Here is a 225,782-nt window from a genome sequence, read left to right on the forward strand (position 1 = left end):
ACGCTCGGGTTGTTCCCGTCCCGGCAGCCGATCGTGCGGGATCCCGGCGTCGTCGATCGGCTCCGCGCGCTGGTCGACGACGCGTTGCGCGGGCAGGCACCGGTGTCCGATGTGGACTCCTCCGATGCCGCGCTCACCGCACTGGTGGCCGCTGTCGAACTCCGTCACGTGATCCCGGGACGGGATCGGCGCCGCTACAAGGAAAGGATCGAGCTGCTGACCGAGCGGTGCGGGGACGCGGTGCCCGCGCTGCGGAAGCTGATCCGCGAGATGCACGCGGCCCAGGCGGCGGTCGCGTCCTCACACGGCGGAAGCTGAGGCGCCGAACAGGCGGTCGAGATAGTAGTCCACAGTGGACAAACACGCCTCCGGGGTGCGGTGCTTCATCACGATGTTGGAGCCCTGTGAATCGGCGACGGCCCAGAGGATCGCCGATTCGTGCTCCGGGTCGGCCGACTTGTCGACATCGCCCGCCTCCTGTCCCTGGCGGATCAGCAGGGCGAACAGTTCGAACAACTGGGGCACGCCTTCGGTGTACGCGGCCGCGAAGGAGGAATCGGAGATCGCGCGGATGAAGAACGCGACACCCATCAGCCAGTCGCCGCGGCTGCGTTCGTCCAGCGGCAGGATCTCGATCAGGATGGCGCGGAGGATGGCCTTGGGCGTCGAAGGCAGTTCGCCGGCTTCCAAGCGGGCCTTGAGGCGCTCCTCGTACACCTGCGAGCGGCGCTCGACGGCGAAGAGCAGCATCTCGTCCTTGGTTCTGAAGTAGTGCTGCACCAGGCCCATCGACATACCCGCTTCGGCGGCGACGTGGCGGAGGCTGACCCCTTCGAGGCCTTGTTTGGCCGCCAGCCGCGTCAGCGCCTCGGAGATCTCCGCGCGCCGCGCGGCGTGATCCACCTGCTTCGGCACCTTCACCATCCGTTCCGCCAGGGCGTTTGCAATGCGACCGCATTGCCACTACGGTCCCAGGTTATTACGATGCGATCGCATTGTAAACAACTCGTCGGGGGTGAAATCGGTGGAAGCCGATCGGGGGAAGGTGCGGCTGAGGCCGCCACGGAACGTGCTGGACCGGCGGACGATCGGCTGGTGGCGGCTGCAGGGGGTCTTGTTCTGGGCCTCGCCGGTGCTCGTGCTGGTGCTGCTCGGACTGCTCATCCCGCCCGCGCGGTTCTGGCTGCTCGCGCCGGCGGTGGTGTTCGCCGTGCTCGGCCTCGCCTGGGTGATCGCGATGCCGCTGTGGTGGTTCAAGGTGCACCGCTGGGAGGTCACGGAGACCGCCGTCTACACGCGTTCCGGGTTCTTCTGGCAGGAGTGGCGGGTCGCGCCGATGTCGCGGATCCAGACCGTGGACACCCTGCGGGGGCCGCTGCAGCAGCTGTTCTCGCTCGCGACCGTCACGGTGACCACGGCGTCGGCGCGGGGCGCGGTCAAGATCAAGGGGCTCGACCACGAACTGGCCGCGAGCCTGGCCGAACAGCTCACCGAGACCACGCAGGCGACGCCGGGGGACGCGACGTGAGCGCGTCCGAGTTCGAGGGCTGGAGCACGCTCGACAAGCGGACGCTCGGCGTCACGGCGCTGACGCTGGCGGGTGCGGCCGTCGGCGCCGCGATCCCGGTCATGGTGGCGATCGTGGGCGGCGGGGCGCGGTTCTGGGTCGCGCTCGCCTGGGTGGTGGCGGGCGCGGTGGTGCTCGTCGGCGGTGGCGTGCTGGTGGACCTGTTCTCCTGGAAGGCGACGCGGTACCGCGTCACACCGGAACGCTTGGAGACGGCGTTCACCCTGGTGGTCCGCTCGCGGAAATCCCTGCAGCGCGAACGGATCCGCAACGTCGACGTGACGGCCAACCCGGTGCACCGGCTGCTCGGCGTCGCGGTGGTGACGATCGGCACCGGCTCCCAGGAATCCGGTGGGCAGGGCAGGCTCAAGCTCAACCCGGTCTCGCGTGCCGAAGCCGAGCGGCTGCGCGCAGAACTCCTGCGCCGCGGCGAAACCGTGGACGAGACCGACGAAGACGCTCCGCTCGCGCAGCTGGACAAGCGCTGGATCCGCTACGCGCCGATGTCGTTCGTGACCCCGACGCTCGGGCTTGCCGCCGGTGGCGCGCTCATGCAGGTGTCGGAGTGGATGGGCCTGCAGAAGGGCCTGATCGACTGGGTGATCGGCCTGTTCGCCGGGATCCCGCTGGTGGTGGCGATCCTGATCCTGCTGGCGATCGCGATGGCCGTCGGCCTGGTGGGCGCGCTCGGGCTGTTCGTCGAGATGTGGTGGAACTACCGGCTCGACCGCGAACCCGGCGGCACGTTGCGGGTGCGCCGCGGCCTGTTCACCACCCGCTCGATCTCGATCGAGGAGGCCCGCCTGCGCGGCATCGATCTCGTCGAGCCGCTCGGGAACCGCCTCGCCGGCGCGGCGCGGGTCGACGCGATCGCGACCGGGATGCGCCAGAGCGACGACAACGACAAGACCGACTACCACACGCTGCTGCCCGCCGCGCCGATCGCGACGGCCAACCGGATCGCCGCCGAGGTGCTGCGCGAACCGGTCTCGCCGACCGAGTCCGTCCGGCTCGCCGGGCATCCGCGCGCCGCACGGGGACGGCTCCTGCGCTGGTGGGTCGGTTCGGTGGTGGTGCTGCTGGCGGTGTTCGCGGTCCTCGGTCTCCTGCTGACCGATGTCCTGCTGGTGATCGGCGCCGCGCTCGGGATCGTGCTCCTGCCGGTCTCGGTGCTGCTGGCGCTGGACGCCTACCGCAACCTCGGGCACGGCATCACCGGCCGCTACCTCGTCGGGCGGCACGGGACGCTGCGGCGCAGCACGTTCGCGCTCGAACGCGACGGCGTGATCGGCTGGACGGTGAAGCAGTCGGTGTTCCAGCGGCGCAAGGGTCTGCTGACGGTCGTCGCGACCACGGCCGCCGGGGGTGGCGCGTATTCGGTGTACGACGCGGGGGAGGAGCAGGGCCTGCGGTTCGCCGAAGAGTCCGTGCCGGACCTGCTCACCCCCTTCCTGGAACCCGCCTGACGCTCGCCGCGGTCCGTGAAGGCCTCCTTGAGGGACTCAGAGTCCCTCAAGGAGGCCTTCACGGACCGGCCGAAACTTCGGCCGTCGCCGAAGTGTTCGCTGGCTACCGTCGTGTCATGACCGCATTCGCCGCACTGCACATCCCCGGTTCCCCGCTGCTCCTGCCGAACGTCTGGGAGTTCGGCGCGGCCGCCTTCCTGAGCGCGCAAGGCTTCCCGGCGCTCGGCACGACCAGCCTCGGGGTCTCGGCCGCCGAGGGCGAGCCGGACGGCGCCCCGTCCTCGAAGGACGCCACCGTCCGGCTGGCGCGGCGGTTGACCGCGTTGGACGCCCGGATCAGCGTCGACCTCGCCGACGGTTTCAGCGACGACCCCGGCGAGGTCGGGGCGCTAGCCGCGGAGCTGGCCGAGGCCGGGGTCGCGGGCATCAATCTCGAGGACGCGCTGGGCGACCCGGTACTGCACGCGGCCAAGATCGCGGCGGCGAAGGAACGCGCACCGGGGCTCTTCGTCAACGCGCGCACCGACACGCATTGGCTGGGGGAGCCCGATATCGAGGCCGCGATCGGCCGCTGCAAGTCCTATGTGGACGCCGGTGCCGACGGCGTCTTCGTTCCCGGACTCGCCGAGCCCGCGGACGTCGAACTGCTGGTGACGGCCGCCGGGGTGCCGGTGAACCTGCTGTTCCTCCCCGGCCGGGTCACCGTCGCCGGGCTGGCCGGACTCGGTGTCGCGCGGATCAGCCTCGGCTCGCTGCCGTACCGGATGGCGCTGGCCGCCACGCTGCGCACGGTCGAGGCCATCCGCGACGGCGGCGAACTCCCGCTGACACCGCCGTCCTACGACGACGTCGTGAGCCTGCTGCCGGAAGCCTGATTTTCACTAATCTCGGAATCATGAAGACCTTCGGAGCCGAATTCGCCGTCCCGCCCGGGTACCTGAACACGCCCAGCATCGGTATCCCGCCGTCCCACGTGGCCGACGCGGTGGCGGAGTCGGTGGAGCGCTGGCGGCGCGGCGGCACCCGTCCGCCGGACTTCGACGAGGCCGTCGCGAAGTCCCGGGAGGGCTTCGGCGCGCTGATCGGGGTCCCGGCGGAGCGGGTGGCGATCGGTTCGTCGGTCTCGCAGCTGATCGCGAACGTCGCCGCCGGGCTGCCCGACGGCGCCCGTGTGCTGGCGGCGGAAAACGACTTCACCAGCGTCACCTTCCCGTTCGCGGCCCAGGCGTACCGCGGGGTGAAGGTCACCGAAGTCCCGCTGGCCGACCTCGCCGAGCACGTCGACGGGCACGACCTCGTCGCGGTCAGCGTCGTCCAGTCGGCGGACGGCGCCCAGGCCGACCTCGGCGAGCTCCGCGCCGCGGCCGAGGCGTCGGGCGCGGCGGTGCTGCTGGACGCCACCCAGGCGGCCGGCTGGCAGCCGCTCGACCTCGGCTGGGCCGACTGGGTGGTCGCCGCCGGATACAAGTGGCTGCTCGCGCCGCGCGGGGCGGCGTGGCTGGCCGTGCACCCGCGGGCGCTGGAGCGGGCGCTGCCGGTCGCCGCGAACTGGTACGCCGGTGAGGAGCCCTGGCAGACCGTCTACGGCCTCCCGCTGCGGCTCGCCCAGGGCACCCGTTCGCTGGACCTCTCCCCGGTCTGGCTGGCCGTCATCGGCGCCGCCGCGTCGCTGGAGTACCTCGCGTCCCTGGACCTCGAGGCCGTCCGCGCGCACTGCGCCGGCCTCGCCGACTCACTCCTGGAAGCGCTCGGATCCCCCGGTCAGGGGAGTGCGATCGTCGCGCTCGACGGCGACGCCGAGCGCGTGGAGGAGGCCGGGATCGTGGCCAGTACCAGGGCGGGACGGCTGCGGTTCGGCTTCCACCTCTACAACACCGCTGACGACGTCGAACGGGTGATAAGCACGTTCAGGTGAACTGCCGGACGGACGTGAACTACCGTATGTTCCCGTGGTTGGTGCGCAATTTACTCCGGGAGCGACGGAAACGGCCCGGCTTCAGCCGGTGCGACCGGCAGGGCCGGTAGGTCCGCCGCCTGCCTTCAAGCCGCCGAGGAATCCGGCGAGCCTGGCACTGAAGGCCGGCGGGCTGGTGGCGATCGCGGTGGTCTCGGGCCTGCTGTGGTGGCTGATCCGGCATGAGCCCGAAACGACCCCCGTCGCGGACACGCCGTCGAAGTCCGGCCAGTACCAGTACACGCTGGTCGAGGGACCGCAGGTCACCTCCGACTGCGCGAGCAAGGCCTACGGGGATACCAAGGAGTTCTTCGGCAAGACGCCGTGCAAGCGGCTGTCCCGTGCGCTCTACACGACAGAAATCGGCGCGCACAAGGCGCTGGTGTCGATCGCCCTGGTGACCATGCCGGGCGAGGTCACCGCGACCCAGCTCAAGGCGCTCACGGACAAGGACGGCACGGGCAACGTGTCCGACCTCGTGCGCGACGGGACCTTCAAGGCGCAAGGCGCTCCGAAGGTGTCGGGGGACAGCGCGGCCTACGACTCCCACGTCACCGGTGCCGACGTCGCCATCGTGCTCACGGATTTCTACGACAAGCACAGCGACAAGCCGGTGCTGGAGCGCATCGCCACCGACGCGCTGCGTCTTTCGGGCGACCTGCGCCGCTGAGTTACACCGCTTGCCCAGGCATGGCGATCGCGACCGGTTTGGCGCCGAACTCGGCCCGCCAGGCCGTACCCCGCCGAGCCGACCCGATCAGCGCGTTCAAGGCCGTCTTCCGCAGCGCCGCGTCGTCGGTCCGGTCGATCACGCCGAGCCAGGCCGACGTCGCGTCCGCCTCGGACGTGGCGACGATCTCCATCGCCGAGTTCCCGTCGGTCACCGGCTTCGGCGGCACGTAGGCGGCTTCCGGGCCCGTGGGCGTCTGCCCGGCGGCGGAAAGCATCCGTTCGCAGACATCGCGCCGCTTGACGTGCTCCGCCGAGCCGCGCGACACCGCACTGGTGAAGGCGGCCGGAAGGTAGGCACTGACCAGGCCGTACACCCAGATCGCCGCGTGCTCGGCGGCCAGCGCCTGCTGCACGGCCTCGGCCGCTTCCTGGTTCAGCGAGGTCCCGGCGGGGACTTCGACGGCTCCGGCGTCGTCGCCCCGGCCGAGTTTGTCCGAACTCTGCTGCAGCGCCGCGCAGCCCGCCGCGATCGAGGCGACCATCCCGGCGCGGTAGCGCGGCAGGGACGGCACCAGATCTTCGGCCTGCTTCCGGGCCAGCGCGAGCCGTTCCTTGAGGCCGTCGGCCGACGACGGGTTCTCCGCTGGCCCGGACTGCTCCGGTTTCGGCCGGTTCAGCCGGTCCACCTCGGTCTTGAGCGCCGCCGCGTGCGCCGCTCGCGCGGTCGCCACCGGTTCGGCGGCTCCGGCGTCGGCGCCGGTCAGCGCCCGCGCGCCCGCCGCGTCGGTCTCCGCCGCGCGCAGCAGCGGGCCCAGCGGATCGGGGCTTTCTTCGTATCCGGGGGAGCAGGCGGCCGCCAGCGGCAGGGCCACCGCGGTCAGCGCCGCCGCACGCAGGAAAGTACGGCGGTTCGGCAGGATGGGCTCGGTCGGTCTTCCGGTCACGCCGCCCCATCCTGCCAGTACCCCTTGCGGGGCCGCCGCTCGCGCGTCACGCGGGGGTCACCAGATAAGCTGGCCCACTACCGAACCCGGATCCGCCGACCCGGGGCGCCCACAGCCGAATAGGAGCGCTTCACCGTGCCCAACGACCTCGCCAGCAGGCTGGAGCCCATCGTGGCCGAAGCCGTCAAGGCCGCGGGTTTCGACCTCGATTCCTTCGAGGTCCAGCAAGCAGGCCGTCGTCAGCTGGTCAAGGTCGTCGTCGACGGTGATGACGGCGTCGGACTGGACGAGGTGGCCGCGATCAGCCGCGCGGTCGCCGCCGCGCTCGACGAGAACGAACACGTGATCGCCAGCGCGTACACCCTCGAGGTCACGTCGCCGGGCTTGGACCGGCCGCTGACCCAGCAGCGGCACTGGCGGCGCGCGAAGTTCCGCCTCGTCAAGGTCACCCCGGCCGAGGGCGACGCCGTCATCGGCCGCGTCGGCCACGCGGGGGAGAAATCCGTGCGCCTGCTCATCGACGGCGCGATCCGGGACGTCGCCTACGCCTCGGTGGCCAAAGCGGTCATCGAGATCGAGTTCAAGCAACCACCTGCCGAGGACCTGAAACTGTTGGAAAACGATGCTGCGGCCCTGACCGACGGCACGACCGCCGCCACTACCCAGCCGAAGGAGGAGCCGAAGTGAACGTCGACATTGCCGCGCTGCGCGCGATCGAACGGGACAAGGACATCCCCTTCGAGACGGTGATCGATGCGATCGAGACCGCGCTGCTCACCGCGTACAAGCACACCGAGGGCCACCAGTCGCACGCCAAGATCGACATCGATCACAAGAGCGGCCTGGTCCGCGTCCTCGCGCACACCCTCACCCCGGACGGCCAGGTCGACGAGGAGTGGGACGACACCCCCGAGGGCTTCGGCCGGATCGCCGCCACCACCGCGCGCCAGGTCATCCTGCAGCGCCTGCGTGACGCCGAGCACGAGAAGACTTTCGGTGAGTTCTCCGCGAAGGAGAACGAGATCGTCGCCGGTGTGGTGCAGCGCGACGCGCGCGCCAACGCCCGCGGCATGGTCGTCATCCAGGTCGGCGACATCGAAGGCGTGCTGCCGGCCATCGAGCAGGTACCCGGCGAGTCCTACGAACACGGCGACCGGATCAAGGCCTACGTCGTCACCGTCTCGCGCGGCAACCGCGGCCCGCAGATCACGCTGTCGCGTTCGCATCCGAAACTCGTGCACAAGCTGTTCGCCCTCGAGGTCCCCGAAATCGCCGACGGCACGGTGGAGATCGCCGCCATCGCGCGCGAACCGGGACACCGGACCAAGATCGCGGTCCGCTCGACGGTGGCCGGCGTCAACGCCAAGGGCGCGTGCATCGGCCCGGTCGGCGCGCGCGTGCGCAACGTGATGAGCGAACTGTTGGGCGAGAAGATCGACATCATCGACTTCTCCGAGGACCCGGCCAAGTTCGTCGGGAACGCGCTGTCGCCCGCGAAGGTCGTCTCCGTTCGGGTCGTCGACGAGCGCGCCAAGACCGCTCGCGTCGTCGTCCCGGACTACCAGCTTTCGCTCGCGATCGGCAAGGAAGGGCAGAACGCCCGCCTCGCCGCACGCCTCACCGGATGGCGGATCGACATCCGCAGCGATGCCGCTCCGGAGCAGGGTGACGAAGCACACGCAGGAGAGTCGCGGCCCGCCGCGGCAACCGGTTCGGCTGAGTGAAGGTCGAAGCGGTAGACTCACCAGTGGTTCAGAGCCTCCGGCCGGGAACCGACCCCCAGCGCGACCGGGAACACCCGGTACGCACGTGTGTCGGCTGCCGTCGGCGGGCTTTGATCGGCGAGTTGCTGCGAGTGGTCGCGGCGGATGGACGGCTGATCGTCGACGAACGTCGAAGGTTGCCGGGCCGGGGTGCTTGGTTGCACCCCGTGCCGGACTGTCTGGCCAAGGCCGAGCGGCGCAGGGCGTTCCCCCGAGCACTTCGTGTTCCGGGTTCGCTCGACGCCCAGGGTGTCCACGAACGCCTGGTGCGACTCACCGAAGGCTAGGGCGCCGGGACATCCCCGGTGCCGGATGGAATCAGGAAGCAGGTCGACCCGTCATGAGTCAGCCGTGAAGCTGAATCAATGAACGCGCGACAATAGGACGAGGTCTGCGGGTCTGCCGCCGGCCTCCCCAGATGAGGAGAGCTGTGCCAGGCAAGGCCCGAGTACATGAGCTCGCGAAAGAGCTCGGCATCACCAGCAAGGAAGTTCTCGCCAAGTTGAAGGATCAGGGCGAGTTCGTCAAGTCCGCGTCGTCGACCGTCGAGGCCCCGGTGGCCCGCCGTCTTCGTGACGCGTACCCGTCCAAGGACGGCCAGAGCAAGAAGCCGGCTCCGACCCCCGGACCGCGGCCTTCACCCGCGCCGCCCGCCAAGCCCGCTACCCCGGCCCCGGCCGCGCAGCAGGCTCAGACCGAGGCCCCGGCCGCCCCCGCGGCGTCCGCCCCGGCCGCGTCGGCCCCGGCTCAGCAGCCTTCCCGCCCCTCCACCCCGGGTAACCGCCCGGGCCCGCGCCCCGGCCCCCGGCCGCCGGCGCCGAAGGAGGAGCAGGTCCCGGCAGCGAAGGCAGCTCCTGCCGAACCCAAGAACGCTGAGTCCGCTAAGGACAGCCCTTCAGCTCCGGCCAGCCCGGCGACTCCGGCCACCCCGGCCACCCCGCCGGCGTCCTCGACGCCGTCGCAGGGTTCGGTCGTGCCGCCGAAGCCGCAGGGCCCCAAGCCCGGCGGCCCCAAGCCCGGCCCGCGTACTCCGCGCGTCGGCAACAACCCGTTCGGTGTGGGATCCGGTTCCCCGGCCCAGCGTCCGTCCGGCCCGCGCCCCGGTGGCGGCCAGCAGGGCGGCGACAGCCGCCCGCCGCGTCCCGGTGGGCAGGGCGGCGACCGTCCGGCACCGCGTCCCGGTGGCGGCGCTCCCGGCGGTAACCGGCCGAACCCGGGCAACATGCCCCCGCGTCCGAACCCCGGCATGATGCCGGGCCGTCCGGCCCGTCCCGCCGGTGGTCCCGGTGGCGGCCGTGGTGGCCCCGGTGGCGGTCCTGGCGGCGGAGCCCGTGGTGGCCCCGGCGGCGGCGCTCGTGGCGGTCCCGGTGGCGGCGGCGGAGGTTTCCGTGGCGGTCCCGGTGGCGCTGGTGGCGCTGGTGGCGGTTTCCGTCCCGGCGGCGGCGGTGGCGGCGGTTTCCGTCCCGGTGGCGGTGGCCCCGGTGGCGGCGGCGGTGCTCCGGCCGGTGGCGGCGGTTTCCGTGGCGGCGGCGGCCGTGGTGGCCCCGGTGGCCGCGGTGGTACCGCCGGTGCCTTCGGGCGTCCCGGTGGTCCCGCTCGCAAGGGCCGGAAGTCCAAGCGCCAGAAGCGCATGGAGTACATGGACAACATGCAGGCGCCCAGCGTCGGTGGCGTTCGCCTGCCCAAGGGCAGCGGCGAAACGATCCGCCTGCCGCGTGGCGCTTCGCTGACCGACTTCGCCGAGAAGATCGACGCCAACCCGGCTTCGCTGGTGCAGGTGCTCTTCCACCTCGGTGAGATGGTCACGGCGACGCAGTCCGTGTCGGACGACATCCTCGAGCTGCTCGGCGGCGAGATGAACTACGTCGTCCAGGTCGTCAGCCCGGAGGAAGAAGACCGCGAGCTGCTCGGCACCTTCGACATCACCTATGGCGACGACGCCGGTGACGAAGAAGACCTCGAGGTCCGTCCGCCGGTCGTGACGATCATGGGTCACGTCGACCACGGTAAGACCCGGCTGCTCGACACGATCCGCAAGACGAAGGTGCGCGAGGGCGAAGCCGGTGGCATCACCCAGCACATCGGCGCCTACCAGATCGAGACCGAGCTCGAGGGCAACCCGCGTCTCGTGACGTTCATCGACACCCCGGGTCACGAGGCGTTCACCGCCATGCGTGCTCGTGGTGCGAACGCCACGGACATCGCGGTCATCGTGGTCGCGGCCGACGACGGCGTCATGCCGCAGACGGTCGAGGCGATCAACCACGCGCAGGCCGCCAAGGCCCCGATCGTGGTCGCGATCAACAAGATCGACAAGGAGGGCGCGAACCCGGACAAGATCCGGCAGCAGCTCACCGAGTACAACCTCGTGGCCGAGGAGTACGGCGGCGACACGATGTTCGTCGAGATCTCGGCGCGGGAGAACATCAACATCGATGGTCTCCTCGAGGCGATCCTGTTGACCGCGGATGCCGCGCTCGACCTGCGGGCCAACCCGAACATGGAGGCCCAGGGCGTCGCGATCGAGGCGCACCTGGACCGCGGTCGCGGTCCGGTCGCCACGGTGCTGGTCCAGCGCGGAACGCTGCGCGTCGGTGACTCCGTCGTCGCCGGTGACGCGTACGGCCGCGTGCGGAAGATGGTCGACGAGCACAACGTCAACGTCACCGAAGCGACCCCGTCGCGTCCGGTCCAGGTCATCGGGTTCACCTCGGTGCCCGGCGCCGGCGACACGTTCCTCGTCGTCGACGAGGACAGGGTCGCCCGGCAGATCGCCGAGCGGCGTTCGGCCCGGACCCGCAACGCGCTCAACGCGTCGCGTCGTAAGCGGGTCAGCCTCGAAGACCTCGATGAGGCCTTGAAGGAGACGAGCACCCTTAACCTGATCATCAAGGGTGACAACTCCGGTACGGTCGAGGCCCTCGAAGCCTCGCTGATGCAGCTGGATGTCGGCGAAGAAGAGGTCGAGCTCAACGTCGTCCACCGCGGTGTCGGTGGCGTCACGGAGTCCGACATCGACCTGGCGACCGCGTCCAACGCGATCGTCCTGGGCTTCAACGTGCGGGCACAGGGCAAGGCGACCGAGCGGGCCACCCGCGAGGGCGTCGACGTCCGGTACTACACGGTCATCTACCAGGCGATCGACGAGATCGAAGCCGCGCTCAAGGGCATGCTCAAGCCGATCTTCGAAGAGGTCGAGCTGGGCAAGGCCGAGATCCGCGGGATCTTCAAGTCGTCGAAGGTCGGTACGATCGCCGGTTGCATGGTCATCTCAGGCGAGATCCGGCGTAACGCCAAGGGTCGTCTCCTCCGTGACGGCAACGTCATCGTGGAGAACCTGCCGATCAACTCGCTGAAGCGCGAAAAGGACGACGTCACCGAGGTCCGCGAGGGCTTCGAGTGTGGTCTCACCTTGGGTAACTACAGCGATTTGAAGCTCGGCGACGTCATCGAGACGTACGAGCAGCGCGAAAAGCCGCGTGCGTAAGTGACACTGGCGGCGCTCCCTCGCTCTGGGCGGGGGAGCGCCGCTTCACCTTCGACACAACCCAGAAACCCCCATGTTCGTAGGAGCCCTGGAGCTCGACATCCTGCTGGGCGACGTCCACTCGCTCAAGCAGAAGCGATCCGTGATCAAGCCGGTGCTGGCCGAGGTACGCAAGCGTTTCGACGTCTCCGTCGCCGAAGCCGGGCATCAAGACCTGCATCGGCGGGCACTGGTCGGTGTGGCCGTGGTCGCGGCGACTGGCGAGCACGTCCGGGACGTGCTCGACTCGTGTGAGCGCTTCGTGGCAGGCAGGCCGGAGTTCGAACTGCTCTCCGCCCACCGCCGGCTGCTCGGCCCGGATGACTGACAGAAGACTTTTCGAGGAGACGAAATCCCATGGCCGATCCCGCTCGGGCTCGTAAGCTCGCCAAGCGGATCTCACAGATCGTCGCCCACGCGATCGAGCATGACATCAAGGATCCGCGGCTCAACTTCGTGACGATCACCGACACGAAGATCACCGCCGATCTGCACGACGCCACGCTCTTCTACACGGTGCGGGGCGAGAATCTCGAGTCCGCCCCCGACTACAACGCCGCCGCGGCGGCGCTGGAATCCGCTCGTGGCGTCCTGCGCACGAAGGTCGGTCAGGGCACGGGTGTTCGCTACACTCCGACGCTGACCTTCACGGCCGACAGCGTTCCCGACGACGCGCGGCGCATCGAGGAACTCCTGGCCAGGGCACGAAAAGCCGACGAGAAGGTCGCGCGCCGGGCAACCCGCGCGCAACACGCCGGTGAAGCCGACCCGTACAAGGCGCCGCGGGAAGAGGCCGACGACGATGAGATCGCCGATGAGGAGACCCGGGGCTGAAGGAGTGAGCCAGGCCGTGAGCCGGCGTGGCCTGCTGCTGGGAGCCACGGCCTTGGGGGGCTCGGCACTGCTCGCGGGATGCGGCGCGGACAAACCACCTGTGGTGGGGCCCGCGCCGGTGAATCCGCCGAACAGCCCCACGCCGTTGACCGAAGCGGTCACGGTGCAGAAGATGCGCTCGGCAGCCCGGAACCGGGAAGTCAACCTCGTCATCATCGCGCCCGACGGGGTTTCGCGGGTCGGGCTGCCGGTCTGCGTCGCCCTGCACGGACGCGGTGCCGACGCCCGGACGTTCCTGAACCTGGGCGTGCAGTCCGCGCTGAACAAGCTCGTCGCGGCCGGGCTGCCCGGTTTCGCCGTGGCCGCCGTCGACGGTGACAACTACTGGGTGGACGTCGGCAAGGGTGACGACCCTCAGCGCATGCTGTCCGAAGAACTCCCCGGCTGGCTCGCCCAACGACAGTTGCGGCCGCCGACGGCGATGTTCGGGATCTCGATGGGTGGTTTCGGCGCGTTGCGCTACGCCCGCGAGCACAAGGACCTCAAGGCCGTCGCCGTGGCGAGCGCGGCGCTGTTCGTCAGCTGGCCCGATGCCAAGTCCCGCAAGGTGTTCGCCGATCGCGGCCAATGGGAATCGCACGAACCGCTGCTGCACACCGACGAGCTCAAGGCCGGCTCGACCGGCGTGTGGTGCGGCAACGCGGATCCCTTCGCCGGCGCCGACCGCAAACTCATCAAGGCACTCCGCCCCGAGGTCGGGAAGATGACCCCCGGCGAGCACAACGACGACTACTGGCGGGGCATCATGCCCGAAGTCATGAAGTTCGTGGGAGAACGTCTCACCTGATCGGGGGCCATCCTGGAGGAATGAGCATCCAGGAGCAGGCACAGCAGGTGGACGCGCTCGCCGACCAGGTCCCCACCGGCGTCGCGCTGGCCACGAAAGCCGAACTCGAGGCGATCCAGAACCAGGTGGTGGCATTGCTGGGGCACACCGCCACCGCGGACACCCTCCAAGGCGCGATCCAGAACGCCGCCGGGCTGATCGACGACCTGACGGCGGCCCTGGAGAACGTGAAGATCCAGTTGCGGGAAGTGGCTCAGCACCATCTCGCCGGCTGACCCTCGCGCCACACCACCGCAAGTAGAGGACTAATGGCGGGTAGGGCAAAGGTGGCGGACGACACGCCCGCGGCCGGGCTTTCCACCCCGTGTCGTCCATCTGAACACGATCGCCGTCCGCCTGGACACGCGTGTCGCCTCTCCAATCACGCGAAACCGCTGCCCGCGCACCGGCCAACAGAACCACCAACGCCAAGCAAGCGGGATCACAAACTCGCCGACGTAGGTACCTCGAACACTCTTGGCCCTAACGACCCAAATCACTCACGAACGCGGGGGCTAGGCGGGTTTGGCGGCGACGATCAGGTCCCGCACGATCGCCTGGTCCACCCGGTGCGAGAACTCGGCGAACGGGCCGTCCTCGCGGACTTCCAGCCCGGCCTTGTCCAGGATCGCGGCGAGTTCCTCGCGCGGCGCGACGTTCGTGTTCCACGAGATGCCGAGCGCGCCGCCGGGCCGCAGGACCCGCGTCCACACCGGGACCGCGGCCGCGAGCAGGTCGCGCGGGCTGCGCGCGAGCGACGCGTCCTGGGTGCGGTGGCTGCCGTGCTGCACGCCGTACGGGGCGTCGGTGACGATGAGATCGACGGAGTCCGACCGCAGCAGGTCGTCCGTGGTGAGCGTGTCGCAGTTGAGGTAGCTCAGCTTGCGGACCTCGCCGGCCTTGTACTGCTCTTTGGTGATCCCGAAACCGATGTCGAGGCGCCTGCCGAGCCGGACCTTGTTGCGCCGCACCTGCCCGGACTCGGCGCTGTGCTTGATCCGCTTCTGCTTCAGCCAGGTTTTGATGAACAGTTCGTAGGAGTCGAAATCCTTGCCGTCGACGTCGAGACCGGTCGCGTCGAAGCCGTACATCATCGCCTGGTTCAGCGTGGTGCCGCGGCCGCAGAGCGGGTCCAGCAGGTGCAACGGCTCGTCCAGCATCGCCGCCGGGCGGGCGGTGGAAAGCAGGGTGACGTTGACGAGAAGTTTGGTGAACAGCTCGTTCGTCTTGCCCGGGTACTTCTGGATGGTCAGCAGATCCGAGTCGAAATTCGCCAGCGGGCTGATCGTGACCGGCTTCAGGACGCCGTCGCCGACTTCGAACAGCGCGTAGAGCGCGGAAAGGTTCGAAAGGAGCGCGAGATCGCGTCCGCTCAGCGGGGCGGGCGTGGTGAAGGTGAGGTAGCCGACGCCGCCGAGTTCCGTCTCGCCGATTTCGGAGATCTCGGTCTCCAGGGCGGACATGCCGAACACCGCCAGTTCCGCGCGCAGCAGGGCGGGAGTGGAGTCGGTGTACACCCGGTTGGCGGACGGGTAGACAAGGATCGCGTACTCGGACATTCCGCAGAGCGTAGCTTGACTGATTGTGACAGCGATTCCTGCGCAGGACCTGAAGGAAGCCGCCGCGTTGCTGGCGCGCGCGAACGACGTGACACTGCTCGGCCACGTGCGCCCGGACGCCGACGCGCTCGGCAGCGCGCTGGCTCTGGGCAGGGCGCTCCAGCTCAGGGGAGGTGTCAAGGTCCGCGTGTCGGTGGGCGAACCCGAGGAGATGCCCGAAACCCTGCGGAGCCTGGACGTCGGCGGGCTTTACGTTCCCGCGAGCGAGCTTCCGGAGACCGAACAGCTGCTGGTCGCCCTCGACACCGCCACGCTCGGCAGGCTCGGCAAACTCGCGCCGCGGGTGGACGCCGTCCGCGAGGCGGGCGGCGACGTGCTGGTGATCGACCACCACACCTCGAACACCTTCTTCGGTACCAAGCACATCGTCGACGACACCGCGGAAGCCACCGCGGTGCTGGTCTTCGCGTTGCTGGAGGAACTCGGCACCGAAATCGACGAACCCATCGCGCGGTGCCTGTACGCGGGGCTGGTCACGGACACGAGCGGGTTCCGCCGCGCCCGGCCGTCCACCCATCGGATGGCCGCGAAGCTGCTCGAAGCCGGCGTCGACCCGGACAAGGTGGTCCGCGCGATCGTCGACGACCACCCGTTCGCGTGGCTGCCGATGCTCTCGGACGTGCTCGCGGGCGCCCGGCTCGAACCGGAGGAGGCGCGGGGCGTCGGCCTGGCGTACGCCGTCGTGACGCTCGATGCCGCGCGGACCGTGCGGCACGAAGAGGTCGAGGCGGTCATCGACGTCGTCCGGTCCACTCGGGAGGCCGGGGTGGCGGTGGTGCTCAAGGAGGCCGAGCCGATCGGTCCCCGGCAGCGGTGGCAGGTCTCGCTCCGGTCGACAGGCGGTGTCGACGTCTCGGCCGCGGCCGGGGAACTGGGCGGCGGCGGGCATCGCCAGGCGGCCGGCTGCACCGCGGAGGGCACCGCGGGCGAAGTGCTCGACCAGTTGCGCGCGGCACTGCGGAGGGCGCCGCTGCTGTGATCCGGTGCGACCGGACGCCGCAGCCGGTGAACGTGTTCCCGGCGTCTGGGACTGTCGTACCAGACCTTTAGTCTGCTGGGGTGCCTGAAGCTTCCGAACCCGTCGAGCGCATCCCGCCGAAACGCGTGCTCGGGCTCGCCGTGCCCGCGCTCGGCGTGCTCGCGGCCGAGCCGTTGTACGTCCTGGTGGACACGGCCGTCGTCGGGCATCTCGGCGCGCTTCCGCTGGCCGGGCTCGCGGTCGGCGGCGTCGTGCTCTCGCAGGTTTCGAGCCAGCTGACGTTCCTGTCCTACGGCACGACCTCGCGCACGGCGCGGCTGCACGGCGCCGGACGCCGTCCCGAGGCGGTCCGCGAAGGCGTCCAGGCGACCTGGCTGGCGGTGATCGTCGGCCTGGTCGTGATCGTCGCGGGGCAGTTGCTGGCCGCGCCCATCGCCGGGGTCCTCTCCGGCGACGACGCGATCACCGACGCCGCCGTCTCCTGGCTGCGGATCGCGCTGTTCGGGACGCCGTTCATCCTGATCACGATGGCGGGCAACGGCTGGATGCGCGGCGTGCAGGACTCCGCGAAACCGTTGCGCTATGTCTTGGCGGGCAACGGAATCTCCGCCGTGCTGTGCCCGGTGCTGGTGTACGGCGCGGACTGGGGGCTGGAAGGCTCGGCGATCGCGAACGTCGTCGCGCAGGTGATTTCGGCGGCGCTGTTCATCACGGCACTGGTGCGAGAACGGGTCCCGCTGCGGCCCGAGCCGAAGGTGATGCGCGCGCAACTCGGCCTCGGCCGCGACCTGGTCCTGCGCAGCCTCGCCTTCCAGGCCTGCTTCGTCTCCGCCGCCGCAGTCGCCGCCCGGACGTCCACCGAGGCCGTCGGCGCGCACCAGGTCGTGCTGCAACTGTGGACGTTCCTCGCGCTCGTGCTGGACTCGCTGGCCATCGCCGCGCAGTCGCTCGTGGGAGCCGCGCTCGGCGCCGGCGCGAGCAGACGCGCGCGGGGTGTGTCGAACCAGATCACCGGCTACGGCCTGGTGTTCGGCTGCTTCCTCGGCGTCGTGTTCGCGTCGCTGGCCGGCGTGCTGCCGCAGGTGTTCACTTCGGACGGAGGCGTGCTCGCCGAGATCCCGCACGCGTGGTGGTTCTTCGTCGCCCTCCAGCCGATCGCCGGGGTGGTGTTCGCCTTGGACGGTGTCCTGCTCGGCGCCGGCGATGCCGCGTTCCTCCGCAACGCGACGTTGTTCAGCGCGGCGCTGGGGTTCCTGCCGCTGATCTGGTTGTCGCTGGCCTTCGGCTGGGGGCTGGCCGGGATCTGGACCGGGCTGTCGCTGTTCATGCTGCTGCGGCTGGCCACGCTGCTGGTGCGGTGGCGGTCGGGGCGATGGGCCGTGGAAGGCGCGGTGCGTGCCGTCTGACCCTCCGCTACCGCAATCAGAGGACTAAACGCGAAGCTGTGGTGAAGACCACCTGGGTAACGGGTATGTTTCGCCGTTGCTTAGGCGATACAACTAGTGAGGCGGCAGTGCGGGCGTCTCTTCTTGCCCGAAAACCCTTCCGAGGAGGAATCACTGTGACAGGCCGAGCCACCCGCCGGTCCTGGTTCATCTGGTTCGCCGCCGTCACCGTCTATCTGCTCGCCGTCTTCCACCGCACCTCGTTCGGCGTCGCCGGGCTGCAGGCCGCCGACCGCTTCGGCGTCGGCTCGGCCGCGCTCGGCACGTTCACCGTGCTCCAGGTCGGCGTCTACGCCGCGATGCAGATCCCCACCGGCGTCCTGGTCGACCGCTACGGCCCGCGCCGCGTGCTCACCGGCGCCGTGTTCATCCTCGGCCTCGGCCAGATCCTGCTCGCGGTCGCCGATTCCTACCCGCTCGGCCTGCTCGCCCGCGCCGTCCTCGGCTTCGGCGACGCGCTGACCTTCGTGAGCGTCCTGCGGCTGATCGCCGCGCATTTCCCCGGCCGCCAGTACGCCCTGCTCACCGCGCTGACCGCGGCCATCGGCTACGTCGGCAACCTCGCCGCCACCCTGCCGCTCAGCCTCCTGCTCGACGGTCCCGGCTGGACCCCGACGTTCCTCGCCGTCGGCCTGGTGACCGCCTTGTACACCGCCGTCGTCGTCCTGCGGGTCGAGGACACGCCTCGCGGCGAACCGCAGCCGGTGCGCGAAAAGGTGCACCCGAAGGTGCTGGGCCGTCAGGTCGCCGAAGCGTGGCGGACGCCCGGGACCCGGCTGGGATTCTGGGTCCACTTCAGCACGATGTTCGCGCCGAACGTGCTGACCCTGCTGTGGGGTGTGCCGTTCCTGGTGCAGGGACAGGGATATCCGAAGGCCACCGCGAGTTCGCTGCTGATCGTGTTCGTCTTCGGCTCGATGATCGGCGGCCCGTTCATCGGCAGCCTGATCGGACGGCGCCCGTCGCTGCGCATGCCGCTGGTCGGCGGGTACATCGGCGGCGCCGCGGTGATCTGGGCGGTCCTGCTCGGCTGGAGCGGGACGATCCCGGTCGCCGTCGTCATCCCGGCCTTCGCGTTCCTCTCCCTCGGCGGGCCCGCGTCGATGATCGGCTTCGCGCTGGCCAGGGACTACAACCCGCTCTCGCGTGTCGGCACCGCGACCGGTGTGGTCAACGTCGGCGGATTCGTGGCCACGACGATCTCGGCGCTGGCCGTCGGGGTGCTGCTGGAGTGGACCGGCGGCACGTTCCGGGTCGCGCTCCTGTCGGTCGTCGTGGTGCTCGCGCTGGGCACCTTCCGGATGCTCGTGTGGTGGCGGCGGACCCGCGCGGCCCTGTTCGAGGCGGAGGCTCGCGGCGAGGAGATCCCGGTCCAGATCCGCCGCAGGCGCTGGGACGCCGAGGCCCCGCTCCCCGTCTCGTCCTAGGCGGAGTCCCGAAAGATAGGGTTCGGCGCGTGTCGCGCCCCAATCAGGTCAAAGCCCCGAAACGTCCCGCCCCGCCCCCCGGTCTCGTCATCGTCGACAAACCGTCCGGGATGACCTCCCATGACGTCGTCGCCAGGGCGCGGCGGTTCATGGGCACCCGCAAGGTCGGGCACGCCGGCACCCTCGATCCGATGGCCACCGGCGTGCTGGTGCTCGGCATCGAACGGGCGACGAAACTCCTCGGCCATCTGGCGCTGGACCGCAAGACCTACCTCGCGACCCTCTCCCTGGGACTGTCCACCACGACCGACGACGCCGAGGGCGAGCCGATCGCCGAAGCCGCCGCGGACGCGGTCGCGAAGATCACCGACGAGGAGATCGCCGCCGGGATCGCCGCGCTGTCCGGCGACATCCAGCAGGTGCCGAGCGCGGTCAGCGCGGTCAAGATCGACGGAAAGCGCGCGTACGCCCGGGTCCGGGCCGGGGAAGAGGTCGTGATCCCGCCGCGCCCGGTCACCGTGCACCGGTTCGACCTGCTCGCCACCCGTCGCGAAGCGGGCCGGATCGAACTCGACGCCGTCGTCGAATGTTCTTCGGGGACCTACGTCCGGGCGCTGGCCCGGGATCTCGGCGCCGGGCTGGGCGTCGGCGGGCACCTGCAGGCGTTGCGGCGCACCACGGTCGGGCCGTTCACCCTGGCCAAGGCCCGCACGCTCGACCAGCTCGAAGAGAAACCGGAACTGTCGCTCGACCTCGACGCCGCCGTCGCCGCCGCGTTCCCGCGCCGGGATCTGGACGCCCGTGAGGCGCAGGCGGTCCGATATGGACAGAGGGTGCCCGCGGCCGGCATCGAGGGCACGTACGGGATGTTCGGGCCGGACGGCCGGGTGCTCGCGCTCGCCGCGGACGAAGGCGAACTGGCCCGGTCGGTGGTCGTGTTGCTGCCCGCCTGAGCCGTGTCCTGTAAGGCTGGTCGATGGGCTTCGTGATCCAGGTGGTTCCTGACGGTGCGGGCGGGTCGCCCTCGTACGGGGTCGTACTCGGGCGTATCCGCCCGTGCCGTCAGGGGCCGGCTGGGCGCGAAGCCCGCGAGCATGGCTTGCAGGGCACGGCCTAGGGTGGTGCACGGAGCAGGCCTGGAGGAGACGGGGCACAAGTGCAGCGTTGGCGTGGTTTGGGAGACCTTCCCGGAAGCTGGGGACGGTGCGTGGTGACGATCGGCGTCTTCGACGGCGTGCACCGCGGTCATCAGGAGCTGATCTCCAGGACGGTTCGCACCGCCGCCGAACGTGGCGTGCCGAGCGTGGTGCTGACCTTCGACCCGCATCCGTCGGAGGTGATCCGGCCGGGCAGCCATCCCGCGCAGCTGACGACGTTGCGCCGCAAGGCCGAACTGGTCGAGGGCCTGGGCGTGGACGTGTTCTGCGTGCTGCCGTTCACGCTGGAACTGTCGCGTCTCACCGCGCACGAGTTCGTGCACGAGGTGCTGGTCGACAAGCTGCACGCGGCCGCGGTGATCGTGGGGGAGAACTTCACCTTCGGCGCCAAGGCCGCCGGCGACGTCAACCTGCTGCGCACGCTGGGGAAGCGGTTCGGTTTCGTCGCGCACGGCGCCGAACTGCAGGGGTTGCTCGCCAGGGAACAGACCGAGAACGAGATCACCTTCTCCTCGACCTACGTGCGTTCGTGCATCGACGCCGGTGACGTCGTCGCCGCGTCCGAGGCGCTCGGGAGGCCGCACCGGCTGGAGGGCATCGTCGTCCGGGGCGACGGCCGGGGGCACGATCTCGGCTACCCGACGGCGAACCTGTCGACGCCGCGCTTCGCCGCCGTGCCCGCCGACGGGGTCTACAGCGCTTGGTTCACCCGTTCGTCGGATCCTGGCCGCCGGTTGCGTGCCGCGGTCTCGGTCGGGACCAATCCGACGTTCTCGGGGCGGGAACGCACCGTTGAGGCCTTCGTCCTCGACATCGACGAGGACTTCTACGGACAGCACGTTTCGCTCGATTTCGTCGCCAAGCTGCGGGATCAGGTCCGGTTCACGACGTCCGAAGGCCTGGTGAAGCAGATCGACGACGATGTCGTGCGGACCAGGGCTCTGCTCGGCGAGCAGGACTGACCAGGTCCGGCCTGGCCGGATGACAATGGTTAAACACGCCCGCCGCGATACGGCTCGGTGGCAAGATGTCACGGACCGCGCATGGCGTTCAATGGGGTTAGGGGAGCGAACCAGGTGGAGGACCACAAGATCGTCCAGCGGAACATCGCGCTGCAGAAGCAGTGGTACGGGGAACCGCTCGGCGATCGGGTGCGGAGACTGGTCGTGGCCTTCGACATCTCCCAGGCCTTCCTCGCCGAGGTGCTCGGCATCAGCGCGCCGATGCTCAGCCAGGTGATGAGCGGGCGCCGGGCCAAGATCGGCAACCCGGTCGTGCTCGCCAAGATGATCATGCTGGAACGCAAGGTCCTGGTCCCGGCGGTCGCCGCGGGCGACCGGAAGGCCATGCAGGAGGCCCTGGAAGACGTCCGCGACTCGCGGCCGACCGTGGGCCGCGACAACATCCCGGTCGGCGCCGTCGCCGACGACCAGGGCGTGCTCGCGGCGCTGCGAGACGTCGGCGAAGACGAAGATCTCGCCGAAGCCGCGAAGCTGCTCGACGACGACTTCCCGTCTCTGGCGGATCTGCTGCGCCGGGCGGCCAAGAACTCCTGATCATGAACCTCTTCAGCGCACTGGTCCCGCCCGAGGACGTCCTCGACGAGATCGCGGCCGCGCTGGGCAGCCCCGAAGACGGCGATCTCCGCTGGTCGCGGCGAGAGCATTGGCACGTCACCCTCGGTTTCTACGGTGAGGACGATCCCGAAGAACGGTCCGCCTGGCTGGCCGGACGGCTGGCGGAGGCGTCCGCGATCGACGTCCGGCTGGAAAATGCGGCGACATTCCCCGGGGTGCTGTGGTTGAGTGTCACCGGAACCGGGCTCCACGAGCTGGCTCACCAAGCCGGCGCGGGGACGGAGGGAAGGCCCTATGTGGCCCACCTGACACTGGCCCGCTTCCCCCGCGACCGGCCCGGAGCCGCGAGCGCGTGGGAGGAGCGGCTGGCCGGGTTCACCAGCAGAACTTGGACGGCGACCGAAGCCGTGCTGATCCGCAGTGACCGTGAGCAGAGTGAATCGCGCTACCGGGTGATCCAGTCGTACGAGTTGAACGACGCCCGCGCCTGAAGCCGCTGATCACGAGGCTGGTAACCTCGATGATTGGGTCCGGCTGCAGTCCGTGGCGGCCGTGACCGTCTCACCCGGCGTGAACGATCGTCCGGGCCGCACGGCACAGAATGTCTAGGAGCACCACAGTGGCTTTGTCCACCGAAGACAAGAAGTCGATCCTTGCCGAGTACGGCGTGCACGACTCGGACACCGGATCCCCCGAGGCCCAGGTCGCGCTGCTGACCAAGCGCATCGTCGGCCTCACCGAGCACCTCAAGGCTCACAAGCACGACCACCACTCCCGTCGCGGGCTCCTGCTGCTGGTCGGCCGTCGCCGCCGGCTGCTGAACTACGTGATGAAGGTGGACATCGAGCGTTACCGTGCGCTGATCCAGCGTCTCGGCCTCCGCCGATAGCTTGAACCCGAGGGGGAGTGACCACGTCGGTCGCTCCCCCTCGGTCTAAGAACGACAGGCGCGAGCGCGCCCGAGGAACCGTCCGCCGGTCCTCGGTAGTGGTTCCCGGGCAACGGCCCGGGGGCTTCGATCGAAGACCGGCCTCACTCCTCGAGCGTCCGCAGGCGAAACAGGTCCCAGGATGGGAGACTCGCGCCGTTACAGAGGAACAAAAGAGGAGATACACCCTATGACCGACTCCACCGGAGTCACCGTGCACGAAACCGAAGCCGTGATCGACAACGGCCGTTTCGGCACCCGCACCGTTCGCTTCGAGACCGGACGGCTGGCCCGTCAGGCCGCTGGTTCCGTCGTCGCGTACCTCGACGAAGAGACCATGCTGCTCTCGGCGACTACCGCGTCGAAGCACCCGAAGGATCACTTCGACTTCTTCCCGCTGACCGTGGACGTCGAGGAGCGGATGTACGCCGCCGGGCGCATCCCCGGCTCGTTCTTCCGTCGTGAGGGTCGCCCGTCTACCGACGCGATCCTGACCTGCCGCCTGATCGACCGGCCGCTGCGCCCGTCGTTCACCGACGGTCTCCGCAACGAGATCCAGGTCGTCATCACCGTCCAGAGCCTCAACCCGGACGACCCGTACGACGTGCTCGCGATCAACGCGGCTTCGGCCTCGACCCAGATCGCCGGCCTGCCGTTCTCGGGCCCGGTCGGCGGCGTCCGCGTCGCGCTGATCGAGGGCCAGTGGGTCGCGTTCCCGACCTGGAAGCAGCTGGAAGAGGCCACCTTCAACATGGTGGTCGCCGGTCGCATCGTCGGTGATGACGTCGCGATCATGATGGTCGAGGCCGAGGCGACCGACAAGACGCTGGACCTGATCGCCGCGGGCGGCAAGGCGCCGGACGAGATCGCCGTCGCCGAGGGCCTCGAGGCCTCGAAGCCGTTCATCAAGGTGCTGTGCGAGGCCCAGCAGCAGCTGGCCGACGTCGCCGCCAAGCCGACCGGTGAGTTCCCGGTCTTCCTGGCCTTCGAGCAGGACGCCTTCGACGCGGTCGCCGCCATCGCGACCGACGACCTCGCGAACGCCCTGACCATCGCGGGCAAGCAGGACCGCGACCACGCGACCGACCAGGTCAAGGCCGCCGTGCTGGAGAAGATCGGCCTCAACGAGGGCGAAGCCTTCGCCGGCCGTGACAAGGAAATCGGCGCGGCGTTCAAGGCCCTGTCGAAGAAGATCATGCGCAAGCGCGTCCTCACGGACAAGATCCGCATGGACGGCCGCGGCCTGACCGACATCCGGTCGCTCGCCGCCGAGGTCGCCGTGATCCCGCGGGCGCACGGTTCCGCACTCTTTGAGCGTGGAGAAACGCAGATCCTGGGCGTCACCACGCTGAACATGCTCCGTTTGGAGCAGCAGATCGACTCGCTCTCCCCGGAGACGCACAAGCGGTACCTGCACCACTACAACTTCCCGCCGTTCTCCACCGGCGAGACCGGCCGTGTCGGTTCGCCGAAGCGGCGCGAGATCGGCCACGGCATGCTCGCCGAGCGCGCCCTGGTCCCGGTCCTGCCGAAGCGTGACGAGTTCCCGTACGCGATCCGCCAGGTCTCCGAGGCGCTGGGCTCCAACGGCTCCACCTCGATGGGCTCGGTCTGTGCCTCGACCATGGGTCTGCTGAACGCGGGTGTCCCGCTGAAGGCGCCGGTCGCCGGTATCGCGATGGGCCTCATCTCCGACGAGGTCGACGGTGAGACCCGCTACGTCGCGCTGACCGACATCCTCGGTGCCGAAGACGCCATGGGCGACATGGACTTCAAGGTCGCCGGCACCAAGGACATCATCACCGCGCTGCAGCTGGACACGAAGCTCGACGGCATCCCCTCCGAGGTGCTCGCCGCCGCGCTGAAGCAGGCGAAGGACGCTCGCCTCACCATCCTGGAGGTCATCGCCGAGGCGATCGACGGCCCGGACGAGATGAGCCCGTACTCTCCGCGCGTCACCAGCGTGAAGGTCCCGGTGGACAAGATCGGCGAGGTCATCGGCCCGAAGGGCAAGATGATCAACTCGATCACCGAGCAGACCGGTGCCGACATCTCCATCGAGGACGACGGCACGATCTACGTGGGCGCGGCCGACGGCCCGTCGGCGGAGGCGGCGATCGACCTGATCAACGCCATCGCCAACCCGCAGCTGCCCAAGGTCGGCGAGCGTTTCCTCGGCACCGTGGTGAAGACGGCCGCGTTCGGCGCGTTCGTCTCGCTGCTGCCGGGCAAGGACGGCCTGGTGCACATCTCCAAGCTGGGCAACGGCAAGCGGATCGCCAAGGTCGAAGACGTGGTCAACGTGGGCGACAAGCTCCGCGTCGAGATCGCCGACATCGACAACCGCGGCAAGATCAGCCTGATCGTGGTCCAGGAAGAAGACGCTGCCGAGGCCAAGCCGGCCGAGGACGACAAGGCCGAGGCCCCGAAGGCCGACGCCTGACAGTCCGGGTAGTCCTGGCAAGTCCGATGTGAAGTGTTGAGTGAGGGCCGTTCGGGGCGTTGTCCTGAACGGCCCTTTTCTCACCCGTGGAAGTTAGGGATCCGTTGGCGTCTCAGGTTTCCGGGCACGAACAGCCCGTCGGCAGCACTCGCACCCTCGAGTCCCCTTCGGACGGTGCGGTGGTCAAGCGCAGCGTGCTCGCCGGAGGGCTGCGGGTGATCACCGAGCACGTGCCCGCCTCCCGGTCGGTGACGGTCGGGCTGTGGGTCGGCGTCGGGTCTCGGGACGAGCCTGCCTCCGTCGAGGGTGCGGCGCACTACCTCGAACACCTGCTGTTCAAGGGCACCACGAACCGTGACGCCACCCAGATCGCCGAGGAGATCGACGCGGTCGGCGGGGAGTTCAACGCGTTCACCGCGAAGGAACACACCTGCTACTACGCGCAGGTGCTCGACGAGGACCTGCCCCTCGCGATGGATCTCGTCACCGACGTCGTGTTCGAGGCCCTGTGCACGGACAAGGACGTCGAGACCGAGCGCAGCGTCGTGCTCGAAGAGATCGCGATGCGCGACGACGATCCCGAGGACCTGCTGCACGAGACGTTCGTCGGCGCGATCCTCGGCGATCACGCGCTCGGCCGCCCGGTGCTCGGCAGCGAGAAGTCCATCATCGAGATGTCCGCGTCGGCACTGCGCGGGTTCTACCGGCGGCGCTACACGCTGCCGCGGATGGTGCTCGCCGTCGCCGGGAACATCGAGCACGGACAGGTGCTTCGCCTGGTGCGTAAGGCTTTGCGGAACCGACTGACCGGGCCGGCCACCCCGGTGGCACCGCGGGCAGGCCGGGCGCGGATCGCGATGCCGCCGAAGCTCGTCCTGCACACCGACGACACCGAGCAGGCACACGTGATGCTCGGCCTGCGTTCGCTGTCGAGGCACGACGACCGGCGGTTCGCGCAGTCGGTGCTCAACGCCGCGCTCGGCGGCGGGATGAGTTCGCGCCTGTTCCAGGAGATCCGCGAGAAGCGCGGCCTGGCGTACCAGGTCTATTCGTCCGTCGCGAGCTATGCCGACACCGGTCATATGGCCGTGTACGCCGGTTGTCAGCCTGAAAAGCTCGGCGAGGTCGCCGGTGTGATCCGCGAGGTGCTCGAACTCGTCGGCAAGGACGGGCTGAGCGACGCCGAGGTCGCGCGGGCGAAGGGGCAGTTGCGGGGCGGGCTCGTGCTCGGCCTGGAGGACACCTCGTCGCGGATGTCGCGGATCGGCAAGAACGAACTGAACTACGGCCGCTATCTCGGCGTCGACGACACGGTGGCGCGGATCGACGCCGTCACCACCGAAGAGGTCTGTGCGCTCGCTCGCACTCTGCTGCACAGCCCCGGTGGCGTGACCGCCGCGGCGGTGGTCGGGCCGTACGCTCACGCCGACGACCTTCCGGACGATCTTCACGAGGTGATCGCATCATGACCGAGTCCGCACCGATCCGGGTCGGCGTGCTGGGCGCACGCGGCCGGATGGGCCAGGAAGTCGCCGCCGCCGTCACCGGCGCCGACGACATGGAACTCGTCGCCGAACTCGACGCGGGGGACGACTTCGCGGGGCTCAAGCAGGCTCAGGTCGTCGTCGACTTCACCCACCCCGACGCGGTGATGGACAACCTGGAGTTCCTGACCGGCAACGGGATCCACGCCGTGGTCGGCACCACCGGGTTCAGCGACGACAGGCTCGCGAAGCTGCGTTCGTGGCTCGACGCCGACCCGTCGGTCGGCGTGCTCATCGCCCCGAACTTCGCCCTCGGCGCGGTGCTGGCCATGCGGTTCGCCCAGCAGGCGGCGCGGTTCTACAACTCTGCCGAGGTCATCGAACTACACCACAACCGCAAGGCCGACGCGCCTTCCGGAACGGCCGCGCACACCGCCCGGCTGATCGGCGAGGCCCGGGCCGCGGCCGGTCTCGAACCGGGCAGCGACGCGACGACGTCCGAAGTGGACGGTGCCCGCGGCGCGCTCGTCGACGACGTCCGCGTGCACTCGGTCCGGCTGCCCGGGCTCGTGGCGCACGAGGAGATCCTGTTCGGTGGCGAGGGGGAGACCCTGACCATCCGGCACGACTCGCTGCACCGCACGTCGTTCATGCCCGGGGTACTGCTCGGCGTGCGCTCGGTGCTCACCCGGCCCGGCCTCACGGTCGGTCTCGAGAACATCCTCGACCTGTGAGGGCCCGCAACTTCGCGCTGGTGATGACGGCGGCGCTCGCCGTCTACGTCGTCCTGCTGGCCGGCCGGGCGATCGCGTTGCTGGGCAGCGGCGAGACGGTGCCGGTGATCTTCGGCATCGGCGTCCTGCTGCTGCCGCTGCTCGGGATCTGGATCATCGTGACGACCTGGCGTTCCGGCGTCCAGATCCAGCGGCTCGCGCGGCGGCTGGACGAAGAAGGCGGCTTGCCCGACGTCTCCGACCTGCCCCGGCGCCCTTCGGGCCGGGTGGACCGCGACGCGGCCGACGCGTGGTTCGACGAGCGGCGGGCCGAGGTCGAAGCCGATCAGGAGAACTGGCGCGTCTGGTACCGGCTCGCCTACGCGTACGACATCGCGGGGGACCGGAAGCGGGCCCGCGAGACGATGCGACGGGCCGTGGACCTCGAAGCAGCCTCCCGCTGAACGCCATTAGAGGACTACTTGCGCTCGGCAGCGCGAGCGCAAGTAGTCCTCTAATGGCGGAGCGACGCTGGCCATAGTTCATCACGGCGTAGGCGATTTCAGGTCAGAGGGTAGAAGTGACCTGGGCAGTCAGCCCGCCGGGTCGGAGTCGATCAGCTTGGGAGCGTCCAAGGCGGGGCGGGCGCTGCTCTGGGATCTTGCCGTCGGCGTTTCCGTGCATTGGCGCCGGTGGGCTGGTCTCGATCTCGAAGAACAGCGCTTTGATCGCGCACTGGGCTTCGTCTTCTTGAGAACCAAGCGTCCGACGCACCAGGCCCCGCTGATCACTGTCGGCTTGCCATCCGGGGCGACGTCCCGGATGGCCTTGACCTCCAGAGGGACCCCGTCCGTGGGCGGTTGGCGAGCCACGACGACCGGGAACTGGAGGGCTGGTGCGAATTCATGATCAACGAAGGGCGAGGACTTCGGCCCGAGTCGGAGTGTGCGCCGGTGAAGGATCGGCCGTTTACACGCCCTGACTTGGCCAAGCCCTCAACCTGCAGACTGAAGCCGCCCGACCAGACCGTTGTCTAAGGCGGTCCGGCCGGGCGGTTCACCCGATTGCGGGCGGTAATGGGCATCCCTTGCGATTGAAGTGGCGTACGGGATGCCTGCGTTTAAATCAGTTGCGGACGGTAGTTCGTCGACTACCAGCGCGGCGGTATGTCGCGCTCCTGTCGGCTCGGAAGATCGAGCCGGGTGGGTTGTCGAACGAGGGGCCAGTCAATGGTGTCAACCAGTAAGCATCCGCAAAACTGTTCGAAGGCAAAGGGCCACGTCTGTAAATGTGGCAACTGCGGCGGCTCTCGACACGGCTGGGGAGGTTGGGTCGCGCTCGCTCGGGAACCAGAGCAAACGCGGGTAGCCAAGCGTGCCACGATCATCGACAAGCTGGTCAAGTGGTGTTCCCCCAAGCATAAGAAGATGCGTAACCGGCATGCTCGGGAAGCGAGCATGGATCTCATGCGACTTGACTCCGCCGACTGGCTGGCGCGTAATGCTGCTGGGTCGGTGCACTCGCCGTTGCCGTCGCAGCGCCAGGGAACCGAGAGTGCGCCAGGGAACAGCCCTGAAGATCGGCGGCTCAACGTGGAGGCAAGTGACAGCTCCGAACCGCTCGGTGCGACGGGCGCATCGGGTCTCGAAACTCCCATCGCGTCGGCTGCTTCCGTGGACGTCCCAGACCGACCAGATGCCGTGGATCAGGTGAACGCCTTCGCGAAGGCAATGACAGAAGATATCTGGCAAGAAATTGTCGAGGGTCTTCCCGGGAGTCCCGAAGAAATCAGGAAGATCCGCTTGCAGTTGGCTGATCACGGCTGGTGTGACCTGTTCATCGGTTTCGTGCTGGTCCTGGAAAAGTTCGGCAAGGTGCTTGACACGGTCCCTGACAAGGCCAAGAGGCTCATAGTCGAGACGATTCGCGGGTCCAGCAAACAGGAGAAGCGGACACAGCTCACCGAAGAGGTCGTGGGCATGATCGTGGACAAGGCGTGGAACGCGTTCAAGACCGCCGCGTTCGCGCATTCGCCGCTCCTCGGCCTGCTCGCCAGCGATGAATTGTTGCGGAACCTTCGCATGCTCGCGGTATTCATCTGCCCGGCGCCGGAAAAGCACGAGGAAGTGCGGAAGCATGCCGTCGACCCACTAGTCAAAGACACATGTGGCTACGTGTCGGCCGAGGCCAAGGAATGGCTGGGGAAGCAGTTCGATCAATGGGTCGCGGGCGTTGAGCGGCATGTCGAACGCGATGGCGCAGGTGAAGCTGGCCGTGCCGGTGAACCCCCGATTGCTCATTCATCGCCCGCGTGATGCTCAAAGCCTGGGCGAACGCGGTGCACGGGAGCCGCTCCAGGGCGAGGTCTGCGTCGCAGGGCCCAATTGCCCCATATGGCCAACATCGGAGAGCTCAGAAGTGGAACCAGCCGGTGAACAGCGCCGGTGAGGCGGCCAGCAGGCTGAAGCGCAGCCAGCGGCCGAGGAACCCGGTCGCCAGGAAGCTCGCCAGCGGCATGTTCACCAGGCCGGCGAGCACGCTCGTGGCCATGTACGGCGGCAGGCCGATGACCGAACTCACCCCGTAGGTGCCCGCCATCCAGTGCGGATGCCGGTGGCATCGTTCGCGAAGGGCGTCGACCCGGGCGCGCATCTTCTTGGTGCGCGCCCGCCATCTTTCCCGGCGAGCGGTGGGCGGCCGGACCCGGTGCAGGCGATCATGCAGCGGTTTCGGCAGCTTGATCGTGCCGCGCGCGGCCAGGTAGTAGAGCGTTTTCCCGCCGACCTGCCCCGCGGCGACGACGGCGCCGAGCAGCAGCCACGGCATCGTGGGCTGGCTCGCGCACAGGCCGAGAAGGAACATTTCGATGCTGACCACGGGGAGGATCGCGGATCCGAACGCGACGGCGAACGAGACGAGCATCCAGCCCACCATCGTTGCCTCCCCGTTATCTTCGCTCTCTCCAAGTTAGCAGCTGAAAAGTTGCCCACACTGGGGCTGGCCCCCGTCTCGGGCCGGGGGGACGCACCAGAAGATCACCTGCGCGTCGGTTCGCGGCCACCTGCCGCTGCCATGCTGGGGTTCGTGGCCGACGTGCACGACGCGGTCCGCGGCAAGGATTTCGCGGATCGCTTCGCCGACTTCTGCGCGGCCGTGGTCCGGCGCCTCCCCTTCGGGCTTTCCCGGCTGGTGGCGCCGAGTTTCCTCGGTTTCGCGCTCATCAACGGGTTCACCTTCGGGGTCGACCTGCTCTTGCTGGTGCTGCTGCGCGGTTGGCTCGGCTTTCCGGTGTGGCTGGCGATCACCCTCGCCTACGCGACCGCGTTCGGGCTGAGCTTCGTGCTGAACCGCAGCATGAACTTCCGCTCGCACGCGCCCGTCGGCAGGCAGGCGGTGCTGTACGTCGTCGCGATCGTCGTCAACTATGTGGCGTTCCTGCTCGGCGTCGGCGCGGGGCTCGCCGCGCTGGGCGTCGACTACCGCCTGTCCCGGCTCATCGCCGGGGCGTGCGAAGGCGTCTTCATGTACTCGGTGATGCGATGGGTCGTGTTCGCGAAGTCAGGGGGCGAGCTCGAGTTCGAGGGTGCCGGTGAGGCGGACTTCGCGCACGTTCGTGCTGCCGGTGTCGAGGATGCGGACGGTCCCGTCGGGAGACCAGCCCGCCCGGCGGAAGAAGCCCAGTGACGCGTGATCGGTCTGCGCGACCCAGCTGACCCCGCGCGTCGCCCCGTCTTCGCGCAACCAGCCGGCGGCCGTCGCGAGCAGCCGTCCGGCGTGCCCACGGCGTCCCCAGCGCGGCTCGACCAGCAGGGACGCGATGAGCGCCGTCGTCGAGGCGTCGTCGGGCAGGGACCCGTCCGCGGCGGCGACTTCGCTCTCCGGAGCGCGCCCGACGACGCAGAAGCCGACGGTGAACTCGCCTTCCGTGGCCAGGAAGACCCGCGTGCCCGGGTATTCGATCGTCTCGGCCCAGGTCTTTTCGATCTCGACCTCATCGAGTTCTGCGACGGCCGCTTCGCCGAGCAGTTCCGTGTAGGCGCTTCGCCAGGTATCGCGCTGGATCCGGGCGATCTCGGCGGCGTCGGAAACGACGGCGGGGCGGACTTGGGCGGTGCTCATGGCCGCAATCTACTGCCGCCGCCGGAAACTGTCGGTGGTGGATGGCACCATGCCGATGATGAACACTCCGACCATCAGCGGGCCGGTCGCGCACCGGATCGCCCTGGCCGCGCAGGGATTCGGCGATCCTCGTCCCGGGGGCGCGGTGACCAGGCGGCATCTGCAGCGCGTGCTGTCGCGAATCCAGTTGCTGCAGCTGGATTCGGTGAACGTCGCCGTCCGCGCGCACTACATGCCGCTGTTCTCCCGTCTCGGCGCGTACGAGCCCACGCTGGTGGACGACGCGGCCTGGTCCCATTCCGTGCGCAGACCCCGGATGCTGGTCGAGTCCTGGGCGCACGAGGCGAGCCTGCTGCCGGTGGAGGACTGGCCGCTGCTGCGGTCCGGGGCGAAGCGCATGGGCTGGTGGACGAACTACGCGCGGGTGCTGGAGCAGACGCCCGGACTGGTGGACGACATCCTCGCCGTGGTCAAGGAACAGGGACCGATCGGCGCGGGCGGCATCGAGCGCGCGCTGGCGGGTGACTCGGCACGCTACAAACCCGGCTCGTGGTGGGAGCGCTCGGAGGTCAAGAAGGCCTGCGAGTGGCTCTTCGGCATGGGGCAGCTGACCACCGGGACCCGCCGGTCGTTCGAGCGGCTCTACGACTTGACCGAACGCGTGGTGCCGCCGGAGATCCTGTCGCGCCAGGTGAGCCCGGAGGAGGGCGCCCGCGAGCTGATCACCCGGGCGGCCGTCGCCCTCGGCATCGGCACCGAACCGGATCTGCGGGACTACTACCGGCTCGGCCCCGACGTCAGCAAGCGGGCGGTGGCGGAACTGGTCGAGGCGGGAGTGCTCGAACCGGTGATCGTGGACGGCTGGCCGGCCCCGGCCTACCGGCACGTCGCGGCGAAGGCACCGAGGTCGGTCACCGGCCGGGCGCTGCTCTCGCCGTTCGACCCGCTGATCTGGGAACGCGCCCGCACCGAGCGCATCTTCGGCTTCCACTACCGCATCGAGATCTACGTCCCCGAGCCGAAGCGGATCTACGGCTACTACGTGTTCCCGTTCCTGCTCGACGGCGAACTCGTCGGCCGCGTCGACCTCAAGGCCGACCGGGCCGCCGGGGTGCTTCGCGTCCAGGGCGCCTTCAGCGAGCCTGGCGTGGACGTCGCGCGGGTCGCCAGTGAGCTGGCCGGGGAACTGCGGCTGATGGCTCAGTGGCAGGGGCTGGACGGGGTCGTGGTGGGGGAGCGGGGCGATCTCGCGCCCGTGCTGGCACAGCTGGTGCGGTGACCTCCGCGTCCGATCCGCTGCGCCGTCCCGGTTGTAGGTCGGTGCGGTGGGTCGTGAGTGGCGATTCGGGCTAGAGCGGACCGCGATCTGCATACCTGCGGCTGGGACGGCGTTCCGCGTGGTCGCGGGGGCTGACGATGAAGGAATTGGGACACTCAATGTCCCAATTCCTTCATCGTCGCGTGGTGGTCCAGCACCCGCCGCCCCGGTCACCGGCTCTGGTAAGGACCTGTGTGGAAATAGGGACGTTGAGTGTCCCCATTTCCACACATCCACCGGCCCGCCCCAGCGCGATCCGGCCCAAGACGTGAGCGAGGGACCTTCGCTCCCACCCCCGTGGAAAAGTGAGAGCAAAGGTCCCTCGATCCCCCTGCAGTCCGCAGCCTCACTGGGCCGCGCTGGTCACCACCGCGTTGCCGGTCCCGGTCCGCGCGCGGACCTTCAGCACCACGTCACCCTCGGAAGGGGCGCTCTCCGAGACGTCCAGCTCGCTGGACACGGCGCCGGTCGTCGAGGTCAGGTCGACCTCGGCCCGCACACCGCCGCGGATCCCGACCCGGACCTCGCCCGATCCGGTCGTCAGCTCCAGCGACCCGGAGGCGGCGTCGGCCACCGAGAGGTCGCCGCTGCCGGTGCGGGCGAGGACGTCGCCCTCCACCGCGCCGAGCCAGACGTCGCCGGTGCCGGTCGCGACCGTGGCCGAACCGCCCACCGAGGACGCCTCGACGCTGCCGCTGCCGGTCCGCAGCTGCAGGCCGGACAGCGTCGGGCCGAGTTTGATGTCGCCGGTGCCGGTGCGGATGATCGCCGAACCGTCGGCCCGTTCCAGGCCGATGTCACCGGAACCGGTCAGGATGTCGGCCCGCCCGGCGGGTCCGGTCACCGTGACGCTGGCCGCCCCGGCCCGCACCTCCAGGTGCGAACCCGCGGGCGCCCGGACGGTCAGGCCGAGCGGGATGTTCTTCAGCTGCCAGGCCTTCGGCGACTGGACGACCAACCGGTTGCCGACCTTCTCGATCCGCGCCTGCTGCAAGGCGTCGCCCGCCGACATGCCCGGGTCGGTGCCCAGCTGGTCGCCGAAGCGTTCCCCGACCCAGCTGAGCAGGCTGGTCATCCCGTTCACCCACGGCTCCTGCTCGCCACCGTCGCGGCGGAGTTCGGCGTGGACACCGGTTCCGTCGGTCAGTTCGATGGTGACGCGGCCGATGGTCACGCTCACGTCGATCTCGATCGGGCCTTCGGCGTCGAAGTCCTCGATCCGTACGGTCTCTTCACTCGTGGGAGTGGTTTCCTCGGTCATTTCCGTCCCCTCAGCCCTGGACCCAGCCGTGCAGGCGCGAACCGGCACCGCCGTCCGGCTTCTGCTTGTACTGCCAGTGCTCGCTGCCGCTCTTGCCCAGCGCCCCCTGGACGGCCTGCGAGACGAACGTGTTCAGCGAAACGCCCTGAGAGGCGGCCGCGGCTTCGGCTTGGCCTTTGACCTGCTCGAACAGGCGCAGCGTGATCCGCGTGATGTCCCCGGTGTCGATCTTGGGGGCGCGCGGGGCCTCCCGCGGCGCCTCTTGGCGCGGCGCGGACTGTTCGGCGTGCTCCCCGGAGCCGGTGACGACGACGCGCACGTCGCGGCCGTCGAGCCGGACGTCGACGACGTGCCCCGGCAGCGCCGAAGTCACTTCGGCGGCCAGGTCGGCGAGGGCGTTCATGATGGTCAGTCGGACGGCCGGCTCCAGCGCCGACGACAGCAGCGCGGCGGCGCGCCGCGTCTGCTCGTCGCCGGCCGAAGCCGTGTTCGCGAGGTCCTCGCGAAGGCTTGTGATGTACGGCGTCAGGTCCATGACACCACTATGACGTCACTTGTGATGTCAGTCAAGGAGATGGTGACATCACCTCGATGTCACCGTGATGTCGTCGTACCCGGCGGCTACGCTGCCTGGAGTCGTGGCAGGGGTCTAGAAGGAGTGCGAAACGTGGCCGAAACCGTCTCACCCAAGGTTCAGCTGATCGCGAAGACGGAGTTCTTCCCGCCGTCCGAGGTGCCGTGGTCGACCGATGCCGACGGTGGTGCGGCACTGGCCGAATTCGCCGGACGGGCCTGTTACCAGTCCTGGAAGAAGCCGAACCCGAAGACGGCCACCAACGCCGGCTACCTCGAGCACATCATCGACGTGGGCCACTTGTCGGTGCTGGAGCACGGCTCCGTCAGCTTCTACATCACCGGGATCTCCCGGTCGCTGACGCACGAGCTGATCCGTCACCGGCACTTCTCGTACTCGCAGCTCTCGCAGCGCTACGTCCCGGAGCGCGACGCCGCCTTCGTCGAGCCCGACGTCATCGCGCAGGACCCGGAGCTGCACGCGAAGTTCCTCGCCGCCTCGCAGGCCGCCGTCGACGCCTACACCGAACTCCTCGCCGGGCTGGAGGAGAAGTTCGCGGACGTCCCGAGCGCGACCCTGCGCCGCAAGCAGGCCCGCCAGGCCGCCCGCGCCGTGCTGCCGAACGCCACCGAGACCCGCATCGTGGTCACCGGGAACTACCGCGCCTGGCGGCACTTCGTCGCCATGCGCGCCACCGAGCACGCCGACGTCGAAATCCGCGCCCTCGCCATCGACTGCCTGCGCGAGCTGCAGAAGGCCGCGGGCAACGTGTTCGCCGACTTCACCATCTCCACGCTGCCCGACGGCACCGAAGTCGCGTCCAGCCCGAAGGTTCTCGAGGGCTGATGCGCCGCCTCGCGATCGACGTCCGGCCCGGCGAGTACGCGGTCGCCCGCCTCGCCCCGGACGCGCCGATTCCGGCGAACCTGCTCGACCCCGGCGAGCCCGTGCTGATCTCGATCACCCGGACGCCGGAGGAGCTTTCGGTGATCTGCCCGGCCGGCCTCGCGCCGGCCGGGGCCACGGTCGAGGACGGCTGGCGGCTGCTCACCGTCCGCGGGCCGCTGGCGTTCACGCTGACCGGCATCATCGCGGCGCTGTCGAGCGAACTGGCCGCCGCCGGGGTGGCGTTGTTCTCGCTGTCCACTTTCGACACCGACCACGTGCTGGTCCGGGCTCCTGAGCTGGAACGCGCCGTCAAGGCGCTCCGGGAGTCCGGGCACGAGGTCACGGTCTGAGTGCCTGTTGGTGAACCCGCGTCCGCGATCGCGTCGGAAGGGCGCGACCTGGTCATTCACGTCGCGACGGCGGGCAGGGCGCCCTGCCACCGCGATAGCGGGCCTTCGGCCGGGGCGGGTTCACGCGTTATGTCCCTTTTCGGAGTGCATCTCAGCTCCGCCAACAGGCTCTGATCCATCAGCTCGGAGAAGGAACCTTTCGGGGCGCGAACGGGTCCGAGTTAGCATCCTGCGCGAACCGAAGGAGCACGGAAACCTTGACCGACGAACAGACCCGGGCGTACGGGCCGCCGCCCCAGCAGACGTATCAGGCCACCGGCGCGCGGATCGTCGCCGGCCGTTATGCCCTGCTGGGCGAACTCGGCCGCGGCGGGATGGGCATCGTCTGGCGTGCGCAGGACCAGGTGATCGGCCGCCAGGTGGCGATCAAGGAACTGAAGTTCCCGGATGGCCAGGAAGACGCTTCGGTGCTTTCCGAGCGGATGCTGCGCGAGGTCCGGGCCGCCGGGCGGCTCAACGACCCGGCCGTCGTCACCGTGTACGACGTCGTCAACGAGGGCGGCGCCACCTTCATCGTGATGGAGCTGGTCGAGGCCCCGACGCTGGCCGATCTGGTGCGGGAGCGCGGGCCGATGCCGGCGCAGCAGGTCGCGCAGGTGGGGGAGCGGGTGCTGTCCGCGCTGCGGGCCGCGCACGTCGCCGGCATCGTGCACCGCGACGTCAAACCCGCGAACATCATGGTCGCGCCGGACGGCCGGGTGAAGCTCACCGACTTCGGTATCGCGCACACCACCGACGACCCGCGCCTGACCACCACGGGCATGATCGTCGGCTCGCCCGCCTTCATGGCGCCGGAACGGGTCGAGGGCCGCGACGCGATGCCCGAATCCGACCTCTGGTCGCTGGGCACGACGCTGTTCTTCGCCTCGGAGGGCATCGTCGCGTTCGAACGGTCGACCACCGCGGCGACGCTGCACGCGATCATGACCGAAGCGCCGTACCTGACCAGGGTCCAGGGCCCGCTGGCCGCCGCGATCCTCGGCCTGCTGGTCACCAAACCCGAGGCGCGGATGGGCTACGACCAGGTACGCAGCCTGCTCTCGGCCGCGCAGGGCGTGCAGGCCCAGCCGACCCCGCCCTCGGGCGGCACGGCGATGCTGCACCCCGGCCAGCCGATGACCCGGCTCGCCTCGGCACCCGCTCCGGCGAAGCGCAACCTCCGTCCTCTGTGGCTCAGCCTGGCCGCGGTCGCCGTGGTCGGCGCCCTGGTCGGCGGCATCTTCCTGGGCCGCTGGATGGCCACGCCCGAGGGGAACGCGCAGGCCCAGCCGACGCTGACCTACGGCATCAACGGCCAGCTCAAGATCAGCCTGTCCGGTGACTGCTACAACGTCCCGCTCGCGGCGAACGTCACGATGAACAGCGAGACCAGCGGGACCTGCAACAAGAACCACCTGGTCGAGGTGTACGCGAAGGGTGACCTCCTCGGCGTCGAGTCGGCGAGCGACAAGGACGCCACGCCCGTCGCGTATCCCGGCGCCGAAGTGGTCAACCGCATCGCCGAGGCGGTCTGCTCGGCCACCTTCAACTCGGACGCGGTGCCTTCGCAGCAGCGGTCGGGGCTGTACTGGCGGGCGGTCGTCCCGACCGAGGCCGAGTGGAACCGGCCGCTGAGCGAGGACGACAACGACTACTCGCGCGGGTATCTGTGCCTGCTCGCCAAGACCGACGGCGGGCAGCTCACCTCGCAGATCACGACCAAGGTCAAATAGCTCACAGAGAGTTTGCGCCGAGTTCGCCTTCGTCACGGAAAATCTCTCGCATTATCGGGAAAGACCACGTCGGCAAGGGGTTCGAGGTCCGCAGGAGGTACCTTCACACCATGTCCACTCCACCTACCGCAGCGCCGGGAAGACCGTTCGGGCGCGTGCTCACCGCGATGGCCACCCCCTTCGACGCCGACGGCGCGCTGGATCTGAAGCGGGCGCAGGAGCTGGCCGAACACCTCGTGGAACTGGGCAACGACGGTCTTGTCGTCAACGGCACGACCGGGGAAAGCCCCACCACGACCGACGCCGAGAAGGTCGAGCTGATCCGCGCGGTCGTCGAGGCCGTCGGAGACCGCGCGACCATCGTCGCGGGGGCGGGTACGAACAACACCGCCCACAGCATCGAGCAGGCGAAGCAGGCCGAAGAGGCAGGCGCGCACGGCCTGCTGGTCGTCACGCCGTACTACTCGCGGCCCAGCCAGGCCGGGCTCTACGCGCACTTCACCACGGTCGCCGACGTCACCGAACTCCCGGTGATGCTCTACGACATCCCGCCGCGTTCGATCGTCCCGATCGAGGTCGACACGCTGCTGCGGCTCGCGGAGCACCCGCGCATCCTCGCGGTCAAGGACGCCAAGGGCGATCTGATCGCCGGCTCCGAGGTCATCGCGAACTCGCCGCTCGCCTACTACTCCGGTGACGACGGCCTCAACCTGCCGTGGGTCGCGGTCGGCGGCGCGGGCGTGGTCAGCGTGATCGGGCACGTCGTCGCGGGCCGGATCCGCGGCATGATGGACGCCTACGAAGCCGGAGACACCTCCACCGCGCGCACCAACCACCGCGGCATGCTGCCCGTCCTGCGGGCCATGTCCCGGGTCGGCGGCGTCGCCTTCGCGAAGGCCGCGCTGCGCCTTCGCGGACTGGACATCGGCGACCCGCGGCTGCCGATCGTGGCCCCCACCGACGAGCAGCTCCAGGCGATTTCCGCCGATCTCGCCCAGGGTGGCGTGCCGCTCGGTGAAAGCGCCGCCACCGACTGGCATGGTGCACGGGTGGCACAAGCAGATTCAGCGGCGGCCTATACGGCGCCGACCTCACATACCAGCGTTGGGACCATGCCTCGGTGAGTTCACTGTCAACCGGACCCGGTCCGACCACCCCGCCGCCCGCTCTGCCCGAAGGCGCGTTGCGCGTGGTCGCGCTCGGCGGCATCGGCGAAGTCGGCCGCAACATGACCGTCTTCGAGTTCGGCGGCCGTCTGCTGATCGTCGACTGCGGGGTGCTCTTCCCCGAAGACGACCAGCCCGGCGTCGATCTGATCCTGCCCGACTTCCGCGCGATCGAAGACCGCTTGGAGGACATCGACGGCCTCGTCCTCACCCACGGGCATGAGGACCACATCGGTGCCGTCCCGTTCCTGCTGCGGCTGTTCCCGGATATCAAGATCTACGGCTCCCGCTTCACGAACGCGCTGCTCTCGGCCAAGGCCAAGGAGCACCGCCAGCGGCCGAACCTGATCGAGGTCCGCGAGGGCGAGCGCCGCAAGGTCGGCGCGTTCGACCTGGAGTTCTTCGCGGTCAACCACTCGATCCCGGACGCGCTCGCGGTCGCCATCCGCACCCCGGCCGGTGTCGTGCTGCACACCGGTGACATCAAGCTCGACCAGCTCCCGCTCGACGGACGGCTGACCGACCTCGCCGGATTCTCCCGGCTCGGCGACGAGGGCGTGGACCTGTTCTGCGTCGACTCGACCAACGCCGAGGTGCCCGGGTTCGTCATGCCGGAGCGCGATATCGGCCCGGTGCTCGACGACGTCGTCCGCAGGGTCGACCAGCGCGTCATCGTGGCCTGTTTCGCGAGCCACGTGCACCGCGTGCAGCAGGTGCTCGACGCCGGGGCGCGGCACGGCCGCCGGGTCGCGTTCGTCGGCCGGTCGATGGTCCGGAACATGGGTATCGCAGCCGACCTCGGCCTGCTGAACGTGCCGCCCGGCCTCCTGGTCAACCTCGACCAGGCGAGCGACCTGCCCGAGAGCAAGGTGCTGTTCGTGTCGACCGGTTCGCAGGGCGAGCCGCTTTCGGCGCTTTCGCGGATGGCACGCGGCGAGCACCGGCAGATCTCGATCCGCGCCGGTGACACCGTCGTGCTGGCCAGCTCGATGATCCCGGGCAACGAGACCGCGGTCTTCGGCGTCGTCAACGGCCTCACCCGGCTCGGCGCGAACGTCGTGCACCAGGGCAACGCCAAGGTGCACGTGTCCGGTCACGCGTCGGCGGGCGAGCTGCTGTACCTGTACAACGCGGTGCGCCCCAGCAACGTCATGCCGGTGCACGGCGAGTGGAAGCACCTGCGCGCCAACGCCGAACTGGCCGTGCGCACCGGTGTCGCGCCGGAGAACGTGGTCATCGCCGAAGACGGTGTCGTGGTCGACCTGGTCGACGGCAAGGCTTCGCGCACCGGCCGGGTCGAGGTCGGGCACGTGTACGTCGACGGCCTCTCGGTCGGCGACGTCGGCGAGTCGACGCTGTCCGACAGGCTCGTCCTTGGCGAGGGCGGCTTCATCGCGATCACGGTGGCGGTGGACACCAGCACCGGCCGTGCGGTGACCCGCCCGACGGTGTCCGGGCGAGGGTTCTCCGACGACCCGAAGGCGCTCGACGCCGTGGTCCCGATGGTGGAGATGGAACTCGCCAGGACCGAGGCCGAGGGCATCACCGACTCGCACCGCATCGCGCAGGCCGTGCGCCGTGTCGTCGGCCGCTGGGTCGCCGACACCTACCGGCGCCGACCGATGATCATCCCGACGGTCATCCCCGTTTAGCCGTTTCACGCCGAAGGCCCCCTTTACTCAGTCGAGCGGAGGGGGCCTTCGCGCGCATAATCGGCGCATGGTGATGGTGGGGGTGCACGTCGTCGCGGCGCTGGCGGGTGTGGCCTTGGGAGTGGGCGCGGTCTACCTGGGGCGGACGTTCATCGAAGGGGTCCGCCGCGATCGGCGGGAGCGCCCCGCGTTGCTGGCCGAAGGCCTCCGCCACGACCGGTGGGAACAGGCCGTCGAGAAGTTGGACAGTGACGACGCCTCGGAGCGCCTGGCCTGCTTCGCGGACCTGGAACGGTATGGCCGGGAAAACCCGGATGCCGGGGCGGACATCCTCGAGCTGGCGTGTTCCTACCTGCGGAAGCCGTTCGAGTTCCCGGCCCAGGACGAGGGGGAGCTGGAAATCCGGCTCGCCGCCCAGCAGCTCCTCACCCGGCACCTCCGGTGGCCCGAGGGAGAAGCGCGCCCGGCCGATTTCTGGGAGGCCGACGAGCTGGAGCTCCAGGACGCCGTGCTGATCGACCCCGATTTCGCGGACGCCGTCCTCGTAGGCGCCGACTTCCGGGACAGCCTCATCGTCCGCGGCGACTTCCGCCGGGCCCGGTTCCCCCGTTTCGTCACCTTCGACCGCGCGTACTTCACCGAAGACGTTCGCTTCGACGAAGCGACCTTCGGCCTTTATGCCTCGTTCGCCGGGGCGATGTTCGGCGGGACGGCTTCGTTCGCCGAAGCCAGGTTCCAGGACGATGTGACCTTCACCGGCGCGCGGGTGGAGCATCCGCACGCCGCGCACTCATGGCCGTCGCACTGGCGTGTGTGGGCGAATTCGCCGGCCGCGCAGGGACGGCTCCTGTCCGACGAACGTTAGCGGGTGGCCGCGGCCATCAGGAGTGCGAAGGCGACCGTGATCGCCTGGCCGAAAAGGGCATAGCGGGCTTTGCGCTGCTCTGCGCGAGTGGGCATCGTGGATTCCCCTGGGTCTCGACTGTTTTCCTCTGGGGTAAGTGTTCCGCGCGCCGCTCGTGTGCACCTCCCGCCGGAGTGTGGTCCGACTACGCCGCAGGTCGTAGCCTTCCCCTAGGGGCGGTCGCGGCGTAGCCTGGGGCGCCACTCAGCCCCATGCCGGGAGAGTCGATGGGACGCCACACCACCGCCCAGACCCGAAGACGGGTGCTGTTCCCTTTACTCGCCCTCGCCCTGGCGGCCGTGCTCGGCGCCGCCACCTGGGTGACCGTGGCCCTGGCGCGGTCCGGGCCGGAGTGCGAGCCGACGCGGGTGGTCGTCGCCGCGTCGCCCGACATCGCCCCGGCCGTCACCCAGGCCGCTCGTGACCTCGAACTCTCCTGCGCCACCGTCGACGTCCAGCCGCGGGAATCTCTCCAGATGGCGGAAGAGCTGGCCGGCAGCTCGCCCCGGCCACAGGCCTGGATCCCGTCCTCGACGCTGTTCCTGCGGCGCACCCATCAGCTCGGCGCGGCCGCGGTCCCCGAATCCGGACCGGCCGTGGCCAGTTCGCCGGTGGTGCTCGCGGTCGCGGAACCGGTCGCGAAAGGGCTCGGGTGGCCGCGCAAACCGCTGACCTGGCCGGACGTGCTGGCGGAGGACGAGATCATCGCCGGAATGCCGGATCCCGCGCGTGACCCGGTCGGGGTGTCCGCGCTGCTGGCCCTGCGCGACGTGGTGAAGGGCGAACCGGATCCCGCCGGCGCGTATGTGGCTCTGCTCCGGAAGTTCTCCGTCAACACCGCCGGAACGATGGCCGACCTGCTCGCCCAGGTACCCGGTACGAATGCCGGAGCCGCCGCGCCGACGGTGTTCCCCGCGCCGGAGAACGCGGTGCTGCGGCACAATTCCGAGCTTTCCGCGACGACGGGCGGAACCGCTTTGGTGGCCGTGTACAGCCCCGCCGCCGTGTCGCTCGATTACCCGTTCGTCGAGATCGCCGGCGCGACGCAGCAGCAGGGGAGTGTCGTCGCGGAGCTCAAGCGGGCCCTGCTGAACGGCTCCAGCGCCGCGGCGATCGCGCAGGCCGGGCTCCGCGCTCCGGGCGGGCAGGCGTTGCGGCTGACCGATACCGATCAACGTGTTGTGGCGCAAGGGCAGCGAAGCGCCGAGCTCCCGGCCGCCGCCGAAGTCGACAAGTCGCTCAGCCAGTGGGCCGGAGTGAACGCGAACGCCCGGGTGCAGGTGCTCATCGACATCTCCGGGTCGATGAGCGCTCCCGTGCCGGATACCGGGAAGTCACGTCTGGAGATCACTCTGGAAGCGGCGGAGAACGCCCTGCATCTGTTCAAACCCGCTTCACAGGTCCGGTTCCTGGCCTTCGCGACCAAAGTGGACGGTGAGCGCGACTACCGGGAGATCCTGCCGATGGCGCCGGTCGGGCAGCAGCTGACCGCACTGGACAAGCTGCGCGCCGTGCGGGCCGTCCCGGACGGGCAGACCGGGCTCTACGACAGCGTCCTCGACGTCTATCGCCTGGCGCACAAGGAATGGGACCAGGGCAAGCTCAACCTGGTCATCGTGATGACCGACGGCCGCAATACCGACCCCGGCGGTATCAGCCGCGAGAACCTGGTGGCGGAGCTGGGAAAGCTCCGCGACCGAAACCGTCCGCTCCCGGTGATCGGCATCGGGATCGGCCCGGCCGCCGACCAGGCCGAACTCGAGCAACTCGTCGCGCCGACCGGTGGCCAGGCCTTCCTGAGCAGGGACCCCGCGAAGATCAACGAGGTGTTTTACGGGGCTCTCGGCCGGATCGCCGGCGCTGGATGAAGTAGACGGCGAGGATCACCGCCAGGCTGACCAGGCTCAGGTACAGCTGGGCCCGGGTGTCGGCGTCGACGAACAGCATCGACGCGACCACGCCCAGCGTCCCGGCGAGGGTGAGCCAGCTCAGCCAGGGGTAGCCCCACATGCGCAGCGTCAGCCGTTCCGGCGCCTCGGCTTCCAGCCGTCGTCGCATCCGCAGCTGGGAACCGGCGATGATCGCGTAGACGAACAGCGCGACCGCACCGGCGGAGTTGATGATGAAGTAGAAGATCTTGTCCGGCGACACGAAGTTCATCACCACGGCGACGTAACCGACCGAAGTGGACACCAGGATCGCCTTCCACGGCACGCCGCGCCGGTTCGTGTCCGCGATCCACTTCGGTGCCCAGCCGTTGCCGTGCAACGCGAAGAGCATGCGGGACGCGGTGTACAGCCCGGAGTTCAGCACCGACAGCACGGCCGTCAGCACGACGACGCTGACCACGGTTTCGGCGGCGGGGATGCCGAACCGGCCGAACGCCGCGGCGAACGGGCTCGTCGTGGTCGGGATGTCCCGCCAGCCGGTGATCATCACCAGCAGCGTCACCGAACCGACGTAGAACACGATGACCCGCCACACGATCGACGACGTCGCCTTGCGCACGGCCAGTTCGGGTTCGCGGGATTCGGCGGCGGCGATGGTGACGATCTCCGCGCCGAAATAGGAGAAGATCACGATCACCACGCCGTGGACCACCGAGAACGGGCCGTGGGCGAAGAAGCCGTCCTGCGTGATGTTGCCGACCGAGAACGATCCGCCCGGCCAGAACCCGAGCACGAACAGGATGCCGACGACCAGGAACACCACGATGGTCGCGATCTTGACCGACGCCAGCCAGAACTCGGTCTCGCCGAACGAACGGGCCGAGGCGAGGTTGGTGGCGGTCAGCAGGATCATCAGCAGGAGCGAGAAGATCCATTGCGGCACAACGGGAATCCAGACCTGGAGGATCTTCGCCCCGGCGACCGCCTCGAACGCGACCACGCCGACCCAGAAGTACCAGTACAGCCAGCCGACGGTGAAGCCCGCCCAGCCGCCGAGTGATTCGCGCGCGTACTCCATGAAGGAGCCCTGCGACGGCGCCGCTGTCGCCATCTCGCCGAGCATGCGCATCACGAGCACGACGAGCAGACCGCCGATGGCGTAGGACAGGACGGCCGCCGGGCCGACGGTGTGGATCACCGCGCCGCTGCCGATGAACAGGCTCGCCCCGATGATGCCGCCCAGCGCGATCATCCGGACGTGGCGTTGTCGCAGCTCCGGGCGCAGACCTGCCCGCTCGGTCTTCCGGTCCGGAGTGGTCTCGGAGTCCATTCGCGGTGACCTCCTGTCGGAGTGGCGGCGGATCGCGGGATTGTCGCACCGCGAGCGCCGGAGGAAAAGTGTTTGCGCAACCCCCGGTGAACGGGCCGATGTGGACTCTGCGAACCTAGGAACCTCCACCGCGCGTTCCGAGGAGCTCTTCGATGCCGCACGCCGTCCTCCGGTTCCTGCCTGCCGTCGCCCTGGTCGCCGTGCTGGCCGGATGCTCGGACGAGGCGCCCCAGTCGCAGACGGCTCCGCCGGGGTCGTCACCGATGGCGCACCAGGCCGCTGTTCCCTTCAACGACGCCGATGTCGCCTTCGCGCGGCAAGCGCTCGCGCACCACCAGCAGGGCGTGGATCTGGCGTCCATGGCGGAAACCCGCGCGGAGAACGGCGAACTGAAGGCGCTCGCGAAGCGCGTCATCGACACGCACGAACCGGAGATCGCCCGGCTTTCCGCCCTCATCGAGTCCTGGGGCCAGGCCGCGCCGGACGATCCCAACATGGAACACATCCAGCGCGACGGCTACCTCAGCCCGGGAGACATGGCGGCGCTGGCCGGACTGTCCGGAAAGGACTTCGACCGGCAGTTCGCCACGCGGCTGCTGCGGCAGCGCGAGGCCGGTGTCCGCATCGCCGACACCGAGACGCAGCACGGCCGCAACCCGGACGCCCGCGACCTCGCCGCCACGACGTCGCGTTCGCAGCAGCAGGAGATCAGCGACCTACGGGGCTTCCAGCAGGGTTGAGTCCGTCTGGACCACGTTGGAGTTCAGCTGGACGATGTACGCGCCGCTGAGCAGGACCACCGCTCCGGCCGCCTGCACCCAGCTGAGCGCCTCGCCCAGCAGCAGCCAGGCCGCGGCCGCCGCGATCAGCGGTTCCACCAGCCCCACGACACTCGCCACCGACGCCGGAAGATGCCGTAACGCCGCCATCCCGGTCGCGTAGGCGAGGACGGTCGCGATCAGCACGAGCGCGATCAGCAACGCCCACACCGGCGGCCGCCACGGCCCGAACACCGTCGGAGCGTCGAGAAGTCCCCACGGGACAGTCCACGGTGGAGCGACCGCGCAGACCAGGACCGCTCCGATGGTCATACCCCAGGTGACCATGCCGAGCGGATCCCGGCTCGCGACGCCGCGCTCCCCGAGCAGGAAATAGCCCGCCGAGCAGACCGCCGCGCCCAGCCCCGCGAGCAACCCGACGACGTCCAGGGTCAGCCCTTTCCAAACCTGCGCGACCAGCACGAGCCCGGTCATCGCCAGGGCGATCCCCGCCCACATCGCCCGCGGCAGCCGCACCCGCCGCACGAACCGCACCCACAGCGCGATCAGCACCGGCGAGGTGAACTCGAGCAGAATCGCGATGCCCACCGGGATCCGGCCGGCCGCGAGGAAGTACATGAGCTGGACCCCGGCGACGCCGAGCGAGCCGTAGGCCAGCAGCAGCGGCCACTCGTGCTTTCGCACCCGCAGCAGTCCGGGGCGGAACACCGCGACCAGCACGAGCAGCACGATCGCCGACAGGCCGATCCGGATCGCCGCGACCTGCTCCGGCGACAGCCCCGCCTGCATCGCCGGTTTGCCCAGCACGCCCGACGTCCCGAAGAAGACGGCGGCGAGCAGGATGAGCAAGATGCCCCGGCCGCGATGCGCGACATGCGATGCGGGGGCGGCGAGTTCGGCGGTCACGGCCGGAGGGTAGAGGCCGAAGGCGGGCGGGGCGACCCCTTTTCCCGGCGTTTGGACGGTTCGGCGCCGGAGTGTGGGACTGCAAGCCGTGAAGGCCTCCTTGACGGACTCTGAGTCCCTCAAAGTTCCCCTCACACCTTCTCGGAACAGCACCAGACCACGACGACGGCGCGTGAAGGACCCCTTCCCTCGGCTCAGCCGAAGAAACTCGACCTTCACGGTCGTTTGCCTGTACGGCATGTGGTGAGTGGGGAGGATTTGGGCCGTCCAGCGGCCCAAATCCTCCCCACTCACCAGCGCGGCACCCTGCCCGGCAAGGGCCATACCCCGCCACAGTGGGTACACAAATCAAGGTCCACCAGAAGTCGAATCGCCGCTCACGACCACCGGGCCTGGGCTCAGTAGGAGGTGCCGCCGTCGGTCCAGTCGGTCTGGGCGAAGTCCTCGTCGTCGACGGGGGCTCGGCGAGGCTTGGGGGCCGGTGCCGGTTCCGGGGGAGCGGCCACCGGGCGGTCGGGTTCGGGCTCGGCTTCGAGGGCTTGCGGTTCCGGAGTGCCGTTCGGCCAGACGCAGGGTGAGGTCGCGCCGACGTAGAACTTGCCGAGATCGTTCGCCTGAACGGACATGTCGAACGCGTCCGCGTTGTTGCGGGCGAAGACATACTGATCCTTCGGGCGGGAATCGGTCAGGACCTTGAATTCGTGAGCCGACCACCACTGAACGACGGTGTCGAAGTGTTCCGCGAACTTCGCCGGTTCAAGACCGGTCACCTCATAGGTCGCGGAGATCTCAAAGCGGCCTTGGGGTCCGTCGTCGGTGGGGTCGGTGCATTCGGATCGGTTCTGGGTGAACAGTTTCCGTTGTGCCGAGCCGGGCAGCGCCGAGACCGCGCCTTGGATGTACTGCTCGACCTTCTCCCGGGCCTGCTGTTCGGTGATGGTCGGTTTCATGGTGTCTCCACCTCCGGGGGAGCAGGCCGACAAGAGCACGAGAAGAGCGGTCAGAGCCAGGCTTTTCACGAGGCCGGCCTTCCCGCGATGATCAGTCCGAGATTCCGCAGAGAAGGATTGTTGTCTTCCCAGTATTCGCTGTGTGCGGCTTGGCTGTATCCGCCGAGCCCGTCCGTGCCCGGCGCCGAAGTGAACACCTGCCCGCCGAAGTCCGCATCGGTCGGGTCCTGGCCGAGTACCAGGTCGTACCCGTTGATCTCGAAATTCGCCATATTGATCATGTCGTGTTCGGCGACCGTCGAGTGCACGTGTTCCCCGATCTCACCCGGATCCACTCCGTCGAGGTGCAGTTCGCTCACGTCCCGCGCGCCGACTCCCGGGCTCGCGACGAACACGAGTTCGTCGGCGTCGATCCCGCCGTCGCGAGCCGCGTGCCCGACGACGGTGGTGCCGTAGCTGTGCCCCATTACCGTGTTGTGCGATGGCGGCCCGTCATGTGTCGCCCGCAGCCCGTCCTGGAAGCCGGCCAGTGCTGCTTTGCCGCCGTCGGCGTACTTTTCGCTCGCCGCGTCGGTCAGTCCGTTCGGCGCGTCGTAGCCGAGCCACGTGATCACCGCCGTCGAGGGGGAACCCGCGGTCGTCGCCACGGCCCACATTTTGTCCGACCGGTTCAGATCGCCGCCGATCTTCCCCAGTTCCGACCCGGTCCCCGGCACATACGTCGCCACGTTCTCCGCCTTGTCCGGATTCCCCGCCGAAACGATGGCCTTCCCGTCCCCGCTGGTGTCCAGGCCGAGCAGGAACGCTTGTGGCTTACCGGGTTCCGCGTGCTCGAGCCGGTCGCGGATGGCTTCCAGGCCCCCGAGCTTGGGGTCACCTTGGAGTCGCGCGATTTCGCGGGCGAGCACGACCCGGTTGGCGGCGTCGCGATCGGCGGCGGGGATACCGTCGAGGTTGCCGACGAGTCCGGGATTTCCTTGCAGCAGGGCGACTTTCGCGGTATCGGAGAGGCTGGCCCACCACGCCTTGTTGTCGCTCGGGGTGCCGTTCTCCGGCGGGCCGATGATCGAGAGGCCGCTTTGTGCGGCCCCGGCATCCGCTGCCTGGGCGAGCGTGCCGACGCCCTGTTCGGTGATCTCACCGCGAAGGACGCGTCGCATGATGGCGGCGAAGTCCGCGTCGACGTCGGTGGCGCGGCGGAGGATCTGTTCGATCCGGTCGGCGAGTTCCGCGATGAGCCGCGGCCGGTCGGGTTGTGCCGGTCCGTTCGATGGGAGCCGCGCGATGTCGCCCCCGGATCCGATCTCCAGACCGTTGCGGTGCGCGAGTTCTTCGGTCTCCCGCACGAACGCGGTGATCCGGTCCAGCGCGATCTGCACCTCATGAGCACCACGCCGGACGGCGGACGCCTCGGCGACGAGTTGTTCCACTGTGGACGTCAGTGACTCGCCCCGCGTCAAGGCGGCTGTCGCGGCTTCACCGGTCCAGCCCGGGAAACGCGCCATGCCTTCGACGTCGTCGTTCGCGGCGATGATCCGGGTGCAGCCGTCGTTGAGCGCGTCGGCGACCTTGCCGATCGCGGCCGGATCCCACCGGCGCACGTCACCCCAGGTGAGCATCAGACCGGCCTCCGCCCGCCGGCCGGCACGGTGGCGCGCAGATCCCGCGTCGCCTCCTGCTCGTTCGACCGGTAGCGGACGGCCGCCTCGTCGAGTTGCGCGGCGTACTCGGAGGTGTTCGTCGCCCAGCCGGGCACCGCGCGTCCCCAGACGTCCGCGAGCAGCCTCGCCGCTTCGCCGGACTCGCCACCCGGCAGTCCCGTCGCGACGCCGGCGAGCGCGCTCGCGAGATTCACCTGTCCGATGTCGTCGGAGGCCCGTCTCGCCGCGGCTGACGCGCCTTCGACCGCCTCCAGGACCACCTCGTAGCCGCCGGTCATCCCGCTTCCTCCCCGTAGCGTGACGATGTGACCACTCTACGACGCAGGACGCGGGCGCGCGGTTCCGTCAGCCGTCCTTGAAGAGCCCGTCGGCGACATAGCGGGACACGGTGGCGAGCCGCCGGCCCTGGAGACGGAGGGCATCCAGGGCCAGTTCGTCGGGTTCGGCTGACTTGCGCGAGACGAACGAACCGCCGTACGGATTGCCTGATTCGAGCAGGTGCGGGTCGGTGTAGCCGAGCGGCAGGACGAGGGCGCCCCAGTGGTAGAAGATGTTGTTCGTCGCCAGGATCGTCGATTCGAGCCCGCCGTGCGCGGTCGACGCGGTGGTGAACGACGTCGCCACCTTGTTCACCAGCTTCCCCTGCGCCCACAGCCCGCCGGTGCTGTCCAAATAGGACTTCAGCTGGGCGGCGGGGCCGCCGAAGCGGGTCGGGCTCCCGGCCGCGAAACCGTCCGCCCAGTCCAGGTCGTCCAGGGTCGCCGGTTCGTGGTGCGGGCCCGCGTCCACCCAGGCCTGCCAGCGCGGATTGCTCGCGACGGCACCGGGCGGCGCGGTCTCGGGAACCGTGCGGAGGCGGACCTCCGCTTCGGTCTCGCGGGCACCGTCGGCCAGCGCCGACGCCAGTTTCGCGGTGTTGCCCGTCGCGCTGTAGTAGACGACGAGGATGCGGGTGCTCACATCCGCCGACCTTAGGCGAGCGTGAGGACCCGTCTCAGAATCCGGAACTCAGTGCTTCTTCCAGGGACTGACGGTGTCGGTCGGCCGCGTCGGGTCGTGGAACCGTGGCTTGTCCAGCTCGCCGCGGCGCAGCGGCACCATCCCGTCCGTGATCGCCTGCATGATCTTCGCGTGCGCGCGGACCCCGGCGCCCGGCCGCTCCGGCTCGACCTCCGACAGGTCCACCGGGTCGCCGAAGTGCACCTGGAAACGGGGACGGCGCCACGGCGCGCTCAGTCCGGATTTGGCGAGCGGCACCAGGTCGGCGGGGCCATTGACGGTCTCCGTCCCCCAATAGACGGCTTCGTGCGCACCCCATTGGCTGATCGGGATCACCGGCACCCCGGCGGCCAGCGCGAGCCGCGCGGCGCCGGTCTTGCCCCGTTCGGGCCACAGGCCGGGGTCGTGGCTGATCCGGCCTTCGGGATAGACGATGAGCGGGTCATGGGTGGTCCGGAGTGCCTCGGCGGCCTCGGCGAACTGCCCGATGGCCGTGGACGCCACCTTCCGGTCGACCCGCAGGTGGTTGCTGGCCCGCAGCGCCGGGCCGATGACCGGGGCGTCGAGGATGCCACCCGCCAGCATGAACCGCGGGTTGATGCCGATCCGTTTACAGGCCGCCATCAGCACGAACGCGTCGAACACGCCGATGTGGTTGGCCGTCATGAGCAGGGGACGCTTGCGCAGTTCCGCCGGGACACCACCGGTCACGGTGAGTTTCCCGACGAAGTTGACCAGCCCCCGGTCGATGTTCAGCATCGTGCGCCAGATTGCCGGGGCGCGGTGAGCCGAATTCTCATCCTGATGCAGCGCGAACATGGGGCAGAGCATGTCATGAACGCTGTTTCACCCGGATGGCCGCTCAAGCTGTGACCTGAGACGAATGTTCCGCGTGTGCTCCGAGTGGCACCCGAGGCAGGAGGGCCGATGCGGCTACCTTGGAGGTATGGCTAGCGGGTCGACGACGAGGAAACGGAGTACGGCGCGAAGCGGCGGCAGCAAGGGGCCGGCGCGAAAGCCTCGTACCCCGGCGAAGCCCAGGTCAACGGCCGCGAGGAAGCCCGCTCCACGGCGTCCGGCGGCCAGGAAGAAGTCGTCCGGCGCGTTCTCCAAGGGCGTGCGCGGTACCTGGAACCTGCTCGCCAAGGGGCTCGGCACCCTGACGAGGACGGTCGGCCGTAGCCGCGAACTCGAACCCGAGCACCGCCGTGACGGTCTCGCGCTGGGCCTGATCGCGCTCGCGCTGGTGATCGCGTTCGGCGTCTGGTGGCGGGCCGCGGGCCCGATCGGCGGCTGGGTGGAGGTCGCCACCCGATCGGTGCTCGGCGCCGGGGCGGTGACGCTGCCCCTGGTGCTCACCGTGGTGGCCGTCGCGCTGATGCGCTCCGAACCGGTGCCCGAAGCCCGGCCGCGGATGGTCATCGGCACCCTCCTGGTCATCTTGTCCGTGCTCGGCCTGCTGCACATCTTCACCGCGCTGCCCGAGACCAACGACGGCCGGATGTACGCCGGCGGTGTGATCGGCTCGTTCTCCGGCGGTCTGCTGACCATGGGGGTGACGACCTGGGTCGCGGTGCCGTTGCTGGTGCTGGCGCTGCTGTTCGGCACGCTCGTGTTCACCGGGACCCCGGTCCGCGAGATCCCGCACCGGCTGCGCAACTGGGGCCTCGACCCCGAAGAGATCGAGGAGGCCGAGGCCGAACGCCAGGCCATCCACGACGAACGCGACGCCGTCACCGAGGCCGACCCGAAGTCGGTGCGCCTGCGGAAGCCGTCGCGGCGCCGCCAGAGCTCCGTCGACAACGCGGGGGAGCAGCTCGACATCGAGGCCGCGCTGGCCGAAGCGCCGACGCCGCTGCGCCCGCCGAAGCCCGCGGCCGCCAAGCCCGGCGCCGAGGTGCCGGAGAAGAAGGCGAAGAAGGCCGAGCCGCCGATGGCGGTCACCAGGACCGTCGAAGGCGACTACAAGCTCCCGTCGCCGGACCTGCTGAAGCTCGGGGAAGCGCCGAAGTCCCGCAGCAAGGCCAACGACGCCATGATCGAGGCGATCTCCGGCGTGCTGGAGCAGTTCAACGTCGACGCGCAGGTCACCGGGTTCACCCGGGGCCCGACGGTCACCCGGTACGAGGTCGAACTCGGCCCCGGTGTGAAGGTCGAGAAGATCACCGCGCTGACCAAGAACATCGCCTACGCGGTGGCCACCGACAACGTCCGCCTGCTCGCGCCGATCCCCGGCAAGTCCGCGGTCGGGATCGAGGTACCCAACTCCGACCGCGAGATGGTGCGCCTCGGCGACGTCCTGCGCGCGCCGTCGACGGTCAAGGACAACCACCCGATGGTGATCGGCCTCGGCAAGGACATCGAGGGCCATTTCGTCACCGCGAACCTGACGAAGATGCCGCACCTGCTGGTGGCGGGGTCCACCGGTTCCGGTAAGTCGAGCTTCGTGAACTCGATGCTGGTGTCGCTGCTCGCGCGGGCGACGCCGGACGAGTGCCGGATGATCCTGATCGACCCGAAGATGGTCGAGCTGACCCCGTACGAGGGCATCCCGCACCTGATCACGCCCATCATCACCCAGCCGAAGAAGGCCGCCGCGGCGCTGGCCTGGCTGGTGGAGGAGATGGAGCAGCGGTATCAGGACATGCAGGTCAACAAGGTCCGGCACATCGACGACTACAACAAGAAGGTGCGCTCGGGCGAGATCACCGCGCCGCCCGGCAGCGAGCGCGTGTACCAGCCGTACCCGTACATCATGGCGATCGTCGACGAGCTCGCCGACCTGATGATGACCGCCCCGCGCGACGTCGAAGACGCGATCGTGCGGATCACCCAGAAGGCGCGTGCCGCCGGTATCCACCTGGTGCTGGCGACCCAGCGCCCGTCGGTCGACGTCGTGACCGGCCTGATCAAGACCAACGTGCCCTCGCGGCTGGCATTCGCGACGTCTTCGCTCACCGACTCGCGGGTCATCCTCGACCAGCCGGGCGCGGAGAAGCTCATCGGTATGGGTGACGCCCTCTACCTGCCGATGGGTGCCGGGAAACCGGTCCGCATCCAGGGCGCCTTCGTCGGCGACGAAGAGATCTCCGCGGTGGTGAACTTCGCCAAGGACCAGGCGCAGCCGGACTACCAGGACGGCGTCACCGCGGCGAAGGCCGGCGAGAAGAAGGAGATCGACGCCGACATCGGCGATGACCTCGACGTCCTGCTGCAGGCCGCCGAGCTGATCGTCACCTCGCAGTTCGGTTCGACCTCGATGCTCCAGCGGAAGCTGCGCGTCGGCTTCGCCAAGGCGGGCCGCCTGATGGACCTGCTGGAAAGCCGCGGCGTCGTCGGACCGTCCGAGGGCTCGAAAGCGCGGGACGTGCTGATCAAACCGGACGAGCTGGAGTCGGTGCTGTTCATGATCCGCGGCGGCGGAGACGCGAACGGCGGAGACCTGCCCGAAGACGACTGACCGAGCCTGGGTGATGCTTCAGGCCGTTCTGTGCGGTTTACTGGTACAGAACAGTCTGAAACTTTGCCAGGGAGGTGGTCAGGGTGCTGCGCAGCTTCCGTTTGGGCAACCACCGCTCGTTCCGGGACGAGCAGGAACTGCTCCTGATGCCCGCCATGCCGGGAGACGATCGACCGGCGGTCCCGGTGGCCGCGATCTACGGTGCGAACGCCTCCGGGAAGTCGAACCTTCTCGACGGGCTCTACACCATGAGTTCCCTGGTGGAGGGTTACTGGAGCGTGCTGCACAAGAGCCATTTCCGGCTGGATCGTGATGCTGCCCTGCGTCCGTCGACGTACGTTGTCGAGTTGATGCTCGACGACGTCCGTTACACGTATGGGTTCCGGATCGACGGTGAGAGGGCGACCGACCGGGTGGCGGAGGAGTGGCTCTACACCTATCCGGAGAAGCGTCGGCGCGTCGTTTTCGAACGGCAGGGCGCGAGCGTGCGCCTCGGGAGTACGGCGGCGGACCTCAAGAGCAAATTCGCCGTGCTGGAGGAACTGATCCAGCCGAACGCGCTGTTGCTCAGTGTTTGCGACCGGCTGCAGCTGGGTCCTCTGGTCCCGGTCTATCGCTGGTTCAAACAAGAGCTCCGGGTCTGGCTCAGGCACCGGCCATGGGAACCGCTCGAGGTCCAGAGCCGCGTCACCGACTTCATCGACGTGGATCCGGAGAACCGGAAGCGGTTGGTCTCCCTGTTGCGTGCGGCCGACACCGGGATCACCGGCATGGTCGTCAAGCAGGAGGAGGACAGTGATCATCGTTCGGTACGTCTCCAGCACGGCCAGGACGTCGAGCCGTTCACTTTGTTCGACGAGTCGGCCGGGACGAACAATTGGCTGGGACTTCTGCCCACCGTGCTGACGGTGCTGGACAACGGGTTGACCTTCGTCGTGGACGAGATCGACACCAGTCTTCATCCCCTGCTCATGGCCAAGCTGGTCGGACTGTTCCGCGACCAGGAGATCAACCGGCGGGGAGCACAGCTGATCTTCACCACGCACGACACCAGCCTCCTGGGCACCATGCTCGGTGACCAGGCGCTGGATCGCGATCAGATCTGGTTCGTCGACAAGGACGCCGACGGCGCGAGCGAGCTGTACCCGCTCACAGACTTCAAGCCGCGCAAGGACCAGAACACCGAGCGGCGTTACCTCGCCGGTAGCTATGGTGCCGTTCCGGTGCTGGGCGACTTCTCCGGCACTCTGCTGAACAGATGACCCGTCGCGAGAACAGCGGCCGGCGGCGCCCGGCGTTCCGGGAGCAACGGACCTCGATCCTCGTCGTCTGCGGAGCCGAGGCCACGGAGCCCGCGTACTTCGAGGGACTCAAGCGGGCGCGCCGGAACCCGGCCGTCACGATCAAGATCAAGGCGAAACGCGGCGCCCCGGAGACAGTGGTCAAGTACGCGGCGGGCATGCGTGACCGTGCCGAGGGCACCCACGACGAGGTGTGGTGCGTGGTCGATGTCGACGAGTTCGACCTCGGCAAGGCGGTGGCGACCGCCTACCGGCTCGACGTCAACCTGGCGATCTCGAACCCGTGTTTCGAGTTCTGGCTGCTACTGCATTTCGAGGCCTGCTCGGCCCCCTTGATCTGTTACGGCGACGTGGCAAAACGCCTGGTCAAGCATGTTCCGGGATTCAGTAAGGCCGCTTTGCGCTTCACCGACTACGAGAGCGGGGTCGAGTCCGCGGTCATACGGGCGAGAAAGCAGAACCGCGAGCCCGGCGCCGAGCACGGCCGTAACCCGTCCACCGGCGTTTGGGCTCTGGTGGAAAAGATCGGCTGAAGAACCGATGCAACGGAACGGGGGCTCCGTTCCGTCCAGAACTCGTGGACCTGAAGAAGCTGCTCGTCGTCCTGTGCGCCCTGGCCGGTCTCGCCTGCGGAGCCGGCAGCTCCGCCGCGCGGGAACAACCCGCCGCGGCCCCGCCCGCGCCGGTGCAGCAGCAGCCTCAGCCACCTCGAGCGCCCCAGCCGCAGCCGGCCCCGGAGAAGGCCAAAGACACCGTGGAGCTGGGGGAGACCGTCGTCCTCAAGGCCGGTGAGACGGCCGAGGTCGCGTCGAAGGACGTCAGTATCCGGTTCGCCCGGCTGGTGTCCGATTCGCGCTGTCCCGAGGGCATGGTCTGCGTCTGGGCCGGGGAAGCGGTGATCTCCCTGACGCTGGCCGAGCCGGGACGCGGTGAGCGGACGACGGCGGAACTGACCTCCACCGGACGTGGTGGCGCGCAGTCCGTCGAGTTCGCCGCCTGCCGGGTGGACCTGGTCGCCGTGAGTTCGGGGGGCGACCAGGTCACCCTGCGGGTGTCGAAGGCCTAGTTCAAGTCCGTGAAGGCCTCCTTGAGGGACTCAGAGTCCCTCAAGGAGGCCTTCACGGACAGTCAATCTAGAGCGCGTTACCCCAGCCGTCGAGGTAGGCGACGTCCTCCAGCGGCACGCGCGAAGCGGGCTTGAAGTCCGGCACGGTCGTGTACGCGACCGGAAGCAGCCCGATCTGGGTGACGTCCGAGGGGATGCCGAGGATCTCGGCCGCCTCCGCCTCGTGGGTCAGGTGATACGTGGTGAGCGTCGAGCCGAGGCCGCGCGAGCGCAGCGCCAGCTGGAAGTTCCACACCGCCGGGAAGATCCCGCCGTAGAACGCCGCGTCGGTCGCGTTGTCCCCGCTCGGCCTGCCCTGCAGGCACGGGATGACGTACACCGGCACCCGGTCGATCACGTCGATCAGGTGCTGCCCCGAAGCGAACGCGCGTGCCACGGACGGCTGATCGATCGCCTCGCCGACGGCGGCGATGTTCGCCTCCAGATAAGCCTTGCCGACCTCGCGGAACAGCGTCGCCAGCTTGTCCTTCACGTCCTGGTCGCGGATGACGAGCCAGCGCCAGGCCTGCGCGTTGCCCGGCGTGGGCGCCTGCAGCGCGAGCCGCAGGCACTCCTCGAGCACCTCGGGTTCGACCGGCCGTTCCAGGTCGAGTTTGCGGCGGACCGCCCTCGTGGTGCTGAGCAGGTGGTCGGTGACCGAGGTGTCCATACCTTGCCCTTCTACAGATGCGCGGCCAGGAAGCGGTCGATCAGGTCGCTGATCGGTTCGACGTCCTCCTCCAGCGCGAAATGCCCGGTGTCGAACAGATGAACCTCCGCCTGGGGGACATCTTTCCGGAACGCCTCGGCCCCCGCCGGGAGGAAGAACTGGTCGTTGCGGCCCCAGACCGCGAGCACCGGCGGCTGGGCTTCCCTGAGCCACGCTTGGAACTTCGGGTAGACCGGCGGGTTGTTCCGGTAGTCCCACAACAGGTCCTGCATCGCCTCCGTCCGGCCGGGACGGTCGAGGAAGTACCGGTCCAGCAGGTAGCTCGACGGGTCGATCGCCTCCGGATCGCGCGCGCCTTCGGTGTACTGCCACCGGATCTGCTCAAGCCCGAGGATCTCCGCGAACCCGCGCCGCGCCTCGGTTTCGTCGGTCAGGGCGGCGAAGTCCGGCATCGCCGGGCCGAGACCTTCGACGTAGGCGTTGCCGTTCTGGGTGATCAGCGCGGTGACCTCGGACGGCCGCGCGATCGCCAGCCGCAGGCCGGCCGGAGCGCCGAAATCGAAGACGTAGAGCGCGTACCGGCGCAGTTCCAGCGCGTCGACGAAGTCGCCGAGCACGTCGCCGAGCCGGTCGAAGGTGAAGGTGAAGTCCTCGGGCGTGACGGTCTGCCCGAACCCCGGGAGATCCGGCGCGATGAGCCGCCATCTTCCGGACAGCCGGTGCATCAGCCGGACGAACTGGTGCGACGACGTCGGAAAGCCGTGCAGCAACAGCAGCGCGGGCGCGTCGGGGTCGCCCGCCTCTCGGTAGAAGACCTCGACGTCGCCGAGCCGGACGGAACGGTGCCGGATGTTCACCATGACAGGCTCCTAATGGTTGAAAGTGTCTGTAACCATTAGTACCTGATAGTGTCAAGGCATGCTCGATCTGGACTCCCTTCCCGGCGACGATCTCGCGGTGAACCTCGCCGACACCGTCCTGCTGGCCGTCTCGCCGTCGATCGATCTGCTCGACGACGGGCACGACCGGTTCTGGGCGGCCCAGGCGCCACTGTTGCCCGAGGAGGCGCGGCCGCCGTCGGCGGAGCAGACGAGGCGGCTGCGCTCGGCGGTGCGCGAGATCTTCGAAGCCAAAGTGGCCGCGCGTGAGCCCGGGCCGTGGGCGATCGAGCGGGTGAACGCGGCCGCGGCGGCCGTCCCCACCAGCCCGCGGCTCATCGCCGAGGGCGCCGGGGGCGCCGAGGTGAGCTGGCACGGCGAGGACGGCGGCGAGATCGCCCTCGCCGCCGTCGCGGTGGCCGCGATCGACCTCGTGTCCGGGCCGCGCGCCGACCGGTTACGGCGATGCGGCGCGCACGACTGCTCGATGCTGTTCGTGGCGGCCAACAGCCGGCGTGTCTGGTGCACGCCGTCGCTGTGCGGCAACCGGGTCCGGGTCGCCCGCCACGCGAAAAAGCCTTAAAGCTCGAGCAGCATCCGGCTGTTGCCCAGGGTGTTGGGCTTCACATAGGGCAGGTCGAGGAATTCCGCGACACCCGGATCGGCCGAGCGCCGCATCTCCTCGTAGACCTCCTGGGTCACCGGGGTGCCGTCTATCTCGACGAAGCCGTGCCCGGCGAAGAAATGGGTCTCGAAGGTCAGCACGAACAGCCGCTTCAGCCCGATCTCGCGGGCGAAGTCGATCAGCTGCCCCACCAGCGCGTGCCCGATGCCACGACCTCGGCAGCCCTTGTCGACCGCGATGGTGCGCAGCTCGCCAATGTCCTCCCACAGCACGTGGAGGGCACCGCAGCCGAGCACCTCGTCGTCTTCTTCGACCACCCAGAACTCCTGGACGCTCTCGTAGAGGGTGACGAGCTCCTTTTCCAGCAGCACCGTCCCCGCGTCGGAGTCGACCAGCGCCTTGATCTTGCGGACGTCCGCGATCCGCGCCCGGCGAACGGTCGGGCGGCGGCGAAGGAGCGGTTCGAGGGGGTCTGACAGCACATCCACCATTAAGCCATCCATGAAGCCATGATCGGCCGACGGCTCGCCCGAGCAAGCGATCGCCGACCCCGAGAGCAGGCCAGCTACCCTGAGGCACGTGCCTTCTCCCACCACTGAACCTGTCGCCACTCGTCGCGTATCCTTGCTGACCCTCGGTTGCGCCCGCAACGAGGTCGATTCCGAGGAACTCGCCGGACGACTGGCCGCGGGAGGCTGGGAGCTCGCCGCCGAGCCCGAGGACTCCGACGTCGTGGTCGTCAACACCTGTGGCTTCGTCGAGTCCGCCAAGAAAGACTCGGTCGACACGCTGCTCGCCGCGTCCGACACGGGCAAGAAGGTCGTCGCCGTCGGCTGCATGGCCGAGCGCTACGGCAACGAGCTGGCCGAGAGCCTTCCCGAGGCCGACGCGGTGCTGGGCTTCGACCACTACGCCGACCTCTCCGCGCGTCTCGACGACGTGGTGGCCGGCCGCACGGTCGCGTCGCACACCCCGTCCGACCGCCGCAAGCTGCTGCCGATCAGCCCGGTCCAGCGTCCGACGGCCGCCGAGTCGGTCGAGGTGCCCGGGCACGCGCAGCGCGGCTGGGGGCCGCGGGTGCTGCGGACCCGGCTCGACACCTCCCCGGTGGCCGCGCTGAAGATCGCGTCCGGCTGCGACCGCCGCTGCTCGTTCTGCGCGATCCCGTCGTTCCGCGGTTCCTTCGTGTCCCGGCAACCGGACGAGATCGTCGCCGAGGCGATGTGGCTTGCGGAGAACGGTGTCAAGGAGGTCTTCCTCGTCTCGGAGAACTCCACCTCCTACGGCAAGGACTTCGGCCGTGACGGCGCCCGCGCGCTCGAACTGCTGGTACCGCGCCTGGCCGAGGTGCCCGGCATCGAGCGTGTCCGCGTCTCGTACCTGCAGCCCGCCGAGACGCGTCCCGGCCTGGTCAAGGCCATCGCGACCACTCCGGGCGTCGCCGACTACTTCGACTTGTCCTTCCAGCACTCCAGTGAGACCGTGCTGCGCCGCATGCGCCGTTTCGGTTCCACGGACTCGTTCCTCGCGCTGACCGAGCAGATCCGGGAATACTCGCCCGCCGCCGGTATCCGCACCAACGTCATCGTCGGGTTCCCGGGCGAGACCGAAGAGGACGTCGCGGAGCTGGAGCGCTTCCTGACCGGCGCACGGCTGGACGCGGTGGGCGTCTTCGGCTACTCGGACGAGGACGGCACCGAAGCCGAGACCTTCGACGGCAAGCTCGACGAGTCCGTCGTGACGCAGCGGGTCTCGCGGATCTCCGCGCTGGTCGAGGAGCTGACCACGCAGCGGGCCGAGGAGCGCATCGGCGACTTCGTCGACGTGCTCATCGAGCAGACCGAAGAGGGCGAAGACCCGATCGGCCGCGCCGCGCACCAGGCCCCCGAGGTCGATGGCGAGTGCGTCCTGGTGGAAACGGACGACCTGCCCTCGCTCTCGATCGGTGACTTCGTGCGCTGCGAGGTCATCGACTCCGAGGGTGTCGACCTCATCGTGCGCCCCGCGCCGCCCGAGGCCGACCGGTGAATGCCGCCCCGAGCGACGCCGGTGCCGGTGAGGGCACCGGCGGTGAACCCGCCCGGGTCCCCGAGGCCACCCCGGTCCCGACGCTGAATCTCGCGAACATGCTCACGATGTCGCGGCTGGTGCTGGTGCCGCTGTTCATCTATGCGCTGTTCGAGGGCGACGGGACGGACACCTTCTGGCGCGCGATGGCCACCGCGCTGTTCGCGATCGCGTCGTTCACCGACCAGGTCGACGGCTGGGTCGCGCGGAAATACGGGCTGATCACCGACTTCGGCAAGATCGCCGACCCGATCGCGGACAAGGCGCTGATCGGCGCCGCGCTGATCGGGCTGAGCGTGCTCGGCGAACTGGGCTGGTGGGTCACCATCGTCATCGCGATCCGCGAGATCGGCGTGACGCTGCTGCGCTTCTGGGTGATCCGGCACGGCGTCATCCCGGCCAGCCGGGGCGGCAAGGCCAAGACGATGGCGCAGGTCGCGGCCATCACCGCGTACCTGCTCCCGCTGCCGGAGGCCGCCGAGCCGGTGCGCTGGGTGCTGATGGGGCTCGCGCTGGTGCTGACCGTCGTCACCGGTCTCGACTACGTCGTGCGAGCGGTGCGCCTGCGCGCCGCCGGACGTCGTGCGGCGGGCGCGTGACCGTCACAACCGGTGAGACCTTGGTCACTCACCTGATCGAGCGGGGGGAGACGGTCGCGACGGCCGAGTCGCTCACCGCGGGTCTGGTCTGCGCGACGCTGACCGAAGTCCCCGGATCGAGTGCCGTGGTCAGGGGTGGTCTGATCGTTTACGCCACCGACCTGAAGACCCGGCTCGCCGGCGTCGACAGCGATCTTCTCGCCGCCCAGGGAGCCGTTCATCCCGAGGTCGCGGCGCAATTGGCCGCCGGGGCGCGGGACCGCTGCGGTGCCACCTGGGGCCTCGGCCTGACCGGTGTCGCGGGCCCTTCGGGGCAGGACGGGGTCGAGCCGGGGACCGTCCACGTCGGTCTCGCCGGGCCGGGTGTGCTCACCGTCCGTACGCTGGACTTGAGCGGCGATCGAGCCGCCGTCAGGGCAGGTGCGGTCCGTGGCGCGTTGGCCCTGCTGGGGGAACATCTCGGATGATCGCCGCGTTCGCCCTTGGCGTATTGCCGTGTCAACACCTGCGCCCGGGGCACCGCTCTGGGTAACGTAGGGGGCAGTCAGTCCTGGAAGGGAGGCGCGTGATGACCGTGCTGTTGCGCGAGGCGATCGGCGACCGGCTCCGACACGCCCGCACGAACCAGCGTCGAACGCTGCGAGACATCTCCCGCGCCGCCAGGGTGAGCCTCGGCTACCTTTCCGAGGTCGAGCGTGGGCAGAAGGAAGCGTCGAGCGAACTGCTGGCATCCATCTGCGAGGCTCTGGAGCTTCCGCTGGGCGAACTTCTGCACAAGGTCGCGGCCGATGTTTCGGCGATCGACCACGTCGACCGTGTCGATAACGTCGAGGTCGCCCCGGTCGACGACAAGGTCGAAGCCGGCAAGCGGCGGGCCGCGGAACGCGAGGCCGCCGAGGCCTCGGCGGGTGGCCTCGAAGGTGGCCGCCTGGTGTCCGAGCTGATCGGCAACGACCTGGCCGACCTGCGGATTTCGCCGCCGCCGCGGATGAGCCCCGCTCTGCGGACGACGATCTCCGCCCCGAAGATGGTCGCCGCCTAGTAGCTGTGTCGAGATGAGGCCCCAGGTATCGCGCCTGGGGCCTTTCTCGTCTCCTCGTGCGCGTGTCGGCTGTTCGGCTCCCCTAAGGGCACGTCTTCACCGAGGGTCACCGGCGCCGAAACCCGAAAGGTCGCGCATATCACAGTCAGGGGTATCCCTGAATTCCGTCGGGGTCGCCTGGAACGCGGGACGCCGACCTGACACGATGGAACTCAACGCCGGGGTCGGGACGTTGCAACATCACAAGAGGGGACGCCCCACCTCGAGGTAACAGCCCGTGGGATGCGAGAAGGCAGGCGGAGGAGATGGCCAACCCGTTCGTGAAGTTCTGGAAGTACATGATGGCGGCATTCTCGTCGAAGATCGACGAGCACGCTGACCCGAAGGTACAGATCCAGCAGGCCATCGAGGAGGCGCAGCGCAACCACCAGGCGCTGACCCAGCAGGCCGCCTCGGTGATCGGTAACCAGCGCCAGCTGGAGATGAAGCTGAACCGCCAGCTCGGCGACGTCGAGAAGCTGCAGGCCTCGACCCGTCAGGCGCTGGTGCTCGCCGACGAGGCGCGTGCCAAGGGCGATGAGGAGAAGGCGGTCGAGTTCGAGAACGCGGCCGAGAGTTTCGCCGCGCAGCTCGTCACCGCCGAGCAGAGCATCGAAGACCTGAAGACCCTGCACGACCAGTCTCTCCAGGCTGCGGCGCAGGCGAAGAAGGCCGTCGAGCGCAACGCGACCATGCTGCAGCAGAAGCTGGCCGAGCGCACCAAGCTGCTCTCTCAGCTGGAGCAGGCGAAGATGCAGGAGCAGGTCTCCGCTTCGCTGAACCAGATGAGCCAGCTGGCCGCGCCGGGCAACACCCCGTCCCTGGAAGACGTTCGCGACAAGATCGAGAAGCGCTACACCACCGCGCTCGGCTCGGCCGAACTCGCACAGAACTCCGTACAGGGCCGGATGATGGAAGTCCAGGCGTCGACGACGCAGCTCGCGGGACACTCGCGCTTGGAGCAGATCCGCGCTTCCATGAAGGGTGACTCCGTCGCGCAGGTGACCGACGGCAAGACCGCCGCCGCGCCGAAGGCGTCGGGTGGCGCGGACATCCAGCGTGAGATCCAGGCACGGGTTCAGGCCGAACAGGGCAAGAACCCCGCCTGACACACCTAGAGCCGGTCCCGCACCCCCACGTGGGTGCGGGGCCGGTCTCACCGAAAGAGGGGCGAGGGTAATGGGCCAGGGCAGGCGCAAGGACTTCGGGGAGTTCACCGCCAAGCTTGAGAAGCACATCGAGAAGCTTCCCGACTACGCCCAGCGCGCGCAGGAAAAGCTGCAGCGCTACATCCCGCCCTCCGAGCAGGGCTCCCGGCCTTCGACTCCCACGTCGCCCACACCGCCCAGGCCGTCCAGGCCTCAGTCGCGGCCGAGCATGCCGAAGATGCCCCCGATGCCGAAGATGTCGCAGCAGCTGACGTCCATGGCGGCGGGCCAGCTCCCGGGTGTTTCCGAGGCCAAGGCGAAATGGGCCCGCTGGAACGAGCCGGCCGCGAAGCTGGAAAGGCGCAAGCGCCGGACCTCCAGGGCGCTCACGTTCTGGATCCTCCTCACCATCCTTTGTGGACTGTTCGCCGTCGTCGCCGGTCTTGGCCTGCTCAAGGACGGCCAGGCCGACGTCTTCCAGGCCATCGCCGGCAGCGCGTTCACCCTCGTCTTCGGCACGTTCGGCGTCCGGTCGGGGCTGAAGCTGCGCGCGCTCAACCGCACCGTGCTGCCCGCCGCACCCGCCGCGCCGCCACCGCTGCCCTCGGCGCGGTCGGTCGCGCGGGAACCGATGGAGCGCCTCGTCGAGAGCGAGGCTTCACTGGCGGAGCTGCTTCGCCAGCTTTCCCAGCCGACGTCGCTCGGCACCATGCCGGTGTCGGAGATCGCCGTGGCGGACGCCCGGGCCACGTCGACGGAAGCCGCGCAGGCGCTGCGCGGGCTGGCCGGCCGGATCCAGGCGATCGAACGCGGCCGCGACTCCGCGCCCGAGCGGGAGCGGGGCGCCCTCGACGCCGCCATCGCCCAGTTGCGGGTCCAGCTCGACGACGGTGTCGACGGCTACGGCGGTCTCGTCGCGGCCGCCGGGCACACCGTCGCCGCGAGTTCCGACGGGATGACGTCGTCCAAGGAGTCCCTCTCGGACGCGACCGACAAGCTCGCCGGGCTGGCCATGGCGCTCCGAGAGCTGTCCTGACCCTGTCCTGAGCAGCCGCTTTCCTGGACAATCGTCTCATTCGTCCTTGCTAATAATCCACTGAGTAACAAGTCGCTCACTGTGCGGTACCGAAACGCTCGCGTAACCCGAATCCGCTGGTTACGGAAACTCGCGATGCCTAACGTTCCTTTCATGCACGCAGTGCTCATCCCAGCCCGGGCCTGAACCCAGCCCGCGTGAGCGGGCGTCTCAGGGTGGCGGACCGGACACAGTGGATCTCGCAGTGGTCTTTCTCGTCCCCGCCGAGGAAAGGACGCCCAGTGACGACGCTCCCCCCGGAACCAGAACAGATTCCGACTCCGCCTCCCAGCTCCTACCAGCGCGTCAAAGCGGCCTACGACCGGATGGCCGAGGTCGACCGGCCCGAAGTCTGGATCACCCTCCGCGCCATGGAGGACGTTCTCGTGGACGCGAAAGCCGTCGATGAACGCCTCCGCACCGGAGCGGATCTCCCGCTCGCCGGAACCCTGCTGGCGGTCGCCGACGCCATCGACGTCGCGAGCCTGCCCACCGCGGGCGAGGACGTCTGCTGCTCGGAGGCGTCCGTGGTGTCACGCCTGACCGCCGCCGGAGCGGTGCTGGTCGGCAAGACCAACTGCGACCGGTACGGCTGCGATCTCGAAGGCACCCACAGTCCGTACGGCCCCGTGGGCGCCGCACTCAACACGTCCAAGGTCTCCGGGAGCGCGAGCAGCGGCGCGGCCGTCGCCGTCGCGCTGGGCATGGTCGATCTGGCGGTCGGAACGGACTCCTCGGGCGCGGGCCGCGTGCCCGCGTCGCTCAACGGGATCGTCGGGATGAAGCCGACGCTGGGCCTGGTGCCCCAGACCGGCGTCGGATCGTGCGGCAGCGTGGCCTTGTTCGCGCGCAGTCTCACCCTGGGCCAGCGGGCGCTGGGACTGATGACCGGACCCGACGGGATCGACCCGCTCGCCCGCGAGTGGCCCGCAGACGTCCGGCTCGGGGCGGGGGACCGGCCGCGGGTCGCGATCCCGGGCTCCGAATCCCTCACCGCCCTTTCGCTGCCTTCGCGGGCCGCGTTCGTCGGCGCGGTCTCGGCGCTGCGCGCGTCGGGAGCCCTCGTGGAGACGGTGGAGGTGTCGGCCCTGCTGTCGGTGGGCGACCTGATCCACGACGACGGCTTCACCGCCGACAGGCACCGGGTCGCCGAAGCCGGGATGCTCGCGCTGCGCCTGCTTTCCGGGTACGACGCCCTCGTCCTGCCGACGGTCACCGACCATCCCCAGGTCGAGGAGGCACTGTCCGATCCGGACGGCGTCGACAGGCGACTGGAGACCTTCACGGCGTTCGTCAACCTGCTCGACCTCGCCGCCGTCACGGTTCCGGCGTCGCCGTCGGATCTCGGGCCGTTCGGCGTCTCGGTGGTCGTGCGGCCGTTCGACGACCAGGTCGCCATCGACCTGGCCGCCGTGCTCACCGACGAGCAGGCCGATTTCCCTTACCCCGCACCGGGGGCGGATCTCGTCGTGTTCGGCGCGCACCTGCGTGGCCAGCCGCTGAACGAGCGCCTCGTCGCCGCCGGGGCGCGGTTCACCGGGATGGTGCAGACCGGCGAGGGCTACCGGATGCTGTTGCTGCCGACCGAACCGCCGCAGCCGGGGGTGGTGCCGGTGCGGGCGGGAGGTGAGCGCACCATGCTTTCCGGTGAGCTCTGGCGGCTCTCACCCGCGGCGCTCGGGGCGTTCGCCGCCGCGCTGCCCGCGCCGTTCGTCCTCGGCCGGATCACGCTGGAGAACGGGGAGAACCCGCTGGCCGTCCTTTGTGACCAGGCGGCCACGGCGACGGCGACGGCGCTGACCGGATACCAGTGCTGGCGCGCCTATCAGAGGTTCGTCAGTACGGCCGGGCCGCGAGACCTCGGGCGACCCGCTTGACCAGCCCGGGCCCGTGCAGGGCGAAACCGCTGTAGAGCTGGACGAGACCGGCGCCGGCGTCGAGCATCCGCGCGGCGCCGGTTCCGTCGAAGATCCCGCCGACGCCGATGATCGGCAGCTTTCCGGCGGTCTCCTCGTGCACGAACCGCACCACTTCGGCCGAACGAGTGGTGAGCGGGCGGCCGGAAAGCCCGCCCGCCTGCTCACCGACGGCGGTTTCGGCCGGCGCGATCCCGTCGCGGGACAGGGTCGTGTTGGTCGCGATCAGCCCGGAGACACCGTGTTCGAGGCACACCCCGAGCAGTTCCGCGAGCGCCTCGTCGGTGAGATCGGGGGCGACCTTCACCAGCAGCGGCGTCGGCTCGGCGTCCCCGGCGAGTTCCGTCGAGGTCTTCCGGAGTTCGGCGAGCAGTTCGGCCAGCGCGGTCTTGTCCTGCAGTGCCCGCAGCCCGGGCGTGTTGGGCGAACTGACGTTGATCGCGAAGTAGTCGGCGTAGGGGTGCAGCGCGCGCAGGGAGAACCGGTAGTCGTCGACGGCCTCGTCGAGCGGGGTCGCCTTGGACTTGCCGATGCTGACGCCCAGCGGCACCGGCGGTTTCCCGCCCGCGGCGAGCCGGGCGGCGAGCGCTTCGGCACCGGCGTTGTTGAAGCCCATCCGGTTGATCACCGCGTCGCTCTGGGCGAGGGTGAACAGCCGCGGCTTGTCGTTGCCCGGCTGGGCATGCCGGGTGACCGTGCCGACCTCGACGAAACCGAAACCGAGCGCGGGCCACGCGTGCAGTGCCCGGCCGTTCTTGTCCATCCCGGCGGCGAGGCCGACCCGGTTCGGGAACCGGAGACCGAGCAGGGTGACCGGATCGTCCGTCCGGTAGACGCGGCCGAGCGCGCGGAGCGCGGGGGAGACCCGGCTCAGCCCGCCGAGCGCGACGAGGGTGCGCTCGTGCACGGTTTCCGGGTCGTTGCCGGAGACCCGGTACAGCGCGGGCCGGACGATCTTGTCGAAGAACACGGCCCCATCATGCCTGGGCGCTTTCCGGAGTCCGTGAAGGCCTCCTTGAGGGACTCAGAGTCCCTCAAGGAGGCCTTCACGGCATTGGTTTCGCGGACGCAGCCAGGACGAAGGCGTGACTCACGTGATCAGGTGCGAAACTCACGTGACTGGATGCCGCACTCGTGTCTGATCACGCGAGATCCGTCTCTGATCACGTGAGTGCGGTGCCGCAGCGAGGTCGGTGGCCTCGATCGGTGGGCGAGCATGCCGCGAAAGCCACTTTCGGGGCATGTGACGCCCTGAAAGTGGCTTTCGCGGCATCCGCAACCCAGGTCGGTCCGGTAGCCGACGTTCTAGCGGGTCGCCTTCCATTCGTCTTCGAGCATCGCGAAGACGAGTTCGTCGCACCACTCGCCTTTGACGACTTCGTTCTCGCGCAGGTGCGCTTCCTTCTGCATGCCCAGCCGTTCCATCAGCGCGGCCGACGCGGTGTTGCGCCCGTCGCAACGGCCGATGATCCGGTGCAGCCCGAGGTCTTCGAAGCCGAGCCGCAGCAGTTCGACGGCGGCTTCCGCGGCGAGTCCCTTGCCGTGGTGGTCGGGGTGGAACACGAAACCGATCTCGCCCTGGCGATGTTCGCTGCTCAGGTATTCGAGGTTCAGGTCGCCGATCAGCTGACGGGTCTCGGTCAGTTCCACCGCCACCGCGAGGAACTGGCCTTCCTTGGTCAGGGTGTCGCTGTGCACCCGTTTGGCGAGCGCGGCGGCGGATTCGGCCCGGCTGCGCGGGCCCCAGTACAGGTAGCGGGAGACGTCGGCGCGGGACTGGAAGGAATTGAGTTCGTCGAGATCATCCGAGGTGAAGGCTCGGAGGGTAAGGCGCTCAGTGGTGATCGGGAAGTCGGGCCTCAACATGGGCCCCAGGCTAGCCATTCCGGGGGAGTGCGGCACCCGAATAGCGACGGACGGGCTCTCCCGTCCGGCGGACGGTCCCGCCTGCTCACAGGCGGAGGAACGGGTCCGGAAATAGGGGTACCCCGAGGTGACTCCCGGACGCCGGTGACGGCGAACGGGCCCGAGCCGGACTGGTGCTCGGGAACCTCGGGGGCCCGGTGACTGCCTGGTATTCGCTATCAGGCATCACGCGAAGCAGGCGACGAGCCGAAGGTGGCTCCAACTTGCGTTGTATCGCTGCTGATGAGTCCTACGCGTGCCGTCCGCTAGCGGACAGTCACCTCACGAGTCCTGTTGCTATACAACTTTGGACCACCTCCTCTCTCGTGTAACCGCCACGCTAGGCGAGGAGTTCGGGGTCCTGCAACAAGATTTCTTCGATCTCGGCCAGCAGGACGTTCTTGGCCGGAGAAGACAGGAACGACGCGCCGACGGCGTTCTTCGCGAACCGGGCGATTTCGGTCGTCGTCAGGCCGAGTGTTTCGGCGACGGCCAGGTACTCGCCGTCCAGGGTGGCGCCGAACATCGGCGGGTCGTCGGTGTTGAGGGTGACCACCACTCCGTGGTCGAGCAGCCGCCGCACCGGATGCGCGTCGATCGACGGGAACTGTCCCGTCCGAATATTGGACGTCGGGCAGACTTCCAGTGGAATCCTTTGCGCCGCAAGATATTCCATCAACGCGGGATCGGTGTACGCGCCGACGCCGTGGCCGATCCGTTCGGCGCCGAGGTCGTGCACGGCCGACCAGACGGTGGCCGGGCCGGTGGTCTCGCCCGCGTGCGGGACGCTGTGCAGCCCCGCCTCCCGGGCCCGGGTGAAGAACGGCGCGAACTGGGCCCTCCCGACACCGACCTCCGGCCCGCCGAGCCCGAACGACACCAGCCCGTCCGGGCGTTCGCGCAGCGCGAACACGACCGTCTCGCGCCCCGCGACGACGCCCTTTTCGCCGGGAATGTCGAAACACCACGCCAGTTCCACGCCGTGCTCGGACAGTGCCTCGGCCCGCCCGGTGGCGAGACCGGTGAGCAGATCGTCCGTCGACATGCCGTCGAGGACGTGGTTGTACGGCGTCACGGTCACCTCGGCGTAGCGCGCGTTCTGCGTGGCGAGATCGGCCGCCAGCCCGGTGACCAGGGTGTGGATGTCGCGGGCGTCGCGCACCAGCGATGTCACGGCCAGGTAGTTGCGGAGGAAATGCGGGAAATCACGGAAGGTGAAGAACTCTGCGAGTGCTTCGGGCTCGGTCGGCACTCCGGCGGACGGGCGGCGGCGGGCCAGTTCCAGCACCGTGGGCAGGCTCGCCGAGCCGACGAGGTGGACGTGGAGTTCGACCTTGGGCAGGGCGTGCACGAACGCGCGCAGCGCCTCGCCCGTGAGGATTCCGGGCATGACGAAAGCTCCCTGAAATGAGGGTGGAGGGTGACGTGCGGGGCGGAACGGGCGGCTCAGGGAGCGAGGTCGCCGCGTTCGGTGTCGGCCCCGTAGAGCGGGAGCTTGAACAACGTCACCAGCCCAGCCTAGCGCTCCGGACGAGGTCCCGGCTGACATTTCGGGCAGAACCAGGTGGGCCGCTGCTGATGGCCGGTGCCCTGCTGGAGTACCTCCACCTTGCCGCCGCAACGGAAGCAGCCCTGCCGGGTCCGCTCGTAGACCCACTGGCGCCTGCCGCGGCCCGGGTCGCCGGTGGTGATCTGCTCGTGCCGCCAGGCGTTGGCCACCAGCAGTTTCCGGCCGAGCGCGACGGCCTTCGCGGGATCCACTCCGGACACCGGCGTCCACGGCGAGACCTTGAGCAGGAAGCAGATCTCCACCTTGTACAGGTTCCCGATCCCCGCCATGATCCGCTGATCCAGCAGGGCGTCGCCCAGTTCCCGATCCGGATCCGCAGCCAGCGCGGCCGCCGCCCGCGCCGCGTGCTCGTCCGTCCACTGTGGATCCAGTAGATCCGGGCCGAGGTGACCGACCAGCCGGCTTTCTTCGTCCGTGGGAACGAGTTCCAGGTCTTGCACGCGGAAGCCGATCGCCTGGATGTCGTCGGTCGCGAGGATGACCCGCGCCTGATGCGCCGGGCTGCGCCAGCTCGCGCCCGCCGGGTACACGGCCCACTTGCCGTCCATCCGCAGGTGGCTGTGCAGGGTGAGATCGCCGGAGAAGCGGGTCAGCAGATGCTTGCCGACCGTCCCGACGCCGAGCACGTCCCGCCCGGCGAGGTCGGCCGTGGCCAGCTGGGGGACCCTGAACTCGCCGCGCAGCAGCGTTTTCCCGGCCAGCGCCTTGTCGAGGACCTTGCCGGCGAGGAAGACGGTGTCGCCTTCGGGCACGGCGCTAACCCGTGCCGGTGTCGCCCAGCTTGGCGGGCACTTCGGCGTTGTCCGGCTCGACGGCGTCCAGCGGGTCTTCGTCGCCCCGGACACGGTGCCGCCCGGCGCGGCTCGAGCGGAGGACCTTCGCGAGCACCATGTTGAACGTCAGCGCGATTTCCTGCGCACCCGGGGAATGCCACTCGTGGATCGGGCTGCACGCGCCCTGCGCCTGCTGCACCGCGAGCCTGTCCGGGATGGCCGTCGGCATCACCAGCGGACCGAAGTTCTCCCGCAGTTCGGCGACGCGGAACTGATGTTCGTAGGAGCGCACGCGGAGCTTGTTGACCACCACGCCGATCGGCCGGAGACCCGGGTTCTGCTCCTCGCGGATCTTCTCGATCGCTTCGAGCGCGCGGCGGGCACCGGAGACGGCGTACATCGTCGGCTCGGTGACGATCAGCGCGCTGTCCGCGGCCACCAGCGCCGAGCGGGTCAGCCTGCCCAGCGACGGCGGGCAGTCGAGGATCACCAGTTCGTACGGTTCGTCGCGCAACGGGTTGGTGTGCAGTTCGTCGAGCGCGCGGGAGAGATTCTCGAGCCGCCGGATGTCGGCGTCGGGCTCGTTGAGCATCTCCAGCTCTTCGGCGCCGACGAGGACGTCGATCTGGTCGCCCCACACGCTCGGCGCGATCGCGCGTTCGAGTACCGCGCGCGTCGGCGTCTCCAGGACGTCGGCGAGCGTGCGGTCGGTCAGCGGCGGGTCCAGCGAGGTGGTGGCGTTGCCTTGCGGGTCGAGATCGGCCACGAGGGTCCGGGCGCCCCTACGCAGAGCGGCGGACGCGACACCGAGGGCGACCGTCGTTTTACCGACGCCACCCTTCAGGCTGAGAACAGCGACCGTGTGCACTCGATACAGCCTACGGGCCCTCGGCGGGGTGGTCCCCTGGCAAGGTGTCGAACACCGCATCGGGCTACACCCGCAGGTCACCCGACGGCGGGCATTACGCTGTGCGTTTATGAAGACGGACACCGTGGCCACGCGGGGATCGGGGGCGGTTCGCCGGGTTCTCGAAGCAGAACTCCGGGACGCCCGGGCGCGAGGCGTGCAACAGCCGAACGTCGTGGACGTCGGCGGCGGAAGCGGCGGCTGGGCGGTGCCCCTGGCGTCGGCCGGCTGCCTCGTGACCGTCGTCGAGCCGAACCCCAACGCGCTGGCGACCCTGCGCCGCCGTGCCGAGGAGGAGGGCGTCTCCGCCAGCATCACGGCGATCGCCGACGACTCCGACGCGCTCGGCGCCCACGTACCGGCCGGATCGGCCGACCTGGTGCTGGCGCACGGCCTGCTGGAGGTCGTCGACGACCCGGCCGCGGTACTCGCCGCGCTGGCCGCGGCCGTCAAACCCGGCGGCGTGGTTTCGGTGCTGGTGGCGAACCGCCACGCCGCGATCCTCCAGCGCGCGCTGGCCGGACGGCTCGGGGAGGCGCGGGAACTCCTGGCCGCCGAGAGTGGAGTGCTGGGCGGCGGACGGGAGACTGTGCTGCGCCGGTTCGACGCCGAGGGCCTGCGGGCCCAGCTGGTCGCGGTCGGGCTCGAAGTGACCTCGCTGCAGGGCGACGGCGTCGTGGCGGACTTCGTACCCGGTGGGGTGCGGGAAGAGGACCTGGCGGAGTTCGAGCTGGCGGCCGCGTCGGTGTCGCCGCTGCGGGACATCTCCAGCCGGCTGCACGTCCTGGCGCGCCGCCCGGCCTGATCCGGAACTGTCGGTGGTCCGGGTTAGCGTTCGGTCGTGGGGAGAAACGCCGAGCTGCCGGGAGGGATGTCCCGTTATCGCGTGACGACGGGCGCCACCACCTGGCCGGACGACACCGGGTGCGGGTTGCTGCACGTGGACATGGACGCCTTCTTCGTGTCCTGTGAGCTGCGCACGCGCCCGGAACTGGCCGGCAAGCCGGTGGTCGTCTCCGGTGGCGGCCCGAGGTCGGTGGTGGCCGCGGCGAGCTATCCGGCGCGCGAGTTCGGGGTCCGGTCGGCCATGCCGTTCTCGACCGCGAAACGGCTCTGCCCGCAGTTGATCTGCATCACCCCGACACCGGGCCTGTACGGCGAGGTCTCGCAGGGCGTCATGGCGGTCTTCAAGGAACTCACGCCGTTGGTCGAGCCGCTGAGCCTCGACGAGGCCTTCCTCGACGTCAGAGGGGCACTGAAGCGGCTGGACTCCTCACCCGCGCGGCTCGGCGCCTGGATCCGGGAGCGGGTGGTGGCCGACTTCGGGATCAGCTGCTCGGTCGGCGTCGCGAAGGTCAAGTTCGTCGCGAAGCTCGCGTCCGGGATGGCGAAACCGGACGGGATGGTCGTCGTCCCGGCGGCCGAGACGCTCGCGTTCCTGCATCCGCTGCCCGTGTCGGCACTGTGGGGCGTCGGCAAGCGCACCGAGGAGCATCTGCGGCAGCAGGGCCTCGACACCATCGCCGACGTCGCGGCGGCGCCGCTGTCCCGGCTGCGGCGCTCACTGGGGCGCGCTCTGGGCGAGCACCTCTTCGCGCTCGCGAACGGGCACGACGACCGCGCGGTGGTGCCGGAGACGCCGGACAAGTCGATCGGCGCCGAAGTGACCTTCGATGTCGACCTTCACGACCGTGCGGCGCTCGGGCTGGAACTGCTCCGGCTGTCGGAACGGGTCGCCGCGACCCTGCGCCGCCGGGGGCTGCGCGGGCGGACGGTGTCGATCAAGGTCCGGTTCGCGGATTTCAAGACGATCACGCGCGCCAGGACAACCGCCGTCGGTGTGGATGTGGCCCGCGACATCCATCGCACCGCCGTCGAGCTCCTCGCCGAGCACGCGCCCACGGGTGCAGTCCGCCTGATCGGCGTAAGAGTGGAGGGTCTCGACACGGAGAGTGACGGAGAACAGCTACTTTTCGACTCAGCCGAACCCCGATGGCGGGATGCGGAAGTGGCCGCCGACGTCGCGAGGACGAAGTTCGGGGCCGCCGCGGTGCGGCCGGCGTCACTGTTGACACCCCGTGACCAGTGACATTGCCCGTCGAATCGTCTTCGAGAGAGCCAAGTCGGGTGGTTTCAGCCAATTCGATCCCTTCTGGATACGGGATCGGGTAGTCGGACGAGCGCGGGGCTCGTATCCTGGACAGAGACACCCCGCCTGGGGTTGTCTGTTGGGTCCATGACGTTGCGCGGCCCGGCGCCCGCGACAGCTGTGCCGGAGGAGGAAAGATGCCACTCTCCGAGCATGAGCAGCGGCTGCTCGATCAGATCGAGCGCGAGCTCTATGCCGAGGACCCCAAGTTCGCATCCACGGTGCGTGGCACCCGGTTGCGCCGACCCGCTCGCCGACGACGTTTTCAGGGTGTAGCCCTGTTCGTGGTCGGTGTGGCACTGCTGGTGCTCGGCGTGGTGGTCAACATCAGGGTCGCCGAGATACCGGTGATCAGCGTGCTCGGGTTCCTGGTGATGTTCTTCGGGGTGATGTTGGCCGTCACATCGATTCGGCAAGGAGCCGAAGGCGAGAGCGGCAAGGGCGACGGTGATTCGGGAGCCGGTGGAAGCGGCGGCGGTAAGTCGTCGGCCCGCCGGAGTTCGTTCACCCAGCGCATGGAAGAGCGCTTTCGCCAGCGCTTCGAGGAGCAGTAGCTCTCACACACGCGAACATGCCGACGAGGCGTTGCCTCGTCGGCATGTTCGCGTTGTCTTGCGCCGGGATACTGCGCAGGTGACCTCAGGACCTTGGGAGTACGACGGCCGGTTTACTCGGTGACCGCCTTCAGCGACAGCAGCGGCTTCGGCTGGGAGCTGTGCGACGACGCCCCGGCACCGGGCAAAGGGATTCTGATGGCGGCGTACCGGGAGGACTCCACGGAGGCGTTCACGCTCCTCGTGTGGACCGAAGCGCCTCTGCCATTCGCTCTGGTCCACCTAGGTGACGGACAGCCCGCGCTATTTGTCCCGGCGTCGTAGCGAGCGTGGGAAGAGGCGGCCCTTCCACGACATGGGCGCGTTCCGGCGCAGGCTTTTGCGAACCTCGTCGAAGGCCGGCCCCAGTGCCTGGTCCGGCTCCTGTTTCTCGGAGTACCAGGACGTCTCCACGGCGCCGATGACCGTCCGCAGGCCGGAGCGGCCTTCGTCGTCCAGGCGATGCTTCTCGACGACCTTCCGGCCGGCCACGCGCACCGTGTCGCCGACGGAGATCGGCAGGCCGCGGTCCGCGCATTCGTCCATCAGCTCGCGCCAGGCCGCGTCGGCCGCGGTGGGGGAGTGGCTCGCGATCTTCTGCAGCCGCAGCCGCCGTTTGATCTCCCGGATCGCGGTCGGGGTGCCCAGCCCGCCGAGGACCAGCACCAGGATCAGCGCGAACCACCAAGAGACCCAGGCCGCCAGGAACGCGAACGCGGCCACCCACAGCCCGATCGCGATCAGCGGGAGCCAGTTCGCCACCTGAGGGTTGTCCAGGAATCCTGTCGGGGGCCCGGCGTCATCGTCGTCCCCGGAGCCAGGGCCGGTCTTCGAGCGCATCAGAGCCCGGTATCTGAGCCGCGAGCGGACGATGACGACCACGGTCAACGCGGCCGCCAGACCGCCCAGGAGCCCGGCGAGGATGGCCGGCCACAGCGGCTCTTCGTCCTGCTGGGCCCCGGTGCCGTCCGCGCCGAGGTCCGCGCCCGGGTCCCGGGGCGTGCCGGTCGCGGGGGCGCTCGACGCCGGCGCTGTCGGGACTTCCTGGGTGTCGTTGGTCGAGCTGGCGCTGCTGTCGGTCTGCAGGTACGGCGGGACGACCGCGCGGCCGTCGACCAGCGGCGTCGGGTCGAAGCTGACCCAGCCCCGGGTGCCGAAGTAGACCTCGACCCACGCGTGCGCGTCTTCGGAGCTGATCGAGAGGTGATCGCCCTTCGGCGTGCCGGAGGTGAAGCCGATGGCGACCCGTGACGGGATGCCCGCCGACCGCAGCATCACGGCCATCGCGGAGGCGAACTGCTCACAGAAGCCGCGTTTGCCGTTGAGGATGAAGTCGGCGAGCGCGTCGGCGTCGGTGGCGTCGGCGGTCTTGGTGTCGTAGACGAAGCCGTTCTGCGCGGTGAAGAACGACCAGATCGCCTGTGCCTTGTCGAAGTTGTTGGTCTCGTTCGCCGTCAGCTGCTCGGCCTTCGCGGCCACTCGCGGGTCGACGCGGTCGACCTTGAGGTACTGCGGCGGGACATCGGCGAGCTGCGGGTCGTCGAGCCGGAGTTCGTCCTTCGACGGCTCCTTGATCGACGCGGTTTCGGTGTAGGCGGGCGCGCCCTGCTTGGTCGTGGTGAACACCGCGCCGCCGACCGGGTCGTACAGCCAGTTGTCGGCCAGCCCGTTGAGTGTCCTCGGCGCGCCGTAGATCGGCAGCCAGTTGTCGACCCAGTTCGTCGGCTCGATCCGGATCTCCCGTCCGGGTCCGGCGCCGTCGTCGCCCGGGGCGGGCGGCAGGCCGCGGTTGGCCTGCACACCTTGCTGGGCCCGGCCGTTCTGGGCGAGTCCCCAGCCCTTGTTCGGCGTGTAGGTGTCGAGGGTGAACGCGCGCAACAGCCGCTTGTCCGCGCCCATCCCGTAGACCCGGAACAGTTCGACGTTCTCGCCCTGGTCGAGCAGGCCGCGCAGCTGGGTGAACGGCTCGACGCCGAACCCGCCGGAACCGCCACGACCGGTGCCGTCGCCGCCGGGGAGGCTGCCGACCGTGCCGACACCGGTCACGGCGGCGCCGATGACCAGTCCCATCGCGATCGCCGCGCTCACCACGCCGACGGGGGCGGACAGGGTGCCCGCCGAATTGCCGAGCCCGGGCGCGTCCCGGTTGCGCCAGCGGCGATGCCGGTGGTTGCCGTCGACGGCGAGCAGTGCGGCGAACGCGGCCGCGCCGAGCAGGAACGTCCACCACGGCAGCATTTCTTCGGCCAGCGCGGCGGGCACGGCGTACACGCACAGCAGCACCAGGCCGGTCGCCGCGGGTGCGGCGGCGGCCACCGCGAGCGTGTCGACCAGGACCGCGACCAGGCCGATCGCGATCGTCACCAGGCACAGGATCGGGGGCGTGCCTTCGACCGGCGGCAGTCCGACGCGGATCTGCTCGGCCGACGCGGCGAGCACGCCGCGCAGTTCGTCGAGCGCGTCCGGGCCGGGGATGATCGTCAGGATCCCGCTGGTGGTGAACGCCCCGGTGATCAGGAACAGCAGCACCAGCAGTTGCGCCAGGCCGACGACGATGGTCGGCGCGCGCAGCGAGCGCAGGGCGAGCCCGGTGGAGGCGATCAGCACGACCGCGACCAGCAGGTAGCCGAACCACGCCCAGCCCGTGACGACGCCGGTCAGCGACGTCGAGGCGAACAGCGTGGCGAGCCCGGCGGCGACCGGGGCGAGCACGCTGCTCGTCCAGACCGGCGCCGGTTCGACGGGCCGCGGTTTCGGGGTGTGGGGGCGGGGTGGCGCGGTGGCGGTCACAGGCCCCCTCCGATCAGGGTTCCCCGGCGGGTGGCGGTCTGGCACAGCTCCGACCAGACCTGCTGCATCGGTGATCCCGGACCGGCGACGACGACGCCCCAGCCCGCCGCGCGCAGCAGCGCCACCGACTCTTCGGTGGCGGCGGCGCGGTTCTCGGGCTTGTTGACGCCCGAGGACCAGCCTGGGGTGTCGAGCAGCACGGCGAGGCTCCGGATCCCGCGCGGGCGGTACCGGGACAGCTCGTGCACGGATTCGTTGCTCACGGTGCCGAGCACGGCGATGAGTTCCTGTCCTTCGGCCGGGTCGCTGCCGAGGGTGATGTCGCGCTGGTGCGCGGGCTGGAGGGCGGCGAGGACGTCGAGGACCACGTTGTCGTAGTGCTCGCCACCTTCACCGGGGGTGTCGGTCAGCCGGTGGCCGTGTTCGGTGACCAGCCGGACGCGATGGCCGGAACGCCGCAGGTGCAGCGCCACGGAAGCGACGAAGGAGACGGCCCATTCGAGGCTCGCGGCGGGGCCGGTGCCGTGATGCGCGGCCGCGCGGTGGTCGAGCAGCACCGTGGTGCCGCCGCGCCAGGGGCGTTCCTCGACGCGGACCATGATCTCGTCGCGGCGGGCCGTCGAGCGCCAGTGGACCTTTCGCAGGTCGTCGCCTTGGCGGTACTGCCGGACGATCACGTCCGCCTCGCCCTGTCCGGCGTGCAGGCGGATGCTGCCGTCGTCCCCGGCGCCGATGCCGGCGCCACTGGGCAGGCCCCACAGCCCGATCACCTTCGGCACCACGACCAGCCGGGAATGCCCGATCAGCTCGCGCTCGAACTCGCACAGCCCGAACGGGTCGGTGATCGTCGCCCGCAGCGGGCCGACCTGCTGGATCCCGCGCAGCACCGGCTGCAGCGGGTACCGCAGCGCGACCCGCCGGTCGTGGGGAAGCCGTTCGACGACGAACCGCGGCCGCGATCCCAGCGCGTACGGCACGCCGTCTTCGAGCAGCACCTCACCGGCCGGGAGCCGGCCGTTGCGCCACAGTTCGAGCTGGACTTCGCCGGGCGAGCCGACCGAGACCCGCTCCGGGCGCAGCGCGCGCGCCGCGCCCAGCCGCAGGCGGGTCGCCGAGATGAAGAAGGCGACCAGCAGCGGCAGGGCGACGACGAACACCGCTACCCGCAGCAGGTCCCGTTCGTTGAGCACGAACGAGCACACCGCCGCGGCGACGCCGGCGGCGAGGAGGCAGCGGCCGCGTGTGGTCAGGCCGGACAGAGCACGCAGCATGGCGCCGTTTTCTTTCTGATCAGCGGTGGTTCGTCCCGGCGGAACCCTGCGGCACGGGAACGCGGTGCAGGATCGCGCGGACCACGTCGGTGGCCGAACGGCGGGCGGCGTGGGCCTCGGTGGTGAGCACCAGCCGGTGCGCCAGCACCGGGACCGCGACCGTGTGCAGGTCGTCCGGGACGACGAACTCACGGCCCGAAAGCGCGGCCTGCGCCCGAGCGGAGCGGACCAGCTGCAGGGTGGCGCGAGGAGAGGCGCCGAGGCGGATCTCCGGCACCTGCCGGGTCGCGGACACCAGGTCGACGGCGTACTTGCGGACCTCCGGCGACATGTGCACCGCCCGGACCGTCTCGATCAGCCGCTGCACCGTGTCACGATCGGAGACCGGCTCCAGATCGGCCATCGGGTTGTGCCCGGCGTGCTCCTCGACCATGGCCAGTTCGGCCTGCTGGTCGGGGTAGCCGATGGACACGCGCGCGGTGAACCGGTCCCGCTGAGCTTCGGGCAGCGCGTAGGTGCCCTCCATCTCGATCGGGTTCTGGGTCGCGATCACCATGAACGGCTCTTCGAGGTGGTACGTCGAAGTGTCGACGGTGACCTGGTGCTCTTCCATGCATTCGAGCAGGGCCGACTGCGTCTTCGGCGAGGCGCGGTTGATCTCGTCGCCGACCACGATGTTCGCGAACACCGGGCCGGGACGGAATTCGAACCCGCCGCTCTGCCGGTTGTAGATGGACACCCCGGTGACGTCGCTGGGCAGCAGGTCGGGGGTGAACTGGATGCGGCTCACGGTGCAGTCGATCGACCGGGCCAGCGCCTTCGCCAGCGAGGTCTTGCCGACCCCGGGGACGTCCTCGACGAGGAGGTGCCCTTCGGCGAGCAGGGTGACGAGCGCGATGCGGATGACGTCGGGTTTGCCGACCAGTACCCGCTCCACGTTGGCGGCGATCCGCCGCGCGGTCTCGTGCAGCTCGTCGAGGGACGCTCTGCTCGCCCTCCCGTTCTGCCGACCGCTGACCGAGCCCGCCGCCGTGGGGTACGGCGTTTGCCCGGTTGTCTGCTCGCCCTGCTGTTCGCCGGGCGTCGCAGACTGGATTCTCGACGTCACTCGACCTCCTGGTGCCGCTGTGGCTGGATGTCCGCTGGGTCTGCTGCTGGACCATTCCGGTCCCCCGAGCAGCGGTCAGCCTCCCACGAAGTGTGTCAAACTCGGGCGAACTGGTGGGGGGAACCCCGCCAACCCCGGTTGATGACTCTGTGCGACCAGCCACCTTACCTCGATCGGGTGAGCTGAGCGCGTTTTCGGGTGCTCCCGCTGACACGGTGTTTTGTCGTATGCTCCGGTGCGAGGTCGCTCGACTACGGAGAGGCGTAATCGCATATGAGCGAGGTGAGCACCGCCAAGCCGCGGTTCGATCTGAGCGGGTTCGCGGTCGCGCCGGAGCTGGCGGCCGACGCCCACGTGAAGATCTCCGCGCTGCAGGACGTGGTCGGCCAGATGGTCCGCGAGGCCAAGGTACTCGGCCGCACGGTTCCCCTTGGCGGGGGATACGCGGACGAGGTCGGCCGGTTCATGGCGCAGTACGGGATCGGCACCGAGGGATCGGCCGTCGAGGCGCTCACGGCGTTCGGCAAGGAACTCGAGGCGCTCAAGAACCGGATGGAGAAGGCGCTGGCCCGCTACACCCGTCAGGATGAACAAGCGGCGGAAGACGTGGACTGTGTCGGCGGCTGAACCCATGACGTCCCGCCTCCCTGTTCTCGGCGCCCTCGGTGCCTTCGCTGTCCTTACAGTGTCCGCCTGCGGGCAAGGGGTCGCAGGCCAGGCGCATATTCCGGTCGGCGACGGAGGCGACGCGCGACCGTCGGCTCCCGCGACCTCCGCTCCGGCGGCCGGGAACGCCGCGGTCGACCCGTGTGCGCTGCTCGGCCCGCAGGACCGGTCGACGGCCGGGCTGAACGTGCTCGGCGTCCCGAAGGAGATCAACGGGGCCCGCGCCTGCGACTGGACGGTGCCCGCCACGTTCGGCGTCACCATCACCGTGGACGAGCGGAACGGGCTGCGCGACCTCGAAGTCGCGCGCAAGACCGCCACGAAGACCAAGGTCGGCGACCGCGAGGCGCTCAAGGTCGCGGACAAGAAGGCCGCCGATGGGACCTGCGCGGTCCTGCTCGGCATGGGGGAGAAGGCGAGCGTCCAGATCGACGTGAGCAACACGAACTTCACCGACACCCCGCTCGCCTGCGAGCGCGCGGTGACGGTGGCGGGACTGGCCGAACCCAAACTGCCCTAGGAGAAGGTGCCGTGCCTGAAGGAGAGATTCCGGGCCGTGAGGTCCCGGTCGCGGCCACGCGGTACGAGGCCTACAGCCATGAGGCGCTGGCCGCCGAGGTCGAGGCGGGCAACGACCCCGAAGCGGCGGGCGGGATCGGCGCCGCCTGGGACGGTCTCGCGCGGCGTATGCACGACGCGACGTCCGACCTGGCCGGCCTGGTCGGCAGCAGCGAGGAGAACTGGCGTGGCGAAGCGGGAGATGCCCTGCGCGGCGTGCTGGCCCAGGCGTCCGGCTGGCTGACCTGGTCCGCGGACCTCTCGGCCGCGCTCGGGCAGGCGGTGACCGGGCAGGCGGAGGTGGCGGCGCGGGCGCGCGCGGACATGCCGCCGCCGGTGGACTTCGATCCGGGCGCGATGATCCGCGGCGCCGCCGCGGGCGGGAACCTGTTCGCGCTCGCCGCGCTCGCCGACGAGATGGAGGCCAAGCGGGCGGAAGCCGAGGAGGCCCGCCGCAAGGCCGTCGACGTGATGAACACCCGCGACACCGCGCTGCACTCGCTCACTCCGCAGATCTCGTTCGGGAAGCCGCCCGAGCTGGGGCGGTCTTGATCCGCGTTTCCGCGTCGGCGTTCGACGTCCTCTGGTCCGATCTCGGTTTCGCGGTACCGCCCTCACCGTTGATCGTCCACAGCGTCGGCGGGACGGAGGCGGAACGCGCCGAGATCCGCGGCGCGGTCTACGAAAACCTCACCGAACGCGGCCTTTTTGACGAAGGCCGCATCGACGCGGCTCTGGAGGCGCGGCTGGGGGTGCTCGCCAAAGCAGAGGTCTACGTCGAGTGCGAAGCGCTGGCGGATATGACGGCCGAGGCCCCGTTCCGCGCCGTCTCGGCCGCGCGCGGGCGGCACGGCGTCCTGGCCACCCAGCCCGAGCAGACCATCGCGCTTTCCGGGATCAGCGACAGCGAGGTGTTCACCGCGATCGTCGACGTCCTCCCGGAAATGCGGCCGGGGCCCGGCTACGGGATCAGCCTGCCCGCGGCGCGGTTCGACCGTGGATCCGGTGACCTCGAAGACCCGGTGTTCGGCGGCGGCGGCCGATCGTCGGCATCGGACAGCCAGCTGCGCGAGGCACTCGCCATCCAGGCGCGGCCGGTCTACAGTGCCGGCCAGTTCACCGTGCGGACCCGCGGCCGCGACGGCCGGGCCCGGCGGGCCGGCGGACTGACCTGGTTCGACACCGACGTCGGCGCGTACTGCGCCGCGCGGACCGAGGGGCGCGGCGGGCAGGCCTGGGTGAATGTGTCCCCTGTGGACGGTCCCCGGCTGGCCGCGCGCTTGGCCGGCCTGCTCGATCCGGACCGCTAGCCGGTCAAGGGGCGGCACGGCCGCGCTGGTCCGCGTGCGAGGCCCCGTTGATCAAGGTGTCCTCAGAGGACAGCCGTCGAATTCCTGGGATGAACCGATGTCGTGTCGCCCACCCTCCACAATGTTCCCCGCCGCTCCACCCCGGATTCCCCACTTTCTCCCCCACTTCGCCCCCTGACAGAGATCCGGCTGCCGAAATCCGGACGCATCAGGCATAGATGAGGTTGCTTCGATACCCGCCCAGGGGGATCTTGGCCACCGTCCCCCACCACGCCCCCACCTGGCCCCACCTGGCTGACCAGCGAAAACGTCTGACACGACGGAGTGGTCACGGCTTTTGTCGCGTTGACTGTGGTGAAAAGTGGGGTACGGTGGTGGCCAGTGGGGCAGTAGGGAGCCCCGTGGCCGACCTTGGTTGTTCGCAGCCGAGATCGGTAGGGAGGTGGAGTCGATGTTCCTCGGCACCCACACCCCGAAAATGGACGACAAAGGGCGGTTGACGCTGCCCGCGAAGTTCCGCGACGCGCTCGCCGGTGGGCTGATGGTCACCAAGGGACAGGATCACTGTCTCTTCGTCTTCCCCCGGGCCGAGTTCGAGCAGATGGCGAAGAAGGTCGCCGAGGCCCCGTTCACGAACGAGGCCGTCCGGGCCTTTCAGCGTTATCTCTTCGCCGGGACGGACGAACAACGCCCGGACGGGCAAGGACGCGTCGCCATCGCGCCCGAGCTCCGACGCTACGCCGGGCTGAACAAGGAATGCGTGGTGATCGGGGCGATCACCAGGCTGGAGATCTGGGACGCCCAAGCGTGGCAGGGCTACCTGGACGAACACGAGGACAGCTACGCGCAGGCTCGAGAGGAAGTTCTGCCGGGCGTTTTCTAGCCGTGACCGAGGAAGCACCCACGCCGTCGGGGGGCGGGGGTTCACGCTTCGGGCACAACGGGAAACGTCCACACGGATGCCGTGAGGCCTCTGTCCGCTCAGTGGCCCTGGTACACCTTCCCCGGTACCAGGTCAGTAAGCGGGCGGACAGGGACCTGACGGCATCCGGCATCTTCCCCGGCATGACAGGAAAGGGGGGAAGACATGGCAGACGGACACGAGCACGTGCCGGTGCTTCTGGACCGCATCGTGGAACTGTTCGCACCGGTCTTCTCCGACCGCGAAGCCGTTCTGGTCGACGCGACAGTCGGGCTCGGCGGTCACTCGGACGCGCTGCTCACCGCGTTCCCTTCCCTGCGCCTGGTCGCGCTCGACCGCGACCCCAACGCGCTGGAACTCTCCGCGAAACGGCTTGCGCCGCACGGTGATCGTGTCGACTTCGTGCACGCCGTCTACGACGAGATGCCGTCCGCGCTCAAGGGGCTCGGACTGTCCAGAGTGGACGGAATCCTGTTCGACCTCGGCGTCTCGTCCATGCAGCTGGATCGTTCCGAGCGCGGTTTCGCCTACTCCAAGGATTCCCCGCTGGACATGCGGATGGACCCGACCACCGGGATCACCGCGGCCGACGTGCTCAACACCTACGGGCCCGGCGAGCTGATCCGGATCCTGCGCGACTACGGCGAGGAGCGGTTCGCCAAGAAGATCGTCCGAGCCGTTGTGGCAGAACGTGAGAAGGAACCTTTCACGCGCAGCGGGCGGCTGGTGGAACTGCTCTACGACGCGGTCCCCGCGGCGAGCAGGCGCACCGGCGGGCATCCGGCGAAACGGACTTTCCAGGCGTTGAGGATCGAGGTCAACGGCGAACTGGAGGTGCTGCGGCGGGCGATGCCGCGGGCGCTGTCCGTACTCGCCGTCGGCGGCCGCATCGTCGTGGAGTCCTACCAGTCCCTCGAGGACCGCCTGGTCAAACAGGCGATCACGGAACTGGCGAAATCCCGGACCCCGGAAGGGCTTCCGGTGGAACTGCCGGGCCACGGCCCGGAACTGAAACTGCTCACCAGAGGGGCCGAGAAGGCCGGCGAGGCGGAGACCGAACTGAACCCACGGGCCGCCTCCGTGCGGCTGCGAGCCGCCGAACGGATCGGAGACCGAGCACGATGACCGCACCCGCGAAGTCCCGCGGACGCCGGGGCGCCCCGGCGCCCGCCCGGCGTGCCCGCGCGACCGCCACGGTCGACGAGGCGCCGGACACCGCCGCACCGGAGACCACGACGTCCACCCGTGCCTCCCGCGGCCGGACGTCAGCGGCCGAACGCGCCTACGCCCGCCGCGCCCAGCGCGCCGATCTTCTGCAACGCGACCAGCAACGCAGCCGCCCCGATGCCGAAAGCGGCGCGGGCAAGGCAGAGCCGAAGAAGGCCTTCAAGCTGCGTTGGCCGCGCTCCCGCGCGTCGTTCGTGCTGATGATGATGGGCCTGCTGGCCGTCGGCGTGGCGAGCACGCTGTGGCTGACCACGCAGGCCATCGCCGACTCGTACCGCCTCGAACAACTGCGTACGGCCAACGCCGGGCTCGCGGAGTCGAAGGAACGGCTGCTGCGCGAGGTCGCGAAGGCCGAATCGCCCGCTTCGCTGGCGCCCAAGGCCCGGGAACTCGGCATGGTCCCCGGCGGCAACCCGGCGCATATCGTGGTCGGCCCGGACGGACAGTCCTCTTTGGTCGGTGAGCCGAAGAAGGCTCAGGCGGACGCGCCGGCGATCCCGGACGTGCAGGCCCCGCCGCCGGCCGCCGAGGGCACGCAGCAGGGTGCGCCGATCGAGGGTGACCAGCCCGCGGTCCCGCAGGAGAACGCCGCACCGCCCGCCCAGAACGAAGCGCCCCCGGCACAGAATCCGGCACAGGGAGGTCAGTGATGTCACCCGGCCGTCCGGCACAGTCCCGGGCCCGGTCGGCGGGAAGCGCTCGGCGGACGTATGCCGCCGGGACCCGTCGTGCCACCGCCCGGCGGGGCAACGGGGGACATCCGAGCCGGTTCACCGGTGTGCGGATGCTGCTGATCGTCGTGATGGTGCTCGCCGGTCTCAAACTCATTCAAGTTCAATGGTTCGAGGCCGGTGCGCTGTCCGAAGCGGCGGAAAAGCAGCGGGCGTCGGTGATCGAAAGTCCCGCGCAGCGTGGGTCCATCATGGACCGCAACGGGACGAAGATCGCGTTCAGCATCGAGGTGCGGACGCTCGCGGTGAGCCTGAACTGGCTGCGCAAGACGAGGGACGAGCTCGCCGCGAAGAACCCCACCAAGGGCAAGGACTTCGAGACCGAGGTGGCGGGCGCGGCGAAGTTGATCTCAGCCAAGCTGCCGGGCGTGACCACCGAGAAGGACCTGCTGGACAAGTTCCACAAGCCCGACGGGTTCACCTACCTGGTACACGACATCGAGCCGTCGGTCGCCGACGCGATTGTCAAGGTATACCCGTGGATCAGCGTCGAGAAGCGCTCCAAGCGGGAGTACCCGGGCGACGCGATCGGCGCGAACGTCATCGGCTACGCGAACTGGCGCACCGACGAGAAGGTCGTCTCGAAGCAGAACCTGCACGGTGTCTACGGTCTCGAGGCCTCGCGGGACAACGATCTCGCCGGAACACCCGGACGCAAGATCGTCAACACCCGGAACGGCAACGACAACCTGGTCATCCCCGGTACCGAACGGGACATCCAGAACGCCGTCCCCGGCTCGGATCTGCAACTGACGATCGACACGGACCTGCAGTACGAACTGCAACGGCAGCTGAGCGAGTACGTCACCAAGTCGCGGGCCAAGGGCGGCCAGGCGGTCATCATGGACTCGAAGACCGGCGAGGTCTACGCGCTGGCCAACGACAAGACGGTCAACCTCAACGACCAGGAGTCGCGGGGCGAGACGGAGAACCTGAACAACCGCGCGGTGACCACGCCGTTCGAACCCGGCTCGGTGAACAAGATCGTCACCGCCGCGGGCGCGATCGACGCGGGTCTCACCACGCCCGAGGCGTCGATGGCGGTGCCGGGTTCGCTGCAGGTGGCGGACAAGGTCGTCAAGGACGCCTGGAACCACGGCACACAGCAGTTCACCACCACCGGCATCTTCGCGAAGTCGTCGAACGTCGGAACCCTGCTGCTGGCGCAGAAGATCGGCGAGGACCACTACGCGAACCTGCTGAAGAAATTCGGCCTCGGCCAGCGCACCGGCCTCGGCCTGCCGGGTGAGAGCCCGGGCGTCGTGCCGCCGCGGAACCAGTGGTACGCCACGACCTTCGGCAACCTGCCGATCGGACAGGGCCTTTCGATGACCGTCGTGCAGATGGCCGGGATGTACCAGGCCATCGCGAACGACGGGCTGCGCGTGGAACCGCGGGTGGTCAAGGCGAAGATCAACCCGGACGGGACCGCGGTCCCCGAGCCCGCGCCGAAGACCGTGCAGGTCGTCAGCCCGCAGACGGCGAAGACCGTCCGCGACATGATGCGTGCGGTAGTGCAGAAGGGTAAGGGGCAGCAGAGCGGCACCGCGCCCACGGCGGCCCTGGAGGGCTACCAGGTCTCCGGCAAGACCGGCACCGGCCAGCAGGTCGACCCGCAGACCAAGGCGTACAGCAACCACCTGTACAACATCACCTTCGCCGGGATCCTGCCCGCGGACAACCCGAGGTTCGTGATCGGCATCCGGCTCGACGCGCCGGAGACCTCACTGCCCGAAGGACATTCGGCCGCGCCGCTGTTCCACTCACTGGCCGCCTACCTGGCGCAGCGGTTCCAGATCCCGCTGTCCGAGGGGCCCGCGCCGCAGGTCCCGCTCGTTCTTTCCTGACTCACGACAACCCGACCCCATGCGACACCGCAGCCTCCCCGGACGCGACCGGACGGACGACACCTGTGACTGGACGGACGACACGCCCGCGGCCGGATTCCACCCCGTGGCGTCCATCTGAACACGCTCGCCGTCCGTCTGGACACGCGTGTCGTCCGTCCAGTCACGCGAAACCGCCCGGCCGGCAGAACCCGCCAACGTCAGGCAAGCGGGATCACAAACCCGCCCGACGTGAGTACGTAAAACACCAAGGGCCCTAACGACCCGAATCCCTCACGACCCCTGAAACCGCGGCTGGTCGCTGTCCGTGAACGGATCCGTGCCCTCGGCACTGTCCGAAGACTTGGCCCGCTCGCGCGCTCAGTCCTCAAGCGACGGTCGGAAGTCCTTGCATGCCAACGAGAGCTCCTGACACTCATTACCACGAGCGTGATCGTCGCGCTTACACCCCGCACCGCTTCCGTCACCCGAATGCCGCGCCGGTAACCTCCATGGCTGTGTCGGTGCCTACTTCTGATCCCCGCAGCGGTCCCGCCGTCGAAAGCGGGTCCGGCGCGACGGCTGCCCGGGTCCCGGACAGTCCGGTCAAGGCCGTGGCCGCGCCCCCTCGTCCGGCCAGGATCGAGCCGATGCCGCTGGGCACGCTGCTCGCCAGGGCGGGCGCCCGGCTCGTGGTGGGTGGCGGCGACGACTACCCGGCCGCGGCCGAGCTGACGGTCACGGGCAGCACGCTGCGCGCCCAGCACGTCCTGCCTGGCGACCTCTTCGCCGCGCTGCCCGGCGCCCGCGCCCACGGCGCGGACTTCAGCGACCAGGCCATCGCCGCCGGCGCGGCCGCCGTGCTCACCGACGAGGCCGGGGCCGAGCGCCCGGTGCTGCGGGACGCCGGCGTGCCGATCCTCGTGCATCCGGACCCCCGCGCCGCCCTCGGCGAGATCGCGGCCTGGATCTACGGCGAGCCGTCGCTGAACCTGTCCGTCCTGGGGATCACCGGCACCGCGGGCAAGACCACGACGTCGTACCTGGTCGACGCCGGGCTCAAGGCGGCCGGGCTCACCACCGGGCTGATCGGCACGGTCGAGACCCGGATCGCGGGCGAGCGGCTGGCCAGCGGGTTCACCACCCCCGAGGCGCCGGATCTGCAGGCGCTGTTCGCGGTGATGGTGGAGCAGGGCGTCACGCACGTCCCGATGGAGGTCTCCAGCCACGCGCTGTCGCTGGGCCGGGTCAACGGCACCCGCTTCGCGGTCGGGGCCTTCACCAACCTCTCCCAGGACCACCTGGACTTCCACAAGGACATGGAGGAGTACTTCGCCGCCAAGTCGCTGCTGTTCGACGGCCGCTCCACCGCCGAGGTGGTCGTCGTCGACAGCGCCTGGGGCCAGGCGTTGCTCACCCCGCACACGGTGACCGTGTCCACCGAGCCGGGCGCGGAGGCGCACGGTGTGGAGGCTCAGTGGCGCGCCACCGACCTGGTGCCGACGGCGGCGGGGGAGCAGACGTTCACCCTCCACGGCCCCGACGGCCTCGCGGCTTCGGCGAAGATCCCGCTGCCGGGTGAGTTCAACGTGGCGAACGCGGTACTCGCGGCGGCGATCCTGAACACCGCCGGGGTGCCGCTGGAGGCCATCGTCGCCGGGCTCGCCACGGTCGAGGTGCCCGGCCGGATGGAGCGCGTCTACCTGGGCCAGCCGTTCACCGCGGTCGTGGACTACGCGCACAAGCCGGCCGCGGTCGCGCAGGGGCTCGACGCGCTGCGTGCCCGCACCGAGGGCCGGATCATCACCGTCCTCGGCTGCGGAGGCGACCGTGACACCGCGAAGCGCCCGGTGATGGGCGAGGCGGCGGTCCGGCGCAGCGAGGTGCTGATCGTGACCGACGACAACCCGCGGTCGGAGGACCCGGCCGCGATCAGGGCGGCGATGCTGGCCGGTGCCCGCAACGCCGGCCCGGCCCAGGGCGGGGAGATCCTCGAGATCGCCGATCGCCGCGAGGCCATCGTCCACGCCGTCGAGCTCGCCCAGCCCGGCGACATCGTGTTCATCGCGGGCAAGGGCCACGAGACCGGCCAGGAGGTCCAGGGCGTGGTGCACCCCTTCTCCGACCGGGACGAGCTGGCTTCGGCCATCCGCAGAAGTCTGGAGACAGTGTGATCGTGCTCAGCCTGGCCGAGATCGCCGAAATCGTCGGCGGCAGGCTGCACCGGACCGACGGCACCGCCGAGGTCACCGGAAGCGTCGAATTCGACACCCGTGAGATCACGCCCGGCGGACTGTTCGTGGCGCTGCCCGGGCAGAAGGTCGACGGCCACGACTTCGCCGTGAAGGCGGTCGAGTCCGGCGCCGTCGCGGTGCTCGCGGCCCGTGAGGTCGACGCCCCGGCCGTGATCGTGCCGCCGCTGGACGCCGGGATCGCGCACGAGCGCTCGGTCGCGCTGACCGGCGATACCGACGGCTCCGGGGCCGCGGTGCTGGCCGCGATGGCCAAGCTCGCCCGGCACGTCGTCGACAAGCTGTCCGGGGACCACCTGACCGTCGTCGGCATCACCGGTTCCTCGGGCAAGACCTCCACCAAGGACGTCATCGCCCAGCTGCTGGAGCCGCTCGGCCCGACCGTCGCCCCGCCGGGATCGTTCAACAACGAGCTGGGCCACCCCTGGACGGCGCTGCGGTCCGACGACGGGACCCGGCACCTGGTGCTGGAGCTGTCCGCCCGCGGACCGGGCCACATCGCCGAGCTGGCGGCCATCGCGCCGCCGCGGATCGGGGTGGTGCTCAACGTCGGCACCGCGCACGTCGGCGAGTTCGGCTCGCGAGACGGCATCGCCAAGACCAAGGGCGAGCTCGTCGAGGCACTGCCGAGCGCCGAGAACGGCGGCATCGCCGTCCTGAACATCGACGACCCGCTGGTCGCCGCCATGGCGAGCCGCACGACGGCGCGTGTGGTCGGCGTCGGCGAGAGCGCGTCGGCGCAGGTCCGGGCCGTGGACATCACCCTCGACGACGAGGCGAGGCCGTCGTTCCGCCTGGTCACCCCGGCCGGCGAAGCGCACGTGAAGCTGCCTCTCTACGGCGAGCACCACGTCGGCAACGCGCTTTCGGCCGCCGCGGTGGCGCTGGAACTGGGTTCGACGCCCGAGGAGATCGCGGCGCGGCTCTCGGGCCTCGAGCGGCGTTCCGCACGCCGCATGGAGGTCGTCACCCGCCCTGACGGCGTCACCGTCCTCAACGACTCGTTCAACGCCAACCCCGAGTCGGTGCGGGCCGCCCTCAAGGCGCTCGCGTCGATGAGCACGCAGCGCCGGTCCTGGGCCGTGCTCGGCTTGATGGGCGAGCTCGGCGAAGACGCCGTCGAGGCACACGACAGCATCGGCAGGCTCGTCGTCCGGCTCAACATCGACAAGCTCGTGGTCGTCGGCCAGGACGCCGCGGCCATGCACCAGGGTGCCCTCCAGGAGGGTTCCTGGGGCGAGGAGTCGGTACTGGTACCCGACTTCGAAGCCGCCGTCGCACTACTGCATGATCAGCTCCGCGCAGGAGACGTCGTGCTGGTCAAGGCGTCCAAGGCCGTCGCGCTGTGGCGGGTGGCCGAGGCCCTGCTCGCCTCCCCTGAAACGAACATCGCTCCCTCTGCTGTACCCCCTTCCCCCTCTCAAGAACGCTCGAACGGTGGTGACGCGTGATCAGCATCCTGATCGCGGCCGCGGCGGGTCTGCTGGTCTCCATCCTCCTCACTCCTTATCTGATCCGGGTCTTCTCCCGGAAGGGCTTCGGCCAGGAGATCCGGGAGGAAGGGCCGCAGGGCCACAAATCCAAGCGCGGTACCCCGACGATGGGTGGTGTCGCGATCATCGTCGCGATGGTCGTCGGGTATTTCGTGGCACATCTGATCAGCTCGCTCAACGGTGGCAACGGCACCGGGGGCCCGACGGCCTCGGGTCTGCTGGTGCTGTTCCTGGCGGTGAGCCTCGGGATCGTCGGTTTCCTCGACGACTTCATCAAGATCCGCAAGCAGCGCAACCTCGGCCTGAACAAGACCGCGAAACTGGTCGGCCAGCTGGTGGTCACGATCGTCTTCGCGATCCTGGCGCTGCAGTTCGCCGACGAACGCGGGCTGACCCCGGCGTCGGAGAGCCTGTCCTACGTGCGGGACCTCGCGCTGATCACCTTCCCGTCGGTGTTCTTCGTGATCTTCTGCTACGTCGTCATCTCCGGCTGGTCGAACGCGGTGAACTTCACCGACGGCCTCGACGGTCTCGCCGGCGGCACCGCGGCGATGGTGCTGGCGACCTACGTCGTCATCGCCTTCTGGCAGACCCGCCTCTCCTGCGCGGTGACTCCGCAGGCCGCCTGTTACGACGTCCGTGACCCGCTGGACCTGGCCGTGGTGGCCGCCGCGGCGACCGGCGCCTGCGTCGGGTTCCTCTGGTGGAACGCGGCCCCGGCGAAGATTTTCATGGGCGACACCGGTTCGCTGGCCCTCGGTGGCCTGGTCGCCGGGCTCTCGATCACCACCCGCACCGAACTGCTCGCCATCGTCATCGGCGGTCTGTTCATGGTCGAGATGATCTCGGTGGTCGCGCAGATCGCGGTCTTCCGCACGACCCGGCGACGGCTGTTCCGGATGGCCCCGTTCCATCACCACTTCGAACTGGCGGGCTGGGCGGAGACCACGGTCATCATCCGGTTCTGGCTGCTCTCGGCCGTCTGCTGCATGTTCGGGCTCGGGCTGTTCTACAGCGAGCAACTCGGCCTCGGGGGTTAGAAGGTGCAGCTGGCCGGTCGCCACGTCCTCGTCGCCGGTGCCGGGGTCACCGGCAAGTCCGTCGTCCCCGTCCTGCGGGAGCTGGGCGCCCGGGTCACCGTCACCGACGGCAACGCCGAGCGGCTGGCGGAGCTGGAGGGTCAGCTCGGTCGAAACCATGGCGCCGAACTGACGCCGGGCCTGGCCGAGCCACCCGAAGGTGTCGAGCTGGTCGTGACCAGCCCCGGCTGGCGGCCGACGTCGCCGCTGCTGGTGGCGGCGGCCGAGGCGGGTATCGAGGTGATCGGCGACGTCGAACTGGCGTGGCGGGTCGGGCAGCTGCGCGACAAGCCGCCGGTGTGGCTCGCGATCACCGGGACCAACGGCAAGACCACCACGGTCGGGATGCTGGAGTCGATCCTGCGCGCGGCCGGTGTCGACGCCGTGGCCTGCGGAAACGTCGGCTTCGCGGTGCTGGACGCGGTCCAGGCCGGGCATGAGGTGCTCGCCGTGGAGCTGTCGAGCTTCCAGCTGCACTGGTCGTCCACGCTGGCTCCGCTCGCCTCGGTGGTGCTGAACCTGGCCGAGGACCACATCGACTGGCACGGCTCGATGGACGAGTACGCGGCCGCGAAGGGGCGCGTCCACGCCCATTCGCGCACCGTCGTGCACAACGCCCACGACGAGTGGTCCGGCAGGCTCGCGGACGAACACGCCCCGGCCGACGCCCGCCGTGTCGCCTTCGGCCTGGACACCCCGCGCCCCGGCGAACTCGGCATCGTGGAGGACCTGCTGGTCGACCGCGCCTTCGTGGCCGATCCGGCGACCAGCGCCGACGAACTCGGGACACTGGCCGACGTCCGGCCCGCCGGCCCCCACAACGTCTCCAACGCGCTCGCCGCGGCCGCGCTGGCCCGCGCGTACGGCGTCCGCGGCGAGGACGTCGCCAAGGGTCTACGCGAGTATCAGCCCGCTCCGCACCGGGCCGAGGAGATCGCCGAGATCGGCGGCGTCCGGTACGTCAACGACTCCAAGGCGACCAACCCGCACGCGGCGGGCGGTTCGCTGCGCGCGCATCTGAACGTCGTCTGGATCGCCGGTGGCCAGCTCAAGGGCGCCTCGGTGGAGGAACTCGTCGGTTCGATCGCGGGCAGGCTGCGCGGAGTCGTGCTGCTCGGGGTCGATTCGCCGGTGATCGCCGCCGCCGTTGCGCGACACGCGCCGGATGTCCCGGTCAACAGCCTCCCTCCGGGTGACGATGAACCCATGACTGCGGCGGTGAAGGCGGCCAGCGCCCTGGCGCGGCCCGGAGATGTTGTGCTGCTGGCCCCCGCCGCGGCGTCGTTGGACATGTTCCGCAACTACGGCGAGCGCGGCGACGCGTTCGCGCGTGCGGTCCGTGTCCTGCGCGACGGTGCGGGGGAGACCAGTGACGGCGGTTGAGGAGAGAAAGCGGCAGCCGCCCGAGCGGCGGCCCCGCAAGGGACGTGAGCGCAAGGAAAGCGCGTTCGTCACCTTCCGTACCGCGCTGACGGCGTGGCTTTCCCGGCCACTCGCCTCGTTCCACCTGGTCCTGGCGCTCACCGGCGTGCTGACCGCGATCGGCGTCGTGATGGTGCTCTCCGCGTCCTCGGTCGCCTCGTACAACCCGAAGACCGGCGCCGGCGTGTACGCGCAGTTCAGCAAGCACATCATGTTCGTCGCGATCGGCACGGTGGTGTTCTGGATCGGGCTGCGGATCCCGCTGGAACGCGTCCGGCGGCTTTCGGCGACCATGACCGTCGTCTGTCTCGGCCTGCTCATGCTGGTGCTGACCCCGCTCGGGTCCACCCTCAACGGCTCGCAGGGCTGGTTCATGCTCGGCGGGTTCGCCTTCCAGCCGGTCGAGGCCGCCAAGCTCGCGCTCGCCTTCTGGGGCGCGCACATCCTGGTGATCAAGTACAACATCATCAACCAGTGGCGGCACCTGCTCGTCCCGGTCGTGCCGATCGCGCTGCTGATGTTCGCGCTGGTCATGATGCAGCCCGACCTCGGCGGCACGATCACGCTCGCGGTGGTGCTGCTGGCCCTGCTGTGGTTCGCGGGAGCGCCGAAACGGCTGTTCGGCGTGATCCTCGCCGGCGGGCTCGTCGGCGTGCTGGTGCTGGCCATCATCGAGCCGTACCGGCTGAAGCGGGTCCTGTCGTTCGTCTCCGGCGACCCGGACACCAGCGCCGACGGCTTCCAGGCCAACCAGGCGAAACTCGCGCTCGCCGACGGCGGGATGTTCGGCAAGGGACTCGGCCAGGGCCAGTCCAACTGGGGCTATCTGCCGAACGTGCAGAACGACTTCATCTTCGCCCTGATCGGCGAGGAACTCGGCTTCATCGGCTGCGTGGTGGTGCTGGCGCTGTTCGCCGGGGTCGCCATCGTCGGCCTGCGGATCGCCGCCCGCAACCTCGACCCGTGGATCCGCATCGTCTCCGGCACGCTGACCGTCTTCCTGGTCGCGCAGGCGGGAATCAACATCGGCTACGTCGTCGGCCTGCTCCCGGTCACCGGCGTCACGCTGCCGCTGATCTCCTACGGCGGCACGTCGCTGGTGATCACCATGCTCATCATGGGGATCCTCGCCAACGCCGCCCGGCACGAACCGGAGGCGGTGGCCGCACTGCGTTCGCAGGGTCCGGGTAAATTCGGACGCCTGCTGAGGCTTCCCGCCCCCGATCCGTACCGCCCGCCCGCCAAACGCAAGGGCACCGCGGCCCGGGGCGGCACCGCCAAGGCGGCGAGGCCCGCGCCGAGGACGGCCAGGCCTTCGCCCGCCCAGGAACGGCGCCGCTCGGTGCGGGAGCCCGGCAGGAGGACGGCCGCGCGAACGGCGGCGAACCGCGGTACCGCGAAACGGGGTACCGCAAACCGGAGAGGTCATAGGTGAGTAACCCCGTTAAGGGTGCGGACAGATCCGTCGCAGGCAAGGCGCCGGTGGTCGTGGTCGCCGGCGGCGGCACCGCAGGACATATCGAACCCGCACTCGCGCTCGCCGACGCGGTGATGCGCCTGCGCCCGGACGCGAAGGTGTTCGCGCTGGGCACCGAGCGCGGGCTGGAGACCAAGCTCGTCCCGGCCCGCGGCTACCCGCTGGAGCTCATCCCGCCGGTGCCGATGCCGCGTAAGCCGACGCCTGAGCTGCTGAAGCTGCCGCTGAAGGTCCGCGACTCGGTCAAGCGCACCCGTGAGGTCCTGGAGCGGGTCGGCGCGGATGTCGTCGTCGGGTTCGGCGGTTACGTCGCGCTTCCCGCGTACCTCGCCGCGCGTGGCCGTACGCCGATCGTGGTGCACGAGGCCAACAAGTCGCCGGGCCTGGCGAACAAGGTCGGCGCGCGCTTCGCCACGCGGGTCGCCGTCGCCGTCCCGGGGACGCCGCTGGCCAAAGCCGAGGTCGTCGGCATCCCGCTGCGCCGGTCCATCACCTCGCTCGACCGGGCCGCGCTGCGAGCCGAGGCGCGCGAGTTCTTCGGCCTCGACCCGGACGCCCCGACGCTGCTGGTCTTCGGCGGATCGCAGGGCGCGCAGTCGATCAACGGCGCGGTCTCCGGCGCGGCCAAGGAGTTCGCGGACGCCGGCATCGGTGTCCTGCACGCCCACGGCCCGAAGAACACCCTGGTGGTCCAGGAGTTCCCGGGTAAACCCGCCTACGTCCCGGTGCCGTACCTGGAGCGCATGGACCTGGCCTACGCCGCCGCCGACGCGGTGCTGTGCCGCTCCGGCGCGATGACCGCCGCCGAGGTCTCGGCCGTGGGCCTGCCCGCGGTGTTCGTCCCGCTGCCGCACGGCAACGGCGAGCAGGCGGTCAACGCCCAGCCCGCGGTCGACGCGGGTGCCGCGCTGATGGTGGCCGACGCCGACCTCACCGCCGCCAAGGTCGCCGAACTGGTGATCCCGCTGGTCGCGGACGCGGACCGGATCACCAAGATGAGTGCGGCCGCGGTCGGCCTCGGCCACCGTGAGGCCGACGAGACCCTCGCCAAGATCGTGCTGGAGGCAGCCGGTGTCCGATAACCTTCCCGACACGCTCAGGCGTGCCCACCTGATCGGGATCGGCGGCGCCGGGATGAGCGGTATCGCCCGGATCCTGCTGGCCCGCGGGGTCCAGGTCTCCGGTTCGGACGCCAAGGACTCGCGCGCGTTCCTTTCGCTGCGTGCCCAGGGCGCCGTGATCGCCGTCGGCCAGCGCGCCGAGAACCTCGACGCCTTCCCCGAGGGCCCGTCCTCGGTGATCGTGTCGACCGCGATCAAGGAGACCAACCCCGAACTGGCGGCCGCGCGGAAACGCGGGATCACCGTGCTGCACCGCGCGCAGGCGCTCGCCGGGCTGATGGTGGGCCACCGTGTCGCGTGCATCGCCGGGACACACGGCAAGACGTCGACGACGTCGATGCTGACCGTCGCGCTGATGCACTGCCACCTCGACCCGTCGTTCGCCATCGGCGGCGACCTCAACGAGTCGGGCGCGAACGCGCACCACGGCGAAGGCGGCGTCTTCGTCGCCGAGGCCGATGAGAGCGACGGCTCGTTCCTGGCCTACTCGCCGTCGGTCGCCGTGGTGACCAACGTCGAGCCGGACCACCTCGACCACCACGGCACGGCCGAGGCGTACGTCTCGGTGTTCACCGACTTCCTGGACCGGATCGAACCGGGCGGGCTGCTCGTGGTCTGCGGGGACGACGAGGGCGCCGACAAGCTCGGCACGCAGGCGGAGGAACGCGGCATCCGCGTCCACCGCTACGGCCGTTCGGTCACCGGCGCGGACGACGCGAAGATCCTGGACTACAGCCCCGCTCCCGAAGGTGGCATCGTCCGGGTTTCTTTGCAGGGCAGTGTCTTCTCCAGCCCCCTGGCGGGGGCCCACCCCCGCCGCGAAATCAACCTCCGCGTCGCGGTGCCGGGCGAGCACATGGCACTGAACGCGCTCGCCGCGTTGCTGGCCGGGATCGAGCTGGGCGCCCCGATCGAAGGCCTCGCCGAAGGGCTCGCCGCGTTCGGCGGCGTCCGGCGGCGCTTCGAGTTCAAGGGCCGCTCCGGCGACGTCCGGGTGTACGACGACTACGCGCATCACCCGACCGAGGTCGACGCGCAGTTGCGCGCGGTGCGCACCGCGGCGGGCTCGGGCCGGGTCATCGTGGTCTTCCAGCCGCATCTGTACTCGCGCACGAAGGTGTTCTCGACGGAGTTCGCGGCCGCGCTGTCGCTGGCCGACGAGGTCGTCGTGCTGGACGTCTTCGGCGCTCGTGAAGAGCCCGAGCCCGGCGTGAGCGGTGCGCTCATCGCCGACCAGATCTCCGGCCCCGTCGTGCACTATCAGCCGGCGTTCGACGTCGCCGCGAAACTCGCGGCGGACCTGGCGAAACCGGGCGACCTGCTGGTGACCATGGGCGCCGGCGACGTCACCCAGCTCGGCCCGGAGATCCTGGCCGAACTGGACCGGCGGGCCGGCTAGCCATGACATCGGCGGGCGGGCAGCCATGACACAGACCGGGGAACGCCGCCGGCCGGCCGAACCCGGTCGGCGGGCGAGCGCCGAACGGGCCAGGGCCCGGCGCGGCAGGCGGTCCGAATACGACCGCCGCCGCACCGCCCGGCCCGGACGGACCGCGCGCACCGGCCGGAACAAGGAGATGCGGCGGCGCTGGGTCGCGCTGCTCTCGGTGCTGACCGCCGTCGCCCTCGTCTACCTGCTGTGGTTCAGCTCGATGCTGGGCGTGCAGCAGGTCGACGTCGTCGGGTCCCATTCGGTGCCCGCCGACCAGGTCCGCGCCGCGGCGGCGGTACCGGACCAGAAACCGATGCTGCGGCTGGACACCGACGAGATCCGCGACCGGGTGGCGCAGATGCCCGGGATCGCCACCGTCGACGTCTCCCGGTCCTGGCCGAACACGCTCGAGATCACCGTGACCGAACGGGCCGCCATCGCCTTCTTCGACAGCGGTCCCGGCGGCGACGGGGTCCACCTCGTCGACGGCGGGGGAGTGGTGTTCAAGACGGTCAAGGAACGGCCCGCCGGGCTGCCCGAACTGAAGCTGCCGTCGGTCTCGGCCGACGACCCGGTGACCCGCGCGGTGACCGGCGTCCTCGGCGTGATCCCGCAGCAGTTGCTGCAGCAGGTCACCACGGCGTCGGCGAAGACCCCCGCCAGCGTGGAGTTCGCGCTGGCCGATGGGAAGACCGTGCGCTGGGGGACCGCCGCCGACACCGAACGCAAGGCGAAGGTCCTCGCCGCGCTCCTCACCCGCGAGGGCAAGGTCTTCGACGTCTCGGCCCCGGACCTGCCCACCGTCTCCTGACGCGTTTCGTCCTACCGCAACTAGAGGACGAAACGCTAGCTGACGAGGGCTTCGATGCCGTCCAGCATGCGTTCCAGTCCGAAGACGAAGGCCTCGTCGACGGCTTCGCAGGTATCGACGTCGTAGCCGCCGCTCTCCCACATGCGCGTCATCGCCGGATGCCGGTCGACGTCGAAGTACTTCTCCCAGAACACCGAACGCTGCCCCCACCAGGCGTCGGTCGACTGCCCGGTCTGCTGCTCGACCTGCGCGGTCTCGGCGGTCAGGGCCGCGTTGGCCTGGACGTAGACCTCGATACCGTTCGCCGCCGCGGCCGCCTTGCGCGGCGCCAGCCCGATATCCGACACCGTCGCGATCAGGTACTCCTGGCCCGCCATCAGACCGGGGCCGAGCACCGGCCGGACCATCGACATCCCCTGGATCCAAGGATGCCGCCGGAACACGGTCAGGGTGCGGTCGGCGTAGAGCCGCACCTGCTCGCGCCAGCCGTCGGGCAGGGGGTCGCCGGGGCCGGGGAGGTCTCGTTCGGCGAGGACGGAGTCCACCATCAGGTCGAGCAGTTCCGCCTTGCCGGGCACGTAGGTGTAGAGCGTCATGGTGCCGACGCCGAGTTCCTTGGCGATCTGGCTCATCGACCCGGTCGCCTGCCCCTCGGCGTCGGCGAGGGCGACGGCGGTGGCGATCACCTTGTCCAGGGTCAGTTTGGGCTTCCGCCCCCGGGTCGGCTGCGGGGTCTCGCCCTTGTCCCGCCACAACAGATCGAGGCTGCGCTCGAAGTCCATCCACACTCCACTCGGCCGTGAAGCTGGATTCTACATTCTCGTATGGGGTACGGTTAAATCATTCCCGTAGGACGTACGAAAAGGAGTGGGGAATCGTGACGATCCTGGTGACCGGTGCGACCGGCAGTGTCGGCAGGCTGCTTGTCGACGAACTGGTGGCGGCAGGGGCGCCCGTCCGGGCCCTGACCGTCAACCCGGTGAAGGCGGCGCTACCGGAGGGGGTGGAGGTCGCCAAGGGCTACCTGGGCAAGCCCGAGACACTGCCCGAGGCGCTGAAGGGCATCGACACCGTGTACCTGGCGCCGCTGGCGGACACGGTGCACGACTTCACGAAGCTGGCGAAGGAGGCAGGAGTCCGGCGCGTGGTCGCGCTGTCGGGCAGCGAGGCCGACGACCCGCCCGAGAACTCGAGCGGTGTGGAGTACGCGATCATCGAGAAGGCCGTCCGGGAGGCCGGTTTCGTCTGGACCTTCCTGCGGCCGGGGGCGTTCATGAACAACACGCTCGGCTGGGCCGAGATGATCAAGGCCGAAGGAGCCGTCCGCGAGGCGTACGGTGACGCGCGGATCACCCCGATCGACCTCGGGGACATCGCCGCCGTCGCCGCGCATGTCCTGCTCACCGAGGGACACGACGGCAAGAAGTACACGCTGAGCGGGCCGACGGCGGTCAGCCAGAAGGAGCAGGTCGCCGCCATCGGGACCGCGTTGGGCACCGAGGTCCCCTTCCACGAGCTGACCAGGGAAGAGGCCGAGAAGGTCTGGGCCGCCCAGGGGATGCCGGACGAGATCACCCAGTGGCTGCTCGACGGCTTCGCGCTGCTTTCCGAGTACCCCCAGGAGCCGACGGGCGTCGTCCAGGAACTCACCGGACGAGCCGGCGTCAGCTATCCGGAGTGGGCCATGGCGAACGTCGACGCGTTCCGCTGAGAGGTCACTTCGCGCGGCGGGGGATGCGGGTCGGCAGAGGCGCGCCTCGCCGGGGCTGGTCCGCGGCCGTCGCCTGAGGCGGCGCCGTGGCGGGCTGCGGTTGCCTGGACTTCGAGGGTTGCGGCAGCGGCGGCGGGGCCTGCGACTCGCGGGGCCAGGCGGGGGTGATCATCGCCTGCGCCCCGACCCGGCGCGTCGGCAGGCCGTGCGTCTCGCGGGCGGGCAGGCCGGGCCAGATCTCGCCTGCCTCCTTGGCGGCGTCGCGGAGCGCGGTGCCGTCGAGCGAGGTGTGCGTCTCCTCGATGTCCCGGTCGCGCCACTGGACGACGAACTCCAGCGGCCCGGCCGGCGGCAGCGGCCATAGGAAGATCGCGTGGTCGACGTGGAACGACGTACCGCCCAGCCCCTGCGCGCGCAGCACCGGCTGGTCCGGTTTGGACGCCGACGGCACGGAGATCGTCTCCGAACTGGCGCGGCGGCCGTCGGGGAACAGCACCCCGACCAGCAGGGCGTTGTAGTCCGGGACCCGGCGATGGTCGATCAGGCCGTCGCCGGGATCGCCGGGCAGCAGATCCCGCGAGTACACCGACAGCTGGAAGCTGACCGACTCCGGCCACACCTCGATCCCGCGCAGGGCGACGATGGTCCGTTCGGACCGGCCCAGCGGCATCGACCAGGGCAGGATCGCCGGGACGATGTACTCGTGCGGCGAGTCCACCCAGGGGCGGCCGTTGTAGCCGAACAGTTCTTGTTCGGGCACCGGGAACAGGGGGCGGCCGCGCGGGCCGTCGGTGAAGAAGCTCATCGCGGACCGGGTGCGGACGAACGCGGGGCGAACCTGTCCGACATGCCGCTCACGCGGTCAACGACCACCATGCGCAACACGGTATCCGATGAGCATGCCGGTACTGAACGGTTTCACCTCACCTTTTGTGTCACCCGAAGCCCCTGAGCCGGACCTTTGTGCCCTTCGGCACCTTGGTGCCCGGCTGCGGATCCTGCTGCAGGACGAAGTCGAAACCGCCGTTTCCGCCGCCATTGCCGTTGCCGTTTCCGCGACCCTGACGGTCGGGTTCCAATCCCGCCTGCCGCAGGATCTGGAACGCCTCTTCCATCCGCTTGAAGGTCACGTTCGGCACTTCGACGGCGTTCGAAACGAAGACGCCGATCCGGCGATTGCTGGCCTTGCCGCCGCCCTGCGGGTCGGTCCGGGTCACCTGACCGGCGGCGAGCTGCTCGGAGAACTCCTCGCCTGCCTGGAACGGCTGGAAACCCGCCTGCTGGAGGGTGGCGAACGCGGCGTCCTTGGTCTGGCCCGTGACGTCCGGGACCGGCGGGAGCGGTTCGGGGCCCTTCGACAGGATGACCGTGACCTGCCCGCCGATGTTCAGCTGCGAACCGGGGCCCGGGTCGACGCGGACCACCTTGTTCTTGGCGACATCGCTGAATTCGGGCTCGCCCCGGACCGGGGTCAGCTGCGCGGCCTTGATGGCCGTCCCGGCGTCTTCCTCGCTCGTCCCGGCCTGGATGTCCGGCACGATCGGGCGGCCCTTGGACAGCATGACGTTGACCGTGGACCCCGGGGCGAGCGACGTGCCCTCGGCCGGGTCGGTCCGGATCACCGTGTGCTGCGCGGCGGTGTCGCTGTACTCCTCCGAGTAGGCCGGAGTCAGTTTCGCCGTGCGGAGCAGGTCGCCGGCGGCGGCCTGGTTCAGCCCGGCCACCTTCGGCACCGACGCCGAGGACGGCCCGGTGTCGTTGAGGATGAAGGCGAAAGCGCCGATCAGCCCGCCGATGATCACCACCGCGGCCGCGATCATCAGGTACAGGCGTTTGCGCGACTGCGGCGCGTCGTCGTCCTCGGGAGGCTTGGGACGCGGGGGAGGCGTGCGCGGCGGAGGCGCGGCCTGGAAGGGCTGCTGCTCCCGGTGCAGCGCCTGCGTCCCGCGCGGGCCGGTGACCGGCAGGGTCGCGTCCACCGGCGGCCCCAGCACCGTCGTCGCGGAGGCGGGGTCGATCGCCGGGACGGCCGGGATACCCGGGGTGGTGCGCTCGGCGTCGGTCTCGCGGTCGGCGTCGGCGGGCAGCGGCACGGGCACCGGGACCTGCGGAATACCGAGAGCGGTACGCACGTGGGTCAGCTCGGCGAGGAACATCGCGGCGTCGGCCTGGCGCTGCTCGGGGTCGCGCCGGGTGGCCCGCAGGATCAGCTCGTCCAGGGCGGGCGGGAGACCCGGCCGCAGTTCGCTCGGGCGCGGGACGTCGTCGTTCACGTGCCGGTACGCCACCGAGAGGGCGGTGTCGCCGGTGTAGGGCGTGCGCCCGGTGAGCATTTCGTAGAGCAGGATCCCGGCGGAGTAGACGTCGCCGCTGGACGTGGTCGCGCCGGTGGCGACCTGTTCGGGCGAGACGTAGCCGACGGTGCCGAGGATGACGCTCGAACTCGTCGTGCCCGCGCTCGCGAGCGCCCGCACCAGGCCGAAGTCGCCCACCTTGACCACGCCGCCCGAAAGCGCCGTGCCGCCGCGGCCGATGAGCACGTTCTCCGGTTTGACGTCGCGGTGCACCAGCCCGGCGGCGTGCGCCGCGGACAGCGCGGAAAGCACCGGTTCCGCGATGCTCAGCGCGAGCGCGAGGTCCAGGGGACCGCGTTCGGAGAGCAGTTCGCGCAGGGTTCCGCCGTCGACGAGTTCCATCACGAGGAACGCGCGTTCGGACTCCTCCCCGCCGGGGGTGTCGAAGCCCTGGTCGTGCACCGCCACCACGTGGGGGTGGTGCAGCCGGGCCGCTGACCTGGCCTCCCGTTCGAACCGCTCGACGAACGAACGGTCGTCGGCGAACCGGGGGTCCATGATCTTGATGGCGACCTGTCGGTCGAGCCGGGTGTCGAGGCCGCGGTACACCGACGACATCCCGCCGCGTGCGAGCAGCTTGTCCACCCGGTACCGGCCCTCGAGCAGAGTGCCCACCGGGGTGGGGTCCGTGCGTGTCACGGCTATGGATCGTACGGAAGTACCCATGTTTTGTTGTACGGGACCCGATGCCCGGCGGATCACGATTCTCCGCATTTCACAGGATCGGCGGTATGCGTGATCGAGTGGCTACTCACCGTCATGGCAATTCCGTCACCCATGCGCACTCTCGGAGCGGAAGACGCAATGTGGCACAGTGTCACGTGTGAGTGGGATTCCTGTCTCTGACGACATTCTTGACGCAGATGTAGCCGTTCTCCCGCTTTCGGAGGTCGCGGTCGCACTGAACGTCTCGGCCAACAAGGTCCGGCAGATGCTGCGGGACGGCCACCTGATCGCGGTGCGGCGCAAGGGCGACCTGTACGTCCCGGCCGCGTTCCTGGTGAAGGACGGCGTGGTCAAGGGCCTGGCGGGCACCATCACGGTGCTCGCGGACTCCGGCTTCAGCCGGACCGAGATGCTGCGCTGGCTCTTCGGCCAGGACGAGACCCTGCCGGGGAGCACCCCGGTCAACGCGCTCCGCACGAGCCACGGCACCGAGGTCAAGCGCCGCGCGCAGGCGATGGCGTTCTAGTCCGCCCGGACGCCCCGGCCAGTACATACGTCGCAGCGGCCAGGAGCTGAAAGCCCGCGGCGACGATCAGCCCGGCGGTCACGGAGAGTGCGCTGAGCGGCCCGGCGGCCGCGGCGCCAGTCGCGAGACCGGTGATCTTCACGCTCGCCGCCGTCGTGAAAACCTGAGCCCGCACCTCGGCGGGGGCTTCGCGGTGCCGGATGGCGAAGAGCGCGGAAAGCTGCGGTCCTTCGGCGAATCCGGCGATCACTGCAGCCGCCAGCAGCGTCACCACGTCGTGCCCGACGGCCGCGAGCAGAAAACTCGCGCCCAGCAAGACGGTGCTCGCGAGCACCGTCCGGTCCGGCGGAGGCGGCTTACGGGCGAGCACGGCATTGGCGGCCAGGGACGCCGCGGCCAGGACGGTGAGCAGAAGCGCGCCGAAGCCCGGGTTCCCCAGCCGGTGCGCGCCGAGCAGCGGATAGCAGACCACCGCGATCCCGATGCCGACGAAGGACACCGTGGACGTCGCGGTGGCGCGGAGCAGCGTCCGGTTGCGGAACAGGACGCTGAAGCCGTCCGCCAGCTGGCGGCGGAGTGGCTTCGTGGGCTTCACCTCGGCTGCGGGAAGCGTCCACGCGGCCGGGAAGGCCACCGCGACCAGCACGATCGCCACGGCCACCGCGGCCGGAGCGCCGGCGTAGGCGGCCACGAGCCCGGCGAGCCCAGGCCCGGCGAGGCTCGCGGCGGTGAACGTCATCGCGTCCAGCGCGCTCGCCCTCGGCAGCGGTGTGGCGCCGCGGACGTGTGGTAGCTGCGCCGTCCAGCCGCCGGCCAGTGCCGGATTGAGCAGCCCGACCACGACGGCGACCGCGATCGCCGCCGGGAGTTCGACGAGCGCGAGGACGGCGCCGAGTCCGCCCGCGTAGGCGAGCAAGGCCCACGCCAGCAGCCGCCCCGGCCGGGGACTGCGGTCGAGCAGGGCGCCGAGCAGCGGCCCGCCCGCCGCCGCGGAGATCGTCAGGCCCGCGAGCAGGGCGGAACCGGTGGCGGCCGAGCCGTCGACACTGAGACCGAGCAGGAGCAGCGCCGGCCCGGACAGCTCGTCGCCGGTCCGCGCCACCGTGGCACCGGTGAGATAGGCGGCGAGCCTGTAACGGCTTCTCATGAAAAGGACGTTACAGTGGGGTATGACTTCAGCGCAGCGGGATTTCCTGCCCGGCCGGTCCGCGCGGGCGGCGGCGCACCGCGCGGTGGACCTGCTGGAAGCACTGCTCGTCCCGGAGCCGTCGGTTCCGGGTGTCCGTGCGGTGCTGGAGGCCCACGGCGAAACGGACGTTCTCCTGGGGTCCGAGGACGTGGCTTCGTTGCGCGAGGGGGCGGTGGAACTGCGTGAGGTGTTCGCGGCGGAAGACGTCGCGGAGGCGGCGGGGGTACTCAACCGCCTGCTGGCGAAGTACGCGCATCCGCCGCGGCTGACGAGTCACGACGCCGCGTTCGGCTGGCACCTGCACGTGGACGCGGCGGACGACGGGCCGTGGGGCGCGTGGCTGGTGACGTCGTCCGCGCTGGCACTGGCGGTGCTGCTGGCGGACCGTCAGACGCCGCCGGGCGGACTGTGCGCCGCTACGGGGTGCGGGAAGCCCTTCGCGCATCTGGGCGGGGGGAGTCCGCGGCGGTACTGCTCGACGCGGTGCGCCACCCGGGAGCGGGTCGCGGCCCACCGACGACGCTCTTGAGTTAGGTGCCGTCCGCGTTTAGTCCTCTAATGGCGTTTTCCCTCAACCACTGCCACGTCGCGAAAGCCAGGCCCGTACCAGGTCGCGGTGCAGTGGCAGTGACGTCTCGGGCTTGGTGAGGGGAACCTTGAGGGACTCAGAGTCCCTCAAGGAGGCCTTCACGGCCTCGGTCAGCACGCTCGTGAGGTCGGTGCCGATGCTATGAACGGGCCTTTCCTTGCAAATTTTGCAAGGAAAGGCCCGTTCATAGCACGCGAAAGAGGCTCAGCTCTGCTTGTCGCGCCAAGCGATCCAGGAGCGAAGCAGGTCGAAGTCGAAGTCCGGCCCACCGGTGGCGACGGTGAACAGCGAGACGCCCTGCTCCAGCAGCTTCGGGCCCAGCTCGTCGGGCTGCTCCTGGACGGCGACCGAACGCTCGATCTCCTTCGGGTCGCGGCCGACGTCGGCGCAGTGCTGGTCGAGGATCTTGACCTTGCGCTCGACGACCTCCGGGTCGCCGAAGCCGTGCCAGATGTCGGCGTGCTTCGCGACCAGGCGCAGCGTCTTCTTCTCGCCGCCGCCACCGATCAGCACCGGGATGTCGCGGGTCGGCGCCGGGTTGAGCTTCCCGAGCCGGGTCTCGATCCGCGGCAGCGCCTCGGCGAGGTTGTCGAGCCGCCCGCCCGCGGTGCCGAATTCGTAGCCGTACTCGTCATAGTCCTTCTCGAACCAGCCGGAGCCGATGCCGAGGATGAGCCGTCCGTCGGAGATGTGGTCGACGGTGCGCGCCATGTCGGCGAGCAGTTCGGGGTTGCGGTAGCTGTTGCACGTCACCAGCGCGCCGATCTCGACCCGCGACGTGGCCTCCGCCCAGGCACCCAGCATGGTCCAGCACTCGAAGTGCGCACCCTCGGGCTCACCGAAGAGCGGGTAGAAGTGGTCCCAGTTGAACACGATGTCGACACCGAGGTCTTCGGCCTCCGAAGCCGCCCGGCGGATCGCCTTGTACTCGGCGTGCTGCGGCTGCAGCTGGACGCCGATCCGGATCTTCCTGTTCGAAGCAGTGGTCATTACAGCACCTTATGCCTGGAGTTGCTCCACGCGCTCGCCAGCAGTTTCGGGAGGGCGACCGCGGCACGACGGCGGCGCGGGACGACCGCCCGTTCGTTCAGGACGTCGTAATCCTGGGCCACGATCTCGTCGAGAATGCCTTCGTAGAGCACGAGCGCCGTCTGGACGCAGGGCCGGGATTCCTTGCGCAGCAACGGGATCCCCGTCCGCGCCCGGCGGTAGACCGCCCGGTTGCGTGCCACCGCCACGGCGAGCGCGCGCCGCACGCGCCGGTCCGGCAGGCCACGGGCGCGCGACCATGTGAGCAGCTCGCGGTCCACCCCGAACGCGGCCAGCTCGTCGGTGGGCAGGTACAGCCGTCCGCGGTCGAGGTCCTCGCCGATGTCGCGCAGGAAATTGGTCAGCTGGAACGCTTCGCCCAGCGCGGCCGCACTGGGCGCCGCCTCGTGGACCGGTACGACGGTGCCGAGAACGGGCAGCATCTGCAGGCCGATCACCTCGGCCGAGCCGTGGATGTACTCCTTGAGATCGGCGTAGGTCGCGTACTCGGTGACCTTCAGGTCCATCTTCATCGAGTGCAGGAACGCCTCGAACAGATCGCGTTCCAGATCGTGGCGCCGGGCGGTGTCGGTGAGCGCGGCCAAGACCGGTCCGGTGGGCACGCCGCCTTCGAAGACCCTGTCGAGCAGGTTCGAGACCTCGTCCAGCGCGACCGCGGGATCCGTTCCGGGCGCGGGGTCGTCGACCAGGTCGTCCACCATCCGCGCGAAGCCGTACAACGCGTGCGCGAACGGGCGCGCCCGCGACGGCAGCAGCCGGGTCGCGAGGAAGAACGTGCGCCCGTGGTGCGCGTTGATGCGGCGGCACTCGGTGTACGCGGCCCGAAGCGCGGGCTCGGTGACCCCGGCGGCGTCGAGTTCGCTCATCGGCCGGTGACCCGTCCGGCCGCGAGCCTGCCCGAGATCACCACCGGCGGGATGCCGACGCCGGGTGTGGTCCCGCAGCCCGCCAGTACGACGTTTTCCGCCGCTCGCAAGAGATTCCCCGGCCGGAACGGGCCGGTCTGGGCGAAGGTGTGCGCGAGCGAGAACGGTGTGCCCGCGGTGAGCCCGCGTTCCGCCCAGCCCGCCGGCGTGATCATCTCGTCGACGGTGAAGTCGTCCGCGAAACCGGTGAGCCCGCGCTTTTCCAGTGTGCGCACCAGTTCCGCGCGATAGGCGGGTCCGATCCGGTCCCAGTCGATCTTGCCGCGGCGCAGGTTCGGCGCGGGTGCCAGCACCGAGATCACCTGCGCGCCGCCGGAGGCGAGCCCCGGTTCGGTCGCGGTCGGGCGGGTCACCAGCAGCGACGGGTCGCTCATCAGCTTGCCCTCGCGGATGATCTCCGCGAACGTCTTCTCCCACTCCCGGCCGAAGAAGATGGTGTGGTGGCCCAGTTCCGGCCACGACTTCGGCGCGTGTCCGTGCAGCACCACGGCCGAGGGCGAATACCGCAGCGGCAGCGGACGTCGCGGGCGGGCGCCGAGCAGCCGGTAGGCGGTGCCGAGCTCGGTGGCGAGAACCACGGTGTCGCAAGGGATCCGCTCGCCCGAGCGGGTCCGCACCGCGCGCACCCGCGAGGAGACCCTTTCCAGCCACGCGGCTTCGGTGCCGAACCGCAGTTCCGCGCCGGCGCGTTCGGCCGCGGCCGTCATCGCACGTGCGATCGCGCCCATCCCGCCCGACGGGTAGTAGACCCCGCCGACGGTGTCCATGTAGGAGATGACGCCGTACGCGCCGATCGCGCGGGCGGGGTCGAGACCTGCGTAGAGCGCCTGGAAAGAGAACAGGCGGCGCACCCGGTCGTCCCGCAGGAACGAGCCGATCTTCGGGCCGAGCCTGCCGAACCCGCCCAGCGCGGCCAGTTTCGCCAGTTCCGGGCGGGCGAGATCGAGCGGCGAGTCGAAGTTCGCGCCGATGAACCGGTCCTTCTGCACCGCGTACAACTCGGTGAGCCAGCGCCGCAGACGCCGGTAACCGTCGGCTTCGGCCGCTCCGGCGACCGCGCGGATTTCGGCCTCCATCGCCGCCGCTTCGGTGTGCACGGCGATCGTGCTGCCGTCGGCGAACCGGGCGCGGTAGGCCGGGTCGAGCCGGGTCAGCGTCAGGTTGTCCGCCAGGGATTCGCCGACCGCGGCGAACGCCTCGTCGAGCAGTTCCGGCATGGTCAGCACGCTGGCCCCGGTGTCGACGGTGTTGCCGCCGAGATCGGCTTGCCCGGCCCTGCCACCCGGGACCTTGTCCTGTTCCAGCAAGGTCACCCGGCGGCCCGCGCCGAGCAGGTGCAGTGCCGCCGACAACCCGGCGAGTCCGGCACCGATCACCACCACGTGGTCGCTGGGACCGGTGACCGTTCGCATCAGTAGGTCCGCTGGGTCGCCTTGACGACGAGCCCGGTCAGCGCGGCGGGGGCGGGCTCGGCCAGGTGGGCCCGGTCCAGCGCGGCCATCGCCGACTCGGTGAGTTCGTCGATCCGGCGTTCCACCGCGTCGACGGCGCCGATGTCCTGCAGCGCCTCGCGCACGGTCTCGACGGCGTCCTCGGACAGGTGCGCGTCGCCGATGGCGTCGGAGATGACCCGCGCCGCGGCGTCCTTGCCCTGCTCGGCCGCGCGCTGGAGGCCGAGGGCGACCAGCAGCGTCCGCTTGCCCTCGCGCAGGTCGTCGCCGGCCGGCTTGCCGGTGACCGAAGGGTCGCCGAACACGCCGAGCAGGTCGTCCCGCAACTGGAACGCCACGCCGACGTCGTCACCGAACTCGCGCAGCGTCGCGATCAGGGCGTCGTCGGCGCCGCCGAGCGCGGCACCGAGGTGGAGCGGGCGCTGGACGGTGTAGGCCGCCGTCTTGAGCTTGCAGATGTGCAGCGCCGCCTCGGGGGAGGAGTCGCCGGTGGCCTGGGTGCGGACGTCGAGGTACTGCCCGGCCAGCACTTCGGTGCGCATCGCGCGCCACGCCGGCCGCGCCGCGGCGAGGGTGGCGGGCGGCAGCGGGGCCTCGCCGAACATGTCGTCGGCCCAGGCGAGCGCGAGGTCGCCGACCAGGACGGCGGTCGCGAGCCCGAACGTGCTCGGCGAACCCATCCAGCCGCTGTCGGCGTGCAGTTTGGCGCCCGCGATGTGCACCGTCGGTGAGCCGCGGCGCGAATCGGAGGAATCGATCAGGTCGTCGTGGATCAGCGCGCACGCCTGGATCAGCTCCAGGCTCGCCACCGCCTGCAGCACGCCTTCGACGTCCGGCCCGGCCGGATCGCCGCCCGCGCCGCGCCAGCCCCACCACGCGAACGTCGGCCGCAGGCGTTTGCCGCCGCCCAGCACGAACCCGGCCAGCGCGTCGATCCCCGCCCCGACGGTCGGTTCGGTCCGGCGGATTTCGGATCCGGCACGCTCGAGGAACCCGGCCAGTGCCCGCTCGACGTGGGCGGGCAGATCGGCGTCGTAGGCGGACGTGTCCATGCGCACATCTTCCGGGAAGGACACCTCCATGACCCAGTCGGGTGCCGCGGAATGTGGCGAAACAGACGTGGCCGGGCCGGAAACCCGCGTTTGGTCCTCTAGTTGCGGTACTTGCACGCGCAAGGACCGCAACTAGAGGACTAAACGCGGTCGTTCTTTGAGTCATAGTGTCGTTTCGCCCGCGCCCGGTTGCCGCAGTCGGCCGAACTGCACCACCGGCGGGACCGGTTGCGCGTGTGATCGGTGAAGATCCAGCCGCACCCGGGCCCCTCGCACTCCCGGACCCGCGCGAGATCCTCGGACCGCAGCAGGTCCTCGGCCGCCAGCGCGAGCAGATGCGGCAGCGCGGCGTCGCTCTTCAGCGGAACCGTCCATCGCAACGGCAAGGACGGCGCGAGGTCGGCGTGCCGGTATGCCGCGACCAGTGCCTTTCGCAACGGCGTGAGGTCCGGCGGATCCGAGACGAGCACGCGATAGAGGGTCTCGCGGAACGCCTTCACCGTTTCGAGGACGTCTTCGGAGATCTCGAGCCGCTTGTCATCCGCCCCGACCAGAACGACCCACTCGGAGAGCCGTACCGGATCGGAAAGACGGTCGTCCCGCCGCGCCGGGTCGCGACGCCAGGAAACGGTGTTGACCAGGTCCAACGGCACGCTTCCGCCGATGCTCCGGTAGCCGTCCCAGTGGTCGCTCACGAATCCTCCTAATGGTCAAACGTAGTTTAGCTTGTTAGGCTCGGCAGCATGACAACGCACCGGCAGCAGTACCTGGCCGGCGCCCGCGTCGGCCTCGGGCTGGGTGTCGCCACCTTCGTCCTCGGTGTCACCTTCGGCGCCTACAGCCAGTCGCTGAGCTGGGGGATCGTGGCCCCGATCGTCGCTTCGGCCGTGGTGTTCTCCGGCTCGGCCCAGTTCGCGATGGCCACCGCGCTGGCGGGCGGCGGCAACCTCGCCGTCGCGGTCGGCGCGGCCGCCCTGATCAACGCCCGTTTCCTGCCGATGGGCGCCGCGGTCGCCGGGGATCTGCGCGGCGGGCGTCTGCGCCGCGCGTGGGAGGGCCAGGCCGTCGTCGACGGTTCGTGGGTGGCCGCTCACCTCGGCGGCGGCCGCTTCGACCGCGAGAAACTCATCGGCTGCACGCTCGTCCAGCTGCCCGCCTGGGTGCTGGGCACGGTGCTCGGCGTCCTGGCCGCCCCGCCGCCGGACGTCGTCGCGCGCTTCGGCCTCGACGTGGTGTTCCCCGGTTTCTTCCTGATCCTGCTCATCGACGAACTCCGCCGTTCACGCCAGGCGATCTGGACGGCGGCGCTCGCCGCCTTCCTGGCCGGGGTGCTGGTGTTGGTCCTTCCGGTCGGCCTCGCCCTGATCGGCGCGTCGGCCGCCGCCTTGCTGGGCTTGGGGGGACGGCGATGACGCTCTGGTTCGCCATCGCCGCGGTCGCCCTGGTCAGCATCGGGTTCAAGGCGGCGGGCCCGGTCCTGCTCGGCGACCGGAAGATGCCGCCGCGCCTGGCCGGGGTGATCGCCCTGCTCGCGCCCGCGTTGCTGGCCGGACTGGTGCTCACCGACCTGAGCGGCCCGGCCTGGACCGGCGTCGACTGGACACTCTGCGCGGGACTGGCCGCGATCACCGTGACCTCTCTGCTGCGCGTCCCGGTGCTCGCGGCGATCCTCTGCGGGGTCGTCGTCACCGCCGCCTCGCGGTTCTTCTTCTAGCTCCAGAACGGGCCGGAAAGCCCCGTCTGGGTGAAGTACGCGGCCGCGGCCGCCGGTTCGCGGCGCCGGTAACCGTGGTCGAGCCTGCCCTCGTACCAGCCGGCCGCGAGCCGCCACAGGGTCGCCAGATCCAGGACGTAACCCTTGTCCTGCCCCGTTTCCGTCAGCCATCCGTCCACACAGGACTCACCGCAGAACAGCCGCTGGTTGCCGCAGGTGTGCACGACGTCGTCCCACATCCGCGCGGCCGGGACCAGGAAGTGCGCGACCAGATCGGCCTTCGGCGGGGTCCGGTCGTTCACCATCAGGGCCTGCGGTTCGCCACAGCCGCGGCAGCGCGTGGAAACCAGCACCTCGGGTTCGCCCTTGACCAGATGCGGGATCGCGAACGCGTCCCACGCGCAACCGCCCCACCACAGCGTCCGCTCGCCCATCACCGAGAAGCCCAGCGGGATCGCCGCGAACGGAGGGGCCATCGCGACGTGCTCGCGGGCGTCGAGCACCAGGTGCCGCTGCTCCGCGAGCCGGTGCAATGCCTGTTTGGCCACCGCGAGTGACCCGTGGGCGGCGTCGGCCAGCTCGGGCGCCGTCGGCGGCCTCCCGTGTTCGGCGAACGCGCGATAGACCGCGACGCGGACGTCTTCGTCCCAGCTGGTGTCGTTTTCGGCACTCATTTCGGCTCCCTGTGCTCGCCCCCGAGTCTCCCCAGGCGGGCGCGCGTCGGCAACCGCTGGTGGAGGCCCGCTCGCGAGTGGCTGAAATCGCACGTCCATAGCCTGAGAGGGGGCTCCCAACCAGCGGACTTTCCCCCTTACCATGGCGGTATGACGTCGGTGGTCGAGCGGTTGCAGGGTGATGGACCCGTGTTCTCCATCGAGTTCTTCCCACCCCGGGACGCGGCGGACGAGGCCGTGCTGTGGAAGTCGATCCGGGAACTCGAGCCCCTGGACCCCGCCTACATGTCGATCACCTACGGCGCGGGCGGCTCCAGCCGCGACGGCACGATCCGCAGCATCGCCCGCGTCGCGACCGAGACCACGCTGGTGCCGATGGCGCACCTCACCGCGGTGAACCACTCGGTCGCGGAACTGCGGAACGTCATCGGCTGGTACGCCGCCGTCGGCGTCCGGAACATCCTCGCGCTGCGGGGCGACCCGCCCGGCGACGTCTACGGGGACTGGGTCCCGCACCCCGGCGGGCTCAACTACGCCGAAGAACTCGTCGAACTCGTGCGCTCGCTCGGCGACTTCTGCGTCGGGGTCTCGGCCTTCCCGTACGGCCACCCGAGGTCGGCGAACCTCGAGGCCGACACCGACTACCTGGTGCGCAAGCTCCGCGCGGGCGCGGACTTCGCGATCGCCCAGCTGTTCTTCGAGCCCGAGGACTTCCTCCGGCTGCGGGACCGGGTGGCCGCCACGGGCTGCGAGGCGCTGGTCATCCCCGGCATCATGCCGCTGACCACGCTGCGGACGCTGCACACGTCGATCAAGCTGTCCGGTGCGCCGGCCCCGCAGCGGCTTCTGGACCGGCTCGAACCGCTCGCCGACGACCCGAAGGCCTTCCGCGCGGAAGGCATCGACACGGTGACCGAAATGTGCGAGCGGCTCATCGCCGAAGGTGTGCCCGACCTGCACTTCTATACGTTCAACCGGTCCAAGGCCACGCGTGAGGTGGTCAGCAGGCTGGGGCTGGTCCCGGCCCGCGCATAACTCTGTTTCGGAGTCGCCCGTGGTCCCGGTAGCGTGCCTGGCATGGCTTCGACCGCGCAAAGTGTGCACCAGATCTGTGACCGGTACGTCGACGAGTACGCGGCGGCCGATCCGGTCACCGCGACGACGTACGGCATCTCCGGATACGACGACCAGCTGACCGACTACTCGCCCGCCGGGTATGCGGCGCGGGCCACGATCGCCTCCCGCGCACTGGCCGACATCGAAGCGGCCGAGCCCCGCGACGACGGCGAACGCGCGGCCAAGGCGGTCTTCACCGAGCGGATCGGGCTGATCCTGGAGATCCACGAGGCGGGTCTCGACCTCGCCGAGCTGAACGTGATCGAGAGCCCCGCGCAGAACCTGCGGATGGTCTTCGACCTCATGCCCGTCGAGTCCGAGTCGGACTGGGCGACCATCGCCGCCCGCATGGCCAAGGTTCCCGAGGCGCTCGGCCAGTATCGCGCGTCGCTGCTCGCCGCCGCCGGCGCGGGCCGCGTCTCGGCGCTCCGCCAGGTCGGCAAGGTCGCCGAGCAGGCCGAGACCTGGGCGGGGCTCAAGGAAGAGACCGGGTTCTTCGCCACGCTGATCTCCGGTGCGAAGGACGTGAGTGCGAAGCTTCGCACCGAACTCGAGCACTCCGCCCACTCCGCGCAGGAGGCGTACGCGGAGTTCGCGGGATTCCTCCGCGCCGAGCTCGCTCCGCTGGCGCCGGTCAAGGACGCCGTCGGCGCCGAGGTGTACCAACTGTGGTCACGGGTGTTCACCGGAGCCACTCTCGACCTGGACGAGGCCTACTCCTGGGGCTGGGCCGAGTTCACCCGCATCGAAGCGGAGATGCGCGAGGTCGCGGACCGGATCAAACCCGGCGCCACCCTCGCGGAGGCGTCCGCCGTCCTCGACGCCGATCCGAAGTACGCCGTGCGCGGCCGCTCGGAATTCCAGGCCTGGATGCAGAACCTGTCGGACAACGCGCTGAAGTCGTTGCGCGGCAAGCACTTCGACATCTCCGACCGGGTGATGGAGCTGGAGTGCAAGATCGCCCCGCCCGGCGGCACCGTCGGCGCCTATTACACCGGCCCCAGCGAGGACTTCTCGCGTCCCGGACGCATGTGGTGGTCGCTGCCGCCGGGCAAGGACGAGTTCATCACCTGGCGCGAGGTCAGCACCGTCTACCACGAGGGCGCGCCGGGCCACCACCTGCAGATCGCGACCGCGGTCGACCAGTCGAAGTCGCTCGACAAGTACCAGCGGCTGCTGGCCTTCACCTCCGGGCACGCCGAGGGCTGGGCGTTGTACTCGGAGCGGCTCATGGAGGACCTCGGCTTCCTCTCCGACGACGGTGAACTCCTCGGCATGCTGTCCGAGCAGCTGTTCCGCGCCGCGCGCGTGATCGTCGACATCGGCATGCACCTGGAACTGGAGATCCCGGCCGGGACCGGCTTCCACGAGGGCGAGCGGTGGACGCCCGAACTGGGCCTGGAGTTCATGCTCACCCGGACCGTCACCGACCACGCCCACGTGTACGACGAGATCGACCGTTATCTCGGCTGGCCGGGGCAGGCGCCGTCGTACAAGCTCGGCGAACGTCTCTGGCTCGCCGCGCGCGACGAGGCCCGGGCCCGGCAGGGCGACGCCTTCGACATCAAGCGGTTCCACACGCGGGCGCTGGCGCTCGGCGGGATGGGACTGGACACCCTGCGGGAGATGCTGGCCGAGCTGGACTGAGCCGCGCCCCCCCATGTCATGAAAGGGTCTTTCAGGACATTTTTCGTCCTGAAAGACCCTTTCATGACATCCCCGCTCGACCGTGCCGCAATTCACGTGCGGCCCCCACCGGAGCCTTGGTACGTTCGGCCCCGTGCACCGGATCTTTCTCGTCACCCCACCCCCCGCCTCCTGAGCGGGGTGTGTGCGGCCGTGCGGCGTTCCAGCCGTCCGGCCTGTTCTTGATGCGCTGAAGCAGCACCCCGCGTCGTCGACGTCCCTTCCGTAAGACACCGACACGCAGGAGCGTTTCCCATGTCCGTTTCCGTCGCCGCACCGGCGCGCGCGAAATCCTCCGCCGCGCTGGTCCTCGCCGGCGTCCTCTGGGGGACCGGCGGTCTCGCCGGTTCCCTGCTCGCGTCCCGCGCGGGGCTCCATCCGCTCTCCGTCGCCGCCTACCGGCTGCTGATCGGCGGCCTCGTCGCCATCGGCTATCTCTGGCTCATAGGCGGTCTCCGTGGCCTTCCTCGCACCCCTGCGGCCCGGCGCCGCCTGCTGACCGTCGGCGGGTTGTTCGCCCTGTTCCAGACCAGCTACTTCGTCGCCGTTTCGCTGAGTTCGGTGAGTGTCGCGACCATGACCACCATCGGCAGCGCGCCCGTCCTGCTCGCCGTCGCGACGGTCGTCAAAACCCGCCGCCTGCCCTCGACGTGGACGTTGCTGTCCCTGGCGGGATCGCTCCTCGGACTTTTGCTGCTGCAGTGGTCGCCCGGGGAGAAGGCCGACGCCGTCGGAATCCTGTTCGCCCTGCTGGCCGCGGCCGGGTTCGCCGCGCTGACCCTGGTCACCTCGACCCGCGTCGAGGGGCTGGATCCCTTGCCCACCACGGCTTTCGGCTGCCTGATCGGCGGCGCCGCGCTCACCCCGGCCGCCCTGTGGTTCGGGATGGCGGTGCCGATGGGGGTTGACGTGCTGGCGCTCGTCCTCTACTTCGGCATCGTGCCGACGGCGCTGGCCTACGCCGCGTACTTCCGCGGACTCGAAGGCGCGCATCCCGTACTGGCCGCGTTGTCCGCGCTGCTCGAACCGCTGACCGCCGCGCTGCTGTCCATGGTGGTCCTGGGGGAGCGGCTCGGTGCCGTGGGCTGGTGCGGCGCGGCGGTGCTCATCGCCGCGCTCGCCGTCGCCTATACGAAGCCTTAGAGGGGCAGCGTCCGGCCGAGGATCGCGAACGCCCGCGGATCCCCGGCGAAGTGGTAGTCCCGCAGCACATCGACGAAACCGACGCGCCGGTACAGGTTCCAGGCCCGGCTGGTGCCTTCCGGGGTGGAAAGGAGGACGTGGGCGCTGGGCACGCCGTCGAGCAGCCGTCGCAGGAGGTCTTCGCCGATCCGCTTTCCCTGGCTTTCCGGGTTGACGTGGATCTCGGTGAGCTCGAAGTAGTCGGCCATCCAGTGCTCGGCGGCGTCCTGGCCGTCACGGCGGGTCAGGCCGTGGCGGACCTGCTCGTGCCACCACTGGCCGCCGCGTCCCTTGTAGCCGTAGGCGAGCCCGAGCAGGACGCCGTCCGCGTCGAGCGCGGCCATACAGCGCCAGCCCTCACGCAGCGCGTGCGTGAGCCACATCGGCGCGCGCTGTTCGGCGGTGCCTTCGGGGTAGCGCATGGCGTTGACGTAGATGGTCAGCGCCTCGGGGAGCCGGGCGCGGAACTCGTCCGCGGACAGCTGGACGTAGCGGGTGCATTCCGACGACATCGCGGTCACGGACGCCTATCCTGCCCGTCGCCCGCGACGTCCGCGGGAGTGCCCCCGGTCAGTTCGACCAGGCCGTCGAACGTCGTGGGGAACACCGACTTGGGGTGTCCCGCGGCGGCCCAGACGACTTCGTGGGCGCGCAAAGCGGTGTCGACGAGGGTGGTCAGCGCCTTCGGGTGGCCGACCGGGGCGACTCCGCCGATCGGCTGGCCGGTGTGTTCGCGGACGAACTCCGCGTCCGCCTTGCCGATCTCGCCCGCGCCGGTCAAAGACGCCAGAAGGCCGGTGTCCGCGCGGTGCGCGCCGGAGGTCAGGGCGAGCAGGGCGGTGTCGGTCCCCTCGGTGCGGCTGCGGAACACGAGGCTGTTCGCGATCGCGCCGACTTCGACGCCGAGCGCTTCGGCGGCCTGAGCCGCCGTGCGGACTTCGGCGGGGAGGATCCGGATTCCGTCCGCGGCCGCCTGCTGACCCGCCTCGGCGAGCGCTGCCGCGACCTTGGCCACCGAGGGATGGCCGGACTGGTCGATGGTGCTCATGCGCCTATGAGATCACGTGGCCGATCCCGTGTCCCGCACACATGCGGCGATCACCCCGTTACGGGGTTGAGGCCGCCGGGGTTGAAGAAAGGGGCACTTCAGGGTTACATTGGTCTTGTTCGAACAGACGTTCGACATTCGGTGAGCGCGCACCGGTAGGTGCCCGGCGCGGGGGCGGGGGAAGCGCCTCGGCTCCGGGCACCGGCCGGCGCTCACGTACAGGAGGAGGGTCGTCATGTCCGTTTCGGTCGTGTCCCCCGACGAGGCCGAAAGGCCGGGAGGTGCCTCGCAGCCCGCCCTGCCGATGTCGTTGCGCCCGCCGGCGCCACCCGCGGCGGTCTCCCTGTACGCGCAGGCAAGGCGCGGGCTCGCCGAAGCAGAGAAGGAGACCGAACCCGCCGAGCGGTTCATCGGGGCGTACCTCGCCGCGCTGCGTGGTGCGGCGGCGGTGCTGGAGGCCCGAGGCCGTCCGCACCGGGGCCGGGCCCGGCCGGCAAGTGGCTGGGTGCTGCTCGACTCCGTCGCGCCCGAACTGAAGGAGTGGGCGGCGTTCTTCGCGGCCAACTCCGCGACGCGGGCCGCCGCGCAGGCCGGTATCACCGGGAAGGTGACCGCCGAGACGGCCGAGGAGCTTTCGCGGGCCGCCGCGGTGTTCTTGGAACTGGTGCGGCGGGCGGTGCACGGGCTGCCGATGGGTGACGAGGCACATGTGGCCTAGCGGGCCACGGAGAGGGGGTGCCCGATGGCCGGGCAGGCCATGATCGACCAGGGCAGGTTCCTGGAGGCGATCGGCGTCGAAAGCGAATTGATGACCGAGATGGCGCACACCGCGTCGGCCGACGCGCCGGTCCCGACCTGCCCCGGCTGGACCCTCGGGGAGGTCATCCGGCACGTGGGCAGCGTCTACCGGGTCACCCGCCGGTGGATCATCGACGGGCGGCGTCCTGAGCAGTGGCAGCGCAAACCGGGGCCGGAACAGACCCTGGTGGAGTACTTCCACGAGGGCCGGGACCAAGTCGTCGCCGAACTGTCCGCGCACGACGCGGACGAACTGGCGCCGACCTGGTGGCCGGCGGACCGCAGCTACGGGTTCTGGCAGCGGCGGATGGCGCACGAGACGACGATCCACCGGGTCGACGCGGAGGGCGCGGCCGGGCGGGACCCGTCGGCGATCCCCGTGGACATCGCGCTCGACGGGATCGACGAGGCGTTGTCGCTCTGGTTCGGCCAGCGGCTGCCGCTGCTGGGGCTCTCCGGGACCAAGGCGGGTTCGGTCGGGGTGCGCACAGCGGGCCACAACTGGATCGCCAGAGCCGGGCCGGTGGAGACGGTCGCCTGGCGGTGCTCGGCCGAGGAGGCACAGCGCGCGGACGATCTGATCACCGGCAAACCGGACAAGATCTACCGCTGGCTCTGGGGCCGGGCGGGTCCGACGGCGGTGACGGTCAGCGGAGACCAGGACATGGCGGGACAACTGTGGGCCTTGTTACGGCTCGCGACTCGATGACCGGCTGGTGGGGAAGCCAAACCGGTCAGAAGTGTCGGTGATCTCGCCTAGGGTGCCGGTGTGAGAACGCACCTGGTGAACCTGGTCTTCGACTCGGCCCTTCCCAGAGATCTGGCGGGTTTCTGGGAAGGGCTGTTCGCTTGGGATGCCCCGTTCGAACTGGGCTTTCAGTCGGTGCCGGAACCCAAACGCGGCAAGAACCGGCTGCACCTGGATCTGGCGAGCCGCTCGCCGGAGCACCAGGCCGAACTGGTGGATCGCGCGCTGTCCCTCGGCGCGCGGCACACCGATATCGGCCAAGGTCCGCCGGAAGAGAAGCGAGTGCCGTGGGTGGTGCTGACGGATCCTGAGGGCAACGAGTTCTGCGTCCTCGAGCCTCGTGAGCAGTACGCGGGCACCGGCTCGATCGCCTCCATCGTCACCGATGCCCGTGATCCGGCTCGGATCGCGGAGTTCTGGGCGGCCGCGCTCGGCTGGGAGATCGGCGTCCGGGAGCCGACGATCGTGGGCCTGCGGCCGCCGGACGGCCGGGGCCCGTGGGTGGAGTTCCTGGCCACCGAGGAGGAGAAACAGCACAAGAACCGGCTGCACCTCGACATCGCGCCGCCGCACGGCGGTGACCGGGCCGCCGAGGTCCGGCGCCTGCGGGATCTCGGCGCGACCGCGTGGCGCGGTGAGGTCATGCTGGACCCGGAGGGCAACGAGTTCTGCCTGCTCGCACCCCGCTGAGTGTTTCGCCGGGATTGCGCGACGGCGCCGAACGCTGACCTGAGCGAAACACCGGCGCCGTGGGCAGGCAACAACCGGCCGGGACCGTGGAGGTCATGGAGACCTATCGAGTCCGGCCCACCCAGGTTCACCCCGGTGACGACGACACGGCGGCGGCGTCACCGGCCTCGGCCTGGCGGGTCCGGGTCCGCATGGACGACCGGACGGGCACGCTGGCCAGGATCGCGATCCGGCTGGCCGACCTCGAGTGCAACATCCTCGGGCTGTCGGTCCTCCCGGTCCCCGGCGGCGTGCTCGACGAGATCGTCCTGCGGCCGGCCACCGGGCTGCCGCGGCAACTGCTCATCGACGCCATCCGCGAGGAGGGCTGTGAATGCTCCGCCATCGTCGACGCGGATCTGACCGAACTGGTCGACCCGGCCGCGGCGACGCTCACCGCGGCCAAACTGGCCGTCGAGGAGCCCAACGGTCTCGCCGAGGTGCTTCGCGGAGTGCTCGCGGCCGACCTCGTCACGAAGGTCCCGTCGATCGAGGCGAACCCGGCCCGCACGGAAGGCGGGCACCGGGCGGTGTTCCCGGTCGGGGACGGCACCGCGTTCGTCGCGCGCCGCCGGTGGTCGCCGTTCGTCGAACTGGAACTGAGCCGGGCCCTCGCGCTGATCAGGCTGATGACCGCCGTGCGCGACAACGTGACCGGCCCGATCGTGCTCGACCGGCCCGACGGCGCCGCCGTCGTCCTGCGCAAGGGAGTCCCCGGCGACGCGGAGGCGGTTTCCGCGCTGCACCAGAGATGCTCGATGACCACGCTCTTCCACCGCTATCACACCGGGCTGCGGACCGTCCCCCGTCGCTGGCTGCACCGGCTCCTGATGCCGCCGCGCGGAGTGAGCCTGCTGGCGGTCTGCGGCCGCGAGGTCATCGGGCTCGGTCAGCTGATCCCGGCCGCCGACGGCGGCGCGGCCGAGGTCTCACTCCTGGTCGAAGATTCCTGGCAGCGCCAGGGCATCGGCGCCGCTCTGCTGGCCCGGCTCGCGGTGCTCGCCACGGCCAAGGGCGTGCGTGAACTCACCGCCGTCTGCCTGCCCGGCGACGATTCCCTCTTCCGCACCGCCGCCCGGGTGGGTCTCCGCCCCGAACGCGTCCCCGGCGACTCCGGAAACCTGCGCTTCCGCCTCGCCGACACCCGCGTTTAGTCCTCTACTTGCGTTTCCAGAACCAGTCTTTGCCGCGGGCTTCGCCCAGCGCCTGCTTCTTGCGATCGGTGGTGAGACGGTCCAGGTACAGCTTGCCGTCGAGGTGATCGGTCTCGTGCTGCAGGCATTGCGCGAGCACGTCGAAGCCTTCGACCTCGACCGGTTCGTTGCGCAGATTGACTCCGCGCACGACGGCCCGCTTCGCCCGGACGACCGGGAACCACAGCTCCGGAACGGAAAGGCAGCCCTCGCCGATCTCGTGCGTCTCCTCGGAGAGTTCGGCGATCTCCGGGTTGATCACATAGCCGGTCAGCCCGCCGACGTCGTAGCTGAACACCCGCAGGCCCACCCCGATCTGCGGCGCCGCGAGACCCGCGCGCCCGGCCGGTTTCACCCCGTCCATCAGGTCGGTCACCAGCGACTCGATCTTCTTGTCGAATTTCGTGACCGGGTCGCATACGGTCTTGAGCACGGGATCCCCGAAATAGCGCAGGTCGCGCATCACCATGTTCGAACGTCCTTCTCCGCAGGTCTGGGGAACAAGTCTAGGCCCGCAGCCGCAGCCCCTTGGGAGTCGCCCGGAATCCGGCCTCCTGGAGCACCACCGAAAGCTCGGAGGTGAGCGCCACCTCACCGTCGGCCCGCTGCACCGCCAGCTGACCCAGCCAGCCTTCCCGGACCGCCGTCGACAACGCCCGCGCGGCCGAACGCAGGGTCTCCTGGTCATCGGTGAAACTCAGCAGCGACCGTCCGCCGCGTTCGACGTACATCGCCGGGACACCGTCCACGAGTACCGCCAGCGCACCTGCTTTCCTTGCCGGACGGTGCTTCGTGTCACCCGTCGCGGCCGGCCACGACAGTGCGGCACCGTAGGGCTGGGCCGGATCGGCGGCGGCGAGCACGACCGCGCCTTCCTTGGTGGTGCGCTGGTTCCCGGACTGCGCGCGCAACCTGTCGACAGCGCCCTTCGCCGCGAACTGCGCGGCACCGAGCCCTTCGACGACGTAACCCCGCACGACCTGGCCGGAGTCCTCCATCCCGCGCAAAACCTTGTAGATCCCGGAAAACCCACCCGTCACCCGCTCGGTGTCGAGCGCTCCCCGGGTGAGGACACCGTGCCGTTCGAGGAACGCCTCCGTCCGCGCGTGGGCGCGCCTGGTCGGATCCGTTTCCCGCGCCGGGGTCAGCGCCCAGCGGCCGGCCACGGTCGGCGGCCCGCTTCGCGAGGGCATCGCCGGCCGCCCGGCCCGTAGCCGCGCGTACCGTCCACGAGGAGCCTGCCGTCGTGGTTTGTGCGCCGCGCCCGCACCGGAGACCTGTGCTCGCAGCGGACCCAGCGTGTCCCCGGTGACGAGTCCGGCCCACACCAGATCCCACAGCGCGGCAACGACTTCCGCGTCGTTCGGCGGGGTTTCGACCAGCGGCGAGGCCCGGTCCACCAGCTGGCGGAAGAACTGTGCCCCACCATCCAAAGTGGACAGAATGGCTTCGTGGAGCGGGCCGGAGGGCGGATCGTCGTCGAGGTCGGGCAGCAGCAGATCGGCGACGTCGGTGGGAGCCAGTGCCAGCCAGCCGTCGCCGCCGGAAAGCGAACCGCAGCCGCACCAGGTGACCTCTCCCGCCGTCGTGAGTTCGTCCAGCAGCGAAGGGGTGTAGCCGGGCAGCCTGCTCGGCAGGATCAGCGACTCGACCGCGCTCGCCGGCAGCGGCGCCCCGGCCAGTTGCTCGACTACGGACAGCACGTCGTCCGCCGTCGGCGCCGAACGCACCCGCGCGCCGATGCCGTGCCAGGACGGCAGGAACCGGCCCAGCGCCGCCGGTTCGACCGGTTCGACCTCGGCCCGCAGCCGGGCCAGCGACGCCCGCCGGAGCCTGCGCAGCACGGACGCGTCGCAGAACTCGATGCCGACACCGTGGGTCTCCGGATGCCCGACCGGGCTCAGTTCGCCCCGGGCCAGCCTGCCCTGGGACGTCAGCCTGTCCAGTACGCCGTTGACCACGGCCGTTCCGAGCCCGAAACGCTCGGCGGCCTGGCGTGCACTGAACGGGCCGCGGCTGCGCGAATAGCGGGAGAGCAGGTCGCCGACCGGATCGTCGACCGGTTCGGTGAACGCCTCCGGTACCCCCACCGGCAGCGCGGTGCCCAGCGCGTCTCGCACGCGTCCGGCGTCCTCGATGGCGATGAACCGCTCACCACCGCCGATCCGGACCCGGAGCACCCGGCGTGCCGCTTCCAGTTCCTCCAGCCACTCCCGCTGGATGCCGCGCGCGGCGGCCTCCTCGATCGAGAGATCTCCGAGGAACCGCAACAGATCCGCGGCCTCTTCGGCGTTGCGCGCGTGCCTGTCGGGGTCGAGCCGCTGCAGTGACCGCTCGACTTCGGCGACGACCTCGGCGTCGAGCAGTTCCCGGATCGCCTCGGTGCCGAGCAGCTCGGCCAGGAGCGTCGAATCCAGCGCCAGCGCCGCCGCGCGCCGTTCCGCGAGTGGAGCGTCCGTCTCGTACAGGAACATCCCGACGTAGCCGAAGAGAAGGCTGCGCGCGAACGGGGACGGAGACGGGGTCTCGACCTCGACCAGCTTGACCTTCCGCGACCGGACGTCGGCCATCAGTTCACGCAGCCCGCCGACGTCGTACACGTCCTGCAGGACTTCCCGCATCGCTTCCAGCACCACGGGGAAGCGTTCGTATTTGGCCGCGACGGACAGCAGTTGCGACGCGCGCTGCCGTTGCTGCCACAGCGGGGTACGGCGGCGCGGATCCCGGCGGGGGAGCAGCAGCGCCCGCGCCGCGCATTCCCGGAACCGGGCGGCGAACAGAGCCGAACCGCCGACCTCGGCGACGATCAGCTGCTCGACCTCTTCCGGATCGAGCAGCACGTCGTCGACGCCGATGGTGACTTCGGCACCCTCGACGTCCAGCGCTTCGGGCAGGCGCAGCACGATGCCGTCGTCGGAATGCGCCACCTGCGCGTCGACCCCGCGGTTCTCCCGCAACCGGGCCGCGATCGCGAGCGCCCACGGCGCGTTGACCTGCGCGCCGAACGGCGAGTGCAGGATGACCCGCCAGTCGCCCAGTTCGTCGCGGAACCGTTCCAGCAGCACGGTCTTGTCGTTCGGGACGTGCCGCGTAGCGGACTTCTGTTCTTCGAGATAGGCCAGCAGGTTGTCGCACGCGTACTCGTCGAGCCCGGCGACGGCCGCGCGTTGCCTGGCCGCCGCGGGCTCCGCGGTGGACAGTTCGCGGACGAACGCGCCCAGCGCCCGCCCCAGTTCCAGCGGACGGCCGGGGGCGTCGCCCTTCCAGAACGGCATCCGCGCGGGCTCGCCCGGCGCGGGCACCACGATCACGCGGTCGTGGGTGATGTCGGTGACCCGCCAGGAGGAGGTGCCGAGCAGGATCGTGTCGCCGACGCGGGATTCGTAGACCATCTCCTCGTCGAGTTCACCGACGCGGCTCCCGGGTTTGCCCTCGGCGCCCGGCGTCATCACGGTGAACAGGCCGCGGTCGGGGATCGTGCCGCCGGAGGTCACCGCCAGCCGCTGCGAACCCGGGCGGCCGTGGAGTTCGCCGCTGACCCTGTCCCAGGTGATCCGGGCGCGCAGTTCGCCGAACTCCTCGCTCGGGTACCGGCCGGCGAGCATGTCGAGCACCGCCAGCAGCGCGTCGTCCGGCAGGGACGCGAACGGCGCCGCGCGGCGGGCGAGCGCGGCCAGTTCGTCGACCGTCCACGATTCGAGCGCCACCATCGCGACGACGTGCTGGGCGAGCACGTCCAGCGGGTTGCGCGGATACCGGACCGCCTCGATCGCCCCGGACGCCATCCGTTCCGCGACCACCGCGCAGGAGACGAGGTCGCCCCGGAACTTCGGGAACATCACCCCGCTCGACACCGCGCCGACCTGGTGCCCGGCGCGGCCGACGCGCTGCAGCCCCGAAGCGACCGTCGGCGGGGCCTCGATCTGCACCACGAGGTCGACCGCGCCCATGTCGATGCCCAGTTCCAGCGAAGAGGTCGCCACGACACAGGCGAGGCGGCCCGTCTTGAGTTCTTCTTCGACGTGGGTGCGCTGTTCCCGCGACATCGACCCGTGGTGCGCCCGCGCGATCACCGGCGCCGCGCCCGTGGTCAGCCCGGACTGGCCGATCGCCTCGGCCGGATAGTGCTGCTCCGGTTCGAGTTCGGTCTGCTCCGCGACGAGTTCGTTGAGCCGGGCCGTCATCCGCTCGGTGAGCCGCCGCGAGTTGGCGAACACGATCGTCGAGCGGTGCGACTGGATCAGTTCGAGGACGCGCTCTTCGACCGCCGGCCAGATCGACGGCCGCCGCGGCGCACCGCCGATCTCGTCCAGCGAGCCGGGAAGCTGCGCGAGACCGGCGTCGAGGTCTTCGTTCTGCTTCGGCCCCTGAGGCCCGTCGAGGTTCGACATGTCCTCGACCGGGACCTCGACGCGGACCTCGATCGTCTTCGCGAGCTTCGGCTGGACGATGGTGACCGGCCTGCCGCCGGCGAGGAACGAGGCGACCTCGTCGATCGGCCGGACCGTCGCCGACAGCCCGATCCGCTGGGCGGGCTTCTCCAGGAGGGCATCGAGCCGTTCGAGGGACAACGCCAGGTGCGCGCCGCGTTTGCCGCCGGCGACCGCGTGCACCTCGTCGATGATCACCGTCTCCACGCCGCGCAGCGAATCGCGCGCGGAGGAGGTGAGGATGAGGAAGAGCGACTCCGGCGTGGTGACCAGGACGTCCGGCGGGGTCTTGCCGAAGGAGCGCCGTTCGGCGGCCGTGGTGTCGCCGGTGCGCATGCCGACCTCGATGTCCGGGACGGGCAGGCCCAGCCGCCGCGACGCCTGGGAGATCCCGGCCAGCGGCGCCCGCAGGTTGCGCTGGACGTCGACCGCCAGTGCCTTCAGCGGTGAGACATAGAGGACACGGCAGCGTTTCCGGGCTTCGGCGGGCGGCGGCTCCACCGACAGCCTGTCCAGCGCCCAGAGGAACGCCGACAGCGTCTTACCGGACCCTGTCGGGGCGACGACCAGCGAGTGTTCTCCCGCGTGCGCGGCTCGCCACGCCCCTTCCTGCGCGCCGGTGGGCGCGGCGAAGGCCCCCGTGAACCAGTCCCTGGTCGCGGGGGAGAAGAGGTCGAGTGCGTCAGCCACGCCCTCCATACTGCGCCGGACCACCGACAGTTTCGCCCCGAGGCCCGCGACCTGCGGATCTCGTCACCCGGATCGGACGAGTTCGGTGGGTCCGCACGTACGGTGACCGCGCTCGTGGGAACATCACGCCCAGCGCGGCCGGATCGTCACTGGGGCGGCCGCCGTCGTCTTGTGAAGGGGTAGAGCTGTGCGGATCCTGTCGGTGGACCTGGGGACGTCCAACACCGTGGCCGTGTTGTCGGCGCACGGCAGGCAGCCACGGGTGGTCGAGGTCGACGGCTCGGCCAACATGCCGTCGGCGGTGTTCGCCACCGAGGAAGGCACGATCATGGTCGGCCGCGACGCCGAACGTCGCGCCCGCCTCGACCCGACCCGGTTCGAGCCCAACCCCAAGCGGCGGATCGACGAGCAGACGTTGCTGCTCGGCACCGACGTCATCCCGGTCAGCGAGGTGCTGGCCGCCATCCTGCGCCGCGTCCTCGACGAGACCACCCGCCAGCTCGGCGGTGAACTGCCCGACGAGGTCCGGCTCACCCACCCCGCTCAGTGGGGCCAGACCCGCCGCAACGTGCTGCTCTCCGCCGCCCGGCTCGCCGGGATGGGCGGAAACCTGGTGCTCGTGCCCGAGCCGGTCGCCGCGGCGGCGCATTTCGCGTCCTTCCCCGGTAAGACCCTGGCGCCCGGGCAGGCGCTCGCCGTCTACGACCTCGGAGCCGGCACCTTCGACGTCGCCATCGTCGGCGCGACCCCGAACGGCGGCTTCACCGTCATCGCCGAAGACGGCCTTCCCGACCTCGGCGGTCTCGACGTCGACCAGGCCCTGCTGGTGCACGTCGGCCGGGAGGTCTCGCACAAGGATCCCCAGCGCTGGCAGCGGGTTCTGCGCCCCGAGTCCACTCCGGACCGGCGTACGCGGCGCGCGCTGCAGGAGGACGTGAAGGCGGCGAAGGAGGCCCTTTCACGGCACCCGCAGACCGAGGTCCCGATGCCGGAGCCGTTCGAGGACGTCCTCGTCACGCGCGGCGAACTCGAAGCGCTGGTGCGGCCGTCGATGCTGCGCAGTGTCGAGCTGATGTCGCGAGTGGTCCGCTCCACCGGGATGAGCCCGGACCGGCTCGCCGGTATCTACCTCGTCGGCGGTTCGAGCAGGCTTCCGCTGGTGGGCAGCCTGATCGCGGAGAAGCTCGGCGTCGTCCCCGGCAGCCTCGACCAGCCTGAGACCGCCGTCGCGCTCGGCGCGCAGCACGTCGCTTCCGACGGCATCAGCAGCCGGACCCAGGGCGTCGAAGGGCAGGTCGCCGCCGGAACCGGCGCGCACCAGGTCGGCCACGGACCCTCGGGCCCGTACGCGCCGCCGCAGCAGGTCGCGTCGATCCCCGGTTACCTGGGCGGCGGGCCCGGCCAGTCCGGCGGCTTCCCGCAGTCGGGCTACCCGAACAGCGGCCCGCAGCAGGTGCAGCAGCCCGCGCCGACGAACTTCCCGTCGTACTCGCTGGCCGGTGGCGACTCCGGTGAGAAGGCCAAGGCAGGCAAGAAGAAGCCGCTCGTCATCGGTGCCATCGCCGCCGTCGTCGTGCTGATCGCCGCCGGCCTCGTGTACTTCCTGACCTCGTCGTCGGCGACGACCTATACGGCCGACCAGTGCAAGACCCCCGGCGCGGCCGACGACAAGGGCCTCACCGGCTGCCTGCGCCAGCTCGCCGGGAAGATCGCCGACGTCGGCGACTGCAAGCCCGGAATGGGCAACGGCCCGGCGAAACCGGCGGAGGACCTCGGCGTGACGTCGACCTGTTCCGCGCCTGGCCGGGCCGGCACCCAGGTGACCTACCTGCAGAGCGACTCCGCGGAGAAGCTCAAGGCCTACACCGGCCAGTTGCTCACCTTCGCCGGCGGCGACCGCACCGAGGCCAAGTGGGCGGGCAACGCCCTGGACGGTCAGTACTCCTCGGCCGCCGGGCGGAACGCCGCCGTGCTGGTGTTCACCGTGGCCGACCGGCCGCTGGTCGGGCTCATCTACCAGGTCCCGGCCGAGGGACAGACCCCGACGCCGGGCGAACTGGCCGATTACTTCGAAAAAAGCGTCCAGCCGGGCGAATAGACCCGTATTCGCGCGTGAAGGCCCCCTTCCCTCTGCTGAGCCGAGGGAAGGGGGCCTTCACGCGTTTCGGGCACGGGCCACGGTTAGACTTCGCTCGATGCGTAACACGGTCTTCCGGCGGCTCATGGCCGACGAATTCGGTCCTGGACGTGCGGAAACCCTCTCCAGGGACCACGTCTTCAGCGAACTCGGAGGCCGGACCGTCGAACAGGCTCTCGACGCCGGGACCTCGGCCAAGGACGTCTGGCGAGCGGTCTGTGACGCCTTCGAGGTTCCGGCTTCGCGGCGCTGACCTCGGCGAAGGGCCAAGCACCCTAGCGCGACGGCGTGTCGGTTCCGGCCTCGAACACACGTTCGTCTATGGTGTTGTCCACAACGGGGTCAGCGATCCACAGCTTGGGCGCGAGGCCTGGAATTGTCGGTGGTCGCCCGTAGCGTCGGACCCGACAGCTCAGAACTGAAAAAGCCCTTCCCGGCTCAACCAACGAGGTGGACTCCATGGCACCAGCAGCACCCGACAAGGACAAGGCGCTCGAACTGGCCCTCGCCCAGATCGACAAGCAGTACGGCAAGGGCTCGGTCATGCGCCTCGGCGAAGAGGGCCGCGTGCCGATCGAGGTCATCCCGACCGGCGCCATCGCCCTCGACGTCGCGCTCGGGATCGGTGGCCTGCCCCGTGGCCGGGTCGTCGAGATCTACGGTCCGGAGTCCTCCGGTAAGACCACCGTCGCGCTGCACGCGGTCGCCAACGCGCAGAAGAACGGCGGCATCGCCGCGTTCATCGACGCGGAGCACGCGCTGGACCCGGATTACGCCCAGAAGCTCGGCGTCGACACCGATGCGCTGCTGGTCTCCCAGCCGGACACCGGTGAGCAGGCGCTCGAGATCGCCGACATGCTGATCCGCTCCGGCGCGCTCGACATCCTGGTCATCGACTCGGTCGCCGCGCTCGTGCCGCGCGCCGAGATCGAGGGCGAGATGGGCGACAGCCACGTCGGTCTCCAGGCCCGGCTGATGAGCCAGGCGCTGCGGAAGATGACCGGCGCGATGAGCAACTCCGGCACCACCGCGATCTTCATCAACCAGCTGCGCGAGAAGATCGGCGTCATGTTCGGCTCCCCGGAGACCACGACCGGTGGTAAGGCGCTGAAGTTCTACGCGTCGGTCCGCCTGGACGTCCGCCGGATCGAGACGCTGAAGGACGGCGGCGAGCCCGTCGGTAACCGCACCCGCGTCAAGGTCGTGAAGAACAAGGTCGCGCCGCCCTTCAAGCAGGCCGAGTTCGACATCCTGTACGGCAAGGGCATCTCCCGCGAGGGTTCGCTGATCGACATGGGCGTCGACCAGGGCATCCTGCGCAAGTCCGGCGCCTGGTACACCTACGAGGGCGATCAGCTGGGACAGGGCAAGGAGAACGCGCGCAAGTTCCTGCTCGACAACCCGGACATCGCCAACGAGGTCGAGAAGCGCATCAAGGAGAAGCTCGGCATCGGCGCCGTCGTCGACGCCGAAGCCGCCCCTGCGCCGGTCGACTTCTAAGGTCCTGGCGGCCGTAATCACGTGAGTCACGTGCCTGATCACGCGATTCACGGCCCTGGAGCGAACCAACCCCGCGGTTCGCCTTCATCGACTGGAGTGAGAGCTGGAAATGCGTGCGCCCAAGGTGGATCCGGCGGAGTTGCCGCCGGACGAGCGGAGGAAGAAGGCCAAGGAGATCTGCTTCGATCTCCTGGCCGCGCGCCCGCGCTCCACGGACGAGCTTCGGCAGGCGTTGAAGCGGAAGGGCTTCGATGACGAGACCATCGAGACCCTGCTCGGTAAGCTGGACAAGGCCGGGCTGATCAACGACGCCGAATTCGCCGAGTCGTGGGTGCGTTCCCGCCATGCCAACACGGGCCTGGCGCGGAACGCTCTCGTGGCGGAGCTCAAACGCAAAGGAATAGATGGGGATATCGCCGTCCAGGCCGCCGAAGAGGTGGGCCATGAGGCCGAGGAACAGCGCGCCCGAGAGCTGGTACGCAAGCGTATGCGCTCCCTGGGGAACGTCGACGAGCAGACGGCGATCCGCCGCCTGCTGGGCTTCCTCGCCCGCAAGGGCTATTCCCAAGGGCTGGCCTACACCGTGATCCGCGAAGAACTCCGTGAGTTCGGCGCGGAGTCGGCACTCCTGGACGACGCCACCCCCGACTGAGCCCGCGCGAGCCCTGATCCAGACCGATCAGGAATCGAGAAGCGCCGGATGCCGGGTGAGAATTAGCGTTACCGGCATGAACTTCATCACCGCGATCACCCTGGAAGTGGCCGACATCGAGGCCGCGGAACGCTTCTACACCAACGCTTTCGGGCTGGACACCCAGCTGCGCCTGCGGGCCTCGCAGGCGCCGAGCACCGGCTTCCGCGGGTACACCTTGTCCCTCACGGTGTCCCAGCCGGCCGATGTCGACGCACTGCTCGACGCCGCCCTCGCCGCCGGAGCGACGGCGATCAAACCCGCCGCGAAGTCGATGTGGGGCTACGGCGGCGTCGTCCAGGCTCCGGACGGGGCACTCTGGAAGATCGCCACCTCGGCGAAGAAGAACACCGCCCCGGCTTCTCGCAAGATCGACGCCATCGTGCTCCTGCTGGGCGTCGAAGACGTGGCCGCGAGCAAGAAGTTCTACGCCGACCATGGCCTCACCGTGGGGAAGAGCTTCGGCCGGATGTACGTCGAGTTCGAGTCCGGGCCGAGCCCCGTCAAGCTGGCGCTGTACCGGCGCAAGGCGCTGGCCAAGGACGCCGGCGTCGCCCCCGAGGGCACCGGCTCGCACCGGATCGCCGTCGGCGGCGCGGCCGAGCCCTTCACCGACCCGGACGGGTTCGCCTGGGAGACCACCACGCTCGCGGCCAAGCCCTGATGTGTCACTACCGGCTGCCGCACCTGGCCGCTGTGCTCGCCGAGTCCGGGCAAAGCGATTCTGGCTACGGTCCCGCACAGCATGATCTTCGAGGAGGAACCGTCATGAGCCGCGCCGCCGCGTACGAGGGATTCACGGCCGAAGAAAAGGCCGCGATGAAGGAACACGCCCAGCAGCTGAAGAAGGAGACGCGCGGCGGCTCCGCCGCCGACAAGGCAGCGGCGGCGGAGCAGGACGTGCTCGCGAAGATCGCCGAGATGCCCGACGACGACCGGGTCATGGCCGAGCGCGTCCACGCCGTCGTCAAGGCCAACGCCCCGACGCTCGCGCCGAAGCTCTGGTACGGGCAGCCCGCCTACGCGCTGGACGGCAAGATCGTCTGCTTCTTCCAGCCCGCGAACAAGTTCAAGGCGCGCTACGCGACGCTCGGCTTCAACGACCCGGCCCGGCTGGACGACGGCGCGATGTGGGCGACCAGTTTCGCGCTGACCAAGGTGACGGCCGAGGTGGAGAAGCGCATCGCCACCCTCGTGAAGCAGGCCGCAGGCTGAGCCGTCAAATGCCGAGCCGCCGAGTGCCGGGGTCGCCGGGGCGCTGCCAGGCCGTTGCCGCGAAACGGCAACAGCTTCCCGGCCGGTAGGTAACCGATGCGGGCCGTGATCTTAGGGGGGACACGCGTGACTGGAGGGAGATCACGCGTGTCCAGCCGGAGAACTTGCGTGATTGGACGCGGAACACGGGGCGGAACCCGAATCGCCACTCACGACCACAGCCGGGAAATAGCTAGGCTCGGGTGATCACCGGGAGGACAGCATGATCACGATCGGCCCGCTCGAGCCCGAAGACCGCGAAACCTGGGAAGACCTGTTCCGCGCCTACATCGCCTTCTACGACCGTGTCTCACCCCAGGAGGTCTACGACCGTGCCTGGCGCGAATTCCGCGAGGGGGAACGGATGCACGCACGAGGTGCCCGGGTGGACGGGCACCTCGTCGGGATAGTGCACTTCCTCGTGCATCCCAGCACATCCGCCCTCACCGACGTCTGTTACCTGCAGGACCTGTTCACCGCGCCGGAAGCCCGGGGCAAGGGAGTCGCGCGGGCGCTGATCGACGCGGTCGCGGACTGGGCGCGTGCCCGCGATTGCGACCGGGTCTACTGGCACACCAAGGAATCGAACGCCACCGCGCGCCGCCTCTACGACCAGGTCGCGGTCAACCGGGGTTTCATCCAGTACCAAGTGCCCCTGTGAAACCCCTGAACACGGCGAAGGATCAGAGCTTCGAAGCCTCCGCGGCCAGCGCCTCGATCTTCCCGAAGTCCTTGGCCGCCAACGCGTCCTTCGGCGTCAGCCACGAACCACCGATACAGCCCACAGTGGACAGCGCCAGGTAGTCCGGCGCGGTCTTCACGGTGATGCCGCCGGTCGGGCAGAACCGCAGGCCGGGCAGCGGCCCGGCGATCGACTTCAGGTAGGCGACGCCTCCGCTGGCTTCGGCGGGGAAGAACTTCAACGCCGTCAGCCCGCGTTCGGCCAGCCGCATCGCCTCGGACACCGTGCTCGCGCCCGGCAGGAACGGCAGCCCGGTGTCGAACGCGGCGTCGAGGACGGAGTCGGTGCAGCCCGGGGTCACCAGGAACCTGGCCCCGGCGTCGGCGGCCTGTTTGGCGTGCTCCGGCGCGGTGACCGTCCCGGCGCCGATGACGATCTCCGGCACCTCCGCGGCGATCCGTTCGATGGAGGCGAGTGCCGCCGGGGTGCGCAGGGTCAGCTCGATCACGCCGATCCCGCCCGCGAGCAGGGCCCGCGCGGTGGGCACCGCGTCGGCTACGTCGTCGAGCACGACGACGGGCATCACGGGGGACAGGCCGAGCAGGTCGGCGCCGGTGGTCACTGACTTACCTCCACAGGGTTCAACGTGTGCGCCGGAGCGCCGAAGTGTTCCGGCGTGAGCGGTCCGAACACGCTGGCGCCCTGGTCGGCGGGGCCGACAGCGCGACGCAGCGCCGCGAACAGCTCCCGGCCGGTGCCGGTCCAGGATGCCTCCGAAGGCGGGGAGTCCACCAGCTCACGGCGGGCGAGTTCTTCGTCACCCACGAAGACGTCCAGCGTTCCGGCCCTCGCGTCGAGGCGGATGATGTCGCCGTCGGCGATGCGTGCGATCGGGCCGCCCACAGCGGCTTCCGGGGTCACCTGGATCGCCGCCGGGATCTTGCCCGAGGCACCGGACATCCGGCCGTCGGTGAGCAGCGCCACCTGGTGCCCGCGGTCCATCAGCACGCCCAGCGCCGGGGTGAGCCCGTGCAGTTCGGGCATCCCGTTGGCCTGCGGGCCCTGCTGCCGGATCACCACGACGACGTCGCGGTCCAGCTCGCCCGCTTCGAACGCGTCCTTGAACGCCTTCTGGTCGGTGAACACCCGCGCCGGGGCCTGGACGACCCGGCGTTCGGGCGCCACCGCGGACACCTTGATCACCGCGCGGCCGAGGTTGCCCGCGACCATCCGCAGCCCGCCGTCGGCGGCGAAGGGGCGCCACACCGGGCGCAGGACGTCCTCGTCGAGGCTGTGCGCCGGGACGTCGCGCCAGATCAGCTCGCCCTCGGAGAGGATCGGTTCCTGCCGGTAGCGGTGCAGCCCCGGCCCGGCGACGGTCTGGACGTCCTCGTGCAGCAGGCCCGCGTTGAGCAGCGTGCCGACCAGGAACTGGATACCGCCGGCGGCGTGGAAGTGGTTGATGTCCGCGCTGCCGTTCGGGTAGACGCGCGCCAGCAGCGGGATCACCGCCGAAAGGTCCGAGAAGTCGTCCCAGGTCAGCTGGATCCCCGCGGCGGCGGCGATCGCGACGAGGTGCATCGTGTGGTTGGTCGAACCGCCTGTGGCGAGCAGCGCGATGACACCGTTGACGATCGCCTTCTCGTCGATCACCCGCGAAACCGGCGTGTACTCCTCGCCGCGCGAGAGGGTCACCACGCGGCGACCGGCCTCCTCGGTGAGCGCCTGCCGCAGCGGCGAGTTCGGCTGCACGAAGCTGGCGCCCGGCAGGTGCAGGCCCATCACCTCGACGACCATCTGGTTCGAGTTGGCGGTGCCGTAGAAAGTGCAGGTGCCCGCGGAGTGGTACGACGCCGCTTCGGCGTCCAGCAGGTCTTCACGGGTCGCTTTGCCCTCGGCGTAGAGCTGGCGGACCCGGGCCTTCTCCTTGTTCGGCAGGCCCGAGTTCATCGGCCCGGCGGGCACCAGGATCGCCGGGAGGTGCCCGAAGGACAGCGCGCCGATCAGCAGGCCGGGAACGATTTTGTCGCAGACGCCGAGCAGCAGCGCCGCGTCGAACATGTCGTGGGACAGCGCGATCGCGGTCGACATCGCGATCACCTCGCGGCTGAACAGCGACAGCTCCATGCCGGGACGGCCTTGGGTGACGCCGTCGCACATCGCGGGCACGCCGCCGGCGAACTGGGCCACGCCGCCCGCCTTGCGGACCGACCCCTTCAGCATCGCGGGGTACTCCTGCATCGGCTGGTGCGCCGAAAGCATGTCGTTGTAGGAGGACACGATCGCGACGCCCGGTGCCCGCACGGCACGCAGTGCCGCTTTGTCGACACCTTCCATCGCGGCGAACCCGTGTGCGAGATTGCTGCAGTCGAGCCCTCGCCGTACCGGCCCTTCTTCGTGGGAGGCGGTGACGCGTTCGAGGTACGCGGCGCGGGTGCCGGCGCTGCGCTCCGCGATGCGGGCGGTCACTTCGGCGATGACAGGGTGCACGGGGTGCACCTCGTAGCGGGTGCGGTCGGTCGGGGCGCTGCTCATGTCCGGCTCCGGATCACAGATCGTGGTGGTCCGCGGGACGGCAACGCTGACGCCGCTGGGTCGTGACAGTGGCCACAGTAGCTCAGGGGAAAGTGCGAATCAAAATCGATACAGAAGATCGACTCGCGTGACCTCCGTCACGCCCCTAGGTTGTCCTGTGCTACTTGTCACATTGCACAACGCGCGGCAGAGTCGAGACGGCGAGGAATCGCTTGCCTTCGAAGGCTCAAGCGGCCCACCGAACCGACCATCGGGAGGTACCGATGTCCACCACAGAGATCGCCGAGCTTCGGCGAGCCATCGGTCAGTTGAGGCAGTGCGTCGGCGCACTGCGTTCCCGGTACGGCGACGCCTCGGCGGTACGACGGCTCGCGAACGACGTGGAACGCCTCGACATCGACGCGACCGATCTCGACACGACCCCGAACGCGGTGCCCGCGCAGGCGAAGGCGGCCGAGCGCGTCCCCGTCCCGGACACCCCCTATGACCCGGCGCTCTGGCACGGCGCTGATGACGAGGGCGTCGGCGGCTACAAGCGCGACCAGCGGTGAGCGCCCCCGCCGGCAATGAGGCCGGACGGGGTACGGGGGTCCGCGCACCGGCGCGGGCCCGGATCACCGAACGAACGCTGCGCACCGACCGATGGTGGCTCTCCCCGCTGCTCACCGTCCTCGGCCTCTCCACCTTCATCATCTACGCGACGATCAGGGCCTTCGTGCGCACCGCGTACTGGGTGCCGGAGTACCACTACCTGACGCCGTTCTATTCGCCCTGCGTCTCGGAATCCTGTGTCGAAGGCTCCCGGCATTTCGGTGCCTGGTTCGGGGAACTGCCGGCGTTCATCCCGCTCGGCTTCCTCGTCCTGCCGTTCCTGCTGGGCTTCCGGCTGACCTGCTACTACTACCGCAAGGCCTACTACCGGGCCGTCTGGTTCTCGCCGCCCGCCTGCGCGGTCGCCGAACCGCACGCGAAGTACACCGGTGAGACCCGGCTGCCGCTGATCATCCAGAACGCCCACCGCTACTTCTTCTACGTGGCCGTGGTCGTCTCGCTGATCAACACCTACGACGCGATCACCGCGTTCCACGGCAAGGGCGGCGGTTTCGGCTTCGGGCTCGGCAACATCGTGCTGCTCGGCAACGTGGTCCTGTTGTGGGCCTACACCGTGTCGTGCCATTCGTGCCGGCACGTGACCGGCGGCAGGTTGAAGCACTTCTCCAAACATCCGGTCCGCTACTGGATCTGGACCCAGGTGACGAAGCTGAACACCCGGCACATGGCGCTCGCGTGGACGACGCTCGGCACGCTCGTGCTGACCGACCTCTACGTGATGCTCGTGGCCAGCGGTGCGATCTCGGACCTGCGGTTCATCAACTAGCGACGAGGGAATCTCCCGTCCCCGATAACGGCTTCAAGCTTTGAGGTGGCTCTTTTTATGACCGAGGTCGAACGGCTCAACTACGACGTGGTGGTGATCGGTGCCGGCGGCGCCGGTCTCCGCGCGGTCATCGAAGCCCGCGAACGTGGCTTCAGCGTCGCGGTGGTGTGCAAATCCCTGTTCGGCAAGGCGCACACGGTGATGGCCGAAGGCGGCTGCGCGGCGTCGATGGGCAACGCGAACTCCAACGACAACTGGCAGGTGCACTTCCGCGACACCATGCGCGGCGGGAAGTTCCTCAACAACTGGCGGATGGCCGAACTCCACGCCAGGGAGGCACCGGACCGGGTCTGGGAACTGGAGACCTACGGCGCGCTGTTCGACCGCACCGCCGACGGCCGGATCAGCCAGCGGAACTTCGGCGGGCACACCTACCCGCGGCTGGCGCACGTCGGTGACCGCACCGGGCTCGAACTGATCCGCACGATGCAGCAGAAGATCGTTTCGCTGCAACAAGAGGACTTCAAGGAGACCGGCGACTACGAGGCGAGGATCAAGGTCTTCTCCGAGTGCACGATCACCGAACTGCTCACCGACAGCCCGGGTCCGGGTGCCCCGGAGGGACAGAGCCGGATCTCCGGCGCCTTCGGGTACTGGCGGGAGAGCGGCCGGTTCATCCTGTTCGAGACGCCGGCGGTGGTACTGGCCACCGGCGGGATCGGGAAGTCCTTCAAGGTCACCTCGAACTCGTGGGAGTACACCGGCGACGGCCACGCGCTGGCCATGCGTGCCGGGGCGAACCTCATCAACATGGAGTTCGTCCAGTTCCACCCCACCGGCATGGTCTGGCCGCCGAGTGTGAAGGGGATCCTGGTCACCGAAGGCGTCCGCGGTGACGGCGGTGTCCTCAAGAACACCGAGGACAAGCGGTTCATGTTCGAGTACGTCCCCGAGGTGTTCAAGGGGCAGTACGCGGACAGCGAGGACGAGGCCGACCGCTGGTACACCGACCAGGAGAAGAACCGCCGTACCCCGGACCTGCTGCCGCGGGACGAGGTCGCGCGCGCGATCAACTCCGAGGTCAAGGCTGGCCGGGGATCGCCGCACGGCGGCGTCTTCCTCGACATCGCCAGCAGGCTGCCCGCGGAGGAGATCCGCAAGCGGCTGCCGTCGATGTACCACCAGTTCAAGGAACTCGCCGACGTCGACATCACCAAGGAGCCGATGGAGGTCGGCCCCACCTGTCACTACGTGATGGGCGGGATCGAGGTCGATCCGGACACCGCGTCGTCGAGCGTGCCGGGGCTGTTCGCCGCCGGCGAGTGTTCGGGCGGGATGCACGGCTCGAACCGGCTCGGCGGGAACTCGCTTTCGGACCTCCTGGTCTTCGGCCGCCGCGCGGGACTCGGTGCCGCGTCCTACGTCGCGGACCTGAAGGACCGCCCGTCGGTCAGTCAGTCCGATGTGGACGCCGCCGCGAAGATGGCGCTCGCGCCGTTCGACCCGCCGGAGAACGGCGTCGAGGAGAACCCGTACAGCCTGCACACCGAACTGCAGCAGTCGATGAACGACCTGGTCGGCATCATCCGCAAATCGGAGGAAATCGAGCGGGCGCTGGAAAAGCTCGGTGAACTCCGGGAGCGGATCCTGCGGGTCACCGTCGAAGGACACCGGCAGTTCAACCCGGGCTGGCACCTCGCCGTCGACCTCAGGAACATGCTGATGGTCAGCGAATGCGTGGCGCAGGCCGCGTTGATGCGGACCGAAAGCCGGGGCGGGCACACGCGGGACGACCACCCGGGCATGGACGCCCAGTGGCGGAACAAGCTCCTGGTCTGCTCGGCCAAGCCGGGCGGCAACCCGGTGGTGCCGGACGTCGGCGTCGAGGTCAAGGCGCAGACCCAGTTGCGGCAGGACCTGCTGGAGCTGTTCGAACTGTCCGAGCTGGGGAAGTACTACACCGACGAAGAGCTGACGTCGCACCCCGGGAGTCAGGCATGAGCTACAAGGCGAGTTTCCGGGTCTGGCGCGGCGACGCGGATTCGGGTGAGCTGAAGGACTACACCGTCGAGGTCAACGAGGGTGAGGTCGTGCTCGACATCATCCACCGGCTGCAGGCAACCCAGGCTTCGGATCTCGCGGTGCGGTGGAACTGCAAGGCGGGCAAGTGCGGTTCGTGCTCGGCGGAGATCAACGGCAAGCCGCGGCTGCTGTGCATGACGCGGATGTCGACCTTCACCGAGGCCGAGGTCATCACCGTGACGCCGATGCGGACGTTCCCGGTGATCCGCGACCTCGTGACCGACGTGTCGTTCAACTACACCAAGGCGCGCGAGATCCCGTCGTTCACCCCGCCCCCGGAGCTGAAGCCGGGGGAGTACCGGATGCAGCAGGTCGACGTCGAGCGCTCGCAGGAGTTCCGCAAGTGCATCGAATGCTTCCTGTGCCAGAACACCTGTCACGTGGTGCGAGACCACGAGGAGAACAAGGAGTCCTTCGCCGGACCTCGGTACTTGATGCGGATCGCCGAACTCGAGATGCACCCCCTCGACGTCGCCGACCGGCGTGACGAAGCGCAGGAGGAGCACGGGCTCGGCTACTGCAACATCACCAAGTGCTGCAGCGACGTGTGCCCGGAGGGCATCCACATCACCGACAACGCGCTCATCCCGATGAAGGAACGCGTCGCGGACCGGAAATACGACCCCATCGTGTGGCTGGGGAACAAGCTGTTCAAGCGGGACCAGTAGCGCCGGAGTGGTGCTGCCTAGCGCAGCGAAGAGGGAGCCGCTGCGCTAGGCAGCGGCTCCCCTTCGCTGTGCAGGCTCCTATGACTGGGTGACCGGGCGCGGCGACTCGGTACTCGCCGAAGCCATCAGGACCGCGCAGATCGGCACCGCCAGCGCCAGCGTGGCCAGCACGAAAACCGGGAACAGGAAGGAGAAGACCTCCACCCCCGGCGGATCCGCCGCCGCCGGATCCAGGTGCAGGCGCACCGCCGCCATCCCGGTGTAGTGCATGCCGGTGACCGCCGCGCCCATCACCAGTCCCGCGGCCAGCCGGGGCAAGAGCTTGTCCAGCCCGACCGTGAACCACAGCGCGGCGGTCGCGGCGACGACCGCGATGATCACCGAGAGCGCCACCAGCGGGACGTCGTAGCCGATGGTCCCCTTGATCTGCAGCGCCCACATCCCGGTGTAGTGCATGACGTTCACCGCGAGCCCGGTGAGCAGCCCGCCGAGCAGCAGCCGCTGCCACGCGAACCGGTTGCGGACCCCGAACACCAGCAGGCCGAGGAAAACCGCGGACACCGAAAGGATCGCGGACAATGTCGTGCGAAGGATGTCGTAGCGCATCGGCAGACCTGGCGTCGAAAAGCCCAGCATCGCGATGAAGTGCATGACCCAGATGCCGACCCCGCCGATGGACACCGCGGCCAGCGCGAGCCAACCCAGCCGGCTCCGTGGGTTGGCGGTGGACCGGGCCTGCAGCGTGCAGGCGAGTCCGAGCGCGCACCCCGCCACCGAGGTGAGGTACGCGAGCACGATGAGCCAGTTCCCCATCGCGAAATCTTCGTGATCCATCTGCATTTCCGGGCTCCTGTCAGGCTTTCCGCTGATGCGGCGCATGCAACTCGGCCAAAGCGTGCTCGGCCGCGACGATGAGGGTCTGTTTCGTCGACTCCGGCGAGCGTGCGTCGCAGGAGATCACCTGTACCGTCGCCGGAATCTTGAGCGCCTCACGCACTTGTTCGGGCGCGTGCTGGCGGGTGCCCTGGAACTGGTTGATGGCCACCAGGAAAGGCAGGCCGCGCGACTCGAAGAAGTCGATCGGCGCGAAGCTGTCCATGAGACGGCGCGTGTCGACCAGGACGATCGCGGCGACCGCGCCGCAGACCAGGTCGTCCCACATGAACCAGAACCGGTGCTGGCCCGGCGTGCCGAACACGTAGAGCACCAGGTCGTCGGCGAGAGTGAGGCGGCCGAAGTCCATCGCGACGGTGGTGGCGATCTTCCCCGGCACCGCCTCGACCCGGTCCACCCCGACGCTCGCGGTCGTCATCACGGCTTCGGTGCGCAGCGGGAGTATTTCCGAGACCGCGCCGACGAAGGTGGTCTTGCCGGCGCCGAATCCGCCTGCCACCACGATCTTGGCCGAGGTGATCCGTCGTTCAGAGTGCGCGTAGTCCACTGAGGACCCTTTCGAGCAGGTCGTTACGTTCGTCCCATGAAGTGTCTTCGGTGAGCGTGTCCCGCACCGACACCTGCCTGGCGCTGAGCAGGTCGCCGATCAGGACCCTGGCCACCCCCAGTGGCACGTTCAGGTGAGCCGCGACCTCCGCCACCGAACGCTGGTGCAGGCACAGCTGCGTGACCACCGCCAGCGGGTTGGTGGCGCTGTAGGGCGCCGTGCGTCCCTCGATGGTCGTCTCCACGAGTGCTTCCACCGGGAGGTCGACCGCCGGCCGGGTCCGGCCGGCGGTCCACGCGTAGGGGCGGGCCAGCGAAGCCGCGTGCCGGCCGCCCTCACGTCGCCGGGCTTCACTCACCTGGTGGCTCCCGGTGAGGCCGCACGCCGCACCGGGGTCTCGACCATCTTCCCGACCCGGTCGACCAGCAATGTCATCTCATACCCCACCAGTCCGATGTCGCATCCGGGGTTCGCCAGCACCACCAGGTTCGAGCCGTCGCCGACGTTCATCAGCATCAGGAAGCCCTGCTCCATCTCGATGACGGACTGCACGACCCGGCCGGCGGTGAACAGCTCGGCCGTGCCCAGTGCGAGGCTGGACAGCCCGGACGCGATCGCCGAGAGCTGGTCGGCCCGGTCCCGCGGCAGCGTTTCGTTCGCCGCCACGAGCAGTCCGTCCGCCGAGACGAGCGCCGCGTGCGCGACGCCGGGAACGTCCTGAGTGAACGCCGAAACCAGCCAGTTCCGGGACTGGTCGATCACGGCCGCTCCTTCTTGCCCGGTGTTCATCGCTTCTCCACCTTCGGTTCGGCTGGCTCGTTCGTTATGCGATGGCGGGCCGCGCGCATGCCGTTGTAGTGCCGGGAAAGGTTGTTCCGCACCGCCGCGGGATCGCGGAACGACGTGTCCTCCGGCTGCGACTGGCGCGGAGCGGCCGCGCCGGGGGCGAGCTGCGCGCCGGGTTGCCGGGTCGGCAGCCCGAACTCGGTGAACTCGAGGTCGGACTGCCCGCCGACCGCGACTTCCGCGGCCAGCCGGACCTGGTCGACGGGGGTGACCCACTGGTCGGCCTGGTCCTTCGCGGCAGCGACGGGTTCGTCGGCGAACCAATGCGAAAGCATCTGGTCGAAGATCGGGGTCGGCATCGGGGGGAGCTCCGGGTCGAAGGGAGCTGGTTCCTCGGAGGGCCATCGGGGTTGGGGCTCGTGGCGGGCGCTGCCGTTGATCGCGACCCGTGCCGGGGGGCCGGGCCGCGGCGGCAGGTCGACCAGCACGAGCGCGCCGGGAACGTGCACGCTCGCCGTGATCCCCGCACTCGCGGTCCGGGTGGTCGTCGGCCGCAGCCGGACGGTGATCCCGTGCGACGCGGCGAGCCTGCTCACCACGAACAGTCCCATGCGGCGCGTGGTTTCCGGGCTCACGGTGGCACCGGCGGAGAGCCGGCCGTTCGCCGCCTCGATATCTTCGCGGCCCATGCCGAGCCCGACGTCGACCACCTCGATCAGCACTCCGCCGTCGAACCCACGGTCGGCGGTGAGCACGACCTGTTCCTCCGGCGGCGAGGAGCGGATGGCGTTCTCGAGCAGTTCGGCAAGAATGTGCACGACGTCGGCGGCAGCCTCGGACTGTACCGACCCGCGCGGTGCGTTCCCCAGGGAGATCCGCTGGTAGTCCTTGACCTCCGAGGTCGCGGCCCGCAGCAGCTCGACCGTCGCGACCGGCCCGATTTCCCGCCGCACCGGGCGGCCACCGGCGAGGACCTGGAGGTTCTCGCCGTTGCGCCGCAACCTGGTGGCGATGTGGTCGATCTGGAAGAGCTCGGAGAGCCGCTGCGGATCCTGCTCGTCGGCCTCGAGGTCCTCGATGACCGAAAGCTGCAGTTCCACCAGCGACTGGCTGCGGCGGGACAGCGTCATGAACATCTCGCTGACCTGGATGCGCATCTCCGCCTGCTCGCCGACGGCCAGCCGGACGGCCTGCTGGTGCATGTCGTCGAAGGCACGGGCGAGCTGGCCGATCTCCTCCTCTGAGTCGACCGGGAGCGTCTCGATCGCCTTCCAGTCGATCACTTCCCCGCCCCGGATCCGCTCGATCGTGTCGGGCAGCCGGCGGCGCGCGGCGTCGATCGCGGCCGCGTGCAGCCGCCGGATGGGCGCGACCAGCGACCGGGCCACGGCGAGCGCGATGGAGAGAGCGCTGAGCAGCGAAGCGATGACGAGCGCGGCGTCGCGAAGGGCGTCGGAACGGGCCAGGTTGGTCTGGAACCCGACCGAGTCGGAAAGCGTTTTGACGTGCTCCGTCAGGAGATTCCCGAGCGCGGCGCGTTTCGCCGCCGGCCCCCCGGCACCAGGGATGGTCGCCGCGGCGAACCGGGCGGCCTCCGCCCCCGGCGGCAACGACCGCCGAATCTGGGCGGTCAGCACGGTTTCCTCGGCGGCGGCGTACTGGGCGGCGGCCAGGATCGGCGGGTCCTGTGGCTGCCTGGACAGCGCCTCTTGCACCGCGAGACTCGTCCGCAGCGCCACGAGCGCCCTGGCGATGTCGGCCGAGGCGTCGAGATCCGGGCTGCCCGCCTGTCCGACCACCCCGGGAAACACTTCGCTGAGCGCGAAGACGAAGTCGTGGTAGCCACCGGTTTTGACGGCGGGCGACCCGGTCTCCTGACGCAGTTCAGCCAGCTTCCCCAGCTCGGTCTCCAGCGCCCGCGCGGTCTGCGGCGTGAGCCGCGCGAAGTCGGCGTCCTGCCGCACCGACGCCGCTTTCGCGTCCACCGCGCTGGTCTGCGCGGATCCGCCGTCGTGGATCATCTCATCGTCGACGAGCGCGCTGAGCTCGACGATCTCTTGCAGAACAGGCATTTGATCCCGTACGGCGCTGAGCCCGCCCGCCCTGGCGAGCTCGGCCTGCACCCGTACCCCTGCCAGCAGCAGCGCGACGAGCACGGGCAACAACAGCACTACGGAGATCTTGGTGCGCAGCCGCCACGTACTGGGATTCCAGTAGGTGTCGGCAGGACGGCGTCGAAGTGATTCGTCTTCTTTCATCTGTGGCGTGGCTCGATTCCTATCCGCGGCCCGATGAACGATTTCCAGAGTTCGTTTTTTCCCTGAATTCAAGCCAGGGACGTAACTCCGCCGCCGGGGGTGCTGTCAAGGAGTCGGCCCCGTTTCCCCTCGTATGCATCAGCTACGGAGGGTAAACGTTGTACCGCCCGGCTTTTTACCTTCGCAGAGGGTGAGCTACCCAATTTCTCGATCACCGTGTCCGTGAATTTCCGGCGACCATTTCTTGATCGGCCGGATTCGATCACGACCGATCCGTTCAAGTGACCGGTTCGCGCCCTTGAAACGCGAGCCGGTATGCGTGGGGGGCCTAAAAGGACTATCTGGTGGCAAGCGTATGAATCTGTCTCGTTCTGACGACCTCATCGCTCGGGAGCGGACGCATGACGCCGCGAAACTGGTCCGCCATGGTCTGTCTTTACCTTGACAGGGAAGAGAAGAGCAGTCTTCCGTCGTCGGTGTAGCCGGTGCCGCCTGGCTCGACACCAGGGTGCGCGACTCAGGAAGCCTTGCGGGCGCTGTGGATGTCGCCGCGTTCGTGACGGTGCAGCACGATGTCCTGGAAACCGCTGTCTCGCAGGGCCTCTTCCAGCGTCAGGCCGTTCGTCGCCACGACCACCAGCAGCCCGCCCGTGGCGAGACTCGCCGCGATACGGCCGAGAGGGCCGGGGTCGTCCAAGAATGCCATCACGATGTCGAAGGTCCCCATGACCGGCAACCGGGACGGCTGATGGACCTCGTAGGAGATCCCGATCGGATTCCGTTCCTCTTCCCGCTGCGCGACCGCGATCAGTACCTGGTCCGCGTCGACGCCGACCACCCGTCGCGCGCCCTTGCCGCGGAACAGCCGCGGAAAACGCCCATCGCCGCACCCGACGACCAGGACCGACCTGCCCGTCAGATCCGGCAGCGCGTCGAGCAGCGTCGTGGCCTGGTCTGCCATAGGGCCGACGCTAGCCGACGGCGTGTTCGTCCCGACAGGACCAAAAGGCCCCCTTCCTTGCGCCTAGCGCGAAGAAGGGGGCCTTTCAGGTACTTACTTACCAGAGCTACATCGCCCCGCCACTCGCGTCGTCGCGCTGCAGGACGACGTTCGACGGTGCGTTATGCAAGGGCTTGGCGCCGCGAGGCGCCTTCTTCCGCCGCGCCAGCTTGTTCTCCAGCCAGCTCGCGAACTGGGACAGGAGCAGGTTCAACACGATGAAGATGATCGCGACCACGATCAGCGAGGGGATCGTGTTGCCGTAGAGACCGGTGAGCGGTCCGGAAGCGCGGATCAGCTCGTCGAAGCCGATGGTCAGCTGACCGGCCAGCGCCGTGTCCTTGAGGATGACCACCAGCTGGCTCACCAGCGCGGGCAGCATCAGGGTGACCGCCTGCGGCAGCAGGACGTTCAGCATGACCTGGGTCTTGCGCAGGCCTAGCGCGGAAGCCGCCTCGGCCTGGCCCTTGGGTAGCGCCAGGATGCCCGCGCGGAACACCTCGGCCATGACGGAACCGTTGTAGAGCACCAGTCCGGTCACCGCGGCGAAAAGCGGGCGGATCTCGGCGTCGATGTCGGTGTAGAACGCGAACAGTGCTGCGGCGAAGACCATCAGCAACAGCACCGGAATCGCCCGGAAGAACTCGACGATCGCGCCGGCCGGGATCCGTACCCACTTGTGCTCTGAAAGCCGCCCGATGCCCAGCAGCGCCCCGATCGGCAACGCGATCACGATCGACAGTGCCGCTGCCTTCAGCGTGTTGAGCAGGCCGGGAAGCAGGAACTCGGTCCAGGTCGAACCCTTGATGAACGGTTCCCACAGCGCGCCTGCCCACTGGTTCTTCTCGTCGAACCCCACGTAGACGTAGTAGACGACCAGCGCCAGGACGAGGACGAAAAGAACGCTGTAGAGCCAGTTCCGCGCCCGCGCCTTCGGGCCGGGGGCGTCGTACAGGACAGCCTGTGTGCTCATCGCTTGACCTCGACCTTCTTGGCGACCCAGCCCAGCAGCAGGCCGAGGGGGAGGACCAGTACGACGAACCCGGCGGCGAAGACGGCGAAGACCAGGAGCAGTGAGTCGGACTCGTTCTCCACCATGGACGACATCAGCAGCGCCGCCTCGGCCACACCGATGACCGCTGCGACCGTGGTGTTCTTCAATAGCGCGATCATGACATTCGCCAGCGGCGCGATCACCGACCGGAACGCCTGCGGGAGCACGATCAGTGTCAGCACCTGGAAGAAGCCGAGGCCTAGCGCGCGAGCGGCTTCGGCCTGGCCGACGGGAACGGTGTTGATACCCGACCGCAGCGACTCACAGACGAACGTCGCGGTGTAGGCGACGAAGCCGAGGACCGCGAGCCGGAAGAAGTTGTCGTCCAACGACGTCGTCGACTCAGACGAGGCCAGGTTGAGCCCCAGAGTGGAGGACAACCCCAGCGACGTGAAGACGATGATCACCGTCAGTGGGGTGTTCCGGAAGATGTTGACGTAGGCGGTGCCGAACGCCCGCATGATCGGAACGGGACTCACCCGCATCCCCACCAGGATCGTCCCCCAGATCAGGGAGCCGATGGCGGAGAAGAAGGTGAGCTTGATCGTCATCCAGAAGGCGCCGAGCAAGTCGTAATCGGGATTGTCGAGGAAATCGAACAAGGTGCTCAACCCAGCCTCGGTATGGGAACGGTGCGCCGCTCTGCACGGCGCACCGTTCGATTCCTTTGGTTCAGCGGTTCAGAAGAACCGGATCAGGAGATTGCCGGGGGCTCGGGGATCTTGTAGCCCGACGGGCCGACGTTCTTCTCCAGAGCGGCCTTCCAAGCGCCGTCCTGCTGCATCTTCTTGATGGCGTTGTTGATCGCGGTGACGCTCTCGGTGTCGTCCTTCTTCAGACCGACGCCGTACTTCTCGTCGGTGAAGCCCTTGCCGACCAGCTTCAGCTTGCCGGGCTGCTGCGCGGCGTAGCCGGCGAGGATCACGTCATCGGTGGTCATCGCGTCGACGGTCTTGTTGAGCAGCGAGGTGACGCAGTCGGTGTACTTGCCGACTTCCTGCAGCTGAACTTCCTTGGCGTACTTGTCCTTGACGTTCTGCGCCGGGGTCGAACCCTTGACCGAGCAGAGCTTCTTGTTGCCGGTCAGCGACTCGGGGCCGGTGATGTCGGTGTTGTCGGCACCGACGAGCAGGTCCTGGTGTGCGATGAAGTACGGGCCCGCGAAGGAGACCTCGTTCTTGCGCTTGTCGGTGATCGAGTAGGTGGCGACGATGAAGTCGACCTCGCCCTTCTTGATCAGGTCCTCGCGCTGCGCGGACTGCGCTTCCTTCCAGGAGATCGCCGACTCCTCGACGCCGAGCTCCTTGGCGATGTACTTCGCCACGTCGACGTCGAACCCGGCGTAAGTGCCGTCGGCCTGCTTCTGGCCGAGGCCGGGCTGGTCGAACTTGATGCCGATGGTCAGCTTCTTGTCGTTCTTGGCCTTCGCCACCAGGTTCTTGGCGCCACTGGAGCCGCTACCGGCGTCCGACCCGCCACCACCACAGGCGGAGAGGGCGAGCCCGGCCGCCACGACGGCCGCGCTCATTCGCAGAACTCGGTTCAACCGCATTGTTCTCTGTTTCCTTCCGAATCTTGTCCAGCCATTACCGGCCGGCGGGGAAGTCCTTAGTGGGTCAGGATCTTTCCGAGGAAGTCCTTGGCCCGGTCGGTCTTCGGCTTGGTGAAGAACTCGTCCGGGGTGGAGTCCTCGACGATCTCGCCGTCGGACATGAACACCACCCGGTTCGCCGCACGACGGGCGAAGCCCATCTCGTGGGTGACGACGAGCATCGTCATCCCGTCTTTGGCGAGCGTGGTCATCACGTCGAGGACCTCCTGGACCATTTCCGGGTCCAGCGCCGAGGTCGGCTCGTCGAACAGCATCACCTTGGGGCGCATGGCCAGCGCGCGGGCGATCGCCACCCGCTGCTGCTGCCCGCCGGAAAGCTGAGCCGGGTACTTGTCGGCCTGGTTGGCGATGCCGACCCGTTCGAGCAGGTCCATCGCGGTCTTGCGGGCCTCGGCCGAGTTGACCTTGCGGACCTTCATCGGCGCGAGCATGACGTTCTCGACGATCGTCTTGTGCGCGAACAGGTTGAACGACTGGAACACCATGCCGACGTCGGCGCGCAGCGCGGCCAGCGCCTTTCCTTCGGCGGGCAGCGGAACGCCGTCCACCGCGATCTCGCCGGAGTTGATGGGTTCCAGGCGGTTGATCGCCCGGCAGAGCGTCGACTTGCCAGACCCGGACGGCCCGAGCACGACCACGACCTGCCCACGCGGCACCTCGAAGTTGATCTCCTTGAGCACGTGCAGGTCGCCGAAGTACTTGTTAACGGCGGCCGCCTTGATCATCGGCGCCGCCACCTCCGCGGTCATCTGGCCTCCAGGAGCGTTCGTTTGCAGGGGACTCGGCGGGGTCAGGCACCACGCGATGGCGGAAACCTACTCCCGTCGGACCGCTTGTAAAGGCGGCTTGACCAATACTTAGGGTTTCAAGTCCGTATCGTTCTCAAGCCGCCGGACGGCCCCGGTCCACGCCCGTCCGGCGCTGATCAGCCTAGACAAGACAGGGGTGTCTCGTAACCGGGGTCACACAAGATCTGTGACGCATCGTGACCATTACCGCATGCGGTGGCCCGCTCACTGGGCCGGATGGCGCAGTGGTGCGGGCAGCGCGAAAGGTGACTCACCCCATAGAGTCGTTCTTCAAGTCGTTGCAGCGGCGGGACGGCGTGAAAGGGAAAACACGGGTGCGGGTACTGCTGGTGGAGGACGACGACCGGGTCGCGGGTGCCTTGACGCCCGCCTTGACCAGGCGCGGCCTGACGATCAAACGGCTGGCCTCGGGTGCCGGTGTGCTCGACCTGGTGCACGAGGTCGACGTCGTCCTGCTCGACCTGGGGCTCCCGGACGTCGACGGGATCGTCCTGTGCCGCCGGATCCGCGCGGTCAGCGACGTCGCGGTGATCGTCGTTTCGGCGCGGGGCGAGGTCGACGACCGGATCCAGGGCCTGCGGTCCGGCGCCGACGACTATCTGGTGAAGCCCTACGACGTCGACGAACTCGTCGCCCGCGTCGAGGCCGTGCGCCGCCGCCGGGGCGAACGCCCGGCCGTGCCCGAACCGGCGGGCGTCATCCTGGCGGGTGACGTGTCCGTCGATATCGGGCGGCACGAGGTCCAGGTCGACGGCCAGTCGGTTTCCTTGTCCCGCAAGGAGTTCCAGGTGCTCGCGCTGGTGGTCTCGGCGCGCGGCGCGGTGTGCGCCCGCGATCACGTGCTGACCGAGGTCTGGGGCCACCGAGGTCCGGCCGAAAGCCGCTCGCTGGACGTCCACGTCGCCACCCTGCGGACCAAACTGGGCAGGCCCACGCTGATCGAGACCGTTCGCGGCGTGGGCTATCGCCTCGGCGGCGCGTTCGGCCCCGCAGAAGAAGGCTGAGCGAGTGCGCGTCCGGCTGCAGGGGATCGTGCTGACGCTGGTCGCGGCCCTCGTGTTCGGCCTCGGCATCCCGCTGGCGCTCAGCGTGGCGGCCAGTGTGCAGCTCGACCTCTTCCTCGACCGGCTCACCGACACCTCACGGTTCGCCTCGCTGGCCCAGCGCCCGCTGGTGGAGAACCGGCCGGACCTGATCGAGGACGAACTCCGCCGCTACACCGAGGTGTACGAGGTGCCGGTGGTGATCGTCAACCAGGACGGTGAGTCCGTGGTGAGCGCGCTCGGCGGGACGGGCGAGGCCGCCCGGATCAACCTGAAGGACAGCGCCATCGCTTCGCATCTGCAGGAGGCGCTGGCGGGACGGCGTTCGGAACCAGGCCCGCTGCTGATGCCCTGGGCGGACGAACCGCTGGTGCTCGCGGAGCCGATCCTGATCGACGGCGAGGTCCGGGGCGCGGTGATCACCCTGTCTTCGACGGAGAAGGCCCGCACCGAACTGCTGTGGTGGTGGGTGCTCATCGCGGCCGGCGCGGTGTTCGCGTTCGGGCTGGCGCTGGTGGTCGCGGTGCCGGTGGTGCGCTGGATCCTGCGCCCGGTGCGCCGTCTCGACGACGCGACCGGCGCCCTGGTCGCCGCCGTGGTCAGCGGGCGGGAGGTCCAGCGGGTGGGGGAGACGGGCGGGCCGCCGGAACTGCGCCAGCTCGAACGGTCCTTCGACCGGATGGCCGCGAGCGTCGACGAAGCGCTTTCCGCGCAGCGTGCCTTCGTCGCCGACGCTTCCCATCAGCTGCGGAATCCGTTGACCGCGTTGAAGATCCGGCTCGGCAACCTCGACGGTCATGTCGACGACGATCTGGCCACGGCCGACCTCGAAGCCGCCGTCGTGGACGCGCGGCGGCTCAACCAGATCCTCGACGAACTGCTGTCACTGGCCCGGGCCGAAGCCTCGGGCGGCGAACTGGTGCCGGTCGGCCTCGACGAGGTGGTGGGCGCCCGGGTCGCCGACTGGACCGTGGTCGGCGAGGCGCGCGACATCTCGCTGGTGTCGTCCGGGCTCGGCGGCGGGCTGCGGGTCCTGACCCCGGCACGGGGTCTCGAAGTCGTCCTCGACGCGCTGCTGGACAACGCGCTGAAGTTCTCCGAGCCGGGGACAGAGGTGAGCGTCGCGGTCGCCGCCGACGACGGGAAGGTGGACATCGCCGTCCGCGACCACGGGCCGGGCCTGCGCGACGAGGAACTGGAGCGGGCGGCGGACCGGTTCTGGCGCAGCACCGCGCACCAGAACGTGCCCGGTTCCGGGCTGGGGCTGGCGATCGTCACCGAGATCGTGACCCGCTCCGACGGGTCGGTACGGCTCGGGCTGCCCGAGGGCGGCGGCCTCGAAGTGACCGTGACCCTGCCGGTCGGTGCTAGTCCTTGATCGACCGGAAATAGCGCAGCGCGCCGGGATGCAGCGGTAGCGGCGAGGTCTCGATGGCCGGGTGGACGTCGATCGACAGCGCCGCCCCGGCCGCCTTGACCAGCTCGCCCCGCGCGTCGAACACCCCGCGTACCAGCGCTTCCGCGACGTCGTCCGGCATCGCGGCGGGCACGACCAGGAAGTTCGGCAGCACGAGCGTGGTCACCGGCGCCGAGAGGTTGTAGGCCGTCACCGGGATCGTCGCCGTCCGGTACACCGGGCTGGTGGCCCGCAGGTCGTCCGCGAGATCGGTGATGTCGAGCAGCCGCAGCCCGACCTGGTGGGACATCTCCGTGATCGACGGCGTCGGCAGCCCGCCGGACCAGATCACGGCGTCGACCTGCCGGTTCTTCAGCGCGGGCAGCGCGTCGGGGAGGCCGAGGTTGCGCCGGTCGACGGCGCCGGTCAGGCCGGACGCCTTCAACAGCTGCTTCGACAGGAACTCGACGCCGGAGTCCGGCGAGCCGATCGCGACCTTGTGCCCGCGCAGCTGCGCGAACGAGGTGATCGAGGAGTCGGCGCGGACGATCACGTGCAGGTAGTCGTCGTGCACCCGCGCCAGCGCGGCCAGCCCCGCGGTGTTCTCGGTGGCGACGTCGGCGGCCACGAACGCGACATCGGCCTTGCCCGTGCGCACCCGGGCGATGTTGTCCGGCGACCCCTGGGTCTCCAGGACCTCGGGGCGTTCGGCGTCCAGTTGCGCGGCCCAGGCGTCCGCCAGCGGCTGGGCGAGCTTGTCGTAGACACCGCCCTTGAGCCCCGCCGCGATGCGCACGCGCGCGCCGGACAGATCGGGTCCGCAGCCGGTGACCAGGGCGCACACCACGGCGAGCACCGCCGCCAGGACACCCGGTCTCCTCATGAGGGTCGATCGTGCCATGGAACCCCGCCCGCGTACCCTCGAAGGCGAGATGAGCGCGCGCACTTACCAGATCCGCACCTTCGGCTGCCAGATGAACGTGCACGACTCCGAACGTCTTGCCGGGCAGCTCGAAGACGCCGGCTACGTTCAGGGTGACGGCGAAGCCACACCCGACTTGATCGTGTTCAACACCTGCGCGGTGCGGGAGAACGCGGACAACAAGTTGTACGGAACCCTGGGGAGCATCCGGCCGCAGAAGACCGCGAAGCCGGACATGCAGATCGCCGTCGGCGGCTGCCTCGCGCAGAAGGACCGCGGCGAGATCGTCAAGCGCGCGCCCTGGGTCGACGTCGTGTTCGGCACGCACAACATCGGCGCGCTGCCGACGCTGCTGGAGCGCGCGCGGCACAACGCCGAGGCCCAGGTCGAGATCCTCGAAGCACTCGAGACGTTCCCCTCGACGCTGCCGGCGCGGCGCGAGTCCGCGTACGCGGGCTGGGTGTCGATTTCGGTGGGTTGCAACAACACCTGCACGTTCTGCATCGTGCCCGCGCTGCGCGGCAAGGAACGCGACCGCCGTCCCGGCGAGATCCTGGCCGAGGTCGAGGCGCTCGTCGCCGAAGGCGTGCTCGAAGTGACCTTGCTCGGCCAGAACGTGAACTCCTACGGCGCCGAATTCGGCGACCGTCTCGCGTTCGGGAAACTGTTGCGCGCCTGCGGTTCCGTGGAGGGCCTGGAGCGCGTCCGGTTCACCTCGCCGCATCCGGCGGCGTTCACCGAAGACGTCATCGACGCGATGGCCGAGACACCGAACGTGTGCCACCAGCTGCACATGCCGCTGCAGTCCGGCTCGGACCGGGTGCTGCGCGAGATGAAGCGCTCGTACCGTTCGGCGCGCTACCTCAAGCTTCTCGACCGCGTGCGCGAGTCGATGCCCGACGCCGCTATCACCACCGACATCATCGTCGGCTTCCCCGGTGAGACCGAGGAGGACTTCCAGGCCACGCTCGACGTCGTCGCGCAGGCCCGGTTCTCCACCGCGTTCACCTTCCAGTACTCGATCCGGGCCGGTACGCCCGCCGCCGAGATGGACGGGCAGGTGCCCAAGGAGGTCGTGCAGGAGCGCTACGAACGGCTCGCCGAACTGCAGAACGGCATCTCCTGGGACGAGAACAAGAAGGTCGTCGGCCGCCGCGTCGAGTTGCTGGTCGCGTCCGGCGAAGGCCGCAAGGACAGCGAAACGCACCGCATGAGCGGCCGCGCCCGCGACGGCAGGCTCGTCCACTTCACGCCGGCCGGGCCGCTGGTGGATCGTTCGGTGCGGCCGGGCGACGTCGTCGAGACCGTGGTGACCTACGGCGCGCCGCACCACCTCGTGGCCGACGGAGACCTGCTCTCCCATCGCCGGACCCGGGCGGGCGACAACTCAGAGGCCGGGCTGCGGCCGAAGACCAACGGCGTGACGCTGGGCCTGCCGAGTTTCGGGGCCCCGGCCGTCACGCCGGAACCGGTGAGCGGATGTGCGCTGTGACCGAACCGAAGAACCACCCTGAGATCGACGAACTCGCCGCCGAGATCGACGAGGTCGGCCAGCGGGCGGCCAAGACGATCGAGCTGGGCAGGCGCGGCTTCACCATCGCCGTGCTGGCGTTCCTGCTGCTGGTCGCCCAGCTGCTGCCGTGGGTCGGCGAGCACGCCGGCTGGGAAGTGGTGTTCGGCCGCGGCGGGGGGATCCCGCAGCTGTTCGCCGTCACCTCGACCGGGATCGGCGTGTTCGCTTCCGCCCTCGCGCTGGTGACCCGGCGCTGGTGGCTGGCCTGGGTCTGCGCCGCGGGCGGCTGGTTCGCCTCGGTCGACGGGATGCTCGCGATCTGGTCCCAGCAGTCCTCGCACGCGACCGGCGCGGCCGGTGGCGGACCGGGATTCGGAATGATCCTCGCCTGGTTCGCCACCGTCGCGCTGGCCTGCTACTGGATGCGGGCCGCCTTCTCGCGCAGCTAGACCACGCGCAGCGTGAGGTTGCTCGAGGTGTAGGCGCTCACGTAGAGCGCCGTTTCGGGGTGGTAGGCCCGCAGCGTGATCACCGCGCTGAAGGAGAAGCTGAGCCTCAGGGAGAACGTCGAGTTGGGCCGGCAGGTGGTGTCGGCGATGTTCACCCAGACACTGCCCTGAAGCTGCTGCACGATGATGGCTTCCAGGCTGTCCGTGCGGTCGGCCCGGTCACCGCCTTCGGTCTGCAGGCTTCCCTTGAGGGTGACCTTTTCGTTGACCTTCGCCTGCTTCTTACTGAGCGAGGCGTCGAGCTTCACCTTCTTCTTGCTGATTTCGGAAGAGGCCGGGACCGGTGCCGGAGAACCGATCGCCGACGCGGCCGGGGCGAGCCCGGCCACCAGGGCGCAACTGATCGCCACGGCGGCGAGCGCCCGGCGTACTGGGGGAATCAGTGTGTGGTTCATGATCGAAGTTGAGCACGGCTGAGCGCGGAGAGCGCCCGATTACGCACGAAGGTGCGAGGTGTCGCTCCACCGTGGAGTTACGCGCGCTGTCTTGCCTCGAGACTCCACCGATGTCATGAAAGGGTCTTTCAAGACAAAAAACGTCCTGAAAGACCCTTTCATGACACAACAGTAGAACCGGGACCTACCTACCGGTCCGCGATGGCGGCTTCCGCGGCCTCGAGCCACTCACGCCACTGTGCGGCCTGCTCGTCCGCCTTCTTCGCGCGCCGCGCGTCGCCCGCCGCGCGGGCCTTCTCCGCCTGCGACTCGAACTGCTCGACCCGCTCGCGGAACTGCGCCGCCCTGGCCTGCGCCTCGGGGTCGGTCCGCCGCCACTTGCTGTCTTCGGCGGACTTGATCGCGTCCTGCACGGCCTTCAGCCGGCCGTCCAGTTCGCGGATGCGCTCGCGCGGGACCTTGCCGAGGCCGTCCCACTGCTCCTGGATGCGGCGCAGGTGCTGCTTCGCCCCGTCGAGGTTCGCCGCGGGGTCGATCTTCTCGGCCTCGACGAGCAGCTCTTCCTTCTGCTGCGCGTTGGTCGCGAATTCGGCGTCCCGTTCGGTGAACACCGAAGACCGGCGGGCGAAGAACTTGTCCTGCGCGGCGCGGAATCGCTGCCACAGTGCCTCGTCGCTGTCCTTGGGTGCGCGACCGGCGGCCTTCCACTCGGTCATCAGGTCCTTGTAGCGGCCGGCGGTGTCGCCCCACTCGTCGGACTCCGAGATCTTCTCGGCCTCGGCGATCAGCTCTTCCTTGCGGGTCTTGGCACTGGCCCGCTGCTTGTCCAGCTCGGCGAAATGCGAGCCACGACGCCGGTTGAACGCCTCACGTGCCTTGGAGAACCGCTTCCACAGCTCGTCGTCGGTCTTGCGGTCGACGCCCTTGACGGTCTTCCACTCGTCCAGGATGGCGCGCAGCCGGTCGCCCGCGGCCTTCCACTGAGTCGACTCGGAGGCGAGTTTCTCGGCCTCGTCGGCGAGAGCCTGCTTGCGGGTGACGGCGGCCGCGCGGGCCTCTTCCCGTTCCTGCTTGGCCGAGGCCAAGGCCTTCTCGGCGTGTGCGATGACCTGATCGATACGTCCGCTCAGCGCGGCGAGGTCGCCCACCACGGCGGCTTCGGCGAGACCGCCGCGCAGCTGGGTGGCCGTCGCCAGCGCGTGCTTCGGGTCGCCCGCGCCGGACTCCAGGCGCGTCTCCAGCAGCTCGACCTCGGTACGAAGGTCGTCGAACCGGCGCGCGTAGTGGAGAAGACCCTCGTCCGGGCTACCGGCCTGCCAGACACCGATCGCACGCTCGCCGTCGGGCGTGACGACGTAGACCGTGCCTTCTTCGTCGACCCTGCCCCAAACGGACGGGCTGGGCTCGGCGGGCGGCACGGGGGGTGCGGCATGTCCGCCACCGACCGCGTGCGGCACCGGGTGCGGCGCCGGGGTGGCGGTGGGCGTGTTCTCCTGGGCCATCGCAGGCTCCTTATCGCCTGTACGCCCGCTGGCGCGGGCGCCCCGCCTAGCGGCGGGGCCGGGTAATGCGTTGCCGTCTTGCTTTCGGGGGTATCGACCCCTTGCGGCATTCAAGCAGCTCAGCGTCCACCGTGGAACCAGAAGAACCACCCGAAGGCAGTGATCCTACTTCTGGAGGACGCTCTGTGTCGGCCGGTTGTCGGTCGGTTGCGGGCAGGTGCGGGGCGGGAAGGTAACGTCGGCGGCCGTGATCCGCCGTGTCGCCGTGCTCCCGCAGCCCCCGCTTCTCATTCCCGAACTGGCCGCCGGAGCGGCGGACGAGTGCGCCGAGCTGCGCGAAGCCTGCCTCAGAGCGGTACAGCGGCTGACCGGCGCTTCGGAGGATTGGCTCGTCGTCGCCGCGGCCGCGGGCGCGCCGGAGGTACCGGAACACGCGAGCGGCTCGTTCCGGGGATTCGGCGTCGATATCGGCGTCTCACTCAGCCGGGTGACAGCGCCCGAAAGTGAACTCGCCCTGCCCGCGCTCGTGGCGGGCTGGCTCCGCGAGCGGGCGGGCGCGTCGTCGGCCCGGGTCCGCCTCGTCGACCCCGCCACCGCCCCTGACCAGTGCGATCGGTTCGGTCGCGAGCTGGGGGAGGCCGCCGCGGTGCTCGTGCTCGGCGACGGCTCCAGCCGGCACGGCCCCCGTTCACCAGGTGGAGAGGACGAGCGCGCGGAGGGCTTCGACGCCGGGATCCGTGACGCGCTGGCCAAGGCCGATACCGGGGCGCTGGCCGCGCTCGACCCCGCTCTCGCCGCCGGACTCGGGGCGGGCGGCCGCGCGCCTTGGCAGGTCCTCGCCGGTCTCGCGGCCGACGGGAACTGGGACGCGGAGGTGCTCTACTCCGCCGCGCCGTTCGGCGTCGGCTACCACGTCGCCGTCTGGGAGCGCGCGTGATCCGCCCGGTGGCGGTCGTCGGGCCCACGGCGTCCGGGAAGACCGCGCTGGCGGTGGACCTAGCCCTCACCCTCGGGGGTGAAGTCGTCAACGCCGACGCGCTGCAGCTGTACCGGGGGATGGACATCGGCACCGCCAAGGCGACGCCCGAGGAGCGGCGAGGGGTACCGCATCACCTGCTGGACGTCCTGGACGTCACCGAGACGGCGTCCGTGGCCGCGTACCAGCGCGACGCCCGCAAGTGCGTCGAAGACCTCCTCGACGCCGGCCGGGTGCCGATCCTCACCGGCGGCTCCGGGCTCTACATCCAGGCCGTGCTCGACGACCTCAAGTTCCCGGGCACCGATCCCGCGGTGCGCGCCCGGCTCGCCATCGAGGCCGAAGAACGGGGCGCTCCCGCGATGCACGCCCGGCTGACGGAGCTGGACCCGGTCGCGGCCGAGGCCATCCTGCCGACCAACGCCCGCCGCATCGTGCGCGCGCTGGAGGTCATCGAGATCACCGGCGAACCGTTCTCGGCGAACCTGCCGAAACCGGGACCGGCGCGCTACGACACCGTTCTGATCGGCATCGACCGCGAACCGGCCGAACTCGACGCCCGCGTCAACCGGCGGGTGGAGGTCATGTTCGAAGATGGTCTCGTCGGCGAAGTCCGGAACCTTCTGGGACAAGGACTCCGGGACGGGCTCACCGCATCGAGGGCTCTGGGCTACCAACAGGTGATCGCCGAACTCGACGGCGAAGGGGACTTCGCGGCCGCCTCCGAAGCCACCGCACAGGCCACCCGGAGGTTCGTGCGGAGGCAACGTTCCTGGTTCCGGCGGGACAAGCGCATCGAGTGGTTCGACGGTGGCTCGGAGCGACTGGCCGAGCGCGTCATCGAGGTGGCGGCCAAGTAACCTGAATCCCATGGGCGGCATCGAATTCCTTAAGGGACACGGCACACAGAACGACTTCGTGCTGCTTCCCGACCCCGACGGCCGCCTGGAGCTGACCGAGGCCAAGGTCGCCGCGCTGTGCGACCGTCAGCGCGGTCTCGGCGCCGACGGTGTGCTGCGTGTCATCCGGCCGGCCGCGCTCGGCGTCGAGTCCGAGGGCGCATGGTTCATGGACTACCGCAACGCCGACGGTTCGATCGCCGAGATGTGCGGCAACGGCGTCCGGGTCTTCGTGCGCTACCTGGTCGAATCCGGCCTCGTGAGCGAACGAGACTTCGTCATCGGCACCCGGGCCGGTGACCGGCCGGTGCAGCTGCACGCGGACGGTGCGGTGACGGTGATGATGGGACCGGCGACGATCACCGGGACCTCGGTCACCGTGGTCGCCGGACAGCCGTTCTCCGGGGTCGCCGTGAACGTCGGCAACCCGCATCTGGTGTCGGTCGTCGAGGACGACGTCGACGACCTGGATCTGCGCGACCAGCCCGATTTCGACGAAGACGTGTTCCCCGATGGGGTGAACCTCGAGTTCATCAACCTGCTGGGGGACAACGCACTGAAGATGCGCGTGCACGAACGCGGCGTCGGCGAGACGCGGTCCTGCGGCACCGGCACGGTCGCCGCCGTCGCGGCAGCGCTGCACCTCGCGGGCACGGACACCGGCGAAGCGACCGTCGACATCCCCGGCGGTCAGGTGATCGTCGAGGTGCGCCGCGGCGCGTCCACCCTGACCGGTCCGGCGGAGATCGTCGCCCGCGGTGAACTCGACGAAGCCTGGTGGGCCGGCCTCGGGTCCTAGCCGACCTTTTCGGCGACCGGCTCGCTAGGCAGGTCACGAAGCTTCCGAAGCGGGGAGAAGACCACCCACAGGAGCGCCGCGGTCTCGCCTGCCACCGCGACCCACAGCGTGTCCCGGATCCCGATCACCTCACCCAGGACACCGCCGAGCAGCCCGCCCAGCGGCAGCATTCCCCAGACGACGAACCGCACACTCGCGTTCATCCGGCCGAGCAGCCGGTCCGGGCAGACGGCCTGCCGGTAGGAGACCTGCGCGACGTTGTAGACGATGATCCCGAACCCGGCGATCATCGTGGCCACCGGGAACAGGATGATCCGCCAGCCCGGCTCGGCCAGCGGCAGCAGCAGGTAGAACGGCCAGGTCACCAGCGGAACGAGCCAGATGGACCGGGCCTGCCCGATCCGCCGGGTGATGGCGTTGGCGAAGATCGCGCCCGTGATCCCGCCCACCCCGCCGGTCGCGAGCACGAGGCCGACGGCCGCGGGGGACAGCCCCAGATCCCGGTTCAGGAACAGGATCTCCACCGCGACGAAGACGCCGTTGAACAGGTTGGCCGTCGCCGTGCAGGCGACGATCGAACGCAGCGCGGTGTCGGTGAACACGAACCGCAGTCCCTCGACGATCTGGGGGAGCAGCTTCGTGTCTTCGTGCCGCTCGGGCTCCGGTTCGACGGTGCGGATCCGCAGCAGGAACAGCGCCGAGGTGAGGAAACCGAGCCCGGTCGTCAGCACGGCGTTGGCCGCGCCGACCAGTTGCACCAGCCCGCCCCCGACACCCGGACCGGCCAGGAACGCCACGGACTGGCTGGCCTGGAGCTTCGCGTTGCCTTCGAGGAGATGCTCGCGGCCGACCAGCGTCGGCAGATACGACTGGTAGGCGATGTCGAAGAACACCGTCGCGGTGCCGACGAGCGTGGCGACCACGATGAGCTGGGTCAGCGTCAGCATCCCCGCCCACCAGGCGATCGGGATGCTGAGCAGCAACGCGGCGCGGACGAGGTCGGCCCGCAGCATCAGCGTGCGGCGCCGCATCCGGTCCACCCACACCCCCGCGGGCAGTCCGATGATCAGGAACGCCGCCGTCTCCGCCGCGGTCAGCAGCCCCATCTGGAACGGCGTCGCGGCCAGTACGGTGGCCGCGAGCAGCGGGATCACGGTATGCCCGGCGAACGCGCCGACCTGGCTGGCCGTGTCCCCCGCCCACAGGCGACGGAAGTCCGCATGGAAGAAGAGGGAGTCTCTGCGCACGAAGCCACCCTGGCGGAAGTGATTGGAAAGTGTCAATCACTTAAATCTCCTAGGCTGACGCGGTGCCCAAACCACGACGCGTCGCCACCGAGGCCGAGGCCGCGGCCATGGCCTCCGGAATAAGGCTGCGCATCATCCGGTTGACCTTCTCAGAGGCGTTGACCAACAAAGAACTCGCGGAGCGCTTGAACCGCGACCCGGCGACCACGCTGCACCACGTGCGCAGGCTCGTCGACACGGGCTTCCTCGAAGCGCTCCCGACACGGCGCGGCACGCGCGGAGCGAAAGAAATTCCGTATCGCTCGACCGGGTTGTCCTGGCATCTTGATTCCCAGGACAGGGGGATCGATCAGGCGGTCTTCGAGGCCTACCTGGCCGAGATCGCCGACACCGGATTCGATGACGTGCACCAGACGCGGTTGGTCGTTCAGGTGCCGGACGAGCAGATCCTCGAGCTCGAAAGCCGGCTGAACGAGCTTTTCGAAGAGTTCCTCGCCCGGCCGGTGGATACGAAAGCGAACCGGACGGCGATCTACCTGTCGAGGTATCCCAGCAAGTAATGAATTCGGTCCCGCCGCCGAAACGTGGGACCATGGAGGCACGATGACGGAACTGACACACAGAGACAACGACGGCCGGGACCTGAACGACAAGGACCCTTCGACCGGCGAATTGGAGCTCGAGGACCGCGCCTCGCTCCGCCGGGTAGCGGGCCTGTCCACCGAACTCGCGGATGTCACCGAGGTCGAATACCGGCAGCTGCGCCTGGAGCGCGTCGTTCTGGTCGGTGTGTGGACCGAGGGCACCGCCCTCCAGTCCGAGGCCTCGCTCGCCGAGCTCGCCCGGCTGGCCGAAACGGCCGGTTCCGAGGTGCTGGAAGGCCTGGTGCAGCGGCGGATCCGCCCAGATCCCGCCACCTACATCGGCTCGGGCAAGGTCAAGGAACTGCGCGGCATCGTCGACGCCACCGGCGCCGACACGGTGATCTGCGACGGTGAGCTCTCGCCCGGCCAGCTGCGTCAGCTGGAGGAGAAGGTCAAGGTGAAGGTCATCGACCGCACCGCCCTGATCCTCGACATCTTCGCGCAGCACGCCAGCTCCAAGGAAGGCAAGGCCCAGGTCGAACTGGCCCAGCTCCAGTACCTGATCCCGCGGCTTCGCGGGTGGGGTGCGGCGCTGTCCCGGCAGGCCGGTGGCCGCGCCGGTGGCGCCAACGGTGGTGTGGGTCTGCGTGGCCCCGGTGAGACGAAGCTCGAAACCGACCGCCGCCGGATCAGCAAGCGCGTGTCGAAGCTGCGCCGCGAGATCGCCGCGATGGACACCATCCGCGAGACCAAACGCGGCCGCCGGGTGGCCAACGAAGTGCCGAGCGTCGCGATCGTCGGTTACACCAACGCCGGCAAGTCGAGCCTGCTCAACGCCCTGACCGGCGCCGGTGTCCTGGTCGAGGACGCGCTGTTCGCCACGCTGGATCCGACGACCCGGCGGGCACAGACCGCCGACGGCCGCACCTACACGCTGACCGACACCGTCGGTTTCGTCCGGCACCTGCCGCACCAGCTGGTGGACGCGTTCCGGTCGACGCTCGAGGAGGCGGCGAGCGCCGACCTGCTCGTGCACGTCGTCGACGGTGCCGACCCGACGCCGGAGGAGCAGGTCAACGCGGTGCGCGAGGTGCTCGCCGAGATCACGAAGCGCCGTTCCGAGCCGCTCCCGCCGGAGCTGCTGGTGATCAACAAGGCCGACGCCGCCGACGAGGTGTCGCTGGCCCGGTTGCGGCACCAGATGGCCGGTTCGGTGCAGGTGTCGGCGCGGGCGGGCACCGGTATCGCCGAGCTGGCCGAAGTGATCGCGGAGCGGCTGCCGAGGCCGGAAGTCCTGGTCGAGGCGCTGATCCCGTACTCGCGAGGCGAACTCGTCTCCCGTGCCCACGCCGACGGTGTGGTGCTGGAAGAGGAACACGTCGAGGCCGGTACCCGGATGCTGGTCCGTGCCCGCCCGGATCTCGCCGCCGCACTGGGCGAATTCCAGACGGACGGCTCCGCTCTGTAGGCAGAACGGGTAAGTACGTGAAGGCCCCCTTCCTTGCGTTAGGCGCATGGAAGGGGGCCTTCACGTATCCGAATCACTCACGAGCCTCAACCATGCGATACCGCAGCCTCCCGGACGGACGACACGTGTGACTGCGCGGACGACACCTGTGACCTGACGGACGACACCTGTGACTGGATGGACGACACGCCCGCAGCCGGGCTTCACCCCGTGTCGTCCGTCTGAACACGCTCGCCGTCCGCCTGGACACGCGTGTCGTCTCTCCAGTCACGCGAAACCGCCGCCTGCGCACCGGCCGGCAGACCACCAACGCCAAGCAAGCGAGTCCTTCACGGACCAGGCCGGGCTCGCGTCGCGCGGCCTCACGAAGGTGGCCTTCGCGACATTTCGCGGCCTTTCGGCGGTCGCACCGAACTGGGCGGCGTCCCGGACGTCTCCGTAGTGTGGGGCTTCTGGGGTTCCACGGTACGGAGGTCGATGTGCGGGGGCTTTTCACGGCGGCGGTCGTGCTGGGGGCGTTCGTCGGCGGGGCGGTTCCCGCTGTGGCACAGGAAGTGCCGGCGCCACAGCCGGTGTGCACTAACCGCGAATCCCGGCTCAGTGAACTGTCCGGCCTCGTGTCGGACGGCGAGCGCCTGTACGCCCTCAACGACGGCGGCACCAAGACGCAGGTCCACGTGCTCGGCCGTGACTGCAAGGTCCAGAAGGTCATCTCGGCCGCGACGGATCCGTACGACGCCGAGGATCTCGCCCGCTCCGCGGACGGCACCCTTTGGCTTTCGGACACCGGGGACAACCGCAAACAGCGGGAGACCGTCGCGCTGATCTCGCTGACCCCGCAGGGCAAGGCGGCGGTGCACCGGCTCACCTATCCCGATGGCGCGCACGACGTCGAAGCGCTGATCATGGACCGCTCGGGGACGCCGTATCTGATCACCAAGGACATGTTCGGCGACTCGAAGGTGTACCGGCCGTCCGGGCCGCTCGCCAGTCCCGGCCCGACCCCGCTGGAGAAGGTGGGGTCGCTGCAGATCAAGGAGACCACCACTCAGGGCGGGCCGGTCGGCTCGATCGGTTCGATGACGGTGACCGGGGCGGCCTCGATGTCCGACGGTTCGGTGATCGCGTTGCGCACCTACACCGACGCCTATCTCTACGCCGTCACCGACGGAGACGTGGCGGCCGCGCTGCAACGCGAACCTGTGCGCGTTCCCTTGCCGAACGAAGGGCAGGGAGAGGCGCTCGCGTTCGACCCGGACGGGACCCTGCTGTCCGGCGGCGAGGGCGTCGGGCAGCAGATCCGCGCGGTGAAGGGCGCGGCGAGCCTCGCTGTGGAGGCGGCGAAATCCGAGGGCAGCACATCGGGCGGGACGTCCGCGGCAGGCAAGGACGGCGCCGGGTCCGGCTTCCCGTTCATGCAGGTCGGCATCGCCGCGATCGTGCTGATCGGCGGCTTCCTCCTGGTCGGCAAGCTCCGCAAACGGCGTGCCTGACTGAAGCCGAAGCGGCCGAGCCTGACCCGCGTCGTGCCGCCGACGCGGGATCCCGGCGTGCTCCGGTTCCGGACTACAGCCTGCGGAGAACGGCGACGACCTTGCCGAGGATCGTGGCGTTGTCACCCGGGATGGGCTCGTACGCCTCGTTGTGCGGCATCAGCCAGATGTGGCCGTCCTTGCGCTTGAACGTCTTGACCGTGGCTTCGCCGTCGATCATCGCCGCCACGATCTCGCCGGGGTCGGCGGTCGGCTGCTGGCGCACGACGACCCAGTCGCCATCGGTGATGGCGGCGTCGACCATCGAGTCACCGGTGACGCTGAGCAGGAACAGCTCACCCTCACCGACGATCTCCCGCGGCAACGGGAAGACGTCCTCGATCGCCTGCTCGGCCAGAATCGGCCCACCGGCGGCGATCCGGCCGACGAGCGGCACGTACGCGGCCTTCGCGGCCTGCGGATGCTCGACGTCGATGCCCATCGGGTTGTCGTCGGTCCCGGCCAGCACTCCCACCGCACGCGGGCGGTTCGGATCGCGTCGCAGGTAGCCCTTGCGCTGAAGGGTCTGCAACTGGTGCGACACCGAAGAGGTGGAGGTCAGCCCGACCGCCTCGCCGATCTCACGCACACTCGGCGGGTAGCCGAACCGGCTCACCCACAGCTTGATCACGTCGAGCACCTGCTGCTGCCGGACGGTCAGGGTCTCGTCCACCTCGTAGACCTCGGGCAAGGCGCGCACCTTGCCCGAGCCCCTAGGCGCGCTACCCGCCTTGCTCACTTTAGCCACCCTGTCGCTCCTTCATCTCCTGCGTCGCCTCCCAGTTCGTCCGGTCTCCCGGACCGACTTCGCGTGTCCTCGCCTGTCTTCGCCGGTGGCGGACGATCTCCACGTCCACGGCACCGACGGCGCCCACCACGGCAGACGCCCTGGTCAACGACGTTAGCCCGCCGGGACGACGATTTCAAACATCTGTTCGATGGACACGCCGTGTCGCTCGATTTTTGTCGGTGGGAGGTGGTAGACATTCGCACGGGCGTTCGATAGAACGTCTGTTCGATCTTGGTCGGCCCGGCTCCTCGCCCGGATCGGCCGTCCGGGGTCGGACAAGTGCCGGACCTGAGTGAAGCAGGACTTGCAAGGAGGTTCCGATGTCGATTCTGGCCGATCGCGGACTGGTGCGTCCCAGTTCTCCCGGGCCCGTTCCGGCAGGGGTCACCCGGCCTGTGCGGGTGGTACGGGGCAGGCGGGCCGAGCCGCTGCGCCCGCCGACCCGTGCACGGGTCGTGGCGGGCCGCCGCCCCGGCGTGGCCACAGTCGCCACCACCGCGCCTGGGTGCCCCGCGCCCCGGCTACCGCTCAGGTGGCCGTGGCTCGCCGCGATGGCCTTGCTCGTCGCCGGGGTCATCACCGGATTGGGTCTGTTTATGGCCGGCGTTCCGGGTGTCGCGGTCCCCGAACGGACCACCACGGTGTCCGTTTCGACGGGGGAGACGCTGTCGGATCTCGCCGCGCGATTCGCGCCAGGAAGCGACATCGGCGCGGTCGTCGCCAAGATCAAGGAGCTCAACTCCCTGGAAGACGTCGTTCTCGTGCCCGGGTTGCCGCTCACGGTCCCGGTCGCGGCCGAGGTAGCCGACGGCGGGAGGTGATCACGCGGGCCCCTTTCCGGGCTCGCGAAAAGGTCCCCTTTCGTGTCCGATCGACCCTGTGGCCGCGCTTGCGCGGGCCCGACCTGCGACCTAGTCTCCACCGCTATATGTAGTAGTTACATGGCTGTAGTTGGTCCATAGCTTGGGGTAGACTCGGTACCAGTTGTCCACAGCTGGCCGGTGTCCATCCACCGGATGTCCACAGATCGATCCCCATGTCGATCTTCCCCGCCGCGCGTGGCGGAGGGACGGGCGTCCGATCGGGACCGGCCGGCGCGGAGGGGAAGGTGATCGGCGGATGAGGTGCCCGTTCTGCCGGCATGCGGACTCTCGGGTCGTCGACTCCCGAGAGGTGGATGAAGGTCAAGCGATCCGGCGGAGGCGCTCTTGCGCCGCGTGCGGCCGTCGCTTCACCACTTCGGAGACGATGGTGCTCGCCGTCGTCAAGCGTGCCGGGGTCACCGAGCAGTTCAGCCGGGACAAGGTGGTCCGGGGGGTGCGCCGCGCCTGCCAGGGCAGGCCGGTCGACGACGACGCGCTGCAGCAGCTCGCGCAGCGGGTCGAGGAGTCGATCCGGTCGGCCGGACTGGCGGAGATCCCGAGTCACGAGGTCGGCCTGGCGATCCTGGGTCCTCTGCGTGAACTCGATGGTGTCGCGTATCTCCGGTTCGCCAGTGTCTACCGCTCCTTCTCCTCGGTCGAGGACTTCGAGAAGGAGATCGCGGACCTTCGTGAGGCCATAGCCGCCGCACCGGACGAGAGCGATCAAGACGCGAAAGACGGCTGATGCCGCCTCCCGCGCGGGAGTGAGGGAAGACCCATGACAGACACCGTGGGAGCAGGCAACCCGGCCACAGCGCGGACCGGTGGGAAGAAGCAGGCGGGCGGGCTTTCCGTGCGACGCGTCTTCACCACCGAAGGCGTCCACCCGTACGACCAGGTCACCTGGGAACAGCGGGACGTCGTGATGACGAACTGGCGCGACGGCACGGTCAACTTCGAGCAGCGCGGGGTCGAATTCCCCGAGTCCTGGTCGGTCAACGCGACGAACATCGTCACCAGCAAGTACTTCCGCGGCGCCGTCGGCTCGCCGCAACGCGAGCAGAGCCTCAAGCAGCTGATCGACCGCGTCGTGCTCAGCTACGTCAAGGGCGGCCGCGAACACGGCTACTTCACGAGCCCCGCCGACGCCGAGGTCTTCGAGCACGAGCTGACCTGGATGCTGCTGCACCAGGTGTTCAGCTTCAACTCGCCGGTGTGGTTCAACGTGGGCACCACCTCGAAGCAGCAGGTCTCGGCGTGCCAGCCCTATGACGCGCTGGTCAACACTCCCGGCGGCGCGGTTCCCATCGGGCGGATCGTCGACCTGAACGCCGTGGGCGCCAAGGTCTACGACGCGCATGGCCTGACCAAGGTCATCGCCACCAAGGCGAACGGGATCAAAGAGGTCCTTCGCCTCACCACCAAGTCCGGTCACCGCCTCGACGTGACCGCCGATCATCTCGTCTGGCGCGCGACCGGGGGAGGAGGCTCCTTCGTCCCCGCCGGTGAACTCCGCGCCGGAGACACTCTCGAATGGCACCGGCGCGACGCCTTCGGTGAGGCCGAGATCAACGAAGACGACGTGGCCGAAGCGGCGCTCGCGGGGTGGTTGCAGTCGGATGGATTCGTCGGCCAATACAACGGGACCAACCGGTCGCTGACGATCGAGGCCATGACGGTCACCGATGCCGAACTCGCCTGGGTCCAGCGCGCTCTCGACCGTGTCTTCCCCGATGTCCACCGCCACGAGCGGAAGGTCGAGACGCAGGATAAGACGCTGGACTGCCGGCGCACCCGGCTTTACGGGACCAAGCTGGAATCCTTCGTGAGCGGCTGGGGACTGCGTGCCCGCGGCTGTGACATGACGGTCCCCGAGGATTTGAACACCGCCCCACTGCCTGTGGTCGCCGCGTATCTCCGGAGCATCTTCCAAGCCGAGGGCTACGTTTCCGCGCGTGAGAGGTCGACGCTGGTCGGGCTCGACATGATCGGCGAGGAACTGATCCGCGGTATCCAGCACCTTCTCGCGAGGTTCGGCATCTTCGCCAGGGTCGGGCGCAAGATCGAGAAGCGGGAAAACCGGCACGACCTTTGGGGAATCCGCATTCAGAACGCGGGTGACCGCCGGATCTTCGCCGACACCATCGGCTTCCTCGACCCGGTCAAGGCGGCGAAGCTGGAGGCGTCGTTCGAGAAGCCCGGCCGTCCGGCGCTGGAGACGAAGCGACTGCAGATCGTGAGCGTCGAAAGCCGCGGCGAGATGCCGGTCTACGACATCCAGACGGAGTCCGGCGAATACCTGTCCGGCAATCTCCGGGTCCACAACTGTTTCATCCTCGCGGTCGACGACACCATGGAGTCGATCCTCAACTGGTATCGCGAGGAGGGCCTGATCTTCAAGGGCGGCTCCGGAGCCGGCCTGAACCTCTCCCGCATCCGTTCCTCGCGCGAGCTGCTGTCCTCCGGCGGCACCGCGTCCGGCCCGGTGTCGTTCATGCGCGGCGCCGACGCGTCCGCGGGCACCATCAAGTCCGGCGGCGCCACCAGGCGCGCGGCGAAGATGGTCGTCCTCGACGTCGACCACCCGGACGTCGAAGAGTTCGTCCAGACGAAGGCCCGCGAAGAGGAGAAGATCAAGGTCCTCCGCGACGCCGGGTTCGACATGGACCTCTCCGGTTCGGACATCACCTCCGTCCAGTACCAGAACGCGAACAACTCGGTGCGCGTCTCGGACGAGTTCATGCAGGCCGTCGAGTCCGAAAGCGACTTCGGCCTGCGGGCCCGCATGACCGGCGAGGTCATCGACCGGGTCGACGCCAAGAAGCTGTTCCGCACCATCTCGCAGGCCGCCTGGGAATGCGCAGACCCGGGGCTGCAGTACGACGGCACGATCAACGACTGGCACACCTGCCCCGAATCGGGCCGGATCACCGCGTCCAACCCGTGCTTCCCCGGCGACCAGCGGGTGGTCACCGACGCCGGCCTCATGCGGATCGGCGACCTCGTACGCCAGGCAGCGGCTGGTGAACAGTTCGCCGTCTACACCAACGACGTGACCCATGCCGATGACCCGGTGGCCAGGGTCGTCGCCACAGAACCGACGAGGTACATGGTCACCGGCACCAACGAGATCGTCGAACTTCGTTTCAGCGACGGTTCACGATTGCGGTGTACACCCAACCACCGGGTATGGACCGAAAATCAGGACTGGGTCCACGCCGATCAGCTCACTGCAGAAGACCGGGTCGTTCGATCGGTCGAATATGCTCCGCGTCCCTACGCTTCCGCGGCGTTGCCGCCGCTGGCGGTGCAGGTGGCGCATCGGGCTCGCGGTAAGGCTCTTCGCGCGGTACCAGAGAAGTGGGACACCGGACTGGCTCATTATCTCGGCTGGCTGGTCGGAGACGGTTGCCTGACAGATGCGGGCGCGACGACGGTTTACGGGAGTGAATGGGAGCGCGATGTCCTCATGCCGATGCATCGCGCCCTGCTTGCCTCGATCACCGGTTTCGAGAGCAAGCCCAGCCTCCAGCGCAACGGCACGGTGCAACTCAGGACTATGCGGGGTCGTTTTGGACTGATGCTCAAGGCATTGGGGGTTTCGACAGGGCGTTCTCCTGCCAAAGTGGTTCCGGAGTCGATCTACGTCGCCCCTGAGGAAATTGCGGCCGCGTTCCTGCGTGGCCTCTTCGACGCCGACGGTTGCGTGGTGAACCAGGAAAAGAAGGGCACCCGGTACGTCGGCCTCGGCAGCCGCTCCGAGGAACTCCTGATCGGTGTCCAGGAGTTGCTGGCCAGCCTTGGTATCCGGGGGCGTATCTACCGCACAGGTACTAAGGCGGTGTCGTTCCGGTATGTCACCAAGAGCGGTGATGAACGCGTCTACGGTAGCGACGGCGAGAGTCTTGACCTCCGGATCACTGGCAGGCATATGGCGAAATTCGCCGAGCTGATCGGATTCGAGCACAGTGAAAAGTCCGCCAAACTGGCTGATGTCACGGCCCATCACGGCCACTACTCCGTCGACGAGACGGTTCGGCTGGTTTCCCGGGTTTCTCGAGGTTTCGAGACCACGTTCAACCTGACCGAGCCCCGCAATCATTCATACATCGTCGGCGGGACTGTGGTCGCCAACTGCTCCGAGTACATGCACCTGGACAACTCCAGCTGCAACCTCGCTTCGCTGAACCTGCTCAAGTTCGCCACCGCGGACGGCGGGTTCGACGCCGAGTTGTTCGCGAAGGCCGTCGAGCTGGTCATCACCGCGATGGACATCTCGATCTGCTTCGCGGACTTCCCGACCGAAGCGATCGGCGACACCACCCGCAAGTTCCGCCAGCTGGGCATCGGGTATGCGAACCTCGGTGCGCTGCTGATGGCGCTCGGGCACGCGTACGACTCCGACGGCGGTCGCGCGCTCGCCGCCTCGATCACCTCACTGATGACCGGCGTCTCGTACCGGCGCTCCGCCGAACTGGCCGCGGTCGTCGGGCCGTACGAGGGTTACGCGCGCAACGCCGAGGCGCATCAGCGGGTGATGCGCAAGCACGCCGCGGCCAGCGAACTGGTGCGGACCTATCACACCAACGACGCCTCGATCCGTGCGCTCGCGACGCAGGAGTGGAAGCGCGGCGTCGAACTGGGCGAGGTCAACGGCTGGCGCAACGCGCAGGCGAGCGTGCTGGCGCCCACCGGAACCATCGGTTTCATGATGGACTGCGACACGACCGGGATCGAGCCGGACTTCTCGCTGGTCAAGTTCAAGAAGCTGGTCGGTGGCGGGTCGATGCAGATCGTCAACCAGACCGTGCCGCGCGCGCTGGCCTCGCTCGGCTATCCGGAGGAGCAGGTCGAGGCGATCATCGAGTACGTCGCCCAGCACGGCCACGTCGTCGACGCCCCCGGTCTCCGCCGGGAGCACTACGAGGTGTTCGACTGCGCGGTGGGGGAGCGGTCCATCGCGCCGATGGGACACGTCCGGATGATGGCCGCGGTGCAGCCGTTCCTGTCCGGCGCGATCTCCAAGACGGTCAACATGCCTGAGTCGGCGACGGTCGAGGAAGTCGAGGAGATCTACTTCCAGGGCTGGAAGTCCGGCCTCAAGGCGCTCGCGATCTACCGCGACAACTGCAAGGTCGGCCAGCCGCTGTCCACCGGCAAGAAGGACACGGCCAAGAAGGAAGAGCCGGAGGCGGAGAAGGTCGTCGAGTACCGGCCGGTCCGCAGGCGCCTGCCGAAGAAGCGCCCGAGCCAGACGGTGTCGTTCACCGTCGGTGGCGCCGAGGGCTACCTGCACGCCGGCTCGTACCCGGACGACGGGCTCGGCGAGATCTTCGTCAAGCTGGGCAAGCAGGGTTCGACGCTGTCGGGCGTGATGGACGCGTTCTCGATGTCGATCTCGGTCGGCCTGCAGCACGGGATTCCGCTGGAGTTCTACGTTTCGAAGTTCTCCAACCTGCGTTTCGAGCCCGCGGGGATGACCGACGATCCGGACATCCGGATCGCCACCAGCGTCATGGACTACCTGTTCCGCAGGCTCGCGCTGGACTACCTGCCGTACGAGAAGCGCGCCCAGCTGGGCATTTTCACCGCCGACGAGCGCTCGGCGCAGGTCGAGGCGACCTACGGTGGCGGCACCGCCCCGGCCACGGAACCGGAGAACGTCGAGATCGAAGCTCTCCGGTCCACAGTGGACTCGTCGGCCGCGGCGCCCACCAGGCGGCAGGCGCACTCGACGGCGGAACTGGTGGAAATGAACCTCGGTACCGCCTCCGACGCGCCGCTCTGCATGACCTGCGGCACCAAGATGCGGCCCGCCGGTTCCTGCTATGCCTGTGAGGGTTGCGGAGCCACCTCCGGCTGCAGCTGAGCTCCGAGAAGTGTCATGAAAGGGTCTTTCAGGTCAAAAAGTGTCCTGAAAGACCCTTTCATGACACCAGAGGGCACTGTCCGCGCCGAGGCTGAGCCCTATCGCGCGAAGTCGAGGATGAGAGTGGCCGCCGCCAGCGCGAGGAAGGTGACGGGGAAGTAGATGTTGTAGAGGACGCGGGCGCGTACGTGGGTGACGACAGCACCGACGTAGAACAGGACCAGCCCGATGGCGGCCGCGGTTCCGAGGAGGGGCACCCAGAGCAGGCCGATCAGCAGTCCTGCGGCCCCGGCCGCTTTCAGCGAGGCCAGCGGCGGGATCCAGGACTGCGGGACATCGACCTCGGCGGAGTTCTTGAGGACGAACGGGACACGGGCGAAATCGGCGGCGGCGATTCCGGCGTTGATCACGATCGTCGCGATGGCCACGGTGACGTAAGCGGAGGACATGCCCCCTGGACGAGGCCTACGCCCGAAACGTGACAGCGCTCAGCTTCGCCACCGGTCGAGGACCGCCTCGATGGCCGAGTGGATGCGGTCGCGGGCGGCCTGGCGTTCGACGCCGGCCATGAGGAGGTCGTCGTAGTCGGTGTCCAGATGCCGGATCGAGGCGACGACGGCGAGGAACACCGCCTGCTCGGCCAGGGCCCGTCCCGCCGCGGACCGGCCGACCCGGCCGCTGCCGCGCAGGCCGGCGTGTTCGGCGATGGCCCGGGCCCGGTCCGGCGGGCAGCCGGGGAACATCTCGGTGATCGCGCTGAAGAACCGGGCGGTGAAGTCGACGTCTTCCAGTACGCGCCGTTCGCGATCGCGGCCGCGGCGCCGTTCGCGGACGTCTTCGTCGGCGTAGCACTGTTCCTCGGCGGCGCGCAGGGCTTCCTCTTCGATCAGGATGCCTTGCCGCTCTTGGCGTTTCCGTGGCCGGTTGAAGCGCATGACCACGGCGGAAAGGCGGCTCGCCTTCTTCGCGCGGCGGGTGAGCGTGGCGTCGCCGGAGGGCAGGAACACGAGGTGACCCAGATCGGCGCAGTCGAGGCAGTGCTTCGCCTCGTTCTCCAGGAACAGCAGATCGCCGGTGCCGCCGCAGTCGGCGCATGTCCAGTCTTCGAGCGCCACCCAGGCGATGAGGTCGGGGGCTTTCCGTTGCCGTGCGACGACTTGCGCGTGCTTGGCCTCGGACAGGCCGGGCACGATCCAGTGTGTCCGGAACAGCGGCTCAAGACCGGCGAAGTCGCCTGAAGTCACGGTCAGCGGGGCCCGGTCCCGGGTCGCGCCGACGTGCTCGATCTCCGAACCTTCGAGACCCTTCTGCGTCACCCAGCGCTGAAGCGCGCCGAGCGCGAAGGTCAGCTTCTCCACGTTCACCGGCAACGCCGTGGTCAGAGCGGGGATCCGGCCCTGCTGCCAGCCTTTGAGGACGTTCTCCGGAAGCCAGCCGATCCCGGTCAGGATTTCGAGCGCCGTCACGGATTTTCGCGTGGACAGCAGCTTCTCCGCCGTCTCCACGACGCGCTGTTCCAGTTTCGCCTCGCCTTGCATCGCCGGAAATCCTACTGGGCGGTGGTTTCGGCACGTGCCCGGTAGGCCCGGATCTTGGCCCGGTTGCCGCAGCGTTCCATCGAGCACCACCGGCGGTTGCCCGAGCGTGAGGTGTCGAAGAAGAGCAGATAGCAGTCGTGTGCGGAGCATTCGCGGACGCGGCCGGCCCGCTGGCCGGCCACGAGTTCGATGGCGTCGCGCGCGACGGCGCCGAGAAGTTGCTCGCCGGTGATCGGCGGTGCCCAGTCGAGCCGTCGGGTCGCCGGGTCGATCCGGGGTCGCGGGGTCTCCGCGGTGGCGTCGTTCAGCAGCGCGAGGTCGGCTTCCGACGGCGGTTCGCCGTGCGCGAGGGCGGGAGCCACGCGGTAGAGCGCGTCGCGGAGTTCCTTGAGTGCGGCGAATTCGGCGGGCCGGATTCGGACGTCGGTCAGGGGAGCGGTCAGGGCCAGCCGGGATCCGGTGAACCACTCGGCGAGGTCGGCCGGGGCGTGCGCGATTTCGTAGCGCTCGTACGGTCCGGGGCCGCCGGTCAGCATGAGTTCGAGGCTGAGGCTGCCCGGGTCGAACCGGTAGCGCTCGCCCTGGGTGTTGACGAGCAGTCTTGTTCCCGGAGTCATGTAACCACTATAGTCGGTTTCGGAAACCGGGTAAGACGGTTACAGAGGGGCGGGGTCATGATCGGGAAGACCAAGGACGCGGGCTGGGAGATCGGCGTGTCCAAGACCGTGCCGTATCCGCTGGACGACGTCTGGGACTACCTTTCGGGCGCCGGACTCTCGGCATGGCTGGGCGATGTGCGGCTGGAGCCGGAGAAGGGCGCGCCGTACGAGACGGCCGACGGCACCGTCGGCGAGATCCGCGGTTACCGGGAGCGCGAGAAGATCCGGCTCACCTGGCGGCCGCGGGGCTGGGACCACGACAGCACGGTCCAGGTGGCGCTTCGCCCCGCCGGCCCCGGCAAGACGGTCGTGGTCTTCCATCAGGAGCGGCTCGCCGGACCCGAGGAACGCGCCACGCAACGCGAGCACTGGCGGGCCGTGCTGAAGGTCGTCGTCGACGGGCTCGGCGACTGATCAGGACAGTGCTCCTCAGGACAACGCTTCTCAGGACAGCGCCCGCCGCGCCTGCTCGCTCAGCGCGTCGGTGATCCGTTCGGGGGGCAGGCCGAGTTCGCCGGTCTGATAGAGGAAGACCTCGGGTGCGAGCGGGGCCAGCAAGAGGTCGGCGAGCGCTTCCGGGTCTTTCGCTCCGGCCTGTTCGGCGAGGAAGCGGACGTGCGTGCGCCACAACCGGTAAGGGCCGGTGGTGAACCGCGAATGCCCGACCTCGGTGCCGAGCACGAGGTGTACGTGCCGTTCGAGCAGGCCGGTCATCGCCGCGTAGAACGCGGCCAGCCGCTCGGCGGGCGGCGCGCCGGGGCCCAGCGGGGGAGGCCCGGTGAGCAGCCGCTCCTGGAGTTCCCGCTCGTGTTCGTCCAGTAGCGCGACGGCGATCGCCGAGCGATCCGGGTAGCGGCGGTACAGCGTGGCCCGGCCGACGCCGGCCGCTTTGGCGATGTCTTCCATGGTGACGTCCGCTGCCGGGCGTGCGGCGAAGAGTTCTTCGGCGACCTTCAGGATCTTCGCGCGGTTGCGGGCGGCATCCGAGCGTTCCCGTCCCGGACCATTCGCGAGGAGATCATCTGTCGGCATCTCCGCAGCCTAGGGAATATCCGGACACGACGTCCACTTGTACCCGGGGAAGCAAGTGGACGTCGTGTCCACTTCCTGGGTCCGGGAGGCCCGATGAGCCACCTTCTCCACCTCGATTCCAGCGCCCGCACCGCGTCGTTCTCCCGCGAGCTGAGTGCTCGCTTCGCCGACGTCTGGCGCGCCGCGCACCCTGGCGCGGGCTACACCTATCGCGACCTCGCGGCCGACCCGGTGCCGCCGATCGGCCAGGCGTGGACCGAGATCTGCGACGCCGTCCTCGCCGGCGAGATCACCGACCCGGCGGCCTACGCGTCGGTGGTGACGACATCCGGGCAGCGCGACGCGTGGGCCGTGATCGAGCCGCTGCTGACCGAACTGCTCGCCGCCGACGTCGTGCTGATCGGGGCGCCGATGTACAACTTCTCGATCCCCGCCGGCCTCAAGTCGTGGATCGACCAGGTGACGTTCCCGAAGATGTCGTTGGCGGGCAAGGCCTTCGTCGTCGCCGGGGCCCGCGGCGGCACCTACGCGCCGGGGACGCCGCGTGAGCCGGTCGATCACCACGAGCGCTACCTGCGGGACTTCTTCGCCGGCCATTACGACGTCCACGACGTCACGTTCCTGCACGCCGAACTCACGAACGCGCTCGTCGACCCGCGGCTGAGCCCGCGCGACGCCGAGCGTGCCGCGTCGAGGGAAGCGGCGCTGCTGGCGGTGGAAAAGCTGGCCTCGACCGGAACGGCCGCCTGATGGCCTGGGGCGTCCTGATCCTCGCGGGGATCGTCGAGGTCGCCTGGGCGCAGAGCATCAAACCCACGGAGAACTTCACCCGGCTCTGGCCGACCGTGCTGTGTTTCGTGCTCGGCGTCGCGGCGGTCTACCTGCTTTCGAAGGCGATGGACTCGCTTCCGGTGGGGACCGCGTACGCCGTGTTCACCGGGATCGGCGCGGTGGGCGCGATCGTGTTCGGCGTCGTGGTCCACAAGGACCCGCTCAGCTTCGGGCGGTTCGCCGCGATGGCGCTGATCGTGGGCGGGGTGGTGCTGGCGAGACTGACCTCGTGAGCCCGGATGTCATGAAAGGGTCTTTCAGGACAAGAAGTGTCCCGAAAGACCCTTTCATGACACGTCAGGCGAGCTTCTCCCACAGGAATTCGAGCATCAGCGCCCATTTGAACGCCAGCTGCTCGTTGTCGGCCGCCGCGCCGTGCCCGCCCTCGATGTTCTCGTGGTAGCGCACGTCGTGGCCCTGCTCCAGCATCCGCGCGACCATCTTCCGCGCGTGGGCGGGGTGCACCCGGTCGTCCCGGGTGGAGGTGACGAACAGGACCGGCGGATACGCGCTTCCACCCTGTCCACTGTGGACATTCTGGTACGGCGAGTACTTCCCGATGTAGTCCCATTCCGCCGGGTCGTCGGGGTCGCCGTACTCGGCCATCCACGACGCACCCGCGAGGAGCTTGTGGTACCGCTTCATGTCCAGCAACGGCACCTGGCTCACGATGGCGCCGAACAGGTGCGGGTAGCGCGTGAGCATGACGCCCATCAGCAGCCCGCCGTTGCTGCCGCCCTGGATGCCGAGGCGGTTCGCTTCGGTGATGCCGCGTTCGACGAGGTCGGCGGCGACGGCCGAGAAGTCCTCGTAGACCTTGTACCGCTTGGCCTTGGTGACCGACGTGTGCCAGCCGGGCCCGTATTCGCCGCCGCCGCGGATGTTCGCGACGACGTAGGTCCCGCCGCGCGAGAGCCAGCCCCGGCCGATCACGCCGCTGTAGCCGGGGGTCAGCGAAACCTCGAAGCCGCCGTAGCCGGTCAGCAACGTCGGACCGCCGTCAGCACCGGAGGGGCGTACGACGAAGTACGGGATCTTCGTGCCGTCCTCCGACGTCGCGAAGTACTGCGAGACCGTCATGCCCTCGCTGTCGAAGAACACCGGAGCACGCTTGAGCGCCTCGACGTCGCCGCCGACCTGCCCGTAGCTCAGCGTCGACGGCTGGGTGTAGCCGCTGGAGTCGAGCAGGTACTCGTCGCTGACGTCGGGATCGGTGCCGGTGATCTCCGCCGTGCCCAGCTCCGGGGCGCCGGCCAGCGGTCGTGACGACCAGCCGTCGCCCGGCGTGAGCACGCGCAGTTCCGTCCGGACGTCGGACAGCGTCGAGAGCAGGAGGTGATTGTGCGTCCACGCCCAGTACTCCAGCGACGTGTGCGCGTCGGGCGTGAAGAGCGTCGTGAAGGTGCGCTCGCCGGCCATGAAGGCGTCGAATCCGGACGCGAGCAGAGCGCCGGTGGGGTAGGTGGTGCCGTTCACCGTCCACTCCGAACGGAGCCGGATCAGCAGCCATTCGCGGTGTGAGGACGTTTGCGCGTCGTCGGGGACCTCGATCCGTTCGAGCCCGCCGGACGTCCGCAGATACCGCTCGGTGCGGTAGAAGTCGATCGATCGGTAGGCGAAGTCGCGCTCGTAACCCTCGGTCGGGTCATGGTGCGCGGAGACCGAGACGTCGTCCGGCTTGCCCTCGAAGACCACCGTCGCCTCTTCGAGCGGGGTGCCGCGGCGCCATTCCTTCGCCAGCCGCGGATAGCCCGAGCTGGTCAGCGTCCCCGGCCCGAAATCGGTGCCGATGTAGACGCGGTCGCGGTCGATCCAGCCGATCCGGGTCTTGGCCTCGGGCACGAAGAATCCGTCTTCGACGAACCGGCGCTCGTCGAGGTCGAACTCGCGGACCACGGTCGCGTCGGCGCCGCCGCGCGAGAGTTCGACCAGCGCGATGTCGTAGCCGGGCCGCAGCACGGCCGCGCCCTGCCACACCCAGTTCTCGCCGTCGGCCTCGGCCAGCGCGTCGACGTCGAGCAGGAGCTCCCACTCCGGCGCGTCGAGCCGGTACTCCTCGAGGGTGGTGCGGCGCCACAGGCCGCGCGGGTTGGTGGAGTCCTGCCAGAAGTTGTACAGGTACTCGCCGCGGCGGCGGATGTACGGGATCCGGTCGTCGGCGTCGAGGACCTCGCGGACCTCGTCACGGATCCCGGCGAAACGCTCGCCGGTGGACAGCTCCGCCAGAGCTTCGGCGTTGCGGGCTCGCACCCAATCCAGCGCTTTCTCGCCGGTCACGTCTTCCAGCCACAGGTACGGGTCCTCGTCACTCATGCTGACAGTCTCGCCGGGACGGCCGCCCCGGCGCCACCAGGACGCCGTTTTCGGCAATCGTGTTCACCTGACTCCCTCGTCGGTATGCTGATGACTCGCAAGCGGGGGGAGACCATGGCCGACACCGACGAGGTACCCAGGCCGGCCACGTCCTTCGGGCCGCCCTTGGTGGCGCGGCTCCCGGAGACCTCGTACTTTCCGCCGCCCCCGCCCGGAGGGCCCCGTCCGGTCAAGCCCCCCAACCGGGCCGGTGCGCTGGTGGGCGTGCTCATCGTCGCGGTCCTGACCGTCGCCGGGATGGCGATCGCCAGGCCGCCGACGGTCGACGGCCAGGCCATGGCGGTGCCCGGCGCGCTCACCTCGGAAGGGGCGAAGGCGCCCGCCGGGAAGGCCAAGCCCGCGCCGAAGGAGGTGCGGGAACTGGAGACGAACCCGCTGCTGGCCGCGGGCGTGGTCCTCGGCGAGGTCACCTGCCGGCTGCCGCCGATCAGCCGTGACCCGGCGAAGCTGGAGACGTACTACAAGACCTTCGCGTCCTGCCTCGCCGATGCCTGGAAACCGGCGCTGGAACAGGCCAACGAGCCGACGCTGACGGCTACCGTGCAGGTCACCCTCCCCGAAACCAGCGCCTGCGGGGAGGCGCCGAGCAAGAACGAGGCCGTCGCCTACTACTGCGGCGGCGACACCACCATCTACGCGCCCACCGAGTGGATGCTGGGCGACGCGGGCCTCGAACGGTCCCGCCACCTCGCCACGATGGCCCACGAGTACGGCCACCACGTCCAGCGCTCCAGCGGGATCCTGTCGGCGGCCGCGGAGAAGATGACCTCGCCCGAGGAGAACTCCCCGGCGGACAAGGAAGTCGTCCGCCGTATCGAGCTTCAGGCCAACTGCTTCGGCGCGCTCGCCCTCGCGGCCGCCGCCGGACGCGGGTCGATCAGCAACTCGCTGGCCAACGCGGCGCTCGCCGACTACGGGCGCACCGACGACAGTGACACCCACGGCAACAGGCGCAACCAGCTGAAGTGGGCGAAGGCCGGGTTCAGCGGGAAGTCGACGGCGTCGTGCAACACCTGGGCTGCGCCGGCGCAGGAGGTCGGCTGACCGATGACCGACGACGTGATGATCCAGATCAACGAAGGTCTCCAGCTCCACATTTCCGGCGACCGCGCCGGTGCCCGCGAACGGTTCGCCTCGTTGTGGGTGCGGATCGGCGAAGACGGCGATCCGCTGCATCGCTGCGCCCTCGCGCACTACATGGCCGACGTCTGCGACGACCCTGTCGACGAATTGTCCTGGGATCTCCGCGCGCTCGCGGCGGCCGATTCGCTCACCGACGAACGCGCGCAGGAGTACCACTCGACGCTGGCCGTACGCGGTTTCTACCCGTCTCTGCACCTGAATCTCGCCGAGGACTACCGCAAACTCGGTGATCACGGGGCCGCGAAGACCCACTGGGAGCTCGGGCAAGGGACGTTCGGCGCACTCGGCGACGACCCCTACGGCGCCGGGATCGTCGAGGCCTACCGCGCGCTCGCCGCCAGACTCGGCATCGAATCGGACTCTCCGGACTTTCGCCGACGGCGGTCAGGCCATAACCTGGAGTGACTCTGGTCACCCATCCGGGAGGAGCGCGTATGCGGATTTCCGATCTGTTGCGGAACAAGGGGGCGGCCGTCGCGACCGTCTCGCCGGAGACGAACGTCACCGATCTGCTCGAGAGACTCGCGGAGCACAACGTCGGTGCCCTCGTGGTTGTCGACGCCGAGGGCGGGATCGTCGGGATCGTCTCCGAACGGGACGTGGTCCGGCGTCTCAACGAACGCGGACCCCAGCTGCTCGACGGATCGGTGTCCGCGATCATGACGAAAATGGTCGCCAGCTGCACCCCCGAGGATTCGGTGGACCAGCTGTCCGTGCTGATGACCGAACGCCGCATCCGGCACGTCCCGGTCGTGGTGGACGGCAGGCTCGCGGGGATCGTGAGCATCGGCGACGTCGTGAAGACGCGAATGGAAGCACTGGAGAAGAGCCAGGAGCAGCTCGAGGCCTACATCTCGCAGGGCTGATCCCGCTCCGGCAAGTGCTATGAACGACTCGTTACTTGCAAATTTTGCAAGTAACGAGTCGTTCATAGCGTCCGGCGGGCCGCTACTCGCGCCACCCAGCCAGCTCGACCCCCTTCGCGACGTCGACCCGGTACCCGAGCGTCACGACGCCCTTCGCGCCCGAAGCCAGGGTGAGCCGCCAGGTGAACTCACCCATCTCGGTCCGCTCCACCGGTTCGGGCACGGCGCGGACTTCGCGGACCACGATCGCTTCGTCGCGGGATACCGGCGCCTGGTCCAGCACGGTCACGATCGCTGCGCGCGGGCCATGGTTGACGATCGTCGTGGTGTAGGCGGCTTCCCGTTTGCGGACTCCGGACAGCGTCGCCTTGCTCGCCGTGCGGTGTGAGAGCTCCCGCTCGACCCGGATCCGGTCGTCCACCCCGAGCGCGAGTTCGAGTTCCTCGCCCGGCGCCCAGACGTCGAGCCGCGTGGTGCCGACGAATTCCGTCTCGTGGAACACCGACGCCTTGCCCGCCCGCAGCGTGTGCTGGGAGGTGTTGACCACGGTCGCCCGCAGGTACGCCTCCGTGGACCGGGCCGGAGCGGTGATGTAGCCCAGTTTCGCCGTCAGATCGAGCTGCGCCAGCGTCGTGCGATGACCCTGCGCGCCCGAAGGCACCGCCACCGGACGCCCCGGCCGGTAGGTGACCGCGGTGGTGCCCTGTTCGACGGCGGCGGTCCGCACGGCCATCGCGGGCGCCGCGGCCTGCAGGTCCATCGCTTCCGGGATCCCGCCGCCCGCCGGAGACGCCCCGCCGTAAGCGGCACGCCGCATCCCGCCGGGCTCGGGAATCGGACGCACCCGGTCGAGGAACCACGGTTCGAGTTCCGGGACCACCACGGTGGTCGCCGGGCGCGCGGTCGAGAGTGACAGGTCGCATTCGGGCCAGTCCTCGCCGGTGTACTGGGTGATCAGCCCGTACCAGGTCACGGTGACGTCCTCGCCGCGGACGCGGACGTCGTAACCCGGCTCCCAGCTCGCGTTCGCGACCACATAGGACAGTTCGAGCCCGATCTCCGCGCCGTCCTCGCCGCTTTCCAGCTCGACCGTGACCCTGGCACTGTCCACTTCGGACACGCCCTGCTTGGCCTTGATCTCGCGGTCCAAAGCGCCGAGGTCCTCGCGGAGCCGGTCCAGCCGGATGCCGAGTTCGCGCCGTTTCCCGAACGCCTCGGCCAATTGCGCGCCGAGCGCGTCGGTGACCTCCGCGACCCGCGGCGGTTCCGCCGTGCCCGCCGCGAGCGCCTTCGCGAAGCTGCCGCCACTGCGCTTCGCCACGCCTGTCAGCAGATCGACCTTCGTGGACTCCGCGGCGACGGCGTCCGCGACCTCGTCGACGACGGCCTGATCGGCGCGACGCCGCTCGATCAGCGCCCGGAGAGCGGCGTCGGCGGGCACGGGATGCCGTTCGACGGCGACGTCGACCCCGGCGATGACCGCCGGGCCGGAACCGGTGACGCGGACCGAATCGGCGTCCAGGTTCCAGGGCAGCCCGGCGAAACCGAACCGCGTTTCCCCGTCGAGGCGAGCGGAAGCCCTTCGCGTGATCCGGGCATGGTGCGGGTAGACGGTGACGGCGACGATGGGCGCTTCCACGGTGGTCGGCATGCCACCGACGTTAGTCTCTTGACACCTGTTCGGGTGGCCGGAAACCTCAGCTGGGTCTTGCCCGCCTTGCCCGGCTTTGGGGGTCACGTGAGAGTCGCCAGACTCGCCGCCTTGTTCACCGCCGTACTTGTTCTGCCAGCGACGGCTTTGCCCGCCCAGGCGGACGCGCCACCGGCGCCGGTCTTCAAGGACGGTCAGGCACAACCGGTGTTCGATCCGGCCGACGTGATCCGCGAGAACGTCTGGGTCACCGCGCCGGTCGACAGCGACGGCGACGGCAAGGACGACCTCGTGCACGCCGAGGTGGTGCGGCCCCGCGCGACCCAGCAGGGCATGAAGGTCCCGGTCGTCTACCAGGCGAGCCCGTACTACGCGGGCGGAAACGACGTCGCGAACCACAACGTCGACGTCGAGCTGTACACACCCGGCGCGAAGCGTGCCCCTGCGGGGCCCCGGATCGCGACCAAGAGCGTCGGCCCGAACGCGGCGGCGATCAGCTGGCGCTACCAGGACTACTTCACCGCCCGCGGGTTCGCCGTGGTGTACGGCGAATCGCTCGGCAGCGGCCAGTCCACCGGCTGCCCGACCACCGGCGACGTCAACGAGACCATCGGCGCGAAGTCCATTGTGGACTGGCTGAACGGCCGCACCTCGGCACGCGACGCCGCGGGCAAGGCCGCCGTCGCGGACTGGAGCACCGGCAAGACCGGCATGATGGGCGTCTCCTACAACGGCACGCTGCCCAACGCGGTGGCCAGCACCGGCGTCGAGGGACTGGAGACGATCGTCCCGATCGCGGCGATCTCGAGCTGGTACGACTACTACCGCAACGACGGCGCCGTCGTCGCGGCCGGCGGTTTCCAGGGCGAGGACGCGGATGTGCTCGCGGAGTACGTCCACACCCGCCAGGACCGGTCCGTCTGCCGTGCGCTCATCGACAGCCTCACGGTGGACCAGGACCGGATCACCGGCGACTACAGCCCCTTCTGGGACGTGCGGAACTACCGCAACGACGTGAGCAAGGTGCGGGCCTCGGTGCTCGTGGTGCACGGCCTCGGTGACTGGAACGTCAAGACCGACCAGGGCACCCGCTGGTACGAGGCGCTCAAGCAGCACGGCGTCGAGCACAAGATCTGGCTGCACCAGGCCGGTCACGCCGACCCGTACAGCCTTCGCCGCGACGTCTGGCTCGCGACACTGAACAAGTGGATGTCGCACTACCTCTACGACGTGGACAACGGCATCGAGCGCGAGCCGAAGGCCACCATCCAGCGTGAAGACAAGTCATGGGTGGACGAGCCGGAATGGCCGCTGCCCGGCACCCAGGACGTGAAGCTCTACCCGTGGCCCGGCGGTTCGTCGAAGGGCACCCTCGACACGCGCAATTCCGTCCCGGGCAAGCCCGCCGTCGAGAAGCTGGCCGACGACGCGAGCAAGACCGTCGAGCAGCTCGCGAACGCGACCTCCTCGGGTAACCGGCTGCTCTACTCGACCACCGCGGCGAAGCAGGCCGTGCGTCTCGCCGGTACCGCGAAGGCCGGCCTCTCGGTGTCCTTCGACAAGCCCGCCGCGAACGTGACCGCGGTGCTCGTCGACCGCGCCCCGGACGGGACGGCCAAGGTGATCAGCCGCGGCTGGACGGACCCGCAGAACCGTCGCGACCCCGCCCGCACCGACCCGATCACGCCTGGTGAGCGCTACCAGGTCGAGGTCGAACTGGTCGCCAAGGACTACCTGCTCGCGGCCGGGCACAAGATCGAGTTCCTGCTGGCCTCCAGCGACCACGACTACACGCTCCGGCCGAAGCCCGGGGCGGGGGTCTCGCTCGAACTGAACCGGACGTCGCTGGTGCTGCCGGTGGCCGGTGGCAAGCCCGCGCTGCGCGCCGCCTTCGGCTGAGTCACCCCGTTTCACCCCGAATGCCACGTCCCGCGGGACGTGGCATTCGGGGTTTCCTCCTCAGAACCAGTGCAGGCAGTGCGGGGGACGCTCGGCGCGGAAGAGCGCGTCGGCGAGGGCGGCGGCGTCCTGATGGTGGGCCCGGATGTGCCCGGCCCGCACGAGCTTGCTCGGGGCGGTGCCGCCGAGGTAGATCGAGCCCAGGTCGCTCACGTCCAGGGACAGGTCGGGCTCCCGGTCCGTCGCGACGCAGACGGCCTTGCCGTCCCGGACGGTCAGCAGGTAGCGGCCGTGCTCGCCGAGGAACGGGTCGTCGACGTCGAGGACGAGCTCGCCGTCGGTGAACCAGCCGCGCGCGGTCAACGCGCGCGGGATGTCCAGGAGCCGCACCCAGAGCCAGTCGGTGTCCTCGGTCACCTGGCCGGCGCGGAAGTCCGTGAGCTGCCAGCGCAGCGGGTTTTCGGGCGGGACCTGCTTGAACACGACCCGGGTGACCAGGTCGTGTTCAAGCACGAACCGGGCCAGCGCGGTGGAGACGGCGTCGTCGGTGGCGATGGTCTCGTCGACCGTCAAGGTTTCGAGGTCGGCGAGCGAGTAGACGGTGTACCCGTCCGGGACACCGTCGGCGTCACGGTGGACGGCGACGTAGCGCGGTGCGGGGGAGACCGGGGCCTGTCCCGCGCCCTTGGCCCACCAGCGGTGCGGCCGGGACAGCGCGCCGGGCTGTGCGCGGCGGTACCGGTCGTAGACCTCTTCCAGGATCTCGCCGCACTCGGCGCGGCGCAGCAGCTCGATGGAGCCGGTGTCCGTTCCCCGCGCCCGAGGTGCGGCGAAGGCGGCCTGGTGGCGTGGCACCGTCAGCCGGGACGTGTAGGTCGCCGGTCCGTAGCCGAACCTGCGGTAGATCAGGGCCTCGGAGGACAGCAGGACCGAGAGGTATTCTCCGCGGGCCCGCACGTCGGCGAGCTGATGCCGCATCATCGCGGTGAGCACGCCTTGGCGCCGGTGCGAGGGCAGGACGCCGACGGTGGTCACCCCGGCGACCGGAACGAGGATCTCGCCGGGCAAGGTGAGTTCGAAGGAGTACGCGGCGGCGGTGCCGATGGGCCGCCCGTCCGCCGCCAGGGCGAACAGGCCGCGGTCCATTTCGAGTGCGGCCCAGAGCCCGCCTCCCTCGGCGGGGGCGTCCGGGAAGCGTGCGAACGCCGCATAAAGGGTGTCGACGAAGAGGTCGTAGTCCTCGTCGGTGGTGGGACGGATCTCCACTGCTGCCGCTGCCTTCCGTGTTCCAGGCACCACGGCTCGTGGTGTCCCGCCACAGTGCAGCGTCGAGCATCGTCCGGGTCAACCGAATTACGGCCTTGTACGGAAAATGTATTTCCACGGGCTTTGCTCCTCCTCAAGTCCGGCTTCCCCACCCGATGGAGGTCTTTATGTCCAGGTTGCGCCGCTTCGCAGTGCTCGCCGCGGCCACCGTCCTTCCCGCGCTCGGCCTGGCACTGGCCGGAACGGGCCAGGCTTCGGCCGCCCCGAACTTCCAGGTCCCGTTCAAATGCGGCGTGACGGTCACGGCCGCGACGTTCAGCGGGCACAGTCCGGCGAACTCGGTCGACTTCCAGAAGTCGGGGATCACCGGCATGGCGGTCCTGGCGTCGTCGGGGGGCACCGTCACCCGGGTCGCCAACGAAGGCAGCACGAGCTACGGGCGCTGGGTCGAGATCGACCACGGTGGCGGCTGGCGCACCCGGTACGCCCACCTGACCACCCAGTCCGTCTCGGTCGGCCAGGCCGTCAGCCTGGGCAAGCAGATCGGCACGGCCGGGGCGACCGGCGGGGTGTCCGGACCTCACCTGCACTTCGAAGAGCGGCTCAACGGCGTGGTGCAGAAGGCGAAGCTGAACGGCGTCGCGGTGCCGTACTACGCCCACACGAGCTTCACGAGCAAGAACTCCTGTGGTGGCAACCCGTACGAGGCCACCGAGGTGTGCGGCAGCGGGTTCTCGGTGGTCGACTCGCAGGCGCTGGCCGGGGGTTCGGGTACGGCGTACCTGCTCTACAACGCCTCGACCAAGGCCAACTGCGTGACCACGCTGAAGGCGGTCTCGCTCGGTACCGCGTCGCCGGTGTCGTCGTTCCTCGAAGTCCAAGGCTCGGCCCGCACGACCGACTCGGGCAACTTCACCTACTACGCCGGCCCGGTGAAGAAGACGGCCGCCTCGACCTGCGTCAAGTGGGGCGGTTCGGTCGGGTCGAACACCTACGAGAGCCCGTTCGAACACTGCGACTGACCCTTGTCCGAGCATGCTCGCGGCCGGGCACTGTAGATCATCCCTCCGACAGGATCCGGCCTCCTCGGCCGGATCCCGCCGATTTGTGCACAACGGTCCTGGTTGTCCACAGATGTGTCCTGCCCCCACCCCGCGGCCCTTTCCCCGCCGCAGGGTGGGGGGCATGACCACATCCACCCCGACCGGCAGGTCCAAGGTCAATCTGACGGATCCGGCGGACCTGCTCGCCGCGATCCCGTACCTTCTCGGGTTCCATCCCGAGAACTCCGTCGTCCTCTTCGGACTGAAGGGGCCCGAGCGCAAGCAGCAGGGCCTCATCCTGCGCGTCGACCTTCCACCACCGCGCCTGGAGAACCACCAGACGCGCGACCTCGCGGCGAGGCTCGCCGCCACCACCCACACCGGCGCCCTCGTGGCCGTGATCGGAGGCGGAGCCGCGAGCACGGGCGGACGACTACCCCGGCGCCGGCTCGTCCGGCGCCTCGAAGCCGACCTGGCCGAGTACGACATCCCGCTCCTGCACTCCGTGTGGGCGCCGCGGATCACCGCGGGCGCGAAGTGGGGGTGCTACCGCGAGAAGGACTGCGGCGGGATCGTGCCCGACCCGAGGGATTCGCTCGCCGCCGCCATCATCACCAGCACCGGTCAGATCACCCGCGACAGCCGGGAAGAGGTGGAGCGCCTCTTCGAACCCGGACCACCGGAAACACTCGCCCGGCGGTCCGATCTCCTGAACCGCCTGGACGCGCCGCCCTGGGACGACGGGGATGTCGTCGGGGCGGGGCTCACCGAGGTGAACGACGCGCTCGTCCGGATCCTGCGCGGCGACCGGGAGATCACCGACGAGAGGGCCGTCCGGCTGGCCTGGGCGCTCTCACTGGTCGAGGTCCGAGGTGCCTGCATGCTCACCGCCGCCCCCGCGGATTCGGAACTCGCGCGGACGGCGGAAGATCTCTGGCTCCGCCTGATCCCGGAACTGCCCGAACCGGAGTCCGTCGAGGTCCTGTGCCTGAAGGCGCACGCCGCCTACGTGCGCGGAGACCTGGCCGTCGCCGGGATGGCGCTGGCCAGGGCCCGCGAAGTCGACCCTGGGCACGGGCTGACGAAGATGCTCACCGCCGGGCTGAACTCGATGTTCGACCCGTCCGGGCTGGCCGGAGTGATCCTGGCGCAGAGGGAGAAGGAAGCGCCTGAGCTCAGCCTCGAGCGGCCAGGCGGGCCGTAGTCCCTGTTGGTGAACCCGCGTCCGCGATCGCGCCGGAAGGGCGCGACCTGGTCATGTCTCTCACGTTGGCGGGCAGGGCGCCCTGCCACCGCGATAGCGGGGCCTTCGGCCGGGGCGGGTTCACGCGTTTGTCCCTTTTTTCGGAGTGCATCTCAGCTCCGCCTACAGACTCTTAGTGAACTCCCACGCGTCGGCCACGATGCCGTTGAGATCGGTGCGCTCGGGCTTCCAGCCCAGTTCGTCCCCGGCGCGCTCGCTGGAGGCGACGAGCACCGACGGGTCGCCCGCCCGACGAGGTGCGACCGCGGCCGGGATCTCGTGACCGGTGATGCGGCGGCAGGACTCGATCACCTCGAGCACCGAGAAACCGGTGCCGCTGCCGAGGTTGTAGATGCGGTGCTCGCCTTCCGTCGCGTGGCGCAGGGCCAGCTGGTGCGCGTCGGCGAGGTCGACCACGTGGATGTAGTCCCGGACGGCGGTGCCGTCCGTGGTCGGGTAGTCGTCACCGAAGATCTGGATCCGCTCGCGGTCCCCGGTGGCGACCTGGAGGACGAGGGGGATCAGATGGGTTTCGGTGGTGTGGCGCTCGCCGAAGGTTCCGTAGGCGCCGGCGACGTTGAAGTAGCGCAGGCTCACCGCGGCGATGCCGTGGGCCCGCGAGAACGACGTGATCGCGTGGTCGATGGCCAGCTTCGTCGCGCCGTAGGTGTTCGTCGGCTGCGTCGGCGCCGTCTCCGGGATGGGGGAGACCTCGGGTTCGCCGTAGGTGGCCGCGGTGGAGGAGAAGACCAGGCGCTTCGTGCCGTGGTCGCGCATCGCCTCGAGAAGGCGAAGCGAGGTCAGGACGTTGCCTTCCCAGTACTTCGCCGGATCCGTCATCGACTCGCCGACCAGCGACTTGGCGGCGAAGTGGAGCACACCGTCGAAGCCGTCACCGAGGATGCGCTGCGCGACCTCGGCGGCGTCACCCTCGATGAAGGTGGCGTCCGGGTGCACCGCGTCGGCGTGCCCGGTGGAGAGGTCGTCGACCACGGTGACGTCGTGCCCGGCCTCGATGAGGCGGGCCGCGCAGACGCTGCCCACATAACCGGCTCCGCCCGTCACCATCAGCTTCAGGGTCTTGGTCGGTTCGTCGGTCACGTTCGCGCCTTTCTGCTGCGGATGCGGTCGCGGCCCAGTCTCCTCGCCCCCGGGCAGTCGGCGCGCCCGGGGGTAGGAGGGCGTGTCTGGCAAATCTCGTTCGCGGTCTTCGCGCCCAGGCGGCCCCTGGCGGCGCGGGCCCTTCGACCGAGTACAACCCGGTACGAGGCCGAAGGGCCCGCACCCCCAGGAACCACCTGGATCACGAAGCCCATCGAACAGATTCGCCAGACACGCCCTACAGCTCGTCGCGTCCGGCGCCGCGCGACGGCACCGCGGTGAACAGCCTGGGGTGGCGCAGGTCCGCCGCTTCGTAGGCGGCGGTCACCGCCCGCCCGACAGTGTCCACATCGGACTCGCGGACCAGCGCGATCGCCGAGCCGCCGAAGCCGCCACCGGTCATCCGCGCGCCGAGCGCCCCGGCCTCGCGGGCCGAATCGACGGCGAGGTCGAGCTCCCGGGTGGAGATCCGGTAGTCGTCACGCATGCTGACGTGCGAGGCGTCCAGCTGCGGGCCGATGTCGGCGATCCGCCCGGCGCGCAGCAGTTCCACGGTGTCGAGCACTCGCTGGTTCTCGGTCACCACGTGCCGTACGAGCGGCACCAGGTCGTCGGGCAGCTTGGCCAGCGCGGCGTCGAGCCCGTCGACGGCGATGTCCCGCAACGCCTTCACTTCGAGCAGTTCCGCGGCGCGCTCGCAGCCCCTCCGGCGTTCGCCGTAGCCGCCCTCGGCGTGCGAGTGCTTCGTGCGGGTGTCCATGATCAGGATCCGGACGCCCGATTCCTCCAGCGGGAACGGGACCTGCTCCAGTTCGCCCGAGCGGACGTCGAGGAACAGCACGTTCGATTCCGTGCAGCACAAGGACGCGGTCTGATCGAGCAGTCCGGTCGGCGCGCCCACGAAGTCGTTCTCCGAGCGCTGCACCCAGCGGGCCACCTCGTGCAGGGTCGGGGAGCCGCCGCCCGTCCCCGGTGTGATGCCCGCGAGCCCCAGCAGGGCGAGCGCGACGGCGCATTCGAGCGCGTGGGAGGAGGACAAGCCCGCCCCCGAGGGCACGTCCCCCGCGATCACGATGTCCGCGCCGTTGCCGAGACCCTGGTCCCGCAGTACCCAGGCGACCCCCGCCGGGTACGCGGCCCACCCCTCGACCGATCCGGGCCGCAGGTCGCCGATGGTGAGCGGGCCCGATTCCTGGACCCGGCCGTCCGAGCCGAGGGTGGCCACGGTCAGCACACCGTCCTCGCGCGGCGTCGCCGCTGCGGCGAGCCGGTGCGGAAGGGCGAACGGCAGCACGAAACCGTCGTTGTAGTCGGTGTGCTCACCGATCAGGTTCACCCGGCCGGGTGCGGACCAGACGCCGGCCGGAGCCCGGCCGTGGAGGGACCGGAAGGTCGCCGCGGCGTCGGACGCGGCGCTCACCTGGCCTGCGCCAGTACCGCGTGCAGTGCCGAGACGGGCACCTGGGCGGTGTTGTCGCCCCCGGTGATCTCTATGGTCCCGCCGGGAGCCGCCTTGCCGACCTTGACCCGGCCGCCGGGCACGATGCCGACCGACTTGAGTTCCGTCATCAGCGTCTCGTCGAGCTGGACGTGCTCGGCGATCCGCCGGATCTCGACGTCGCCGCCGCCCGCCCGGGCGAACTCGTCGAGCCGCACCAGGTCGGACTCGGCCGGCGGGGCGGGATCGCCGTCGCCGAGCTTGTCCAGTCCCGGGATCGGGTTGCCGTAGGGCGAGGTGGTGGGGTGGTCGAGCAGCTTGACCAGCTTGCGCTCGACGGCCTCGCTCATCACGTGTTCCCAGCGGCAGGCCTCGTTGTGGACGTGCTCCCACTCCAGGCCGATCACGTCGACCAGGAGGCGCTCGGCCAGCCGGTGTTTGCGCATCACGGCGATCGCGAGTTCGCGACCGTGGTCGGTCAGCTGCAGGTGCCTGTCGTCGGCGACGACGACGAGGCCGTCACGTTCCATCCTGGCGACGGTCTGGCTCACGGTCGGCCCGCTCTGCTGCAGCCGTTCCGCGATCCGGGCCCGCAGCGGGACGACACCCTCTTCTTCGAGCTCGTAGATGGTACGCAAGTACATCTCTGTGGTGTCGATGAGATCGTTCACGCTGTCCCCTTCGTCCGCGTTGCTCATCGTAGTCGCTGGCACCGACAGCGACGCAGGCGTGGGGATAACAAGCCCCGTGGCCCGAAAAGTCCTCCATGCTGGGCGCGGAGCCAGGGAGAGCGGGAGGATGGGCGCATGCGCCCCATGATCGCCACCACCGAGCTAGCCGCGCTGCTCTCCGGGCCGGATTCGGCACGCTCCGTAGTCCTCGACGTCCGCTGGCGGCTCGCCGGCCCGCCCGGCGCCGACTCCTACCGTGAGGCCCATCTTCCGGGAGCGGTGTACGTCGACCTCGACACCGCGCTCGCCGGTGAGCCGGGCGATGGTGGCCGTCACCCGCTTCCCGACCCGGAGACGCTGCAGCGGCATCTGCGGGCGGCCGGGGTGCGCGCCGGTCACCCGGTGGTGGTCTACGACGACTCCGACGGTTCGGTCGCGGCCCGCGCCTGGTGGCTGCTGCGCTGGGCCGGGCACGCCGAGGTCGCCGTGCTGGACGGCGGGATCGCCGCCTGGGGCGAGGAAGGACTTCCGCTCACCGGGGAGGTCCCCGCGCCGGAGGAAGGCGACATCGTCGTGCGCCCCGGCGGAATGCCGGTGCTGGAGGCGGCCGAGGCCGCCGCGCTCGCCAGGGAAGGACTGCTCTTCGACGCCAGGGCCAAGCCGAGGTACGCGGGCGAGGTCGAGCCGATCGACCCGCGCGCCGGGCATATCCCGGGCGCGGTCAACGCGCCCTTCTCCGGGCATCTCGGGGAAGACGGCCGTTGGCGTGACGCCTCGGAACTGGCCGAGCGCTTCGAAGGGCTCGGCGTGGATGCGGAGACCCCGGTCGGTGTCTACTGTGGATCCGGCGTCACCGCCTCCTCCGTCGTCCTCGCGCTCGAGGTCGCGGGCCACCCCGAGCCGGTGGCGCTGTACCCGGGTTCGTGGTCGCACTGGTCCCGCGATCCGGAGCGCCCGGTGGCCACCGGGGACCTGCCCGGCTGACCTGCCGGCCGCCGGGGACGGGGCACGAGCCGCTTCCGGGCACTAGAGTTCGGACCATGCGAGCACCGGCCGTTGTATGGGACTCCTCGCTGCTGGGTTACGACCTCGGCGGCGAGCATCCGTTCAACCCGGTGCGGCTCGAGCTGACCATCCGCCTCGCCACCGAACTCGGCGTGCTCGACGGCGTCGAACTGCTCGTCCCCAGTGCGGCCGGTGACGAAGAACTGCGCCGCGTCCACATCGGCGAGTACCTCGAAGCCGTCCGGCAGGCGCCGATGACCGGTGCCGATCTCGCGCACGGGCTCGGCACCGAGGACAACCCGGTGTTCAGCGGGATGCACGAGGCTTCGGCGCTGGTCGTCGGCTCGACGTTGCTGGCGGCGCGCAAGATCGCCGACGGCGAGGTGACCCGCGCGGTGAACATCGCCGGCGGGCTGCACCACGCGATGCCCGACCGGGCGTCGGGGTTCTGCGTCTACAACGACTGCTCGGTGGCGATCTCGTGGCTGCTGGACCACGGGTTCGACCGCATCGCCTACCTCGACACCGACGTGCACCACGGCGACGGGGTACAGGCGGCGTTCTACGACGATCCCCGGGTGCTGACCGTTTCCCTGCACCAGCACCCGTTCACGTTGTGGCCGGGCACGGGCCACTCGGCGGAGATCGGCAAGGGTGGCGCCGAGGGGACCGCGGTCAACCTGCCGCTGCCGCCCGGTACCCGCGATGGCAGCTGGCTGCGGGCGTTCGACGCCGTGGTGCCGTCGCTGCTGAGCCAGTTCCGGCCGCAGATCCTGGTCACCCAGTGCGGGGTCGACTCGCACGAAGAGGATCCGCTGGCCGACCTTTCGCTCTCGGTCGACGGCCACCGCGCCATCTACCGCAGGCTGCGTGAACTCGCCGAGGCGCATACGGACGGCCGCTGGCTCGCCGTGGGCGGCGGTGGCTACCAGCTGATCCGCGTGGTGCCCCGGTCGTGGACCCACCTGCTCGCCACCGTGCTCGACCGCGACGTCGAGCCGGCGACGGCGTTGCCGCCGAACTGGGTCGCCTCGATCTCCCGGGCGGCGCCGAACGCCGAGATCCCGCCCCGGATGTCCGATGACCGCGACACCGCGTTCACCCCGTGGGGAGACGGCGCGGACGACCCGGTCGACATCGCCATCCGCGAAACCCGCCGCGCGATCTTCCCCCTGCACGGCCTCGATCCGGACGATCCGAGGGACTGACAATGGCCAGTGAGGACCCCGGGACCACCGGGAACCGCGACCCGTACGACTACCCGCGCGAGTGGGAGGCCGACCTCCTGCTCTCCGACGGCGGCACGGTCCACCTGCGCCCGATCATCCCCAGCGACGCCGACGACCTCGTCGCGTTCCACGGGCGGCTGTCCGAGCGCACCCGGTACTTCCGGTACTTCGGCGCCTATCCGCGCATCCCGCAGCGGGACCTCGAACGCTTCTCCGTCGTCGATCACCACGACAGGGTCGCCTTCGTCGCGTTGCTGGGTGACGACATCCTGGCGGTCGGTCGCTACGAACGGCTCGATCACGGGCCTTCGGCCGAGGTCGCGTTCGTCGTCGACGACGCCCACCAGGGCCGCGGGATCGGGTCGATCCTGCTGGAACATCTGGCGGCCGCCGCTTCGGAATCCGGGCTGCGCCGGTTCGTCGCGGAAGTCCTCGCGGAGAACGCGGGGATGGTCCGGGTGTTCCGTGACGCCGGCTACCAGGTCAGCCGCGAGATCGAGGAAGGCGTGCTGCACCTGGAGTTCGACATCGACCCGACCGAGGATTCGCTCGCGGTCGCCCGCTCCCGGGAGCAGGCCGCCGAGGCGCGCAGCGTGCACAACCTGCTGCATCCGAAAACGGTCGCGGTGATCGGCGCGTCCACCGATCCGACGAAGATCGGTTACGTCGCCCTCACCAACCTGCTGAGCGCCGATTTCGCCGGCACGGTCTACCCGGTCAACCCGGAGCACAAGTCCGTCCGCGGCGTCCGCGCCTATCCGTCCGTTGTGGACATTCCCGAGGACGTCGACCTCGCACTGGTCGCCGTTCCCGCAGAAGCCGTCGAGTCCGTTTTGGACGGTGCGCTGGCCAAGGGGGTCAAGACGCTCCTGATCGTCTCGGGCGGCTTCGCCGAGGCGGGCCCGCACGGGCTGCACGCCGAACTGCGGCTGGTCGGGGAGGCCAGGGCGCACGGTATGCGCGTGGTCGGCCCGAACGCGCTGGGCGTGCTCAACACCGACGCCTCGGTCCGGCTGAACGCGACCCTCGCGCCGCGCCTGCCGGCCCGTGGCCGCACCGGCTTCTTCTGCCAGTCCGGCGCGCTCGGCACCGCGATCCTCGCCGACGCCGAGTCTCGCGGCCTCGGCCTTTCGACGTTCGTTTCGGCGGGTAACCGCGCCGACGTCTCCGGCAACGACCTCCTGCAGTACTGGGAAACCGACCCGGCGACCGATCTTGTCCTGCTGTACCTGGAATCGTTCGGCAACCCGCGCAAGTTCGCCCGCCTGGCCCGGCGGCTGGCGCGGACGAAACCGGTGGTGGCGGTGAAATCCGGCAGGCACGCGGTCCGACCGCAGCTCGCCGCCACGTCGGCGGAGGTCGACGAGGCCAGCGTGCAGGCCCTGTTCGAGCAGGCGGGTGTCGTCCGCGTCGACACGCTCGCGCAACTCTTCGACACCGCGCTGGTCTTCGCCCACCAGCCGTTGCCCGCCGGGCCGCGGATCGGCATCGTCGGCAACTCCAGCGCCATCGGGCTGCTGGCCGCCGACACCGCACGGGCTCAGGGTCTGAGGCTGGCCTTCGACCCTGTCGACGTCGGGCCGCAGGCGGGCCCGGAAGAGTTCGCCGCGGCCGTGCGGGAGGCCCTCAACTCGCCGGAAACCGACGCGATGGTCGTGGTCTTCGTGCCACCGCTCGCGATTCCTGGCACCGCCTATGCCCGCGCCCTGCGCGAGGCCGTCGTCGAGATGGCGAAGGACAAGCCGATCGTCTCGACCTTCCTCGCCGTCGAGGGCGTGCCGGACGAACTGGCCGTGCTGTCCGAGGACGGGGCGCCGACACGGGGTTCGGTCCCGTCGTATCCGAGTCCCGAACGCGCGGTGAACGCGCTCGCGCGGGTCGTGCGCTACGCCGCCTGGCGGCAGCGCCCGCAGGGCAATCTGGTGCGGCCCGGGGGACTGCATGTCGAGCAGGCACAGGTGATCGTCAGCGAACTACTGTCCGCCGAGGACGGCAAGGCGACGCTGCTGTCCGACGACGACGTGGTCCGTTTCCTGGCCTGCTACGGCATCGACGTCGTCCCGTTTCGTGTCGTGTCCTCTGTGGACGATGCGGTGAAAGCTGCCGAGAAGCTCGGCTTCCCGGTCACCCTCAAGGCCGTCGACGAACGGCTGCGCGGCAGGCCGGACCTCGCCGGGGTCCGCCTCGATCTGTCCTCCGCGGACGGCGTGCGCCGGGCGTACCTGGACCTGTGCGAGATCTCCGGCGACGACGACGTCTACGTCCAGCGGATGGCGCCCAAGGGCCTCTCGTGCGTGATCGGCCTCCAGGACGATCCGTCGTTCGGCACGCTGGTGTCGTTCGGGCTCTCCGGGCTGGTCAGCACGCTGCTGGGCGACCGGGCCTACCGGGCCGTGCCGCTCACCGACGTCGACGCCGCGACCCTGCTGCGCGAACCGCGGACCTCGCCGCTGCTCACCGGGTACCGCGGCGACGAACCGGCGGATCTGGCCGCGCTGCAGGACATCGTGCTGCGCGTCGCGGCGCTGGCCGAGGACAACCCCGAGATCCGCTCGATGACCCTGGACCCGATCCTGGCCTCGCCGGACGGCGCCTTCGTCGCCAACGCCCGGGTCGTGCTCGGCCCGCCGCCGTCGCGGCCCGACACCGGGCCGCGACGGCTGCGGCCGATCAACGCCGCTCTTTGAGGATGGGGAAGCACGGCGACGAGCGTTCGTGACCTGGCCGCGACATCCCAGGTCACGCGTGGTCCGGGTCGGGTTGTCGTGAGTGATTTGGGTCGTTCTAACGACCCGAATCACTCACGACCCCCAGCACTGTCCGCGCATCAATGCCGTGAAGGCCTCCATACCTACGCTCAAGGTAGGCAAGGAGGCCTTCACGTCCTGAGAACAGCGCGCTTGCCAGGTCAGGCGCAGGTAAACCGGTCAGGAATCCCACTCCTGGGGGGATCGGGCGGCCAGAGCGGTGTTGTGGTCGACGAACGCCGCGATATCGGCCCGGATCGTGTTGTGGAACGCGACGATCTTCCCATCCCGGATGAGTTTCGACTGCACCGCGCGCGTTTCTCCGGCGCGGGGACCCGCCGGGACCGACAGCACGGTCGCGGTGTGCACGAGGTCGATACCGCCCCCGAGCGGGCGGCTCGACACCTGGCGGATCCGCAGCGTGCTGCCCCGGTAGATGGTGTCGAAGATGTTCTGGCTTTCCCGCGCGATGGTCGCGCGGCCGCGCTGGATCCGGCCGACGACGTCGACGAAGTCCGCGTCCTCGGTGAAGTTCGCCGCCCACGCCTCCCCGTCGCCGCCGTTCCAGGCGCGTTCGAGTTCGGTGATGATCTCCTCGGTGGTCATCGCTATCCTTCCCTGGGACATCGATCCAATAATTAGAACAACGTTCCGACTTTCGAGGAGTTTACATGTCCGCCGACCTTCCCGGCGTCGTCCGGTTGCGTGACCGGCGCGAGGCGCTGACGCTGCGCACGATCCTGACCGCGGCCCGCGGGCTGTTCGCCGAGCGCGGGTACGCGCGGACCCCGATCCGCCTCATCGCCCAGGAAGCCGGGGTGTCGCCGCAGACGATCTACGCCCACTTCGGCTCGAAGGCCGGTGTTCTCGGCGGGCTCGTCGACCTCCTCGACGACGAGGCCGGGATCCCCGACCTCGTCGTCGAGGCGCAGCGCACCGACGACCCGGTCGTGCTGCTCGGACTGCTGGCCGCGGTCGCCCGTCAGGTCCGGGAGCGCTGCGGTGACATCGTCACGATGCTGGCCTCCGGTGCCGCCGTCGATCCGGACATCGCCGCGACGCGCGCCGAAGGCGATCGACGCAACCGCCTCGGGATCGAGATGGTGGTCGGCCGCGTCCGGCGGAGCGGCCGGGAGGTGGTCCCCAGGGCCGCCGACATCGCCGTCGCGTTGATGGGCGCCGGCGTCCACGCCGACCTCGTCACCGAGGCCGGCTGGAGCCAGGACGACTACGAAACGTGGCTCAAGGACACGCTGGTCGCGTCCCTGCTTCGCTGACGAAGGTACTTGTCGAAGAACGCGGAGAGCTGAGCGCGCTGGGTGGCGACGTTCTTCGCGGGATCCATCGTTCCGATGAACGAGGGCGGGGCGATACCCAGTTGCGGCAACAAGGTCTGGTAGTCGGTGTAGCTGAAGTGCTCGCCGTCGGCCAGGTGCACCTGCTGGAGCGGGCCGCGGTGGTTCTTCAGGAACTCCTGCCAGGACGCGTCGGTGGCGCCACTGTGGTCACCGGCGCTCATCAAGAGGAACGGCCGGTCCAGTCCTTCGTCGGCGACGCGGCCGAAGATCCTTTGCGACTGCGAGTGAGCCATGCTGCCGTCCAGGTCGGCTCCGGCGTCGATGCGCCGGTCGGTCACCATCGTCTCACCGGCGGTGAAGCCGCCGCCGGAATGGCCGAACATTCCCACCCGCGAAAGGTCGAGCGATCCGGCGAGCCCGGCCGGGAGCTTCCGCTTCTCGGCGTCCGGATTTCCGCCGCGGGTCAGCGTTTCCAGCGAGTCGAGGACGAACCGGGTGTCCTGGACGCGGGTGGCGATCACCTGCCGGGAGACCTCGATGCTCGACGGCGGCAGGGTTTTCTTCTCGACCCGGCCGCCGGGGAACTCGACCGCTTCGGCCTCGTGGGTGTGATCGACGGACACCACGACGTATCCCTCGCTCGCGAGCTGTTCCATCTGCGTCGTGCCGTGCGAACGGGACAAGGTGGCGCCGGGCGAGTACAGCACCACGGGCCGCCGTCCGCCGATCGCGTGGGCGCCGCTCCGCGCGTTGGTGGGGAAGCGGTAATCGAGCTGATCAGCACCGATACCGAGTTTGACGGCGTCGCCCTCGGCGACCACCTTCGCGACACCTGGCGCCATGTACGGCGCCTTCGGCTTCCCGCCCGGCAGCGCCGGGTAGCGCACGGTGATCATCAGTTCCCGGGTGAGGCCGGGGATCCACGGGTCCTGACGGCTCTGGTCGACGAGATGCAGGTCGGTGCTCCCGACCGGGTACGGGCCGGTCGGCGGGGTGAGACCGAAGCGGACGGGCGCCGCGGACGCCGACGGTGCGGCGAGTGCGGCGGGCAGGGAGAGCACCGCGGCGAGGACGCCGATCCGGCGCAGGGTGGGGATTTTGGTCATGGACCGAACGTAGGACCGGGGCGGCGCCGGAACATCGGGAAGATCACCGGTCCTGACCCTGGGATCGCCTGAGGGTCAGTACCCCGGCTCCCACACCTGACCGCTCACGCCTTCCGCCGCCAGTTCCCGTTTGAGCACCTTGTGCGTCGCCGTCCGCGGCAGTTCCTCGACCACCCGCACGTACCGAGGCCACTGCTTCGGCCCGAGATCACCTTGCGCCACCACGAAAGCCGCGAACTCGGCAGGATCCAGCGGGGTGCGGCAGACCAGCGCGGCCATCACCTGATCACCCACGCGGGGGTCCGGCACGCCGTACACCGCCGCCTCGCTGACGGCCGGATGCCGGGCGAGTGCGCGTTCGATCGGGGCGGTGCCGAGGTTTTCGCCGTCGACGCGCAGCCAATCGCCGAGACGCCCGGCGAAGTAGCAGTGGCCGTCCGCGTCGAGGTAGGCGAGGTCTCCGGTGTGGTACATCCCGTCGCGCATGCGTTCGGCCTCGGCGCCGGGATCGCCGTAGTACCCGGCGAAGAAGCCCGCGCCGCCGGTGTTCACCAGTTCGCCGACCGCCTCGGCGGCGTTGAGCAGTTTCCCGGCGTCGTCGAATTCCCCTGGAGGGCAGGGTTTCCCGGTCTCCGGATCGAGTACGGCGACGCCGTCGAGCAGACGGCCGAGCGAGCCGGCCGGTGTGGTGGCGTCCCGGCCGAAGTTCACGCCGCCCTCGGTCGAACCGAACGCGTCGACCACGTGACAACCGAACCGCGCGGCGAATGTGGTGAGATCGGCCTCCGCGCCTTCGTTGCCGTAGACCAGTTTCAGCGAGTTGTCGGCATCGTCGTCCTGAGCGGGTGTCGTGAGCACATAGGACAGTGGCTTGCCGACGTAGTTGGCATAGGTCGCACCGAATTTCCGGACGTCCGGAAGGAACCCCGAGGCCGAGAAGCGCCGTCGCAGCGCGATAGCCGCGCCCGAGGCGAGCCCCACCGACCAGCCCGCCATCACGGCGTTGGAGTGGAACATGGGCATCGACACGTACGCCGTGTCCTCTGTGGACAGGCCGAAGCGGTCCGCCAGCATGGCGCCGGGGAAGGCGACTTTCCCGTGTGTGCAACGGACGGCCTTCGGATCGCCGCTGGTTCCGGAGGTGAAGATCAGCATCAGCAGGCTTTCGGGCGTTGCGGGAACGGGCACGACGGCCTCTCGCAGCGGGGCGAAGTCGCTCAGCCGCAGCACCGGCACCTCGACGTCGGAGAGCAGCGGGAAGTAGTGGTCTTCGGCGAGCACGATTTCGCAGTCGGCCAGCGCGACGTCGCGGGCCAGTGCGGCACCCCGGCGCGTCGGGTTCAGGCCGACCAGGACGTGCCCCGAGAACGCCGCGCCGCCGAGCAGGAACGAGAACTCGGGGATGTTGTCCGCCAGCAGCCCGAAATGCCCGCCGGGACGCAGCATCGCGGTCAGCGCGGCGGCGTGGCCGGCGCAGGCCTGGACGTGTTCGGCCCACGACCAGCGCCGGTCTTCGAACAGCAGCCCGGTCGACGGGTCCTCCGCCCGCGCGAGCAGGAGTTCCGTGACCGTGGGGGTCATGCCGGGTCCGCGGCCAGCAGGTCGCCGAGCCCCCGCGCCTGCACGGTCGCGCCGCCCAAGGCGAACTCGAGCCGTTTCGCCGCGACGAAGTAGCGGTGCAGCGTGTGATCGACGTCGATGCCCACCCCGCCGTGGACGTGCACGGCGGTATGCGCGACACGGTGCCCGGCCTCGGCCGCCCAGAACTTCGCCGTCGCGACCTCCTCGGCCGCCGGCAGTCCTTCGCTCAGCCGCCAGGCTGCCTGCCACAGCGTCAGCCTCACGGCCTCGACGTCGACATAGGCGTCGGCGAGCCGCTGCCGTACCGCCTGGAAACTCCCGATGAGGTGGCCGAACTGCTTCCGTTCCCGCGCGTAGGCCGCGGTCAGTTCCAGTGCGCGTTCGACGACGCCGAGCTGCTGCGCGCAGACGCCGATCGTGCCCCGTAGGCGCAGCCATTCGCCGATGTCGCCCAGGGACACGGACGACTTCGTGCCGGGAAGTTCGACGAGTGCCGCGTCGGCGTGGTCGACGGTTCGTTGCGGTGAGACGGTCACCGAGTCCCGGTCGAGCAGGAACACCTGACGACCGCCGTCGAGGGCGGCCTCGACGAGGAAACCGTGCGCGAACGCGCCCGAAGGCACGGCGGTCTGCGCGCCGGTCAGCCGCCAGCCGTCGCCGTCGGCCTCGGCGGTGAACCCGCACGGCACGCCGTAGTCCGGCAGCGCCACCGCGAGGACGTGGTCGCCGCGCAGCACCGGGACCACCCAGCGTTCGGCCAGCCGCCCGTCCCCGAACTCGGCGACGGCCGCCGCGCCCATGACGACCGACGTCAGATAGGGGACCGGCGCGACCGCGCGGCCGATCTCGGCCAGCACGGAACACTGTTCCAACAGTCCGAAACCGCCGCCGCCGACCTTCTGGGGCAGCGCCGCGTCGACCACCCCGGCCTGCGCCAGGGCTGTCCACAGTGGAGCGTCGAACCCGCCGGAACCGTGCGGCCCCAGTACGTCGGGGGTGACCTTGTCCGTCAGGATCCGGCGCGTGAGCGACGCGAGGTCCGTCTGCGCCTCAGTGAGCGTGAAGTCCATCAATCCTCCTAGCGCGTGACGGGCAGGCCGAGGGCGGTCGCGGCGATCATGTCCCGCTGGATCTCGTTGGTACCGCCGCCGAAGGTGAGGATCAGTGAGGACCGGTGCAGCCGTTCGACCCGCCCTCGCAGCAGCGCGCCGGGGGAGCCCTCGCGGACGACGGCGCCCGCGCCGAGGATCTCCATCATCAGCCGGTAGGCCTCGACGGCGAACTCCGTGCCGAACACCTTGGTCGCCGACGCCTCCGCCGGGCCGAGGTCGCTGCTCGCGGCCGCCCAGGCGATCCGCCAGTTCCGCAGCTTCAGGTACTCCGCGTGGGTGTGGATCCGGGCCAGGTGCAGCCGCACCCACGGCACGTCGATCACCCGGGAGCCGTCGGGCAGCTTGGTCGCCTGCGCCCACGTCCGCACGTCCCGCAACGACGTCTGGATCGGCGCGGCCGAGGTCAGCGCGACGCGTTCGCGGTTGAGCTGGTTGGTGATGAGCGGCCAGCCCTCGTTCTCCCCGGCGACCCGGGAGGTCACCGGCACGCGGACGTCGTCGTAGTAGGTCGCGCTCGTCCCGGGCCCGGCGACGGTGTGCACCTTCGTCCAGGAGAACCCGGGCGCCGACGTCGGCACGATCAGCATGCTCAGGCCCTTGTGCTTGCGGGCCTCGGGATCGGTGCGGACGGCCAGCCAGATGTAGTCGGCGTACTCGATCAGGCTCGTCCACATCTTCTGGCCGTTGACCACGTAGTCGTCGCCGTCGTGGACCGCGCGGGTGCGCAGCGACGCCAGGTCGGTGCCCGCGCCCGGCTCGGAGTAGCCGATCGCGAAGTGCAGTTCGCCGGCGGCGATCTTCGGCAGGTAGAACGCCTTCTGTTCTTCGGTGCCGTAGCGCATGATCGTGGGCCCGACGGTGTTCACCGTGAGGAACGGGACGGGAACGCCGGCCGCGGCCGCCTCGTCGGTGAAGATGAGCTGGTCGAGCATCGGCCGGTCCTGGCCGCCGTACTCGCGCGGCCAGCCGAGCGCGAGCCAGCCCGAGCTGCCCAGGTCGCGGACGATTTCCTTGTACACCAGGCCGTCGCCGTACTCGCCGCCGTCGCCCGCGAGGGCCTCCCGGCGTTCGGGGGTCATCAGCCCGGCGAAGTACTCCCGTAGCTCCCCGGCCAGTGCGCGTTGCTCCGGCGTGTAGTCGATCCGCATCCGTCACCTCTGCCGTCGATGCTCGTTACTGGTGCCATGGCCGCTCGCGGCGGTAGGGTAGAACCTGTTCTAGTTGTACCAGGTGTGACGGGAAGGAGGGAATATGGAGATCGACGTCGATCGCGAGCTCTGCGAGGCGAACGCGATCTGTGTCGGCTTCGCGCCCGAGGTCTTCGATCTCGACGACGAGGAGGAGCTGGTCGTCACCTCCGCGGAAATTCCGCAGAATCAGGTAGAACGTGTTACTCAAGCTGTGGCGAGCTGTCCGAAAAATGCCCTGCTCATGCGTGGTTAGCGCCGTTTATTCAGCCCTTGCCTGAAACGAGAACAGATTCTAGTGTGTCGGATGACGCTGTGTGTCCGAGAGGCGAGGAGGCCTGGAGTGAGCCTGGACGGCAAGACGGCCATCGTCACCGGTGCCGGTGCGGGACTCGGCCGGGCGGAAGCGCTGGCGCTGGCCGCGGCGGGCGCGTCGGTGGTGGTCAACGACGTCTCCGCCGCCGCGCAGACGGTGGCCGACGAGATCGAGGCCGGGGGCGGCAAGGCCGTCGCGGTCACCGGCGACGTGTCGGAGTCCTCGACCGCGGACGCGCTGCTCGCGGCCGCCGTCGACCACTTCGGCGGCCTGCACATCCTGGTCAACAACGCGGGCGTGCTCCGGGACCGGATGCTGTTCTCGATGTCCGACGAGGAATGGGACACCGTGCTCGGCGTCCACCTGCGCGGGCATTTCCTGCTTTCCCGCAACGCCGGGGCGTACTGGCGTGAAAAGTCCAAAGTGGACGGCGCGCCGGTGTACGGCCGGGTGGTCAACACCGCGTCGGAGTCGTTCCTGCTCGGCGCCGCCGGCCAGCCCAACTACGGGGCGGCCAAGGCCGGGATCGCCGCGCTCACCGTCTCCACCGCGCGCGGGCTGTCCCGCTACGGCGTTCGCGCCAACGCGATCTGCCCGCGTGCCCGCACCGCGATGACCGAGGCCGTCTTCGGCGCCGAAGCGCCGGAAGGTCTCGACCCGCTTTCGGTCGACCACGTCGCGCCGTTCGTCTCGTTCCTCTGCACGCCCGAAGCCGACCGGATCAACGGCCAGGTGTTCCTCGTCTACGGCGGGATGGTCGCGCTGATGCGGCCGCCGTCGGTGGAGCAGCGGTTCGACACCGTCAACGGCACGTGGACCGCCGAAGAACTCGTCACGAACGTGGGCGGCTACTTCGCCGATCGCGACCAGGACCGGATGTTCTCCGCTTCCGAGATCATGTCACTGCCGTGAACCGAGGAGATGACGTAGTGGGCAGGCTCGATGGCAAGGTAGCCCTGATCACCGGTGGCGCCCGCGGTCAGGGCGAGGCGGCCGCGCGGCTGTTCGTCGCCGAGGGCGCGCGTGTGGTGATCGCCGACATCAACGACCTCGACGGCAAGAAACTCGCCGCCGATCTCGGGGAAGCCGCCGTCTACCAGCATCTCGACGTCGGCGACGAAGCCGACTGGGACGCCGCGATCCAGCGCACGCTCACCGAGTTCGGACCGCCGACGGTGCTGGTCAACAACGCCGGGATCCTGCATTTCTCCGAACTCGGCAAGACCACGCTCGCCGACTACGAACGCGTCATCCGGGTCAATCAGATCGGGGCGTTTCTCGGCATGCGTTCGGTCGTTGAACCGATGACCGGGGCCGGTGGCGGCTCCATCGTCAACGTGTCCTCTGTGGAAGGGCTCGCCGGGATGCCGTATCTCGTCGCCTACACCGCGAGCAAGTTCGCGATCCGCGGGATGACCAAGGTCGCGGCGCTCGAACTGGGCGCGAAGAACATCCGGGTCAACTCCGTGCACCCCGGCGCGATCGACACCCCGATGGTCGCCGCCGCGGCGGGCGGGCAGAAAGTCGACATGTCGTGGGTGGGCAAGAAGGTCGCGCTCGGCCGCGTCGGGCAGCCGGAGGACATCGCGAAACTCGTGTTGTTCCTGGCCAGTGACGACAGTTCGTACAGCACCGGCGCGGAGTTCGTCGCCGACGGCGGTGCGACGGCCACACACGCACTCAAGTTCTAGCGCGGAGGTGCCGAGAGCAAAGTGAACACCGCTAACGCAATGGGGCGTCGGCGGGTGGAGTAAGACTCCGGGCAGCTGACTGGGAGGTTCTGTGGGAGCGACGGCGTCTGTCCCGGGTACGGGTGCGCTCACACAGGTCGGCAGGCTCGCGACCTTGTCGTGGGAAGTCCTGCGCGCGATCTTCAAGCGCCCGTTCCAGTTCCGCGAATGGATCCAGCAATGCTGGTTCTTCGCCAGCGTCACCATTCTGCCGACGGCACTGGTGGCGATCCCGTTCGGCGCGGTCATCGCGCTGCAGCTGGGTTCGCTGACCCAGCAGATCGGCGCGCAGTCGTTCACCGGCGCGGCGAGCGCGCTCGCGATCGTGCAGCAGGCCAGCCCGCTGATCACCGCGCTGCTGGTGGCGGGCGCGGGCGGCAGCGCGGTCTGCGCCGACATCGGCGCCCGCAAGATCCGCGAAGAGATCGACGCGATGGAGGTGCTCGGGGTCAACCCGATCCAGCGCCTGATCGTGCCCCGTGTCCTGGCCGCCATCGTGGTTTCGGTGCTGCTGAACGGTTTGGTCAGCGTCGTCGGCGTGCTCGGCGGTTACTTCTTCAACGTCGTCATGCAGGGCGGTACCCCGGGCGCGTACCTCGCGAGCTTCAACGCGCTGGCCCAGGTACCGGATCTGTGGGTCAGTGAGATCAAGGCGCTGTTGTACGGCTTCGTCGCCGGGGTGGTCGCGGCCTTCCGCGGGCTGAACCCGGCCGGTGGGCCGAAGGGCGTCGGCGACGCGGTGAACCAGGCCGTCGTGATCACGTTCCTGCTGCTGTTCCTGATCAACGTCGTGCTCACCGCCATCTACCTGCGGATCGTGCCGCCGAAGGCGATGTGACATGAAAGCCGCACCCCCCGACAACCCGGTTTCGGACCGGACGCTTGAAATCATCGCGCGCCCGGGCGCGAGCCTGGAGGGATTCGGGCGGCAGCTCTCGTTCTACTTCCGGGCGCTGGCCTGGACACCGCGCACGATCCGGCGCTACGGCCGCGAGATCTTCCGCCTGCTGACCGAAGTCAGCTTCGGCACCGGCGCGCTCGCGGTGATCGGCGGGACGCTCGGCGTGATGATCGGGATGACCCTGTTCACCGGCCTGATCGTCGGCCTGCAGGGCTATTCGGCGCTGAACCAGCTCGGCACCGCCGCGCTGACCGGGTTCATCTCGGCCTACTTCAACACCCGCGAGGTCGCGCCGCTTTCGGCCGGGCTCGCGCTTTCGGCCACCGTCGGCTGCGGGTTCACCGCGCAGCTGGGCGCGATGCGGATCTCCGACGAGATCGACGCGCTCGAGGTGATGGGCGTGCCGAGCATGCCCTACCTCGTGACGACCCGGGTGATCGCCGGCGTCACCGCGGTCATCCCGCTCTACGCCGTCGGCCTGCTCTCGTCCTACCTCGCCTCACGGCAGATCACCATCTGGCTCTACGGCCAGTCCGCGGGCACCTACGACCACTACTTCACGCTCTTCTTGCCGCCCGAAGACGTGCTGTGGTCGTTCCTCAAGGTGATCATCTTCAGCGTGCTCGTCATTCTTTCCCATTGCTACTACGGCTATACCGCCAGCGGTGGGCCCGCCGGGGTCGGCGTCGCGGTGGGCCGCGCGGTGCGGACGGCGATCGTGCTGATCTCGGTGCTCGACTTCTTCCTGAGCCTCGCGATCTGGGGCGCGTCGACGACGGTGAGGATTTCCGGGTGAACAGGGGAATTCTGCTGCAGCGGCTCCGGCACCAGGTGCTGGGCCTGATCTTCCTCGTGGTCGTCGCGCTGTTCTTCGTCACCACGATCGCCTTCTACGAGAAGGCCTTCACCACGGTGACGCTGGTGAAGCTGGAGACCGACCGTATCGGCAACCAGATGCGGGAAGGCGCGGACGTCAAGGTGCGCGGGATGGTCGTCGGCGAGGTGCGGACGATCCAGGCCCGCGGCGACCACGCGACGATGGAACTGGCGCTGCAGCCGGACAAGACGTCGGTCATCCCCGCCAACGTGTCCGCGCGGCTGCTGCCGAAGACGTTGTTCGGTGAACGCTATGTCGCCTTGCAGATACCCGAGAAGGCGGAACGGCACATCGGCGAGGGCGACGTCATCCCGCAGGATCGCACCAGTGCGGCGATCGAACTGGAAACCGTGCTCAGCAACGTGATGCCGTTGCTGCAGGCGGTACAGCCGGAGAAGATGGCCAGCACGCTGAACGCCGTCTCGTCCGCTTTGGACGGTCAAGGCAAACGGCTCGGCGAGACGCTGGCGGGGCTTTCGGACTACCTCGGCAAGGTGAACCCGTCCCTGCCGGACCTGAAGGCCGACATCACCGGACTGGCCAACGCCGCCTCGATCTACGACAAGGCCGCGCCGGATCTGCTGGCCGCACTGTCGGATCTGACCACCACCAGCAAGACCCTGGTCGAGAACCAGCGAGGCCTCGCCGACCTCTATTCGACGGTGACCGCGGCCTCGATCGACCTCACGAGCTTCCTGAAGGTCAACCAGGACAACCTGATCCGCCTCACCACGAATCTGCAGCCCACTTTGGACGTCCTCGCGAAGTACGCGCCCGAGTACCCCTGTCTGCTCAAGCAACTGGCCGAATCGGTGCCGCGCGCGGAACTCGCGTTCGGCAAGGGCACCGCGCATCCCGAGGTCAGCCGGGTGACCATCGAGTTCACCCCGAGCCGCGGCAAGTACCTGCCCGGCGTCGACGAGCCCCAGTACAACGACAAACGCGGCCCGCGCTGCTACCCGCAGGTGCCGACGCCGGGACGCTGGCCGCAGTACCCGCCGGACGGCGCGATCGACGACGGTTCGTCCAAACCCGCGCCGCCGCGCGATCCGGACGGCACCCTGCCCTCCGGCGGGGGAGCGGGAGGTTCGGTGGTGAACACGCCGGACGAACAGCAGCTGATCGACCTGCTCGTGTCGCCGGCCATGGGCACGACGCCGGATCAGGTGCCGAACTGGGGCAGCCTGCTCGTCGGGCCGCTGTACCGCGGCGCGGAGGTGGAACTCCGATGAGCTCCTTCACGTCGGCGCCTGCTCAGCCGAGGTTGCGAAAGCCACTTTCGCAACCTTCAACGTTGCGAAAGTGGCTTTCGCAACACGCGCGGCCCGCCAGCGGAGCGGCAGCAGCCACGGCAGCCACCGAATCCGCGAGGGAGGTGGAACTCCGATGAGATCCTTCGTCCCCGATCTGGTCAAGATCCTCATCTTCGCCGTGGTCACCGTGCTCCTCACCGCCATCCTCGGCGCCACGATCGCGAACACGAACTTCGGCGAGACCTCCGGCTACACGGCCAAGTTCACCGACGCCTCCGGGCTCAAGGAAGGCGACGACGTCCGCATCGTCGGCGTGAAGGTCGGGCAGGTCGGCAAGATCGACGTCGAAGAGGGCGAACGGAACTTCGCCCAAGTCCACTTCGACATTCAGACCTCGCACCGGTTGCCGGCTTCGGTGACCGCGACCATCAAGTACCGGAACCTGGTCGGGCAGCGGTATCTCTCGCTGGGTACCGACATCGGCGACGAGAAGTCGTTGCCGCAAGGCGGGATCATCCCGCCCGAGCGGACCAGGCCGGCGCTGAACCTGACCGTGCTCTTCAACGGGTTCAAGCCGCTCTTCCGCGCGCTGAACCCGGAGGACGTCAACAAGCTTTCCTACGAGATCATCCAGGTCTTCCAGGGCGAGGGCGGCACGATCACCAGCCTGCTCGCGCACACCGCGTCGGTCACTTCGGCCATCGCGGGCAAGGACAAGATCATCGGCGACGTGATCGCGAATCTCAACACCGTGCTCGGCACGGTCGAGAAGCGCTCGCCGCAGCTGGGCGAACTGATCGATCAGACCCAGCGGCTGGTGACCGGGCTGGCCGAACAGCGGCAGCCGATCGGGGAAGCGGTCAAGGCCTTGGGTGACCTCACGGTCGCGACGTCCGGGCTGCTCGCCGACGCGCGGCCGGCGCTCAAGGACGACGTCGCGCAACTCGGTGCCCTGTCCCAGAATCTCGGTGATTCGGAACAGCTGATCGACGATCTTCTGCAGGTGCTGCCGGGCAACCTGCAGAAGTTCACCAGGACCCTGAGCTACGGCAGCTGGTTCAACTACTACCTGTGCGGGATCTCCGGCAGCATCGGCATCAAATCGCTCAACATCGAACTGCCGATCACGCCGCTGCCCGGCACGCAGCGACCGGAGAGGTGCGGGCCGTGAAGCCGCTCAAGGAACGCAACCAGGCCGCGGTCGGGGCTGTGACGCTGATCCTGCTCGTGTTGACCGTGATGACGACGTACTTCTCCGACCGGATCCCGTTGTTCGGCAGCGGGACGACGTACTCGGCGTACTTCGGCGAGTCGGCCGGGCTCTCGCCGGACAACGAGGTCCAGGTCGCCGGGGTCAAGGTCGGCCAGGTCAGCTCGGTCGAACTGGCGGGCAAGAAGGTGCTGGTGAAGTTCCGGGTCTCCGGCGTCCGGGTCGGGGACGGCACCGCCGCCTCGATCGAGATCAAGACGCTGCTGGGGGAGAAGTTCCTGGCGCTCACGCCGAAAGGCAAGGCGAACCAGGATCCGAACGCCGTGATCGGGCTGGACCGCACGCGGACGCCGTTCGAACTGCAGGACGCGTTCCAGCAGCTGTCCGGCACGGTCGGCGCGATCGACACCGCACAACTGGCGCAGAGTTTCACCGTGCTCTCCGACGCGCTCAAAGACAGCCCGCAGTACCTGAAGGACGCACTGAGCGGGCTTTCGTCGTTGTCCCAGACGGTTTCCTCGCGCGACAGCGATCTGAAGACGCTGTTGTCCAACACCAGCAAGGTGTCGAGGACGCTGTCCGATCGCAACGCCCAGCTGAAGCGGATCCTCGACGACGGCAACCTGCTGCTCGCCGAACTGCAGAACCGGAAGGACGCGATCAGCACGTTGCTCAAGGGCACGCAACAGGTCTCGGCGCAGCTGTCCGGGCTCGTCGCCGACAACCGGCAACAGCTGAAGCCGACGCTGGAGAAACTCGGCAAGGTCACCGATGTGCTGCAGCGCAACCAGGACAACCTCAGCCGCAGCCTCGAGCTGATGGCACCGTTCGCCCGGGTCGGCGCCAACGCGACCGGGAACGGGCGCTGGTTCGAGGGTTATCTGTGCGGGCTGCTGCCGCCGACGATCATCGCGGGCGCCTTCCAGGTCAACCCGGAGGGCTGCACGCCGCCGATCGCCGCACCGAACCAGGGAGTGGGCGGACGATGACCATCCACACGCGCACAGGACGCACGCTCTACACCTGGGTCGCCTTTGCCTGCATCCTCGTGCTGATCCTGACAGCCGGGCTTTGGCTGGTGTTCAAGGACGCGGGCGGGACGCGGGTCAGCGCGTACTTCGGGAAGACCGTCGGGCTCTACGCCGGTTCGTCGGTACGGGTGCTCGGGGTGAAGGTCGGCGAGATCACCGGCGTCACGCCGCAGGGCGAGGCGGTCCGTGTCGACATGCGGATCGACGACGGCACCCCGATCCCGGCGGACGCCGGCGCGGTCGTCGTCTCGCCGAGCCTGGTGAGCGACCGGTACGTGCAGCTGACCCCGGCTTACGAGAGCGGCCCCGAAATGGCCACGGGCGCGGTGATCGCCAAGGAGAAGACGGCGACCCCGGCCGAACTCGACGATCTCTACACGAGCCTGGACAAACTCTCCACGAGCCTCGGACCCAACGGCGCCAACAAGAACGGCGCGTTGTCCGAGGTGCTCGACACCGCCGCGGCGAACCTCGGCGGGAACGGGAAGAACCTCAACACCACGGTGACGCGGCTGTCCGAACTGGCCAAGACGTTGGACGGGTCGAAGGGCGATCTGTTCACCACGGTGCAGAACCTGAACTCGTTCACCACCGCGCTGGCCGACAGCGACAAGCAGCTCAACGAGTTCTACCGCCGCGCCGCCGACGTCAGCGGTTTCCTGGCCGAGGATTCCGCGGACGTGGGCGCCGCGCTGAACTCCCTCGCGACGGCGATGGGCGACGTGGAGAAGTTCGTCGCGGAGAACAAGGACCTGCTCGCGTCCAATGTGGACAAGCTGGCCGGGCTGACCAAGGTGCTCGTGGACCAGCGGGCGTCGCTGGCCGAGGTGCTCGACATCGCGCCGACCGGGGCGACGAACTTCATCAACTCCTACGACGCGGCGTCCGGCACGATCGCCGTGCGGGACAACCTCAACGAGCTGACCCACCCGCCGATCCTGACCGTCTGCCGGCTGATCAGCGCGGGTACGCCCAAACCGATCCCGGACACGCTGGGGAACATCTGCAAGAAACTCGCGCCCGTCCTCGACGGCACGCTGAAACTGCCCTCCGTGCCGCAGGTGCTGGCGTCCCTGCAGAACGGGGAACTGCCGCCCCTGCCGCTCCCGCTGGTGGACGTCCTGACCAAGGGAATTCCGAAGTGATGCGCCGCGGCCGTCCGATGGTGGCGGGAGTGCTGGTGGCGGTACTCGGGCTGAGCGCGTGCAGTGACGGCGGGTTTTCGGGGCTGTACAACACCCCGCTGCCCGGCGGCGCGGATCTCGGCGAGCACCCTTACCGGCTCTCGGCGCAGTTCTCCGACGTGCTCGACCTGGTGCCGCAGGCGAGTGTGAAGGTCAACGACGTCCCGGTCGGGCGGGTCGAGAAGATCGACCTCGCGCAGGACACCCGCTCGGCGTGGGTGACCATGGTCGTCAACGGCGACATCGCGCTGCCCGCGAACGCACGCGCCGAACTGCGGCAATCGAGCCTGCTGGGCGAGAAGTTCGTCGATCTGCACGCGCCGTCCGAGGTCAAACCCGAGGGGGCGCTCGCCGAGGGCGCGAAGATCCCGCTGGACCGGACGAACCGCAACCCCGAGGTCGAAGAGGTCCTCGGCGCGCTTTCCCTGCTGCTCAACGGCGGCGGGGTCGAGCAGATCCAGAAGATCAGTCACGAGCTGAACGAGGCGCTCACCGGCAACGAGGCCGAGGTCCGCGCGCTGCTGTCGCATGTGGACAAGCTGGCCACCGAACTCGACGGGCACAAGGGCGAGATCCTGCGGGCCATCGACGGCCTCGACAGGCTGTCCAAGACCCTGGTCGGCCAGACACAGAACCTGACGAACGCGCTCGACAACCTTTCGCCGGGGCTCAAGATCGTGACCGAGCAACGGGATCAGCTCGTCGGCATGCTGCAGTCGCTCAACACCCTTTCCGGCGTCGCGACCGACACGATCAAGGCGAGCGGTGACCAGCTGGTGGCGAACCTCCGCGCGTTGCAGCCGACCCTGAAGAAGCTGACCGAGGCGGGCCAGGACCTGCCGACCGCGCTGCGGATCCTGCTCACCTACCCGTTCCCGGACTACGCGGGCAACGTGATCAAGGGTGACTACGCCAACGTGGAAGCCAAGATCGACCTGAACCTGGACACGTTCCTGGAGAACATGAACAACTCGTCGCAGCCGATCATCCAGCTGCCCGGCGCGAACGGGACCGGCACTCCCGGCGCGATCCCGTTCACCAACGGCACCGCCCCGCCGGTGCTTCCGCTGCCCACCGGTGATCTCCCGCTGGTTCCCCAGACCCCGCAGGGGCAGGGCGGAGACGTGCTGGGCGGCGTCCTCGGCGGGATTCTCGGGCCGATCCTGGGAGGTGGCGGATGATCACACGCAAGACCAAGATCCAGCTGGCGGCGTTCCTCGTCATCGCGGTGGTGTCGGTCGTCTACGCGGGCGGCAAGTACGCGGGCCTGGACCGGCTCTTCGGCACCCGGGGCTACCTCGTCACGGCGCAACTCGTCGACTCCGGCGGGATCTTTGTCAACGCCGAGGTCGCCTACCGCGGTGTCGCGGTCGGCAAGGTCGCGTCGATGACGCTCACCGAACACGGCGTCGACGTCGGCCTCGACATCGATTCGGGCGCGCCGAAGATCCCCGCCGACACGAAGGCCGCGGTCGCGAACCGGTCGGCGGTGGGGGAGCAGTACGTCGATCTGCTGCCCCTGCACGAAAACGGGCCGTACCTGGCCGAGGGTTCGGTCATCACCCGTGACCGGACCTCGATCCCGCTCGGGCCGGACACCGTACTGTCCAATCTGGACAACCTGGTGTCGAGCGTGCGGCCGGAGTCGCTGAAGACCGTCGTCGACGAGACCTACGAGGCGTTCGCGAACGCCGGCCCGGATCTGCGGCAACTGCTGGACAGCACCGGTTCCCTCACCGCGACGGCGACGCAGTACCTGCCCGACACCCAAGGCCTGCTGGCGAGCTCGCGGACGGTGCTGGACACGCAGCAGCGCCAGGCGGACAACATCACGAAGTTCTCCAGCGGGCTCAAGACGATCGCCGCGCAGCTGAAGACGTCCGACCCGGATCTGCGGCGGGTGATCGACGAGGCGCCGAAACTGAGCCGCCAGATCAGCGACGTGCTCGCGGTGTCCGGGACCGACCTCGGGGTGCTGTTCGCGAACGCGCTCACCACCGCCCAGATCACCTCCGCCCGGACGGACGCGATCGAGGAACTGCTCGTCGCGTACCCGATCATCTCGGCGTTCTCGAAGTCGACGTCGCCCGACGGCACGGGGCATCTCGGCGTGGTGTTCAACTTCTTCGACCCGGCCTCGTGCACCAAGGGCTATGAGGGCACGAAACAGCGTCCCGCCAACGATCTCACCGAAGCACCGGTCAACATGCAGGCCTACTGTGCCGAGCTGCCAGGAAGCCCCACCGGCGTGCGGGGCTCGCAGAACGCCCCCTACGCCGGGAAACCGCCCGCCGTCCCGGAGCGGCCGAAGCAGACCGCGCAGGCGGCGGAATCCGCGCAGCTGCCCGGAGTGCTGAGCCTGCTCACCGGGTCCGGGCCGGGCGGACTGGGCTCGCTGCTGGGCGGCAAGTAGTGCTGACGCGCGCTCTCACCGTTATCGCCGCGTTGGCCGTCCTCGCGGCCGCCTGGTTCGGCTGGTCGTGGTGGAGCGCCGCGGGGGACGAGGGCCTGGCCCGCGGCCGGGAACGGGAGGCCGTCCTCGCCGCCGCCTCGGGTCAGCTGGAAGTGCTCAACACCATCGACTACCGCAGCGGCGCCCACGACGTCGACCGCTGGCTCGGAGTCACCACCGGACGGCTCGGCAAGGACCTCACCGGCGACCGGAAGATCCAGATCGACCGGGCGACCACGAGCAAGACCGTCGCGACCGCCAAGCTCAAGCAGGCCGCGGTCACCGAACTCGACGCCGTCGCCGGCACGGCGCGGCTGATGGCCGTGCTGGACGTGAAGGTCAGCACCGGCGGCGGGACGGCTGCGCCCAAGGTGAGCAGACTGACCGTGGACTACCAGCGCGTCGAGGACGGCTGGAAGGTCAGCGCGGTGCAGGCGGCCGGGTCATGACGGCGCGGATACCGCGGATCCTGGCCGCGATCATCGCGGTGGCCACCGGATGCGCCGTGTGGTTCGGGCTCCAGGCGTCTTCGCTGGGCTCGGACGGCAACGCGGCGATGGTGGACCAGGCCGCCACGGCCGAGGTCGCCGATCAGGTCGGCGCCGGGGTGAAGGCCGTCTTCTCCTACGACTACAGCAATCTCGCCCGGACCGAACGGGCAGCGGCCGACGTCCTCGTCGGCGACGCGACCGGCCAGTACCGGGACCAGTTCGCTTCGGCGCGCAAGCGGGCCGAAGAACAGAAGCTCGTGCGGACCACGACGGTCCGGTCGCTCGGCGTCTCGTCGTTGCGGGGCGATCAGGCCGAGATCCTGCTGTTCCTCGACCAGCAGACGCTCACCACGGCCGGCGGCGCCCCCCAGTCTTCGGTCGCCCAGCTGTCCGTTTCGGCGGTCCGGATCGACGGCCGCTGGAAGATCTCGCGGCTGACCCCGCTCTGAATCCGGTTTTACGAGATTCGTTTCATGTTCGCCCCGGTGATGGCGCCGCCGGAAACGGTGTAGGAACCGGAGAAAGTCCGCAGCGAACCATCGGTCTGACGGGCGGAAAGATCGACGTACACCGTCTTCCCGCTCACGCTTGTCACAGTGACAGCCGCCCAGGACGTAGTCGCGAATCCCTTGGCGTAGGAGGCGAGAGTGCCGCCTTTGGCCAGCCTTTGCCCGCCGAGATTCCACGCGGTGGGGAAATCACCCCGGTTGAGCGCGTCGTAGTAGGCGATCACCGTCTGCGCCAACGGAACCGCGGGTACGGGCGCGGGTGCGGGATAGATCGTGTGCGTCGTCGGCGGTGCGGCATAAACCGTCTGCGGTGGGATCGCGACCACCGGTGGCTGGACCACTATCGTGCTCGGCGGAGCGGCCACGACGACGGCGGGTGTCGCCGTACCCTGATTCGGTACCGCGCACGCGGCCAGTGTGCCCGCCGCCATTATCGTCCCTGCCGCCCAGTTCTTCACTTTCATTGCCATGCCCCTCGTTTCTCACCTTTTCGTTCGTATAACCGAGAATGCGAGAAAAGCGGCCGGGCCACTAGAGGATTAGGCCTCGTTACGAATAGTGGAAAACACGACGGAACCGTTATGGGATCTTGTGCGGCGCGGGCGTAGGCCACCCTCGTCTCACGCCGATCCGCCGCCGGGTTTAGCGTTAGGCATGACCACTGCACCTGTCGATGTCGAGAGCGCTCGCCGGGACTACACGGCCCTCGTCGACCGTGGCCTCTCCCTGGACATCACCCGCGGCAAGCCGTCCCCCCGCCAGCTGGACCTCGCCGACGGACTGCTCGGCCTCCCCGGAGACGTGCGCAAGGCCGAAGACGGCACGGACGTCCGCAACTACGGCGGCCTCAAGGGCCTGCCCGAGCTCCGCCGCATCTTCGCCGGACCGCTGCAGGTCCCGGCCGAGCAGCTGCTGGCCGCGGGCAACGCCAGCCTGGAGCTGATGCACGACGCGATCGTGCAGGCCTACCTCAGCAAGCTCCCCGGCGCCGAGCGCCGCTGGGCCGACGAGGAGCGGATCGTCTTCCTGTGCCCCGTCCCGGGCTACGACCGCCACTTCGCGCTGGCCGAGCGCTTCGGCATCGAGCTGGTCCAGGTGCCGCTCACCGAGACCGGCCCGGACATGGACGTCGTCGAGCGCCTCGTCGCCGAGGACGCCGCCGTCAAGGGCATCTGGTGCGTGCCGAAGTACAGCAACCCGACCGGCGTCACCTACAGTGACGACACCGTGCGCCGCCTGGCCGCGATGGCCACGGCCGCCCCGGACTTCCGGATCTTCTGGGACAACGCCTACGCCGTGCACCACCTCACCGACGTCGAGGTGCCGCTGGCGGACCTGTTCGCGCTGGCCGCCGAGGCGGGCAACGCCGACCGCGTCTTCGTCTTCGGCTCGACCTCGAAGGTGACCTACGCCGGTGGCGGCGTCGGCTTCTTCGGCGCGTCGGAGGCCAACCTGGCCTGGTGGATCAGCCTGATCGGCAAGCGGACCATCGGCCCGGACAAGGTCAACCAGCTCCGGCACGCGCTGTTCCTGCGCGACGAGGACGGCGTCCGGGAACACATGCGCAAGCACGCGGGGCTCATCGGCCCGAAGTTCGCGGCCGTCGACGAGATCCTCACCAAGGAACTGGGCGACTCCGGCCTCGCGTCCTGGACCAAGCCGACCGGCGGGTACTTCATCTCGCTGACTGTGTCCGCCGGGACCGCCAAGGAGGTCGTGCGGCTGGCCAAGGAGGCGGGCATCGCCCTGACCCCGGCCGGTGCGACGCACCCGTACGGCGACGACCCCTCCGACGCCGTCATCCGGATCGCCCCGACGTATCCTGAGCTGGCCGAAGTCGAAGAGGCGATCCGCGGTCTGGCCGTCTGCGTTCGCCTTGCCGCGGCGACGAAGAAATAAGTTCGAGATCTTTTCCAATCCGGTTCACGAGTGGTTCCGAACGTCCGAGTGGGTGGGTGTACACCGCAAGGACGAGAGGAACCACTCGTGTTCGGAAAGCCGTTCGTTCGTACCCTGATCTCCCGTAGTGCCGAGAACCGTACGGACCGTCGCCGGTTCTTGAAGGCGGCCGGCGCGGCGGGGCTCGGTGTCGTCGGCGCGACCTATCTCGGGGTACAGGCCACCTCGTCCGCTTCGGCGACGGGTGACGCGGCCGCGGAAGCCGCCGCGGCGGGCGCCCCCAGTGACGCGGCCGTGCTCAACTTCGCGCTCAACCTCGAATATCTCGAGGCCGAGTTCTATTCCTTCGCCGTCCACGGCCGAGGGCTGCCGGACGACATCACCGGCGGCGTCGGCACCCAGGGCGGGGTGGTCGGCGGCAAGAAGGTGATGTTCCACGACAAGGCCCTGCACCAGTTCGCGAAGGAGATCGCGGGCGATGAGGTCGCCCACGTCAAGTTCCTGCGCACCGCGCTGGGCGAGGCCGCCGTCTCCCGGCCGGAGATCGACCTCAAGGACAGCTTCACCGCCGCGGCGCGGGCGGCCGGGCTGATCAGCGAGTACCAGCAGTTCGACCCGTTCGCAAATGAGAAGAACTTCCTGCTCGCGGCCTACCTGTTCGAGGACGTCGGCGTGACCGCGTACAAGGGCGCGGCCCCGCTGATCACCAACAAGACGTTCCTGGACGCGGCCGCCGGGATCCTGGCCGCCGAGGCCTACCACGCCGCCACCATCCGGGTCGCGCTGTTCGACCGCGAGCTCGGCGACGCGGCGGCCAAGATCTCCAACGCCCGCGACGCCCTCGACGGTCCCGGTGACGACGACCAGGGCATCGTGCTCGGCAACCAGGCCAACATCGTGCCGACCGACAACAACGGCATCTGCTTCGGCCGCAGCGCCGACCGGGTGCTGAACATCGTGTACTTGAACCCGGGTCCGGTGAAGGAGGGCGGGTTCTTCCCCAAGGGTGTGAACGGAGACATCGTCGCCAGCGGCGGCGCGTGATCCCGGCTGTCGTGTCGCCGTTTCCCGGTATCGTCGGGTGACGGCGACACGACAGGGGGTTCGCGGTGAAGGCTGTGATCATCGGCGGCGGTATCTCCGGCACGGTGACCGCGATGGCGTTGCAGCGGGCCGGGATCGAGGCGAGCGTCCACGAGGCGTACCCGTCGGGCGGTGAGGACGCGGGCGCGTTCCTCACGATCATGCACAACGGCATGGACGCGCTGCGGGCGATCGGTGCCGAGGCGCCGGTGATCGAGAGCTCCTTCGCCGCCGTCGGGCTGGAACTCGTCACGCCGGACGGGCGGACCGTCGAGCGGCGTTCATTCGACGTAGACAGCACTGACGGCCTCGCGGGCCCGCGCACTTTGACTCGCGCGGCGCTTTATCGCGCGCTGCAGGAGGAAGCGATCTCGCGGGGGATCACCTTCGAGCGCGGGAAGCGGCTGGTTTCCGCCTCGCCGGGGACCGCGCGGTTCGAGGACGGGACTTCGGCCGAAGGCGACATCCTGATCGGTGCCGACGGTCTGCGTTCGGTCGTCCGGAACCTCATCGACGCTTCGTGCCCGCCGCCGCGTTCGACGGGCCTCGACGTCGTCTACGGCTATACGACAGACAAGAGCGTCCCGCAGGCGCCGTCGCTCTATCGGATGATCCAGAGTCAGCACGCCTTCTTCGGCTACACCAGCACTCCCGACGGTTCGACCTACTGGTTCGCGCGGTTGCCCACCGCTGAAGGCGTCCGGGTCGGCCTCACACCTGCCGAGTGGCGCACGACGGCCTTCGCGGCCTTCGACGGGGAACCGTTGCCCGCGGCGGAAATCATCGGTTCGACGGGCGACGACGTCTTCGGCGGTCACTCCTACGACGTGCCTTCCACCCCGGTGTGGTGGAACTCCTCGATGGTGCTCGTCGGGGACGCGGCGCACGCTGCTTCGCCGGCCGCGGGGCAGGGGGCGTCGATGGCGCTGGAGGACAGTGTCGTGCTGGCCCAGTGCCTGCGCGATCTTCCCGACGCGCCAACGGCTTTCGCGGTCTACGAACGGCTGCGGCGGGCGCGGGTGGAGAAGCTGGTGGCGAGCAGCGCCGCGGTGTCGACGGGGACGACGTCGGACGAGGGCCGGAACTGGCTCTACCAGCACCACATCGAGTGGGACGCGAAGATCGAGACACCCCGCGTTTAGTCCTCTGCTTGCGGCGTGACTCGCGTGATCAGGCACGGAACTCACGTGACTGGATGCCGAACTCGTGTGTACGGCGTCTGATCACGCGAGATCCGTCTCTGATCACGTGAGTGCGGTGCCGCGCCACAAAGTACGTGAAGGCCCCCTTCCCTACCTTGAGCGTAGGGAAGGGGGCCTTCACGTACTTGAGAAGCTACTTCTTGTAGAGCGACTCGATGTCGTTCGCGTAGTTCTTGTTCACGATGTTGCGCTTCAGTTTGAGGCTCGGCGTGATCTCGCCGCCGGCCTCGGTGAAGTCCCTGGAGAGGATCGTGAACTTCTTGATCGCCTCGGCCTGCGAAACCACGCTGTTGGCCTGATCCACGGCCTGCTGGACCTCGGCGCGCAGTTCGGTGTCGGCGGCCAGGTCGGACACGGTCGCGTCGGCGGGCTTGTTGTGCTGCGACTTCCAGGACGGGAAGTACTCCTCGTCGATGGTGATCAGCGCGCCGATGAACGGCCGCTGGTCGCCGACGACCATCGCCTGGCTGATCAGCGGGCTGGCCTTGATGGAGTCCTCGAGCCCCGACGGCGCGACGTTCTTGCCGCCCGCGGTGACGATGATCTCCTTCTTGCGCCCGGTGATCTTGAGGAAGCCGTCGCTGTCCAGTTCGCCGAGGTCGCCGGTGTGGAACCAGCCGTCTTCCAGCGATTCGGCGGTGGCCTCGGGGTTGTTGAAGTAGCCGCCGAAGACGACGTCACCCTTCAGCAGGATCTCGCCGTCGTCGGCGATCCGCACCGAGGTGCCGGCGACCGGCCTGCCGACGGTGCCGACGCGGAACCCGTCCTGGGTGCCGACGCAGGCCGCCGCCGAGGTCTCGGTGAGGCCGTAGCCCTCGAACACCGGGACGCCGATGCCGCGGAAGAAGTGCGCCAGCCGCACGCCGAGCGGGGCACCGCCGGACACCGCCGCGACACAGCGACCGCCGAGGGCGGCCCGCAGCTTGCTGAAGACGAGCTTGTCGAACAGCGCGTGCTTGACCTTCAGGCCGAGCCCGGCGCCGCCGGTGTCCTGAGCCTGGCTGTAGGCGACGGCGGTGGCTTCGGCGGCGTCGAAGATCTTGCCCTTGCCGTCGCCGTGGGCCTTCTGCTTCGCGCTGTTGTAGACCTTTTCGAACACGCGCGGCACGGCGACGACGAACGTCGGCCGGAAGGTGCCGAGGTCGGCGACCAGGTTCTTGACGTCCGAGGTGTGCCCGAGGGTCACTCGCGCGCTGAGCGCGGTCACCGCGATGGCGCGGGCCAGGACGTGCGCCAGCGGCAGGAACACCAGTAGCGAGTTGCCCTGTTCCATCAGCTGCGGGAACGCGGCGATGTCGGCGCGGATCTCCGCGAGCAGGTTCCGGTGGGTCAGCTCGACGCCCTTGGGGCGGCCGGTCGTGCCTGACGTGTACACGATCGTGGCGAGGTCGCCCGCCTTCACCGAACGGCGCCGCTCGTGCAGGTCGTCGTCGCTCAGTACGGCGCCCTGGGCGGTGAGATCGTCGATGACGGGGTTGGCGGCCTCGATCTGCCAGGTGTGCTCGAGCGTGTCGAGGCGCCCCTTGACGCTGTCCAGCGTCGCGACGTGCTCGTCGGTCTCCACGAACACGGCCTTGGCCGCCGAGTCCGAGAGGATCCAGTGGACCTGCTCGGCCGAGGAGGTGTCGTAGATCGGGACGGTGACCGCTCCGGCGGCCCAGATCGCGAAATCGATCAGGGTCCATTCGTAGCGGGTCTTGGACATGAGCCCGATCCGGTCGCCCGGAGCGATACCTGCCTGTGCCATTCCCTTGGCGACGGCGAGAACCTGAGCCGCGAATTCTTTCGCGGTGATGTCCAACCAGGTACCGTCGACCTGACGGCGGAAACTCACGACATCGGAGAACCGCTCGGCGTTCGCCCAGACGACGTCGGCGAGGTTCTCGTCGTCGGTCACCGGATTGGCGGCGGGAGCGCTGTATTCGCGCACGAGGAACCTCCGTGTTCGCGTGCAAGTGGTGTGACCGGTGTTACCCGCCAGTCAACTTAGCGTGTCGTGCACCTTAAGACCATGCTGACGAATCGGCCATACCCAGGGCATGACATTCTGCCGCGTGTGAACCAGGCGCCGCCAGCTCTCGACCTCGTTGACGAGACCTTCATCGTGGTCCCGCCGTCCACCGTGGCCGCCGCTTTCGCCGATCCGCGATCTTGGTCACGTTACTGGCCGGACCTCGTTCTCGAGGTCTACACCGACCGTGGGGACAAGGGTTTGCGCTGGACCGTGCGCGGAGCCTTGATCGGTACCATGGAGGTGTGGCTCGAGCCCGTGCTCGACGGCACCCTGCTGCACTACTTCCTGCGCGCCACCCCCGCCGGACCGGACGGGGAGCCGCGCGCGCTGGCGCCGCGGGACCTGCGCCGCGAGTTCGACCGCAGAGCCCGTGCCGCGAAAGGGATCGCGCTCGGGCTCAAGGAAGTCCTGGAGGACGGCCGCGAGCCCGGTATCGGCCCGCGGGCCGGCTAGGGGCACGGGGAAGCCCGGCGCAGGAAGCCCGGGGAAGCACAGGGGAGCGGGATGCGGGTTCACGTGGTGTCGGACGTCCACGGCAACGCCGACGCGCTCAAACGCGCGGGCGACGGCGCCGACGCGTTGGTCGTGCTGGGCGATCTGCTGGACTTCGTCGACTACCGCGAGCACGACAAGGGCATCATGGGCGCGCTCTTCGGCGCCGAGAAGGTGGGCGAGTTCGCGCGGCTGCGGCGTGAGGGCACTCGTGATGAGACCGTTGCCTTTTCGCGATCGTTGTGGGCCACTTTGGCCGATCCGGCGGCCGCCGTCGGCGAGGCGATCCTGGATCAGTACGCGACGCTGTTCGGCGCTCTGACGGCGCCGACGTACGCGACTCCGGGCAACGTCGACGACCCGTCGCTGTGGCCCCAGTTCGCCGGCGACGGCATCCAGGTCCTCGACGGCGAGGTCGCCGAATTCGGCGGATTGCGATTCGGTTTCATCGGCGGCGCGTTGCTCCCCCCGAACGTCGTCCCGCGGCGCAACGGCTTCTGGCGGCCGTACCTGCGCACCCGCGAGGAGTACGACGTCGCGGTGAGCGCGCTCGAAAACGTCGACGTCCTGTGCACGCACATCCCGCCCGCCATCCCCGACCTGACCTACGACGTGATCGCGCGGCGTTCGGAGATCGGGTCGGCGGCGCTGGTGGACCTCATCCGTGAGCAGCGGCCCCGGTGGTCGCTCTTCGGCCACGTCCACCAGCCGCTGACGGCGCGGACCAGGCTCGGCAGGACCGAATGCCGTAACGTCGGTCACTTCAAAGAGACGGCACAGCCATACGTGCTTCGCTGGTGACCGTCGGTCCCGGCTAGGCTGCGTTCATGGCCGAGCAGTCCACGCAATCCATCGAGGTCGACGCCGAGCCCGAGCGGGTGATGGCGGTCATCGCCGACTTTCCCGCGTACCCGGAATGGGCCAAGGCCGTCCGGCAGACCGAGATACTCGGCGAGGACGACAACGGCCGCGCCAAGCAGGTGAAACTCACCCTCGACGCCGGTCCGATCAAGGACGTCTACACCCTTGAGTACGACTGGGACGCCGACGGCCAGGGAGTCAGCTGGCACCTGATCAAGGGGCAGATGCAGAAGGCCCAGAACGGCCGCTACGCCCTCGAAGCGCTGGGCGGGGGCCGTACCAAGGTGACGTATACGCTGTCCGTCGAATTGGCGCTGCCGATGATCGGGCTGCTGCGCCGTAAGGCCGAGAAGATGGTCATGGACACCGCGCTCAAGGAGCTCAAGAAGCGCGCCGAAGCATCCTGAGTTCGAAAGGTAGGCATGCGGATCCTGCTTTTCACCGGCAAGGGGGGTGTCGGTAAGACCACGCTGGCCGCGGCGACGGCCGCGGCACTGGCCGGCCGGGGCAGGAAGACGCTCGTGGTCTCGACCGATCCCGCGCATTCCCTCGGTGACGCCTTCGGCCGCGCGCTCGGCGCGGAACCGTCCGAAGTGGACGTTGTGCCCGATGGCCCCTCCGCGTGGGGGAGTACGTCGGGGCTCTTGCACGCCGCGCAGATCGACTCACGCAGCCTCGTCGACAGCACCTGGCGCGAATTGCGTCAGGAGATCCAGACCGCGCTCGCCGGAGCGGGCCTCGACTCGCTCGACGCCGAAGAGCTGACCGTGGTGCCCGGCGTCGACGAACTGCTCGCCCTCACCGAAGTCCAGCGCCTCGCCGAACACGGTCCCTGGGAGACGGTCGTGGTCGACTGTGGCCCGACCGCGGAAACGCTGCGCCTGCTGGCTTTGCCGGAAGCCGTCTCGGGCTACCTGACCCGGATGTTCGGCTGGCAGGCCAAACCGGGCGCGCGAAGGACGGCGGCCGCGGTACGGCGGCTCGGCGCGCACCTGGAGTCGCTGCGCACGCTGCTGACCGATCCGTCGGTGACCACCGTCCGGCTGGTGCTGACGCCGGAACGCGTCGTCGTCGCCGAAGCCCGCCGCACCCTCAGTTCCCTGGCGCTGCGCGGGATCCGGGTCGACGGCCTGATCGTCAACCGGCTGATGCCCGCGCCCGGGTTCTGGCGCGGTGCCGCGGCTTCGTGGATGCGGACCCGGCGGGCGCAGCAGAACGTCGTCCTCGCCGAACTCGCCGAGGCCGGCTTCGGGCCGGAACTGGTGAAGCCCGTCGAGCATCGCGCCGTCGAGCCGGTCGGGCTCGAGGCACTGCAGGAAATCGCGTACGAGCTTTACGAAGGCCTGGATCCCTTGACCGGCAACGGAAAGGGTGTTACCCCACTGCTCCAGGTGTCCGAATCGGACGAGGGCTACCGGCTGCGGATCACCGTGCCGCTGCACCGCGATTCCGAAGTGGACCTGGCCAGAGTGGACGATGATCTCGCCGTCACCGTGGACGGTTTCCGGCGGCTGATCGCGCTGCCGGAGATGTTGCGCCCGTGCCGGATCACCGGTGCGGAATCCGACGCGCACGGCCTGGTCGTCAGCCTGGCCGGGAACCGGGGACCCGGGTGAGCGAGCACAGCGAGAACACCGGACCAGGGCAGCTCAAACTGGCCGAAGAGATCCGCCTGCTGGTGGAACTGGTCGTCGAACACGCCGCGCCCTGGCTGGAGGGGCTCATCTCCGCCGGTCACGGCTGCCCTGAACACGAGCCCGGCTCCTGGTGCCCGCTGTGCGCGATCGTCGAGATCTTCCGCGGCGAGCGCCCCGAGTTCGTGGCCCGCCTGATGGAGCAGGCCGCGCAGCTCGTCGCGTTGCTGCGGGCGGTGCTCGCGGACCGCTGGGAGCCCGAGGGCGGGGTGCACATGCCGGGGTTCCAACCTGCGGGTAAACCCGCCGCGCGGGAAGATTCGCCGGTGGGAGCTTCGCGGGTCCAGCACATCACGGTGACCAGGCGCGATGCTTGGCAGCCTGATCGGGAGAACTGAGTGCTGACGGTAGGGGTGGACGTCGGGGGCACGAGCGTGCGCGCCGGCGTGGTGGACGAGCACGGCTCGCTGATGGACACCGCCAGGGTGGGCACCCCTGGCGAGGAGAACGCGCTCGAAGACGCCATCGCCGGCGTCATCGAAGACCTCCGCAACCGCCATGACGTCTCCGGCGTCGGGCTCGCTGTCGCGGGGTTCGTCGCGAAGGACCGGCGGACGGTGATGTTCGCGCCGCATCTGTCCTGGCGCGACGCCCCGGTCGCCGAGCGGATCGAGAAGCGCGTCGGCCTCCCGGTGACCTTGGAGCACGACGCGAACGCCGCCGCCGTCGGCGAGTTCCGGTTCGGGGCCGCGCGGGGTGCGCACGTCGCGGCGCTGATCGCGCTGGGCACCGGGATCGGCGCCGGTCTGCTGCTCGACGGCAAGATCTACCGGGGCGCGTACGGCGTCGCGCCGGAACTCGGGCACCTGACGGTCGTCCCCGGCGGGCGGGCCTGCCCGTGCGGGAAGTACGGCTGCTGGGAGCGGTACTGCAGCGGGACGGCGCTGGCCGCGACGGCGGTGGAGCTGCTCGCGCGGCATCCCGGCCGGTCGACGGTGCTGGCGCGGGAGACCAGGGGAGACCCGGGTTCGGTGACCGGGCGCCGCGTCGCCGGTGCCGCCCGCGACGGCGACCCGATCGCCCAGCGCGCGATGACCGAACTGGCGAAATGGCTCGCCGAAGGACTGGCGCTGGTCGCCGACGTCTTCGACCCCGAGATCATCGTGATCGGCGGCGGGGTGTCCGAATCGGCGCCGCTGTTCCTCGACGAGGCGCGTGAGCATTACGCGGGCAAGATCACCGGCGCCGGGCACCGGCCGCTGGCGCGGATCCGCACCGCGCACCACGGGGACGACACCGCCATCGTCGGCGCGGCGGCACTGGCCGTCGACGCGGCGAAGGCTCCCGGCGCCGAGGTCGGTGTGACAGGCTGAGACGGTGACCCGCCCACACGGCAACGGCTTCGTGAAGTGCGACTTCGGGCATCTTCACTGGGGCCTGAACGGTGCCGCCGGGCTGTTGCTGTCCGATCCCGAACGCGGTGTCCTCCTGCAACGCCGCGCCTGGTGGGTCCACCACGGGCGCACCTGGGCGCTGCCCGGCGGAGCGGTCGAGGCGGGGGAGAGCCCGCGCGAGGCGGCCACCCGCGAGGCGCACGAGGAAGCCGACGTCCCGCCTGAGGGCGTCCGTCCGCTCGCCGCGTCGCGTGTGGACCATGGGAATTGGCGCTACACAACGATTTTGGCCGCACCGATCGGCAGGCTCTCGGCGCGGGTGAAGAACGCGGAGAGCGCGGAACTGCGCTGGGTCCCACCGGACGAGGTCGCGGCTTTCCGTCTGCACCGCGACTTCGCGGCGGCCTGGCCGGGATTGAGGGAACACTTGGATCGCAGCCTGGTACTGGTGGTCGACGGCGCCAACGTCGTCGGTTCGAGGCCGGACGGCTGGTGGCGTGACCGGCGCGGGGCCGCGGAACGGCTGCGGGACAAGCTCGCGACGCTGGCCGAGACCGGGTTCTCCGATCCGGCGCTGCCGAGTGGCGGGGAGTGGTCGTGGTGGCCGAAGGTCGTGCTGGTCGTCGAGGGCAAGGCCCGGGGCGTCGAGCCGGTGTCCGGTGTCGAGGTCGTCGACGCCGAGACCGACGGTGACTCGAAGATCGTGGCCGTGGCGCGGGAAGCCCGCGCCGCACGGCCGGATGACCACGTCGTCGTCGTGACCGCAGATCGCGAACTACGCTCCCGCGTCGAAGCCCTGGGCGCCGCCACTTTCGGCCCCGCCACCCTCCTGACGCACCTCGACCACCTCGACCGCAAGTAGTCCTCTAGTCGCGGTAGTCAGACGTCGAACTATCGCAACTAGAGGACGAAACGCGGCATCAGGGGCGGGCGATCTTCCCGTCGCGCATCTCGGCGATGAGGGACGCGACGACGGCGCGAAGGCTGCCGCTGGACTGCTTCGCCACCGCGCGTTGACGCAGGTAGCTGGGCCCGTACCGCAGGATCGTCTCCACGCCTCGCAGTTCGTCGGCGCAGTTCAGCCGCCGCGCCACCGGTTCGAGCCGGTCCAGCAGGTCCAGGGTGTCGTCGGTGACGGGCCGTTCGTTGCCGGCGGCGTCGAGGATGATGATCGCGTCGATGCCGTAGCGCGCCGCGCGCCACTTGTTCTCCTGGACGTGCCACGGCGGCAGGGTGGGCAGGATCTCGCCGTCGTCGAGGCGCGCGCTGAAGTCGTCGACCAGGCACTGGGTCAGCGCCGCGATCGCGCCGACCTCCTCCAGCGTCGGCAGCCCGTCGCACACGCGCATCTCGATCGTGCCGAAATGCGGCGCCGGCCGGATGTCCCAGCGGATCTCGGAGAAGTGGTCGATCACCCCGGTGGTGAACATGTCGTCGACGTAGCTCTCCAGCTCGGTCCACTTGCGGAACTGGAACGGGAGCCCGGCCGTCGGCAGCTGCTGGAACATCAGCGCGCGGTTCGACGCGTATCCGGTGTCCTCCGCGCCCCAGTACGGCGAAGACGCCGACAGCGCCTGCAGATGCGGCGCGTAGTTGAGCAGCGCGTCCAGCACGGGCAGCGCCTTGTCGCGGTGGTCGAGCCCGACGTGCACGTGGACGCCGTAGATCAGCATCTGCCGCCCCCACCACTGGGTGCGGTCGATGAGCTTGGCGTAGCGCTCCTTGTCGGTGACCTTCTGCTGGTACCAGGTCGAGAACGGGTGCGACCCGGCGGAGAACACCTCCACGCCCAGCGGGTCGAGCACCGAGTGCACGACGTCCAGCGACTCGTTCAGATCGGCCTTGACCTCGGCGATCGTGTCGCAGATCCCGCTGATCACCTCGATGGTGTTGAGCAGCAGCTCCTGCTTGATCTTGGGGTGCTCCTCCTCGCCGCCGGGACGCACGGCGTCGAGCACCTCCTCGGCGACCGAGGCCAGCTCACCGGTCCGCCGGTCGACGAGGGCGAGTTCCCATTCCGCGCCGACCGTCGACCGGCGTGAGGGGGTGAAGTCGATCTTCATGATCGGGATTGTCCGGCAGTTCAGACCTGCGCGCCGTTGTTCGGGTCCGCGCCGGGCGGCGGCCCCTGGCGAACCCGCAGCAGGAGCAGCGCGATCGCGGTCGCCAGCGCCAGGATGCCCAGCGGCGTGCCCAGGCGCGTGCCCATCCCGATCAGGCCGGGTGCGATCAGGAGCAGCAGGCCGAGCACGAAGAACAACAGGACGATGAACGCGCCCTTGCGCGGGCGCGGCAGGGGAGGCGGCTCCGGCGGCACGTAGTGGCCTTCGTCGTCGCTCGAACCGGCCGGGGCGTCCTCGAAGAGGGTCTTGTCCCAGCTGGTGCCGCCGCCGCGCCACCCCGGTTCCGGCTCGGCGTCCGCGGGATCGGGGCGGGGCGTCTTCTCCGACGGCTTTTCAGCCTTCTCGGCCTTTTCGGCGGTCTTCCCGGAGGGTTGCCCGATGTCTTCTTCCGGGATCAGGCCGACGCCCTCCGCCCGGAGGTCGGCCACGATCTCGGCGAACGTCGCGTCGACGTCCTCCGGCCCGTCCTTGCCCCTGCTCATCCGGCGTCCACCTGTCCCGCCCGGCGTACGGTCCGGGCGAAGTCCACCGTACGCGTGAAGATCAGGCCTGCGTCATGGTCTTGAGTCGCGACGTGGAAGCTGTTTTCCAGCACCACCTCGGTGACGTCTTCGCTGCCGATCCCGTCGAGGATGATCCGCGAGTTCTGCGGCTCCACCACATGGTCGACGGCCGAATGCAGCAGCAGTACCGGCTGCGTGACCTTGGGCAGATCGGCGCGGGTGAGCCGCCACAACCGGGCGAGGCTCGCCGCGGCGCGCACCGGCGTCCGCGAGTAGGCCAGTTCCGTTTCGCCCGGCTTCGCGATGTCGTTGGCCACGCCGGGCACCGAGGGCAGCACCTTCGACAGCACCGGCAGCAGCTTGGCGTCCCACCGCAGCGTCATGATCGAGGGGTTCACGAGCACGATTCCGGCGATCCGGTCGCCGAACTCCTCGGCCAGCCGCAGGGTCAGTGTCCCGCCCATCGACAACCCGGCGACGAAGACCGAGTCGCACGTCGAGAACAGCGCGAGAAGCTCTTCGCGGACCGTGCCGTACCAGTCCTCCCAGCCTGTCCGGTTCATGTCCTGCCACCGGGTGCCGTGCCCGGGCAGCAGCGGGCAGCGCACCGTGTAGCCGGCCTCGGCCAGGTGGTCTCCCCAGGGCCGCAGGCTCGCCGGGGTCCCGGTGAATCCATGGCACAACAAGAACCCGGCTTCGGTCGAACCGGTGTGGGCGAACGGTTCCGCGCCGGCGAGGACGGCCATGGGATTGCCTTCCATGAGAGCTGGGTAGGTCTCCTATGTTCGCACGAGCCGAGGGCGTTGTGGGGTCCCGGCCGCAGCCGGAATCCGCCCGGCACGGGTGTGAGATCCGTCGCTGGGTACGGGTAACCGGGTGGACTTCGTTGTGCCTGGGTGGCGGGCTTCGTAGTCTTGACCATCGGGCGCAGGGGTTGAGCTGCTAGGAGGAGTTTTCGCAGTGCTGTACTGGCTCATGAAACACGTGTTTATCGGGCCACTGCTCAAGGCGCTGTGGCCTACCAAGGTGACCGGCGCGGAGAACATCCCGGCGGGTGGTGGCGTGATCCTCGCGGGCAACCACCTGGCGGTCGCGGATTCCTTCTTCATGCCGCTTCGGGTCAAGCGCAAGGTGACCTTCCCGGCCAAATCGGAGTACTTCACCGAGAAGGGCCTCAAGGGCCTGCTGAAGAAGTGGTTCTTCACCGGTGTCGGCCAGTTCCCGATCGACCGCTCCGGCGGCAACGCGGCGCAGGCCGCGCTCGACACCGCGACCCGCCTGGTCCGCGAGGGGCACCTCCTCGGCATCTACCCCGAGGGCACCCGCTCCCCGGACGGCCGCCTGTACAAGGGCAAGACCGGCGTCGCGCGGATCGCGCTCGACTCCGGCGGCCTGGTGGTCCCGGTGGCCATGGTCGGGACCGACAAGGTGAACCCGATCGGCTCGAAGATGTGGTGGCCGCGCCGCCTCGAGATCCGCTTCGGCAAGCCGCTCGACTTCTCGCGCTACGAGGGCCTCGCCGGCGACCGCTTCATCGAGCGGTCCATCACCGACGAGATCATGTACGCCCTGATGGAGCTTTCCGGTCAGGAATACGTCGACATCTACGCCGCCAAGGCGAAGGAACTGCTGGCCGCCGACGAAGCGGGGATCCGCCCGAAGGTGCCC

The 225,782-nt window shown here is 69.4% G+C and carries 217 protein-coding genes and 1 pseudogene (2 of these 218 only partly in view); 141 read left to right on the top strand and 77 right to left on the bottom strand.

Going from position 1 to position 225,782, the window contains the following annotated elements:
* Positions 1-318, top strand: the final stretch of a protein-coding gene (locus ACLJRL_RS02685; RefSeq protein WP_410654359.1) for a GOLPH3/VPS74 family protein. The gene continues 336 nt to the left of window position 1, outside the view; the window shows 318 of its 654 coding nt (coding positions 337-654); its start codon lies beyond the left edge, outside the window; it ends in the stop codon at positions 316-318.
* Here ACLJRL_RS02685 and ACLJRL_RS02690 read toward each other — a convergent pair.
* Complete coding sequence (locus ACLJRL_RS02690; protein WP_410654360.1) at positions 301-924, bottom strand: TetR/AcrR family transcriptional regulator; 624 nt, start codon at positions 922-924, stop codon at positions 301-303. The genes ACLJRL_RS02685 and ACLJRL_RS02690 overlap by 18 nt on opposite strands.
* A gap of 100 nt (positions 925-1,024) precedes the next feature.
* Between ACLJRL_RS02690 and ACLJRL_RS02695 the strand changes: the two genes are divergently transcribed.
* The 5 genes from ACLJRL_RS02695 to ACLJRL_RS02715 all read left to right on the top strand — a co-directional run bounded on the left by ACLJRL_RS02695 (position 1,025) and on the right by ACLJRL_RS02715 (position 5,657).
* Complete coding sequence (locus tag ACLJRL_RS02695) at positions 1,025-1,528, top strand: PH domain-containing protein (RefSeq protein WP_410654361.1); 504 nt, start codon at positions 1,025-1,027, stop codon at positions 1,526-1,528.
* Positions 1,525-3,033: a PH domain-containing protein gene (locus ACLJRL_RS02700; protein WP_410654362.1), complete on the top strand. Its 1,509-nt coding sequence runs from the start codon at positions 1,525-1,527 to the stop codon at positions 3,031-3,033. The genes ACLJRL_RS02695 and ACLJRL_RS02700 overlap by 4 nt, the downstream gene beginning before the upstream one ends.
* A 116-nt stretch (positions 3,034-3,149) precedes the next feature.
* A complete protein-coding gene (locus ACLJRL_RS02705; RefSeq protein ID WP_410654363.1) occupies positions 3,150-3,908 on the top strand; it encodes an isocitrate lyase/phosphoenolpyruvate mutase family protein in 759 nt (252 codons plus the stop codon).
* A 20-nt stretch (positions 3,909-3,928) separates the two neighbouring features.
* Positions 3,929-4,948 (top strand): aminotransferase class V-fold PLP-dependent enzyme, encoded by a 1,020-nt coding sequence (locus ACLJRL_RS02710; protein WP_410654364.1) that lies wholly within the window; start codon positions 3,929-3,931, stop codon positions 4,946-4,948.
* Between the two features lie 88 nt (positions 4,949-5,036).
* Positions 5,037-5,657: a hypothetical protein gene (locus ACLJRL_RS02715; protein WP_410654365.1), complete on the top strand. Its 621-nt coding sequence runs from the start codon at positions 5,037-5,039 to the stop codon at positions 5,655-5,657.
* A gap of 1 nt (position 5,658) precedes the next feature.
* On the opposite strand, the gene ACLJRL_RS02720 is transcribed toward ACLJRL_RS02715, so the two are convergent.
* Positions 5,659-6,603, bottom strand: coding sequence for a ferritin-like domain-containing protein (locus ACLJRL_RS02720; RefSeq protein WP_410654366.1), 945 nt, complete (start codon positions 6,601-6,603; stop codon positions 5,659-5,661).
* 135 nt (positions 6,604-6,738) lie between these two features.
* Between ACLJRL_RS02720 and rimP the strand changes: the two genes are divergently transcribed.
* The 8 genes from rimP to ACLJRL_RS02760 all read left to right on the top strand — a co-directional run bounded on the left by rimP (position 6,739) and on the right by ACLJRL_RS02760 (position 13,848).
* Complete coding sequence (gene rimP / locus ACLJRL_RS02725) at positions 6,739-7,290, top strand: ribosome maturation factor RimP (protein WP_410654367.1); 552 nt, start codon at positions 6,739-6,741, stop codon at positions 7,288-7,290.
* Positions 7,287-8,327 carry a transcription termination factor NusA gene (gene nusA / locus ACLJRL_RS02730; RefSeq protein WP_410654368.1) on the top strand — a complete coding sequence of 347 codons (1,041 nt, stop codon included), beginning with the start codon at positions 7,287-7,289 and terminating at the stop codon, positions 8,325-8,327. The genes rimP and nusA overlap by 4 nt, the downstream gene beginning before the upstream one ends.
* A gap of 23 nt (positions 8,328-8,350) precedes the next feature.
* Positions 8,351-8,653 carry a YlxR family protein gene (locus ACLJRL_RS02735; RefSeq protein WP_410654369.1) on the top strand — a complete coding sequence of 101 codons (303 nt, stop codon included), beginning with the start codon at positions 8,351-8,353 and terminating at the stop codon, positions 8,651-8,653.
* 143 nt (positions 8,654-8,796) lie between these two features.
* A complete protein-coding gene (infB, locus tag ACLJRL_RS02740; RefSeq protein ID WP_410654370.1) occupies positions 8,797-11,853 on the top strand; it encodes a translation initiation factor IF-2 in 3,057 nt (1,018 codons plus the stop codon).
* 73 nt (positions 11,854-11,926) lie between these two features.
* Positions 11,927-12,220, top strand: a complete 294-nt coding sequence (locus ACLJRL_RS02745) for a DUF503 domain-containing protein (protein WP_410654371.1) — start codon at positions 11,927-11,929, stop codon at positions 12,218-12,220.
* Positions 12,221-12,249: 29 nt separating this feature from the next.
* Positions 12,250-12,726 carry a 30S ribosome-binding factor RbfA gene (rbfA, locus tag ACLJRL_RS02750; RefSeq protein WP_410654372.1) on the top strand — a complete coding sequence of 159 codons (477 nt, stop codon included), beginning with the start codon at positions 12,250-12,252 and terminating at the stop codon, positions 12,724-12,726.
* Positions 12,707-13,573: an alpha/beta hydrolase gene (locus tag ACLJRL_RS02755; RefSeq protein ID WP_410654373.1), complete on the top strand. Its 867-nt coding sequence runs from the start codon at positions 12,707-12,709 to the stop codon at positions 13,571-13,573. The genes rbfA and ACLJRL_RS02755 overlap by 20 nt, the downstream gene beginning before the upstream one ends.
* 20 nt (positions 13,574-13,593) lie before the next feature.
* Complete coding sequence (locus ACLJRL_RS02760; RefSeq protein WP_410654374.1) at positions 13,594-13,848, top strand: hypothetical protein; 255 nt, start codon at positions 13,594-13,596, stop codon at positions 13,846-13,848.
* 279 nt (positions 13,849-14,127) lie between these two features.
* Here the strand turns inward: ACLJRL_RS02760 and ACLJRL_RS02765 are convergent, their stop codons facing one another.
* Complete coding sequence (locus ACLJRL_RS02765) at positions 14,128-15,171, bottom strand: TRM11 family SAM-dependent methyltransferase (protein ID WP_410654375.1); 1,044 nt, start codon at positions 15,169-15,171, stop codon at positions 14,128-14,130.
* A 25-nt stretch (positions 15,172-15,196) separates the two neighbouring features.
* Between ACLJRL_RS02765 and ACLJRL_RS02770 the strand changes: the two genes are divergently transcribed.
* The 13 genes from ACLJRL_RS02770 to ACLJRL_RS02830 all read left to right on the top strand — a co-directional run bounded on the left by ACLJRL_RS02770 (position 15,197) and on the right by ACLJRL_RS02830 (position 29,699).
* Positions 15,197-16,210, top strand: a complete 1,014-nt coding sequence (locus tag ACLJRL_RS02770; protein WP_410654376.1) for a DHH family phosphoesterase — start codon at positions 15,197-15,199, stop codon at positions 16,208-16,210.
* A gap of 80 nt (positions 16,211-16,290) precedes the next feature.
* The gene (locus ACLJRL_RS02775; RefSeq protein ID WP_410654377.1) at positions 16,291-17,616 is read left to right on the top strand and encodes an MATE family efflux transporter; all 1,326 of its coding nucleotides are present in this window, start codon (positions 16,291-16,293) and stop codon (positions 17,614-17,616) included.
* A gap of 155 nt (positions 17,617-17,771) precedes the next feature.
* Entirely contained in the window at positions 17,772-19,082 is a 1,311-nt protein-coding gene (locus ACLJRL_RS02780) for an MFS transporter (protein ID WP_410654378.1), read from the top strand.
* Positions 19,083-19,111: 29 nt separating this feature from the next.
* A complete protein-coding gene (gene truB, locus ACLJRL_RS02785; RefSeq protein ID WP_410654379.1) occupies positions 19,112-20,035 on the top strand; it encodes a tRNA pseudouridine(55) synthase TruB in 924 nt (307 codons plus the stop codon).
* A gap of 203 nt (positions 20,036-20,238) precedes the next feature.
* Positions 20,239-21,201, top strand: a complete 963-nt coding sequence (locus tag ACLJRL_RS02790; RefSeq protein ID WP_410654380.1) for a bifunctional riboflavin kinase/FAD synthetase — start codon at positions 20,239-20,241, stop codon at positions 21,199-21,201.
* A 114-nt stretch (positions 21,202-21,315) separates the two neighbouring features.
* Entirely contained in the window at positions 21,316-21,795 is a 480-nt protein-coding gene (locus ACLJRL_RS02795; protein WP_410654381.1) for an XRE family transcriptional regulator, read from the top strand.
* A 2-nt stretch (positions 21,796-21,797) separates the two neighbouring features.
* The gene (gene thpR, locus ACLJRL_RS02800) at positions 21,798-22,307 is read left to right on the top strand and encodes an RNA 2',3'-cyclic phosphodiesterase (RefSeq protein WP_410654382.1); all 510 of its coding nucleotides are present in this window, start codon (positions 21,798-21,800) and stop codon (positions 22,305-22,307) included.
* A gap of 128 nt (positions 22,308-22,435) precedes the next feature.
* On the top strand, positions 22,436-22,705 hold the full coding sequence (gene rpsO, locus ACLJRL_RS02805; RefSeq protein ID WP_155545968.1) for a 30S ribosomal protein S15: 270 nt from the start codon (positions 22,436-22,438) through the stop codon (positions 22,703-22,705).
* Positions 22,706-22,934: 229 nt separating this feature from the next.
* Positions 22,935-25,187 (top strand): polyribonucleotide nucleotidyltransferase, encoded by a 2,253-nt coding sequence (locus tag ACLJRL_RS02810; RefSeq protein ID WP_410654383.1) that lies wholly within the window; start codon positions 22,935-22,937, stop codon positions 25,185-25,187.
* Between the two features lie 104 nt (positions 25,188-25,291).
* Positions 25,292-26,656 (top strand): M16 family metallopeptidase, encoded by a 1,365-nt coding sequence (locus ACLJRL_RS02815; RefSeq protein ID WP_410654384.1) that lies wholly within the window; start codon positions 25,292-25,294, stop codon positions 26,654-26,656.
* Complete coding sequence (gene dapB / locus ACLJRL_RS02820) at positions 26,653-27,405, top strand: 4-hydroxy-tetrahydrodipicolinate reductase (protein WP_410654385.1); 753 nt, start codon at positions 26,653-26,655, stop codon at positions 27,403-27,405. Before ACLJRL_RS02815 ends, dapB begins: the two co-directional genes overlap by 4 nt.
* Positions 27,402-27,848, top strand: a complete 447-nt coding sequence (locus ACLJRL_RS02825; RefSeq protein WP_410654386.1) for a tetratricopeptide repeat protein — start codon at positions 27,402-27,404, stop codon at positions 27,846-27,848. The genes dapB and ACLJRL_RS02825 overlap by 4 nt, the downstream gene beginning before the upstream one ends.
* Positions 27,849-28,841: 993 nt before the next feature.
* Positions 28,842-29,699, top strand: coding sequence for a hypothetical protein (locus ACLJRL_RS02830; RefSeq protein ID WP_410654387.1), 858 nt, complete (start codon positions 28,842-28,844; stop codon positions 29,697-29,699).
* Positions 29,700-29,796: 97 nt separating this feature from the next.
* On the opposite strand, the gene ACLJRL_RS02835 is transcribed toward ACLJRL_RS02830, so the two are convergent.
* A complete protein-coding gene (locus tag ACLJRL_RS02835; RefSeq protein WP_410654388.1) occupies positions 29,797-30,318 on the bottom strand; it encodes a hypothetical protein in 522 nt (173 codons plus the stop codon).
* Between the two features lie 138 nt (positions 30,319-30,456).
* Between ACLJRL_RS02835 and ACLJRL_RS02840 the strand changes: the two are divergent.
* A pseudogene (locus ACLJRL_RS02840) lies at positions 30,457-30,924 on the top strand (GtrA family protein); the annotation flags it as partial.
* Positions 30,925-30,942: 18 nt separating this feature from the next.
* Here ACLJRL_RS02840 and ACLJRL_RS02845 read toward each other — a convergent pair.
* Positions 30,943-31,503, bottom strand: coding sequence for a GNAT family N-acetyltransferase (locus tag ACLJRL_RS02845; protein WP_410654389.1), 561 nt, complete (start codon positions 31,501-31,503; stop codon positions 30,943-30,945).
* Between the two features lie 58 nt (positions 31,504-31,561).
* Between ACLJRL_RS02845 and ACLJRL_RS02850 the strand changes: the two genes are divergently transcribed.
* Entirely contained in the window at positions 31,562-32,782 is a 1,221-nt protein-coding gene (locus tag ACLJRL_RS02850) for a winged helix-turn-helix domain-containing protein (protein ID WP_410654390.1), read from the top strand.
* A 385-nt stretch (positions 32,783-33,167) separates the two neighbouring features.
* Here ACLJRL_RS02850 and ACLJRL_RS02855 read toward each other — a convergent pair whose 3' ends face one another.
* Together ACLJRL_RS02855 and ACLJRL_RS02860 are read right to left on the bottom strand one after the other, a co-directional pair.
* Complete coding sequence (locus tag ACLJRL_RS02855; protein ID WP_410654391.1) at positions 33,168-34,082, bottom strand: DUF4097 family beta strand repeat-containing protein; 915 nt, start codon at positions 34,080-34,082, stop codon at positions 33,168-33,170.
* A 10-nt stretch (positions 34,083-34,092) separates the two neighbouring features.
* Positions 34,093-34,617: a toxin-antitoxin system HicB family antitoxin gene (locus ACLJRL_RS02860; RefSeq protein WP_410654392.1), complete on the bottom strand. Its 525-nt coding sequence runs from the start codon at positions 34,615-34,617 to the stop codon at positions 34,093-34,095.
* A 132-nt stretch (positions 34,618-34,749) separates the two neighbouring features.
* Here ACLJRL_RS02860 and thyX point away from each other — a divergent pair, with 132 nt between their 5' ends.
* The 7 genes from thyX to ACLJRL_RS02895 all read left to right on the top strand — a co-directional run bounded on the left by thyX (position 34,750) and on the right by ACLJRL_RS02895 (position 43,256).
* Positions 34,750-35,502: an FAD-dependent thymidylate synthase gene (gene thyX, locus ACLJRL_RS02865; protein WP_410654393.1), complete on the top strand. Its 753-nt coding sequence runs from the start codon at positions 34,750-34,752 to the stop codon at positions 35,500-35,502.
* Positions 35,502-35,894: an ACT domain-containing protein gene (locus ACLJRL_RS02870; protein ID WP_410654394.1), complete on the top strand. Its 393-nt coding sequence runs from the start codon at positions 35,502-35,504 to the stop codon at positions 35,892-35,894. Before thyX ends, ACLJRL_RS02870 begins: the two co-directional genes overlap by 1 nt.
* A gap of 257 nt (positions 35,895-36,151) precedes the next feature.
* Positions 36,152-37,666, top strand: coding sequence for a protein kinase domain-containing protein (locus ACLJRL_RS02875; RefSeq protein WP_410654395.1), 1,515 nt, complete (start codon positions 36,152-36,154; stop codon positions 37,664-37,666).
* Positions 37,667-37,776: 110 nt separating this feature from the next.
* Positions 37,777-38,790, top strand: a complete 1,014-nt coding sequence (dapA, locus tag ACLJRL_RS02880; protein WP_410654396.1) for a 4-hydroxy-tetrahydrodipicolinate synthase — start codon at positions 37,777-37,779, stop codon at positions 38,788-38,790.
* Positions 38,791-38,795: 5 nt separating this feature from the next.
* On the top strand, positions 38,796-40,484 hold the full coding sequence (locus ACLJRL_RS02885) for a ribonuclease J (RefSeq protein ID WP_410655140.1): 1,689 nt from the start codon (positions 38,796-38,798) through the stop codon (positions 40,482-40,484).
* A 67-nt stretch (positions 40,485-40,551) separates the two neighbouring features.
* Entirely contained in the window at positions 40,552-41,349 is a 798-nt protein-coding gene (locus ACLJRL_RS02890) for a pentapeptide repeat-containing protein (RefSeq protein ID WP_410654397.1), read from the top strand.
* Between the two features lie 266 nt (positions 41,350-41,615).
* Positions 41,616-43,256: a VWA domain-containing protein gene (locus tag ACLJRL_RS02895; protein ID WP_410654398.1), complete on the top strand. Its 1,641-nt coding sequence runs from the start codon at positions 41,616-41,618 to the stop codon at positions 43,254-43,256.
* On the opposite strand, the gene ACLJRL_RS02900 is transcribed toward ACLJRL_RS02895, so the two are convergent.
* Complete coding sequence (locus ACLJRL_RS02900) at positions 43,207-44,607, bottom strand: amino acid permease (RefSeq protein ID WP_410654399.1); 1,401 nt, start codon at positions 44,605-44,607, stop codon at positions 43,207-43,209. The two genes, ACLJRL_RS02895 and ACLJRL_RS02900, sit on opposite strands and share 50 nt — an antisense overlap.
* Before the next feature lie 152 nt (positions 44,608-44,759).
* Here ACLJRL_RS02900 and ACLJRL_RS02905 point away from each other — a divergent pair, with 152 nt between their 5' ends.
* On the top strand, positions 44,760-45,347 hold the full coding sequence (locus ACLJRL_RS02905; protein ID WP_410654400.1) for a DUF305 domain-containing protein: 588 nt from the start codon (positions 44,760-44,762) through the stop codon (positions 45,345-45,347).
* Here ACLJRL_RS02905 and ACLJRL_RS02910 read toward each other — a convergent pair.
* From ACLJRL_RS02910 to ACLJRL_RS02935, 6 genes are all read right to left on the bottom strand, one after another.
* On the bottom strand, positions 45,324-46,292 hold the full coding sequence (locus tag ACLJRL_RS02910) for an EamA family transporter (protein WP_410654401.1): 969 nt from the start codon (positions 46,290-46,292) through the stop codon (positions 45,324-45,326). The two genes, ACLJRL_RS02905 and ACLJRL_RS02910, sit on opposite strands and share 24 nt — an antisense overlap.
* A gap of 398 nt (positions 46,293-46,690) precedes the next feature.
* Positions 46,691-47,242, bottom strand: coding sequence for a hypothetical protein (locus tag ACLJRL_RS02915; protein WP_410654402.1), 552 nt, complete (start codon positions 47,240-47,242; stop codon positions 46,691-46,693).
* A gap of 65 nt (positions 47,243-47,307) precedes the next feature.
* A complete protein-coding gene (locus ACLJRL_RS02920) occupies positions 47,308-48,861 on the bottom strand; it encodes an alpha/beta hydrolase (RefSeq protein WP_410654403.1) in 1,554 nt (517 codons plus the stop codon).
* The gene (locus tag ACLJRL_RS02925) at positions 48,861-49,181 is read right to left on the bottom strand and encodes a hypothetical protein (protein WP_410654404.1); all 321 of its coding nucleotides are present in this window, start codon (positions 49,179-49,181) and stop codon (positions 48,861-48,863) included. Before ACLJRL_RS02925 ends, ACLJRL_RS02920 begins: the two co-directional genes overlap by 1 nt.
* A 67-nt stretch (positions 49,182-49,248) precedes the next feature.
* Positions 49,249-49,863, bottom strand: coding sequence for an NAD(P)H:quinone oxidoreductase (wrbA, locus tag ACLJRL_RS02930; RefSeq protein WP_410654405.1), 615 nt, complete (start codon positions 49,861-49,863; stop codon positions 49,249-49,251).
* 48 nt (positions 49,864-49,911) lie between these two features.
* A complete protein-coding gene (locus ACLJRL_RS02935; RefSeq protein ID WP_410654406.1) occupies positions 49,912-50,721 on the bottom strand; it encodes a lysophospholipid acyltransferase family protein in 810 nt (269 codons plus the stop codon).
* A 127-nt stretch (positions 50,722-50,848) separates the two neighbouring features.
* Between ACLJRL_RS02935 and ACLJRL_RS02940 the strand changes: the two genes are divergently transcribed.
* From ACLJRL_RS02940 to ACLJRL_RS02955, 4 genes are all read left to right on the top strand, one after another.
* Positions 50,849-53,362, top strand: coding sequence for a DNA translocase FtsK 4TM domain-containing protein (locus ACLJRL_RS02940; RefSeq protein WP_410654407.1), 2,514 nt, complete (start codon positions 50,849-50,851; stop codon positions 53,360-53,362).
* An 83-nt stretch (positions 53,363-53,445) separates the two neighbouring features.
* Positions 53,446-54,624 carry an AAA family ATPase gene (locus ACLJRL_RS02945; protein ID WP_410654408.1) on the top strand — a complete coding sequence of 393 codons (1,179 nt, stop codon included), beginning with the start codon at positions 53,446-53,448 and terminating at the stop codon, positions 54,622-54,624.
* On the top strand, positions 54,621-55,196 hold the full coding sequence (locus ACLJRL_RS02950) for an RloB family protein (protein ID WP_410654409.1): 576 nt from the start codon (positions 54,621-54,623) through the stop codon (positions 55,194-55,196). The genes ACLJRL_RS02945 and ACLJRL_RS02950 overlap by 4 nt, the downstream gene beginning before the upstream one ends.
* Before the next feature lie 44 nt (positions 55,197-55,240).
* Positions 55,241-55,729, top strand: a complete 489-nt coding sequence (locus ACLJRL_RS02955) for a hypothetical protein (RefSeq protein ID WP_410654410.1) — start codon at positions 55,241-55,243, stop codon at positions 55,727-55,729.
* Between the two features lie 67 nt (positions 55,730-55,796).
* On the opposite strand, the gene ACLJRL_RS02960 is transcribed toward ACLJRL_RS02955, so the two are convergent.
* Positions 55,797-56,438: a nitroreductase family protein gene (locus ACLJRL_RS02960; protein ID WP_410654411.1), complete on the bottom strand. Its 642-nt coding sequence runs from the start codon at positions 56,436-56,438 to the stop codon at positions 55,797-55,799.
* A gap of 11 nt (positions 56,439-56,449) precedes the next feature.
* The gene (locus ACLJRL_RS02965) at positions 56,450-57,298 is read right to left on the bottom strand and encodes an alpha/beta fold hydrolase (RefSeq protein ID WP_410654412.1); all 849 of its coding nucleotides are present in this window, start codon (positions 57,296-57,298) and stop codon (positions 56,450-56,452) included.
* 58 nt (positions 57,299-57,356) lie between these two features.
* Here ACLJRL_RS02965 and ACLJRL_RS02970 point away from each other — a divergent pair, with 58 nt between their 5' ends.
* Positions 57,357-57,899: a CGNR zinc finger domain-containing protein gene (locus tag ACLJRL_RS02970; RefSeq protein WP_410654413.1), complete on the top strand. Its 543-nt coding sequence runs from the start codon at positions 57,357-57,359 to the stop codon at positions 57,897-57,899.
* Here the strand turns inward: ACLJRL_RS02970 and ACLJRL_RS02975 are convergent.
* Positions 57,896-58,432, bottom strand: a complete 537-nt coding sequence (locus ACLJRL_RS02975; protein WP_410654414.1) for an amino-acid N-acetyltransferase — start codon at positions 58,430-58,432, stop codon at positions 57,896-57,898. The genes ACLJRL_RS02970 and ACLJRL_RS02975 overlap by 4 nt on opposite strands.
* Before the next feature lie 88 nt (positions 58,433-58,520).
* On the opposite strand from ACLJRL_RS02975, the gene rimO reads away from it, so the two are divergent.
* The 7 genes from rimO (at position 58,521) to ACLJRL_RS03010 (ending at position 65,788) form a co-directional block, all read left to right on the top strand.
* The gene (rimO, locus tag ACLJRL_RS02980) at positions 58,521-59,969 is read left to right on the top strand and encodes a 30S ribosomal protein S12 methylthiotransferase RimO (RefSeq protein WP_410654415.1); all 1,449 of its coding nucleotides are present in this window, start codon (positions 58,521-58,523) and stop codon (positions 59,967-59,969) included.
* Entirely contained in the window at positions 59,966-60,607 is a 642-nt protein-coding gene (gene pgsA / locus ACLJRL_RS02985) for a CDP-diacylglycerol--glycerol-3-phosphate 3-phosphatidyltransferase (protein ID WP_410654416.1), read from the top strand. Before rimO ends, pgsA begins: the two co-directional genes overlap by 4 nt.
* Positions 60,604-61,074: a CinA family protein gene (locus ACLJRL_RS02990; RefSeq protein ID WP_410654417.1), complete on the top strand. Its 471-nt coding sequence runs from the start codon at positions 60,604-60,606 to the stop codon at positions 61,072-61,074. The genes pgsA and ACLJRL_RS02990 overlap by 4 nt, the downstream gene beginning before the upstream one ends.
* Before the next feature lie 101 nt (positions 61,075-61,175).
* Entirely contained in the window at positions 61,176-61,649 is a 474-nt protein-coding gene (locus ACLJRL_RS02995; RefSeq protein ID WP_410654418.1) for a helix-turn-helix domain-containing protein, read from the top strand.
* A 305-nt stretch (positions 61,650-61,954) separates the two neighbouring features.
* Complete coding sequence (locus tag ACLJRL_RS03000; protein ID WP_410654419.1) at positions 61,955-62,797, top strand: PspA/IM30 family protein; 843 nt, start codon at positions 61,955-61,957, stop codon at positions 62,795-62,797.
* A 70-nt stretch (positions 62,798-62,867) separates the two neighbouring features.
* Positions 62,868-63,872, top strand: coding sequence for a phage shock envelope stress response protein PspM (gene pspM / locus ACLJRL_RS03005; protein WP_410654420.1), 1,005 nt, complete (start codon positions 62,868-62,870; stop codon positions 63,870-63,872).
* A 281-nt stretch (positions 63,873-64,153) separates the two neighbouring features.
* Positions 64,154-65,788 (top strand): amidase family protein, encoded by a 1,635-nt coding sequence (locus tag ACLJRL_RS03010; RefSeq protein ID WP_410654421.1) that lies wholly within the window; start codon positions 64,154-64,156, stop codon positions 65,786-65,788.
* On the opposite strand, the gene ACLJRL_RS03015 is transcribed toward ACLJRL_RS03010, so the two are convergent.
* The 5 genes from ACLJRL_RS03015 to ACLJRL_RS03035 form a co-directional block, all read right to left on the bottom strand.
* Positions 65,748-66,797, bottom strand: a complete 1,050-nt coding sequence (locus tag ACLJRL_RS03015; RefSeq protein ID WP_410654422.1) for a quinone-dependent dihydroorotate dehydrogenase — start codon at positions 66,795-66,797, stop codon at positions 65,748-65,750. The two genes, ACLJRL_RS03010 and ACLJRL_RS03015, sit on opposite strands and share 41 nt — an antisense overlap.
* 335 nt (positions 66,798-67,132) lie before the next feature.
* A complete protein-coding gene (locus tag ACLJRL_RS03020; RefSeq protein WP_410654423.1) occupies positions 67,133-67,693 on the bottom strand; it encodes a GNAT family N-acetyltransferase in 561 nt (186 codons plus the stop codon).
* 379 nt (positions 67,694-68,072) lie between these two features.
* The gene (gene add / locus ACLJRL_RS03025) at positions 68,073-69,122 is read right to left on the bottom strand and encodes an adenosine deaminase (protein WP_410654424.1); all 1,050 of its coding nucleotides are present in this window, start codon (positions 69,120-69,122) and stop codon (positions 68,073-68,075) included.
* Positions 69,123-69,250: 128 nt separating this feature from the next.
* Entirely contained in the window at positions 69,251-70,054 is an 804-nt protein-coding gene (locus ACLJRL_RS03030) for a DNA-formamidopyrimidine glycosylase family protein (protein WP_410654425.1), read from the bottom strand.
* A gap of 4 nt (positions 70,055-70,058) precedes the next feature.
* Entirely contained in the window at positions 70,059-70,943 is an 885-nt protein-coding gene (locus ACLJRL_RS03035; RefSeq protein ID WP_410654426.1) for a ParA family protein, read from the bottom strand.
* Positions 70,944-71,052: 109 nt separating this feature from the next.
* Here ACLJRL_RS03035 and ACLJRL_RS03040 point away from each other — a divergent pair, with 109 nt between their 5' ends.
* From ACLJRL_RS03040 to ACLJRL_RS03050, 3 genes are all read left to right on the top strand, one after another.
* Positions 71,053-71,787 carry a class I SAM-dependent methyltransferase gene (locus ACLJRL_RS03040; protein ID WP_410654427.1) on the top strand — a complete coding sequence of 245 codons (735 nt, stop codon included), beginning with the start codon at positions 71,053-71,055 and terminating at the stop codon, positions 71,785-71,787.
* 66 nt (positions 71,788-71,853) lie between these two features.
* The gene (gene dinB, locus ACLJRL_RS03045; RefSeq protein ID WP_410655141.1) at positions 71,854-73,071 is read left to right on the top strand and encodes a DNA polymerase IV; all 1,218 of its coding nucleotides are present in this window, start codon (positions 71,854-71,856) and stop codon (positions 73,069-73,071) included.
* A gap of 197 nt (positions 73,072-73,268) precedes the next feature.
* A complete protein-coding gene (locus ACLJRL_RS03050; protein ID WP_410654428.1) occupies positions 73,269-73,685 on the top strand; it encodes a DUF3040 domain-containing protein in 417 nt (138 codons plus the stop codon).
* 113 nt (positions 73,686-73,798) lie between these two features.
* On the opposite strand, the gene ACLJRL_RS03055 is transcribed toward ACLJRL_RS03050, so the two are convergent.
* The 4 genes from ACLJRL_RS03055 to ACLJRL_RS03070 form a co-directional block, all read right to left on the bottom strand.
* On the bottom strand, positions 73,799-73,921 hold the full coding sequence (locus ACLJRL_RS03055; RefSeq protein WP_410654429.1) for a hypothetical protein: 123 nt from the start codon (positions 73,919-73,921) through the stop codon (positions 73,799-73,801).
* 67 nt (positions 73,922-73,988) lie between these two features.
* Positions 73,989-76,514, bottom strand: a complete 2,526-nt coding sequence (locus tag ACLJRL_RS03060) for a transglutaminaseTgpA domain-containing protein (protein ID WP_410654430.1) — start codon at positions 76,512-76,514, stop codon at positions 73,989-73,991.
* Complete coding sequence (locus tag ACLJRL_RS03065; RefSeq protein ID WP_410654431.1) at positions 76,511-77,785, bottom strand: DUF58 domain-containing protein; 1,275 nt, start codon at positions 77,783-77,785, stop codon at positions 76,511-76,513. The genes ACLJRL_RS03060 and ACLJRL_RS03065 overlap by 4 nt, the downstream gene beginning before the upstream one ends.
* A gap of 19 nt (positions 77,786-77,804) precedes the next feature.
* Complete coding sequence (locus ACLJRL_RS03070) at positions 77,805-78,893, bottom strand: AAA family ATPase (RefSeq protein ID WP_410654432.1); 1,089 nt, start codon at positions 78,891-78,893, stop codon at positions 77,805-77,807.
* Between the two features lie 273 nt (positions 78,894-79,166).
* On the opposite strand from ACLJRL_RS03070, the gene ACLJRL_RS03075 reads away from it, so the two are divergent.
* The 16 genes from ACLJRL_RS03075 (at position 79,167) to ACLJRL_RS03150 (ending at position 97,220) form a co-directional block, all read left to right on the top strand.
* Complete coding sequence (locus tag ACLJRL_RS03075; RefSeq protein ID WP_410654433.1) at positions 79,167-79,520, top strand: hypothetical protein; 354 nt, start codon at positions 79,167-79,169, stop codon at positions 79,518-79,520.
* Positions 79,521-79,524: 4 nt separating this feature from the next.
* Positions 79,525-80,079, top strand: a complete 555-nt coding sequence (locus tag ACLJRL_RS03080) for a DUF3558 domain-containing protein (RefSeq protein ID WP_410654434.1) — start codon at positions 79,525-79,527, stop codon at positions 80,077-80,079.
* A gap of 11 nt (positions 80,080-80,090) precedes the next feature.
* Complete coding sequence (locus ACLJRL_RS03085; RefSeq protein ID WP_410654435.1) at positions 80,091-80,669, top strand: PPE domain-containing protein; 579 nt, start codon at positions 80,091-80,093, stop codon at positions 80,667-80,669.
* The gene (locus ACLJRL_RS03090; RefSeq protein ID WP_410654436.1) at positions 80,666-81,427 is read left to right on the top strand and encodes an ESX secretion-associated protein EspG; all 762 of its coding nucleotides are present in this window, start codon (positions 80,666-80,668) and stop codon (positions 81,425-81,427) included. The genes ACLJRL_RS03085 and ACLJRL_RS03090 overlap by 4 nt, the downstream gene beginning before the upstream one ends.
* A gap of 451 nt (positions 81,428-81,878) precedes the next feature.
* On the top strand, positions 81,879-82,310 hold the full coding sequence (gene mraZ, locus ACLJRL_RS03095; RefSeq protein ID WP_410654437.1) for a division/cell wall cluster transcriptional repressor MraZ: 432 nt from the start codon (positions 81,879-81,881) through the stop codon (positions 82,308-82,310).
* A gap of 204 nt (positions 82,311-82,514) precedes the next feature.
* Positions 82,515-83,474, top strand: coding sequence for a 16S rRNA (cytosine(1402)-N(4))-methyltransferase RsmH (gene rsmH, locus ACLJRL_RS03100; protein WP_410654438.1), 960 nt, complete (start codon positions 82,515-82,517; stop codon positions 83,472-83,474).
* On the top strand, positions 83,471-84,226 hold the full coding sequence (locus tag ACLJRL_RS03105) for a hypothetical protein (protein WP_410654439.1): 756 nt from the start codon (positions 83,471-83,473) through the stop codon (positions 84,224-84,226). The genes rsmH and ACLJRL_RS03105 overlap by 4 nt, the downstream gene beginning before the upstream one ends.
* Entirely contained in the window at positions 84,226-86,154 is a 1,929-nt protein-coding gene (locus ACLJRL_RS03110; RefSeq protein ID WP_410654440.1) for a peptidoglycan D,D-transpeptidase FtsI family protein, read from the top strand. Before ACLJRL_RS03105 ends, ACLJRL_RS03110 begins: the two co-directional genes overlap by 1 nt.
* Positions 86,155-86,783: 629 nt before the next feature.
* Positions 86,784-88,307, top strand: coding sequence for a UDP-N-acetylmuramoyl-L-alanyl-D-glutamate--2,6-diaminopimelate ligase (locus tag ACLJRL_RS03115; RefSeq protein WP_410655142.1), 1,524 nt, complete (start codon positions 86,784-86,786; stop codon positions 88,305-88,307).
* Positions 88,304-89,836 (top strand): UDP-N-acetylmuramoyl-tripeptide--D-alanyl-D-alanine ligase, encoded by a 1,533-nt coding sequence (locus ACLJRL_RS03120; RefSeq protein ID WP_410654441.1) that lies wholly within the window; start codon positions 88,304-88,306, stop codon positions 89,834-89,836. Before ACLJRL_RS03115 ends, ACLJRL_RS03120 begins: the two co-directional genes overlap by 4 nt.
* A complete protein-coding gene (gene mraY, locus ACLJRL_RS03125) occupies positions 89,833-90,918 on the top strand; it encodes a phospho-N-acetylmuramoyl-pentapeptide-transferase (RefSeq protein WP_410654442.1) in 1,086 nt (361 codons plus the stop codon). Before ACLJRL_RS03120 ends, mraY begins: the two co-directional genes overlap by 4 nt.
* Before the next feature lie 3 nt (positions 90,919-90,921).
* Positions 90,922-92,340, top strand: coding sequence for a UDP-N-acetylmuramoyl-L-alanine--D-glutamate ligase (gene murD / locus ACLJRL_RS03130; protein ID WP_410654443.1), 1,419 nt, complete (start codon positions 90,922-90,924; stop codon positions 92,338-92,340).
* Positions 92,327-93,814 (top strand): putative lipid II flippase FtsW, encoded by a 1,488-nt coding sequence (gene ftsW, locus ACLJRL_RS03135; RefSeq protein WP_410654444.1) that lies wholly within the window; start codon positions 92,327-92,329, stop codon positions 93,812-93,814. Before murD ends, ftsW begins: the two co-directional genes overlap by 14 nt.
* The gene (gene murG / locus ACLJRL_RS03140) at positions 93,811-94,938 is read left to right on the top strand and encodes an undecaprenyldiphospho-muramoylpentapeptide beta-N-acetylglucosaminyltransferase (protein ID WP_410654445.1); all 1,128 of its coding nucleotides are present in this window, start codon (positions 93,811-93,813) and stop codon (positions 94,936-94,938) included. The genes ftsW and murG overlap by 4 nt, the downstream gene beginning before the upstream one ends.
* A complete protein-coding gene (murC, locus tag ACLJRL_RS03145; RefSeq protein WP_410654446.1) occupies positions 94,928-96,376 on the top strand; it encodes a UDP-N-acetylmuramate--L-alanine ligase in 1,449 nt (482 codons plus the stop codon). The genes murG and murC overlap by 11 nt, the downstream gene beginning before the upstream one ends.
* A gap of 25 nt (positions 96,377-96,401) precedes the next feature.
* A complete protein-coding gene (locus ACLJRL_RS03150; protein WP_410654447.1) occupies positions 96,402-97,220 on the top strand; it encodes a cell division protein FtsQ/DivIB in 819 nt (272 codons plus the stop codon).
* A 35-nt stretch (positions 97,221-97,255) separates the two neighbouring features.
* Here ACLJRL_RS03150 and ACLJRL_RS03155 read toward each other — a convergent pair whose 3' ends face one another.
* A complete protein-coding gene (locus ACLJRL_RS03155; RefSeq protein ID WP_410654448.1) occupies positions 97,256-98,002 on the bottom strand; it encodes a TetR/AcrR family transcriptional regulator in 747 nt (248 codons plus the stop codon).
* A gap of 95 nt (positions 98,003-98,097) precedes the next feature.
* Between ACLJRL_RS03155 and ACLJRL_RS03160 the strand changes: the two genes are divergently transcribed.
* Positions 98,098-98,931 (top strand): NAD(P)H-binding protein, encoded by an 834-nt coding sequence (locus ACLJRL_RS03160; protein WP_410654449.1) that lies wholly within the window; start codon positions 98,098-98,100, stop codon positions 98,929-98,931.
* 4 nt (positions 98,932-98,935) lie between these two features.
* On the opposite strand, the gene ACLJRL_RS03165 is transcribed toward ACLJRL_RS03160, so the two are convergent.
* Together ACLJRL_RS03165 and ACLJRL_RS03170 are read right to left on the bottom strand one after the other, a co-directional pair.
* A complete protein-coding gene (locus ACLJRL_RS03165) occupies positions 98,936-99,736 on the bottom strand; it encodes a hypothetical protein (protein ID WP_410654450.1) in 801 nt (266 codons plus the stop codon).
* A 130-nt stretch (positions 99,737-99,866) separates the two neighbouring features.
* The gene (locus ACLJRL_RS03170) at positions 99,867-101,924 is read right to left on the bottom strand and encodes a PASTA domain-containing protein (RefSeq protein ID WP_410654451.1); all 2,058 of its coding nucleotides are present in this window, start codon (positions 101,922-101,924) and stop codon (positions 99,867-99,869) included.
* Between the two features lie 184 nt (positions 101,925-102,108).
* Between ACLJRL_RS03170 and ACLJRL_RS03175 the strand changes: the two genes are divergently transcribed.
* Positions 102,109-102,477 (top strand): Rv2175c family DNA-binding protein, encoded by a 369-nt coding sequence (locus ACLJRL_RS03175; RefSeq protein WP_410654452.1) that lies wholly within the window; start codon positions 102,109-102,111, stop codon positions 102,475-102,477.
* Here ACLJRL_RS03175 and ACLJRL_RS03180 read toward each other — a convergent pair.
* Positions 102,446-103,624: an MFS transporter gene (locus tag ACLJRL_RS03180; RefSeq protein WP_410654453.1), complete on the bottom strand. Its 1,179-nt coding sequence runs from the start codon at positions 103,622-103,624 to the stop codon at positions 102,446-102,448. The two genes, ACLJRL_RS03175 and ACLJRL_RS03180, sit on opposite strands and share 32 nt — an antisense overlap.
* Positions 103,625-103,646: 22 nt before the next feature.
* Between ACLJRL_RS03180 and ACLJRL_RS03185 the strand changes: the two genes are divergently transcribed.
* Positions 103,647-104,195, top strand: a complete 549-nt coding sequence (locus ACLJRL_RS03185) for a CGNR zinc finger domain-containing protein (protein WP_410654454.1) — start codon at positions 103,647-103,649, stop codon at positions 104,193-104,195.
* 264 nt (positions 104,196-104,459) lie between these two features.
* On the opposite strand, the gene ACLJRL_RS03190 is transcribed toward ACLJRL_RS03185, so the two are convergent.
* The 5 genes from ACLJRL_RS03190 to ACLJRL_RS03210 all read right to left on the bottom strand — a co-directional run bounded on the left by ACLJRL_RS03190 (position 104,460) and on the right by ACLJRL_RS03210 (position 109,429).
* Positions 104,460-105,245: an LLM class F420-dependent oxidoreductase gene (locus ACLJRL_RS03190; RefSeq protein ID WP_410654455.1), complete on the bottom strand. Its 786-nt coding sequence runs from the start codon at positions 105,243-105,245 to the stop codon at positions 104,460-104,462.
* Positions 105,245-106,171 (bottom strand): phytoene/squalene synthase family protein, encoded by a 927-nt coding sequence (locus ACLJRL_RS03195; protein ID WP_410654456.1) that lies wholly within the window; start codon positions 106,169-106,171, stop codon positions 105,245-105,247. Before ACLJRL_RS03195 ends, ACLJRL_RS03190 begins: the two co-directional genes overlap by 1 nt.
* Positions 106,168-107,643, bottom strand: coding sequence for a phytoene desaturase family protein (gene crtI, locus ACLJRL_RS03200; RefSeq protein ID WP_410654457.1), 1,476 nt, complete (start codon positions 107,641-107,643; stop codon positions 106,168-106,170). The genes ACLJRL_RS03195 and crtI overlap by 4 nt, the downstream gene beginning before the upstream one ends.
* Complete coding sequence (locus tag ACLJRL_RS03205) at positions 107,643-108,734, bottom strand: polyprenyl synthetase family protein (RefSeq protein ID WP_410654458.1); 1,092 nt, start codon at positions 108,732-108,734, stop codon at positions 107,643-107,645. Before ACLJRL_RS03205 ends, crtI begins: the two co-directional genes overlap by 1 nt.
* A 140-nt stretch (positions 108,735-108,874) precedes the next feature.
* A complete protein-coding gene (locus tag ACLJRL_RS03210) occupies positions 108,875-109,429 on the bottom strand; it encodes a CGNR zinc finger domain-containing protein (protein WP_410654459.1) in 555 nt (184 codons plus the stop codon).
* Between the two features lie 48 nt (positions 109,430-109,477).
* On the opposite strand from ACLJRL_RS03210, the gene ACLJRL_RS03215 reads away from it, so the two are divergent.
* The gene (locus ACLJRL_RS03215; protein WP_410654460.1) at positions 109,478-110,146 is read left to right on the top strand and encodes an AzlC family ABC transporter permease; all 669 of its coding nucleotides are present in this window, start codon (positions 109,478-109,480) and stop codon (positions 110,144-110,146) included.
* Positions 110,143-110,448, top strand: a complete 306-nt coding sequence (locus ACLJRL_RS03220) for an AzlD domain-containing protein (protein ID WP_410654461.1) — start codon at positions 110,143-110,145, stop codon at positions 110,446-110,448. The genes ACLJRL_RS03215 and ACLJRL_RS03220 overlap by 4 nt, the downstream gene beginning before the upstream one ends.
* Here ACLJRL_RS03220 and merB read toward each other — a convergent pair.
* Positions 110,445-111,122 carry an organomercurial lyase gene (merB, locus tag ACLJRL_RS03225; RefSeq protein WP_410654462.1) on the bottom strand — a complete coding sequence of 226 codons (678 nt, stop codon included), beginning with the start codon at positions 111,120-111,122 and terminating at the stop codon, positions 110,445-110,447. The genes ACLJRL_RS03220 and merB overlap by 4 nt on opposite strands.
* A 150-nt stretch (positions 111,123-111,272) precedes the next feature.
* On the opposite strand from merB, the gene metF reads away from it, so the two are divergent.
* The 3 genes from metF to ACLJRL_RS03240 all read left to right on the top strand — a co-directional run bounded on the left by metF (position 111,273) and on the right by ACLJRL_RS03240 (position 115,067).
* Complete coding sequence (gene metF, locus ACLJRL_RS03230; RefSeq protein WP_410654463.1) at positions 111,273-112,157, top strand: methylenetetrahydrofolate reductase [NAD(P)H]; 885 nt, start codon at positions 111,273-111,275, stop codon at positions 112,155-112,157.
* Between the two features lie 42 nt (positions 112,158-112,199).
* Complete coding sequence (locus ACLJRL_RS03235) at positions 112,200-113,885, top strand: DUF885 domain-containing protein (RefSeq protein WP_410654464.1); 1,686 nt, start codon at positions 112,200-112,202, stop codon at positions 113,883-113,885.
* Between the two features lie 294 nt (positions 113,886-114,179).
* A complete protein-coding gene (locus ACLJRL_RS03240) occupies positions 114,180-115,067 on the top strand; it encodes a DMT family transporter (protein WP_410654465.1) in 888 nt (295 codons plus the stop codon).
* Here the strand turns inward: ACLJRL_RS03240 and ACLJRL_RS03245 are convergent.
* Complete coding sequence (locus ACLJRL_RS03245) at positions 115,064-115,627, bottom strand: GNAT family N-acetyltransferase (protein ID WP_410654466.1); 564 nt, start codon at positions 115,625-115,627, stop codon at positions 115,064-115,066. The genes ACLJRL_RS03240 and ACLJRL_RS03245 overlap by 4 nt on opposite strands.
* On the bottom strand, positions 115,624-116,154 hold the full coding sequence (locus ACLJRL_RS03250) for a YbaK/EbsC family protein (protein WP_410654467.1): 531 nt from the start codon (positions 116,152-116,154) through the stop codon (positions 115,624-115,626). The genes ACLJRL_RS03245 and ACLJRL_RS03250 overlap by 4 nt, the downstream gene beginning before the upstream one ends.
* Positions 116,155-116,389: 235 nt before the next feature.
* On the opposite strand from ACLJRL_RS03250, the gene ACLJRL_RS03255 reads away from it, so the two are divergent.
* From ACLJRL_RS03255 to ACLJRL_RS03270, 4 genes are all read left to right on the top strand, one after another.
* Positions 116,390-116,872, top strand: a complete 483-nt coding sequence (locus ACLJRL_RS03255) for an SAV_6107 family HEPN domain-containing protein (protein ID WP_410654468.1) — start codon at positions 116,390-116,392, stop codon at positions 116,870-116,872.
* A 24-nt stretch (positions 116,873-116,896) separates the two neighbouring features.
* Positions 116,897-117,661, top strand: coding sequence for a maleylpyruvate isomerase family mycothiol-dependent enzyme (locus ACLJRL_RS03260; RefSeq protein ID WP_410654469.1), 765 nt, complete (start codon positions 116,897-116,899; stop codon positions 117,659-117,661).
* A 60-nt stretch (positions 117,662-117,721) separates the two neighbouring features.
* Entirely contained in the window at positions 117,722-118,390 is a 669-nt protein-coding gene (locus tag ACLJRL_RS03265) for a VOC family protein (RefSeq protein WP_410654470.1), read from the top strand.
* 95 nt (positions 118,391-118,485) lie between these two features.
* Positions 118,486-119,583, top strand: a complete 1,098-nt coding sequence (locus ACLJRL_RS03270) for a GNAT family N-acetyltransferase (RefSeq protein WP_410654471.1) — start codon at positions 118,486-118,488, stop codon at positions 119,581-119,583.
* A 4-nt stretch (positions 119,584-119,587) separates the two neighbouring features.
* Here ACLJRL_RS03270 and def read toward each other — a convergent pair whose 3' ends face one another.
* Positions 119,588-120,091, bottom strand: a complete 504-nt coding sequence (gene def / locus ACLJRL_RS03275; RefSeq protein WP_410654472.1) for a peptide deformylase — start codon at positions 120,089-120,091, stop codon at positions 119,588-119,590.
* Between the two features lie 37 nt (positions 120,092-120,128).
* Positions 120,129-124,751 (bottom strand): ATP-dependent helicase, encoded by a 4,623-nt coding sequence (locus ACLJRL_RS03280; RefSeq protein ID WP_410654473.1) that lies wholly within the window; start codon positions 124,749-124,751, stop codon positions 120,129-120,131.
* Between the two features lie 178 nt (positions 124,752-124,929).
* Between ACLJRL_RS03280 and ACLJRL_RS03285 the strand changes: the two genes are divergently transcribed.
* From ACLJRL_RS03285 to ACLJRL_RS03315, 7 genes are all read left to right on the top strand, one after another.
* Positions 124,930-126,840 carry an Hsp70 family protein gene (locus tag ACLJRL_RS03285; RefSeq protein ID WP_410654474.1) on the top strand — a complete coding sequence of 637 codons (1,911 nt, stop codon included), beginning with the start codon at positions 124,930-124,932 and terminating at the stop codon, positions 126,838-126,840.
* Positions 126,841-126,937: 97 nt separating this feature from the next.
* On the top strand, positions 126,938-127,132 hold the full coding sequence (locus ACLJRL_RS03290; protein ID WP_410654475.1) for a DUF3046 domain-containing protein: 195 nt from the start codon (positions 126,938-126,940) through the stop codon (positions 127,130-127,132).
* Positions 127,133-127,338: 206 nt separating this feature from the next.
* A complete protein-coding gene (recA, locus tag ACLJRL_RS03295; protein WP_410654476.1) occupies positions 127,339-128,379 on the top strand; it encodes a recombinase RecA in 1,041 nt (346 codons plus the stop codon).
* Positions 128,380-128,503: 124 nt separating this feature from the next.
* Complete coding sequence (locus ACLJRL_RS03300) at positions 128,504-129,031, top strand: regulatory protein RecX (protein ID WP_410655143.1); 528 nt, start codon at positions 128,504-128,506, stop codon at positions 129,029-129,031.
* A gap of 76 nt (positions 129,032-129,107) precedes the next feature.
* Positions 129,108-129,734, top strand: coding sequence for a glyoxalase (locus ACLJRL_RS03305; RefSeq protein ID WP_410654477.1), 627 nt, complete (start codon positions 129,108-129,110; stop codon positions 129,732-129,734).
* Between the two features lie 104 nt (positions 129,735-129,838).
* The gene (locus tag ACLJRL_RS03310) at positions 129,839-130,285 is read left to right on the top strand and encodes an iron chaperone (RefSeq protein WP_410654478.1); all 447 of its coding nucleotides are present in this window, start codon (positions 129,839-129,841) and stop codon (positions 130,283-130,285) included.
* Positions 130,286-130,547: 262 nt separating this feature from the next.
* Positions 130,548-130,985, top strand: a complete 438-nt coding sequence (locus tag ACLJRL_RS03315) for a GNAT family N-acetyltransferase (RefSeq protein ID WP_410654479.1) — start codon at positions 130,548-130,550, stop codon at positions 130,983-130,985.
* Positions 130,986-131,007: 22 nt separating this feature from the next.
* Here ACLJRL_RS03315 and eda read toward each other — a convergent pair whose 3' ends face one another.
* Together eda and edd are read right to left on the bottom strand one after the other, a co-directional pair.
* On the bottom strand, positions 131,008-131,628 hold the full coding sequence (eda, locus tag ACLJRL_RS03320) for a bifunctional 4-hydroxy-2-oxoglutarate aldolase/2-dehydro-3-deoxy-phosphogluconate aldolase (RefSeq protein ID WP_410654480.1): 621 nt from the start codon (positions 131,626-131,628) through the stop codon (positions 131,008-131,010).
* The gene (gene edd / locus ACLJRL_RS03325) at positions 131,625-133,541 is read right to left on the bottom strand and encodes a phosphogluconate dehydratase (RefSeq protein ID WP_410654481.1); all 1,917 of its coding nucleotides are present in this window, start codon (positions 133,539-133,541) and stop codon (positions 131,625-131,627) included. The genes eda and edd overlap by 4 nt, the downstream gene beginning before the upstream one ends.
* A 263-nt stretch (positions 133,542-133,804) precedes the next feature.
* On the opposite strand from edd, the gene ACLJRL_RS03330 reads away from it, so the two are divergent.
* Genes ACLJRL_RS03330 through ACLJRL_RS03345 form a run of 4 tightly spaced genes read left to right on the top strand, consistent with a single transcriptional unit; the run spans position 133,805 to position 137,669 of the window.
* Entirely contained in the window at positions 133,805-134,092 is a 288-nt protein-coding gene (locus ACLJRL_RS03330) for a hypothetical protein (RefSeq protein ID WP_410654482.1), read from the top strand.
* Positions 134,089-134,919 carry a hypothetical protein gene (locus ACLJRL_RS03335; RefSeq protein ID WP_410654483.1) on the top strand — a complete coding sequence of 277 codons (831 nt, stop codon included), beginning with the start codon at positions 134,089-134,091 and terminating at the stop codon, positions 134,917-134,919. Before ACLJRL_RS03330 ends, ACLJRL_RS03335 begins: the two co-directional genes overlap by 4 nt.
* Before the next feature lie 57 nt (positions 134,920-134,976).
* A complete protein-coding gene (locus ACLJRL_RS03340; RefSeq protein ID WP_410654484.1) occupies positions 134,977-136,920 on the top strand; it encodes a fumarate reductase/succinate dehydrogenase flavoprotein subunit in 1,944 nt (647 codons plus the stop codon).
* Positions 136,917-137,669, top strand: coding sequence for a succinate dehydrogenase/fumarate reductase iron-sulfur subunit (locus ACLJRL_RS03345; RefSeq protein WP_410654485.1), 753 nt, complete (start codon positions 136,917-136,919; stop codon positions 137,667-137,669). The genes ACLJRL_RS03340 and ACLJRL_RS03345 overlap by 4 nt, the downstream gene beginning before the upstream one ends.
* A gap of 78 nt (positions 137,670-137,747) precedes the next feature.
* Here the strand turns inward: ACLJRL_RS03345 and ACLJRL_RS03350 are convergent, their stop codons facing one another.
* The 10 genes from ACLJRL_RS03350 to ACLJRL_RS03395 all read right to left on the bottom strand — a co-directional run bounded on the left by ACLJRL_RS03350 (position 137,748) and on the right by ACLJRL_RS03395 (position 146,545).
* Complete coding sequence (locus tag ACLJRL_RS03350; protein WP_410655144.1) at positions 137,748-138,503, bottom strand: MHYT domain-containing protein; 756 nt, start codon at positions 138,501-138,503, stop codon at positions 137,748-137,750.
* Positions 138,504-138,522: 19 nt separating this feature from the next.
* Entirely contained in the window at positions 138,523-139,110 is a 588-nt protein-coding gene (locus tag ACLJRL_RS03355; RefSeq protein ID WP_410654486.1) for a GTP-binding protein, read from the bottom strand.
* Positions 139,091-139,468: a DUF742 domain-containing protein gene (locus ACLJRL_RS03360; protein WP_410654487.1), complete on the bottom strand. Its 378-nt coding sequence runs from the start codon at positions 139,466-139,468 to the stop codon at positions 139,091-139,093. The genes ACLJRL_RS03355 and ACLJRL_RS03360 overlap by 20 nt, the downstream gene beginning before the upstream one ends.
* Positions 139,465-139,899: a roadblock/LC7 domain-containing protein gene (locus tag ACLJRL_RS03365; RefSeq protein WP_410654488.1), complete on the bottom strand. Its 435-nt coding sequence runs from the start codon at positions 139,897-139,899 to the stop codon at positions 139,465-139,467. Before ACLJRL_RS03365 ends, ACLJRL_RS03360 begins: the two co-directional genes overlap by 4 nt.
* Entirely contained in the window at positions 139,896-142,154 is a 2,259-nt protein-coding gene (locus ACLJRL_RS03370; RefSeq protein ID WP_410654489.1) for an ATP-binding protein, read from the bottom strand. The genes ACLJRL_RS03365 and ACLJRL_RS03370 overlap by 4 nt, the downstream gene beginning before the upstream one ends.
* A 517-nt stretch (positions 142,155-142,671) precedes the next feature.
* A complete protein-coding gene (locus ACLJRL_RS03375; RefSeq protein WP_410654490.1) occupies positions 142,672-143,115 on the bottom strand; it encodes a class I SAM-dependent methyltransferase in 444 nt (147 codons plus the stop codon).
* Between the two features lie 106 nt (positions 143,116-143,221).
* Positions 143,222-144,127 carry an amino acid ABC transporter permease gene (locus ACLJRL_RS03380; RefSeq protein WP_410654491.1) on the bottom strand — a complete coding sequence of 302 codons (906 nt, stop codon included), beginning with the start codon at positions 144,125-144,127 and terminating at the stop codon, positions 143,222-143,224.
* Entirely contained in the window at positions 144,124-144,819 is a 696-nt protein-coding gene (locus ACLJRL_RS03385; protein WP_410654492.1) for an amino acid ABC transporter permease, read from the bottom strand. Before ACLJRL_RS03385 ends, ACLJRL_RS03380 begins: the two co-directional genes overlap by 4 nt.
* Positions 144,820-144,902: 83 nt before the next feature.
* Entirely contained in the window at positions 144,903-145,736 is an 834-nt protein-coding gene (locus ACLJRL_RS03390; protein ID WP_410654493.1) for a glutamate ABC transporter substrate-binding protein, read from the bottom strand.
* A gap of 80 nt (positions 145,737-145,816) precedes the next feature.
* Complete coding sequence (locus ACLJRL_RS03395; RefSeq protein ID WP_410655145.1) at positions 145,817-146,545, bottom strand: amino acid ABC transporter ATP-binding protein; 729 nt, start codon at positions 146,543-146,545, stop codon at positions 145,817-145,819.
* 398 nt (positions 146,546-146,943) lie between these two features.
* On the opposite strand from ACLJRL_RS03395, the gene ACLJRL_RS03400 reads away from it, so the two are divergent.
* Entirely contained in the window at positions 146,944-147,633 is a 690-nt protein-coding gene (locus ACLJRL_RS03400; RefSeq protein ID WP_410654494.1) for a response regulator transcription factor, read from the top strand.
* A gap of 4 nt (positions 147,634-147,637) precedes the next feature.
* On the top strand, positions 147,638-149,050 hold the full coding sequence (locus tag ACLJRL_RS03405) for a sensor histidine kinase (RefSeq protein WP_410654495.1): 1,413 nt from the start codon (positions 147,638-147,640) through the stop codon (positions 149,048-149,050).
* Here ACLJRL_RS03405 and ACLJRL_RS03410 read toward each other — a convergent pair.
* The gene (locus ACLJRL_RS03410; protein ID WP_410654496.1) at positions 149,040-149,951 is read right to left on the bottom strand and encodes a TAXI family TRAP transporter solute-binding subunit; all 912 of its coding nucleotides are present in this window, start codon (positions 149,949-149,951) and stop codon (positions 149,040-149,042) included. The two genes, ACLJRL_RS03405 and ACLJRL_RS03410, sit on opposite strands and share 11 nt — an antisense overlap.
* 16 nt (positions 149,952-149,967) lie before the next feature.
* Here ACLJRL_RS03410 and miaB point away from each other — a divergent pair, with 16 nt between their 5' ends.
* Positions 149,968-151,482 carry a tRNA (N6-isopentenyl adenosine(37)-C2)-methylthiotransferase MiaB gene (miaB, locus tag ACLJRL_RS03415; protein ID WP_410655146.1) on the top strand — a complete coding sequence of 505 codons (1,515 nt, stop codon included), beginning with the start codon at positions 149,968-149,970 and terminating at the stop codon, positions 151,480-151,482.
* The gene (locus tag ACLJRL_RS03420) at positions 151,470-151,952 is read left to right on the top strand and encodes a hypothetical protein (protein ID WP_410654497.1); all 483 of its coding nucleotides are present in this window, start codon (positions 151,470-151,472) and stop codon (positions 151,950-151,952) included. The genes miaB and ACLJRL_RS03420 overlap by 13 nt, the downstream gene beginning before the upstream one ends.
* On the opposite strand, the gene ACLJRL_RS03425 is transcribed toward ACLJRL_RS03420, so the two are convergent.
* Positions 151,949-152,407: a hypothetical protein gene (locus ACLJRL_RS03425; RefSeq protein ID WP_410654498.1), complete on the bottom strand. Its 459-nt coding sequence runs from the start codon at positions 152,405-152,407 to the stop codon at positions 151,949-151,951. The two genes, ACLJRL_RS03420 and ACLJRL_RS03425, sit on opposite strands and share 4 nt — an antisense overlap.
* 188 nt (positions 152,408-152,595) lie before the next feature.
* A complete protein-coding gene (locus tag ACLJRL_RS03430; RefSeq protein ID WP_410654499.1) occupies positions 152,596-153,909 on the bottom strand; it encodes a DUF349 domain-containing protein in 1,314 nt (437 codons plus the stop codon).
* A 247-nt stretch (positions 153,910-154,156) separates the two neighbouring features.
* Here ACLJRL_RS03430 and ACLJRL_RS03435 point away from each other — a divergent pair, with 247 nt between their 5' ends.
* The 3 genes from ACLJRL_RS03435 to dapF are packed head-to-tail and all read left to right on the top strand — an operon-like array spanning position 154,157 to position 156,583.
* A complete protein-coding gene (locus tag ACLJRL_RS03435; protein WP_410654500.1) occupies positions 154,157-154,846 on the top strand; it encodes a class III extradiol dioxygenase subunit B-like domain-containing protein in 690 nt (229 codons plus the stop codon).
* Positions 154,843-155,745, top strand: a complete 903-nt coding sequence (gene miaA / locus ACLJRL_RS03440) for a tRNA (adenosine(37)-N6)-dimethylallyltransferase MiaA (RefSeq protein ID WP_410654501.1) — start codon at positions 154,843-154,845, stop codon at positions 155,743-155,745. The genes ACLJRL_RS03435 and miaA overlap by 4 nt, the downstream gene beginning before the upstream one ends.
* Positions 155,746-155,755: 10 nt before the next feature.
* Positions 155,756-156,583, top strand: a complete 828-nt coding sequence (gene dapF / locus ACLJRL_RS03445; protein ID WP_410654502.1) for a diaminopimelate epimerase — start codon at positions 155,756-155,758, stop codon at positions 156,581-156,583.
* On the opposite strand, the gene ACLJRL_RS03450 is transcribed toward dapF, so the two are convergent.
* Positions 156,580-157,830, bottom strand: coding sequence for an MFS transporter (locus ACLJRL_RS03450; RefSeq protein WP_410654503.1), 1,251 nt, complete (start codon positions 157,828-157,830; stop codon positions 156,580-156,582). The genes dapF and ACLJRL_RS03450 overlap by 4 nt on opposite strands.
* Positions 157,831-157,892: 62 nt before the next feature.
* On the opposite strand from ACLJRL_RS03450, the gene ACLJRL_RS03455 reads away from it, so the two are divergent.
* The 3 genes from ACLJRL_RS03455 to ACLJRL_RS03465 all read left to right on the top strand — a co-directional run bounded on the left by ACLJRL_RS03455 (position 157,893) and on the right by ACLJRL_RS03465 (position 161,375).
* Positions 157,893-158,390 carry a helix-turn-helix domain-containing protein gene (locus ACLJRL_RS03455; RefSeq protein ID WP_410654504.1) on the top strand — a complete coding sequence of 166 codons (498 nt, stop codon included), beginning with the start codon at positions 157,893-157,895 and terminating at the stop codon, positions 158,388-158,390.
* Between the two features lie 43 nt (positions 158,391-158,433).
* Positions 158,434-159,882 carry a GTPase HflX gene (gene hflX / locus ACLJRL_RS03460; protein ID WP_410654505.1) on the top strand — a complete coding sequence of 483 codons (1,449 nt, stop codon included), beginning with the start codon at positions 158,434-158,436 and terminating at the stop codon, positions 159,880-159,882.
* Positions 159,883-160,361: 479 nt separating this feature from the next.
* Positions 160,362-161,375: a hypothetical protein gene (locus ACLJRL_RS03465; protein WP_410654506.1), complete on the top strand. Its 1,014-nt coding sequence runs from the start codon at positions 160,362-160,364 to the stop codon at positions 161,373-161,375.
* Between the two features lie 73 nt (positions 161,376-161,448).
* On the opposite strand, the gene lexA is transcribed toward ACLJRL_RS03465, so the two are convergent.
* The gene (lexA, locus tag ACLJRL_RS03470) at positions 161,449-162,162 is read right to left on the bottom strand and encodes a transcriptional repressor LexA (protein WP_410654507.1); all 714 of its coding nucleotides are present in this window, start codon (positions 162,160-162,162) and stop codon (positions 161,449-161,451) included.
* A gap of 362 nt (positions 162,163-162,524) precedes the next feature.
* On the opposite strand from lexA, the gene ACLJRL_RS03475 reads away from it, so the two are divergent.
* From ACLJRL_RS03475 to ACLJRL_RS03485, 3 genes are all read left to right on the top strand, one after another.
* Positions 162,525-163,025 (top strand): LysM peptidoglycan-binding domain-containing protein, encoded by a 501-nt coding sequence (locus tag ACLJRL_RS03475; protein ID WP_410654508.1) that lies wholly within the window; start codon positions 162,525-162,527, stop codon positions 163,023-163,025.
* Positions 163,026-163,323: 298 nt separating this feature from the next.
* Positions 163,324-163,812 (top strand): transcriptional regulator NrdR, encoded by a 489-nt coding sequence (nrdR, locus tag ACLJRL_RS03480; RefSeq protein ID WP_410654509.1) that lies wholly within the window; start codon positions 163,324-163,326, stop codon positions 163,810-163,812.
* Positions 163,813-163,845: 33 nt separating this feature from the next.
* Positions 163,846-168,936 carry a vitamin B12-dependent ribonucleotide reductase gene (locus ACLJRL_RS03485; RefSeq protein WP_410654510.1) on the top strand — a complete coding sequence of 1,697 codons (5,091 nt, stop codon included), beginning with the start codon at positions 163,846-163,848 and terminating at the stop codon, positions 168,934-168,936.
* A gap of 98 nt (positions 168,937-169,034) precedes the next feature.
* Here ACLJRL_RS03485 and ACLJRL_RS03490 read toward each other — a convergent pair whose 3' ends face one another.
* From ACLJRL_RS03490 to ACLJRL_RS03500, 3 genes are read right to left on the bottom strand one after another with little or no spacing between them, the layout of a single operon-like run.
* Entirely contained in the window at positions 169,035-169,385 is a 351-nt protein-coding gene (locus ACLJRL_RS03490) for a DoxX family protein (RefSeq protein ID WP_410654511.1), read from the bottom strand.
* A 39-nt stretch (positions 169,386-169,424) separates the two neighbouring features.
* Complete coding sequence (locus ACLJRL_RS03495; protein WP_410654512.1) at positions 169,425-170,474, bottom strand: DUF2293 domain-containing protein; 1,050 nt, start codon at positions 170,472-170,474, stop codon at positions 169,425-169,427.
* An 11-nt stretch (positions 170,475-170,485) separates the two neighbouring features.
* Positions 170,486-171,091 (bottom strand): CGNR zinc finger domain-containing protein, encoded by a 606-nt coding sequence (locus tag ACLJRL_RS03500; RefSeq protein ID WP_410654513.1) that lies wholly within the window; start codon positions 171,089-171,091, stop codon positions 170,486-170,488.
* Between the two features lie 57 nt (positions 171,092-171,148).
* Here ACLJRL_RS03500 and ACLJRL_RS03505 point away from each other — a divergent pair, with 57 nt between their 5' ends.
* Complete coding sequence (locus tag ACLJRL_RS03505; protein ID WP_410654514.1) at positions 171,149-171,547, top strand: SRPBCC domain-containing protein; 399 nt, start codon at positions 171,149-171,151, stop codon at positions 171,545-171,547.
* 30 nt (positions 171,548-171,577) lie between these two features.
* Here the strand turns inward: ACLJRL_RS03505 and ACLJRL_RS03510 are convergent, their stop codons facing one another.
* On the bottom strand, positions 171,578-172,165 hold the full coding sequence (locus ACLJRL_RS03510) for a TetR/AcrR family transcriptional regulator (protein WP_410654515.1): 588 nt from the start codon (positions 172,163-172,165) through the stop codon (positions 171,578-171,580).
* Positions 172,166-172,258: 93 nt separating this feature from the next.
* Here ACLJRL_RS03510 and ACLJRL_RS03515 point away from each other — a divergent pair, with 93 nt between their 5' ends.
* Both ACLJRL_RS03515 and ACLJRL_RS03520 read left to right on the top strand, forming a co-directional pair.
* Positions 172,259-172,915: an FMN-dependent NADH-azoreductase gene (locus tag ACLJRL_RS03515; protein ID WP_410654516.1), complete on the top strand. Its 657-nt coding sequence runs from the start codon at positions 172,259-172,261 to the stop codon at positions 172,913-172,915.
* Positions 172,915-173,229 (top strand): DMT family transporter, encoded by a 315-nt coding sequence (locus ACLJRL_RS03520; protein WP_410654517.1) that lies wholly within the window; start codon positions 172,915-172,917, stop codon positions 173,227-173,229. Before ACLJRL_RS03515 ends, ACLJRL_RS03520 begins: the two co-directional genes overlap by 1 nt.
* A gap of 64 nt (positions 173,230-173,293) precedes the next feature.
* On the opposite strand, the gene ACLJRL_RS03525 is transcribed toward ACLJRL_RS03520, so the two are convergent.
* Entirely contained in the window at positions 173,294-175,309 is a 2,016-nt protein-coding gene (locus ACLJRL_RS03525; RefSeq protein WP_410654518.1) for a prolyl oligopeptidase family serine peptidase, read from the bottom strand.
* 114 nt (positions 175,310-175,423) lie between these two features.
* Between ACLJRL_RS03525 and ACLJRL_RS03530 the strand changes: the two genes are divergently transcribed.
* From ACLJRL_RS03530 to ACLJRL_RS03540, 3 genes are read left to right on the top strand one after another with little or no spacing between them, the layout of a single operon-like run.
* Complete coding sequence (locus ACLJRL_RS03530) at positions 175,424-176,413, top strand: neutral zinc metallopeptidase (protein ID WP_410655147.1); 990 nt, start codon at positions 175,424-175,426, stop codon at positions 176,411-176,413.
* Positions 176,414-176,416: 3 nt separating this feature from the next.
* Positions 176,417-176,917 carry a hypothetical protein gene (locus ACLJRL_RS03535; RefSeq protein ID WP_410654519.1) on the top strand — a complete coding sequence of 167 codons (501 nt, stop codon included), beginning with the start codon at positions 176,417-176,419 and terminating at the stop codon, positions 176,915-176,917.
* A 29-nt stretch (positions 176,918-176,946) separates the two neighbouring features.
* Complete coding sequence (locus ACLJRL_RS03540) at positions 176,947-177,378, top strand: CBS domain-containing protein (RefSeq protein WP_410654520.1); 432 nt, start codon at positions 176,947-176,949, stop codon at positions 177,376-177,378.
* Between the two features lie 82 nt (positions 177,379-177,460).
* Here the strand turns inward: ACLJRL_RS03540 and ACLJRL_RS03545 are convergent, their stop codons facing one another.
* Positions 177,461-179,029, bottom strand: coding sequence for a DUF4139 domain-containing protein (locus ACLJRL_RS03545; RefSeq protein WP_410654521.1), 1,569 nt, complete (start codon positions 179,027-179,029; stop codon positions 177,461-177,463).
* A gap of 87 nt (positions 179,030-179,116) precedes the next feature.
* Here ACLJRL_RS03545 and ACLJRL_RS03550 point away from each other — a divergent pair, with 87 nt between their 5' ends.
* On the top strand, positions 179,117-180,928 hold the full coding sequence (locus ACLJRL_RS03550) for a Xaa-Pro dipeptidyl-peptidase (protein ID WP_410654522.1): 1,812 nt from the start codon (positions 179,117-179,119) through the stop codon (positions 180,926-180,928).
* 60 nt (positions 180,929-180,988) lie between these two features.
* Here the strand turns inward: ACLJRL_RS03550 and ACLJRL_RS03555 are convergent, their stop codons facing one another.
* Positions 180,989-182,194: a GNAT family N-acetyltransferase gene (locus ACLJRL_RS03555; RefSeq protein WP_410655148.1), complete on the bottom strand. Its 1,206-nt coding sequence runs from the start codon at positions 182,192-182,194 to the stop codon at positions 180,989-180,991.
* 167 nt (positions 182,195-182,361) lie between these two features.
* Here ACLJRL_RS03555 and ACLJRL_RS03560 point away from each other — a divergent pair, with 167 nt between their 5' ends.
* Positions 182,362-183,216, top strand: coding sequence for a M23 family metallopeptidase (locus ACLJRL_RS03560; protein WP_410654523.1), 855 nt, complete (start codon positions 182,362-182,364; stop codon positions 183,214-183,216).
* A gap of 163 nt (positions 183,217-183,379) precedes the next feature.
* Complete coding sequence (locus ACLJRL_RS03565) at positions 183,380-184,441, top strand: DUF4192 domain-containing protein (protein WP_410654524.1); 1,062 nt, start codon at positions 183,380-183,382, stop codon at positions 184,439-184,441.
* 162 nt (positions 184,442-184,603) lie between these two features.
* Here ACLJRL_RS03565 and galE read toward each other — a convergent pair whose 3' ends face one another.
* The 3 genes from galE to ACLJRL_RS03580 form a co-directional block, all read right to left on the bottom strand.
* Entirely contained in the window at positions 184,604-185,548 is a 945-nt protein-coding gene (galE, locus tag ACLJRL_RS03570) for a UDP-glucose 4-epimerase GalE (RefSeq protein WP_410655149.1), read from the bottom strand.
* Between the two features lie 271 nt (positions 185,549-185,819).
* Positions 185,820-187,001, bottom strand: a complete 1,182-nt coding sequence (gene galK / locus ACLJRL_RS03575) for a galactokinase (protein ID WP_410654525.1) — start codon at positions 186,999-187,001, stop codon at positions 185,820-185,822.
* The gene (locus tag ACLJRL_RS03580; RefSeq protein WP_410654526.1) at positions 186,998-187,717 is read right to left on the bottom strand and encodes a metal-dependent transcriptional regulator; all 720 of its coding nucleotides are present in this window, start codon (positions 187,715-187,717) and stop codon (positions 186,998-187,000) included. Before ACLJRL_RS03580 ends, galK begins: the two co-directional genes overlap by 4 nt.
* A 108-nt stretch (positions 187,718-187,825) precedes the next feature.
* Here ACLJRL_RS03580 and ACLJRL_RS03585 point away from each other — a divergent pair, with 108 nt between their 5' ends.
* From ACLJRL_RS03585 to ACLJRL_RS03595, 3 genes are read left to right on the top strand one after another with little or no spacing between them, the layout of a single operon-like run.
* Positions 187,826-188,674, top strand: coding sequence for a sulfurtransferase (locus ACLJRL_RS03585; protein ID WP_410654527.1), 849 nt, complete (start codon positions 187,826-187,828; stop codon positions 188,672-188,674).
* A 56-nt stretch (positions 188,675-188,730) separates the two neighbouring features.
* Positions 188,731-189,903, top strand: a complete 1,173-nt coding sequence (locus ACLJRL_RS03590; RefSeq protein ID WP_410654528.1) for an acetoin utilization protein AcuC — start codon at positions 188,731-188,733, stop codon at positions 189,901-189,903.
* Between the two features lie 2 nt (positions 189,904-189,905).
* A complete protein-coding gene (locus tag ACLJRL_RS03595) occupies positions 189,906-192,611 on the top strand; it encodes a GNAT family N-acetyltransferase (RefSeq protein WP_410654529.1) in 2,706 nt (901 codons plus the stop codon).
* Between the two features lie 240 nt (positions 192,612-192,851).
* Here the strand turns inward: ACLJRL_RS03595 and ACLJRL_RS03600 are convergent, their stop codons facing one another.
* Entirely contained in the window at positions 192,852-193,277 is a 426-nt protein-coding gene (locus ACLJRL_RS03600; protein WP_410654530.1) for an SgcJ/EcaC family oxidoreductase, read from the bottom strand.
* Positions 193,278-193,342: 65 nt separating this feature from the next.
* Between ACLJRL_RS03600 and ACLJRL_RS03605 the strand changes: the two genes are divergently transcribed.
* Positions 193,343-193,948, top strand: a complete 606-nt coding sequence (locus ACLJRL_RS03605; protein WP_410654531.1) for a TetR/AcrR family transcriptional regulator — start codon at positions 193,343-193,345, stop codon at positions 193,946-193,948.
* On the opposite strand, the gene ACLJRL_RS03610 is transcribed toward ACLJRL_RS03605, so the two are convergent.
* The 4 genes from ACLJRL_RS03610 to ACLJRL_RS03625 all read right to left on the bottom strand — a co-directional run bounded on the left by ACLJRL_RS03610 (position 193,900) and on the right by ACLJRL_RS03625 (position 198,916).
* Positions 193,900-195,075, bottom strand: a complete 1,176-nt coding sequence (locus ACLJRL_RS03610) for an alpha/beta hydrolase family protein (protein WP_410654532.1) — start codon at positions 195,073-195,075, stop codon at positions 193,900-193,902. The genes ACLJRL_RS03605 and ACLJRL_RS03610 overlap by 49 nt on opposite strands.
* 75 nt (positions 195,076-195,150) lie before the next feature.
* Positions 195,151-196,656, bottom strand: a complete 1,506-nt coding sequence (locus ACLJRL_RS03615) for a long-chain-fatty-acid--CoA ligase (RefSeq protein WP_410654533.1) — start codon at positions 196,654-196,656, stop codon at positions 195,151-195,153.
* Positions 196,653-197,726 carry an acyl-CoA dehydrogenase family protein gene (locus tag ACLJRL_RS03620; RefSeq protein ID WP_410654534.1) on the bottom strand — a complete coding sequence of 358 codons (1,074 nt, stop codon included), beginning with the start codon at positions 197,724-197,726 and terminating at the stop codon, positions 196,653-196,655. The genes ACLJRL_RS03615 and ACLJRL_RS03620 overlap by 4 nt, the downstream gene beginning before the upstream one ends.
* 8 nt (positions 197,727-197,734) lie before the next feature.
* The gene (locus ACLJRL_RS03625) at positions 197,735-198,916 is read right to left on the bottom strand and encodes an acyl-CoA dehydrogenase family protein (RefSeq protein ID WP_410654535.1); all 1,182 of its coding nucleotides are present in this window, start codon (positions 198,914-198,916) and stop codon (positions 197,735-197,737) included.
* A gap of 103 nt (positions 198,917-199,019) precedes the next feature.
* Between ACLJRL_RS03625 and ACLJRL_RS03630 the strand changes: the two genes are divergently transcribed.
* The 13 genes from ACLJRL_RS03630 (at position 199,020) to ACLJRL_RS03690 (ending at position 210,849) form a co-directional block, all read left to right on the top strand.
* Complete coding sequence (locus tag ACLJRL_RS03630; protein WP_410654536.1) at positions 199,020-199,211, top strand: ferredoxin; 192 nt, start codon at positions 199,020-199,022, stop codon at positions 199,209-199,211.
* A gap of 87 nt (positions 199,212-199,298) precedes the next feature.
* Entirely contained in the window at positions 199,299-200,183 is an 885-nt protein-coding gene (locus tag ACLJRL_RS03635; protein ID WP_410654537.1) for a 3-oxoacyl-ACP reductase, read from the top strand.
* Between the two features lie 17 nt (positions 200,184-200,200).
* Complete coding sequence (locus ACLJRL_RS03640) at positions 200,201-200,962, top strand: glucose 1-dehydrogenase (RefSeq protein ID WP_410654538.1); 762 nt, start codon at positions 200,201-200,203, stop codon at positions 200,960-200,962.
* A 91-nt stretch (positions 200,963-201,053) separates the two neighbouring features.
* Positions 201,054-201,839 carry an MlaE family ABC transporter permease gene (locus tag ACLJRL_RS03645; RefSeq protein ID WP_410654539.1) on the top strand — a complete coding sequence of 262 codons (786 nt, stop codon included), beginning with the start codon at positions 201,054-201,056 and terminating at the stop codon, positions 201,837-201,839.
* Between the two features lies 1 nt (position 201,840).
* Positions 201,841-202,698, top strand: coding sequence for an MlaE family ABC transporter permease (locus ACLJRL_RS03650; protein ID WP_410654540.1), 858 nt, complete (start codon positions 201,841-201,843; stop codon positions 202,696-202,698).
* Complete coding sequence (locus ACLJRL_RS03655) at positions 202,695-204,011, top strand: MCE family protein (RefSeq protein WP_410654541.1); 1,317 nt, start codon at positions 202,695-202,697, stop codon at positions 204,009-204,011. The genes ACLJRL_RS03650 and ACLJRL_RS03655 overlap by 4 nt, the downstream gene beginning before the upstream one ends.
* 154 nt (positions 204,012-204,165) lie before the next feature.
* Positions 204,166-205,203 carry an MCE family protein gene (locus tag ACLJRL_RS03660; RefSeq protein ID WP_410654542.1) on the top strand — a complete coding sequence of 346 codons (1,038 nt, stop codon included), beginning with the start codon at positions 204,166-204,168 and terminating at the stop codon, positions 205,201-205,203.
* Positions 205,200-206,231 (top strand): MCE family protein, encoded by a 1,032-nt coding sequence (locus tag ACLJRL_RS03665; RefSeq protein WP_410654543.1) that lies wholly within the window; start codon positions 205,200-205,202, stop codon positions 206,229-206,231. Before ACLJRL_RS03660 ends, ACLJRL_RS03665 begins: the two co-directional genes overlap by 4 nt.
* Positions 206,228-207,418: an MCE family protein gene (locus ACLJRL_RS03670; protein ID WP_410654544.1), complete on the top strand. Its 1,191-nt coding sequence runs from the start codon at positions 206,228-206,230 to the stop codon at positions 207,416-207,418. Before ACLJRL_RS03665 ends, ACLJRL_RS03670 begins: the two co-directional genes overlap by 4 nt.
* Positions 207,418-208,638, top strand: coding sequence for an MCE family protein (locus tag ACLJRL_RS03675; protein WP_410654545.1), 1,221 nt, complete (start codon positions 207,418-207,420; stop codon positions 208,636-208,638). Before ACLJRL_RS03670 ends, ACLJRL_RS03675 begins: the two co-directional genes overlap by 1 nt.
* Positions 208,635-209,870, top strand: a complete 1,236-nt coding sequence (locus tag ACLJRL_RS03680) for an MCE family protein (RefSeq protein ID WP_410654546.1) — start codon at positions 208,635-208,637, stop codon at positions 209,868-209,870. The genes ACLJRL_RS03675 and ACLJRL_RS03680 overlap by 4 nt, the downstream gene beginning before the upstream one ends.
* Complete coding sequence (locus ACLJRL_RS03685; protein WP_410654547.1) at positions 209,870-210,358, top strand: hypothetical protein; 489 nt, start codon at positions 209,870-209,872, stop codon at positions 210,356-210,358. The genes ACLJRL_RS03680 and ACLJRL_RS03685 overlap by 1 nt, the downstream gene beginning before the upstream one ends.
* Entirely contained in the window at positions 210,355-210,849 is a 495-nt protein-coding gene (locus ACLJRL_RS03690) for a hypothetical protein (RefSeq protein ID WP_410654548.1), read from the top strand. Before ACLJRL_RS03685 ends, ACLJRL_RS03690 begins: the two co-directional genes overlap by 4 nt.
* Before the next feature lie 8 nt (positions 210,850-210,857).
* Here ACLJRL_RS03690 and ACLJRL_RS03695 read toward each other — a convergent pair whose 3' ends face one another.
* The gene (locus tag ACLJRL_RS03695) at positions 210,858-211,379 is read right to left on the bottom strand and encodes a hypothetical protein (protein WP_410654549.1); all 522 of its coding nucleotides are present in this window, start codon (positions 211,377-211,379) and stop codon (positions 210,858-210,860) included.
* A 184-nt stretch (positions 211,380-211,563) separates the two neighbouring features.
* Here ACLJRL_RS03695 and ACLJRL_RS03700 point away from each other — a divergent pair, with 184 nt between their 5' ends.
* From ACLJRL_RS03700 to ACLJRL_RS03710, 3 genes are all read left to right on the top strand, one after another.
* Entirely contained in the window at positions 211,564-212,808 is a 1,245-nt protein-coding gene (locus ACLJRL_RS03700; RefSeq protein ID WP_410654550.1) for an aminotransferase class I/II-fold pyridoxal phosphate-dependent enzyme, read from the top strand.
* Between the two features lie 87 nt (positions 212,809-212,895).
* Complete coding sequence (locus ACLJRL_RS03705) at positions 212,896-213,852, top strand: ferritin-like domain-containing protein (RefSeq protein WP_410654551.1); 957 nt, start codon at positions 212,896-212,898, stop codon at positions 213,850-213,852.
* A gap of 65 nt (positions 213,853-213,917) precedes the next feature.
* On the top strand, positions 213,918-215,033 hold the full coding sequence (locus ACLJRL_RS03710; protein ID WP_410654552.1) for an FAD-dependent oxidoreductase: 1,116 nt from the start codon (positions 213,918-213,920) through the stop codon (positions 215,031-215,033).
* Positions 215,034-215,226: 193 nt separating this feature from the next.
* Here ACLJRL_RS03710 and ACLJRL_RS03715 read toward each other — a convergent pair whose 3' ends face one another.
* Complete coding sequence (locus ACLJRL_RS03715; protein ID WP_410654553.1) at positions 215,227-217,023, bottom strand: AMP-dependent synthetase/ligase; 1,797 nt, start codon at positions 217,021-217,023, stop codon at positions 215,227-215,229.
* A gap of 126 nt (positions 217,024-217,149) precedes the next feature.
* Between ACLJRL_RS03715 and ACLJRL_RS03720 the strand changes: the two genes are divergently transcribed.
* Genes ACLJRL_RS03720 through ACLJRL_RS03750 form a run of 7 tightly spaced genes read left to right on the top strand, consistent with a single transcriptional unit; the run spans position 217,150 to position 222,350 of the window.
* Positions 217,150-217,560, top strand: coding sequence for a polyketide cyclase / dehydrase and lipid transport (locus ACLJRL_RS03720; protein ID WP_410654554.1), 411 nt, complete (start codon positions 217,150-217,152; stop codon positions 217,558-217,560).
* Between the two features lie 51 nt (positions 217,561-217,611).
* On the top strand, positions 217,612-218,400 hold the full coding sequence (locus tag ACLJRL_RS03725; RefSeq protein ID WP_410654555.1) for a metallophosphoesterase family protein: 789 nt from the start codon (positions 217,612-217,614) through the stop codon (positions 218,398-218,400).
* A 26-nt stretch (positions 218,401-218,426) separates the two neighbouring features.
* Positions 218,427-218,867, top strand: coding sequence for an SRPBCC family protein (locus tag ACLJRL_RS03730; protein WP_410654556.1), 441 nt, complete (start codon positions 218,427-218,429; stop codon positions 218,865-218,867).
* Positions 218,868-218,882: 15 nt separating this feature from the next.
* The gene (locus ACLJRL_RS03735) at positions 218,883-220,076 is read left to right on the top strand and encodes an ArsA family ATPase (RefSeq protein WP_410654557.1); all 1,194 of its coding nucleotides are present in this window, start codon (positions 218,883-218,885) and stop codon (positions 220,074-220,076) included.
* A complete protein-coding gene (locus ACLJRL_RS03740) occupies positions 220,073-220,492 on the top strand; it encodes a hypothetical protein (protein WP_410654558.1) in 420 nt (139 codons plus the stop codon). The genes ACLJRL_RS03735 and ACLJRL_RS03740 overlap by 4 nt, the downstream gene beginning before the upstream one ends.
* 15 nt (positions 220,493-220,507) lie before the next feature.
* Positions 220,508-221,467 (top strand): ROK family protein, encoded by a 960-nt coding sequence (locus ACLJRL_RS03745; RefSeq protein ID WP_410655150.1) that lies wholly within the window; start codon positions 220,508-220,510, stop codon positions 221,465-221,467.
* A 4-nt stretch (positions 221,468-221,471) separates the two neighbouring features.
* Positions 221,472-222,350: an NUDIX domain-containing protein gene (locus tag ACLJRL_RS03750; protein WP_410654559.1), complete on the top strand. Its 879-nt coding sequence runs from the start codon at positions 221,472-221,474 to the stop codon at positions 222,348-222,350.
* Positions 222,351-222,408: 58 nt separating this feature from the next.
* Here the strand turns inward: ACLJRL_RS03750 and ACLJRL_RS03755 are convergent, their stop codons facing one another.
* Genes ACLJRL_RS03755 through ACLJRL_RS03765 form a run of 3 tightly spaced genes read right to left on the bottom strand, consistent with a single transcriptional unit; the run spans position 222,409 to position 224,860 of the window.
* A complete protein-coding gene (locus ACLJRL_RS03755) occupies positions 222,409-223,551 on the bottom strand; it encodes a glutamate--cysteine ligase (RefSeq protein WP_410654560.1) in 1,143 nt (380 codons plus the stop codon).
* 20 nt (positions 223,552-223,571) lie between these two features.
* On the bottom strand, positions 223,572-224,093 hold the full coding sequence (locus tag ACLJRL_RS03760) for a hypothetical protein (protein ID WP_410654561.1): 522 nt from the start codon (positions 224,091-224,093) through the stop codon (positions 223,572-223,574).
* On the bottom strand, positions 224,090-224,860 hold the full coding sequence (locus ACLJRL_RS03765; protein WP_410655151.1) for an alpha/beta hydrolase: 771 nt from the start codon (positions 224,858-224,860) through the stop codon (positions 224,090-224,092). The genes ACLJRL_RS03760 and ACLJRL_RS03765 overlap by 4 nt, the downstream gene beginning before the upstream one ends.
* A gap of 214 nt (positions 224,861-225,074) precedes the next feature.
* Between ACLJRL_RS03765 and ACLJRL_RS03770 the strand changes: the two genes are divergently transcribed.
* Positions 225,075-225,782, top strand: partial view of a lysophospholipid acyltransferase family protein gene (locus ACLJRL_RS03770; RefSeq protein WP_410654562.1) — the 5' portion only. Its footprint extends 54 nt past the window's final position; the window shows 708 of its 762 coding nt (coding positions 1-708); the start codon lies at positions 225,075-225,077; its stop codon lies off the right edge, out of view.

Origin of the sequence: Amycolatopsis sp. lyj-112, assembly GCF_046549055.1 — a bacterium.
Classification (GTDB): Bacteria; Actinomycetota; Actinomycetes; order Mycobacteriales; family Pseudonocardiaceae; genus Amycolatopsis.

Coding starts and splice junctions, on each gene's coding strand:
- merB (WP_410654462.1), bottom strand. CDS start 111,122: ATGAGTGCCGAAAACGACACCAGCTGGGACGAAGACGTCCGCGTCGCG.
- pspM (WP_410654420.1), top strand. CDS start 62,868: ATGGGCCAGGGCAGGCGCAAGGACTTCGGGGAGTTCACCGCCAAGCTT.
- ACLJRL_RS03155 (WP_410654448.1), bottom strand. CDS start 98,002: ATGGACTTCGAGCGCAGCCTCGATCTGTTGTGGCGGGACAAGGGCGAG.
- ACLJRL_RS02745 (WP_410654371.1), top strand. CDS start 11,927: ATGTTCGTAGGAGCCCTGGAGCTCGACATCCTGCTGGGCGACGTCCAC.
- ACLJRL_RS03195 (WP_410654456.1), bottom strand. CDS start 106,171: ATGAGCGAACTCGACGCCGCCGGGGTCACCGAGCCCGCGCTTCGGGCC.
- ACLJRL_RS03185 (WP_410654454.1), top strand. CDS start 103,647: ATGACTTCAGCGCAGCGGGATTTCCTGCCCGGCCGGTCCGCGCGGGCG.
- ACLJRL_RS02995 (WP_410654418.1), top strand. CDS start 61,176: ATGACCGTGCTGTTGCGCGAGGCGATCGGCGACCGGCTCCGACACGCC.
- ACLJRL_RS03650 (WP_410654540.1), top strand. CDS start 201,841: ATGAAAGCCGCACCCCCCGACAACCCGGTTTCGGACCGGACGCTTGAA.
- ACLJRL_RS03560 (WP_410654523.1), top strand. CDS start 182,362: ATGTCCAGGTTGCGCCGCTTCGCAGTGCTCGCCGCGGCCACCGTCCTT.
- ACLJRL_RS03250 (WP_410654467.1), bottom strand. CDS start 116,154: ATGAGCACCATCGACCAGTCCGGCCATCCCTCGGTGGCCAAGGTCGCG.
- ACLJRL_RS02705 (WP_410654363.1), top strand. CDS start 3,150: ATGACCGCATTCGCCGCACTGCACATCCCCGGTTCCCCGCTGCTCCTG.
- ACLJRL_RS03675 (WP_410654545.1), top strand. CDS start 207,418: ATGCGCCGCGGCCGTCCGATGGTGGCGGGAGTGCTGGTGGCGGTACTC.
- ACLJRL_RS03425 (WP_410654498.1), bottom strand. CDS start 152,407: ATGAACCACACACTGATTCCCCCAGTACGCCGGGCGCTCGCCGCCGTG.
- ACLJRL_RS02690 (WP_410654360.1), bottom strand. CDS start 924: ATGGTGAAGGTGCCGAAGCAGGTGGATCACGCCGCGCGGCGCGCGGAG.
- ACLJRL_RS03525 (WP_410654518.1), bottom strand. CDS start 175,309: ATGAGTGACGAGGACCCGTACCTGTGGCTGGAAGACGTGACCGGCGAG.
- ACLJRL_RS02915 (WP_410654402.1), bottom strand. CDS start 47,242: ATGAAACCGACCATCACCGAACAGCAGGCCCGGGAGAAGGTCGAGCAG.
- ACLJRL_RS03690 (WP_410654548.1), top strand. CDS start 210,355: ATGACGGCGCGGATACCGCGGATCCTGGCCGCGATCATCGCGGTGGCC.
- ACLJRL_RS03495 (WP_410654512.1), bottom strand. CDS start 170,474: ATGCAAGGCGAGGCGAAACTGGAACAGCGCGTCGTGGAGACGGCGGAG.
- ACLJRL_RS03535 (WP_410654519.1), top strand. CDS start 176,417: ATGACCGACGACGTGATGATCCAGATCAACGAAGGTCTCCAGCTCCAC.
- ACLJRL_RS03660 (WP_410654542.1), top strand. CDS start 204,166: ATGAGATCCTTCGTCCCCGATCTGGTCAAGATCCTCATCTTCGCCGTG.
- ACLJRL_RS02905 (WP_410654400.1), top strand. CDS start 44,760: ATGCCGCACGCCGTCCTCCGGTTCCTGCCTGCCGTCGCCCTGGTCGCC.
- ACLJRL_RS03375 (WP_410654490.1), bottom strand. CDS start 143,115: ATGGCAGACCAGGCCACGACGCTGCTCGACGCGCTGCCGGATCTGACG.
- ACLJRL_RS03505 (WP_410654514.1), top strand. CDS start 171,149: ATGATCGGGAAGACCAAGGACGCGGGCTGGGAGATCGGCGTGTCCAAG.
- ACLJRL_RS03490 (WP_410654511.1), bottom strand. CDS start 169,385: ATGTCCTCCGCTTACGTCACCGTGGCCATCGCGACGATCGTGATCAAC.
- ACLJRL_RS03000 (WP_410654419.1), top strand. CDS start 61,955: ATGGCCAACCCGTTCGTGAAGTTCTGGAAGTACATGATGGCGGCATTC.
- ACLJRL_RS03180 (WP_410654453.1), bottom strand. CDS start 103,624: ATGAGAAGCCGTTACAGGCTCGCCGCCTATCTCACCGGTGCCACGGTG.
- ACLJRL_RS02975 (WP_410654414.1), bottom strand. CDS start 58,432: ATGGTGGATGTGCTGTCAGACCCCCTCGAACCGCTCCTTCGCCGCCGC.
- ACLJRL_RS02940 (WP_410654407.1), top strand. CDS start 50,849: ATGGCTAGCGGGTCGACGACGAGGAAACGGAGTACGGCGCGAAGCGGC.
- ACLJRL_RS03625 (WP_410654535.1), bottom strand. CDS start 198,916: ATGCGGATCGACTACACGCCGGAGCAACGCGCACTGGCCGGGGAGCTA.
- ACLJRL_RS02755 (WP_410654373.1), top strand. CDS start 12,707: ATGAGGAGACCCGGGGCTGAAGGAGTGAGCCAGGCCGTGAGCCGGCGT.
- add (WP_410654424.1), bottom strand. CDS start 69,122: ATGCCCGGAATCCTCACGGGCGAGGCGCTGCGCGCGTTCGTGCACGCC.
- ACLJRL_RS03330 (WP_410654482.1), top strand. CDS start 133,805: ATGTCCACCACAGAGATCGCCGAGCTTCGGCGAGCCATCGGTCAGTTG.
- ACLJRL_RS03565 (WP_410654524.1), top strand. CDS start 183,380: ATGACCACATCCACCCCGACCGGCAGGTCCAAGGTCAATCTGACGGAT.
- ACLJRL_RS03515 (WP_410654516.1), top strand. CDS start 172,259: ATGAGCCACCTTCTCCACCTCGATTCCAGCGCCCGCACCGCGTCGTTC.
- ACLJRL_RS03390 (WP_410654493.1), bottom strand. CDS start 145,736: ATGAGCGCGGCCGTCGTGGCGGCCGGGCTCGCCCTCTCCGCCTGTGGT.
- ACLJRL_RS02855 (WP_410654391.1), bottom strand. CDS start 34,082: ATGACCGAGGAAACCACTCCCACGAGTGAAGAGACCGTACGGATCGAG.
- ACLJRL_RS03235 (WP_410654464.1), top strand. CDS start 112,200: ATGGCTTCGACCGCGCAAAGTGTGCACCAGATCTGTGACCGGTACGTC.
- ACLJRL_RS03670 (WP_410654544.1), top strand. CDS start 206,228: ATGACCATCCACACGCGCACAGGACGCACGCTCTACACCTGGGTCGCC.
- ACLJRL_RS03365 (WP_410654488.1), bottom strand. CDS start 139,899: ATGAACACCGGGCAAGAAGGAGCGGCCGTGATCGACCAGTCCCGGAAC.
- ACLJRL_RS03205 (WP_410654458.1), bottom strand. CDS start 108,734: ATGGACACGTCCGCCTACGACGCCGATCTGCCCGCCCACGTCGAGCGG.
- ACLJRL_RS03340 (WP_410654484.1), top strand. CDS start 134,977: ATGACCGAGGTCGAACGGCTCAACTACGACGTGGTGGTGATCGGTGCC.
- ACLJRL_RS03105 (WP_410654439.1), top strand. CDS start 83,471: ATGACCGCACCCGCGAAGTCCCGCGGACGCCGGGGCGCCCCGGCGCCC.
- ACLJRL_RS02960 (WP_410654411.1), bottom strand. CDS start 56,438: ATGGACACCTCGGTCACCGACCACCTGCTCAGCACCACGAGGGCGGTC.
- ACLJRL_RS03255 (WP_410654468.1), top strand. CDS start 116,390: ATGTCCGTTTCGGTCGTGTCCCCCGACGAGGCCGAAAGGCCGGGAGGT.
- ACLJRL_RS03315 (WP_410654479.1), top strand. CDS start 130,548: ATGATCACGATCGGCCCGCTCGAGCCCGAAGACCGCGAAACCTGGGAA.
- ACLJRL_RS03765 (WP_410655151.1), bottom strand. CDS start 224,860: ATGGCCGTCCTCGCCGGCGCGGAACCGTTCGCCCACACCGGTTCGACC.
- ACLJRL_RS03240 (WP_410654465.1), top strand. CDS start 114,180: ATGTCCGTTTCCGTCGCCGCACCGGCGCGCGCGAAATCCTCCGCCGCG.
- ACLJRL_RS03380 (WP_410654491.1), bottom strand. CDS start 144,127: ATGAGCACACAGGCTGTCCTGTACGACGCCCCCGGCCCGAAGGCGCGG.
- ACLJRL_RS03510 (WP_410654515.1), bottom strand. CDS start 172,165: ATGCCGACAGATGATCTCCTCGCGAATGGTCCGGGACGGGAACGCTCG.
- ACLJRL_RS02810 (WP_410654383.1), top strand. CDS start 22,935: ATGACCGACTCCACCGGAGTCACCGTGCACGAAACCGAAGCCGTGATC.
- recA (WP_410654476.1), top strand. CDS start 127,339: ATGGCACCAGCAGCACCCGACAAGGACAAGGCGCTCGAACTGGCCCTC.
- ACLJRL_RS03725 (WP_410654555.1), top strand. CDS start 217,612: ATGCGGGTTCACGTGGTGTCGGACGTCCACGGCAACGCCGACGCGCTC.
- ACLJRL_RS03475 (WP_410654508.1), top strand. CDS start 162,525: ATGTCGATTCTGGCCGATCGCGGACTGGTGCGTCCCAGTTCTCCCGGG.
- ACLJRL_RS03485 (WP_410654510.1), top strand. CDS start 163,846: ATGACAGACACCGTGGGAGCAGGCAACCCGGCCACAGCGCGGACCGGT.
- ACLJRL_RS03585 (WP_410654527.1), top strand. CDS start 187,826: ATGCGCCCCATGATCGCCACCACCGAGCTAGCCGCGCTGCTCTCCGGG.
- ACLJRL_RS03075 (WP_410654433.1), top strand. CDS start 79,167: ATGAGCGAGGTGAGCACCGCCAAGCCGCGGTTCGATCTGAGCGGGTTC.
- ACLJRL_RS03260 (WP_410654469.1), top strand. CDS start 116,897: ATGGCCGGGCAGGCCATGATCGACCAGGGCAGGTTCCTGGAGGCGATC.
- ACLJRL_RS03410 (WP_410654496.1), bottom strand. CDS start 149,951: ATGAGGAGACCGGGTGTCCTGGCGGCGGTGCTCGCCGTGGTGTGCGCC.
- ACLJRL_RS02850 (WP_410654390.1), top strand. CDS start 31,562: ATGAACACTCCGACCATCAGCGGGCCGGTCGCGCACCGGATCGCCCTG.
- ACLJRL_RS03050 (WP_410654428.1), top strand. CDS start 73,269: ATGCCACTCTCCGAGCATGAGCAGCGGCTGCTCGATCAGATCGAGCGC.
- ACLJRL_RS02765 (WP_410654375.1), bottom strand. CDS start 15,171: ATGTCCGAGTACGCGATCCTTGTCTACCCGTCCGCCAACCGGGTGTAC.
- ACLJRL_RS03545 (WP_410654521.1), bottom strand. CDS start 179,029: ATGCCGACCACCGTGGAAGCGCCCATCGTCGCCGTCACCGTCTACCCG.
- ACLJRL_RS03730 (WP_410654556.1), top strand. CDS start 218,427: ATGGCCGAGCAGTCCACGCAATCCATCGAGGTCGACGCCGAGCCCGAG.
- ACLJRL_RS02845 (WP_410654389.1), bottom strand. CDS start 31,503: ATGAGCACCGCCCAAGTCCGCCCCGCCGTCGTTTCCGACGCCGCCGAG.
- ACLJRL_RS02830 (WP_410654387.1), top strand. CDS start 28,842: ATGGATCTCATGCGACTTGACTCCGCCGACTGGCTGGCGCGTAATGCT.
- ACLJRL_RS03600 (WP_410654530.1), bottom strand. CDS start 193,277: ATGACCACCGAGGAGATCATCACCGAACTCGAACGCGCCTGGAACGGC.
- ACLJRL_RS03040 (WP_410654427.1), top strand. CDS start 71,053: ATGAAGACGGACACCGTGGCCACGCGGGGATCGGGGGCGGTTCGCCGG.
- def (WP_410654472.1), bottom strand. CDS start 120,091: ATGGTGATGCGCGACCTGCGCTATTTCGGGGATCCCGTGCTCAAGACC.
- ACLJRL_RS03610 (WP_410654532.1), bottom strand. CDS start 195,075: ATGACCAAAATCCCCACCCTGCGCCGGATCGGCGTCCTCGCCGCGGTG.
- ACLJRL_RS02920 (WP_410654403.1), bottom strand. CDS start 48,861: ATGCTCACCTGGGGTGACGTGCGCCGGTGGGATCCGGCCGCGATCGGC.
- ACLJRL_RS02935 (WP_410654406.1), bottom strand. CDS start 50,721: ATGTTCGCGCTGCATCAGGATGAGAATTCGGCTCACCGCGCCCCGGCA.
- ACLJRL_RS02925 (WP_410654404.1), bottom strand. CDS start 49,181: ATGACCGGCGGCTACGAGGTGGTCCTGGAGGCGGTCGAAGGCGCGTCA.
- mraZ (WP_410654437.1), top strand. CDS start 81,879: ATGTTCCTCGGCACCCACACCCCGAAAATGGACGACAAAGGGCGGTTG.
- ACLJRL_RS03695 (WP_410654549.1), bottom strand. CDS start 211,379: ATGGCAATGAAAGTGAAGAACTGGGCGGCAGGGACGATAATGGCGGCG.
- ACLJRL_RS03680 (WP_410654546.1), top strand. CDS start 208,635: ATGATCACACGCAAGACCAAGATCCAGCTGGCGGCGTTCCTCGTCATC.
- rsmH (WP_410654438.1), top strand. CDS start 82,515: ATGGCAGACGGACACGAGCACGTGCCGGTGCTTCTGGACCGCATCGTG.
- ACLJRL_RS02950 (WP_410654409.1), top strand. CDS start 54,621: ATGACCCGTCGCGAGAACAGCGGCCGGCGGCGCCCGGCGTTCCGGGAG.
- ACLJRL_RS03080 (WP_410654434.1), top strand. CDS start 79,525: ATGACGTCCCGCCTCCCTGTTCTCGGCGCCCTCGGTGCCTTCGCTGTC.
- ACLJRL_RS03590 (WP_410654528.1), top strand. CDS start 188,731: ATGCGAGCACCGGCCGTTGTATGGGACTCCTCGCTGCTGGGTTACGAC.
- miaB (WP_410655146.1), top strand. CDS start 149,968: ATGGAACCCCGCCCGCGTACCCTCGAAGGCGAGATGAGCGCGCGCACT.
- ACLJRL_RS03020 (WP_410654423.1), bottom strand. CDS start 67,693: ATGTTGAGGCCCGACTTCCCGATCACCACTGAGCGCCTTACCCTCCGA.
- ACLJRL_RS02890 (WP_410654397.1), top strand. CDS start 40,552: ATGGTGATGGTGGGGGTGCACGTCGTCGCGGCGCTGGCGGGTGTGGCC.
- ACLJRL_RS03305 (WP_410654477.1), top strand. CDS start 129,108: ATGAACTTCATCACCGCGATCACCCTGGAAGTGGCCGACATCGAGGCC.
- nrdR (WP_410654509.1), top strand. CDS start 163,324: ATGAGGTGCCCGTTCTGCCGGCATGCGGACTCTCGGGTCGTCGACTCC.
- ACLJRL_RS03370 (WP_410654489.1), bottom strand. CDS start 142,154: ATGAAAGAAGACGAATCACTTCGACGCCGTCCTGCCGACACCTACTGG.
- ACLJRL_RS02835 (WP_410654388.1), bottom strand. CDS start 30,318: ATGGTGGGCTGGATGCTCGTCTCGTTCGCCGTCGCGTTCGGATCCGCG.
- ACLJRL_RS03150 (WP_410654447.1), top strand. CDS start 96,402: ATGACACAGACCGGGGAACGCCGCCGGCCGGCCGAACCCGGTCGGCGG.
- ACLJRL_RS03290 (WP_410654475.1), top strand. CDS start 126,938: ATGCGTAACACGGTCTTCCGGCGGCTCATGGCCGACGAATTCGGTCCT.
- ACLJRL_RS03530 (WP_410655147.1), top strand. CDS start 175,424: ATGGCCGACACCGACGAGGTACCCAGGCCGGCCACGTCCTTCGGGCCG.
- ACLJRL_RS03190 (WP_410654455.1), bottom strand. CDS start 105,245: ATGACCACTGCTTCGAACAGGAAGATCCGGATCGGCGTCCAGCTGCAG.
- ACLJRL_RS03280 (WP_410654473.1), bottom strand. CDS start 124,751: ATGGAGGGCGTGGCTGACGCACTCGACCTCTTCTCCCCCGCGACCAGG.
- ACLJRL_RS03220 (WP_410654461.1), top strand. CDS start 110,143: ATGACGCTCTGGTTCGCCATCGCCGCGGTCGCCCTGGTCAGCATCGGG.
- ACLJRL_RS03215 (WP_410654460.1), top strand. CDS start 109,478: ATGACAACGCACCGGCAGCAGTACCTGGCCGGCGCCCGCGTCGGCCTC.
- ACLJRL_RS03065 (WP_410654431.1), bottom strand. CDS start 77,785: ATGCTGCGTGCTCTGTCCGGCCTGACCACACGCGGCCGCTGCCTCCTC.
- ACLJRL_RS03540 (WP_410654520.1), top strand. CDS start 176,947: ATGCGGATTTCCGATCTGTTGCGGAACAAGGGGGCGGCCGTCGCGACC.
- dapA (WP_410654396.1), top strand. CDS start 37,777: ATGTCCACTCCACCTACCGCAGCGCCGGGAAGACCGTTCGGGCGCGTG.
- ACLJRL_RS03700 (WP_410654550.1), top strand. CDS start 211,564: ATGACCACTGCACCTGTCGATGTCGAGAGCGCTCGCCGGGACTACACG.
- ACLJRL_RS03115 (WP_410655142.1), top strand. CDS start 86,784: ATGCCGCTGGGCACGCTGCTCGCCAGGGCGGGCGCCCGGCTCGTGGTG.
- ACLJRL_RS02710 (WP_410654364.1), top strand. CDS start 3,929: ATGAAGACCTTCGGAGCCGAATTCGCCGTCCCGCCCGGGTACCTGAAC.
- ACLJRL_RS03520 (WP_410654517.1), top strand. CDS start 172,915: ATGGCCTGGGGCGTCCTGATCCTCGCGGGGATCGTCGAGGTCGCCTGG.
- ACLJRL_RS03760 (WP_410654561.1), bottom strand. CDS start 224,093: ATGAGCAGGGGCAAGGACGGGCCGGAGGACGTCGACGCGACGTTCGCC.
- ACLJRL_RS03350 (WP_410655144.1), bottom strand. CDS start 138,503: ATGGATCACGAAGATTTCGCGATGGGGAACTGGCTCATCGTGCTCGCG.
- ACLJRL_RS03430 (WP_410654499.1), bottom strand. CDS start 153,909: ATGGCCCAGGAGAACACGCCCACCGCCACCCCGGCGCCGCACCCGGTG.
- ACLJRL_RS02870 (WP_410654394.1), top strand. CDS start 35,502: ATGCGCCGCCTCGCGATCGACGTCCGGCCCGGCGAGTACGCGGTCGCC.
- dinB (WP_410655141.1), top strand. CDS start 71,854: ATGTCCCGTTATCGCGTGACGACGGGCGCCACCACCTGGCCGGACGAC.
- ACLJRL_RS02760 (WP_410654374.1), top strand. CDS start 13,594: ATGAGCATCCAGGAGCAGGCACAGCAGGTGGACGCGCTCGCCGACCAG.
- ACLJRL_RS03270 (WP_410654471.1), top strand. CDS start 118,486: ATGGAGACCTATCGAGTCCGGCCCACCCAGGTTCACCCCGGTGACGAC.
- ACLJRL_RS03395 (WP_410655145.1), bottom strand. CDS start 146,545: ATGATCAAGGCGGCCGCCGTTAACAAGTACTTCGGCGACCTGCACGTG.
- edd (WP_410654481.1), bottom strand. CDS start 133,541: ATGAGCAGCGCCCCGACCGACCGCACCCGCTACGAGGTGCACCCCGTG.
- ACLJRL_RS03620 (WP_410654534.1), bottom strand. CDS start 197,726: ATGGACTTCACGCTCACTGAGGCGCAGACGGACCTCGCGTCGCTCACG.
- ACLJRL_RS03615 (WP_410654533.1), bottom strand. CDS start 196,656: ATGACCCCCACGGTCACGGAACTCCTGCTCGCGCGGGCGGAGGACCCG.
- ACLJRL_RS02860 (WP_410654392.1), bottom strand. CDS start 34,617: ATGGACCTGACGCCGTACATCACAAGCCTTCGCGAGGACCTCGCGAAC.
- ACLJRL_RS03165 (WP_410654450.1), bottom strand. CDS start 99,736: ATGAGCTTCTTCACCGACGGCCCGCGCGGCCGCCCCCTGTTCCCGGTG.
- rbfA (WP_410654372.1), top strand. CDS start 12,250: ATGGCCGATCCCGCTCGGGCTCGTAAGCTCGCCAAGCGGATCTCACAG.
- ACLJRL_RS03755 (WP_410654560.1), bottom strand. CDS start 223,551: ATGAAGATCGACTTCACCCCCTCACGCCGGTCGACGGTCGGCGCGGAA.
- ACLJRL_RS03420 (WP_410654497.1), top strand. CDS start 151,470: ATGTGCGCTGTGACCGAACCGAAGAACCACCCTGAGATCGACGAACTC.
- ACLJRL_RS03630 (WP_410654536.1), top strand. CDS start 199,020: ATGGAGATCGACGTCGATCGCGAGCTCTGCGAGGCGAACGCGATCTGT.
- hflX (WP_410654505.1), top strand. CDS start 158,434: ATGACGGAACTGACACACAGAGACAACGACGGCCGGGACCTGAACGAC.
- crtI (WP_410654457.1), bottom strand. CDS start 107,643: ATGCGAACGGTCACCGGTCCCAGCGACCACGTGGTGGTGATCGGTGCC.
- ACLJRL_RS03595 (WP_410654529.1), top strand. CDS start 189,906: ATGGCCAGTGAGGACCCCGGGACCACCGGGAACCGCGACCCGTACGAC.
- ACLJRL_RS03580 (WP_410654526.1), bottom strand. CDS start 187,717: ATGAGCAACGCGGACGAAGGGGACAGCGTGAACGATCTCATCGACACC.
- galE (WP_410655149.1), bottom strand. CDS start 185,548: ATGGTGACGGGCGGAGCCGGTTATGTGGGCAGCGTCTGCGCGGCCCGC.
- ACLJRL_RS02900 (WP_410654399.1), bottom strand. CDS start 44,607: ATGGACTCCGAGACCACTCCGGACCGGAAGACCGAGCGGGCAGGTCTG.
- ACLJRL_RS03500 (WP_410654513.1), bottom strand. CDS start 171,091: ATGACTCCGGGAACAAGACTGCTCGTCAACACCCAGGGCGAGCGCTAC.
- ACLJRL_RS02965 (WP_410654412.1), bottom strand. CDS start 57,298: ATGGTGAACATCCGGCACCGTTCCGTCCGGCTCGGCGACGTCGAGGTC.
- ACLJRL_RS03310 (WP_410654478.1), top strand. CDS start 129,839: ATGAGCCGCGCCGCCGCGTACGAGGGATTCACGGCCGAAGAAAAGGCC.
- ACLJRL_RS03605 (WP_410654531.1), top strand. CDS start 193,343: ATGTCCGCCGACCTTCCCGGCGTCGTCCGGTTGCGTGACCGGCGCGAG.
- ACLJRL_RS03110 (WP_410654440.1), top strand. CDS start 84,226: ATGTCACCCGGCCGTCCGGCACAGTCCCGGGCCCGGTCGGCGGGAAGC.
- metF (WP_410654463.1), top strand. CDS start 111,273: ATGACGTCGGTGGTCGAGCGGTTGCAGGGTGATGGACCCGTGTTCTCC.
- ACLJRL_RS03735 (WP_410654557.1), top strand. CDS start 218,883: ATGCGGATCCTGCTTTTCACCGGCAAGGGGGGTGTCGGTAAGACCACG.
- ACLJRL_RS02895 (WP_410654398.1), top strand. CDS start 41,616: ATGGGACGCCACACCACCGCCCAGACCCGAAGACGGGTGCTGTTCCCT.
- ACLJRL_RS02970 (WP_410654413.1), top strand. CDS start 57,357: ATGCTCGATCTGGACTCCCTTCCCGGCGACGATCTCGCGGTGAACCTC.
- thpR (WP_410654382.1), top strand. CDS start 21,798: ATGAACCTCTTCAGCGCACTGGTCCCGCCCGAGGACGTCCTCGACGAG.
- ACLJRL_RS03345 (WP_410654485.1), top strand. CDS start 136,917: ATGAGCTACAAGGCGAGTTTCCGGGTCTGGCGCGGCGACGCGGATTCG.
- dapB (WP_410654385.1), top strand. CDS start 26,653: ATGACCGAGTCCGCACCGATCCGGGTCGGCGTGCTGGGCGCACGCGGC.
- dapF (WP_410654502.1), top strand. CDS start 155,756: ATGGGCGGCATCGAATTCCTTAAGGGACACGGCACACAGAACGACTTC.